We start from the raw sequence: 229689 nt of genomic DNA, 5'->3' as shown, positions 1-229689 counted from the left end.
TGCGTTGGCGCTGGCCGCCGGAGAACTGGTGCGGGTAGCGGTTGATGTACTCGGGGTTGAGGCCGACCACGTCCAGCAGGTCCTGGACGCGCCTCCTGCGGTCGCCCTTGGGCGCGACCTCGGGGTGGATCTCGTAGGGCTCCCCGATGATGTCGCCGACGGTCATGCGCGGGTTGAGCGAGGTGTACGGGTCCTGGAAGACCATCTGGATGTTGCGGCGTACGGCCTTGAGCGCCTTGCCGGACAGTTTGGTGATGTCCTCGCCCTTGTACCTGATCGTCCCGTCCGTCGGTTTCTCCAGGTTGACCAGCATCCTGGCGACCGTCGACTTGCCGCAGCCGGACTCGCCGACGATGCCGAGGGTCTCGCCCGCGGCGAGTTCGAAGTCGACCCCGTCGACGGCCCTGACCGCGCCGATCCGCTTCTTGAAGAGGATCCCCCGCGTCAGCGGGTAGTGCTTGACCAGGCCGCTGACCTCCAGAATCGCCTCAGCCATCGAGGCACTCCCGCCAGAAGAAGCAGGCGCTGGTGCGGGCCCCGGCTTCCTGGTCCGCCTCTGCACGCTCCACCTCGAACAGCGGCGGCACCTCGGCGCGGCAGATGTCCTGGGCCATCGGACAGCGCGGGTTGAAGGCGCAGCCGGGTGGGATGTGCATCAGGTTGGGTGGCAGGCCCTTGATCGCGTAGAGCTCCTGGCCCTTCTGGTCGAGGCGCGGGATCGACTCCAGAAGGCCCTTGGTGTACGGGTGGGCGGGGGCCTTGTAGATGTCGTGGACCGGCGCGGACTCGACGATCCGGCCCGCGTACATGACGGCGATCCGGTCGGCGACGTCCGCGACGACGCCGAGGTCGTGGGTGATGAGGATGAGCCCCATGTCGAGCTCGCGCTGCAGCTCGGCGAGCAGGTCCATGACCTGCGCCTGGACGGTGACGTCGAGGGCGGTGGTCGGCTCGTCGGCGATGATCAGGGCGGGCTCCAGGGCCAGCGCCATGGCGATCATGATGCGCTGGCGCATACCGCCGGAGAACTGGTGCGGATAGTCGCGCACCCGGTCGGCGGCGGCCGGGATGCGCACCCGGTCCATCAGCTCGATCGCCTTGGCGCGGGCGTCCTTGCGGGACATCCCCCGGTGCACGGTGAACATCTCGCCGAGCTGGTCGCCGACGCTGAGCACGGGGTTGAGGGAGGACAGCGCGTCCTGGAAGATCATCGCCATCTCGGCGCCGCGGACCTTGCGCCGCTCGTCCTCCTTGAGCTTCAGCAGGTCCCGGCCCTGGAAGAGGATCTCGCCGCCGGTGATCCGCCCGGGCGGCATGTCGAGGATGCCCATCACGGCCTCCGCGGTGACGGACTTGCCGGAACCGGACTCGCCGAGGACGGCGAGCGTCTCGCCCTCGTCCACGCCGTAGTCGACCCCGTTGACGGCCTTGGCGACCCCGTCCCGGGTGCGGAACTCCACGTGCAGATCGCGCACTTCGAGCAGCACGGCCGTCACCTCAGCTTCGGGTCGAGGGCGTCGCGCACCGCGTCGCCGAGCATGATGAACGCGAGCACGGTGATCGCGAGGGCGCCGGCGGGCCACAGCAGCATGTGCGGGGCCGTGCGGATGTAGGCGGAGGCCGAGGAGATGTCGATGCCCCAGCTGACCGTGGGGGGCTTCAGGCCGACGCCGAGGTAGGAGAGCGTCGCCTCCAGCGCGATGTAGGTGCCGAGCGCGATGGTGGCGACGACGATGACCGGCGCGACGGCGTTGGGGGTGATGTGCCGGAGCATCAGGCGGGAGTTCGAGGCGCCGAGGGCGCGGGCGGCCTGGACGTAGTCGTTCTGCTTGATGGTGATGACGGAGCCGCGCGCGATGCGCGAGATCTGGGGCCAGCCGAGCAGCACCATGAACCCGATGACCGGCCAGATGGTGTTGCTGGTCACCACGGAGAGGAGGACCAGGCCGCCGAGCACGACGGGGATCGCGAAGAAGATGTCGGTGATCCGGGACAGGAACGAGTCGCCCACGCCGCCGAAGAACCCGGCGAGCCCGCCGAGCACCGAGCCGAGGATCGCGACGCCGAGAGTGGCGCAGACGCCGACGCTGATCGACACGCGGGTCCCGTACACCACCCGTGTGTAGACGTCGCAGCCCTGCCCGTCGAACCCGAAGGGATGTCCCGGCTGCGAGCCCTCCTGGGCCTTGGCGAGGTCGCACTTGAGGGGGTTCTGGGTGGCGATCAGCGAGGGCCACAGGGAGATGACGACCAGGAAGAGGATGAGGAGCCCGGAGACGATGAAGACGGGGTTGCGCCGCAGATCGTGCCAGGCGTCGGACCACAGGCTCCTGGGCTTCTCCTGAGGGCCCGTGCCCTCGGGGCCGCCGGGCGTCCCCTCCAGGGTGGCGCCCTCGCTCGTGGCGAGGTCCATGGCGCCGCCCGCGCCGGTCGCGGCGATGGCGCCCTCCCGCTGGTACGGCGGCGGCTGCTCAGGCATAGCGGATCCTCGGGTCGAGTACGGCGTAGAGGAGGTCGACGAGCAGGTTGGCGACCAGGAACACGAGGACGAGGACGGTCACGAAGCCGACCACGGTCTGGGTGTTCTGCCGCACGATCCCCTGGTAGAGCTGGTATCCGACGCCGTGGATGTTGAAGATCCGCTCGGTGACGATCGCGCCGCCCATGAGCGCGCCGATGTCCGTGCCGATGAAGGTGACCACGGGGATCAGCGAGTTGCGCAGCAGGTGCTTGGTGATCACCCGATGCCGGGGCAGGCCCTTGGCGACGGCCGTCCTGACGTAGTCGGACCGCTTGTTCTCGGCGATGGAGGTCCGGGTGAGCCGGGTGACGTAGGCGAGGGAGACGGAGGCGAGGACCAGTCCGGGCACGATCAGTTCGCCGAAGGTGGCGTCCGGGGAGACCGAGGGTCTGATCCAGCCCCACTCGACGCCGAAGAGCAGTTGCAAGAGCAATCCGGTGACGAAGGTCGGGATCGAGATGACGACGAGGGTGAGCAGCAGGACACCGGTGTCGACGGGCCGGCCGCGGCGCAGCCCGGTGACGACGCCCAGCAGGATGCCGATGACGATCTCGAAGAGGATCGCGACGATCGTCAACCGGATGGTGACGGGGAAGGCGTCGGCCATCAGCTCGGTGACCGGCTGCCCGGTGAAGGCGGTGCCGAAGTCGCCGGTGAAGACATTGCCCATGTACGTGAGGTATTGCTGCCACAGCGGCTTGTCGAGGCCGAACTCCTTGCGCAGCTGGGCGGCGGTGGCGGGGTCGCACTGCCGCTCGCCGCACAGGCCCGCGATGGGGTCGCCCATCACGTTCACCATCAGGAAGATCAAGAGCGTGGCGCCGATGAAGACCGGGATCATCTGGAGCAGACGCCGGATCACATACCGTCCCATGAGGGCTCCGGAGGTAGTACGGGGCCCACGCCCGGGTTCGCTTCAGCAACCCGGGCGTTCACCCCGTGGACGGCTCAGCTGACCTTGATCTCGTTGTAGACGGGCACGCTGAACTGGTTGAGCGCCACGTTGGAGATCCTGTCCGAGTAGCCCGCGCTGCCGTTCTGGTACCAGAGCGGGATGGCGGCCATGTTGTCCCGTACGACCCCTTCGGCCTGCTGGAAGAGCTGGATGGCCTTGGCCTTGTCGGTCTCGGCGTTCGCCTGGTCGACGAGCTTGTCGAAGTCCTTGTTGGACCACTTGCCGTCGTTGGAGGAGGCGTTCGTGTAGTACAGCGGCTGCAGGAAGTTCTGGATCAGCGGGTAGTCCATCTGCCAGCCGGCCCGGAACGGACCCGGCATCTTGTGCTGCCCGATCTGGTTGCGGAAGTCGGCGAAGGTGCCGATCGGGTTGCCGACGCAGGCCTTGTCGTTGCCCAGCGCGTTGTTGATGGAGTTGCAGACGGCGTCGATCCACTCCTTGTGGGAGCCGCTGTCCGCGTTGTACGAGATCTTGATCTGGCCGCCGGGCAGTCCGCCGCCGTCCTGGATCAGCTTCTTCGCCTGCGCGGGGTCGTACCGGCAGGAGGCGCCGCACAGTCCGTCCTGGAAGCCGCCGGCCGCGCCGAGCACCGGTGAGGTCCAGTCGGAGGCCGGGGTGCGGGTCTTCTGGAAGATCGTGCTGGTGATCTGGTCCCGGTTGATCGCCATGGACAGGCCCTTGCGGACGTTCTCCACACCGCTCTTGTCCCAGGCCTGGTCGTAGAAGGGGAAGGCGATGGTCTGGATGATGCCGGCCGGGGTGTTGATGTACCGGCCGCCGAGATCGCTCTTCACGTTCTTGAGCTGGGCGGCGGGCACGTCGTCGACGAGGTCGAGGTTGCCCGCCAGCAGGTCGGTGTAGGCGGTGTTGTTGTCGGTGTAGACCTTCAGGTCCACCCCGCCGTTCTGTGCCTTGTCCGTCCCCGGGTACGCGCCCCACTTCCGCAGGGACATCATCGATCCCTTGGTGTACGAGTCGACGGTGTAGGGGCCGTTGCCGATCGGCTTCTTCAGCCAGGCCGCGTGGTCGCTGAAGAACGCCTTGGGCAGCGGTGCGAAGGCCACGTAGCCGAGGGTGTCGGGGAAGGTCGAGAACTTCTGGTTGAGCTTGACGGTGAAGGTGTGGGCGCCGGTGACCTTCAGCCCCGACAGCGTGTCCGCGCTCTGCGTTCCCGTCTCGGGGTGAACCTTGTCGTAGCCCTCGATGTACCCGAAGAAGTACGCGTTCTTCTGGTTGTTCTTGAGACTGGCCCCGTAGTTCCAGGCGTCCACGAAGGACTGCGCGGTGACGGGCTCTCCATTGCTGAACGTCCAGCCGTCCTTGACGGTGATCGTGAAGTTCTGCGAGTCCGAGGTGTCGATCTTCTGCGCCAGCATGTTCTGGGCCGCGCCGGTCCTGGCGTCGTACCGCTTCAGACCCCGGAAGATCATGTCGAGGACCTTGCCGCCCTGCACCTCGTTGGTGTTGGACGGCTCCAGCGGGTTCTGCGGGTCCCCCCAGGAGGAACTGAGCACTCCGGACGCGCCGCCGCTGCCACCACCTCCGCCGCCTCCACCGCCGCCGCAGGCCGTCGCCACGAGGGCCACCGCCACCGCGCCCACGGCCCATGTGGCGTGCGTCGCTCCACGCATGGAGTGCCTCCCAGAGTGCGCTGCCGCCAGCGCCGCAGCGCTGTTCCATTACCGGCCAATATCAACCGGTAACGCGCATACCGCACATTCAGGCCACCCGTACGTGGACGACCAACTCCACCTCGAAGCCGTCCGCGTCCTCCAGATACGCGGCGCAGTGCTCCGGACCGCCCGCGTGCGGATAGCGGTCCGGGAAGAGGGGTGACCAGCCGTGCTGGGGCGCCTCGGCCACGAGCCGGTCGAGTTCGGTGCGGTCCGGCACGTGGAAGGCGAGGTGGTTCAGACCGGGGCGCAGACGGTCGTGGGAGTCCGCCGTCAGCGCGGGTGACTGCTCGACGACGAGATAGGTCTCGCCCCGGCGCCAACTGCGGCCGTACGGCCACTCCTGGTACGGCTCACAGCCCAGGCGCTCCAGCAGCCATCCCCAGGAGCGGACCGCGCGCTCCAGGTCCGGCACCCACAGTTCGACGTGATGCAGCATCTTCCCCCACCCGCCCCTCGCCCGATCTTCCCCCCACCCGTTCCCGCCCCACCCGAAAAAGCCGGTTCCCGGCACCGCGGTGGCGGTGCCGGGAACCGGCCTGTCGATCACGGGACGCGTGGCGCTCAGACCGCGTGCACGACGTTCTTCTCCTCGGCGAAGTGGCACGCCGACTCATGGGCCGCCGGCGAGTCCACGCCCATGAACACCTCGGGCACCGCGAGGATCGGGGTCTCCACGGAGCACTTGTCCTGGGCCTTCCAGCAGCGGGTGCGGAAGCTGCAGCCCGACGGCGGGTTGGCCGGGGACGGCACGTCACCGGTCAGGATGATCCGCTCGCGGTGCTCACGGGCCTCCGGGTCCGGCACCGGCACGGCCGACAGCAGCGCCTGGGTGTAGGGGTGCGTCGGGTGGTCGTAGATCTGCTCGTCGGTGCCGATCTCCGCCATCTTGCCGAGGTACATCACGCCGACCCGGTCCGAGATGTGCCGGACGATCGACAGGTCGTGCGCGATGAAGAGGTAGGACAGGTTGAACTCGTCCTGGAGCCGCTCCATCAGGTTGATGACCTGCGCCTGCACCGACACGTCGAGCGCCGACACCGGCTCGTCGCAGATGATGATCTCGGGGTTGAGCGCGAGACCACGGGCGATGCCGATGCGCTGACGCTGACCGCCCGAGAACTGGTGCGGGTAGCGGTTGATGTACTCGGGGTTGAGGCCGACCACGTCCAGCAGTTCCTGGACCTTGCGCCGCCGGTCGCCCTTCGGAGCCACCTCGGGGTGGATGTCGAAGGGCTCACCGATGATGTCGCCCACCGTCATACGGGGGTTGAGCGAGGTGTACGGGTCCTGGAAGACCATCTGGATGTTGCGGCGCACGGCCTTCAGGGCGCGCCCGGACAGCTTGGTGATGTCCTGGCCCTTGTAGAAGATCTCGCCCGCGGTGGCCCGCTCCAGGTTCATCAGGAGCTTGGCCACGGTGGACTTGCCACAGCCGGACTCGCCCACGATGCCCAGCGTCTCGCCCTGGTGCAGATCGAAGGAGACACCGTCGACGGCCTTCACCGCGCCGATCTGCCGCTTGAACAGGATGCCCTGGGTGAGCGGGAAGTGCTTCTTCAGATTGCGCACCTGAAGGATCGGCTCGCCACGGTCCACCGGCGCCTCGATCGCGGCGACCGCCTCCGTCTCGGAGTGGGCGTCGACGACCTCCACGTCGGAGACGTTCGGGGTGGCCTCCTGCTCGTCGTTCTTGCTGAGCTCAGCCATGGATCGTCTCCTTCCAGAAGTGGCAGGCCGAACCGCGGCCGACCAGCTCGGTGCCGTCCTGCTCGCTCACCGGGAGCAGCGCCGGCACGTCGGTGCGGCAGATGTCCTGGGCCTTGGGGCAGCGCGGGTTGAAGGCGCAGCCGGTCGGAATGCGCAGCAGGTTGGGCGGCAGCCCCTTGATCGCGTACAGCTCCTGGCCCTTCTGGTCCAGGCGCGGGATCGAGTCCAGCAGACCCCGCGTGTACGGGTGCGCGGGGCGCTTGTACAGCTCGTGGACCGGGGCGCGCTCCACGATCCGGCCCGCGTACATCACGGCGATCTTGTCCGCGACGTCGGCGACGACGCCGAGGTCGTGGGTGATCAGGATCAGGCCCATGTTGTACTCGCGCTGAAGGTCCGCGAGCAGGTCCATGACCTGGGCCTGGACCGTCACGTCGAGCGCCGTGGTGGGCTCGTCCGCGATGATCAGGTCCGGCTCCAGGGCCAGCGCCATCGCGATCATGATGCGCTGGCGCATACCGCCCGAGAACTGGTGGGGGTAGTCGTTCACGCGGGCCGCGGCGGCCGGGATCTTCACCCGGTCCATCAGCTCGATCGCCTTGGCCTTGGCCTCCTTCTTGGAGAGGCCCTGGTGCACCCGGAACATCTCGCCGAGCTGGTAGCCGACGGACAGGACCGGGTTGAGCGAGCTGAGCGCGTCCTGGAAGATCATGGCGATCTTCTGGCCGCGGATCTTGCGGCGCTCCTCGCCGGACATCTTGAGCATGTCCTGGCCGCGGAAGAGGATCTCGCCCTGCGGGATCCTCGCCGGCGGCATGTCGAGGATGCCCATGATCGCCTGCGCGGTCACGGACTTGCCGGAGCCGGACTCGCCGAGCACGGCGAGGGTCTCGCCCGCGCTGACGCTGTAGTTGACGCCGTTGACCGCCTTGGCCACTCCCTCGCGGGTGTGGAACTCGACGTGCAGGTCACGCACTTCGAGCAGCGGCCCGTCGTCGGCGCCGCCCTTACGCGGGGCGGGCACCGGGACTGAGTCTTCGATGATGGTCACGTACGCCTCCCTCAGCGCAGCTTCGGGTCGAGGGCGTTACGGACGGCCTCACCGAGCATGATGAACGCCAGCACCGTGATGCTGAGCATGATCGACGGGTACAGCATGATCCACTGCGCCACGCGGATCTGGTTGCCGCCGTCGGAGATGTCGTTGCCCCAGGACACGCCGTTGAGGCCGAGTCCGAGGAAGGACAGGGTCGCCTCGGCGGAGATGTAGACACCGAGTGAGATGGTGGAGACGACGATCACGGGGGCGAGGGTGTTCGGCAGGATGTGCCGGAACATGATCCGCGGGGTGCTCGCACCCAGGGCCTTGGCCGCGTGAACATAGTCGGCCTGCTTGGTGGTGATCACCGCGCCGCGCATCACGCGGGCGATCTGCGTCCAGCCGAAGGCGGCCAGCGCGCCGATGACGACCCAGGTCGTGCGGTCCGGGAAGGAGGTCAGCACGACCATGGTGGCGAGCAGGAACGGGATGCCGAAGAAGACGTCCGTCAGACGCGACAGGATCGAGTCGACGACGCCGCCGAAGTATCCGGCGATCATGCCCATCAGGCCGCCCACGACCGTCACCGCGAGGGTGGTGCCGAAGCCCACGGCCACGGAGGCCCGGGTGCCGTAGATGGTACGGGCGTAGACACTGCGGCCCTGCTGGTCGTAGCCCAGCCAGTCCGCGGAGAACACATGGCCCAGCTTCGGCTTCTGCAGGAAGTGCTTGGCCAGATCGCCCTTGATCGGGTCGGTGTCGGTGAACAGCCCCGGGAAGAAGGTGATGGTCAGCAGCAGCAGGATCAGCACCGCCGAGACACCGAAGATCCAGCTGTGCCGGAGGTCGTTCCAGGCATCGCCCCACAGGCTGCGGGACTTCTCCGGCTTGGCCGCGGGGGCCGCCACCGGGGTGGTGGCCGCACCGTCGGTCGCCACCGCCGTCTGGACGTCGGTCTTGGTCACGTCAGGCATAGCGAATCCTCGGGTCCAGGACCGCGTACAGCAGGTCGACGAGCAGGCTGGCGAGGAGGTAGACCAGCACCAGGATGGTCACCAGGCCGACGAGCGTGGTGCCTTCACGCCGCACGATGGACTGGTAGATCGTGCCGCCGATGCCCTGGATGTTGAACAGGCCCTCGGTGACGACGGCTCCGCCCATCAGCGCGCCGATGTCGGTGCCCAGGTAGGTGATCACGGGGATCAGCGAGTTGCGCATGAGGTGGACACCCACCACACGACGCCGCGGCAGGCCCTTGGCGATGGCCGTACGGATGTAGTCGGCGCGCAGGTTCTCGGCGACCGACGTACGGGTGAGCCGGGTCACATAGGCCAGCGAGGCGGTCGCGAGGACGAACGCCGGCATCAGCAACTCGTTGTAGTTCGTGGAGTCGTTCACGTTCGGCGGCAGCCAGTTGAGCTGGAAGGCGAAGACGACCTTCAGGATGAAGCCGAGAACGAACACCGGAACGGAGATCAGCAGCAGCGAGACCAGCAGGATCGCGTTGTCCGCGAACCGCCCGGCGCGCATACCCGCCCAGATGCCCAGGGCGATGCCCAGGACGACCTCGATGGCGAAGGACAGCGAGGCGAGGCGAAGGGTCACGGGGAACGCCTCGCTGAGGACGTCCGTGACAGGGCGGCCGCTCGCGATCTGCGTGCCGAAGTCGAAGTGAAGGATCATGTCCTTCATGTAGTGGTAGTACTGCACCAGGATCGGCTGGTCCAGGCCGTACTGATGTCTCAGTGAGGCGATGACGGCGGGGCTTCCGCCCTTGTCGCCGAACAGGCCTCGCACGGGGTCGCCGGGCAGGGCGTAGACCATGAGAAAGATCAGCAGGGTTGTCCCGATGAAGACCGGGATCATCTGGAGCAGTCGTCGTGCGACGTAGCGCCCCATCGTGCCTCCATGTAGTTACTACGACGACAGCCGACGGGCCCTTTCCTTGCGCACCCCTGAACGATGCGCATGGAAAGGGCCCCCCGGCCGCTGCCGTCCCCCCGGGTGCGGCGCACGAGGCGGCGCCGCACCCGGGATCACGGGCTGATTGCGGTTACTTCTTGACCTGAACGCCGGTCAGGATCGGGTCGCCGTCCTGGGCGTACTCGACGCCGGTGACCTTGTCCGAGTAGCCCGCGTTGACCTTGTAGTACCAGAGCGGAATGCTCGGCATGTAGTTGACGAGCTCCTTCTCGATGTCCTGGTACTTCTTCTCCGAGTCCGCGAGGGAGCTGGCGGAGTCGGCCGCGGCGATGTCGGCGTCGATCTTCTTGTTCGAGAACCCGCTCGTGTTGCCGTCCGACTTGGTGCCGAACAGGTCACGGATGAAGTTCGCGTTCATCGGGAAGTCGAGCACCCAGCCACTGCGGTACATGGACTTGACCGAGTGCGCGTCACGCGCGTCCAGGTCGGCCTGGAAGTCGGCCTTGGAGTCGCCGGAGCACTTGACACCGGTGGCGTTGGTGATCGAGTTGCAGACCGCCTCCACCCACTCCTTGTGACCGCCGTCAGCGTTGTACTGGATGGTCATGGCGTTGCCCGGGACGCCGCCGCCGTCCTTGATGAGCTGCTTCGCCTTGGTCGGGTTGTACGTGAAGACGTCACCGCCGACGTTCGGCTCGTAGCCGAGCACACCCTTCGCGACCCAGCCCGTGGCCGGCTCACGGGTGCCCTGGAGCACCGTCTTGGTGATGGTGGCGCGGTCGATCGCCATCGACAGGCCCTGCAGGACCTTCGGGTTGATGTCCTTCCACTGCTTGGTGTAGAAGGCCGGCGTGATCGTCTGGATCGCCGAGTACGCCTTGTCCACCGCGCGGCTGCCGAGGTCCGACTTGTAGACCGGCAGGTCCTTCGGGGCGACCTGACGCAGAACGTCGACGTTGCCCGACTTCAGGTCCTCGTAGGCCGTCTCCAGGTTGGTGTAGTTCTTGAAGAGCACACCACCGTTCTTGGCCTTGTCCGGACCCTGGTAGCCGTCGAACTTGGCGACCTCGATCTGCTTCTTGTGCGCCCAGCTGACGAACTTGTACGGGCCGTTGCCGATCGGGTGCTCACCCGCGGCCTTCGGGTCCTTGTAGAAGGACTCGGGCAGCGGCGAGAAGACCTCGTAGCCGAGCTTGTAGACGTAGTAGGGGATCGCCTTGGAAAGGGTGATCGTGAAGGTGCTGTCGTCGACGACCTTCAGACCGGACATCTCCGTGGCCTTCGGCTTGCCCTTCGCCGGGGCGACGTCGTCGTAGCCCGCGATGTCGGAGAACCAGAAGCTGTTGGTCTGCTTGTTCGCCGGGGCGGCGGCCCAGTTCCACGCCTTGACGTAGGACGTGGCGGTCACCGGGGTGCCGTCGTGGAACTTCCAGCCCGACTTCAGCTTGACCGTGTAGGTCTTGTTGTCCTTCGTGTCCACCGACTGCGCGTTCACGTAGACGATGTTGCCCTTGTCGTCGTAGCTCACGAGCTGCGAGAAGAGCGACTTGATGACAATGCTGCCGTTGGACTCCATGGTGTTGGCCGGCTGCAGCGGGTTCTGCGGCTCGCCCACCTCGACCGAGAACTTACCGGCCGGGTTGACGGCGGCCTTGCTGTCGCTGCCCTTGTCGCCGCCGCCACCACCACAGGCGGTCGCTCCCAGCGCCACAACCGCGGCTATCGCGACCCACTTGGCGCTCTTGGCACCGCGCATGGGTTCCTCCTCATGAGTCCATTGGTTCACCGCAAAAGGGAGCACTAGTCACACTGCCGACACTTGGGACGGAGAAAGTGCTGGTGCCCCCTGCGCTCGCAAGCCGACGCCACCTGAAGGCGTATGGCCCGTTGGTCCGAGCTCTACGCGCCTAACTATCTGCCATGGGCCAGAGCCCGACCACACTCACAAGGTCTCGGTTCGATCACACCTGACGCCTACTTCTTCCAAAATCCGGACAAAGGGTTTGCTGAAAGATCCCTGCGAAACGGACTTGTTACACATCTATCGGTCTCGACCGTCCGCATTGCGGACACGAGGAGCAAAAAAAGGGGTTGCGGCTATCGTGGCCGTCATGTGGGGGTGCCATTGGCGTGCCCACCCACCCCGGACCGGCGGAGGCAGCTGCCCCGTTTCGCGGTCAACGGGCTTCCATGACAAGGCCGTTCGCTGATCAAGCGGGTACGTCCCCGACGGTGTGATCACGGCGCCGAGACGCGCCGTGCGGCCGGGACCCACGTGAGTGCAGGGTAGTGGGATCCGGCCATTTTGGAGGGCTCCTCCTCCGTAATGAAGGGTTTTCCCTACCCTCTCCTCGCTCCGCGCCCTATCGCAGCCCCGTACCGCGGCGCAAGCCGCGCGTCACGCTCGGCGCGGCCCACCCAACGCAACGGGCACCCCGCGGATGCGAGGTGCCCGAAATCACTGCGGAACGGTCGAGATCAGCCGTGCTTGGCCCGGCTGGCGGTGCGACCGCGCTCCTTCTGGTCCAGGACGACCTTGCGGATGCGCACGGCCTCCGGGGTCACCTCGACGCACTCGTCGTCGCGGCAGAACTCCAGGGACTGCTCCAGGGAGAGCTTGCGCGGCGGGACGATCGCCTCGAACGAGTCCGCGGCGGCGGAGCGCATGTTGGTGAGCTTCTTCTCCTTGGTGATGTTCACGTCCATGTCGTCGGCGCGCGAGTTCTCGCCGACGATCATGCCCTCGTACACCTCGGTGCCGGGGTCGGTGAAGAGCACACCGCGCTCCTGGAGGTTCGTCATCGCGAACGCGGTGACGGCACCGGCGCGGTCGGCGACCAGCGAACCGTTGTTCCGGGTCGTCAGGGTGCCGAACCACGGCTCGTGGCCCTCGTGGATGGAGTGGGCGATGCCCGTGCCGCGCGTTCCGGTCAGGAACTCGGTCCGGAAGCCGATGAGGCCGCGGGAGGGCACGACGAACTCCAGGCGGACCCAGCCGGAGCCATGGTTCGACATGTTGTCCATACGGCCCTTGCGGACGCCCATGAGCTGCGTGACCGCGCCCATGTGCTCCTCGGGCACGTCGATCGTCATGCGCTCGACCGGCTCGTGCACCTTGCCGTCGATGATCTGGGTGACCACCTGGGGCTTGCCGATGGTCAGCTCGAAGCCCTCGCGGCGCATCTGCTCGACCAGGATGGCGAGCGCGAGCTCACCACGGCCCTGGACCTCCCAGGCGTCGGGACGCTCGGTGTCGAGCACGCGGAGCGAGACGTTACCGATCAGCTCGCGGTCGAGACGGTCCTTGACCTGGCGGGCGGTGACCTTGCGGTCCTTGACCGCGGCCTTCGCGGCGGCGCCCTTGCCGGTGCCGCCGCGGCCGACCAGCGGCGAGGTGTTCGTGCCGATGGTCATCGAGATGGCCGGCTCGTCGACCGTGATCAGCGGCAGCGCGATCGGGTTCTCGGGGTCGGCAAGCGTCTCGCCGATCATGATGTCCGGGATACCGGCGACCGCGCAGATGTCACCCGGGCCCGCCTTCTCGGCCGGCTTACGGGTGAGCGCCTCGGTCATCAGCAGCTCGGTGATGCGGACGTTGGACATCGTGCCGTCGCGCTTGATCCACGTGACGGTCTGGCCCTTGCGCAGCTCGCCCTGCTCGACGCGGAGCAGCGCGATACGGCCGAGGAAGTTGTCGGCGTCCAGGTTGGTGACGTGCGCCTGGAGCGGGGCGGACTCGTCGTAGGACGGGGCCGGGACGGACTGCAGGATCGTGGTGAAGAACGGCTCCAGGCTGTCGCTGTCCTGCGGGACCGTGCCGTTCTCCGGCTTGGTCAGTGAGGCGACGCCGTCACGCGCACACGCGTAGACGATGGGGAACTCGATCTGCTCCTCGTCCGCGTCCAGGTCCAGGAAGAGGTCGTAGGTCTCGTTGACGACCTCGTCGATCCGGGAGTCCGGGCGGTCGGTCTTGTTGATGCACAGGATGACCGGCAGACGCTGCTGGAGCGCCTTGCGCAGCACGAAGCGGGTCTGCGGCAGCGGGCCCTCGGAGGCGTCGACGAGGAGGACGACCGCGTCCACCATCGACAGACCGCGCTCGACCTCGCCACCGAAGTCGGCGTGGCCCGGGGTGTCGATGATGTTGATGGTGATGACCTCACCACCATCCTTGGGGTGGTACTTCACGGCCGTGTTCTTGGCCAGGATCGTGATGCCCTTCTCACGCTCCAGGTCGTTCGAGTCCATCATGCGGTCGTCAAGCGACTCGGCGGCGTGCGCGGCGAAGGCACCGGCCTGCTTGAGCATGGCATCGACCAGGGTGGTCTTGCCATGGTCGACGTGGGCGACGATGGCGACGTTGCGGATGTCGTGGCGCGTGGCCATATTGAGGCGCTTCTCCCGGAGTGAGTGGACGGCCTGCGCGTACGTCAGTGCTACGCGGACCCTGCCGGGCTGGACACGCCACGGCCTTACCCCATGGTACGTGGCCTTGACGGGCACGGCCTCCGCGGGCCAGTCCGCGGAGGCCGTGGGCGACGCTGATCGCCCTTCCTGCTTGCCCTTCCTACCTGTCCTTCTCGGTTGCCGTTCCCCCCTGCACGCCCTTCTTCAGGAAGCCCATGTCCTCGTAGAGGGGGGTCTGGAACCCGAAGGCGCCGGCGTTGGCGAGGTTCAGGCGGGTGGCCATGAGCTGGGGGCGCTGATAGAGGGGAATCGATCCGGCGGCGGCCCAGATCCGGGCGTCGGCCTTGCGGACCAGGGAACGCGACTCGTCCTCGTCCAGCGTCGCGATGGCCTGGTCGAAGAGCTGGTCGACCTGGTCGGTGCCGACCCGGGTGTAGTTCTGCTCGACGGCGAGGGAGCCGTCGGCTGCCGGGACCGGCTTCGCGTAGATCGGGCGGGCGTCTGTGGCGGGGAAGGCGGAGGCGGGCCAGGAGTACAGCGCCAGGTCGTACTGGCCCGAGGCGATGTGGTCCTTGAAATAGCTGGCGTCCGGCACCCTGGACGTCTCGGTACGGATGCCGATGCGCTCCAGCATCCGGGAGATCTGGTCGGCGACCGTGCGCAGCGAGTCCGAACCGGGACCCGAGGGCAGGACGAAGCGCAGTGTCAGCGCCTTGCCGTCCTTGGCGAGCGCGCCGGCCGCGGCGCCCGCCGGGGCGGCCGTGCCCTTGGGCGCGTAGGCGCCGGGCGCCCCGCCCTGCCGGTTGTCCTTGGGGGCGTACTGCCTGCCGTCGAGATGCTTGCCGGCCTCGCCGTCCGCGTGCTGCTTCTCGTTCTTCCCGTGCTTCTCGTCCTTCGGTTCCTTCTTGTCCCGGTCGGCCTCGCCGTTCTTGTCGTCCTCGCCGACGATGAACGTTCCGTCGTCCGGGTTGGCGTCGGAGTCCGCCTTCTTGCCCTCGGGTCCGGCCGCCTTGTCCTTGTCCTTCTTCTGCTGCTGTTGCTGCTGCTCGTTCACCGGTCCCCCGGGCACCCATCCGGCATCCGCCAGCAGCGCCTGCGCCTCCTTGGTGTCCTGACCTCCGAGCGCGCCGCTGTTGTCGGCGTAGTCCGGCTGGCCGGAGAGCGCGAGGTGGCTGCCGACCGGGACGGCAGGCAGGCCCAGCGGGCCCAGGACGGCCTGGGCGAGTTCGTCGCGGTTGATCGCGCGGGCGACGGCGCGGCGGACTCGCTCGTCGGCGAGCGGGCCCTCGGAGCCGTTCAGGGCCAGCTGGGTGTAGGCGGGCTCGAGGGACTTGCGGACCACGAAGTCGCTCAGGGACGTCTGCTGACGGGCGTACGTCGCGATCGCCGTGCGCTGCTGCTTGCGGGCCTTGATCTCGTCGGACGCGGCTCTCGCGTCGGAGCCGTGCGCGACCGCCCAGGAACGCAGCGCCTTCGCGGGCGTGAGCGCGGAGCCCGCACCCTGCAGCGGGGCGGTCCCCGATCCCTGCTGCGGGGCGGGCCCCTTGTCGCGGGCGGCGAGCGTGATCCGGCCGGCCTCTTCGGGGTCGATCTCGGCCAGGTCGACCTTGTCGGCGGCGAGCGCCTCGGCCCGCTTGTCGCGCGGGACGGCGATCAGCGCGATCTCGGAGAGCTTGGCGGGGCGGCCCCACCAGCGCGGGTTGCGGGTGAGGAGGACCTCGCCGCTCTTGTGGTCGATCTTCTGGAGGGTGAACGGGCCCGCGGTGGCCTGGAGCTTGGTGCGCGCCCCGTCGTTGAAGGCGTCGGCGGTGCCCATCACGTCCTTGGGGTACAGCGGTGAGAAGAGCGACTTCCAGTCGGCGTAGGGACGACTGAAGGTGACGCGGACCTCCAGGTTGCTCTTGCCTCGCTCGATCTTCTCGATGCGGTCGTAGCCGGCGTTGCGGGCCGTCCAGTACGCGCTGTCCTTGCCGGACAGGGCGCGCCACTGGGCGGCGAAGTCGGCGGCGCCGATCTCGCGGCCGTCGCTCCAGACAGCCTGCTGGTTGAGCTTGTAGAGCACGACCTGCTGAGGCTCGGTCTCGACGATCTTGGCCGATTCGAGGTAGGCGGGGTTGAGCTGGGGGGTGCCGTTGGAGTCGAGGCGGTACAGGGCGGGCAGTACGGCGCCGGCGATCCGGGAGGTGCCGGCGTCGGCGTCCGCCTGGAAGGTGTTGAGGGTCTGCGGTACGGCGTCCACCGCCCAGCGCAGGGTGCCGCCGTCCGCGATCCGGTCGCGGGTCGCGGGTGCGATGTCCTGCGCGGCGAGGGGCTTGGCGACCTCCTCGTCGGCGCTGCACGCGGCGAGGGCGGGTACCGCGAGTGCGCCCGCGGTGAGGAACGCGACCGAGCGCATCACCGCGCGCAGTCCGACTCCGTCGTGGGACATCACTGCAACCTCCGGTGGGGAGAACGGGGCCGGATCTGATCACTTCTGGCGGAATATGCGGTTGATCAGATGTATGTGCCCACTGAACGGGAGGGGGAGCGTGGGGGTGCGGCGACACGACGTGAAGCGCCCGAAACCCCACCCATCCGGCCCAAGCTCCCTCGCCCCCAGACCCCCGCATCGGCCTGAACGGCCTCGTCCTCAAACGCCGGACAGGCTGAAGATGCGGGCCGGGGTGAGTGGGGACACCCTCGACCACCGACCAGGCCAAGCCTTTAGGGGCGCGAGGAACCGCGCGACCAGCCCCCCACCGACCGCCAGCCGAAGAACTTCGGACAAGGCAGGAATGTGGGGCGCAGCCCCACCCCTGGGGGCGCGGGGAACTGCGCGATCGGCCCCCACCGGCCCGCAGCCGAAGAACACGGCGGCCGGGGTACGGGGCGCAGCCCCGACCCCGCAGGGGCGCGGGGAACTGCGCGACCAGCCCCCACCCACCCGCAGCCGAGCAGGGATCCGCGGCGCAGCCCCGTCGCAGGGCTCGGATTCACTCACGTGTCGATGCAAATCGGCCCCGGGGGGCGCATTCCGGTGGGCGTGAGCCGTCAATCCGTGCAGATCCCTTCCCACGGCTCGGTGTGACGCGCAACACTCGCAGGCGCATGAACGTTGCCGCCTTGGACCGCAGGGTCCTGGAAGTGAGGGCAAGTCATGTCCGTACACGACGACTTGACGTCAGTTCAGCGATGCATCGACGACCTCGTGAGGTCGGTGGGACGCCTGGAGCAGCAGATCGGCGGAGGCGGCCTGGAGATGCGCCGCGTCCGCGCCGACGCGGACCACCTGCGCGAGAGCGTCGCCCTGCTGCGCGAGTCCGCCCCCGGCCTCTCCCCGCCCCGGCGCCCCGATCTCGTCCCGATCCCCGACACCCCGTACGACAGCTCCTTGTGGACGGACTCGGACGACGAGGGACTCGGCGCCCACGACCGCCACGCCCCGTGAGCGCCCCGGAGGCGAAAAGTTGAGCACTGGCACTGAACCCCATCCGACCCCCGGCGGCGTACACACCGGAACGCGCGCCGCGATCACCGCCCCGCATCTGCGCACCGACCGCTGGTGGCTGGCGCCCGCCGTCACCGCCGCCGGGCTGCTGGCCTTCGTCGTGTACTCGACCTGGCGCGCGTTCGCGGACACGAACTACTACGCGGCGCCGTACGTCTCGCCGTTCTACTCGCCCTGTCTGGCCGAGCGGTGCCGGACGATGCACGCGGGCCCCAACGCGGACCTCTTCGGGAGCTGGTGGGGCATCTCCCCCGCCATCATCATCCTGATCTTCCCGCTCGGTTTCCGGCTGACCTGCTACTACTACCGCAAGGCCTACTACCGCGGCTTCTGGGCGTCGCCACCGGCCTGCGCGGTCGCCGAGCCGCACAAGAAGTACACCGGCGAGACCCGCTTCCCGCTCATCCTGCAGAACGTCCACCGGTACTTCTTCTACGCCGCGATCGTGGTCGCCGGGATCCTGACCTACGACACCGTGCTGTCCTTCCGCGACGAGCACTACCGCTGGGGCCACATGGGCCTGGGCACCCTGGTCTTCCTGCTCAACATCACGCTGATCTGGGCGTACACCCTGTCCTGCCACTCCTGCCGGCACATCGTCGGCGGCAAGCTCAAGCACTTCTCCAAGCATCCCGTGCGCTACCGGATGTGGCAGTGGGTCGGGAAGCTGAACGCCCGCCACATGCTGCTCGCCTGGGCGTCGCTGATCAGCGTGGCGCTCGCCGACTTCTACGTGTACCTCGTCGCGTCCGGCGCCTTCGACGATCCGCGCTTCTTCTAGCTGAGTGGGGCCCTCTGATGTCCGTGGTTGACAGGCAGGAGTGGGACGTTGTCGTGGTCGGCGCCGGTGGCGCCGGACTGCGCGCCGCCATCGAGGCGCGCGAGCGTGGCGCCCGTACGGCCGTGATCTGCAAGTCGCTGTTCGGCAAGGCCCACACGGTGATGGCCGAGGGCGGCATCGCGGCCGCGATGGGCAACGTCAACTCCGGCGACAACTGGCAGGTCCACTTCCGCGACACCATGCGGGGCGGGAAGTTCCTGAACCAGTGGCGGATGGCCGAGCTGCATGCCAAGGAAGCCCCGGACCGGGTGTGGGAGCTGGAGACCTGGGGCGCCCTGTTCGACCGTACGAAGGACGGGCGGATCTCCCAGCGCAACTTCGGCGGTCACGAGTATCCGCGGCTCGCGCACGTCGGCGACCGGACCGGGCTCGAACTCATCCGGACCCTCCAGCAGAAGATCGTGTCGCTCCAGCAGGAGGACATGAAGGAGACGGGCGAGTACGAGAGCCGGCTGAAGGTGTACCAGGAGTGCACCGTCACGCGTGTGCTGAAGGACGGCAACCGCGTCTCCGGCGCGTTCTGCTACGAGCGCGAGTCCGGCCGCTTCTTCGTGCTCGAAGCGCCCTCCGTCGTCATCGCCACCGGCGGTATCGGCAAGTCGTTCAAGGTGACGTCGAACTCGTGGGAGTACACGGGCGACGGGCACGCCCTCGCGCTGCTCGCCGGGGCGCCACTGCTCAACATGGAGTTCGTGCAGTTCCATCCGACGGGCATGGTCTGGCCGCCGTCGGTGAAGGGGATCCTGGTCACCGAGTCGGTGCGCGGGGACGGCGGGGTGCTCAGGAACTCCGACGGCAAGCGGTTCATGTTCGACTACATCCCGGACGTCTTCAAGGAGAAGTACGCGCAGTCCGAGGAGGAGGGCGACCGCTGGTACGAGGACCCGGACCACAACCGGCGTCCCCCGGAGCTGCTGCCCCGCGACGAGGTCGCCCGCGCCATCAACTCCGAGGTGAAGGCGGGTCGCGGGTCGCCGCACGGCGGGGTCTTCCTCGATGTGTCGACCCGTATGCCCGCCGAGGTGATCCGGCGCCGGCTTCCCTCCATGTACCACCAGTTCAAGGAGCTCGCGGACGTCGACATCACGGCGGAGGCGATGGAGGTCGGGCCCACCTGTCACTACGTGATGGGCGGCATCGCGGTCGAATCGGACTCGGCGGCCGCGCGCGGCGTACCGGGGCTGTTCGCCGCCGGTGAGGTCGCGGGCGGCATGCACGGTTCCAACCGGCTCGGCGGCAACTCCCTCTCCGACCTGCTGGTCTTCGGGCGGCGGGCGGGACTGCACGCCGCCGGGTACGCCGCCGACCTGGCCGGGGACCGCCCGCCCGTGGACGACATCCAGATCGACACGGCGGCGGCCGAGGCCCTGCGGCCCTTCTCGGCCGAGGGTCCGGAGCCCGGTGCGGAGAGCGGACGCCCGCCCGAGAACCCGTACACCCTCCACCAGGAACTCCAGCAGACCATGAACGACCTGGTCGGCATCATCCGCCGCGAGGCCGAGATGGAACAGGCCCTGGAGAAACTCGCGGAGCTGCGGGTACGGGCACGGCGGGCCGGAGTCGAGGGCCACCGGCAGTTCAACCCCGGCTGGCACCTCGCCCTCGACCTGCGCAACATGCTCCTGGTCAGCGAGTGCGTGGCCCGAGCCGCCCTGGAGCGCACGGAGTCACGCGGCGGCCACACCCGCGAGGACCATCCGACGATGGAGCGGACCTGGCGTCGCCTCAACCTGCTGTGCCAACTCACCGATCCCACGGGCGGGTTGGCGGCCACCGACCCGGTGCACGGCCAGATCGACCTCAGCCGCGAGACCACCGAACCCATTCGTCCCGACCTGCTCGCCCTCTTCGAGAAGGAGGAGCTGGTCAAGTACCTCGCCGAAGAGGAGCTCTACGAGTGAGCAGCTACGAGGCCCGCTTCAAGGTGTGGCGCGGGGATGTGAAGGGCGGCGGCCTGAAGGACTTCGCGGTCGAGGTCAACGACGGTGAGGTGGTGCTGGACATCATCCACCGGCTCCAGGCGACCCAGGCCCCGGACCTGGCCGTCCGCTGGAACTGCAAGGCGGGCAAGTGCGGTTCGTGCTCGGCGGAGATCAACGGGCGACCCCGGCTGATGTGCATGACGCGCATGTCGGTGTTCACGCGGGAGGAGACGATCACCGTCACACCGCTGCGCGCCTTCCCGGTCGTACGGGATCTCGTCACGGACGTCGGCTTCAACTACGCGAAGGCGCGGCAGGTCCCCGCCTTCGTCCCCCCGGCCGGTCTCGGCCCCGGCGAGTACCGCATGCAGCAGGAGGACGTGGACCGCTCGCAGGAGTTCCGCAAGTGCATCGAGTGCTTCCTGTGCCAGGACACCTGCCATGTCGTGCGCGACCACGAGGAGAACAAACCGGCGTTCGCGGGCCCGCGCTTCCTGATGCGCGTCGCCGAACTGGACATGCACCCGCTGGACGCGGCCGCCGACACCGGCCTGGACCGCAAGCGCACCGCCCAGGACGAGCACGGCCTCGGCTACTGCAACATCACCAAGTGCTGCACGGAGGTCTGCCCCGAGGGCATCAAGATCACGGACAACGCCCTGATCCCCTTGAAGGAACGGGCGGTCGACCGCAAGTACGACCCGCTGGTGTGGCTGGGTTCGAAGATCAGGAGGCGGGACTCGTCTTCATAGGGCCCTTAGGGCCCTTAGGACCCTTAGGACCCTTAGGACCCTAGGGAGTCGAAGGAGCGGTGGGGCCGCGGCGGCGGTCCCGGGTCGCCCGGTGCATCAGGGCGGCCCCGGTGATCAGGCCCGCGCCGCTCACGAGGGCGCCCGCGAACTGGAGGAAGCCGGGGCCCGAGAAGGCCAGGTTCAACGACTGGAGCGCGACGGCCGCCGTCACCAGCAGCGCGCCCCGGCCCCACAGGCGGCGCCGGACGACGGGACGGCGCTCCCACCCCGGCACCCGGCCGCCGCGCACGGCGACGATCCCGACGGCCGCCGCGAGTCCGAGCACCACGCCCTCGCCGAGGCCCGCCGCGAAGAGCCAGGGCGCTGTCATCGGCGTTCGGGGATGCCGGGGCGACCGGGACGCCGCGAGAGCGTCTGCAGCCAGAGCCCCGCGAAGAACATGGCCATACCGGTCATCGCGAAGGGCGCCATGCTGAGGTCGGGGCCTCGGAACGGCCCGATGAACATGTACAGGGACATGCCGACGGCCCCCACCACCACGCCGTACCCCCACAGCTTCGGCCGGAGGACACGTACGCGCATCCAGCGCGGCACCCAGCCCGTGACGATCCCGGCGATCCCCATCAGCGCCGTGCCGGTCATCGCCAGCGCGGCGAAGCCCACCAGATACAGGTGCACCGTCTCTCCCTCCCCCACAGCGCGCCGACCAGGCGTGCCCCCAGATCATGGCACGGGGTGCTCCAGCAGCGTGAGGGTCTGCCCGACGCTGTGTTCCGCGATCGCCCGCATGAACTCCGGATCCGGGAAGTCGCCGTCGAGGAGCCGGAGCGGGCCCGCGACCAGCGAGAGGTGCATGGCCAGGCGGTAGAGGCGCAGCCGGTCCTCGTCGAGACCCTCGGCACGCAGAGCTGCGTAGTCGTCGTGGAAGCGCTGGCGCAGGAAGACGTGCTCCCACTCGGCGTCGAAGTAGAGCAGGCCCTCGATGTCGATGAGGGCGGGGTGGCCGTACTCGTCCACGAGGACGTGGTCCGGGCCGAGTTCGCCGTGGACCAGGCCGACGCGGCTGCGCGGTCGGACCGTCTCGGCGAGGGCGTGCAGACGGTCGTACAGAGCCTCGCGTACGGCGGCGAGCCGAGAGTCGCGTGCGGCGGCCTCCGCCAGGTCGGCCAGGGCCCGTTCGAGGACGACCTGTTCGCACGAACCGCCGTGCGCGCTGCCGCCGTTGTCGACGACGGCGACCTTGCCGTGGCGGGGTGCGGGGTGGGCGTGCAGGGTGCGCAGGGCCTCGGCCAGTTCCCGCAGGGGCCCTTCGGCGGCCTCGGGGTCACGGTGCAGCAGGTCCTCGAGACTACCGCCGCGCACGTCCTCCACCACGGCCACGTCCGAGGGCAGATGCGTGTGGCTGCGGTCGGCGAACAGCAGGCGGGGCGTGCGGATGCCGAGGGCGGTGAGCCTGTCGTACGCGGCGGTGAAGAGGTCGAGCCCGGAGGCGTGCGAGAAGGAGTCGCGGGGGTCGGCCGGGGCCGCGTCCCAGTAGTCCTCGGCCGGGTCCCAGACGTAGGCGATCGCGGTGGAGCCGTCGTCGAGGAAGAGCCGGTAGACACCCTTCTTGCTGCCGCCGCGCAGCCGGGCGACCGCGGTGAGCGTCCGGGCCGGGCCGAAAGCGGCACGGGCGAGGGGCGCGAGCTCGTCCCTCGTGAGCGGCCTGCGCGGGGCGGTCATCGGACCCAGCCTTCCTCGTACGCCGTCCAGTCCTTCTCCCGGGCGGCGAAGTCCACGTACAGGGCGACGCCGAAGTGTTCCCGGGTGCGGTCGGTGCGGGAGAGGCCGAGGCGGGTGCCGCGGACGGCCGCCGCGACCGTCTCGGCGGAGCCGTGGTGGTCCATGTTGTCCTCGTAATAAAAGGGCAGGCCCATCAGCAGGTCGGTCGACTTCGGGGTGACTTCGAGGGCGAGGGAGGTCTGCTCGGCGACGTAGCCCCCGTACAGGCTCTCCAGCGGAAGCGCCGTGTCGTACGACATCACGGCGATCTGGTCGACCCGGCGGGCGACCTGTCCGAAGAACGACTGGGACCACCACTTGGGGTGCGCGGTGAAGGCGCCGACGACGGAGTGGAGGTTCGGGAGCGGGTCGATCTGGTGGGCGGCGACGGAGAGCTGGGCGTCGTGGGCGCGGGTGACGCGGCGCAGATCGTCGAGCAGGGAAAGGTAATTCGAGTCGTCGGAGTGCAGGGGCTCCAGGTCGAAGTGGGCGCCCTCGAAACCGGCGTCGAGGATCTGCCCGGCGGAGCGGACGACGGCGGCCCGGGTGGCCGCCCGTTCCAGGCGCATCCCGACCTCCCCCTCGGTGGCGAGCACGTCGCCGAGCCAGGCCTGGACACGGACACCGGGCAGTTCGCGGTGCACGGCCTCGACCAGCCAACGCGCCTTCGGGTACGCCGACTCGGGCAGGGTCCCGTCGTGCTCCAGCGGTCCCGCGTGCACATACAGATCCCGGATCCCCGTCGCCCGCAGCCGCTTCGCGAGCGCCTTGACGTCCGCGTCCTTCTTCCGGCCGTCCACCCAGGCGTGGCCCATCCAGAGGGCGTCACGGTTCCTGGTCTGGGTACCGGGGGCCGGGTCTCCGGCGTAGTTGACCCGCAGGGCGGTGCCCGCGGCGAGAAGGGAGAGGACCGACACCAGAACGAGCGCGAGTACGACCCGTTTGGGCCAGCGGAGGCGGGGGTGCCGCCAGCCCCTGCCCACCGTTCGAAGCCAGGCGGGGACCCGGCTCGGGGAGGTACGGCCCTCGTCGTCCTCCGGCCCGCGCTCTCCCCCGCCCGCTCCTCTGTCCGTCCCCGCCCCGGCCGATGCCGCCGGCGTCTCCGCCACCGGCTCCGCCTCCGTGTCCACCTCGGTCCCCGTGCGCTGCTCGTCCATCCCCCGTGCCCCCTCCGTATGCCCCCGTATCCCCGGTACCTTAAGCGGCCCCGCCTCGGCGCACTCCCGGTCGCGCCCCGGCGCAAGCGGTCATACGCTCCCAAATGTGACGTCGCCCCTGAGCCGAAGCCGGTCGCGCCGAGCCACGTCCCACATAGCCGTACGGGTGGCGCATGCCGTGCTCGGGGGGCTGCTGGCAGTGGGATGGCTGCTGCTGCCCATCACACGGGCGGGAGCCGACGAGGTGCGGTCCGCGCCCGGGCGGGGTGGGACGAACACCGGCGATCTCGTGCTGCCCCTCGTCGCGGTGGTCGCCGCGGGGGCGCTGGCGGCGTACTCGTACGCGCGGCGGACACGACGGGCCCGGACCCGTACGACACCCGGCGGCGGCACCCCGCACCCCGTGCCGTTCGCCGAACTCGACCGCCGGGCGGGACGGTTGCTCGTCGAGATCGACGACTGCGTGCGCACCGGAACGGAGGAACTCGGCTGGGCCGCGGACCGGTTCGGAGAGGAGGCCGTCGCGACGTACACGGAGGCACTGGCGTTCGCGCGCTCCGAGCTGACGGCTTCCTTCCGGCTGTGGCAGCGGCTGGACGACACCCTGACGGACGACAGCCTCGTGCGGCGGCAGCTGCTGGAGGAGATCGTCGCCCGCTGTACGGAGGCGGGACGGCGGCTGGACGCGGAGGCGCCCGGATTCGATCTGCTGCGCGCCCTGGAGCGGACGTTGCCTGCCGCGCTGGAGTCGGCGGAGGCCCGTTTCCGGAAGCTCACCGCGCGCACCCCGGCCGCGGAGGCGACGCTCACCGAACTGCGCGAGCGGTACGCGCCCTCCGCGTCCCTGTCCGTCGCGGGCGACGTCGAACAGGCCAAGGACCGGCTCGTCTTCGCCACCACCCGCCTGGACCGGGCCCGGCAGTCCCTGGACCGGGGGGAGGGCGCGCGGGCGACGGCGTATCTGCGGGCCGCCGAGGCCGCCGTCGACCAGGCGGACCTCTTCGTGGCCGGTATCGACCGAGTGGCCTCCGAACTCGCCTCCGCGACGGCCCTGTTGCCCGGCGCGCTGCGTGACGCGGACGCCGAGCTCGTGGCCGCGCGCGGCCTCCCTGCCGTCGGTGCGCTGCCCAGTCGGATCACGCACGCCGCGTCGGCCGTCGCCGACGTGCGACGGGAGATCACGGGCGGCGTCCGTCCGTACGACCCCCTCGGCGCCCTCCGTCGCCTCGCCGACGCCGGGGCACCGCTCCTGGCCGAGGACCGCGTGCCCGTCGACCGGGCGTTCCTCGACCGGGCCTTCCGCGACCACGCGCTCCTTCCGGCCCGCAGTGCCGTCGCCCTCGCCTCCGAGTTCGTCACGACACACCGGGGAGCGGTCGGGGTCGAGGCACGGACCCGGCTGTCGGAGGCGGAGCGGCACCTCGCGCTCACGCCCCGCACCCTCGTCGACGTCCGGCGCGCCGATGGGCTCGCTCTGGAGGCCCAGCAGCTCGCGGAGCGGGACGTGCGGGCGTACGGGAATCCGTACGCCGGACCCGAGGGCGCGGGCGTCGGCGGTGCGGTGCTCGGCGGGATCCTGCTCGACGACACGCCCGACGCCCCCGCGGCGAGCTTCGGCGGACCGAGGACACGCGGGCGCAGGGACTTCTGAGGGCGCGGGGGCTTTCAGGAGCGCGGGGGCCTTTTATGGGCGCGGGGAACTGCGCGACCAGCCCCCACCGGCTCGCAGCCGAGGAACCACCGGGCCGGGCGGGGAATGGAATCGGGGCGAAGCCCAGCCCAAGGGGGTGCGGGGAACGGCGCCGTCAGAACAGGCTCAGCAACGCCTCCGCCGGGTCCGTGAGAGGCGTACCGCCGTCCGGGAGCGGGAGTTCGAACCAGACCGTCTTGCCGCGCGGCGTCCGCCGCGAGCCCCACGAGGCGGAGAGCAGGCCGACGAGCTGCAGCCCCCGGCCCCCCTCGTCCGTGTCGCGGGCACGGCGCCGGCGCGGCTGGACGAGGCCCGCGTCCCAGACCTCGCACACGAGGGTCCGGTCCAGCAGCAGGCGCAGCCTGATCTCGCCCTCGCCGTAGCGCAGCGCGTTGGTGACGAGTTCGCTGACCAGGAGCTCGGCGGTGTCGACGAGCGGCTCCAGGCCCCAGGCGGTGAGCTGGGTGCGCGCGTACTCACGGGCCCGCCCCACACTGCGCGGCTCGCGCGGCAGCGTCCAGTCGCCGACGGAATCGGCGGGCAGCCCCTGGACACGAGCCATCAGCAGCGCGATGTCGTCCTCGCCGTGGTGGGTGTCGAGGGTGTTGAGGACGTGGTCGCACACGTCCTCCAGGGGGCGGGAGGGGTCGGTGAGCGCGCCGACGAAGGCCTGCAGACCCTCGTCGAGGGGGTGATCGCGCGATTCGACCAGTCCATCCGTGTAGAGCGCCAACAGTGCGCCTTCGGGTAGTTCGACCTCTACCTCCTCGAAGGGCTCGCCGCCCACCCCGAGGGGCATGCCCGGCGGCACGTCGAGCATCAGCGCGCTCTCGCCGGGTTCGACCAGCACCGGCGGCAGATGGCCCGCGTTGGCGAAGGTGCAGCGGCGGGTCACGGAGTCGTACACCGCATACACGCAGGTCGCCAGGTACACCTCGGAGAGGTCGGCGTCGCGGGGCTGGCGGGCCGCGCGGGTGGCCTGCTGAACTCCGCCGGGGGTGCCGAGACCGCGGGCGATCTCGTCCAACGCCGAGAGGACTTCAGCGGGTTCGAGGTCGAGGAGGGCCAGGGTGCGGACCGCGGTGCGCAGCTCACCCATGGCGACCGCAGCCCGCAGACCGCGCCCCATGACGTCGCCGACGACCAACGCCGTGCGGTGTCCGGGGAGTTCGATGACGTCGAACCAGTCGCCACCGACCTCGGTGGCCGCGTTGCCGGGCAGGTACCGACACGCGATGTCAAGACCGGAGGCCTCCGGGTCGCCCGGCGGGAGGAGCGAGCGCTGCAGGATCAGCGCGCGTTCGTGCTCACGGCGGTACAGCCGGGCGTTGTCGATGCAGACCGCGGCGCGCGCCGCGAGTTCCACCGCGAGCGCCCGGTCGCGGTCGCCGAAGGGCTCGCTGCCCTTCGTACGGGAGAACTGGGCGAGGCCGACCACCGTGTCGTGGGCGACCATCGGGACCGCCAGCGTGGACTGGATGAGCCCGCCGTCCTCGGCGGGGACGTGCTGGGGGCGGGCGGTGCGCAGAGCGTCCGCGCAGGGCGAGTTGAACGGGTAGTGGTGGACGGCGCCCACGGTCACGGGGGCCGGTCCGCCGATGAACGGCGCGTCGGACACGGCGCTGGCGAAGGCGACCCGGCGCAGCTCCGCGCTGCCGTCGGCGAGCGCCCGCGGGGTCTCGTCGCCCGCCAGCAGGCCCTGGTACAGGTCGACGGTGGCGAGGTCGCAGAAACCGGGCACGACGACGTCGAGAAGTTCGCGCGCGGTGGTCTCCAGGTCGAGGGAGTTGCCGATGCGGGCGCCCGCCTCGTTCAGAAGAGCGAGATTGCGCCGGGCGGCGGCAGCTTCCCGGGCCGCGGCGCGTCGGCTGGTGATGTCGGTTCCGAGCCAGGCGATACCGATGGGGCGGCCGGTGCCGCTGTGTACGCGGTAGAGGTTGATGGACCAGTGCCGGCGGTCGTCGGAGCCGGGTATGAAACCGGTGACGTGCATGTCCGTGATGGAGTCGCCGGTTTCGAGGACGCGGCGCAGCGTCGCGGCGACCCGATCGGCCTCGGAGCGCGGCAGATAGTCGTGGACCGTACGGCCGCGGTGGCTCTCCACGTTTCCGCCGAACACCGAGGCGAACCGCTTGTTGGCGCGCCGGACCCGCAGGTCCATGTCGATGAGCAGGAAGCCGAACGGAGATTGACCGAAAATCGCCTGCGAGGCGGCGAGGTCCGTCTCGATGCTGCGGAGGGTCCGGACGTCCACGACGATGCACACGGCGGCCCGTTCGCCGTCCTCCGTCGTGGTGGGCATCACATAGACCTCGGCGAGGCCCTCGGCGCCCGGCTCGCCGTCCTCGGCGGCCGGCATGCGGAAGGGGACCACACCGGTCCACTCGCGGCCGTCCAGGATCTCCGCCATCTTGCGCTGGCCGCGCTCACGCTGGTCCGGTTCGAAGAACGCCTCGATGGGGTCCATGCCGAGGGCGCGCTCGGGGGATATCCCGAAGAGCTGCTCGGCACGCAGGCTCCACTGGTCGACGAGGCCGTCGGCGCCGATGGAGAACGAGGCGACCTTGATGTAGTCGTAGATCGAACCGGGCGGGCTGCTCTGCCACATCGCGTCGCCCATGGGCTCGCCGTCCGGTTCGACGGGCGATTCAACGGGCGCTGCGCCCTGCGGTCCACCAGGCGACTTGGCCGTGGCCCGGTGCATGTCCGCGCCGATGTCCGTGCCCGCGTCCGTCGGATCGCCCGTCGAGGCGCCCGCCGTCCGGGACCTCGCGTCGTCGCTCGGTCCGGAGGGCGCGCCGCCCCATGGTGTGTTCGTCGGCTCGGTTCTCGCGTCGCCTCGCGGTTGGGGCACGGCGGCGCCCATCGCCCCGCCCGTCGCTCCGGCCACGGCGGAATCGCCCGCGGCCCCCGCCCTCGCGCCGTCCGACGGGTCCTCGGACTCCGTGGCCTTCGCTGGTATCTCGCTCACGCGAACCGTCCCCTCCAGCTCACCGCGTCCGGCACCGGTCACCGGGGGCGGCTGCCCGCAGTATCCAGCACTACGGCGCCGCACAACACGGTGTTCACGATCACAGCACGGTCCCGATGGTTTTTGGACCGGCCGCGACATACTCCCAGTCTTCTAACCAGGTGGCGCCCCATCGAATCAAAGACTCCGGACAACTCTGATGGCCTGAACCAATCGGTCGCCCCACCCTCCGCCCGACACACCCTCAGCACGACAGCCGACGCCCCCTCAGCCGGGCACAGTCCGCACCCTCAACCAGGCACCACCGACACCCTCAACCAGGCACCGCCGACCCCCTCAGCCGGGCACCCCCAGCTCGAACCACACCGTCTTTCCAGTGTCCCCGGGCCGGGTACCCCAACGCCGCGACGACCCCGCCACCAGTTGCAGCCCTCGACCACTCTCGTCGTCCGCGTCGGCGGACCGCTCACGGGGCGGGTCGGGCAACGGGTCGGAGACCTCCACGAGGAGAGCACCCGGCAGTCCTCCGGGTCTGACCAGACGGACACCGATGGGGCCGGTGGCGTACCGCAGCGAGTTGGTCACCAGCTCACTGACCAGCAGCGCGGTCACGTCACCGAGGGAATCCAGCCCCCAGGTGCGCAGCTGGCCCCGGACGACGGCACGGGCGGTACGGACGGCACCGGGCTCCGCGGGAAAACTCCACTCGGCACAGTCGCCTTCGGTGTCGATCACGCCGATCACTTCCCAGGCCAGGAACCCACCCATGTCCGGTTTCGTGGGGTTAATGGGCACATACCCGATATCCGGGACGCCTTACCGCACACGTGGGCGCACTGTGGCACGAACGGCGTACGGGACTTCGGGCCGCGGACGCGGCTCGCGCCCTCCCGCTCCCGAAAGCCCTGCACCCAGCGCCGCGCACCGGCGCCCGCGCCCGCACCTCGTACGTCACCGGTGTCCCCCAAAGAGAGGAGCCGGTGCGCGGCACCTGGCCCTGCGACCCGTCGGCGCCCAGGGGGTGTCGTTCGGATCACCCCCTGGACAGATCCCGGCCGTCCCAGAGCCGCAGCACCGCCTTCACGGCGGGGACGTCCTGGTCCAGCCAGTCCACGTCCCAGAGCTCGTCCGGACTCAGCCAGCGCAGGTCGTCATGATCCTCGAGGGGCGTGGGGTCGGCCGAGCCCGGGAGCAGTCGCGCGGTCCACACACGCAGGACGTACGGCGTCCGCAGGGGCCACTCCCCCGGGACGCGCTCGACGGACTCCGCCGTTACGCCGAGTTCCTCGCGCAGTTCGCGTACGAGGGCGGCTTCGGGGGCCTCGCCCGGTTCCACCTTGCCGCCGGGCAGCTCCCAGCGTCCGGCCAGTTCGGGGGGTGCGCTGCGGCGCGCGGCGAGGAGGCGTCCGTCGTGCAGCAGGGCGCCGCCCACCACCACGATCGTTTCGTCCATGCGCCGGAGCCTACGACAGGACACACCGGACACGGACAGGACCTCGGACCGTCGAAGCCCGGGCCGTCACACCGTCACTTGGATCCGTTCTGCCCGATCCGCTCGACCCAGTAGAGCTGCTTGTGGCCGCGGTCGTCGAGGCTGTCCGCGATCTTCTGGGCCTCGGCCCGGGTCGCGTACCTGCCGACGCGGTAGCGATTGCCGTTGTCGTCCTGCCGTATGACGAGCCAGGGAAGAGTGATCGTGCCGTCGTTCATCGAGCCCCTCCACTTCCCGCCCCCGGCCCGCGCCGTGCCCCGCACCCTGACGAAACCGCAATCCGCATATGCCCGAGCCTACGCCTAACCTTCACGCAGCGAACACGCCTTTACACAAAGAGGTACGCAACCAGCCAAGACGGAGGGGGCGCATGGGTACGAGCGCGCCGTCGAGCGCCCTCCGTGCGCCCGCCAGGCAGCGCGAACTCCGCTCCGCACAGGGCATTTGAGAAAGGCCAGATTGCAACCGACGTCGCACGCGGGGCACTTGGCGGTCGGCTCGCCCGGGAACGAGGGGGCCCCACCCCGCGGACGCCGACCGCCCGTGAACTCCTACGCCTACTTCACCGGCAGGTGGTACGCGATGCGATACCGGTCCGCCGGTACGACGACGTCGGCCGTCTCCACCGGACGGCCCGAGGCGAAGTACGTCCGCTGGATGACGACGACCACGTGCCCGGGGACACCGCCGAGCGCGAGGAGTTCCTCCGCGAGGCCGGGACGGGCGCCCACTTCCTCCGTGACGTTGTCCACGATCACGTCGATGGCCGCCATCCGCTCGACGACACCCATGCCCCCGAGCGGACCCTCTTCGGGGAGCATCACCGGGGTGCGGCCCGTGACGGCGAGGGGCTCCCAGGAGGTGGAGAGCATCATCGCCTCGCCGGCGTCCCGGAAGACGTAGTTCGTACACATCACGCGGTCGCCGGGCCGGATCGAGAGGCGCTCGGCGATCGCGCCGCTCGCCTCGGCCTGCTCGCTGTGCGACTCCCAGGTGCCGCGCACGGCCAGGTCGGCCTGCTCCTGGCGGAAGGGGGTCACTCCACTGTCCGGGCGGTACCCGGAGCGGGCCACCCGGCGCGGCACCGGCCGCTCCCGCACATACGTCCCCGAGCCGGAGCGGCCCTCGACCAGGCCTTCGGCCATCAGCACCTTGCGCGCCTCCAGGGCGACCGTGTCCGAGACGCCGTACTCCTCGCGGATCCTGGCCTGGGAGGGGAGGCGGGTGTGCGGTGGCAGCGAACCGTCGACGATCTTCTTGCGGAGATCACCCGCGACACGCAGATACGCCGGCTGCTCACCGAAAGTCACTGGCCGCTCCCATCAGGTTGTACAGACAGCAACAGCCTGGCAACCGTGGGTTGTGCTGTGCAAGCGAAGGCCAAAGAATCACTCGATGTGATTACCTCTCCCCGCCGTGGGCTTTACCCAGGCACTTTCTCCCCGCTACAGCCCGCGTCACACCTCCAGACCGCCACCGCTTCCCCCGTTGCCCCGGCCGCCCCCGCCCTCGTCGTTCGACGGCGGGTTGGTGGTGAGGCCCAGAACCTTGCGTGCGGTGACCGTCCTCCTCGGGTCGATGAGCTCCAGGCCCTTCTTGTAGTGGGCGGAGAAGGTGTCCGCACAGCGGATGCAGCGTCGAGCAGACTGCCGGGGCCGGAGTAACCCGCGCCGCTCATGGCGAAGTTCGCGATCACCTCGGCGCGCACGCATAGCCTGCGGACATGACACCTTTGCCGGATCGCTTCTGCCCGGCGGACGGTACGCGCGTCCCCGGTGGCTCGCTCGACTGGTGCTGCCCGGTCTGCCGCGGCCCGCTCGACCTGGACTTCGCACCGACCCCCGCGCCCCTCACCTCCCTGACCGGGCGGGTGAACTCACTGTGGCGGTACACGGAGTGCCTGCCGCTGGCCGCGCCCACGGTCAGCCTGGGCGAGGGCCGTACCCCGCTGGTGGAGCTGCGCGGGGGCATCTCGGCCAAGCTGGACTTCCTGATGCCGACCCTGTCCTTCAAGGACCGCGGCGTCGTCCTGCTGACCGAGCTGGCACTGCGGCTGGGGCCACGGCAGGTGATCGCGGACAGCAGCGGAAACGCGGGGACGGCGATCGCCGCGTACTGCGCGCGGGCCGCGCTGCCCTGCACGGTGTACGTCCCCAAGGGCACGTCGCCGAAGAAGCTGGAGCAGATCGAGGCGCACGGGGCGCGGGTGCACCTCGTGGACGGGGACCGGGAGGCGACGGCGCGGGCGGCGCGCGAGGCCGCGGACCTCCCGGGCACCTTCTACGCCTCGCACGTCTTCAACCCGTACTTCCTGCACGGTACGAAGACGTACGTGCACGAGCTCTGGGAGGACCTCGGCGGGCGCCTGCCCGATGTCATCGTCGTCCCCGTCGGCAACGGCACGCTGCTCCTCGGTGCCGCCCTCGCCGTCGCCGAGCTGCACGGGGCGGGGCTCATCGACCGGCGGCCCGCGCTGTACGCCGTCCAGGCCGCCGCGGTGGCGCCGCTCGCGCACGCCTGGGCCGAGGGCGCGGACGACCTGGTCGGCGTCACCCCTTCGGCCCCCACCTTCGCCGAGGGCATCGCCATCCCGCGCCCGCCCCGGGCCCGCCAGATCCTGCGCGCCGTACGCGACTCCGGTGGCACGTTCCTCACCGTGACGGAGGACCAGATCCGCCACGCTCAGAGGGACTTGGCGTCGCGGGGCCTGTACGTCGAGTCGACGGGAGTGGCGTGCTGGGCGGCCGTACGGGAGGGGGTGCTCGCAGGACGTACGGCGGTGGTGCCGTTGTGCGGCGCGGGCGTGAAGACGGGGCCGGCCCGGGGGTAGGCGGGGCCGTCGGTCACCGCACAACGCCCGGGGCGGCACTCACGCGTCGAAAGACGTGCCCCTCACGGCTCCCGCGCACCGCCCTGCCCCGGCCCCACGGCGCCCGCCAGTCGCATTTGCTCCTCCTCCACGATGCGGCGGGCGAGGGCGCTGTCGGAGATGTCGACCGCGTCCGGGCTCTGTTCGGCGGTGTCGCTGCGGCGGGCGTAGGCGTCGAAGAGGCGGGTCTTGTTCTTGAGGATGTGCAGCAGGCGCTGGTCGACGCTGTCGGTGGCGAGGAGGCGGTGCACCTGGACGGGGCGGACCTGGCCCATACGGTGGGCGCGGGCCACGGCCTGGTGTTCCATCGTGGGCTTGACCTGCGGTTCGCACAGGACGACCACGGACGCGGCCTGGAGGTTGAGCCCGATACCGGCGGCCTCGATCTGGCAGAGGAGGACCGCGTGACCGGGAGCGGCCGTGAAGTCGTCGACGAGACGCTGCCTGCGCGCGGCGGGCACGGTACCGGAGACCGGCCCGAACACGCCCTCTCCCAAGGCTTGTCGGACCAGTGCCAGCACATCGCGGAAGTAGGAGAACACCACCACCTTCAGGCCGTTCTCCGCCGCTTCGGCCACCAGTTCGCGCAGTCGCCCCAGCTTCGCGGACTTCTCCGCGTCGGCGTACGCGGCCCGGCGCATCGCCATGAAGTTCCCGTCCGCGACCGCTTTGAGGTACGCCTCCCGGTCCGCGGCGCTGAACTCCTCCCACTCGTCCACCTCCACCAGCGCGGGCAGTTCGGTGAGGACGTCGCGCTGGTTGCGGCGCAGATAGGCGGGGGCGACGGACTTGCGGAAGGCGTGCGGGCCGGCGGCCGCGGTGGTGTGCCGTATCGCGGGGAGGAGGGCCGGCTGGAGGTAGCGGACGAGGGTGCGGAACTCCTCGACCCGGTTCTCCATGGGCGTCCCGGTGAGGAACAGGACGCGCTCGCAGTGCCCCGTCCAGGCCGCGACCGCCCTGGAGCGGCGGGTGTCCGGATTCTTCACGTAGTGCGCCTCGTCGACGACCACCATCCCCGGCTTCGCCCCTTCACCGGCCGGGGCGGGCAGGCGGTGCAGCATGTCGTACGTGGTGATCGCGACGCCCCCGCGCTCCCGCCACTCCTCGTAGGCGTCGAGCCGCTCCGCGCCGTGCACCGGCAGGGCCCGCAGCGTGCTGCGCGCGCCGATCTCACGCGTCCAGTTGATCAGTACGCTCGCCGGGCAGACGACCAGGAAGTGACTGTGCCCGTCCGCCGCGAGATGCGCGAGTACGGCGATGGCCTGCACGGTCTTGCCGAGCCCCATCTCGTCGCCGAGGACGACCCGGCGCTGGGCGAGCGCGAACCGGGCGCCGAAGTCCTGGTAGCCGCGCAGTGAGACCCGGCGCCGGGTGTCGTCCAGCGTCTGGGCGTGCACCCGCTCGGCGACCTCCGACGGCAGGAAGCCTTCGGCGGCCGCCACGTCCGAACGGTGCTCGCAGACCTCGGCGAGCTGGTTGTAGTACTCCGCGGAGCGCAACTCGAAGTCGACCCACGCCTCGATCTCGGATGCGGGCGTCCGCAGCAGGTCGGTCGAGGCCTGCGCGAGCAGCAGGCGTACGTCACGGGCGCCGGCGTCGGCCGTCAGCTCGCGCAGTTCGGCGACCGCGTCGAGCGCGCTCCGTCGCCGCTCCCGCCCCGCGAGCGCCATCCCCAGCCGTCGGCCGGCGGGCCGGGCCGCGGGCAGTAGCGCCCCGAGCCGCTCGTCGAGCCGCGTCGCCGCGTCCACGGCCCGGCGCAGCTCGGGACCGGCCTCGACGAGGGTGCGCAGCGCGATCACCAGGGCGGTTGTGCGGGGCTCGGGCCGGTCGACGTCCATCCGTACGGAGACGGTCTCCTCCACCGCCCTCGCGAGCTGCCGAGCCGCCGCGAGGGCACGGTCGGCGGTCTGCGCGCCCACCCCCGGCAGCCGGCGCAGCTCGTACCGTCCCGCCTCGTACACCGCCCGCACCGAGGCGAACCCGGCCGTCTCCAGCGCCCCGAGCCGCAGCCGCCCCTCGGTGACGTCCTTCAGCCGGGAGACGGGGATGGAGTCCAGCTCCTTGCCGACGAGTTCGGCGTGGATCGGTGTCAGCGCCGCGCGCACCGCTTCGAGCGCGCGGGCGTGATCGGCGAGCACACCCCGCGCGGCCTCGTGCAGTCCGACGCCCTCGGCGAGCAGACTCCGCTCACGTTTCCCCACCGGCCCGACATTACTGCCCCCCACCGACAGCCCGGCCCGCCTCCGGGTGCACCGACGGAGCCAAGCCCCTACGCCATCGCCCAGGAAGGTCGATCACCTCGTTGACGGTCTCGTGGTCCGGGCCGCGCCGAATCGCTACGGTTGAGCCATGACCGGACTGCCCGACTGGATGCGCCCGCCGCGCTTGGAAGGCTGGTTCGCGGAGGACCTGGACCGCCTCCCCGAGGCACCCCGCCATACCGAGCTGATCGACGGAGCCCTCGTCTTCATGATGTCGCCCCAGCGGTGGTGGCACGGCCACCTCGTCACCATGCTCACCGTCGCCCTCATGGAACAGGCGCCCGTCAATGTCAGGGTCGGCCGCGAGAGGACCATAAAGCTCGACGAGCGCAACCGACCCGAACCGGACCTGTTGCTGACGACGGCCGACTACGACGGGGACCGCACCTGGTTCACACCGGACGAGGTACGACTCGTCGTCGAGGTCGTCTCACCCGAGTCCGCGCACCGGGACCGCACGGTCAAGCTCCGCAAGTACGCGGAAGCGGGCATCCCGCACTACTGGTGCATCGAGGACGAGGACGGTGCCCCCGTCGTCCACGTCTACGAACTCGACGAGCCGACCCGCTCCTACGCACCCGCCGGCATCTTCCGGGGCACCTTGAAGCGCCCCGTCCCCTTCGAGATCAGCCTGGACCTCGACAAGCTCACCCCGCCCCGGCGCGCATAGAAGTCGGCGTACTCGACGAGCGGGTTCGCCTGGACGATCTGTCGCTGAGCTTGTGCGCACACCGAAGAAGGGGTCCGACTCCGAGGAGCCGGACCCCTTCCGATCCGCGTTTTTGCCGGATCAGCGATGCAGTGGGATGTCATCCACTAGACGTTGAAGCGGAACTCCACCACGTCGCCGTCCTGCATGACGTAGTCCTTGCCCTCCATGCGGGCCTTGCCCTTGGCGCGGGCCTCGGCGACGGAGCCCGTGTCGACGAGGTCCTCGAAGGAGATGACCTCCGCCTTGATGAAGCCCTTCTGGAAGTCGGTGTGGATGACTCCGGCGGCCTCGGGGGCGGTGTCGCCCTTCTTGATGGTCCAGGCGCGGGATTCCTTGGGGCCGGCCGTCAGGTAGGTCTGCAGGCCGAGGGTGTCGAAGCCGACGCGGGCGAGGGTGGCGAGGCCCGGCTCCTCGGCGCCCACCGACTCCAGGAGCTCCATGGCGTCCTCCTCGTCGAGCTCGGCGAGGTCCGCCTCCAGCTTGGCGTTGAGGAAGATCGCCTCGGCGGGGGCGACCAGGGTGCGCTGCTCGGCCTTGAAGTCCTCGTCGACCAGCTCGTCCTCGTCCACGTTGAAGACGTAGAGGAACGGCTTGGTGGTCAGGAGGTGGAGGTCGTGCAGGAGCTCCTCGTTGCCAGAGCCCTGGACGATGCCCTGCGAGAAGAGCGTGTCGCCCTTCTCCAGGATCTCCTTCGCCGCCTCGACCGCCGCGACCTTGGGACCGATGTCCTTCTTGATGCGCGACTCCTTCTGGAGGCGCGGCAGGACCTTCTCGATGGTCTGGAGGTCCGCGAGGATCAGCTCGGTGTTGATCGTCTCGATGTCGTCCTTGGGCGAGACCTTGCCGTCGACGTGCACGACGTTCTCGTCCTTGAAGGCACGGATGACCTGGCAGATCGCGTCCGATTCACGGATGTTCGCGAGGAACTTGTTGCCCAGGCCCTCGCCCTCCGAGGCGCCCTTCACGATGCCCGCGATGTCGACGAAGTCGACGGTGGCCGGGAGGATCTTCTGGGAGGAGAAGATCTCTGCCAGTTTCGTCAGGCGCGCGTCGGGGACACCGACCACGCCGACGTTCGGCTCAATCGTGGCGAACGGGTAGTTGGCCGCGAGCACGTCGTTCTTGGTCAGGGCGTTGAACAGGGTCGACTTGCCGACATTGGGCAGACCGACGATTCCGATCGTGAGCGACACGTTGCGACTTCCCGTACGTGAGGGTGGGCGACAGGCCCGCGAAGGTGCGCGGGCCGATCCACCAGTCTACGGGGTGCGAGGTCCCTTACCGGCGACGCATCGAACGCATGGCCAGGGTCGGCCCATCGGCGTGTCTGAGGGGCTATTCCGCACATAAACCGACCTAAGTTGGTCCAGTGGAGCAACACAGGACGCGTCCCCCTCAGTACAGACCGCGACGCGGCGCACCTCTTCCCGCCCAGACCGGGCGCGCCGCCGCCGACCGTGTACGCAGGAGTGCGCCCCCCGCGCGGCGACCCGCGCCCAGGCCCGCTCCGGCGCGACGGCGGATGCCGAACCCGCGGCTCACCGGGCTCGGCGGCGGACTGTTCTGCGCGGCGACGATGTTCGCGCTCGCCTGTCTCGACCAGTTGCTCTTCGGGGCGTCACTGGTGGTCTACGGGGTGCTGTTCCTGCCGGTGTGCGCGCTGACCGCGCTGTGGGTGCGGCGAGGAGACATCGTCATCGCGCCCGTCGTCGTACCCATCGCCTTCGCGTTCGGGCTGCTGCCCGTCGCCGACGGGGGCGGCGGGTTCGGGGGCGAACTGATGGGGCTCGTCACCGCGCTGGCGACCCAGGCGGGATGGTTGTACGGGGGGACGCTCGTCGCGGGGGTCATCACCACCGTACGGAAGGTCCGCCTGATGAGCCGCCGGGCCGCCCAGCGCAGGGCGGCCCAGGGGCCCCGCCCGAAGATCCGGCCGCGCCGCCGTCCGGCCTGACGGACACGAGGGGCCGGACGGACACGCCAAGGGGCCCGATGGACACGGCGGTAGGGCAACGGGCCCGACAGGGGGGGTGACGGGCGCGGGCGCACCGGCGCCGGGCTCCCGGCCCGGCCCCGCGCGCCCCGGAGGGCCTACGCGGACTTCGCCGCCCGCATCGCCGCCCCCACGATCCCCGCGTTGTTCTGCAACTGCGCCGGGACGATCTCCGCCTTGATGCCCTCGATCAGCGGCAGGAACTTGTCGGCCTTGCGGCTGACGCCGCCGCCGATGATGAAGAGCTCGGGCGAGAAGAGCATTTCCACATGGGCGAGGTACTTCTGCACCCGGTGGGCCCATTGCTCCCAGGTCAGCTCGTGGTCCTCCTTGGCCTTGGTGGAGGCGCGCTTCTCCGCGTCGTGGCCGTTCAGCTCGAGGTGTCCCAGCTCCGTGTTCGGAACCAGTTCGCCTTCGACGAAGAGCGCGCTGCCGATGCCCGTACCGAAGGTGAGCAGGAGGACCGTGCCCCGGCGGTCGCGCCCGGCGCCGAACTGCATCTCGGCGACACCCGCCGCGTCCGCGTCGTTCAGCACCGTCACCGGGAGGCCGCCCAGCCGCTCGCCCAGCAGGGCCCGCGCGTCGGTGTCGATCCACGCCTTGTCGACATTGGCGGCCGTCCGAATGGTGGCGCCGCCGGTGACCACCCCGGGGAAGGTGATGCCGACGGGTCCCGTCCAGCCGAAGTGACCGACGACCTCCTTCACGCCGTCGGCCACCGCGTCCGGGGTCGCCGGATGGGGAGTGAGCACTTTGCGGCGCTCCTCCGTCAGTTCGCCGCGGTCCAGGTCCACAGGGGCACCCTTGATCCCGGATCCGCCGATGTCCACGCCGAAGATCTGCATGGCCCCACGCTACGTCGTACGACAGACAGTCACTTCTCGGAGGGGGCGGAAGAACCGGCCGCCGTACGCTGCTCCACGAGCGCCGCCGCCTCCGCGCGCAGATCGCGGCGCAGCTCCTTGGGCAGCGAGAAGGTGATGGACTCCTCCGCGGCCTTGACGATCTCGACGTCCTCGAAGCCACGGGCGGAGAGCCACTCCAGGACCTGCTCGACCAGGACCTCCGGGACGGAGGCGCCCGAGGTGACACCGACCGTCGTCACACCCTCCAGCCAGCCCTCCTCGATCTCGTCGGCGAAGTCCACGAGGTACGCCGCCCGCGCCCCCGCGAGCTTGGCGACCTCGACGAGACGCACGGAGTTGGAGGAGTTGCGCGAACCGACCACGATGACCAGGTCGGCTTCCTCTCCCATCCGCTTCACGGCCAGCTGGCGGTTCTGCGTGGCGTAGCAGATGTCGTCGCTGGGCGGGGAGATGAGCTGCGGGAACTTCTCCTTCAGCGCGTCGACCGTCTCCATCGTCTCGTCGACCGACAGCGTGGTCTGGGAGAGCCAGACGACCTTGGACGGGTCGCGGACCTCGACCTTGGCGACGTCCTCGGGACCGTCCACGAGGGTGATGTGGTCGGGCGCCTCGCCGGAGGTGCCGATGACCTCCTCGTGGCCCTCGTGGCCGATCAGCAGGATGTCGAAGTCCTCGTTCGCGAACCGGACGGCTTCCTTGTGCACCTTGGTGACCAGCGGGCAGGTCGCGTCGATGGTGGCGAGCTTGCCGGCCGCGGCCTCGTCGTGGACGACCGGGGCGACGCCGTGCGCCGAGAACATGACGATGGACCCCTCGGGGACCTCGGCCGTCTGCTCGACGAAGATCGCGCCCTTCTTCTCCAGGGTCTGCACGACGTACTTGTTGTGGACGATCTCGTGGCGGACATAGATCGGGGCCCCGTACTGCTCAAGGGCCTTCTCGACGGCGATCACGGCGCGGTCCACGCCCGCGCAGTAGCCACGGGGGGCGGCGAGCAGGACACGGCGGCCAGGCGAAGCAGTCATGGCACCCATCGTAAGGCCGCGCCCGACGCGTCAAAGATCGCCTCCTTGGGGAGACCGAGGGGGAGCCGGACGGGGTGGGCGGGACGCGACCCTCGGGAGGCACGATGCCCGACACGCAGACCACCGCCGGAGCGGCCGACGAGACCGGTGCCGGGTACCGGCACTGTGTCAGTGGGGGCCGTTACTCTCGGGCGCATGGCTCTCAACACGTCCGCGGACGCCCCACTGCCCGTCGGCGAGGTGTCGCGGCTCATCGGAGGCTGGATCGACCGGCTCGGCGCGGTGTGGGTCGAGGGACAGATCACCCAGTTGTCGCGGCGCCCCGGCGCGGGCGTCGTCTTCCTGACCCTGCGCGACCCGTCGTACGACATCTCGGTGAGCGTCACCTGCTATCGGCAGGTGTTCGAGGCGGTGGCGGACGTGGTGAGCGAGGGTGCCCGCGTCGTCGTCCTGGCGAAGCCCGAGTGGTACGCGCCGCGCGGGCAGCTGTCGCTGCGGGCCACCGAGATCAAACCGGTCGGCGTGGGGGAACTCCTCGCGCGACTCGAGCAGTTGAAGAAGTCCCTGGCGAGCGAGGGGCTGTTCGCGGCCGATCGCAAGAAGGCCCTGCCGTTCCTGCCGCAGCTCATCGGGCTGGTATGTGGGCGGGCGTCCGCGGCCGAGCGGGACGTGCTGGAGAACGCGCGGCACCGCTGGCCGGCCGTCCGCTTCGAGGTGCGCAACGTCCCCGTGCAGGGGGTGCACGCGGTGCCGCAGGTCGTGCAGGCCGTGAAGGAGCTGGACGCGCTCGACACCGTGGACGTGATCATCGTGGCGCGCGGCGGCGGCAGCGTGGAAGACCTGCTGCCGTTCTCGGACGAGCAGCTCGTACGGGCGGTCGCGGCCTGTCGTACGCCGGTCGTGTCGGCCATCGGGCACGAGCCCGACAACCCGTTGCTGGACTTCGTGGCCGACCTGCGCGCGTCCACGCCGACGGACGCGGCCAAGAAGGTCGTGCCGGACGTCGGGGAGGAGTACGAGCGGGTGCGGTTCCTGCGGGACCGGGCGCGGCGGAGCGTCCAGTCCTTCATCGACCGGGAGGAGCGCGGGCTCGCGCACGCGCTGGCCCGGCCCTCGATAGAGGATCCGCACCGGATGGTCGACGAGCGCGCCGACCAGGTCACCGCGCTGCTGGACCGCGGGCGGCGCACGCTCGGGCATCTGCTCGACCGCGCCGACTCGGAGCTGACGCACACCCACGCGCGCGTGGTGGCCCTCTCCCCCGCCGCGACCCTGCAACGGGGGTACGCGGTGCTCCAGAAGGCCGACGGTCATGTGGTCCGGGACCCCGACGAGGTCGCGGCGGGCGAGGCGCTGCGGGCGCGGGTCGCCGAGGGTGAATTCACGGTACGAGTCGATGCATAGGGTGGGCGCATGACCAGCAAGGTGGACGAGGCGCTCGGGTACGAGCAGGCGCGGGACGAGCTGATCGAGGTCGTACGCCGACTGGAGGCGGGCGGCACGACGCTCGAGGAGTCACTGGCGCTCTGGGAGCGGGGCGAGGAGCTGGCGAAGGTCTGCCGCCGCTGGCTGGAGGGCGCTCGGGCCCGCCTGGACGCGGCGCTGGCCGAGGAGGAGTCGGAGAGCGGGGACGGAGACGGGCACGGAGACGGGGGCCGCGACTCCGAGTGACGTCATGACGTTCGCTCCCTTCCGCAGCCGGTGACACCCGGCGACATCCCCAGTGACGCCCCGGCGACACCCGGCCGCCGTCCCGCTCGGTGACGGCGGCCTCGTCGTTTCCCCGGAACCCCGGTCTGGCGCCCGGGAGCGATCTCGTTCCCCCTCGCTCCCTCTCACTCCCTGTGAAGCGGATCACCTCACCCCGTTTTTGGTTGAACCTTAAACCTCCTCCCCGTACTGTCGACATCGCCAGCCGATCCCCCCGGATCCACCGCACATCCCGAGAAGGTTTCTGATGTCTCTCGTTCTTGACCCCGCCGCCCAGGACCTGCTGTTCCGCGAGGCCCGTACCGCCAACACGTTCACCGACGAGCCGGTGACCGACGAGCAGGTGCAGGCGATCTACGACCTGGTCAAGTACGGCCCGACCGCCTTCAACCAGTCGCCCCTGCGCATCACCCTGGTCCGCTCCGCCGAGGCCCGCGAGCGCCTGGTGCAGCACATGGCCGAGGGCAACCAGCCCAAGACCGCCACCGCCCCGCTGGTCGCGATCCTCTCCGCGGACAACGAGTTCCACGAGGAGCTCCCCACCCTGTTCCCGCACTTCCCGCAGGCCAAGGACCTCTTCTTCGCCGAGCGCCCGGCCCGTGAGGGTGCCGCCTCGCTGAACGCCGCCCTGCAGGCCGCGTACTTCATCATCGGCGTCCGCGCCGCCGGCCTCGCCGCCGGCCCGATGACCGGTCTCGACTTCGCGGGCGTCCAGAAGGAGTTCCTGGACGACGACCACACCCCGCTGATGGTCATCAACATCGGCAAGCCGGGCGAGGACGCCTGGTTCCCGCGCTCCCCGCGCCTCGAGTTCGACCAGGTCATCACGACCGTCTGAGCCCCCGCGTACGCCCCGGCGCGTACGCGCATGAGACGAGAAGGGCCCCCGGCAATGGCGCCGGGGGCCCTTCTCATGCGCGTACACGGACGTATTACGCGACGCATCACGACGTCACAGCATTACGACGTCACAGCGTCACAGCGTCACGACGTCACGACGTCACGACGTCTTCAGCGCCTCCGCCATCTTCGTCAGCTGCCCGAACGACGCCGTCCCGGTCACCACGGTGGTCGCCCCCTTGGCCTTGAGCACGAGGGCGTCGTACTTGTCGCCCTCGTACCGCTGCCACGTCGCGTCACCGATCCGCTGGGTGGCCTTCGTCTCCTTGGCGCCCTGGCTGGCCGAGTCGACGAAGGCGGCCGCAGGCTGAGTCGACTGCTCGACCGCCACGTACTGACCGTCGGGGTCGTGGAAGCCCAGGTGCCAGGCATCGAACTCGGTGCCGTCGTAGCGCACCGAGGTCGCCTTCCACGCCGTCGGCAGACCCACGGGTGCCGCCACGGGATACGACGCCGCGCGGCGCGCCGTGAGCAGCTCGACGCGGTAGTCGACGCGCTTGAGAGGAGGCGCGGAGTCGTCGTGCGGGATGAAGATGTAGATCACGCCTGCCATGAGCCCGATCAGACCCAGGGAGAGGAGCATGTCCCGGACGCTCTGCTTGCCTTTCGTACCTGCCACGCCCCTATCGTCGCAGGTGCCCTGGCCTGCTCATCCGTGGGGCCCCCTGCTCATTTTGTCAGCCTGACGATAGAGTCGAGGGACACCCTCATCCGGCCGTCGTCGTATCAGAAAGGTGCGTCTCGATGACCGAGAATCATCAGCTGCCGTCCGAACTCGAGGTCCCTTCCGAGGCCCCCGACCGAAATCTCGCCCTGGAACTGGTCCGGGTCACCGAAGCCGCCGCGATGGCCGCGGGCCGCTGGGTAGGCCGCGGCGACAAGATCGGCGCCGACGGCGCCGCCGTCCGGGCCATGCGGACCCTTGTCTCAACCGTCTCGATGAACGGCGTCGTCGTCATCGGTGAAGGCGAGAAGGACGAGGCCCCGATGCTCTTCAACGGGGAGCGCGTGGGCGACGGGACCGGTCCCGAGTGCGACATCGCCGTCGACCCGATCGACGGAACCACGCTCACCGCCAAGGGCATGGAGAACGCGATCGCGGTGCTGGCCGCCGCCGACCGCGGCACCATGTTCGACCCGTCCGCGGTCTTCTACATGGACAAGCTGGTCACCGGGCCGGAGGCCGCCGACTTCGTCGACATCAACGCGCCCGTCTCGGTGAACATCCGCCGGGTCGCCAAGGCCAAGAAGTCCTCGCCCGAGGACGTCACCGTCGTGATCCTCGACCGGCCGCGCCACGAGGGGATCATCAAGGAGATCCGCGAGACCGGCGCCCGGATCAAGCTGATCTCCGACGGCGACGTCGCGGGCTCGATCCTCGCGCTGCGCGAGGGCACGGGCATCGACCTGCTCCTCGGCGTCGGCGGTACGCCCGAAGGCATCATCTCCGCCTGCGCCGTGAAGTGCCTGGGCGGCACCATCCAGGGCAAGTTGTGGCCCAAGGACGACGCGGAGCGACAGCGGGCGCTGGACGCCGGGCACGACCTCGACCGTGTGCTGCTCACCGACGACCTGGTCTCCGGCGAGAACGTGTTCTTCGTCGCCACCGGGATCACGGACGGGGAACTGCTGCGCGGGGTGCGGTACCGGGCGGAGACCGCGACCACCGAGTCGATCGTGATGCGGTCCAAGTCGGGTACGGTGCGCCAGATTCGGTCGGAGCATCGGCTGAGCAAGTTGCGGGCGTACAGCGCGATCGACTTCGACCGCGCCAAGTAGCTCCGCGGGGGCGCTCCGCCGGGAGTGCCGGGGAACTGCGGGTTGCGGGTCACCGCGGGTGCGTCGTGGCCGGTCGCGCCCACGCGGCGGAGCCGCAAATGTCACAGCCCCGCGCCCCTTACGGGGCACGTGCAAAGGGGCCTGCCCTGTGCGGAGGGCGGCCCCTTTGGCGTACGTGCGGTCAGCCGGCTGCGGCTATCGTGCCGCGGGCGGCCTTCTTGAGTTCCAGGTCGCGGCGGCGGCGCCGGGCGAGCACCACGCGGCGCTCGGCGGCGGTGAGGCCGCCCCACACTCCGTACGGCTCGGGTTGCAGCAGCGCGTGTTCGCGGCACTCGACCATCACGGGACAGCGGGCGCAGACGCGCTTCGCCGCCTCCTCGCGGGACAGCCGGGCCGCCGTGGGTTCCTTGGAGGGCGCGAAGAACAGGCCGGCCTCGTCCCTGCGGCACACCGCCTCCGTGTGCCATGGGGCTTCCTGATCCCTGTCCCCCACTGGCGCCCGCTGGGCCGGAACGGCAGCTACCTGCAGGGACTGATGCGGCGGTTGCAGCACGGTCTACTCCTGACGACGGCTTCGCGGGCGTGCCGGGCACCGCGGGAAGTCCCACAGCGCCCTCCAAGAGGCGATGCAGCAAGCCCTACCCGCTGTGCGCGCGCCTATGCACTGAGTTCCCGAGAGCGGAGCCGGTCGTTCGAAACGGGGCGCGGGTGAGTGGACCAATGCGCCCCGCGCGCCGTCGCGTTCACAGGCGTCAACGGTCGAGGTGCTTGCGCAAAGTCCTGTCCACGCGGTCCATCGTGCGGTCGAGGATGTCGGCGACGAGCTTGCCGCGCTTGGGCCGCGCCTCGATGTTCCCCAGCACCGCGAAGCCTTCGACGTAGACCACGGGGGCGTCGGGGTCGCCCCCGTCCGTGGTGTGCGTCTCGAAGTTGCCGAGGACGCCGCCGCCGCTGCCGCGCAGCGAGACGTTCTCCGGGACCTTGATCTCGACGTTGCCGAAGACCGAAATCGCCTTGATCACGACCTGTTGGTACTCGAAGATCGCCTCGCTGAGGTCGATGTCGACCGAGCCGAAAACGGCGTACGCGTGGATACGGCGCCCGGCGCGCCAGCGGCCCTTGCGCACGGCGGCGCTGAACACCGCCACCACGTTCTCGTCGGCCTCCGCCGGGATGCCGCCCGGCTGGGGGCGGTTGGGCACGGACGTGTACGCGGGGGTCGCGCGGCCCGCGCGCGCGGCGGGCAGGTCCTGGACGAACCGGTCGAGCTCTCCCACCGTCTTCGTGGCCAGCACCCCCTCGATCCGCTCGGCGTGCTCGTCGGCGGTGAGGCGCCCCTCGGCGAGGGCATCGCGCAGAATGTCGGCGATCCGGTCACGGTCGGCGTCGGAGGCCCGGAGTTCGGCGTCGGAGGCCCGGGTTTCGGTGCGCTTCTGAAGGTCCACGACAGCAGCGTACCCAAACGCGATAGATCGCGACTACCCCTTCTCCCGACCTGTGGAAAACCGCCCCTTCGCGCCAACTGAGCCTTACCTCACAGACTCAGCGTCCGCGCCAGGTTCTACGCTGGTGGACGCTGCCAATGGAGGCATGCCGCTGTCTGTCGAGTGAGGAATGGGCTAGTGCCTGAGTTCGCGTACACCGATCTGCTCCCCCAGGGAGAGGACACCACCCCGTACCGGCTGGTGACCTCCGAGGGTGTCTCCACCTTCAAGGCCGACGGGCGCACCTTCCTCAAGGTCGAGCCGGAGGCGCTGCGCAAGCTCGCCGCGGAGGCCATCCACGACATCCAGCACTATCTGCGACCCGCGCACCTGGCGCAGCTGCGGCGCATCATCGACGACCCCGAGGCGTCCGGCAACGACAAGTTCGTCGCCCTGGACCTGCTGAAGAACGCGAACATCGCGGCCGCCGGCGTGCTGCCGATGTGCCAGGACACCGGCACCGCGATCGTCATGGGCAAGCGCGGGCAGAACGTGCTCACCGAGGGCGGCGACGAGGAGGCCCTCTCGCGTGGCATCTACGACGCGTACACCAAGCTGAACCTGCGCTACTCGCAGATGGCTCCGCTCACCATGTGGGAGGAGAAGAACACCGGGTCCAACCTTCCGGCGCAGATCGAGCTGTACGCGACCGACGGCGGCGCCTACAAGTTCCTGTTCATGGCCAAGGGCGGCGGTTCGGCGAACAAGAGCTTCCTGTACCAGGAGACGAAGGCCGTTCTGAACGAGGCCTCCATGATGAAGTTCCTGGAGGAGAAGATCCGTTCGCTGGGCACGGCCGCCTGCCCGCCGTACCACCTGGCGATCGTGGTCGGCGGCACGAGCGCCGAGTACGCCCTGAAGACCGCGAAGTACGCCTCCGCGCACTACCTGGACGAGATTCCGGCCGAGGGCTCGGAGCTCGGTCACGGCTTCCGGGACAAGGACCTGGAGCAGAAGGTCTTCGAGCTGACCCAGAAGATCGGCATCGGCGCGCAGTTCGGCGGCAAGTACTTCTGTCACGACGTGCGCGTGGTGCGTCTGCCGCGGCACGGCGCGTCCTGCCCCGTCGCGATCGCGGTGTCCTGCTCCGCCGACCGTCAGGCCGTCGCGAAGATCACCGCCGAGGGCGTGTTCCTGGAGCAGCTGGAGACCGACCCCGCGCGCTTCCTGCCGGAGACCACGGACGAGCACCTGGACTCCGCCGGGGACGACGTCGTCCGGATCGACCTGAACCAGCCGATGGACGACATCCTCGCCGAGCTGACGAAGTACCCGGTCAAGACCCGGCTCTCGCTCTCCGGCCCGCTCGTCGTGGCGCGCGACATCGCGCACGCCAAGATCAAGGAGCGGCTGGACGCGGGCGAGGAGATGCCGCAGTACCTGAAGGACCACCCGGTGTACTACGCCGGTCCGGCCAAGACCCCCGAGGGTTACGCGTCGGGGTCGTTCGGCCCCACCACCGCCGGCCGCATGGACTCCTACGTGGAGCAGTTCCAGGCCGCGGGCGGCTCCAAGGTGATGCTCGCGAAGGGCAACCGTTCCGCGCAGGTCACGGGCGCCTGTGACGCGCACGGCGGCTTCTACCTCGGCTCCATCGGCGGCCCCGCCGCGCGGCTCGCCCAGGACTGCATCAAGAAGGTCGAGGTCGTCGAGTACGAGGAGCTCGGCATGGAAGCCGTCTGGAAGATCGAGGTCGAGGACTTCCCGGCGTTCATCGTCGTCGACGACAAGGGCAACGACTTCTTCCAGGATCCCGCTCCGCAGCCGACGTTCACCTCGATCCCGGTTCGGGGCCCTGGGCTGGCGTAGCGCCCGCGGTGCGGCGGGGGGGGCGAGGATTTCGCCCCCGCCGCCCCTACCCGTCCCATCACCAGGGGCTCCGCCCCTTCGACCCCGCTGGGGCTGCCGCCCCAGACCCCGCTTCGGCCTGGACGGCCTCGTCCTCAAACGCCGGACGGGCTCAGTGGTGCCGTCCGACAAACAAATCAGACGACCGCACGTAGCGTCCCGGGACATCTGAGGCGGCTGTTCGCTGCCCGGACGCGTCCCGCCACGCCCCGATGCTGTCCCACTTCGTCCCAGGAACGAGTGGGACAGCATTTTTGTGAGCTTTGCCGGAAACCCTCCGTCATGACCGGATCACAGCCTGTGGTCCGCAGGTCATCTCGGAGGGAAATCCCATGATTGGTCGCACTTTGCGCAACGGGCTGGTGGCCGCGATCGCGGCTGTCGCCGTCTTCCCGGTGACAGCCGTCGCCTCCGCCGCCCCGGCCGCCCCGCACGTTCCCGGCCGGGGCGCCGCATCCTCGCCGGTCGCGTCGTCGAGCTGGTACCCGGCGTCCCCGCAGTCCTCGATCCCCGGCCTCCAGCGTGCCCCGCACACCCTGCCACTGGCCCCGAGGCACCACCACAAGCACTACGCGATCACCCACGCGCGCCACCACGCCCGGCACCACCTCACCCGGCACGTCCTGGGCCGGGTGACGACCCACCACATGCGTCTGCACGTCCGGTCCGGCCCGGGTACCGGCTACCGGATCGTCGGCTCACGGCGGGCCGGCCACGTGGTGACTCTCGTCTGCAAGAAGAGCGGTTCCTCCGTCATGGGCAACTCCCGCTGGTACAAGCTCGCCCACGGCCGGGGCTACGTCTCCGCCCACTACGTCCGCAACACCCGCGCCGTCCGCTGGTGCTGACGAACACCTCGCCGCTCGCCTCCTGACGTCCGGCGCCGGCCGGCGGGGCGCGGTCCGCCCCGCCGGTCGGTAGGACAAGTCGATCAGCCGACGACCCCACTCCCCTGACGAAACAGCAGGTCAACTCACCTTCATATTCGGTTCGCATTCGGGCGATCGGGGTGTGCCCGGGCACCTTGCGAGGGAACACATCAGGGCGGTCACCCCGGCAGGGCGAGGGAGCGAGAGGAAGAGCCACGTGAGGGTCAAGAGACAGCCGCTGCCCGACTCGTTGGACGAGACAGAACACAGCAAGACAGTACGTACAGGAACAGAACATATTGAAATGGAGGACATCGACGAGGAGCAGCTGCTGACGGAGCGGCTCCGGTGCCTCAAGCAGCGGACGGGGCTGAGTCTGGCCGCGCTGGCCTCCGTCACCCCGTTCAGCAAGTCGACCTGGCACCGCTACCTGAGCGGTGATCAGTTTCCGCCGCGCTCGGCGGTCGAGTCGCTCGGCCGCCTGGCGGACACCGACCCCGGTCCCCTTCTCTCCCTGTGGGACGCCGCGTCCCGGGCCCAGTCCAGGGCGGCGACCCCGCCCCTGGGGGCCCCGGTCCCACAGGCCGCGGTTCCGGACGCGCCGGTTCGGGGCCGGCGCGTCCGGGGGTCCAACCGGGCCGCCATCGCCCTCGCGGCGATGGCGGCCACGGTGGTGGTCACCGCGGGCGCCACCGACGTCCTCGACCCCGACCAGCCCGTGGCCCCCGCCGGCACCTTCTGCCGGGGCCACGGCTGCCAGGGGCAGTTCCCGACCTCCGAGGTCTGCGGCCGTGACGCGCGTACGGAGAGCACCGTCACGCGCGCCGGGCAGGTCGTGCTGCTGCGTTTCTCCCCCTCGTGCGCGACGGTCTGGTCGGAGGTCCGCACCAGGACCGGCGGGGCGCGGGAGATCTCGATCAGATCGGACCAGGACGAGCTGTCCGCCGCCTACCCGGGCGACCCCTCGGACGGCTACAGCAGCCCGATGCTGGCCGCGTCGAGCCCTCGCGGGGCGGAGGCCTGCGCCAAGGTCGGCGGGACGTCGGCGTGCACCGGCCCGCTCGGCGGCTCACGGAGCTGACTCCCCGGGAGAGCGGCTCACGGAGTTGAGTTCCCCGGGAGAAACGGGAGCCGCCTTGCCGGGAACACGGGGCACGTCCGCGATGCTGTCCCCACTGGAGGTGATCGTCGATGGCCGACGAACAGGCAGCCCCGTACCGGATCGAGCACGACTCCATGGGTGAGGTCAGGGTGCCCGCGGACGCGAAGTGGCGGGCCCAGACCCAACGGGCCGTGGAGAACTTCCCCATCTCGGGTCAGCGTCTGGAGCGCGCGCACATCGAGGCGCTGGCGCTGATCAAGGGCGCGGCAGCCAGGGTCAACGCGAAGCTGGGGGTGGTCGACAAGGACGTGGCCGAGGCCATCCAGGAGGCGGCGGCCGAGGTCGCCGAGGGTCGCTGGGACGCGCACTTCCCGGTGGACGTCTTCCAGACGGGTTCCGGAACGTCCTCCAACATGAACACCAACGAGGTCATCGCCACGCTCGCGACCGAGCGGCTCGGCAGGGACGTACACCCCAATGACCATGTGAACGCCTCGCAGTCGTCGAACGACGTGTTCCCGTCCTCGATCCACATCGCGGCCACCGCCGCCGTCACACGGGATCTCGTTCCGGCCCTGGACCACCTCGCGGCCGCCCTGGAGCGGAAGGCCGAGGAGTTCGCGGACGTCGTGAAGTCGGGGCGTACGCATCTCATGGACGCCACGCCGGTGACGCTCGGGCAGGAGTTCGGGGGGTACGCGGCGCAGGTGCGGTACGGCGTCGAGCGCCTCCGGGCCTCGCTGCCCCGGCTCGCCGAACTGCCGCTCGGTGGGACCGCCGTGGGCACCGGGATCAACACGCCGCCCGGGTTCTCCGCGGCCGTCATCGCGGAGGTGGCGCGGGCCACCGGGCTGCCGCTCACCGAGGCCCGTGACCACTTCGAGGCACAGGGCGCGCGGGACGGGATCGTCGAGACGAGCGGGCAGCTGCGGACCATCGCGGTCGGGCTGACGAAGATCGCCAACGATCTGCGGTGGATGGCGTCCGGTCCGCGCACCGGGCTGGCCGAGATCAGCCTGCCCGACCTCCAGCCCGGCTCCTCGATCATGCCCGGCAAGGTGAATCCCGTCATTCCCGAGGCGGTGCTGATGGTCGCTGCCCAGGTGATGGGCAACGACGCGACGGTCGCCGTCGCCGGGGCCGCCGGCAACTTCGAGCTGAACGTCATGCTTCCGGTCATCGCGAAGAACGTCCTGGAGTCGATCCGTCTCCTCGCCAACGTCTCGCGCCTGCTCGCCGACCGCACCGTCGACGGGATCGTCGCCCACCGCGAACGGGCCCGCGAGTACGCCGAGTCCTCGCCATCGGTCGTGACACCGCTCAACAAGTACATCGGCTACGAGGAGGCCGCCAAGGTGGCCAAGAAGGCACTGGCGGAACGCCGGACGATCCGCCAGGTCGTCCTGGATTCCGGGTACGTCGAGCGCGGTGACCTCACCCTGGAACAGCTGGACGAGGCGCTCGATGTCCTGAGGATGACGCATCCGTAAACGGTGTTCACCCCCCGGACGACCTTGGAAGCCATTGGGTGACGGCTTCGTTACGTCATTCGCTCCATGGCGCGAACCGTGACGCGCACCGCAGCGTCGTATGCCTGTGGCACCTAATATCTGGTCATGGCAGAGGGTGGAGCGGTGAGGCGAGTGGCGGCGGGCGGGTCGACGGTGTACTGGGCCCCCGGGAGTCACATTCTGTGGCGGTACCGGGAGAACGCCGGTGAGCACTTCCACATCTGCCGCCCCGTGACCGTCGTACGGGACGACGAGGAACTGCTCGCGGTGTGGATGGCACCCGGCACCGAGTGCGTGAAGCCCGTGCTCGCCGACGGTACACCGGTGCACGGAGAACCGCTGGAGTCCCGCTACACCAAGGCGCGAACGGTGCAGCGGGGCCGCTGGTTCGGCAACGGAGTGCTGAAGCTGGCGCGGCCCGGCGAGCCCTGGTCGGTGTGGCTGTTCTGGGAACCGGGCTGGCGGTTCAAGAACTGGTACGTGAACCTGGAGGCGCCGCTCGCCCGTTGGGAGGGCGGGGTCGACTCCGAGGATCACTTCCTGGACATCTCCGTGCACCCGGACCGCAGTTGGCACTGGCTCGACGAAGACGAGTTCGCACAGGCGCAACGGGCCGGATTGATGGATACTCAACTGGCCGCACAGGTAAGAGAGGCAGGGCACTGCGCGGTGGAGGTGATCCGTGCCTGGGGCGCGCCGTTCTCGGACGGCTGGCAGCACTGGCGCCCGGATCCCGCCTGGCCGGTTCCTTCCCTGCCGGACGACTGGGACCGTACGCCCGCGCACGTGTCCTCATGAGACCCTTGATGCGCCCCCGTGGTACAACCGTAGGATCGTCCTCCGCAAGGGCGCACAGCAGCAACTCCCGCAGCATGCGCTGGGCTTGACCATACGTCACCGAGGGGCGGCAGGACGTGAGCGAGGGGTACGAGGGCCACGGCGGTACGGTCGGCGGACGGCCCACCGGGCCGCACAGGGCGTTCGGCCCGACAACGGCGTTCACGTCGGCGACGGGCAGGCCCCGTTCTGACGACGCGCAGAATCCGTTCCCGGGACACACATTCCGGGTATCGGGGCTGCGGGACGAACTGCACGCACGGTGCGCAGCCCCGGACGGATGGATTCGACACGCGTGACGGAGCACCCCACCTCGCACGAGCGCCGCCAGAGCGGCGCCGCCCGGCCCTCCACCCCCGCGGACCCTCGCGGGGCGCTCCTGCGTACCCCGGAGCCGCAGCGCGCGCCCGGCGCCTTACCCGCACAACCCGCCCGCACCGGCGACGCCGCCCCCACCGGTTCCGCTCCGAGCACGCCCTACGGCCAGCACGGATCGTCCGCCACCCAGGCGTCGGCGAGCACCGACACACCGTCGCCCTCGGGCACCGGCGCGTCCACGCCGCCGCCCGCCTCTCCCGGCCCCGAGCACTCCCAGCCCTCGGCCAGCGAGCCCGACGCGCACCGCCCGCGCCCGGCTCCCGAGGGCATCCCGGCCCAGCCGGGCATGGAAGGCGACCGGCCGTCCGGGAACTCCACGGGCACGGACCGGCGTACCGGGCAGGGGCTGCCGCACGCGGGCCCGATGCCGATGCGGCGTGACGGGGACCGGCTGCGCTTCGTGGGCGCGGCGACCCGGCGGATCGCCCGCGGCATCGACCTGGACGAGATCGTCATGGGTCTGTGCCGGGCCACCGTGCCGACTTTCTCGGACGCGATCCTCGTCTATCTGCGCGACCCGCTGCCGGTCGGCGACGAGCGGCCCACCGGGCCCCTCGTGCTGCGGCTGCGGCGCACCGACCGGATCCCCGAGGAGCGCGACACCGAGAACGGCTTCATGCCCGCACTGCGGCCCGAGCCGAACGAACTTTCGGCGATGACGGCCGAGCTGTGCGAGGTGCGCCCCGGCGGCGCCCTCGCCGAGGTGCTGCGCGGCGTGCGCCCGGTCTTCGCGGACGCGCCCGCCGCCCGGGCCGCGCTGCCCGAGCTGCTCGGCGACGAGCTGATCGTGCCCACCGGCCAGCGCGCGATCCTCGCCCCGCTGCGCGGGCGGCGCCGGGTGATCGGCGCGGCGCTCTTCGTACGCCGCCCCGAGCGGATGGCGTTCGAGACCGACGATCTGCTGGTCGCGGCCCAGCTCGCCACGCACAGCGCGCTCGGCATCGACAAGGCGGTGCTCTACGGCCGCGAGGCCTACATCGCCGACGAGCTGCAGCGCACCATGCTGCCCGAGACGCTGCCGCGCCCCACCGGAGTGCGGCTGGCCTCGCGCTATCTGCCGGCCGCGGAGACCGCCCGGGTCGGCGGCGACTGGTACGACGCGATCCCGCTGCCGGGCAGCCGTGTCGCCCTCGTCGTCGGTGACGTCATGGGTCACTCGATGACCTCGGCCGCGATCATGGGCCAGCTGCGTACCACCGCGCAGACCCTCGCCGGGCTCGACCTGCCCCCGCAGGAGGTGCTGCACCACCTGGACGAGCAGGCCCAGCGCCTGGGCACCGACCGCATGGCGACCTGCCTGTACGCCGTCTACGACCCGGTCGCGCACCGGATCACCATCGCCAACGCGGGCCATCCGCCGCCGGTGCTGCTGCACCTGGGCGGCCGGGCCGAGGTGCTGCGGGTGCCGCCGGGCGCCCCCATCGGCGTAGGAGGAGTGGATTTCGAGGCGGTCGAGCTGGACGCGCCCGCCGGGGCGACGCTCCTGCTGTACACGGACGGCCTGGTCGAGTCGCGCCTCAGGGACGTGTGGACCGGCATAGAGCAGCTGCGCGAGAAGCTCGCCGCCACCGCGCAGCTCACCGGCCCGGACCATCCGCCGCCGCTGGAAGCGCTCTGCGACGAGGTGCTGGACATGCTCGGTCCGGGCGACCGGGACGACGACATCGCGCTGCTCGCCGCCCGCTTCGACGGGATCGCGCCGAGCGATGTGGCGTACTGGCATCTGGAGCCGGAGGACGCGGCCCCCGGACGGGCCCGGCGCCTGGCCCGCCGGGCGCTGTCCCGCTGGGGTATGGAGGACATGAGCGACTCCGTGGAGCTGCTCGTCAGCGAGGTCGTCACCAACGCCGTGCGCTATGCGTCACGACCGGTCACCCTCCGTCTGCTGCGCACGGACGTGCTGCGCTGCGAGGTGGGCGACGACGTGCCGCAGCTGCCCAGGCTGCGGCAGGCGCGCGCCACGGACGAGGGCGGGCGTGGCCTGTATCTGGTCAACAAACTGGCCAGACGGTGGGGCGCCACGCGCCTGAGCACCGGAAAGGTGGTCTGGTTCGAACTGAACCGGGGCTGAATGGACCGGGGGCCGAGGGGTACGCGATCCGCCTCGCCCCACGGCGGCCCGGTTGCCGACATCCTGTCGGCGGAGTTGACTGCTGAGGTGAGCGAAGCGATCTGAAGACTCTCTTCTTGACGGGAGGACGCTCGTGACGCAGGCACCCCAGAAGGCTCCGTACACCACGAACAACGTCGGCATTCCGGTGGAGAGCGACGAACACTCGCTGACCGTCGGCCGAGACGGCCCGATCCTGCTCCAGGACCACTACCTCATCGAGAAGATGGCCCAGTTCAACCGGGAGCGGGTCCCCGAGCGTGTGGTGCACGCCAAGGGCAGTGGCGCGTACGGATTCTTCGAAGTAACGAATGACGTCAGCCAGTTCACCAAGGCCGACCTTTTCCAGCCGGGCAAACGCACCGAGATGCTGGCCCGTTTCTCCACCGTGGCCGGCGAACAGGGTTCGCCCGACACCTGGCGCGACCCACGCGGCTTCGCGCTCAAGTTCTACACCGAGCAGGGCAACTACGACCTGGTAGGCAACAACACACCGATCTTCTTCGTCCGTGACACGATCAAGTTCCAGGACTTCATCCGCTCGCAGAAGCGCCGCCCCGACAACGGGCTGCGCGACAACGACATGCAGTGGGACTTCTGGACGCTCTCGCCCGAGTCGGCGCACCAGGTGACCTATCTGATGGGCGACCGGGGCATCCCGAAGACCTACCGCAACATGAACGGCTACGGCTCCCACACCTACATGTGGATCAACGGCGCCGGTGAGCGGTTCTGGGTGAAGTACCACTTCAAGACCGACCAGGGCATCGACTTCCTCACCCAGGCGGAGGCCGACGAGCTGGCCGGTACGGACCCGGATCTGCACCGCATGGACCTCTACAAGGCGATCGAGTCCGGGAACGCACCGAGCTGGAGCCTGAAGGTCCAGATCATGCCGTTCGAGGACGCGGCGGACTACCGCTTCAACCCCTTCGACCTGACCAAGGTCTGGCCGCACGGGGACTATCCGCTGATCGACGTCGGCCGGATGACCCTCGACAGGAACCCCGAGGACTACTTCATCCACATCGAGCAGGCCGCCTTCGAACCGTCCAACCTGGTCCCGGGCATCGGCCCGTCACCGGACAAGATGCTGCTCGGCCGGCTGTTCTCCTACCCCGACACACACCGGTACCGGATCGGCCCGAACTACGCCCAACTGCCGCCGAACCGGCCGCACGCCCCGGCGAACTCGTACGCCAAGGACGGCCCGATGCGCTACGAGCCGTCGCAGGCGGCGCGCCCGTACGCGCCCAACTCCTACGGCGGCCCCGCGGCCGACTTCTCCCGCTTCGGCGACCCGGCGAGCTGGGAGGCCACCGGCGAGCTGGTGCGCGAGGCCTACAAGCTGCACAGCGAGGACGACGACTGGGGCCAGCCGGGCACGATGGTCCGCCAGGTCCTCGACGACGCGGCCCGCGACCGCCTGGTCTCGAACGTCACCGGCCACCTGAAGGCCGACGTCTCCCGCCCGGTCCTGGACCGCGCCCTGCAGTACTGGCGCAACATCGACAAGGAACTGGGCGACCGGATCGCCCACGACGTCAACGGAGGCTGAACACCGGGACGTCCGGCGCGTGGCGCCCGAAGTGGAATCGAACCGACTCCACCTCGGGCGCCACGCGCTTGTGGTGTCGTAGGGGAGGCAGCATCCAGACGTGAGGACGAACCGTGCAGCTTCAAGACGTACTGAACCGTCTCGACCGGTGGCTGGAAGTCAACGCGTCGGATGATTTCGGCACGTTGAACCCGCCCGCGACGGCGTCGGAAATCGATGCGATCGCCGAGGACAGGTTCTCGCTCGTCCCCGAGATCCGGACGTGGCTGGATCATCACAACGGCGTGTCGACCCACTTCCGGCACAGCGGCCCCGGCGGCTTCATTCCGGGCGGCCACTATCCGGTCGACGCCGAGCGCATGCTGCTCGGCCAGCGGGACATGGAGCAGGACGTGGCGTGGAGCCAGGAGGACGACAACGCCGACTTCGTCGTGGGCCGGACGGCTCATGTGAAATGGGTGCCCCTCAGCAGTACGCACGTCGGCACGCAGCTGATCGTCGACCATCGCGAGGGGCCGACGTACGGCGCCGTCCTGGAGATCGACCAGGATCTGGAACTGTGGGGGGGTCGTGCGCTGCAAGAGCCTGTCCGAGATGTTCCAGGAGACACTCGAATCCCTGGAGACCGGACGGCCCGTCGTCACGGCGATCGGCAGGGAGATCCGTCCCGAGACGGTCCGCGAGTCGGACGGTACGAGCAGCGTCGTCTGGACGTGACGCGGGAGGGCCCACCGTGGGGGACCGGCCGTACCGGCGGCCCCCCACGTCCGTCGCCCTAGAAGGGCGGTGATTCAGGGACGGATGACGCAGACGTCATCGGGATTGCATCCCTCCATCTGCGGAACCTCCATGTAGAACGCCCCGCCGTTCTGCACCCGTGCCTTCGTGAAGAAGCCCGACAGTCCCGGGCCTCTTCCCGCGTCTCCGTTCTGCTTGCCCGGCATGGAAGCACGCCCGCAGATCTCCTTCCACGTGGGCGGGTCGTACCCGTCGTCGTCGAAGAGGCGCCAGGTGCCGTCGTCCTGCTTCTGCGCGAAGAGCTGCGCGCAGATCCCTCCGTTGACGACCGGTGTGGGTATTCCCCCGCTCTCCTGGGTGGCGGCGAAGGGGAACTCGTCGCACTGCACTCCCTGGGTGTCCCCGGTGGCGTCCGGGTGGGCCGTCCACTTGCCGACGCCGGTTTTGTTGCAGATCGTGTTGCGGTTGTGTTCCTGCTGAACCTTGTCCGTCATGCGGTGCATCGGTTTGTTGTACTTCTTGCTGCCCGGATGATCCACCAGATATACGCGATCATCTCGACCATGAGCATTCGGCGGTTGACACGAGAAGGGCGCCCGGTGGGTCACCGGGCGCCCTTCTCCTTTGGCCCTGGCGGGCCTTTTGACGGTTACTGCTGGTTGTTCGGGTTGAACGGGTCCTCTGGTGTGATCTCGTCGGTCGGGGTCTCCGCCGGAGTGGTCGGGGGCGTCGTCGCCGGGGTGGTCGGGGGCTCGGACGTCGGGGTCGGCGGCGCGCTGGTGGTGGGCGGCTCGCTCGTCGGCGGCTCGGTGGTCGGGGTCTGCGACGGCGTCTCGCTCGGCGTCTCGCTGAGCGTCGGCGTGGTGGTGGGCTCCATCGCCGCGCCCTGGGTGGTGTCCAGGTCGAAGGTGGTGACGCTGCCCATCGCGTTGAAGGTGTACGCCGCCCAAATCTGGGCCGGGAAGCCGCCGCCGTTGACACGGCCGCCGCCCGCGGCGCCCTTCAGGGAGACCTGCGTACCCTGCTTGACCACCTTGCCGGCGCTGTCCTTGCGGTCCTTGGGGACCTCTCCGAACAGACCGACCGAGGTGACCAGGTTCGGCGTGTACCCGGTGAACCAGGCCGACTTGTTGTTGTCGGACGTACCCGTCTTGCCGGCGACCTGCTGGTCGTTGCGGTCGACCGCCTGGGCCACCGAGACCTGGGCCGTACCGTCGTTGACCACGCCGGTGAGCACCGAGGTGACCGTATCGGCCGCCCGGGGGCTGATGACCTGGTCGCCGATCGGGTTCGGGAAGTCGACCCGGCTGTCCTTGTGCTCGGCCGAGGCGACGACGGCCGGGGTGACCTTGCGACCGTGATTGTCGAGGGTCGCGTAGATCCCCGCCATCTCCAGCGGGCTCGCGCCCATGGTGCCGAGGGTCTGCGCGGGCACCGCCTGCACGCCCTTGGTGTCCATGCCGAGCTTGCCGGCGACCTTGAGGACCTCGTCCATGCCGACGTCGACGCCCATCTGCGCGAAGACGGAGTTGATGGACTTGTTCATCGCGGTCTGGACGGTGACGTCGCCGTAGTTCTGGTCGTCCTCGTTGGGCGGCGCGAAGCCGATGCTGCTGCCCTCGACGGAGCGACCGCTGGTGCCGTCGTAGACCGTGTCCGCCGTGATGTCCTGGCCGTCCTGCGTCTTGGCCTGCTCCTCCAGGGCCGCCGCGAAGATCAGCGGCTTGAAGGTGGAGGCGGGCTGGTAGTCGGGGCGGGTCGCGTTGTTCACGTAGTGCTTGAAGTAGTCCTCGCCGCCGTACATCGCCACGACCTTGCCGGTCTTGGGGTCGACGGACGCGGCACCGGCCTCGACATCACCGTCGACCCTGCGCTTCTTGGCGTCGAGCTTGCCGGTGAGCTTCGTCTTGACGGCGACTTCCAGCTGCGTCTGCTTCTTCTTGTCGATGTTGAGCGTGATCGTCCAGCCGCCCGCGTCGACCAGCGCCTTGGCGTCCTCGTAGTTGGCGGCGGCACCCTTGGCCACCAGCCGGTGGGCCAGCGCGCTGTTGGCCGCGTCCACCAGATAGCCGGTCTGGCCCTCCATGCCGGGCACGCCCTTGGGGTCCTGCGGGACCGGGAACTTCATGGTCGCGCGCTTGGCGGCGGGCAGCCAGCCCTCCTCGACCATGTTGTTGAGGGTGTAGTTCCAGCGGGCCGTGACCAGCCGCTTGCCGGTGGCCGTGGCAACACCCCAGTCGTACTGGCTCGGGGCCTGGAGCAGCGAGGCGAGGTACGCGCCCTGCTCGACCGTGAGCTCGCTCGCGTCCTTGCCGTAGTACGCCTGGGCCGCCGCCTGGATGCCATAGGAGTTGCGGCCGTAGTAGCTGGTGTTGATGTAGCCCGCGAGGATGTCGTCCTTGGTCTGCTGACGGTCCACCTTCAGCGCGATGACCAGTTCCTTCAGCTTGCGCGTGACGGTCTGGTCCTGGGTGAGGTAGAAGTTCTTGACGTACTGCTGGGTGATCGTCGAACCACCCTGCTTGCCCTTGCCGGACAGGGTGTTGATCAGACCGCGGGCCGTGCCCTTGAGGTCGACGCCGGCGTCCTTGTAGAAGGACTTGTTCTCCGCGGCGACGAAGGTCTTCTGGACGTCCTTGGGCACCTTGTCCAGGCCGACGATCTCGCGGTTGACCTTGCCGGTTCGGGCGAGCGTGCTGCCGTCGCTGTACTGGTAGATGTTGCTCTGCTGCGTGGCGGCCGCATTGCCCTGGGGTATGGACACCACCATGTAGAGCACGACGAAGGCGCCCATGCCGAGCAGACAGAATCCCAGGAAGGTGCCGAGGATCGTCTTCCAGTTCACGAACCGGCGTATGCCGGTGCGGCGGGGCTTTCCTCCGGACGAGGGCATGGCCGCCGCGCGGCGGCCACCGTGCTGCCGCGCTCGTCTCTCTTCCGCTCGTCCCATGGCTGCGTCCGCTCCGCTCGCTCTCGTGTCGCGCTCTCTTGTACGCGTGTCCTGCCGCGTTCACTCACGCGCTCGGGTGTCGCGTTCGTGTTCGCGCGTCACACAGGTTCGCCGCTGAGGTCAGCTCAGCAAACTAACACCACGCGCTATGACAAAGGGCTGTCGATCCGGTCTTTTGCGGACGTGACAATCAGCACGTACCACTCAGGACATCGCATCCGCCCCATCTCAATCGACGTGCGGGAGGGGTGGAAGGTTGTCGTGCCGGGTAAAGTGATATCACTTAGATAGGCCTGGATGGCCATGGGCGGGCGGGGGTCATACGGGCTTCCGCCGTACGTACGACAACGGGGGGCACCCATGCCGGAACACGACTCCACTCCCAACGGCTCGACTTCCGGCGACTCGATTCCCGGCGACGCCTCGGCTCTCGCGGATGTGCCGCGGATGCCCGATCCGCGGGTACGGGAGTTCGTCGCGCACAGCATCGGCGGCGGGCTCGCGCTGCTGCTCGGGCTGGTCGGGCTGCTGCTCGGCGCCGGCATGATCGCGGCCGCCACGACGGTCGCCGCCGGCGGGGCCAAGGCCGCGCTGATCGTCCCCGGCATCCTGATCGGCCTCGCCGCGTTCATCGCGATGTGCGGGCTGAACACGGTGGCGCCCGGTGAGGCGCGGGTCGTCCAGCTCTTCGGGCGGTACCGGGGGACGATCCGCCAGGACGGGCTGCGCTGGGTGAACCCCTTCACCTCCCGCACCAAGATCTCGACCCGGGTCCGCAACCACGAGACCGCCGTCCTCAAGGTCAACGACGCCTACGGCAACCCGATAGAGCTCGCCGCGGTCGTGGTCTGGAGGGTCGAGGACACCGCGCAGGCCACCTTCGAGGTCGACGACTTCCTGGAGTTCGTCGCCACACAGACCGAGGCGGCCGTACGGCACATCGCGATCGAGTACCCCTACGACGCCCACGAAGCGGACGGTCTCTCGCTGCGCGGCAACGCCGAGGAGATCACCGAGAAGCTCGCCGTCGAACTGCACGCGCGGGTGGAGGCGGCCGGGGTCTCGATCATCGAGTCGCGCTTCACGCATCTCGCGTACGCTCCCGAGATCGCCTCCGCGATGCTTCAGCGCCAGCAGGCCGGGGCGGTGGTCGCGGCGCGGCGGGAGATCGTGGACGGGGCGGTCGGGATGGTCGAGGCCGCGCTCGCCCGGATCGCCGAGCGGGACATTGTGGAGCTGGACCCCGAGCGGAAGGCGGCGATGGTGTCGAACCTGTTGGTGGTGCTGTGCGGCGACCGGGCTCCGCAGCCCGTCCTGAACACGGGGTCCCTCTACCAGTGACGGATCCCTCCGGGGGGTCGGTCCCCGAGCGTCGGCCACAGCCGCGGCAGCCGCAGCAGCGCAAGCAGGTTCTGCTGCGGCTGGATCCGCTTGTCCATGAAGCGCTGGCTCGGTGGGCGACGGATGAGCTGCGCTCGGCCAACGCGCAGATCGAGTATCTGTTGCGGCGGGCGCTTGCGGAGGCGGGGCGGTTGCCGGGTGGGGCGGGGCCGATTCCTCGACGGGGACGTCCGTCCGCGTCCGCGACGGACGCGGCGGAGGAGTAGTCACCGCCGGGTTCCTCTCCCCGCCGCGCCCGCCTGTCTGCTGCGTGCGGGTGAGTGGGGGCTGATCGCGCAGTTCCCCGCGCCCCTGAAAGCCGGGGGTCGCTCGTCGGCTGCAGGCCGGTGGGGGCTGATCGCGCAGTTCCCCGCGCCCCTAAAGGCCGGGGGTCGCTCGTCGGCTGCGAGCCGGTGGGGGGCGGTCGCGCAGTTCCTCGTGCCCCTGGAAGCTTCGGATCGTCCGGCGTTCCAGGATGAGGCCGGAGGCCGTTCACCTACCCACCCCGGGCCGCATCTTTCAGCCCGTCCGGCGTTTGAGGACGAGGCCGTTCAGGCCGATAGCGGGGGTCTGGGGGCGCAGCCCCCTGGGATGGGACGGGTAGGGGCGGCGGGGGCGAGGGAATCGTGGTGACGGAACCGTGACAATCGGGCGTGACCTGCACGGACGTAGGGTCCACCATGATCTATTCGCGGTGTGTATACGTGCCGTGTATACGCCGTGTGTAGAGTGCTCGGCATGTCCATCGGTCACACCCTCCTAGGACTCCTGGAGTCCGGGCCCCGCCACGGATACGACCTGAAGCGGGCCTTCGACGAGAAGTTCGGTCACGACCGGCCGCTGCACTACGGCCAGGTCTACTCGACGATGTCGCGGCTGCTCAAGCACGGACTCGTCGAGGTCGACGGGATAGAGGCGGGCGGCGGCCCGGAGCGGAAGCGGTACGCGATCACCGACGCCGGGATCACCGACGTACAGCAGTGGCTCGCGACGCCGGAGAAGCCCGAGCCGTATCTGCAGTCGACCCTCTACACGAAGGTCGTCCTCGCGCTGCTCACCCACCGCGACGCGTCCGAGATCCTCGACACGCAGCGGTCCGAGCACCTGCGGATGATGCGCATCCTGACGGACCGCAAGCGCAAGGGCGACCTCGCCGACCAGCTGATCTGCGACCATGCCCTCTTCCACCTGGAGGCCGACCTGCGGTGGCTGGAGCTCACCGCCGCGCGCCTCGAAAAACTCGCCGAGGCGGTAACCCGATGACCCCCGCAGGCTCCCTGCTCACGGCCCACGACCTGCGCAAGGCGTACGGCCCCACCAACGCCCTCGACGGCGCCGAGTTCTCCATCCACCCGGGCGAGGTCGTCGCCGTGATGGGCCCCTCCGGCTCCGGCAAGTCGACCCTCCTGCACTGCCTGGCCGGCATCGTGACACCGGACTCCGGGTCCATCGTCTACAACGGCCAGGAGATGGCGACCATGAACGACGCCCAGCGCAGCGCGCTGCGGCGCAGCGAGTTCGGGTTCGTGTTCCAGTTCGGGCAGCTCGTTCCCGAACTGACCTGCGTCGAGAACGTCGCCCTCCCGCTACGGCTCAACGGCACCGGGCGCAAGGAGGCCGAGCGAACCGCCCTGTCCTGGATGGAACGTCTGGAGGTCGACGACCTCAAGGGCAAGCGCCCGGGCGAGATATCCGGCGGCCAGGGACAGCGGGTCGCCGTCGCCCGGGCACTGGTCACCAGCCCGCGCGTACTCTTCGCGGACGAGCCCACCGGAGCACTCGACTCCTTCAACGGCGAACGCGTGATGGATCTGCTCACCGAGGCGGCCCGCTCGACCAACGCCGCCGTCGTCCTCGTCACGCACGAGGCACGGGTGGCCGCCTACTCGGACCGCGAGATCGTCGTACGCGACGGAAAGTCCCGAGACATGGAGCGGATCGTATGAGCGCCGCTCCCAGCGTCCGGCAGTGGTCCAGAGACCTGGCCATGGGCGCCAAGTTCGCCTTCACCGGCGGACGCGAGGGCTGGATGCGTGCGGTCCTCACGGCCGTCGGGGTCGGGCTCGGCGTCGCGCTGCTGCTGCTCACCACGGCGCTGCCGAGTGCGCTCCAGGCCCGCAGCGACCGCGAGAAGGCCCGTACGGACATCACGTTCACCGATGTGGGCATACCCAAGGCGTCCGATCGGACCCTTCTCGTCGCGGCCGTCGACGACACCTACCGCGACAAGGACATCCGCGGACGCGAGGTGCAACCCGAGGGGGCCCGGGCGCCGCTGCCGCCGGGGGTGAAGAAGATCCCGGCGCCGGGCGAGATGGTGGTCTCCCCCGCGCTGGCGGACCTGCTGAAGTCCGACAGCGGGAAACTGCTGCGCGAGCGGCTGCCCTACCGCACCATCGGCACCATCGGGGAGCCCGGTCTCGTCGGCGCGAGCGAACTCAGCTTCTACGCGGGCGCCGACAACCTCGCCCCGAGGATCGACGGCTCCAGAGTGACCCGTATCGACCACTTCGGGGAGCCCCTCGGACCGCCCGACAAACTGGACCCGGTACTCCTCCTCCTGATCATCGTCGTCTTCGTGGTGCTGCTGCTGCCGGTCGGTGTCTTCATCGCCGCGGCCGTGCGCTTCGGCGGCGAGCGGCGCGACCGGCGGCTCGCGGCACTGCGCCTGGTCGGCTCCGACAGCCGGATGACCCGGCGGATCGCCGCGGGCGAGGCGCTCTCGGGCGCCGTCCTCGGGCTGGCCTTCGGCACGGTCTTCTTCCTGCTGGCCCGTCAACTGGCGGGATCCGTCGAGATCTTCGGCAAGAGCGTGTTCCCGAGCTATCTGAACCCCACGCCCGCACTGGCCGCCCTGGTCGCCGTCGCGGTGCCCGCGGCCGCGGTCCTCGTCACCCTGCTCGCACTGCGCGGGGTCGTCATCGAGCCGCTCGGAGTGGTCCGTGCGGCCAAGCCCGCGCGGCGCCGGCTGTGGTGGCGACTGCTGCTGCCGATCGGCGGACTCGCGATGCTCTACCCGATGATCGGCAAGGGCAACTCCAACGGAAACTTCAACCAGTACCTGGTGATCGGCGGTGTCCTGCTGCTCCTGATCGGCGTCACGGCGCTGCTGCCCTGGATCGTCGAAACGGTCGTCGCCCGGCTCGGATCCGGCTCGGTGTCCTGGCAACTCGCCATCCGCAGACTCCAGTTGAGCAGCGGTACGGCGGCCCGCATGGTCAACGGCATCGCGGTCGCGGTGGCCGGCGCCATCGCCCTGCAAATGCTGTTCGCCGGGGTCGAGGGCGACTACACCAAGGACACGTCGAACGACCTCCAGCGGGCGCAGATGCAGATCCGCCTCCCGTACGACGTCCCGCTCGACCAGGCCCGCGAGCAGCTCGCGCGGACCAAGGGCGTACGACAGGTCACCGCGATCGGCTCCGGTTCGCTGGGCGACCGGAAGCAGGACCCCAACACGTCCACGACCGCGACCGTCGGCAACTGCGCGTCGCTGCGCGAGGTGGCCACGCTGCCGACGTGCCGCGACGGCGACGTCTTCCTCGTCAAGGGCCCCGACAGCGACCTGGACGCGGCGAAGCTCGCCAAGCCCGGCCGAACCCTCTACATGGACCCCTCCTACGCCGAGAGCTACAGGGGCAGGCAGGCCGCCTGGACCGTGCCGCAGGACATCAAGGCAGCCCGGATCCGCACGGATGCGACGAACGGTCTGACCGGCGGCATCCTGTTCACCCCGAGCGCACTGCCGGCCGGGGCCGCACAGACGATCGAGGGCAACGCCTACCTGCAGATCGACCAGTCGACACCGGACGTCTACGACATCGTTCGCAACACCACGGCGAAGCTCAGCCCGCTGGCCCACGCCTGGACCTGGGCGTCGACCGAGCAGGACAACCGCTACACCTCCATCCGCACCGGCCTGTCCGTCGGCGCGGCCTGCGTCCTGTTCCTGATCGGCGCGAGCCTGCTGGTCTCCCAGCTGGAACAGCTGCGCGAGCGAAAGAAGCTGCTCTCCGTCCTGGTCGCCTTCGGCACTCGACGCCGCACGCTGAGCCTGTCGGTGCTCTGGCAGACCGCGATCCCGATCGCGCTGGGTCTGTTGCTCGCTTCCGTGGTCGGCGTGACCCTGGGCGTGGTCCTGCAGAAGATGACGAGCGTCTCGGTGCGCGTGGACTGGCCGAGCCTGCTGTCGATGACCGGCATCGGCGCGGGAGTCGTCCTGCTGGTGACCGCACTCAGCCTGCCGCCGCTGCTGCGGCTGATGCGACCGGACGGCCTGCGTACCGAGTGACGGGGCCCGTGGTCCGGGGCGCTCAGGCGTCCCGGTCCCACACCCGTACCGGCAGTGGCCGCAGCGCTTCTCGGAGCGCTGCGGCCAGTTCTTCGTACTCGCCGCCGCGCGCGGCCCCGGCGCGCATCGCCAGCGCGATCCGCCGGGTCGGCGCCGGGTCCGCGAAGTAGCCGGTGAGGAGCTGGTTGCTGCGGGTCGTCTCGACCTTGACGGCGGTGCGCGGCAGCAGGGTGCAGCCGAGGCCGCCGGCGACGAGCTGGACCAGGGTGGACAGGCCCGCAGCCGTGGTGGTGACCGGCGCGTCCTCCCGGCCCGCCTCGCGGCAGATGTCGAGGGCCTGGTCGCGCAGACAGTGCCCCTCGTCGAGCAGCAGCAGGTTGAGCTCGCGCAGGGCTTCGCGGGGGATTCCCTCCCGGCCGCCGAGTGCGTGGTCGAGCGGGGTGACGAGCACGAAGTCCTCGTCGAACAGCGGGAGTTCGGTCATACCGGGCACACCGAGGGGGACGGCGAGCAGCAGCAGGTCGAGACGGCCGGAGGTCAGCCCGTCGAGGAGGTTGGCGGTCTGCTCCTCGTGGACCTGGAGGTCGAGGTCCGGGTAGCGGTCGTGGACCAGGTTGAGGACGGTGGGCAGGAGGTAGGGCGCGACGGTGGGGATGACGCCGAGGCGCAGCGCCCCGGTGAACGGCGCCCGTACCGCCTCCGCCTCCTCCATGAGCGCGCCGACCTCGGCCAGTACCGCCTTCGCGCGTACGGCGAGACGCTCGCCGGCGGGTGAGAGCAGCACCTTGCGGGTCGTACGCTCCAGGAGGGTCACGCCGAGCGTCTCCTCCAGGACGGATACCGCGCCCGACAGCGCGGGCTGGCTCATGCCGATCGCGGCGGCCGCGTCACGGAAGTGCAGGTGCTCGGCCACGGCGGCGAAGGCGCGCAGCTGGGCGAGGCTCGGCTGACGGCGCCCGTTCCCCTTGGAGCCTGCGTTGCCCATCGGGCTGGCCATGGCCGTACCTCTTACTCATAGTCACTGATAGTTTCAGTCGATCAACACGACCGAGTGTAGCTATTTCCGTAATCAATGCAGCGTGTGCCAACATCAAGTTCGTCCAACCCCTGGGAAACGCCCCCAAAAAGGGTTTTTCCTCGCTGCAAGGAGAGCGTGTGCTCACTGTCGGTGACAAGTTCCCCGAGTTCGATCTGACCGCCTGTGTCTCGCTGGAGAAGGGCGAGGAGTTCCAGCAGATCAACCACAAGACCTACGAGGGTCAGTGGAAGGTGATCTTCGCATGGCCCAAGGACTTCACCTTCGTGTGCCCGACCGAGATCGCGGCCTTCGGCAAGCTGAACGACGAGTTCGCCGACCGTGACGCTCAGGTGCTCGGCTTCTCCGGCGACTCCGAGTTCGTGCACCACGCCTGGCGCAAGGACCACGACGACCTGCGTGACCTGCCCTTCCCGATGATGGCCGACTCGAAGCACGAGCTCATGCGGGACCTCGGCATCGAGGGCGAGGACGGCTTCGCCAAGCGTGCGGTGTTCATCGTCGACCAGAACAACGAGATCCAGTTCTCCATGGTGACCGCCGGTTCCGTCGGCCGTAACCCCAAGGAGGTCCTCCGGGTCCTCGACGCGCTCCAGACGGACGAGCTCTGCCCGTGCAACTGGACCAAGGGCGAGAACACCCTCGACCCGGTGGCGCTCCTGGCGGGTGAGTAACCCTCCATGTCCCTCGACGAACTGAAGTCCGCCCTGCCGGACTACGCGAAGGACCTACGTCTCAACCTCGGCTCGGTCATCGGCAACTCGGACCTTCCGCAGCAGCAGCTGTGGGGGACGGTGCTGGCGTGCGCGATCGCGGCGCGGTCGCCGCGGGTGCTGCGGGAGCTGGAGCCGGAGGCGAAGGCTCAGCTGTCGCCGGAGGCGTACACCGCCGCCAAGTCGGCTGCCGCGATCATGGCGATGAACAACGTCTTCTACCGCACGCGGCACCTGCTGTCGGACCCCGAGTACGGGACCCTGCGGGCCGGTCTGCGGATGAACGTCATCGGCAACCCCGGTGTCGAGAAGGTCGACTTCGAGCTGTGGTCGTTGGCGGTGTCCGCGGTGAACGGCTGCGGGCAGTGTCTTGACTCCCATGAGCAGGTGCTCCGCAAGGCGGGCGTCGACCGGGAGACGATCCAGGAGGCGTTCAAGATCGCTTCCGTGATCCAGGCGGTCGCCACGACCCTGGACGCCGAAGCCGTTCTCGCGGAGTAACCTCCGCGTCTTCTCTCAGGCCCCGTTCACCCTGGCCGGGTGGACGGGGCCTCGGCTTCCCCCGGGGGCTCCGCCCCCAGACCCCGGGTGGGTTCTTCGGCTGCGGGTCCGGTGGGGGCTGGTCGCGCAGTTCCCCGCGCCCCTAAAAGCCTGGGGCGCCGGGGCCCAGCCCCGTGCCCCAGGGGGGCGGTGAACTGCGCGCCAAGCCCCGCCTCACCCGCAGCCAAACGAATCCGGTGGCCGGGGGATACGGGGCGAAGCCCCGCCTCAGGGGCGCGGGGAACTGCGCGATCAACCCCCACCGGCCCGCGGACAAACGAATCCGGGTGGCCGGGGATGCGGGGCGAAGCCCCGCCTCAGGGGCGCGGGGAACTGCGCGATCAACCCCCACCGGCCCGCGGACAAGGACCCGCCCGGGGGGAATCGTCACGGAGATGGGGGGCGTACCGGGGCCACATCCAGCGCTGTGGCGCCCCGCGGCTCCGGCGCGTGCCGGAGTGCCGGCTCGCGGGAGTACGAACGCAGGTATCCCACCACCGTGTTGGTGACCGCCACCAGCGGCACCGCCACCACGGCCCCGCCGATCCCGGCGACCAGCCCACCCGCCGCGACGGACAGCACCACCGCCAGCGGATGCACCCGCACGGCCCGCCCCAGAATGAACGGCTGGAGGATGTGGCCCTCGATCTGCTGGACCGCGAGCACGACGAGCAACGTCATCAGCGCGGTGAACACACCCTGCGTCACCACCGCGACCACCACCGCCAACGCCCCCGACACCACCGCGCCCACCAGCGGAATGAACGCGAAGAGGAAGATGAAGACGGCGAGGGGCACGGCCATGGGGACGTTCAGGAAGTAGATGCCGAGGCCGATGAAGATCGCGTCGATCAGAGCCACTATCACCGTGCCGCGCACATAGGCCGTCAGGGTCCGCCACGCACGGGGCCCCGCTCCGGCCACCCCCGGTCGCGCCGCCGCCGGCACCAGCTTCAGCGTCCACTCCCAGATCCGCTTGCCGTCGTAGAGAAGGAAGAGCGTCGAGAACATCGTCAGGAGGATGCCGGTCAGGGCTTCCACTATGACCGTCACGCCCTCCAGCCCCGCCGACGTGATCTGGTCCGTGTTCGCACCGATCGCCTCCCGCAGGTTCTTGGCGATCTCGTTGATCTGCTTGTCCGTCACATGGAACGGGCTGTTGAGGAGCCACTTGCGCAACTCGTCGATGCCGTCCTGGATCTGGTTCGAGAGGTTGTCGATGTTCTCCTGGACCTGCCAGACCACGAACCAGCCGACCAGCCCCATGATGACGAAGCCGAGGATCGCGGTGAGCGCGGTGGCGAGGCCCCTGGGGAATCCCAGTCGCTTCAGGCGCGCCACGGTGGGCTGAAGGAGCGCGGTGATGAGCAGCGCGGCGACGAAGGCCAGTACGACCAGTTGTACGGCGCTGATCACCCGCATCAACACCCAGAGCGTGCCCGCGAGAACGAGCAGCCGCCAGCCGGTCTCGGCCGCGACCCGTACGCCCCACGGCACGGCCAGGACGGGATCGGGCCGGGTGTCCGTCTCCGGCCCACGGGTGTAGTGGGGGACGGGAGCGGGGGCGGAAACGGCGGAGGGCTCCGCATCGGAATCGGATCCGGGTGCACGTTCGGGGGTGGATTCGGGAGCGGCGTCGGCAGGGGGCGCGGAAGGCTTCGCGTCCGTCCGTACCGTCGTCGTGGAGCCGCGCGGCGACCGGTCGTCGGTCTCCTCGATCAGGTCGAGCGAGCCCCCCGACTCCTTCTCCACCTCGGCGCGGCGCTCGTCCAACCGCGCACCCAGCTCGGTCAGCCCGGCGCCGAGCCGGCCGAGCAACCCTGGCACTCTCGACATGATCCGTCCTTTTCCCCCGCTACTCCCCACCACTCCCCCCTGGAGTCGTCGGTTCCGACCGTACATGGCCGAAGCCCCTCACCCTAGGACGGGGAGGGGCTTCGAAAGGTTGAGCGGCCGAAGGTGACGACGGCTCAGTAGTTGCCGTGGGCCTGCCAGTACGACCAGGCGCCGCAGGGGCTGCCGTAGCGGTCGTTCATGTAGTTGAGGCCCCACTTGATCTGCGTGGCCGGGTTGGTCTGCCAGTCGGCACCGACGGACGCCATCTTGCTGCCGGGCAGCGACTGCACGAGACCGTAGGCGCCGGAAGAGGGGTTCTGCGCCCTGTAGTTCCAGGTGGACTCGTGGTCCACGATGTTGCTGAAGCACTGGAACTGACCGCTGGGGATGATCTGCCGCGCGATGGCCTGGACCTCGGCGACGGTGTACGAGGACTGCGGGGCCAGGCTGACAGCGGCACGCGTCTCGGAGCGGCTGGCCGCTTCCGCGGCTTCCTTCCGCTTCTTGGCGTCCGCCGCGGCCTTCTGCTTCGCGACCGCGTCCTTGGCCGCCTGCTTGCGGGCAGCCTCCTCCGCGTCCTTCTTGGCGCTCGCGTCCGCGGCGATGGCCTGTGCGTCGGCCTGCTGCGTCAGGGACGCGGTCTGCACCTGGGCCTGCTGGCCCGCAGGTATGTCCGCGAGGAGGGTCGAGTCACTCGCCGTCGCCTCAGCGTCGATAGACGGCTGGCCAGTGCTGCCCGAGGCAACACCACTCACGGCGCCGACAGCGGTGACCGCGGTGGCCGAGGCCACTGCGAGTCCCCGGACCGAAATCCGGCTCACACGGTTTCCTTCCAGCATCGCCCGCTTAGGTGACCCTCGCGGACGCAATCGTGCCCCTGAACACTGGCCTCCCAACTGCGGGGTCACGGGAGGCACGGGCCCGGTGGGCAACTCCCTTGACGGAAGTGCCGCGTGGTGCGCGGGCGGCATACGACGACTCTATGGAGTTCTGTTGTTCCTGAGGTGCGGTACCGCTGGGGGTACACGTGTGTCGTATGCGGGGCCTGACAGGACTGAGACTCTGCCGTAACCCGACGCCGCGAGGCAATTCCCCGTTGCGTGTGAAAGCTCACACCCCGTTTGCCCCAGGAGTTTCGCGGAAACAAGCGCGCACGAAGACGCCGCCCGGCTAGGCTCTTCGCCTTTTGCCGGGCGGCGTCAACTACCGTGCATCCACCACGTTTTGACCAACCGGGTCAAGTGGTGACAGATGGCACCAGGTGGGTCAGATCTGTCCGTCCTCCAGCATTTCGGTCACAAGCGCCGCGATCTGGGACCTCTCGGAGCGGTTCAACGTCACGTGCGCGAAGAGCGGATGACCCTTCAGCTTCTCCACGACGGCGACCACACCGTCGTAGCGGCCGACGCGCAGATTGTCCCGCTGTGCCACGTCATGGGTGAGAACCACCCGCGAGTTGGCGCCGATGCGGGACAGAACGGTCAGCAGCACGTTCCGTTCCAGTGACTGGGCCTCGTCCACGATCACGAAGGCGTCGTGCAGGGAACGGCCCCGGATGTGGGTGAGCGGCAGGACCTCCAGCATGCCGCGCGCGGTGACCTCCTCGATGACCTCGCGCGAGGTGACCGCCGACAGCGTGTCGAAGACCGCCTGCGCCCAGGGACTCATCTTCTCGGACTCGGAGCCCGGCAGATAGCCGAGCTCCTGCCCGCCCACCGCGTACAGCGGCCGGAAGACCATCACCTTCTGGTGCTGGCGCCGCTCGAGCACGGCCTCCAGACCCGCGCAGAGCGCGAGCGCGGACTTGCCGGTGCCGGCCCGGCCGCCCATCGACACGATCCCGATGTCCGGGTCGAGCAGCAGATCGAGCGCGATGCGCTGCTCGGCGCTGCGGCCCTTGATGCCGAAGGCCTCCCGATCGCCGCGCACCAGCCGGACGTTGCCGTCGGAGGTGACTCGGCCGAGGGCCTTGCCGCGCTCCGACTGGATCGTCAGACCGGTGTGCACCGGCAGGTCGGCCGCTTCGGGGACGTACGCGTGTCCCTCCTCGAAGAGGATGTCCACCTGCTCGCCGGACAGGGTCAGTTCGGACATTCCGGTCCAGCCGGAGGAGCCCGTGATGGCCAGTTCCGCGCGGTACTCCTCGGCGAGGAGACCGACGGACGAGGCCTTGATCCTGAGCGGCAGGTCCTTCGAGACGACGGTGACGTCGTACCCCTCGGCCTGCAGGTTGCGGGCGACCGCGAGGATGCGGGAGTCGTTGTCCCCCAGGCGGTACCCGCTGGGCAGGACGCTGGGGTCCGAGTGGTTGAGCTCGACGCGTACGGTCCCGCCGAGGTCCCCGATCGGAATGGGGGAGTCGAGGCGGCCGTGCCGCACCCGGAATTCGTCGAGCAGGCGTAGGGCCTGCCGGGCGAAGTAGCCGAGTTCCGGATGGTGCCTCTTGGCCTCCAGTTCCGTCACCACGACGATCGGAAGCACGACCTCGTGCTCGTCGAAGCGGCTCAGGGCGTTCGGATCGGCCAGCAGGACGCTGGTGTCGAGAACATAGGTGCGCCGGTCGGGCTTGTGGCGCTTTGTGCTGGTCACCACGGAAGGACGTACCCCCTCGGATGAGGTCGGGGAGCGACGGAGAGGAGCTGGACCGGTCCTGGCCGCATTGCGCGGGCCGGAGACCGGCCCTCCGTCTCGTCCGTACTGACCGCACGGTCGGGCTGGTGCAAAGGGCCTCCCGGGCGGACGGCCCCGTGCCGTCCGCTGAGATACGACACCCGTGGTTCGGGCGTCGACCTGCATGGCTTATGCCCTCGAACATGCGCGGCCATGCAAGAGCATGTGACCACGCGTTCGTTAACTCCGGATGACGCGCGCCCCTCGCACCCCCCTGGGTCAGCCTCCGTAGCGGCGGTGTCGCGCCGCGTAGTCACGCAGGGCGCGCAGGAAGTCGACCTTGCGGAACGCCGGCCAGAAGACTTCGCAGAAGTAGTACTCCGAATGGGCCGTCTGCCACAGCATGAATCCGGACAGCCGCTGCTCGCCGCTGGTGCGGATCACCAGGTCGGGGTCGGGCTGGTCACTCGTATAGAGGTGCTTGCCGATGAGGTCGATGTCCACCGACTCCGCGACGTCCTCGATCGAGGAGCCCTTGTCGGCGGCGTCGAGGAGCATGGAGCGCACGGCGTCGGCGATCTCCTGGCGGCCGCCGTAGCCGATGGCGACGTTGACCAGTATCCCGTCGACGTGCGCCGTGGCCTCCTCGGCCTCCTTCAGCGCGGTCTGCATCTGGGAGGGCAGGATGTCCGGCGTGCCCACGTGGTGCACGCGCCAGCGGCCGTCGGCCGCGAGGGTGCGTACGACGCCCTCGATGATGCCGAGCAGGGGGACGAGCTCTTCCTCGGGGCGGTCGAAGTTGTCCGTCGACAGCAGCCAGAGGGTGACGACCTCGACGTCGGTCTCCGAGCACCAGCCGAGGAACTCCTCGATCTTGTCGGCACCGGCACGGTGCCCCTGGGCGGCCGTGCTGCCCGCCGCCTTCGCCCAGCGTCGGTTGCCGTCCATGATGACGCCGATGTGCTTGGGCACCTGGTCGTGGTCGAGGTGGCCCTCCACCCTGCGTGTGTAGAACCTGAGCAGCAGCCGGCGCAGGTTGTCCCGCAGGTTCACGTGTTGTCAGCCCCTCCGTGCGGATCGGACGGGCGCGGCAGAGCGGCCTCGCTCAGCGCAACCCCTGTCCCTATGACGGTCCCCGGGGGCGAAGCCTACCCCCGCGAAACCAACGGCCCGGCAAGGGCCTGTCCGGTCGATCATGGTGGAGGAAAGCAGCGGCGCCTCGTCGACACCGGCGAACGGGGTGGGGGCGCTGTGTCACCAAGACCGCTCGCCGGGGTCAGGGGGGCGCACGGGGGCGCAGGCCGAGGCGGCGGTGGGGTGGGGCGTGAGGGCACAAAAAACGGGCCGGTCCGTGGGGGGGAGACGGACCGGCCCGAGGGGGGGTTTCCACCATAACCCTTCGTAAGTGATGCTGCGTGCATCGGCGTGCCACAACTACTCTCCGAAACCGGACGACGACGCCACGGTGGCCCCGGAACCTCTCATTCAGGGCTTGACCATGGCCGAATCGCAGCGGATTCAAAGGGAATGGAGAGGTAAACGGAGAGATCTGGAGAGTTTGCGACCAACTGGGTCTTCCCCGCCGACTCGCCCCCACGTACTCCGGGAGAGTGACGCGCCTGTGTGTCGCCCGCTTGACGGCGCCGCTAACTTCGCACCCATGGCCACACTCACCACGCCGGGGACCCCCGCACCGGTGCCGCTGGAGGTCGCCGCGTCGGCCCGCGCCCGGCGCCGTGGACTGCTCGGGCGCGACGGGATCGACGGGGCCCTGCTGCTCTCGCCGGCCGCCGCGGTGCACACCCTGGGGATGCGGTTCGCGATCGACGTCGCCTATATGGACCGGAAATTCCGCGTCCTGGCGGTGCGGACGATGAAGCCGGGGCGCATGGGGCGCCCCCGTCCACGCTCCCGCCACATTCTGGAGGCGGAGGCCGGGACGATGGAGCGATGGGGCGTACGGCGCGGGGCGCAGATCACGGTGCACGACCGGTGATGTGGCGTCAGGCGGGGGCGCAGCACCGCGCAGCCCCCTCCACTGCGCGGTGCCACACGCGCAGCTTTGCTCACGCGAATTACCTTGGTCTGAACTTACGTGAGGCGAACACCCTGGACGACCCACTCCCGATAACGATGTGGAAACCCTGTGCAGAAGTCCGTCATACGGACGGACATCTCACCCATGAAAGGTCGCATCAGGGTGTTTTCGGTCAATCGGTTCCCGAGTGCTCCAGCGGACAGGTTCTGACCTCATTCCCGCCTACCTTCGCCGCATGACCCTGAAGATCACATGGAACGAGGCGAGCGCGCGCCGCATGGAGCGCCAGTGCCTGGCCGTTCCGGCGCGCGGCGGGACTCCGGTCGCCGACGTCGTCGGCGCGATGCTCGGCGCGCACGCGCAAGTCCTGTCGGCGGCCGAGGTGTCCGTGGGCGTACGCGCCGACGGGGTCACGCGGGCGGACGTACGCGCCGCGCTCTGGGAGGACCGCTCGCTGGTGAAGACGTACGGCCCGCGCGGCACCGTACATCTGCTCCCCACCGCGGAACTCCCCCTCTGGACGGCCGCGTTGACGGCGATCCCGTCCGGCCGGAGCCCCTTCGCGCCCGCCGTCCGGCTCACCGAGGAGCAGGCGGACGAGGTCGTGGAGGCGATCGGGGACGCCCTGGACGGTGCGCGGCTGACCATCGACGAGTTGAGCGACGCGGTGGTGGCGCGCGCCGGGTCCTGGGCCGGGGACCTGGTGATGCCCGCGTTCCAGGGCATGTGGCCGCGCTGGCGGCAGGTCATGCACCGGGCGGGTCAGCGCGGCGCGCTGTGCTTCGCCCCGAACCGGGGCCGCAAGGTGACGTACACCCGGCCCCCGCACTTCGAGCCGCTCGCCGCGGACGAGGGGCTCGCCCTGCTCGTGGAGCGCTATCTGCGCGCGTACGGACCGGCGACGCCGGGGCGGTTCGCCAAGTGGGCCGCGGCTCCGCGCGGTTGGGCCACGGCGCTCTTCGCCTCGCTGGCGGGTGCGGGGGTCATCGAGGAGGTCGACTTCGAGGGGCCGGCGTGGGTCGCGGCGGGCGACACGGAGTTTCCGGGGGCGCCGGTGCGCGGGGTGCGGCTGCTTCCGTACTTCGACGCGTACGCCATCGCGGCGGGGCCCCGCGAGGTGCTCTTCCCCGGGCCGGCGTACGCGCGTGCTCTCGCGGGCGGTCAGGCCGGGAACTTCCCCGTGCTGCTGGTCGACGGTGTGGTGGCCGGGGTCTGGCACCAGCGGCGCCGGGGAGGGCGTACGACGGTCACCGTGGAGCCGTTGGAAGGGCTGACGGCGCAGCGGGAACGGGAGTTGGCGGAGCGGGTGGAAAGGGTGGGTGAAATCCTGGAGGCGAGGGCGGAGTTGGTGGTGGGGAGGGTGACGGCGGGCCCGCACGCCTGAGCCACCGCTCCCCTACGGATGACGCGGCTTGCGCGCCTCGATCAGGAAGCGGGCGCTGTGGGCGACGAACGGGCCCTTCGTCTCGATCCGCTCGTGCAGGGCACGCAGCTCGGTCCGGTACCGGTCGACGGTGAAGTCGGGAACCATCCAGATCACCTTGCGCAGGAAGTGGACGACGGCACCGATGTCGTGGAACTCGATGCGCAGCCGCTCCGCGCGCAGGTCGACGACGTCGAGCCCGGCGGCCTCGGCGGCGGCGCGGGCGCGGTCCGGGTGCCGGCCGTTCCTGACGTCCTCCGGCAGCGGGCCGAGGAAGTACTCGACGAGTTCGAAGACGCTGGCCGGGCCGACCTGCTGGGAGAAGTACGTGCCGCCGGGGCGCAGGACGCGCGCGATCTCGGACCAGTGCGTCGTGACCGGGTGCCGACTGGTGACCAGGTCGAAGGCGCCGTCCGCGAAGGGCAGCGGGTCATCCTCCGGAGAGGCGACGACCACGGCGCCACGGGGGTGGAGCAGGGCGGTGGCCTTCGCGACGTTCGGGGGCCAGCCCTCGGTGGCGGCGATGAGCGGGGGCAGCGTCGGCGCGGAGGCCAGCACCTCACCACCACCGGTCTGGACGTCCAGCGCGGCGGACGCGTGCGCCAGCCGCTCCCCCATCGCCCGCGCATACCCCCACGAGGGCCGCTCCTCACTGGCACGCCCCTCGAACCAGGAAAAGTCCCAGCCCTCGACGGGCGCCGCCACACCCTCGTCCACGAGGGCTTCGAAGGTACGCGTGGTGGTCATGGGGGGATCTTCTCAAGGGGGTGGTGGGGAGGCGAGGGGTTTTCTTCGAGCAACGGGGTTCCGGGGCCACGGGTCCAGGGCGCTCGTCGCCGGTGCCTTCACTCCCCAGGGAGTACGAGCAGGGTGTGGGCGTCGTTGGCGTGGTGGACGGTGCCTTGGTGGTGGAAGCCGTGGCGTTCCAGGAGGCGTATGGAGGCGGTGTTGCCTGTGAAGGGGTCGGCGTACAGGGGGCGGGTCCTTTCCAGCTCGAGGAAGCGGGTCAGAGCCTTGGTGCCGATCCCCCGGCCCCAGTACGGGCGGCCGAACCAGTAGCCGATGAAGCGCCGCTCGCCCTCCCACCAGGAGACGAGGTTCCCTGCCGGCACACCGTCCACGGTGACCGTCCGCACGAGGACGGTGTCGTCGCCGAGGACCCTGGTCCTCCAGTGGGACATGAACGCCTCCCGCGTCCGGGGCTCGAACCTCGACCGCCGGGCCGCCTCGGGATCGTGCTCGTAGGCCAGGAACAGGTCGAGGTCGGTCTCGACCGTGTCCCTCAGCCGTACGTCGTCATCGCTCATACCGACGAGTGTGGCAGCGGGCACCGACAACGACCGGCCTACGTGATGAGGGGCCGTACTTCCTCCGCCGCGAACCGTACGAAGGCCTCGGGGTCCGGTTCGTCGGCGGTGGGCTGGAGGACCACGGTGTCGGCGCCCGCTTCCGCGAGGCGCTGTACGGCCTTGGCGACCGCGCCCGCGTCCCCGGCGACGCCGTGCTCCGGCAGCGGATCCTCACCGTTCGCCTCGGTCTCGGCGCGCAGCCGGGCCGCCGCGTCCGGTCCGGTGGCCGTGTGGAGGTAGACGACCACCCGGTGGTGGTCGGTCCGGCCCGCCGACTCCCGCCCCTCGTCGATGAGTCGGCGCGCCCGCCGTACCCCTTCCGGCCCGGTGGCGGCGGTGAGGACGGTGCCGTCTGCCGCGGCCCCGGAGAGCCGGAGCGAACGCGGCCCGGTGGCACCCGCGAGCACCTCCGGTGCCCCCGCCGGCGGCCAGTCGAGCGCGACGCCGTCCAGCTTCACGTACCGGCCGGCCGTGCTGACCCGCTCGCCCCGCAGCAGCGCGCGCAGCGCGTCGAGGTGCTCGCGCAGCAGCGTCACGGGCGACTCCACACGCGCCCCGACCTGCCCCATCCAGTCCTGTACGCCGTGTCCTACGCCCAGGATCGCGCGCCCCGGGAACATCCGGTGCAGCGTGGCGGCCTCCATCGCGGTGACCGCGACGTTCCGCAGCGGGACGGGCAGCAGGCCGACTCCGACCCGGACCCGTTCGGTCCAGGCGAGGGCTGCCGCCGCGGCCGAGATGCCCCCTTCGAGGAAGCAGTCCTCCCACAGCCACAGCTCCTCCAGGCCCGCGTCGTCCGCCGCGCGCGCGACGGCCCGCAGGCGCTCGGGGGGCAGTTGGGGCCGGAACACCACGCCGAGAACAGTCATGGACCCTTCCTACCGATGCCCCGGCTCGCGGACAACACCTTTACGCCTCGGCGGGGGCGGGGGCGGTGCTGTCGCGTTCGTAGCGCAGGAGTACGACCCCGTTGCCGAAGGCCCGTGACTCGGCGAACCGGAGACCGGTCGGGGTGTGCGTCTCGGGGAACAGGGGTTTGCCGCGGCCGATCAGCACCGGATGGACGTACACCCGAAACTCGTCGACCAGGTCGTGCCGCAGGAACGCCGCCGCGAGGTCCGCGCCGCCGAGGCCGAGGTCCCCGCCGGGCTGTTCCTTGAGCGCCCTGACCTCGTCCGGTACGACCTCCCGGACGATCGTGGTGTTCCAGTCGGCCCGCTCCAGCGTCCGCGAGTACACGTACTTCGGGATGTCCCGCCAGATCCTCGCGAACTCGACCATCTCGGCCGTACTGTCCGGATCCTGGTCGGCCGTCGGCCAGAACTCGGCCATCAGCTCGTGCGTCACGCGGCCGTCCAGCAGGCCGCCGAACTTCCTGATCTCCTCGTTGAAGTGGCGGTGCAGCTCCGCGTCGACGTGGTGCCAGTCGATCTCACGGTTCGGTCCCTCGATGAATCCGTCCAGGGACACCGACATCATCAGGACGACTCTTCTCATGCCACCAGGTTCTCAGCTCTGGGCTCCCGAGGAAGCACCGTTCACCGCGCCGCGTGGGAACGTCACCTCCACCCGGCGGTTCTTCCGGCGGCCCTCCTCCGAGGTGTTGTCCGCGATCGGGTAGTCCTCGCTGTAGCCGCGTACCTCGAAGGTGACGTCCGTCGAGCCGAGCGCCGCCGCCAGTTCGTCGTGGACGATCTCCGCGCGCTTCTTGGAGAGGACCAGGCCGTGGGCGTACGAGCCGAGGTTGTCGGTGAACCCGAACACCCTGACCGTCGTCGCCTTCTGGTTCTTGATCTCGTCCGCGATCGCCTGGATACGGGAACGGGCGTCGGGGTTCAGCTTCGAACTGTCCTTGGGGAACAGCACCTCGGCCTGCAACGCGAACGTCACGTCCGAATTCGTGTCCTCCCGCCGCTCCTCACCCCCGAGGTCCTCGACGACCGACTTGATGTCCAACACCTTGGCAGGCGCGAGCGTGGCGCCGTCGGCGAGCTTCAGGCCGGGGCTGGTGGGGTCGACGGTGGGGGGTGGGGAGGTGGTCAGACTGCCCGGAGGTGCGCTGGGGTTCCCGTCGTCCGCGTACGCCTGGGTACCGCTGAGAGTCAGAGTGCTCAGGACGGCGAAGGTCGTGAACATGGTGGCCACGGTGCGGGAGGTCAGGGCCATGGGTCACTCGCCGTCGGAGAGTGTGAGGGTGGCCGGGGGCATGGTCGGTACCTGGAACTGCACGCTCGTCGTCCCGGCGGGCGGCGCCGGGAACTGGGCGAACCAGTCAACGGTGGCACCCTGGGAGACACCGCCCTGGAACTTGGTGCAGAGGCAGTGCCCTTCGGTGTCCCGGAGGATGAGGTACTTCTTCTTGCCCTTCTCGTCGACCAGACTGGCACCGGCCAGGGATCCGCCGTTGCTCTTCAGCTCGGTCTCGTCGCTGATCCATTCGGCGCCGATCCAGATGCCGGAGGTGCCGTTGGTGACCGTGCCGTTGACGGTGACGAATCCGCCCTGGTCGCGCTTGGCCGATGTGATCGTCAGCGTGAGGCCGTTGCTCTTCACTTCGGCGATAGCTTGATTCACGGCGGGTGAGCCGCTTTCCTTCGCCTTGCCGTCACCGCTGTTCCGGGCAGGGGATGAAGTCGACGCCTGGTTGCCGGACTTGGCGTCTCCGCCCCCTCCACAACCGGCCACCGTGAGGAGCAACCCAGCCGTGATCGCCAGCGCGCTCAGCGCCCTGCGGCCCTTCATGGTGTGCCGGAGATCCATCGGTACGGCTTCCTCTCACTCGGCCAGATGCACAGAGAACAGCACGGACGGGTCCGGAAGGTCGACCGGATCGAACTTTCCGGGGTCGATGTCGACGATCTGTCCGTCGCAGTTCAGTTCGACGGGCTTCTTGGGATCCGCGGCCGGATCGAAGTCGCAGCGCGGCTGGATGACAGCGGTGGCATGGGCCGTCGCGTACTTGTCCTCCGTGCCGGGAATGATCGACTTGCCAACCGTGTACTGGGTCTTGATTTCCACCCAGTAGCCCGGAAATCCGTTCACGGTCTTATCGGCAAACCCCTGCACCGTCGAGTCGTTCTCGGCGGCCAGCCGACCGGCCGCAGCCTTGGCTCCGGTGCCTTTGAACAGGTCTCCCTTGAGCCAGTCCAGCCAGTGGTCATTTGTGCCCACGGCCCCCGTCAACCCTGTCATCAGCTCGTCCCGGGAGTCCCGTGCGGCCGCCAACGCCGCAGCGTCCGCCGCGGATTGAGCTCCATTCCGGGCGGACGCTGCTTGGGCGAACACGAAGAAGACGATCGCGGCGAAGAGCAGAATCCCCGTCATCCAGATGTAGATGGGGAGAGTCTGCCCTCGGTCGCTGTGCGGTGGGCCACCGATCAAGCTCCGCCGATGACTCTGTTCACTGCGTTGCCGATCGCCTGCGAAATCTTTCCGTTCAGGCCGAGCTGATCGATGAGGGTGTAGATCCCCGCGATCAGAATCATCAGGCCCGCGTACTCCACAAACCCGGCCCCGGCATCCCGCCCGCGTCCGCGCATCCGGGTGGAAACCGTCTCCGTCCAGTCCTGCAGAGCGCGCTCCACCCGGACCCCCACCCTCAGCGTCCAGTCCCTCGTCACCATGGCCCCTGTCCTCCCACCCGACGCCACCACTACCGACCCGAGCACCGTACGTGAGACCGCGCCTACTCCGGGTGGGCCCAGGGGCCCAACTTGCCGTGGGTGGAGTCATCGGCTCCACCCCTCACGTGCCGTGCCCAGCCAGTGGGCGATCGCTTCGCTGCGCGAGGAACTGTGCAGCTTTGCGAAGATGCGGTTGATGTGGTTCTTGACGGTCTTCTCGCTGATGAAGCAGGCGGCGGCGATCTGCTGATTGCTCATGCCGGACGCGATGAGATCCATGACCTCCACCTCCCGTGAACTCAGGCCGAAGTTGAGCCGGCTGGGCACGCGGCGGTGGAGCCTCGCCGCGAAGCCGGACCGAACCTTCGACGACTGTCCCACAACCAGTTGCAGATGCGAAGGGAAATCGTTCGGTTCGTACGAAACACCGAGTGAATCCGGGACAGTCGCCTTCGCGTGCCGTACCTCCCGTACGGCGGAGATCAGTTCGGCGGCCGTGAACTCACCGTGGACGAGATAGCCGACCGCACCCCGCCGCAACGCCTCGGCCACGACCTCGGGTTCGCGGCTGTAGGTCAGCATCATCACGGGGGCGAGCAGGGAGAGGGCGGGAAGGGCCGTCAGGCCGTCCGTGCCGGGCATGCGGACGTCGAGGAGGACGACGTCCGGGCGCAATCGGGTGGCGGCCGCGATGGCCTCCTCGCCGTCGGCCGCCTGCGCGACGACCTCGAGGTCCGGGTGGCCGTCGAGCAACGCGGCCAGACCGGCCCGGACGACCGGGTTGTCGTCGGCCACGAGTACACGGAGGTTCGGGCCGGGAAGTGCCTGGTCAGGCATGTGCGGCCTCCTCTTGGGGGGTGGGGGGACGGTGGGGGACGGCGGAGGATCGCGGGAGGGTCAGGTGAATCTCCGCGCCTCCTTGCGGGGAACGGTTCAGGTCGATACGGCCGCCCAGCGACGCGGCTCGCTCCGCCATGCCGAGCAGACCGAAGTGGCCGGATCTGGTCAGGTCGTCAAGGGTCAGGTCGTCGAGGGCGACGGGCGGGGGGAGGCCGACTCCGTCGTCCCGTACGCGTACGGCGCACTCGGCTTCCGACACGTCCAGTTCCACCGTCACCCGCGTCGCGTCCGCGTGGCGGTGGGCGTTCTCCAGCGCCTCGGACACGATCGCCAGGACGTGGTGGGCGGTGGCGTACGGGAGGATCGGGCGCTCGCCGCGATGGTGGAGGGAAGTGGGGAGGTGGGTGCGGGACTCGAAGGACCGCACCCGAGAGTCGAGTTCGGACAGGACGTCCGTGTTCGCACTCGTGAGGTCCGTGTGGCGGCGCAGGTCGGAGAGGAGGTCGCGGGACTCCGCGGCCGCCCGGCGCGCCGCGCCCGCGACCATCGTCGCCTGCCGCCCCAGCGTGTGCGGGTCAGCGTCCCCGGCGGCGGCCGAGGCCGCGAGGGCCTCGGCCGCCAGGGCCAGGCCGTGCAGGGTCTTCGCGACCGAGTCGTGCATCTCGCGGGCCAGACGGGCCCGTTCGGACTCCACCGCCTCGGCGACGGCCAGGCGGGAGTTCGCCTCCGACAGCGCCTGGCTCGCCGTACCGAAGCGGAACATCAGGTTTCGCAGGGTGACGCCGATGATGCCGGCGCCGACGCAGAAGCCCGCGACGAGGAGGGTGCTGGCGCCGGCCCCCGGGTGGTGTTGCCAGGCCCTGTACACCGTCACCAGCACGATCAGCTGCAGGCCGGTGAAGATGCCCGAGCCGCGCCAGCCGTACAGCAGGCCTGCCAGAAGCGGGGTGCAGACCGTCGCGTACGCGAGGGGGGACGCGGGGGACGCCGTCAGGAGCAGGACCGCGCCGAAGGTCAGGTCCACGGCCATGAGGCCGGGGTGCGCGAGGAGCCGGGGGCCGAACCGCTCCCAGTCCCTGAGCATGGCGTACGAGCCCATGACGCCGAGGACGGCGGCGGCCAGGACCGTGTAGCGGGGCGGGCCGTTCACGGCGTTGGTCATCGCGAAGGGGGCGCCGATCGCGATCGCGGCGAGGCGGACGCCGAAAGCCTGGCGGCACAGTGCCTGGAGGGCGTTGAGCTGGAGGCGGACGCTTCCGGGGGCCGGAGCGTCGTCGGCCAGATAGCCGTCCTCGGTGCTCGCGAGGTGCCGTCGCGCCCACAGCCGGGTCAGCCACGGCGGGGGCTGTGACAGCCACTGAGGAAGCGTCCAGGTCGGTGACGGCCTCGGCAGGGGAGTACGGCGGCTGGTCATCAGCGACCCAGGATCGAACCGAAGTTCGTGCCCGACCCCAGGAACATGCCCGTGGCGATCAGGATCATCGTCGCCGGGAGCATGAAGACGAGGGTCACCATCGTCGCCTTGGGGATGGTCTTGGCGGCACGGCGGCGGGCGTTCTGGGCGTCCGTGCGGCGCATGTCCGTGGCGAGTTGGATGAGGGTCTCGGCGATGGGGGAACCCAGCTCCTCGCCCTGCTGCAACGCCGAGACGAACTGCGCGACCTGCTCGGAGGAGTTGCGCTTGCGCAGTTCGTCGAAGGCCTGGCGGCGGCTGACGCCCATGTCCATCTGGCGCAGCGTGATGCGCAGTTCGTCCGCCCAGGGGCCCTCGTACTTCTCCGCGACCCGGTCCAGCGCCTGGCGGAAGCCGAGGCCCGCCGAGACCACGACCGCGAGGACGTCGAGGAAGTCGGGGAGGGTGCGGTCGATGACCTCCTTGCGTTCACGGACGGCCTGCCAGATGAGGGCGTCGGCAGCGACGAGCCCGAAGGTCAGGGTGAGGACGGCGAACAGGAGCTGGCCGTTGGAGAGGAAGACGAGGCCGAGTACGACGCCGAAGACGCCGTACACCGCGCGGCGGGCGGCGTAGCGGTTGAGGGTCAGGCCGCCGGGGTTGCCCGCCATGTCGATGCGGCGGCGTTTGGCCTCGACGCGGCGGGGGCCCATCAGGCGCAGGACCGTGGGCGCGAAGCGCATGCCGAGGCGGTCGACGGCGGACTCGGCCGTGGAGACGCGGGTTCCGCCGACCTCCAGGGCGAGCGCGAGGTCGCTCGGGAGTTTGGCGTCGGCGCGGATCATGCGGATGCCCAGCAGGGCGCCCGCGACGGCCCCGGCCGTCAGGAGGGCGAGCAGCAGCGCGAGCAACGTGACCCCTCCTCTCTCAGACTTCGATCTTGCCGAGGCGGCGGATGACGAAGAAGCCGACGGTGTAGAGGCCCAGCGAGATCAGGACGAGGGTCTGGCCGAGGCCGGAGCCGGTGACGCGGGCGAGGGCGCCCTCGTTCGAGGAGTTGATCAGGAGCAGCGAGCCCAGACCGAGCATCGGGACCGTGAAGGCGGTGGCGTTGACCTCGGAGAGCATGGTGCGGACCTCGCGGCGGGTCTCCTTGCGGTCCTCCAGGGTGTGGGTGAGGTTGCGCAGGGAGCTGACGACCGAACCGCCCGCCTTGTTGGCGAGGACCAGGGTCGTGACGAGGACGATCAGCTCACGGGACGGGAGGCGTTCGGAGAGTTCACCGAGGGCGTCGTCGATGGTGCGGCCCAGCATCAACTGATCTGCCACGTGCGCGAGTTCCTCGCCCGCGGGGGCTTCGAGCTCCTCCGCCGCCATCGCCAGTGCCGTCCGCAGGGCCAGTCCCGCGGCGGTCGCGTTGGCCAGCAGGCGGGCCACGTCGGGGAGTTGACCGATGAAGGCCTCGATGCGTTTCTGGCGCTGCCAGTTGAGGAAGATGGCCGCGCTCCACACGCCCACGAGGGCGGCGATCGGACCGAAGAAGGGGGCCAACACCGACGCTGCGATCAGCCACAGCGCGACGACGACGGCGGTGACGTACGTGGCGAACTCCCCCGCCGTCACGTCCAGGCCCGTCGCCGACAGGCGCAGGTGGATCGTCCGGCCGAGGCGGGTGCGGCGCAGTCGGCGGTCGATCGCGGCGAAACGGCGTACGCGGCCGGCCGCGGTGCGCAGCGGGCCGCCGCCGGAGAGGCGGTCGACGAGGGCCTGGCGCTGGGCACGGCCCGAGGCGTACATGTGGACGCCCGCGACGGCGAGGGTGCCGCACAGCACGGTGGCGCCGAGGGCGAGGAGTGCGGGGTCGTTCATGGCTGCCTCCCTTCGAGGGCGATGTTGGTCATCCGATGGCCCGCCTCGTGTCGAGTACGTCGAGGACCTCGGCCACGCCGAACGCGGGCGGCAGCGGTTCGCCTGCGACGTACAGCTTCTCGGCGGCCTGGCGCGGCAGCTGAAGGTGCTCGAAACGGCCGTGTACGACACGGTCCGGGCCGGCGGGGCGGGGGACGAAGCGGGTGACGGGGACGACGCGGAACTGTTCGCGGCCGTGCGAGACGACCAGGGCTATCTCGCTGACCTTGCGGGAGCCGTCGGCGTGGCGGGTGAGCTGGACGACGACGTCCACGGCCGAGTTGATCTGGTCCTTCAGCGCCTCGAAGGGGATCTGGACCTCGGACATCGAGCCGAGGGTCTGGAGCCTCATGAGGGCGTCCTCGGCGGAGTTCGCGTGGACGGTGGCCAGGGAACCGTCGTGACCGGTCGACATCGCCTGGAGCATGTCGAGGGTCTCGCCGCCGCGGACCTCACCGACGATGATGCGGTCGGGCCGCATGCGGAGGGAGTTGCGGACCAGGTCGCGGATGGTGATATGGCCCTTGCCCTCGACGTTCGGGGGGCGGGACTCCAGCCGGATGACGTGTTCCTGCTGGAGCTGGAGTTCGGCCGAGTCCTCGATGGTGATGATGCGCTCGCGGGACGGGATCAGGCCGGAGAGGGCGTTGAGCAGGGTCGTCTTGCCGCTGCCGGTGCCGCCGCTGACGATGACGTTGAAGCGGGCCCGCACGAAGGCCGCGAGCAGCATCAGCATCTGCTCGTCGAGCGAGCCGAGGCCGATGAGCTCGGGCAGGGTGTACGCGCGGGGGAAGCGGCGGATGGTGAGGGTGGGGCCGGTGAGGGCGAGCGGCGGAATGATGACGTTGACGCGCTCGCCGGTGGGAAGGCGGGCGTCGACCATGGGGTTCGACTCGTCGACGCGGCGGTTGACCGTGGAGACGATGCGCTCGATGGTCTGCATCAGCTGGTCGTGGGAGGCGAAACGGAGAGGGAGCTGTTCGACCCGTCCCGCCCGCTCCACGAAGATGGAGTCCGGCCCGTTGACCATGATCTCGGTGATCGACGCGTCGGCGAGCAGCGGTTCCAGGACGCCGAGGCCGAGGGCCTCGTCGACGACCCGCCGGATCAGCTGGGAGCGCTCGGCGGAGGACAGGACCGGGCCCTCACGGCTGATGATGTGGCCGAGCACGCGCTCCAGGCGTACCCGGCGTTCGGCCGCCGCCAGGCTCGACATCTCCGCGAGGTCGATCTCCTCGAGGAGCTTGGCTCGGTAGACGGCGACGAGGTGTCCGTCCTCGCGGGCGGGTCCCGACTCGTCGGGGGTGGAGAGTCGGCTGCGCAGGCTCATGGGTTCAGCTCCTCCCGGTCATTCGTCGGTGGTCCGTTTACGGGTCAGTTGTCGGTGGGCATGGTGGCGTGGCGGGTCACCGGGTAGGGGCCGAAGAAGGGGATGACTCCGGGGACGGTCACGGTGACCGTGGCGGTGGTGACGTCGGGGCCTTGGGCGGGCGGTGGGATGTTCGGGTTGAGCCAGCCGCTCACCGCGGCCTGTCCGGCCGCCGAGCCGTCGCCGCCCTGCGAGGCGACCCGTGCCGCCGCCCGTGCCCCCGTCCCCGCCTGGTTGATCCCGTACCCGATGAGGCCGAGCTGGATGGCGGCCATCCCGATGAGAAGCAGGATGGGCAGGAACCCGGCGAACTCCAGCATGGAGACGCCCCGGTCGTCGCGGAGCCGGCGCCTCAGCCACCGTAGGGGCCTCATCCGTCGTTCCCCTCCAGCGCGGCGCCCGCGTTCCCCTTCACGCGCCACCCGGCGTCGAAGCCGGGGAAGAACAGGGGCACTTTGACGTCGACGGTGGCCTTCATGACCGAGCCCGCCGGGCCGCAGGTGATCGTGGCGCCCTGCCAGGAACCGGGCAGGTGTTTGCTTCCAGCGGCCGCGCACGCCCCCTGATAGTCCCCGTGGTTGACCGCGTACGCCGCCGTCGCCGCCCGCGCCGCCTCGTCCGCCGCGTTCCCGGCCAGCGAGTACGAGTAGCCGTACAGCACGCACTGCCACAGGATCGTCATCACGACGAGCAGGATGGGGAACATGCCGGCGAATTCGAGGGTGACCGCGCCCCGGTCGCCGCCCTTGCGCCGCAGGACCAGTGCGCCCCGGTCCGACGAGGTCTTGCGGCGCCTGCCGCCGCCCCCGCCGGTCTCCTGGGCGACCACCAGCCCCAGCTCCCCCGCCAGCGCCCACAGCGCCTGCTTGACCGTCGAGCGGGTGTCCAGGTCCTGGAGGCGCCCCGCGTCGACGACGGACTGGAGTTCCTTGAAGGCGGCGGGGACGGGGGTGCGGGCGACCTTGGTGCCGGTGACGCGTTCGACGAGGGAGGGCTGGATCTCCGTACCGCGGGCGAAACGGTTGACGACCGTGGTCGTCTCCTCCGCCTTGCGGATCTGGAGGCGGTCCCACATGCGGACCATGCGTTTGGCGGAGCGGACGGCGACCACGTCGGGGGTGACGAGGAGGAGGGCCCGGTCGGCCATCTCGACGGCCGCGGCGGTCGCGGAGTTCATCTGGGCGCCGCAGTCGACGACCACGACGTCGTGGCGGGAGCGCAGGGCGCCCAAGACCTGGCGGGTCACCCGGTCGGTGACCTCCTCGCCGCGCTCGCCCTCGGCCGGGGCCAGCAGGAGGCCCACTCCGCTGTCGTGGGTGTAGACGGCGTCCTGGAGGACGCGGGGGTTGATGTCGCTGATTCCGGCGAGGTCGGCGATCGACCGCCGGAACTGGACGTCCAGGTACGAGGCCACGTCCCCGGACTGGAGGTCGAGGTCCACCAGCGCGACGCTGCGCCCCGACGCCTGGGCGGCGAGGGCGAGTTCGACGGCGGTGACCGTCGCTCCGACGCCGCCCTTCGCCCCGGTGACCGTGACGACGGTGCCGCCGGGGCCCGTGTACAGCTCGGGGGTGCCGCTGCCGAGGTGGCGGCGCATGCCGAGCGACCACCCGGCGGCGGCCTGGACGCGTTCGGCGAGGGCGTCGTAGCCCAGCGGGAGGCCGACGATGCCGCGGGCGCCGGAGTCCATGGCGGCGGTGAGGACACCGGTGCTGGTGTCCGCGGTGATGAAGACGACGCCGATCGCGGGGAAGCGCATGACCACGTCGCGGATCAGGTCCAACGCCGGTACGGGACCTATGCGTTCGTGGACCAGGACGACTTCGGGCAGTTCGTCGAGGGACTCGGCGGCGAGCCGCGCCAGGGTGTCGAGGAGCGCCGTCGAGTCGGGAACGGGCGGGGCCGGCTCGGCGTCCGCGAGCTGGCTCAGCAGGGTGGCGAGCGCACGGGCCGAGTCGACGTCACTGACGGCCGGGAGGATACGGATGGTCATCGGCACAGCCCCATGGGCGTGGACCTCATGCGCGGCCTCCTACTTGTCCTCGTCGAGGGAGTACGTACGGTCGCCGGGGGCGACGGTCGCGTCGGAGCCGCCCGCGACCAGGGCCAGGCGGACGTGTTCGGCGAACGACTCGGCGTACGCGACGCGTTGGGCGTCGGCGGTGTCGAGCGCGAAGGTGATGGGGACGGCCTGGGTGGCGCTGTTGCGCCGGTCGTTGCTGGACTGGCCGGGGTCGAGGGCGGTGAGCTTGCCGACGTCGATAACGCGGGCGTTCGCCACGATGACCTTGGACTGGTCCTTCTGCTTGTCGTTCTCGGCCTTGAAGGTGGCGTAGATGTTGACCCTGGAGCCCGGGTCGATCTTGCCGGCCACACCGGTCGCCGCGTCGATCATGATCGCGATCTCCTGCTGGCCCGCCTCCAGCGCGGGACGGTCCACGATCATGTCGGTCTGGAGCAGGGAGCCCTTCTGGAGCTGGGTGACGGCGATCTTCCCGCGGATCTGGCCGAGGTTCGTGACCGCCGTGCTCGACAGCCAGCGCTTGGGCATCGAGACCCGCTGGAACTGGTCGGCCGACAGCTCCTTGTAGGGCGCGATGTCGTCCTTCAGGCGGTACGCCGCCACCTCCGGGCCGACCTTGGAGTTCACGTCACGGATCACCGAGAGCACTCCGGCGAAGGCGCCCAGGGCGCACAGGACCGAGAGGACCAGCAGGATGACGCCGCGGCGCTGGCGTGAGTTCATGACGCGGACAACCTCGATCGTGGGGCGGGGACGGCGGGGTCGAGCGGTCGTGCCTGGTGCTCTTCACGTGTACTGCGGATGCTCAAGTTGCGCCTCGGGACAGAGCGCGTACTGAGGATGCTGCCCGCACCGTGGCCGTCGGAAGCTCGGGAGGCGGGGGCAGCGGCGCGGCGCAGAACCCGCAGCGGTCACCGATGAGTTCGAGACCGCACCAGTGGCACGCCTCCCGGCGGACGGACGACACGAGCTGGTAGAGCACGGAGACGTCGTACAGACCGGCGGCGAACTCGGCGAGCTTGGTGGTGCCCCACCAGCGGGCCGACTCCTGCGGCAGCGGTACGGTCGCGACGCCCTGCACACGCCAGGCGGGCGCGAGGGTCGCGGTGACCCAGTCGGAGGGCGGCTGGCCCGCGGCGACGAGCAGCCGGGTGCCGAACTCGGGACCGGGCAGCTCGTCCTGCCCGATCCGGGCCAGCTGTGGGCGTGGATGGGACAGTACGGCGAACTGGGCGCCCGGCACCCATGACTTGGCGTGCGATTTCAGGGTCACCGGGACCCGGTCGAGCTTGGCGACCGAGCCGAGCAGGGCGCCGGCGTAGATGTAGTGGGCGAGCAGCCGGGCGGAGGAGGCGAGCACGCCCGGGCTGAAGTCGCAGACCGACAGCTGACGCAACTGCTGGGCCAGCAGGGCCACTCCGAGCGGCGGCAGGTCGATGCCGAGCAGGGCGATGCGGTCGCTCTCCAGGACGGAGCGGACGGTGTGCAGCCGCCGGGTGACCGCGTCCTCGACCGAGGCCGGGTAGAGCGCGATGACGTATCCGTGCTGCTCGATGAGGGCGTGCATGCCCGTGAGGGAGCTTTCGAGACTGTCGAGGGGCTGCACCACGGCGGGTGGGGTCTGCCGGTCGTGCGGCGGGAGCACCAGATCGGGACTGGTGACGGCTATCGCGGTCGGCACGCTGCACACACCCCGTTCACTGTGGCGGGGTGGTCGACCACCGCCTCAGATGGCCCCTGTGACGTCCTCTTGCATCAGCACCATATCCACGGCATGGCCGCCTCAACACCGAATCTTCCAGATCAACTCACGGAAGGTACGGGCTTGATCAACGGAGAGTGAGACGAATATGCCACAAGTCGCCCACCCTGCGGGCCGATTGAAGCGCCCGGCCACCCCTGTCACCCACCAGAGGTCTTGACAACCGAATTGGTCTGGACCAACTTGTACGCCAGCAACGTCCGACGGTGGCCACCGTTGCGCACCCCGCTTCTCCCCCCTCCCTCCCCTCCCCTCACCGGAGGTCCCAGTGGACCGCGTCATACGTATGCCCCGACCGCCCCGACGCAGATGGGCGGGCGCCCTCGCCGCCGTCGTCACCGCCTCCGTCCTCTCCCTCACCGGTCTGGCGGGCCAGGCCCAGGCGGCGGACGTCAACAACGCCAAGAACGGCGGCTACGAGTCGGGCCTGAGCAACTGGACCTGTACGGCGGGCAGCGGTACGACCGTCTCCTCACCGGTGCACGGCGGCTCGGCCGCCCTCAAGGGCACGCCCGCCGGGCAGGACAACGCCCAGTGCACCCAGGCCGTCGCGGTCAAGCCCAACTCGACGTACACGCTGAGCTCGTGGCTGCAGGGCGGGTACGCCTACCTGGGCGTGACGGGCACCGGCACCACGGACGTCTCGACCTGGACCCCCGACTCCGCCTCCTGGAAACAGCTCTCGACCACCTTCACCACGGGCGCGTCGACGACCTCGGTGACGGTGTACACGCACGGGTGGTACGGCCAGGCCCCGTACTACGCCGACGACCTCTCGGTCTTCGGCCCCGACGGCGGCGGAGGCGGCGACCCGGCCCCCACGGTCCCGGCGGCACCCACCGGCCTGACGGTCTCCTCCACCACGTCCTCCTCCGTCTCCCTCTCCTGGAACACGGTGTCGGGCGCGACGGGCTACAACGTCTACCAGGCGGGTACGAAGGTCCAGTCGACGACGGGAACATCGGCGACCGTCTCGTCCCTCGCGGCCTCCACCTCGTACTCCTTCCAGGTCACGGCGACGAACGCGGCGGGTGAGTCGGCGAAGTCGACGGCGGTGACGGGCACGACGACCGCGTCCTCGGGTGGCGGTGGCGGCGGTTCCCTCCCCAAGCACGCCGTCACGGGCTACTGGCAGAACTTCAACAATGGCGCGACGGTCCAGAAGATCTCCGCCGTGCAGTCCCAGTACGACATCATCGCGGTGGCGTTCGCGGACGCGACGACCACGCCGGGCGCGGTGACCTTCAACCTCGACTCGGCCGGGCTCGGCGGCTACACCGTCGACCAGTTCAAGGCGGACATCAAGGCCAAGCAGGCCGCGGGCAAGAAGGTCGTCATCTCCATCGGCGGCCAGAACGGCACGGTGTCGATCAGCGACTCCACGTCCGCGACGAACTTCGCGAACTCCGTCTACTCCCTCATGCAGACGTACGGCTTCGACGGCGTCGACATCGACCTGGAGAACGGCCTCAACGCGACGTACATGACGCAGGCCCTGCGGTCCCTGTCCGCCAAGGCGGGCTCGTCCCTCATCATCACCATGGCCCCGCAGACGATCGACATGCAGTCCACGTCGAACACGTACTTCCAGACCGCCCTGAACATCAAGGACATCCTGACGGTCGTCAACATGCAGTACTACAACAGCGGTTCGATGCTGGGCTGCGACGGCAAGGTCTACAGCCAGGGCTCGGTCGACTTCCTCACCGCCCTCGCCTGCATCCAGCTCCAGGGCGGCCTGGCCCCCTCCCAGGTGGGCCTGGGCCTCCCGGCCTCGACGAGCGGCGCGGGCAGCGGCTATGTGTCTCCGACGGTGGTGAACAACGCCTTGGACTGCCTGGCCAAGGGCACCAACTGCGGCTCCTTCAAGCCCTCCAAGACCTACCCGGACCTGCGCGGCGCGATGACCTGGTCGACGAACTGGGACGCCGCGGCGGGCAACGCGTGGTCGAACTCGGTGGGGGCGCACGTGCACGCGCTCGGCTGACGCGCCTCTCGTCACGCCCCTTGAACACGGCCCGCCCCGCCCGAAACCGTCATCGCATCCCGGCTTGTTGCCAGGTGCGAACGGACTCGGCGGTGGCGGGCCGCGGGGTTGTTCCGGCGACCCGGCCGGACCTCCGGGGCCGTGCGTACGTCTCCGGCCTCAGCGAGACCTTGACGCTCAGCACTGCCGAATTCGTCGCCAACGGGACCAGACGGCGGAGGGCAGCGCGGCGATGGCCATCAGTAGTGCCGGCTGGCCAGAAACACGTAGCAGCGTGACCAGTTGACGGTCCAGTCGCCCGCCACGGTGTAGCCGGCCTCGCGCACCTGTTCCGTCACCCGGTCCAGGAGGCTCCGCAGCGCATCCGAAGTATCACGGACCTGAGACTCGCTGCCGGGCTCCCAGGCGGGCGCGGAGTACATCACGTGCTGTTCCGCCCCGCGCGCCCTGATGACCTCGACGGTGTGGTCGTCGTCGTTCTGGAGGGACACATAGCAGCTGCCGTCGTTTGCTCCCTCGTCCGAATCGGCACTGGAGGAATCGGTGTCGTCGGTTGCGTTCAGGGGCCCTGCGACGTCGCTGCCGCAGGAGGACCACCAGAGCTGCCACGGCCCGTCAGTGGTCCATCTCTCCCTGTCCAGTCTCGCCTGGGCGATATCGATGAGGGTGGTGAGCCCTCGAAGCGAGCGCCTGTCGAGGTCGGGGGGAAGTGTGTCACTCAGGTCGTAGATCGGATCGTTCGCCATCCCTTCGGCGAAGTCGTCCACGACCTCCAGGACGCAGTCGTCGTTCTCGTCATCCTCGTCGTCCTCGTCCTGGTTCTCCACCTTCGCGTACTGCCTTTTGTCGGCTTCGTGTCCCCAACAGAGGCCAGGCATGCCGCCATGCGCGCAGGTGCACGTGTCCGTCCCCTCGGCGGACTCGGTGGTCTCCTCGGGTTCCGAGGTCCCTTCGACTGCTGGGGACACCGGGGTGGGCTCCTCACCCGGGGAGGGAGCGTCCCGGCGCGGGTTGAGACAGACTGCCTCCAAGGGGGCCTTGCCGATACGGCTGTTGCTCAGCCACTCGGGCACGTCGTCCCGTTGTTCGACGGCACGCGCTTGCGGAGGCCGGTCCGCGGAGCGGTAGAAGGCGATGTCGAAGCCGCGGTCGAGCCATTCGCCGAAGAGGTCATCAGTCCCCGGCGAACCGAGGCCGCTCGCCTCGGCCGTTCGGAACAGCACCCGAGCGGCGGTGAGTTCGATGACCGGCAGGCCCACGCGGTCGGGCTCGGTCTCGGAGGGAACGGGCATGGTCGGGCAGCCTCCCGGAGTCGAAGGACCCCGGTAGCGCACTGTCCGCACCGCGGTGATCTGCGGTTCACCACGCACCACGCGCGGCGATCGGCCGTCCCCGGGGACATCCGCGACGGACGGGATGCCGTCCAGCAAGCCGGGACTTGGCGCTGGAACTCGTGACCGAGCGGGAAATTAACACCCCTGACCGGCCTTCGCAACGTGATCCGAACCCCCTTGCTCCGGGACCCGATTCGTGACACCTTGCGACTCGGCCGACCCGGCCGCGCGCGGCCGGGGGAAGCCACCGGTTAGCCATCGCGCACACCGTGCGGGTGACTTTCCGGGCCACACCGTGCTCCCATGCCCATGGGGGCAGGCATCGATCTCCCTGCACGGCGTGTAAGGGGGTCCTTCGTTCCACAGGAGGCCCTTGTGCACACCACCGACGCGCCCGGTGCGCCCCAGAACTGGGAGCTCTACCGTCACGCGGTCGTGGACATCCACTTCCACGACCGGACCGTACGGGTCGAACCGCGTTCGACGGGCACGGCCGAGGGATCCTTCCCGGAACCGGCCGACGACAGCGCCCTTCATGTGATCACGGCCTCGAATCCTCGTGGTCGTACCGCCTCCGCCGAGTACAACGCCCACGCTCAGAGCTTGTTGCTCGATGAGCTCGACCGGCAGCAGCTCACCTGGTGGCCCGCGGCAGGAGGTGACGCGCGCGGCACGCACGTCGAGGAGAGTGTCGCCGTCGCGGGCATGAGTGACAGCGCGGCACGCGAACTCGGCCGTCGCTTCGGCCAGGACGCGATCTTCACCTGGACTCCCGACGCATGGCGCGTGTCGTCGTGCGACGGCGACACCGCAGCCGTGAGTGGCTGGGCGGCGTCCACCAGGAGCACAGGCACCGGCGTACGACAGGAGCGGTGACGATGGGCATGTACCCCATGCGGACCCCGGTCCACTGTCCCCACTGCGGCAGAACCCTCGGGAGAACTCTTGACGGCCCACCGTCCGAGCGGGTCAGGGTCGACGGGTTTCCCGCGGAGGTGACGTACGAGACCGATCCCTTGTGCGGGGTGCGCTGGCACGTGTGGGACAAGACGTCCCCGCTGCGCGGCCTGGCCCGCTCCCATGTGGACGGCACCGACTGAGATCACGACGCTCGACGGAACGGCGAACAGCCCCGGCCCGGCGGTCGCGACGCGCTGCGTCGCCGTACCGGTTCACTTGTTCGCCCTGTGGTCGACCACGACCCCTCCGAGATCTCGGGCCGCTTCCTGCCCGGTGGCGGTGTCGCAGAGCTGAATGGTCCAGTTCCCTGCCGTGGCGATGTAGTACGGGACGTGGTCGTCGCTGAGGAGCAGCCGGATGTAGTCGTTCCGGGCGGCGGAGCTGTCGTGCAGCATGAGGTGGGCGTCGCGTTCGTCGCCGGACCCACCGCAGGGGCGCGTCTTCGCCGCCTGCGTCTCGCACAGTGCTTGGTCGGCCGACTCCGTCTTCCGCCGGTCGCAGCCGACGGACTTGTCCAGCGCGTCGGCGAGCGCGTCGACGCTCTTGTATTGGGGCTTCTGGGGGATGGCGGGCAGGCGATACAGAGGAGGAAGGACGACGGCGTCGACGGCTTTGGCGATCTTCACGGAGTAGTCGGGGGAGCCGTTGGGCAGGACGCGGATGAACCAGTTGCCGGCGGCCACGATGGTGTTGCCGCTGCTGCGCCAGCTGGCGATGGAGTCCCCGACCTCGTTCCGGCTGGACTTCTTGGGATTCAGCACCTGGATCTGGTTCTCCACCTCCGCTCCGTCGATCGAGGCCTTGCAGTCGAGGCCGCCGACTTTGCGCCGGAGCACGTCACAGGTGATGCCCCCTCGATCGAGCGCAGCCACCACGTCATCCGCCGTCTGGTACTGCGGCGTCGTAGGCACGTTGCTGGGCATGGGGGTGAGCTGATCGGAGCTGGGGGCCTTGAAGGCGTCACATGCGGTGAGCAGTACCGCCAGAAGACATGCGATCAGCGCCGGTGCGATCCTCTTCATGGGGTCAGTGGGCTCCTGGCGGCGTGGGGGTCGGGCCGGGGCTCGGTGACGGTGTTCCCGGTTCGGGCTCGCCGGTTCCGGTGCCCGTGGTCTGGCCGGTGCTGTAGAGCGGGTCAAGGGATACATGGTGTCCTGCGGGAGTCTGCGACTCCAACTGTGCGACGGCTTTCGCGCGTTCATCGTCGCTGAGTGCGTTCCAGGCCATCGCATCGTCGAGGTGTGGCTCCATCTTGTCCCAGTTCTTGCCTCGGACCTTGATGTCGGCGCCACGGTGGTCGGAGTCGTCACCGTACTGCTCGTTCTTCTCCCGCACGTCAGGGGTGTCAGCGGCGTAAAGGGTGAACAACTGCTTGTCCGTGTCAGAGCCGTAGGGATCGTCGCGCAGGTCCGAGAGGTGGTATGCGCTCAACCGGACGTCCAGGTCGGGGTGCCCCTCGATGTTGGCGGCGAGTTCGGCGTCACTCAGCTCGCTGAGGTATCTGCCGTCTTCCAGCTGGAACGCCTCGTGATGCTGATCGACGACCGACCGGGCCGTTTCCAGCTTCATGTGCGTGATGCCCAACGACTTGTCGGGCTTTGCTCCGAGGGTGAGGCTCCAGTCGAAGAACCGACCGAACTCGGTCAGCGGCCCTCTCAGGCTCGGGTTGGAGTTCTGGTACCACTGCTGCTCCTGCCACAAGATGGCCAGCAGCAGCTTCTGGCTGATCCCGGTCTCGGCGGAGGCCAGTTTCACCTGGTTGAGGACGTTGGGCGGAACGTTGATCGGGTGAAGACCGTCCAGGCCGCCGGACAGACGGAGCGCGATGGCCAGCGGGCTGTTGCTGTCGAGGGCCTCTTTGGCCAGCTCGGGATCGCCGATCTCGGTCAGTCCCTCGATGGTACGCAGCGTCCGGGCCGCCTCGGCGTCGGCCTTGTCCGCCTTCGTCAAGGCATCTGCGATGACCTGGTGCGCGTGAGTGACCTTCTGGTGTTCGTCGCTGTCCGGTGACGTCGCGACCGGGTGGGCGAAGTCGACGCGACCGCTGTCGTCGACCTTCAGTTCGTGTCGGGCGGCGTAGTCGAGAGCGCTGTGCAGGTCGCGCTGGGCGTCGGTGATGTCGGCGGCCAGGTCGTCGTACACCCGGGCAAGGGCGCGCAGGGAAAGGGCGGCCGCTTCGTAGTCGTCGGCGTGCTTGACGAACTTCTCCCGCGCCGCGCGCCCGGCGTCACCGACCCAGCACTGCCGCAGCGTGGCGGCCATCTCGTCGCGGGCGATGGAGGCGACGCCGTCACACTGCTTGGCGGCCTCAATTGCGTCGCTCGCCGCGTCGCGCCACTGCTGGGGCTTCGCCGTGCCGAGGTCGCTCACGGAGACCATCAGGCGTCCTCCAGCCAGTCGGCCGACTTCCTGAGCTGTGCCGCGACCGAGCCGTCGTCGCTGATCTGCTGGTCCATTCCCTTGGTGAGCGCGTCGGTTGCTTCCTCGACCAGATCACTGAGCTCGCGGAGACGTTTCTGCCAGGCAGACACACAGCCATTGCTGGCGGCTCCCGCATCCCAGCCGGCGTGCGCCTTTCCCACCGCCTCGGCATCGTCGAGCTTCGACTTCTCCCGCGCATCGCCGTGCGCGGTCCGCAGGTTCGACGCCTTGGCCCGGATCGGCGCGTCGGTCAGTCCGAGGTCCACACCCTGCGCTCCCGGCGCAGCCGAGGCACCGCCGCCGGCGGAGGCGAGTTCCGTGCGTGCGTTGCCCCTGCGAAGGGCATCCGCTTTGAGCCGACTCCACTCTTCATCGAACGACATGCTTCCCCCGTTGCACGTACATCTTGGATAACACCGCCATAAATACTACCCGTTGTGCACAGACGCCTCTCTGGAAGCCCCGAGCTGCGCCGCCCTCCGAACGGATCGTGGCCGAGAGCACGGATGCGGCGTTTGCGAAACCTCATCATCAATACCTGAAGCTCACTCGCGTACGCACCCGCATTCCAGGCCACAGCCGACGACAGATGTCGATCACGATCTCACTCAGACGGTGACGCTCGGCTGCCGCGCCGCAACGCCCATCCTCGACGGCGAGGTGAAGGTGTTCGGGGACGGGAACGTTCTGCCGGAAGTGAAGAAGGAGCTCGACCGGCTGTTCACCCTCGCCCGTCCATCCTGCCCGCGGCCACGCCGACCCATCCCCGGCAGGCCCGCCCCCAGGTCCCGGTACGGTGACCGCGGCACCCCTCGGCCTCGCGCGACCAGCCTCGGCCAAGCCGAGTTCGCCATGCGGTTCAGCCCGAGCGAGCCATGCCAACCTTGATGCCTCGTTCGCGCAGGCGCAGATATTGCCCAGGCGGACGGTGAGACGGCCAACCACTTCTTCGTTATCGGAGAGCTGGACCGGACCTGCCGGTCCCGCGCAGTCGTCCGGGGCACGGGGTAGACCTCATGAACAGTGCCCCTTCAGCCCGCTGAAGGCCCGCTGAAGGCCCGCTGAACAAGAGAGTCACCGACCCCGACGGCAACGCCTACATCGCCATAGCCGGCGCCGAGGACACCTACCTCACCGACACCCGCGAAGCGCTCCGCACCATGATTCTCGACATCAAGGCGGGCAGGGCCGACCACCTTCTCTGAGCCGCCGGACGGTTACCCCATCGGCCGGTAGTACCCCAGCACCCACGCCAACTGTGCGAACCACCCACGCAACAACTCCCGCGGCTTCGCGTTCACCACGCACTCGTAGACCCTGCCGTCCAGGTGGACCACGGCGACCATCAGGGCCTTGCCGTTGGGGCTCGCCTTGTAGTGGACGCTGCGGATCTCGGCCCAGGGGAAGTCGACCGTGATGTCGTACATCTCGAAGGCCACACCCGACACGTCGACGACGACCGAGTTGTGCTTGTCGACCGCCAGGAACTCCGGGCCGGGCGCCGCTGGCTGTGGCGGCTGCGGGGCGTACTGCGGCGGGGGCGGGCCGAAGCCCGGTGGGGTGGAAGCGGGCGGCTGGTCTGTCACTCCGGCAACTTATCCCGGCGTACGCAGACCCCTTACGTGGAGGGCCCCTCTGTGGGCTCCCTGTGGGCGCCCACTGGACCTTCTTTCCGTCCGCTGAAACATTTCCGGGGGGCCGGCGCATCAATGGAGTGAAGGCGGCGGTACCAAAGACACGGGGGCGGGATGAGACAGGTCCGGGGGGACGAGTACGCCGAGTTCGCGGCGGCGCGGGCGGGGCATCTCTACCGCTCCGCCTGTCTGCTCACCGGCGGGGACACCCATCTCGCCGAGGACCTGGTGCAGGAGACCCTCGGTCGCCTGTACGTCCGCTGGTACCGGGTCTCCCGCGTCGGCAACCCCGCCGGATACGCGCAGACCGTCCTCACCCGCACCTTCCTCGCCCACCAGCGGCGCCGCAGCAGCCGGGAACGCGCCACGGACGAGTTCCCCGACCTCCCCGACTCGCGCGCGGCCGACACCGACACGCCCCTGCGGCTGACCCTGGTCGAGGCACTCGGCCGGCTGTCCGCCAAGGACCGGGCCGTGGTCGTGCTGCGCTACTGGGAGGACCGCAGCGTCGAGGAGACCGCCGAGGCCATGAACGTCAGCTCGGCCGCCGTACGCACCCGCTGCACCCGCGCGCTCGCCCGGCTGCGGCTGCTGCTCGGGGACGCCCTCGGCGAGTACGCCAGACCCTGACGCCGACCCGGCGCCGACGACCGTACCGAGACTTCCGGCCAACAGCTCCGACCCACAGCTCCGACAGACAGCCCTTACGGAGAGCAGAGAGGGTGATTCGCCATGCCCGTTGACGACCACCACCACGACCACGACCGGTACCACGACCACCACCGGGGCAACGACCACGAGGACCGTTTCGAGGTACGGCTCGGCGAGGCCCTGCACCAGGCCGGCGGGGCCTACGAGACCGACCGCCGCGCCCTGGTCGCCGCCGGCGCGACGCGTGGCCACAGGCTACTGCTGCGGCGCAGGGCCGCCGTCGTGGCGGGCGTGGCCTCGGTCGCGCTCGTGGGCCTCGGCGGGGCACTCCTCGTACCGGGCGGCGACGACGGGCGGCAGTCCGTGGCCACCGGCGCGAAGACCCCCGTCGCTTCGGCCACCCCCAAGGCGTCGTACACCGGCGACGAACTGATCGGCATCCTCGAGAAGCTGCTCCCCCGGGGCGAGTTCAGCTCGGCGCAAGCACGCGGCACGGAAGACAAGCTGCCGCCGTACGCACAGGTCGTCCACAACGACGGCAAGGGCAAGGCGGCCATCGCCGTCGGCTTCAACCGGGTCCTGCCCGGCAGCGAGCAGGCCCGCCAGACCATCGCGTGCCCGGACAAAACCCTGACGCCGTACGACAGCTGCGCCGTGACCAGGCTGTCCGACGGCTCGGCGCTCAAGCTCTTCCAGGGTTACGAGTACCCGGACCGCCGCGCGGACACGAAGTTGTGGACGGCGGACCTCGTCACCCCCAAGGGTCAGCAGGTCAGCGTGAGCGAATGGAACGCCGCGGCCGAGAAGGGCGCGCCGGTCAGCAGGGCCGAACCCCCGCTGTCCACGGCACGGTTGAAGACACTCGCCACGGCCGGCGCGTGGCTGGGCGTCGTCGACGCGATCCCGGTGGACCCCAGGGCCCCGACGGCGGCACCCGCACAGCCCTCGGGCATCGACGGCCGCGCGGTCACTTCCACGCTCGTCTCGCTGCTTCCCAAGGGCGTCAAGGTGGTCGCCAAGAGCGGCCCGGACAGCGGGTACGCCTATGTCGTCGTCGACGACGGCAAGGGCAGGAGCCTGGTCCAGATCAACGTGCAGCCGAACATGTCGGACGTCGAGGACCAGCTCTTCGGGGCGGACGCCGAGACGCTGGCCGACGGCACGAAGGTCGTCACGCACAAGGAGCCGGGCGAGAAGGGCGGCGCCGGCGTCGTCATGTGGACCGCCGACACCATCAGGACCGACGGGTTCCGTGTGGTGATCAGTGCCTTCAACTCCGGCAGCCAGGTGACGGCCGCGACGCGCACCACCCCCGCGCTCACGACGAAGCAGCTCCGGGCGATCGCCCTCAGTGCGAAGTGGCGCGGTCTGGGCTGAGTTCCCTCGCGTCGGACCCCGTCGGTCAGACCTGCCGGCGGGGTGCGACGCATGACCGGTTTCCGCCACCGGCTCTTTGTCGTCCCTTGACCTGCCCATGCCAAACACTCACCATGAGCGCCACACCCGCACTCCGTACGTCGCACTGATTCCACCCCCCACACTCCGCTAAGGAGACTTCATGCGACTTCACAGACGCGGCAGGCGCACCGTCACCCTCGCGACCCTGCTCGCGCTCGCCCTCGCCGCCCCGATCACCGCCACCGCCACTCACGCCACGGCGACGGGAGCGAAGGCCCCCGCACCCTCGGCCGACGACATCCGTCAGTACGAGATCCACCAGAGCACCACCCCGGTGACCCGCACCGCCATCCAGCAGACCGGCGTCACCGTGGACGAGGCCGACGAGGAGACCGTCGTCGTCTCGGGCCGCGCCGACCAGGTCAAAAAGCTGCGCCAACTCGGCTACGAGGTCTCCCTGTTGGGATCCGCGCCGAACCGTTCGAACGGCGCCGGTGACGTCCGCCTCCTCGACTTCCCCTCGGCCGACTCGAAGTACCACAACTACGCCGAGACGAACACGGAGATCGACCAGCGGCTCGCCGCCTACCCGAGCATCATGAGCAAGCGGGTGATCGGCAAGTCGTACCAGGGCCGGGACATCGTCGCCATCAAGGTCAGCGACAACGTGGCCACCGACGAGAACGAGCCCGAGGTCCTCCTCACCTTCCACCAGCACGCCCGCGAGCACCTGACCGTCGAGATGGCGCTGTATCTGCTGCGCGAGCTCGGGGCCGGATACGGCAGCGACTCCCGCGTCACCAACATGGTGAACGGTCGTGAGATCTGGATCGTCCCGGACCTCAACCCCGATGGCGGTGAGTACGACATCGCGACCGGCTCGTACCGCTCGTGGCGCAAGAACCGCCAGCCCAACTCCGGTTCCTCGTACGTCGGTACGGACCTCAACCGCAACTGGAACTACAAGTGGGGCTGCTGCGGCGGCTCGTCCGGTTCCACGTCCTCCGAGACCTACCGCGGCGCCTCCGCCGAGTCCGCACCCGAGGTGAAGGTCGTCGCCGACTTCGTGCGCGGCCGGGTCGTCGGCGGCAAGCAGCAGATCACGGCCGGGATCGACTTCCACACGTACAGCGAACTCGTGCTGTGGCCCTTCGGATACACCACCGCCGACACCGCGACCGGCATGACCACGGACGACGCCGCCGCGTTCAAGGCCGTCGGCCAGAAGATGGCGGCCAGCAACGGGTACACCCCGGAGCAGTCCAGCGACCTGTACATCACCGACGGGTCGATCGACGACTACCTCTGGGGCAGCCAGAAGATCTTCGACTACACCTTCGAGATGTATCCGACGTCCAGTTCCGGAGGTGGCTTCTACCCGCCCGACGAGGTGATCGAGCGGGAGACCTCACGGAACCGGGACGCGGTGTTGCAGTTGCTGGAGAACGCGGACTGCATGTACCGGTCGATCGGGAAGGCGACGCAGTACTGCAGTTGACCACCGGGGCGGTGCGGTGAGGGGGAACTGCGGGCCCGTTGTGGCTGGGCCCGCAGTTCCCCGCGCCCCTTACGGGGCGCTCTCCTCACCGTCTTCGAAGTAGGCGTCCAGGACCGCGTCCAGCTGGTCCTCCCACTCCTTGAAGCGGGCCCGGGCCGTCGCCTCGATCTCGATCGGGTACCAACGGCGGTCCGGGGTGTGCACCGTGATGGTGAACCGCTTCCCGAAGCGCGGCGACTCCGTCTCGACGGCGCCGATCTCGTCCCAGCGGAACTCCGCCTCCTGGTCGTCCAGGCGCAGGTGTACGCCGCTGTGGTCGGCCTTGATCGAGGCGCGCCGGTCGGACGCCTCGAACACCGGCCCGTCCGGGTCCGGTTCGGGCTCGGAGTCCGAGTCCGAGTCGGAGTCGGAGTCGGAGTCGGAGGTGGCCTCCTCTTCGGGCTCGGCGGGTGCCTTCTCGGCGACCGCCGTCTCGGGGGCGGCGTCCTCGACAACCGCCTCCTCGGACGCGGCCTCGTCGGAGGCGGCGTCCTCGACGACCGCGTCCTTCGGCTCCGCCTTCGCGGGTGACGTGAGCCCGGGGATGTACGCCGGGTTCACCGCGGCGGCGTCCAGGGGCTGGCTCTTCGAACCTATGCGCTGCTCCACAGCGGGCAGTATGGTCGAAGATCCTGTGTCGGACACAGCCAGCCCCCAAGTTGGCAACGCGACTGTTGTACGAAGACGCCCCGTACCTACACGAACAGGCTCACCACCGCCGCCACCGCGAAGCCCGCGACCGACAGCACCGACTCCAGAACCGTCCAGGTCTTGAGGGTGTCCCGTTCGGAGATGCCGAAGTACTTCGCGACCATCCAGAAGCCGCCGTCGTTGACGTGCGAGGCGAAGATGGAGCCCGCCGAGATCGCCATGATGACCAGGGCGACGAAGGCCTGGGAGTGGTCGCCCTCGGTCAGCAGCGGGGCCACGATGCCGGCCGTGGTGACGATGGCGACCGTGGCCGAGCCCTGGGCGACCCGCAGGACCAGGGAGATGAGGTAGGCGAGGACGATCACCGGCAGGCCGACGTCGTTGAAGGTGTCGGAGAGGGCCTGGGCGACCCCGCTGCCCTTGAGGACCGCGCCGAAGACCCCGCCCGCGCCGACCACGAGCAGGATGTTGCCGACCGGCTTCAGCGAGGCCGTGGACACCGTCTCCAGCGACTTGCGGGACCAGCCGCGGCGGATGCCGAGCAGGTAGTACGCCAGCAGCAGCGCGATCGTCAGCGCGACGAAGGGGTGGCCGAAGAACGTGATGACCGAGCGGCCCGTGGAGGGGTCGAAGGCGATCGAGGAGAAGGTCGCGAGCAGGATCAGCACCAGCGGCGTACCGATGATGGCCAGGACCGTGCCGAGCGGCACCGGCTTCTCCTGCGGCGCGACCCCGGCGGCCCGCTGCTCCTCGACCAGCGCGGCCCGCGCCTCGTCGGCGGCCTCGGCCATGTCCTGCGGTACGGGGACGAAGATCCGCCTGCCGATCCACGCGGACCAGACCCAGGCGGCGAGCACGGCGGGGATGCCGCAGACGATGCCCATGAGGATGACCCAGCCGAGCTGCACGTGGAGCAGTCCCGCGGCGGCGACCGGGCCCGGGTGCGGCGGCAGGAACGCGTGGGTCATGGAGAGACCCGCGAGCAGGGGCAGGCAGTAGAGCAGGATCGACTTGCCGCCGCGCTTGGCGGCCGCGTACACGATCGGCGCGAGGACGAAGATGCCGACGTCGAAGAAGACCGGGATACCGAAGATGAGGCCGGTGAGGCCCATGGCGAGGGGCGCCCGCTCCTCGCCGAAGAGGTTCAGCAGCCGGGACGCCAACACCTCGGCCCCGCCGCTGACTTCGAGGATCGCGCCGAGCATCGTGCCGAGCCCGATGATGATCGCGATGTGGCCGAGGGTGCCGCCCATGCCGGACTCGATGAGGGAGACGGCGTCGGAGCGCTGGACCGTGCCGAAGAGTTCGGTGACGGAGAGACCGGCCGCGAGGCCGACGGCTATGGAGACCGCGAGCAGCGCCACGAAGGGCTGGAGTCTCGCCTTGATGATCAGGACGAGGAGCAGCGCGATGCCGAGCGCGGCGACGGTCAGCAGACCGGCGGTGCCGTGGATGAGGGCGATCAGACCGCCGGTGTGGGGTGGGGCCGGTGGCGCGGTGGTGGCGGCGAGCAGCATGGGTGAGGACATGGGCGGGGGACCTCTGCAGTCGGGTAAGTGGGGCATGCGGCTTTCGGGCAGGGGGGATCGCGGCACGGCGTCCCATGGGGAGGGAGGCCGTGCCGTGATGACGTACGGGGTGCGGGAGTTCGAGGTGGTCGCTCAGCCCAGTACGGCGAGCGCGTCGATCTCGATGAGGAGGCCGGCCGGCAGGCCGACGTAGACCGTGGTGCGGGCGGCGGGAGGCGCGGTGAGGCCCTGCTCCTCGAAGTAGGTGTTGTAGATCTGGTTCATCTCGGCGAAGTGGTCGACGTCCGTGAGGTAGACGCGGATCATCATCGCGTCGTCCCAGCTCGCGCCGCCCTCTTCGAGGATCGCCCGGACGTTGGCGAGGGTCTGGAGGGTCTGTTCACGCAGGGTGGGACCGGCGGGCGTGGGCGGCTTGCCCTCCTCGGCCGGGAGGAAGCCGACCTGTCCGGCGACCTGGAGGATGTTCCCCTTCTTCACGCCGTGCGAGAACTTCGCGGGCGGCGTGGTGTGGGTCTTGGGGGTGAGGGCGGTCTTCTCGGTCATGGACGTCGGGAGCTCTCTTCCTTGACTGGGGGCTTGCCGGAGTACTCGTGGCTGATGGCGTCGGCGGTCCGGCGCACCAGCGGGAGCAGGGTGAGGAGTTCGTCGGCGGTGACGACGACGTTCGGCGCGGAGACCGACATCGCGGCGACGACGCGTCCGTCGGCGCCGCGGACGGGGGCCGCGACGCAGTTGATGGACTCCTCGTGGCCACCGAGGTCGGTGGCCCAGCCCTGTTCGCGCACCGTGGCCAGCTCCTTGAGGAAGGCGGGCGCGTTGGGGGTCGAACGGGCCGTGTACATGGGGTAGTCGAGCCTGTCCGCGAGGACGCGGCGCTCGGGCTCGGGGAGATCGGCGAGGAGGAGTTTGGCGACGGCGGCGACCGTGATGGCGACCGGCTTCCCGATCCGTGAGTACATGCGCACCGGGTAGCGGCTCTCCACCTTGTCGATGTAGAGGACCTCGTTCTCCTCGTACACCGCGAGGTGGACGGTGTGCCCGCACGTCTCGTTGAGCCGTACGAGGTGGGGGTGGGCGATCTCGCGGACGTCGAGGTTCTCGACGGCTTCCTGGGCGAGGGCGAAGAGGCGGGCGCCGAGGCGGTAGCGCTGGTCGGACTGGCGGTAGACGAGGCCGTGCTCGTGCAGGGTGCGCAGGAGGCGGAGCGCGGTGGACTTGTGGACGCCGAGGCGGTCGGCGACCTGGCCGAGGTCGGCGGGGCCCTCGGCGAGCAGCGGCAGGATGCTCAGCGCTCGGTCGACGGTCTGGCTCATGGGGTACGTACCTCCTCCTGGGCCCGCGTGACGGCTTCGGTCCAGCCGGGGCCGAGTCGAAGTGTCTCCCACGCGTCGTCGTCCAGAGCGGCCAGCCGGTCGGCGTGGTCGCGGGAGGGGGGCGCGGCGAGGTCGCCGTGGACGGTGAGGGCGGCGGCGGCCATGAGGTGGCCGTGCCGGAGCCGCTCCCGGGCGGGCAGTGCGCGCAGGGTGGCGGAGAGGAACCCGGCGGCGAAGGCGTCGCCCGCGCCGACGGGGGCGACGACCTCGACGTGGAGGGAGGGGACGAAGGTGACCGTGTCGCCGTCACCGTCACCTTGGAAAAGGGTTGCACCCCGGGACCCCTGCTTCACGACCAGCGCCCGGGGTTCGGGCAGCGCGGCGCGGATCGCCCCCGGACCTCCGGTGACGCCCCAGGCGGTCTCGGCCTCGTCCTCGCCCACGAAGACGAGGTCGCTGCCGCGGGCCAGGTCCAGCAGGACCTTGCCCGGTTCCTGGTGCTGCCAGAGGTGGGCCCGGTGGTTGACGTCGAACGAGACGAGGGGGCGGCCGGGGCGGCGCGCGGTGAGTTCGCGCATCAGGGCGAGGCAGCCCGCGGAGAGCGCGGCGGTGATGCCGGAGAGGTGGAGCACCCGCCCCGCGCGGACGGCGTCCAGGTCCATGACGTCCGCCGCCATCGCGGAGGCGGCGGAACCGGCCCGGTAGTACGCGACCTCGTGGGCGTCGCTCGCCCGGTCGCCCGCCGTGCGGAAGTAGACGCCCGTCGGGCGCGCGGGATCCCGTCGTACGGCGGAGGTGTCGACGCCGTACGCGGCGATCGCCTCGACGAGGTGATCGCCGAAGCCCTCCGCGCCGACCCGGCCGACCCAGCGCGCGGTGTGCCCGGCCGCGGCGAGCACACACGCCACATTCGACTCGGCGCCGCCGATCCCCCGCTCGAACGACGGCACATCGGCGAGGCGCCCCGGCCGGGTGGGCAGGAACGTGACCATGGACTCGCCGAGCGCGACGACGTCGACAACGGTGGGGGTCACGATGACTGGGGCTCCTCGCTCTCGCGGTCGACGGTGACGCAGCCGCACCGTTGACCCTGCGTTGGCTGGGATGTTAGACAGCAGTAAGCGACATACGCAATGACCGTTGCACATGATGCAACACGTCACGCAACACCCTTGAAGGGAAGGCTCATGACCGCCTCCGAAGCCGCCGCCCGCCTCGCGGCCGATCGCGTCGACCACCGCTTCAAGGGCCTCCCCCCGGACGCCGAGGGCCTGACCGTCGGCGAGCTGGCCGCCCAGCGCCGCGACCTCTTCACCGGCGGATTCACCACCCCCGTCCTCGCGCTGTCCGCCGAGCGCCTGACGCACAACCTCGAACTGATGGAGACGTACGCCGTCCGCCACGGCCTCGCCTTCGCCCCGCACGGCAAGACCTCGATGGCCCCCCAGCTGTTCTGGCGGCAGATCGAGCACGGCGCCTGGGGCATCACCCTCGCCGTGCCTCATCAGGTCCGCGTGGCACGGGAGTTCGGGATCGAGCGGATCTTCCTCGCGAACGAACTCGTCGACGCGGCGGCGCTGCGCTGGATCGCGTCCGAGCTGGCGGCCGACCCGGACTTCCGCTTCGTCTGTTACGTCGACTCGGTGCGCGGCGTCGAGCTGATGGACGCGGCGCTGCACGGCTCCACTCGTCCGGTGGACGTGGTCGTCGAGCTCGCCGCCGGCGCGGGGGCCCGCACCGGGGTGCGTACGGAGGCGGAGTGCGCGGCGGTCGCGGACGCGGTGGCCGCGACGCGGACCCTGCGGCTGGTCGGCGTGGCGGGTTACGAGGGCGAGGTCCCGGGGGCGGACCCCGAGCGCGTGCACGCCTGGCTGCGGCGGCTGACCGCGCTGGCGGTGGACTTCGACAAGGCGGGCCGGTTCGCGGGACTGGCGGAGATCGTCGTCAGCGCGGGCGGCAGCGCCTGGTTCGACGCCGTCGCTGACGTCTTCTCCGAGCTCCCCGACCTCTCCCTGCCCGTACTGAAGCTGCTGCGCTCGGGCGCCTACGTCTCGCACGACGACGGCCACTACCGGCGGCTGACCCCCTTCACCCGGGTCCCCGAGGAGGGCGCCCTGCACCCCGCGTTCCGCCTCTGGGCCCAGGTCGTCTCCCGGCCCTCCCCCGAGCAGGCCTTCGTCAACGCGGGCAAGCGGGACGCGGCGTACGACCTCGATCTGCCCGAGGTCCAGGTGGTGCGGCGGGACGGTGCCGAGCGGCCGGCGACGGGTCTGACGGTGACCGCGCTCTCCGACCAGCACGCGTGGGTGCGCACGGACCCGGAGGCGGACGTGGAGGTCGGGGACTGGGTGGGCCTCGGGCTGTCCCACCCCTGCACGTCCTTCGACAAGTGGCAGCTGATTCCGCTGGTGGAGGCGGACGGCACGGTCGTGGACTACGTCCGTACGTTCTTCTGAGAGCTTCTGCGAGGCCACTGTGACGAATGTTTCCTGTGTTTCCTGGAGGCCCCTGTGATGGATCTCGTCATCCGCGACGCGGAGGTCGTCGACGGCACCGGAGGCCCCTCGTACCGCGCCGACGTGGGCATCGAGGGCGGCAGGATCACCAGCGTGCTCAAGGAGGGGGCGGCGGCCGGCTGTCTGCGGCCTCTCGCCCGGCGGGTCCTCGACGCCGAGGGCCTGGCCCTCTCCCCCGGCTTCATCGACATGCACGCCCACAGCGACCTCGCCCTCCTGCGCGACCCGGACCACAGCGCGAAGGCGGCCCAGGGGGTGACCCTGGAGGTCATCGGCCAGGACGGGCTGTCGTACGCGCCGGTCGACGACCGCACCCTCGCGGAGGTCCGGTCCACGATCACCGGCTGGAACGGACCCGGTGACGACATCGACTTCGGCTGGCGTTCGGTGGGCGAGTACCTGGACCGGCTCGACCACGGCTTCGACGGCGAGGGCATCGCGGTGAACGCCGCGTATCTGATCCCGCAGGGCACCGTGCGGATGCTCGCCGTCGGCTGGGACGACCGCCCGGCGACGGCGCGGGAGCTGGAGCGGATGCGGCGGCTGGTGGCCGACGGGATGCGCGAGGGCGCCGTCGGCATGTCCTCCGGCCTCACCTACACCCCCGGCATGTACGCCCAGGACGCCGAACTCACCGAGCTGTGCCGAGTGGTGGCGCAGTACGGCGGCTACTACTGCCCGCACCACCGCTCGTACGGGGCGGGCGCCCTGGCGGCGTACGAGGAGATGGTGGCCCTCACCCGCGAGGCGGGCTGCCCGCTCCACCTCGCCCACGCCACCATGAACTTCGGCGTCAACGAGGGCAGGGCCCCGGAGCTGCTGGCCCTCCTGGACGACGCCCTCGCCGCGGGCGCGGACATCAGCCTCGACACGTACCCCTACACCCCCGGCTGCACCACGCTGGTCGCGATGCTGCCGAGCTGGGCGAGCGAGGGCGGCCCGGAAGCGATCCTCGCGCGCCTGAAGGACGAGGAGACGGCCGAGCGCGTCCGCCACCACATGGAGGTGATCGGGGCCGACGGCTGCCACGGCGTGCCCATCGAGTGGGACACGATCGAGATCTCGGGGGTCACCGACCCGGCGCTCGCGTCGTACGTCGGCAGCACGGTCCGGCAGTCCGCCGACCGGCTCGGCGAGAGCCCCTGGACGACCGCCCGCCGCCTGCTCCTGGAGGACCGGCTGGGCCCGACGATCCTCCAGCACGTCGGCCACGAGGAGAACGTCCGCGCGATCATGCGGCACCGTGTGCACACCGGCGGTTCGGACGGCATCCTGCGCGGCGACAAGCCGCACCCGCGCGCGTACGGCACGTTCCCGCAGTATCTGGGGAAGTACGTACGGGAGTTGGGCGTCCTCTCACTGGAGGACTGCGTCGCCCATCTCACCGGTCGCCCGGCCGCCCGGCTGCGGCTGCCCGACCGCGGGCTGGTCCGCGAGGGGTACCGCGCCGACCTCGTCCTCTTCGACCCGGCCACGGTCGCGGCGGGCTCGACGTTCGAGGAGCCGCGCAGACTCCCCACAGGCATCCCGTACGTCCTGATCGACGGCCGGTTCGTGATCGAGGACGGGCGGCGCACGGACGTACTGGCGGGGCGGGCGGTCCGCCGGACTCCCCGGTGACCGCCCGCCGCCGCACAGGGATCACGGCTTGGGCAGGGTGCACCCGCTCGCGCTCAGGTTGAGCTTGTTGCCGGTCGTGAAGCACCCCGGGATCTGGTAGGTCTCCTCGGCGTAGTTGATGCCGGGGTGAATGGTGACGTTGCCGCTCGCGTCGACCTCGCAGGGGTTGTTCACCGTGCAGGTCTCGCCGTCCTCGTTACCGGTGTTGTTGACGGCGACGACCTTGCCGGTGGCCTGGTCGATGACCGGCGAGCCCGAGGTGCCGCCGATGGTGTTGCAGGCGGAGGTGTAGCGAATGGAGTCCTTCCAGGTCCAGTCGCCCTCCTTGAGGCGGTACGCGAACCCGTCGATGCTGCAGTTGTAGAGCCGCTTCCAGTAACCGGAGGCGACCGTGATGGCGGTGCCGACGGTCGGGTGCGTGTCCTGCACGGTCAGCGCGCTGATGCCGTACGAGTTCTTGATCGTCGTGTAGGTGCTGGTGAGCTGGTAGATCGTGACGTCCGTGTCGGTCATCGTCGAGTACGCGACCTTGCTGGCCCGCAGGGTCGCCACCCGGGTGCCGGCGGAGTTGAGCAGGCCGAAGGTACGGCTGGACGCCTGGCCGACGATCACTTCACCGGGCTCCGGGAAGCCCGTCTCCAGGCAGTGGCCGTTGGAGAGCACGAGCGCCGGGTCGCTGTCCGCGGAGTTGGGGAAGCGGATGACGGAGCCGGAGCAGTTACTGAGCGCGACGGTCCCGGCGAGGCTGACGGCCTGGAGGGTCGGCGCCGCCGCCTTCGTGTCCGCCTTGACCGCGGACACGGACGCGGACGTGGACGTGGACGCCGCCGCGGGTGCGGGTGCGGGTGCCGCGACCGCGGGTGCCACGCCCGCCCCGGCGATCACCAGGGCGAAGAGCGCGGCGACGAGAGGCTTTCTCATGTGGGGGTCCCCTCTTGCGACTTGGGCGACCGGAGATCTTCCGGCCACTTCCAGTCTTGTCATGCGCATTGTCAATCGAGGGGACGGGAGGGACAAGGAGCGGTTTCCGGCCATGGGCATGCCGGAGCGGCGGGACGGGGCGCGTCGTATACGCGGGCGAGCCAGCGGCGGTGAAATCCACCGCGGATCTGCCGTGGCCCGGACAGAACCCGTCGGGACCGGCGGCTACTTCGGCCGCTTGGTGGCGCCCTGGCCGTGGCCGGGGTTGCCGTTGCCGGCGCCGCGACCCGTGGTCGCGGTCGCGGTGGGGCTGGCGGTGGGGGCGGTGGAGGTGGTGGGGGTCCCGGCCGACGGGGACCGCGGCGCCGTCGTGGACGGCGTCGCCGAGGTGGACACGGACGCGCCCGAAGAGGTCCGCTCGGCGCTCGCACCGGAGGCGGCGGGCGAGTCGCCCGGCGTCGTCTGCGCTGCGCCGGCGGCCGAGCCACCCGCGGAAGCCGTCGGTTCCGGGGACGTGGACGCACCCCGGCCGTCACCGTCGCTCCGCCCCGAGGGCGAGGAGCCCCCGGACGCCCCGGAGTCGAACAGTCCCACGATCACCGCGCCGAGGACGACCGCGCACACCGCGCCGCCGGCCACCGCCACCCGCCGCCGCGGGAGCCGCTCCCGGCGGCGGCGCCGCGAGCCGTCACGGCGGCCGGCCCCGGCACGCGCCAGGGCTCCGTCGCCGCCCGTCCCCGCACCCGGCCCGTCGTCATCGGCCGTCCGCGCTCCCGGCACGTCGTACGCGTCCTGCCAGCCGTGCGCCGCCGCCGGATCCGCGTACGCCTCGTACGCCGGAGGCGCCTCGCCGTCGCCGCTCGGGAGGTACACCCTCGGCTCGGCCTCGGTCTCACCGTTCTGCCAGGACATGGGCGCGGATTCTAAGGACCGCAAGGGCTTACGGCACAACGTGGGGAAGAAAGCGACGCAAAACGTCACGTCTCACGTGGTGGAAAACACCCCCCGCCGAGCGTTACGCGGCCGTAAGCTCACCGTCATGCAGGTGATCCAGTCGACCAAGCTCGCCAACGTCTGTTACGAGATCCGGGGCCCGGTGCTCGAGGAGGCGATGCGGCTGGAAGCGGCGGGTCATCGGATCCTCAAGCTGAACACCGGCAATCCGGCCGCGTTCGGGTTCGAGTGCCCGCCCGAGATCCTGGAGGACATCCTCCGGAACGTGTCGACGGCGCACGGCTACGGCGACGCGAAGGGCCTGCTCGCCGCCCGCCGCGCCGTCGTGATGCACAACCAGACCCTCGGCATCGAGACCGACGTCGAGCACGTCTTCATCGGCAACGGCGTGTCCGAGCTGATCGTGATGGCGATGCAGGGGCTGCTGGACGACGGCGACGAGGTCCTCGTCCCGGCGCCGGACTACCCGCTGTGGACCGCCGCCGTGTCCCTGTCCGGCGGCACCGCCGTGCACTACCACTGCGACGAGCAGTCGGACTGGATGCCCGACCTCGCGGACGTGGAGCGCAAGGTCACCGACCGCACCAAGGCGATCGTCATCATCAACCCGAACAACCCGACGGGCGCGGTGTACGACGAGGCGATGCTGCGCGGGCTCACCGACATCGCCCGCCGCCACAACCTCCTGGTCTGCTCGGACGAGATCTACGACAAGATCCTCTACGACGACGCCACGCACACCCCGACCGCCTCGGTCGCGCCCGACCTGCTCACCCTCACCTTCAACGGCATGTCGAAGGCGTACCGGGTGGCGGGCTACCGGGTCGGCTGGATGTCGATCTCCGGCCCCCGCGCGCACGCCGACTCCTACATCGAGGGCCTGACGATCCTCGCGAACATGCGCCTGTGCGCGAACATGCCCGGCCAGCACGGCGTGGTCGCGGCGCTCAGCGGACGGCAGACGATCAACGACCTGGTGCTGCCCGGCGGCCGACTGAAGGAACAGCGGGACGTCGCCTACGAGCTGCTGACCCAGATCCCGGGCGTGAGCTGCGTGAAGCCCAAGGGCGCGCTCTACCTCTTCCCGCGGCTCGACCCGAAGGTCTTCAAGATCAAGGACGACCGCCGGATGGTCCTCGACCTGCTCCGCCAAGAGAAGATCATGGTCGTCCAGGGGACCGGCTTCAACTGGCCCGAGTCGGACCACTTCCGGGTGGTCACCCTGCCGAGCGTGGGCGATCTGACCGACGCGGTGACCCGGATCGGGAACTTCCTGGACGGTTACAGCCAGCCGTGACGCTCACACTGCGTGCATGGGACGACAAGATGTGCGACATGGCTCAACTTTAGACGAAATCCAAGCTAGGATGGCTTCCTGAAAGAGCACAGGAGGCCGTCCCCATGTACGAACCGATCCGCACCAAGTCGGTCCACACGACGGCCGGCACCCCCTCCGACTTTCCCCACCGGTCGCGCGAGGAGGAGCTGGACATCCAGCTCGCCGGACACCTCGCGGCGCTCCTCGCGGTGACCGACGAGATCCGCGCGAGCGAGCCGTCCGCCGACCTGGACGCGGCGGCCGAGCGGCTCGCCGAGCAGGTGGCGCGGCTGCGGGGAGGAGTGGCGCCGGTCCGCGCGTCGTCGGTTGCCGCCGCGCGCGAGCCGCACGTCGTCGCTCTCCACCAGCGGGCCCACGCCCTCGCCGGCCGCGCCCTCGTCGTCGCCGCGTCCCGCGCGGACACCGCGGGCGCGATCCTGGCCGCCGAGCGCATGGACGCCCACGCCCCGGCCGCCGAACCCCGCGAACTCGCGGCTCGCTGAGAGCCCGCGTCCGAGCCCCCGGGCTCCCCTTGTACGGCCCCGGTCCGCGCGCACCCGCAGCGACGTGCGGACCGGGTGCCATGACCTCTGGCATGTCGTGCCGGGCAACTCGTCACGCACGAGCAGCCGTTGACGCCTCACCCCGACCACGGGCACACCCCTTTTCCCTCCCATGGCTTTGATGCCTGCATTCGGGTGGACTGCGCACCGTAATTGCCTGCCAAACGGCTGCACCATCACGTAGGACTCGTAACGTCGGTGGAAATGATGGTGGTTCGGACTCCGGCGCTTTCGGCACCGCCACGGTCTTTTCGATGCCGACGGCCTGCGGTCAGCCACATCCTTGGTACCTCACTATTTCTACGAGATGTGAAAAAATGAGACGTAAGCGATTGTGGGCGGGGCTTACCGGTGCGGCCGCGGTTGCGACCGGGGTGACGGCCTGGGCAATTCAGTCCCACTCGGCAACAACCCCGGAATCCGAGGCCAGTTCGGTGAACGGGAAGGCCCAGCAGGCCAATGCGCTTTTTCAGAGCGCCCTGCTGCAGGAGAAGTACCAGGACTCCGAAGGGGCGGCCAGAACCTACCAGCGGGTGCTGCGGCTCGACCCCCGCAACAAACTGGCCTGGTACAACCTGGGCGTCATCGCGCAACGGGACGGCAGAACAGCCAAAGCCCGCGAGGCCTACGAAAAGGCGCTGAAGATCGATCCGAAGTACGCCTCGGCCCTCTACAACGAGGCGATCCTGCTGAAATCGAGCGACACCGACCAGGCCGTCACACTCCTGAAGCGTGCCATCGCCGCCACACCCCAGGCCGCCACGGCTCATCTCCAACTCGGCTGGATTCTGGCGAAGAAGCACCGTGACGACGACGCCGAGGTGGAGTTCCGCCGTGCCGTCGCGGCCGATCCGTCGCTGTACTCCCAGGTCCCGGAACAGTTCCGGGACGGCGTAACCCCCACACCGGCATCGAGTCAGGAAGGTGTCACCGGATGACGTCGACCGCAACCCCCAGGTTCTCCGTCTTCACACCCAGCCACCAGCCCCGCTTCCTCGATGAGTGCCTCAAGGCCCTGCAGGCGCAGACCTGTCAGGACTGGGAGTGGATCGTCCTGCTCAACGGCGGCGCCCGGTGGCGGCCGGAGCGACAGGACGAACGGGTCCGGGTGGAGATCGCGGACAGCATCCGCGGCGTCGGGGCGGCGAAGCGCAGGGCCTGCGAACTGGCCCGCGGCGAGATCCTCGTCGAACTCGACCACGACGACCTCCTGGCGAAGGGATGCCTGACGGAGCTGGCCAAGGCGTTCGACGCGCATCCCGAGGCCGTCCTGGTCTACAGCAACACCGCGCAGATCACCGAGGACGGCAAGCGGGACGACACCCGCTTCAACGAGGCGCACGGCTGGAAGTACGAGGACGTGCGCGTCGACGGCCGCAAGCTGCTCCAGGCCGTCTCCATGGAACCGACGCCGCACAACGTCTCCTACATCTGGTACGCGCCGAACCACGTGCGGGCGTTCCGCAAGGAGAGCTACGAGAAGGCCGGCGGGTACGACGCCACGCGCACGGTGCTCGACGACCAGGACCTGATGTGCCGTCTGTTCCACATCGGCGACTTCCACCACATCCCCCGCTGTCTGTACCTGCAGCGGATGCACCCCGCGAACACCCAGCGCGATCCGCAGGTCAACGCGCACATCCAGCGCGAGACGGTCGCCCTGTACGACAAGTACATCGAGGCCAACGCCCTCGCCTGGACGCACCGGCGCGAACTGCTCGCGCTGGACCTCGGCGCGGCCCACCGGAAGCCACCCGGCTACCTGGGCGTGGACCAGTACCCCGGTGAGGGCGTCGACATCGTCGCGACGCTGCCCGGAAAGCTCGACCTGCCCGACAACTCGGTCGGTCTGATGCGGGCGGTGGACTTCCTCGAACACGTGCCGGCGAAGGTGCCACTGATCAACGAGCTGTACCGGCTGTTGGCACCCGGCGGCATGCTCGTCACCATGACGCCCAGCTCCGACGGCCGCGGCGCGTACCAGGACCCGACCCACGTCGCCTTCTACAACGAGAACTCGTTCTGGTACTACACGGACAACCAGTACCGTGCCTTCGTGCCCGAGATCCAGGCCAAGTTCCAGTCGTCGCGGCTGGTCACCTACTTCCCGACCGAGTGGCACTCCCAGAACGACATCTCCTACGTCGTCGCCAACCTCATCGCGATGAAGGAGGGCGCCGAGCGGTGCGGAGGACCGCTGCTGGTCTAGGGCCGGAACGCGGAACGAGCGCCCTGCGGAACGCCAGGTTCCGCAGGGCGCCTCGGTGTTCGGGGCCGTGCTGCCGCCGGTCAGGCCGACAGGTGTGCGCTGTTCGTGCGTGCCGCCACGACCAGAGCGGCGAAGGAGGGCGCGGCCAGGGCCGCGGTCAGTTGGTCCTCCCACCGGGGCAGGGGTACGAGGCCGCATCGGGCCCAGTTGCCGTGGCCGAGGACACCGAACGCCGGGCGGGCGGCCGGGCGCGGGAACTTCTCCGAGCCGACCGGGCGGATCCGCTCCGGGTCGAGGCCGGCGAGGCGGAAGGTCTCCGACGCCAGCCCGTACCATGTGGTGCGGCCGGCCGCCGTGCCGTGGTAGATGCCTGCGGGTGCCCGTCCGGCCAGGGCCGCGCGGCCGAGGGCGGCCAGCTGCCGGGCGAGCGCGCGGGACCAGGTCGGCTGGCCGTGCTGGTCGGCCACCACGTCCAGGGTCTCGCGCCGACCCGCGAGTTCGAGCATGCGGGCCACGAAGTTGGGGCCGTGCGCGCCGTAGAGCCACGCGGTGCGCACGATGTATCCGGTGTGCGGCAGCAGTTCGGCGACGGCCCGTTCCCCCGCCGCTTTGCTGCGCCCGTACGCGTTGACGGGCCCCGTCGGCGCGTCCTCGGGGTAGGGTCGACGACTCTCGCCCGGGAACACGTAGTCGGTGGAGACGTGCAGCAGGAGCGCGCCGCTGCCCGCGCAGGCCTCTGCCAGGTGGCGCACGCCCGTGCCGTTCACGGCCGTGGCCGCTGCCTCGGACCGCTCTGCGCCGTCGACGTCCGTCCAGGCGGCGCAGTTGACGACCACACGGTGGCCCGTGACGGCCGCGCGGACGGCAACCGGGTCGGTGACGTCCAGCTGATCACGGCCCAGTCCCGTCACCACGGTGTCCGGATGGGTGGCGAGTTCGGCCAGCACGTCCTGCCCGAGGAGCCCGCGCGCACCGGTCACCAGCCAGCCGACGCTCACCGGAACCCGGCCCTCTCCTTGAGCGGCGACCACCAGGAGCGGTGTGCGTCGTACCAGGAGACCGTGGCGGCCAGGCCCTCGGCGAAGTCCACCTGCGGCGCGTACCCGAGCTGTTCGCGGATCTTGCTGTCGTCGAGTGAGTAGCGCAGGTCGTGACCCTTGCGGTCGGCCACGTGCTCGACCCGGTCCCAGCCCGCGCCGACCGCGTCCAGCAACAGGCCGGTGAGCTTGTGGTTGCTCAACTCGGTCCCGCCGCCGATGTGGTAGACCTCCCCGGCCCCGCCGGCGTGCAGGACCAGGTCGATGCCCTGGCAATGGTCGGAGACGTGCAGCCAGTCGCGCATGTTGCGGCCGTCGCCGTACAGGGGGACCGTCCGCCCGTCGAGCAGGTTGGTGATGAAGAGCGGGATGACCTTCTCCGGGAACTGGTACGGCCCGTAGTTGTTCGTGCACCGGGTGACCACGACGTCCAGGCCGTGGGTGCGGTGGTAGGCGAGCGCCAGCAGGTCGGAGCCGGCCTTCGAGGCGGAGTACGGGGAGTTCGGCGCGAGCGAACACTCCTCGGTCCACGAGCCTTCGCCGATCGAGCCGTACACCTCGTCGGTGGACACGTGGACGAAGCGGCCGACGCGGTGGCGGTGGGCCGCGTCCAGAAGAACCTGGGTGCCCATCACATTCGTACGGACGAAAGGACCGGCCCCGTCGATCGACCGGTCCACATGCGACTCGGCGGCGAAATGGACCACCGCGTCCTGGCCCGCCATCACCTCGTCGACCACGTCCGGGTCACAGATGTCGCCCCGGACGAAGGTGTAACCCGGGTATTCCGCCACCGGCGCCAGATTGGCTTCGACTCCCGAATACGTGAGTTTGTCGAGCACGGTGATCCGCGCCGTCGGGTCGAACTTCAGCCGTCGGCGGACGTATTCCGAACCGATGAATCCGGCACCGCCGGTCACAAGGATGCGCATGGCTCTCCGTTTTTCTCGCCGCCCAGCGTCCAGGACCGGGGACATGTCCGGTCCCCGGAACCTGCCCCACACGCTACTCAAGGCCGTGGCTCATTCCCGGCAAGCCGGACCGGCTCTGGCCGATGTCGTCGAATTCGACGTCGGGCGCGCTGCCACGCCGGAAGCGCGGGCGGAACGCGGGCGGCGCCCCGAGGCCGAAGCCTCGGGGCACCGTCGCTCGTTGCGAGCTGAGGCGGGCAGTCGCTACCGCACCGCCGTTGTTCGATGACGCTACGGGCCGCAGATTACGAAGGCCGTCACCCCGCCGGGATCGTTGGTGGTGGCCTGCCACCCTGTGGCAGGGCTGCCGCCGACCGGCGCACTCTGGCTCACGACGGCGCCGGCGACAGGTGTCGAGTATCCGCCGCCGAGGGCCGGGCCCGTGGTGCAGAGGGCAGTCGACTGCGGACCCTGGGCCCCGGTCACGACGGTGGTGGCACCCAGGTCGCCCTGGGCACCCTGCACGCCCTGAGTACCCTGCGGGCCGGTGGCACCCTGCGCACCCGCCGGGCCCGTGGCACCCGTGGTACCGGTGGCACCCTGGTCACCCTGCGGACCCGTGGCACCGGTCAGGCCGGTCGAACCCGTGGCGCCCTGCGGACCCGTCGGGCCCGTGGCACCCGTGGCACCCGTGGCACCCGTGTTGCCCTGGAAGCCCTGCGGACCCTGGACACCGACGTCACCCTGGACACCCTGCAGACCCTGGACACCAGCGGTGCCCTGGAAGCCCTGCGGACCCTGGACACCGACGTCACCCTGGACACCCTGCAGACCCTGGACACCAGCGGTGCCCTGGAAGCCCTGCGGACCCTGGACACCGACGTCACCCTGGACACCCTGCAGACCCTGGACACCAGCGGTGCCTTGGAAGCCCTGCGGACCCTGCAGGCCGACGTCACCCTGGACACCCTGCAGACCCTGGACACCAGCGTCGCCCTGGAAGCCCTGCGGACCCTGCACACCCGGGCCACCCTGGACACCAACGTCACCTTGGAAGCCCTGCGGACCCTGCAGGCCGACGTCACCCTGGACACCCTGCAGACCCTGGACACCAGCGGTGCCCTGGAAGCCCTGCGGACCCTGCAGGCCGACGTCACCCTGGACACCCTGCAGACCCTGGACACCAGCGTCACCCTGGAAGCCCTGCGGACCCTGCAGGCCGACGTCACCCTGGACACCCTGCAGACCCTGCAGACCCTGCACACCAGCGTCACCCTGGAAGCCCTGCGGACCCTGCAGGCCGACGTCACCCTGGACACCCTGCAGACCCTGGACACCAGCGTCACCCTGGAAGCCCTGCGGACCCTGGATACCAGCTTCACCCTGGACACCCGGCAGACCCTGCACACCGATACCGATCGCGCCCTGAGTACCCTGCGGGCCGGTGGCACCGGTGGAACCCTGGTTGCCCTGCGGACCCATGGCACCGGTCAGGCCGGTCGAACCCGTGGCACCCTGCGGACCCAGAGGACCGGTGGCACCCGTGGCACCCGTGGCCCCGGTGTCGCCCTGGTTGCCCTGCGGACCCGTGGCACCGGTGGTCCCGGTGGAACCCTGGTTGCCCTGCGGACCCATGGCACCGGTCAGGCCGGTCGAACCCGTGGCACCCTGCGGACCCACAGGACCGGTGGCACCCGGGCCACCCTGCGACCCCTGCGTGCCGGGGTCACCCTGCACACCCGGGACACCCTGGTCACCCTGGAAGCCCTGCGACCCCTGCACACCCGGGCCACCCTGGGTGCCAGGGTCACCCTGCGACCCCTGCACACCCGGAACGCCCTGGAGTCCCTGCACACCCGGGACACCCTGGAAACCCTGGAAGCCCTGCGGCCCCTGCGGACCGGGGCCACCCGGCGATCCCGGGCCACCCTGCGGACCGGTGTTCCCTTGCGGACCGGGGTCTCCCTGGGCACCTTGTGCACCGCTGCCCACGCCACCAATACCCTGCGGGCCCTGCACACCCTGCAGACCCTGCAGACCCTGCAGACCCTGCACACCGGGGTCGCCCTTGTCGCCCTTGTCGCCCTTGTCGCCCCTGTCGCCCTTGTCGCCCTTCGGCCCCTGAACGCCAGGGACACCCTGCGGGCCCCGGGCGCCCGTGTGGCCCTGCGGTCCCCGAGGGCCGGTGTGGCCGCGCGGTCCCTGCGGTCCATGGTCGCCGCCGAGCCGGTCTGCCTTGTCCCCCTCCGCCAGACCCTTGCTGCTGTCCTTGCCCTTGCCACGGTCGGCACTCGTGGCGCCGTTCGGGCTGGGCAGCGCCACACTGCTGTTCGCGCCGGACCGGTGGATCGCGTCGGCGACAGCCACCGCGCTCGGAGCGATGTTGAGCACGACGGCAAGCGCGCCCACCGAAACCATGGTCGCGGATTTCACGCGTGAAACGCGTGAACTTCGCATTGTTCTACGGCTCACTGAGAACCTTCCTCGCGAAACTTCGGGAAGTGACCACACAAGGAGCACACGCACTGAATGCGCTCACCCCACCGTGGCAACCGACAGAGACATTGTTCACTTCCGACGATGGAATGATTGCGAATCAGCCCCTGGCATAGTCCAAAATCACCCGGGTGGCTGCAATGAGCCGAAATAGCGCAGCGTGCGTCAGGAATTCCGGATCAATGAAACTCGGCGACCGCGAGACTTCTGCGATACGCACTGCAGGCATCGAGGGAAGGCAGCAGGCCCGCCCGTCGGGCTTCCTCCAGCGTGGGCGCCGCCGCATCCTTGCCGGAAAGGCACGGTACGAGATCCTCGGGCCAGGCGATGGCCAGCGACGGGTCGAGTGGATTGATCCCGAACTCCCGCTGCGGCGCGTAGCCCTCCGAACACAGATAGACGACCGTGGAGTTGTCCTCCATCGCCATGAAGGCGTGGCCCAGCCCTTCCGAGAGATAGACGCAGCGGTGCGTCGTGTCGTCCAACCGAACCGCCCCCCATTTCCCGAAAGTTGGGGAACCGGTGCGGATGTCGACCACCACATCGAGTACGGCGCCGCTGACGCACATCACGTACTTGGCCTGTCCCGGCGGAACCGACGCGTAGTGGATACCACGGAGAGTGCCGCGAACGGAGCGAGAGCAGTTGGCCTGCGCGATGCGGAACCCCTGGCCGAGAGAATCGTGGAACCTTTCACCCTTGAACCACTCATGAAATCGGCCCCTGCTGTCCGCGAAAACCGTGGGTGTGTCCACCCAGGCCCCTTCAATTCCCAGTGGTCGCACGTAACCGATTCCTTCCACCACGCAGCTGTTCTTGTCGAACTTGACGTCCGTGTCTTCGGGACATCCGCCGCGCGACTTTAGTCAGGAGAAGGACACCGTCACGCGAAAGCTCAGGGACCGGTGCGCAGCAGTTCCTCACGACGTGATCCGGCGTCCTCGCTGTCCCGTGGGGACCCTACGAGGCACGGGGAATCCTCCAACAAACCCAGCAGATAATGGCCGTATCCGCTCTTGAGCAGCGGCTGGGCCAGTTCCCGGAGCCGGCCGTCGTCGATCAGACCGGCCCGCCAGACCGCCTCCTCGATACAGCCGATCTTGAAGCCTTGGCGCTCCTCGATCTCCCGCACGAATTCCGATGCCTGAACCATGGAGGCGAAGGTCCCGGTGTCCAGCCAAGCGGTGCCACGGTCGAGCCGGGTGACGTACAGTTCCCCGGCCTCCAGATAGACACGGTTGAGGTCGGTGATCTCCAACTCGCCCCTGGCGCTGGGCCGAAGGCCGTGCGCGATCTCCACGACCCGGTTGTCGTAGAAGTACAGTCCGGGCACGGCGTACCGCGACTTCGGCCGGGCCGGTTTCTCCTCGATGGACAGCACCCGGCCCCCCGCGTCGAACTCCACGACGCCATAGGCCGAGGGGTTGGCGACCTGATAGGCGAACACTCTGCCGCCCTTCAGACCGTCATGGCGGGCCAGCCGCGTGCCCAGGCCGGTGCCGTGGAAGATGTTGTCACCCAGAATCAGCGCGACCGGCTCGTCGCCGATGAAGTCGGCACCCAGGACGAGAGCATGGGCGATGCCCTCCGGACGTTCCTGCGCCAGGTATTCCAGCCGCAGGCCCAGTTGACCGCCGTCGCCGAACAACCGGCGGAACTGGTCCTGGTCCTCCGGGGTGGTGATGATCAGAATCTCCCGGACTCCGGCCATCAGCAGTGTGGAGAGCGGGTAGTAGACCATTGGCTTGTCGAAAACCGGCAGCAGTTGTTTCGACACCGAACGGGTCAACGGCCACAGCCTTGAGCCGGTACCCCCGGCCAGCAGAATTCCGCGCACGCGATCACTCTAGGTGAATTGCCCACAGACACACCTTTTCGCGCGATGTGCGGCGTGTATCGCCCCACGCCGGCGCGCACCGTACATACGCGTACACCTCGGCGGTCTGCGGCCGTCCGCCGGTCAACTCGCGTGCCGGGCATTCAGCAGGGGCCCGCTCTGTACGTTCTCGTACAGAGCGGGCCCCTGGTCTTTCATGATGCCGTCACCGCGGCCGGCCGTGACGATCGCTGGTCAGGGCAAGCCGGACCGGCCGCGGAGTTCTTCCTAGCCCAGGCGCCGCACCAGCGCGCGGTACTCGTCCCACAGTTCCTTCGGGGTGTGCTCGCCGAAGGTGTTGAGGTGCTCGGGCACGAGCGCCGCCTCCTCGCGCCACACGTCCTTGTCGACCGTGAGCAGGAAGTCGAGGTCGGCCTCGGAGAGGTCGAGTCCCTTGGTGTCGAGGGCGCCCTTGGCCGGCAGGATGCCGATGGGGGTCTCGACGCCCTCAGCGCGGCCGTCGAGGCGGTCCACGATCCACTTCAGGACACGGCTGTTCTCACCGAAGCCCGGCCACACGAACTTGCCCGCGTCGTTCTTGCGGAACCAGTTCACGTAGTAGATCTTCGGAAGCTTCGCCTGGTCCTTGTCCTTGGCGACATCGACCCAGTGCCCCATGTAGTCGCCCATGTTGTAGCCGCAGAACGGCAGCATGGCGAAGGGGTCGCGACGCAGCTCGCCGACCTTGCCCTCGGCGGCGGCGGTCTTCTCGGAGGCCACGTTGGCGCCGAGGAAGACGCCGTGGTTCCAGTCGAAGGACTCCGTCACCAGCGGTACGGCGGTGGCGCGGCGTCCGCCGAACAGGATCGCCGAGATCGGCACGCCCTTGGGGTCCTCCCACTCGGGCGCGATGATCGGGCACTGCGAGGCGGGGACGGTGAAGCGGGCGTTGGGGTGGGCGGCGGGCGTACCGGACTCCGGCGTCCAGTCGTTGCCCTTCCAGTCGGTCAGGTGGGCCGGAGTCTCCTCCGTCATGCCCTCCCACCAGATGTCGTTGTCGTCGGTGAGCGCGACGTTGGTGAAGACGGAGTTGCCCCACAGCGTCTTCATCGCGTTGGCGTTGGTGTGCTCACCGGTGCCGGGCGCGACGCCGAAGAAGCCGGCCTCGGGGTTGATCGCGTACAGCCGGCCGTCCTCGCCGAACCGCATCCACGCGATGTCGTCGCCGATCGTCTCGACCGTCCAGCCGGAGACGGTGGGCTCCAACATGGCGAGGTTGGTCTTGCCGCAGGCGCTCGGGAAGGCGGCGGCGACGTACTTGGACTCGCCCTGCGGCGGGGTCAGCTTCAGGATGAGCATGTGCTCGGCGAGCCAGCCCTCGTCACGGGCCATGACGGAGGCTATGCGCAGGGCGTAGCACTTCTTGCCGAGCAGCGCGTTGCCGCCGTAGCCCGATCCGTACGACCAGATCTCGCGGGACTCGGGGAAGTGCGAGATGTACTTGGTGGAGTTGCACGGCCACGGCACGTCCGCCTCGCCCTCGGCCAGCGGCGCTCCGAGCGTGTGCACAGCACGCACGAAGAAGCCATCGGTGCCGAGCTCGTCGAGGACGGGCTGTCCCATGCGGGTCATGGTGCGCATGGACACGGCGACGTAGGCGGAGTCGGTGATCTCGACGCCGATCGCGGAGAGGTCGGAGCCCAGCGGACCCATGCAGAACGGGACGACGTACATCGTCCGGCCCTTCATCGAGCCGCGGAAGATGCCCTTCTCCCCCGCGAATATCTCCCGCATCTCGGCGGGCGCCTTCCAGTGGTTGGTCGGGCCCGCGTCCTCCTCCTTCTCGGAGCAGATGAACGTCCGGTCCTCGACCCGCGCGACATCGGTCGGGTCGGAAGCGGCGTAGTAGGAATGCGGGCGCTTGATGGGATCGAGCTTCTTGAAGGTGCCCTTGTGAACGAGCTCCTCGCACAGGCGCTCGTACTCGGCCTCGGATCCGTCACACCAGACCACGTTGTCCGGCTGGGTCAGTGCTGCGATCTCGTTGACCCACGAGATCAGTTCCTTGTGCTGGGTGGGGACGGTGGAGGGAGCCGCGATGTCGCGCGCCACGATTGCTCCTAGATGAGGGGTTTTTTGTTGAGGCCCCGTGGGGGCTGCGACCCGGATGCTTCGGGAGCTGGATACCCATGGCGCTCATCCGGTGCCGACCGCACTCATTTGATCATCCGACGGGTTCGCCCATATGTCCAGAGGGCCTCACACGTGAGCGGAGTGACCATCGCCACGTGTATCCGCGATTCTTTGCGTACACGTTGGGTTCAGCTGAAGGTTTTTTTGCGTGGCCGCCGCCTTGCGCCATGCTCGTGAGAACATGGCCACTCTTGGCTGTTCAGTGCGCCGTACTGACACGTAACTTACGGTTCCGTAGGTAGGATTCCGCCTATGACTGCGCCCGTCCCCGACGCGCCCACGGACTCGCCGGCCGCAGGCCGCAGTCCCGCAGCGCTCTCCCCGCCGCATCCGGTCAAGCCCAAGCTCCGCGGCTGGCTGCACCTCGGCATGTTCCCGGCCGTCCTGATCTCCGGCCTGGTCCTCACCGCTCTGGCCAGTTCCACGCGGGCCCGCATCGCCTGCGGGATCTTCGTCCTGACGGCCTGCCTCCTGTTCGGAGTGAGCGCGCTCTACCACCGCGGCAACTGGAGCCCGCGGATGGACGGCGTGCTGCGCAGACTCGACCACGCCAACATCTTCCTGATCATCGCGGGCACCTACACACCGCTGACGATGCTGCTGCTCCCCGGCGCCAAGGGGCAGTGGCTCCTGTGGAGCATCTGGGCCGCCGCGGCGGCGGGGATCATCTTCCGGGTGTTCTGGGTCGGCGCCCCGCGCTGGCTCTACACCCCCTGCTACATAGCGATGGGCTGGGCGGCCGTCTTCTTCCTCCCGGACTTCATGCGCACGGGCGGCATCGCCGTGCTGGTCCTGGTGATCGTCGGCGGACTGCTCTACAGCGCGGGCGGTGTGATCTACGGGATCAAGCGCCCCAACCCCTCACCCCGCTGGTTCGGCTTCCACGAGGTCTTCCACTCCCTCACCCTCGCGGCGTTCGTCGTGCACTACGTGGGCATCTCACTGGTGGCCTACCAGCACGGCTAAGACACCTCCCCCTTCTCCTTCATGGCCACGGCTTCCGAGCCGTGGCCATTTTTCGTCCGCCTGACAGCAGATCCCCATTGACATCCGCCATCTTTTGAGAGCTACTCTCATTTCATGGTTACTGTCACTCAAGACGATGGCGTACGGCGCGACCCGCGCCGCTGGTGGGCCCTCGGGGCCCTGGTCGCGAGCATGCTCACGCTCGGATTCGACACGACGATCCTCAACGTGGCCCTGCCGACGATGGCAGGCGAACTCGGCGCCACCACCGGCCAGCAGCAGTGGATGGCGGACGCGTACGTGATCGTCTTCGCCGCGCTGATGCTCCCGGCGGGACTGCTCGGCGACCGGTTCGGACGGCGGCGGATGCTCGTCGTGGGGCTCGGGATCTTCCTCGCCGGTTCCGTGATGGGCTCCCTGGCGGGCGACGTGAACTGGGTCATCGCGGCCCGCACGGTGATGGGCCTCGGCGCCGCGCTGGTCATGCCGCTCGCCCTGTCCGTGCTGCCCTCGCTCTTCGGACCCGACGAGCGCACCAAGGCCGTCGGCATCATCTCCGCCGCCTCATCGCTCGGTCTGCCGCTCGGCCCGATCATCGGCGGCTGGCTGCTCAACCACTTCTGGTGGGGCTCGGTCTTCCTGGTCAACGTCCCGATGGCCGCGCTCGGCATCGCCGCCTGCGTCTTCCTGCTGCCCGAGACCCGCGACCCCGCCTCCCCCAAGGTCGACACCCTCTCCACCGCGCTCACCGCGGCAGGCCTCGGCGCCCTCATCTACGCGATCATCGAGGCGCCCGGCCGCGGCTGGGGCGACCCGCTGATCGTGGGCATGCTCGCCGGGGCCGCCGTTCTGATCGCCGCCCTGGTGCTGCGCGAGCGGCGCGTGGAACGCCCCATGCTCGACATGTCGCTGCTCACCCACCGCGGGTTCCTGTTCAACACGATCGCGGCGACCCTGGTGATGTTCGTCCTGTCCGGCCTGCTGTTCGTGCTGCCGCCGTATCTCCAGGCGGTGCTCGGCCACGACGCCTTCGGCACCGGCCTGCGGCTGCTTCCCATGATGGGCGGTCTGATCGTCGCGGCCCGGGCCGCACAACCGATCGTCGCCCGGTTCGGTTCCCGCGCGGTGGTCAGCGCGGGACTGGTGGTGCTGGCCTTCGCCGCGCTGCTCGGCAGCCGTACGACGGTCGACTCGGGCTACGGCTTCACCGCGCTGTGGCTGTCCATCACCGGCTTCGGCTTCGGTTTCTCGGTCGTCCCCGCGATGGACGGCGCCCTCGGCGCCCTGCCCCGCGACCGGGCCGGCAGCGGCTCCGGGCTCCTCATGACGACGCGCCAGGTCGGCAGCGCGATCGGCATCGCCCTCCTCGGCAGCCTGCTGGCGAGCACCTTCCGGGACCGCCTCGACGTCGCCGGGCTGCCCGCGAAGGCCGCCGACACCGCCGGGGAGTCCGTGGTCGCGGCACACATCGTCGCCCAGAAGGCGGGCTCGGCCGATCTCGTGGCCTCCGCGAACAGCGCGTACGTCCATGGCATGGGCCTGGTCCTGCTGGTGTGCGGCATCGCGGCCCTCGTCACCGCCCTGCTGGCCGCGGCGTTCCTGCCGAACACCCCGGTCACGCATGCCACGAAGGAGGACGAGAACCCGGCCATGGCCACCGCTGCGGCGGATGCCGGACAATGAACAGCATGACGGCCGCACCCTCCCCCTTCAGCCCCGCCGACCGCCCTCAACTGGGACTCCGCGAGCGGAAGAAGATCAAGACCCGCGAGGCGATCCGCACCGCGACCTACGCACTCGTCAAGGAACAGGGGTACGACGCGACGACGATCGAGCAGATCGCCGAGCGCGCCGAGGTGTCGCCGTCGACCGTCTTCCGCTACTTCCCCACCAAGGAGGACATCGTCCTCACGGACGAGTTCGACCCGCTCATCATGGAGGAGCTGCGGGCCCGGCCCAAGGACGAGCCGTGGATGGACACCCTCCGGTTCGTGATGCAGAAGGCCATCCGGCTCGGCATCAAGGACGACCCCGAGGTGTCCCGGCTGCGGACCCATCTGATGGTCCAGGTCCCGGCGGTGCGCTCGCGGATGATGGAGAGCATGTCGGTCACCGGCACCATGCTCTGCCAGGCCATCGGCGAGCGCACCGGCCGGGACCCGGACAGCCTGGAGGTGCGGGTCTACGCGATGGCGATCATCGGCGGCCTGATGGAGACGTCCCTGTACTGGGCGGAGAACGACCACCGGGACGACTTCAAGGACCTGGTGGACCGCGCGATGGACGTCCTGGAACACGGCCTCCCCACCGAAAAACCCTGAGGCCAGGGCTCTGAGGCGTGACATCCTGACCGGGTGAACGGACCGGAGATCCATGTCGCCTTCGCCCCCGAACTGGGGATGTTCGTACCGCACGGGCGTCGTTCGGGAGCCACGGCGGTCGCCACCGACGGCTCCTCCACCCTCGGCCATGTCGTCGAGTCGCTCGGCGTCCCGCTGACCGAGGTCGGCGCCCTCGTCGTGGACGGCCGCGAGGTGCCCGTCTCGCACCTCCCCGGGGCCGGCGAGAGCGTCGACGTACAGGCGGTGGAGCGCCCGCAGCGGGTTCCGGGCGCCCCGCTCCGCTTCCTCCTCGACGTACACCTCGGCACCCTCGCGCGCCGGCTGCGCCTCCTCGGGGTCGACGCGGCGTACGAGTCGACGGACATCGGCGACCCGGCGCTCGCCGCGCGCTCCGCCGCCGAGCGGCGCGTGATGCTCAGCCGCGACCGGGGGCTGCTGCGCCGCCGCGAGCTGTGGGCGGGCGCGTTCATCTACAGCACCCGGCCCGACGACCAACTCCGTGACGTGCTGGGCCGGTTCGCACCCGAGCTGAGGCCCTGGACGCGCTGCACCGCCTGCAACGGCCTGCTCAAGGAGGCCACCAAGGAGCAGGTCGTGGACCAACTGGAGGGCGGCACCGAACGGTCCTACGACGTGTTCGCGCAGTGCGAGGAGTGCGGGCGCGCCTACTGGAAGGGCGCGCACCACGACAGCCTGGAGGCCATCGTGGAGCGCGCCCTCGCCGAGTTCGGGAGCCAGACGCCTAGCGGCGCTTGAGATCCTTGGCGCCGCAGGCCAGCCCGTCCCTGTTGGGGTCGAGACCCAGCGGGTCGTCCTTGCCGTTGACCTTCAGGCGGCCGTAGTCGTTCGTCTTCAGCCACGCGCAGCGCGAGGCCGTCGTCTTCTTGACGCCGTCCGGGAAGACGGTCGGCACACAGACGTTGATCGTGCCGTAGTGCCGGTCGCAGCCGGAGATCGTCGTGCTGACCTTCTGCGAGGTCCGCTTCTTGCCGCCCTTGGTGACCGTGCCCTCAAGGGAGTCGGCGAAGGAGTGGACGTGCGCCGAGGCGGTGTCCGTGGCCAGGGCGGCGGGGCCCTGGAGGTGCACCCACTTGGCGACCGAGGGCACCCCGTTGGCGTCGACCGCGAAGAGCATGTACCAACCGGGCGGGGCCATGTTGGGGTTGCTCGTCACGTTCAGGTCGACGTTGTTGCCGTCCACCGACAGAGGCAGGTCCACGAAACGCTGGTTCGGGTCCGAGGAGTGCGTCACCGCGGCCGGGCGGATCAACTCGGCCTTCACGATGGGCCGGTCGACCGTGATGCGCTGCGTGTCCCCGTACACCCACTCGTTGTCGATCACCGAGGTGATCGTCGGACGGGTGCCCTTGAGGAGGTAGGGCGGGGTGTAGATGGACACGTTGTGGTTCCAGGTGCCGTTGCCCGGGTTGTCGCCGGTGGCCATCACCCGGCCGTCGGGCAGCAGGAACGCGGAGGAGTGGTAGCCGCGTGCCTCGGGGTCGGCGGCCACCGGGTCGAAGGTGGAGGTCGCCGGGTCGAACATCGACGCCTCGAACACCGGGTTGGCGCGGTTGTGCAGGCCACCGCCCGTCTCCAGCACCTTGCCGTCCGGCAGGAGGACGGCGGAGACGTACATCTTGCCCTGGTTGCCGGTCTCGGCGACCTTGCCGTTGCCGAGGTCGACCGTGCCCTGCGGGATCTGCGGGCCGACGGTGTACGCCGGGTTCGCGGCCTTCAGGTCGATGATGTCGGTGAGCCGGTTCGCCTCCGGGTTGGAGTCGATGTTGCCGCCGCCGATCGTCAGCACCTTCTGGTCCTGGGCCGGGGGCAGCAGCACGCTCGCGGACTGGTCGCGCTCGTCCTTGTCCTGGAGCCCGGGGATCGCCGTGACGGTGTTCGCGTCGTAGTCGTAGATCGCCGAACCCGTGCCGGGTGTGCCGTTGCCGAAGACATGGCTGCCCGAGTAGAAGAGCCGCCCGTCCTGCATCAGGATCATCGACGGGTACAGACCCCAGTACGACCAGGTCTGGTTGACCTGCCACAGCGGCAGCCACTGCTGCTGCGCCGCCGACCAGCGCTCGGCCGTCACCGACCCGGTGGAGTCCTCGCGCAGCCCGCCGAACGAGATGACGTCACCGTTGCCGAGCTCGGTGGCCGACGGGTACCAGTGGCCGTCGTTCAGGTCGTTCGTCTTGCTGTACGTCTCGGTGACCGGGTCGAAGATGTACGAGTCCTTGTACCCCTCGTAGCCGTGCCCGCCCGCGACCGGGAACGCCTTGTTGCCGCTCATCACCAGCACCCGCCCGTCGGCGAGCTGGACGTGACCCGAGCAGAACATGTCCTTCGGCGTGGGGATCACCTTGTACGTGCCCTTCACCGGGTCGTAGACCGCGCTGGTGAACGTGCCCGCGTCGAAGTTCTCCTCGCTGTTGCCGGACCCGGCGATCAGCAGCACCTTGCCGTTGTTGAGGACGACGGAGTGCATGGAGCGCACCGGGTTCTGCGTGGGCAGCACGTCCCAGCGGCCGTTGGCACACTCGTCGGCGGTGGCGGTGCAGGTGGCCGGCGGGATCGGGTCGGAGACCTGTTCCATCGTGTAGTCGTCGGTGGTCGCCGAACCGGTGCCGTACACCGAGACGCCCCAGGTGATGCGGTCGGTACCGGCCGGGACGGCGGGCGTACGGACGCTCGCCTGCGTCCAGCCCGCCGCCATGTCCAGCGTCTTGAGGTCGGTCCAGTACTGCCAGCCCGCCGTGGTGTCGTGCCGGAAGAGCGTGATCGCGGTGTCCGGCGTCGTCGACTTGTACCAGAGGCCGAGGTCGTACTGCTTGCCCGCGGTGACCACCGGCGCGCAGGTCGCGGACTCCGTGATCAGGGCCTTGCGGTCGCCGTCGACGCGCCGGGTCAGCGTGACCTTCATGGCCTTGGAGCCGGAGTGGGAATCGGCGACGGTGGAAAAGGTGAAGTCGTTGTCGCCCCAGCCGGACTTCTCCCAGCAGTACGGCATGCCGTCCGTACCGTCGGTCTCGAAACCCGGGTTGGTGACGAGGTTGGCGGCGGAGGCGGGCTGGGGCGAGACGAGCAGCATCCCGGCGGCCAGCCCCGCCACGGCCAGCAGTGAGGTTCTCCGTCTGGGTCGTGCGAGATGTTTCACGCGGCTCTCCTAGTTGTGTGACTCCCGCCCGCGGCCCCACTGCTGCGGCGCGGCAGATAGACCAGCGCCTCGGTGCCCACGAAGCGCAGGACGAAGGTCATCACCAGGGCCAACGCGGTGGCGGACAGTGCGCCCATCCCGAAGTGGCCGACGAACAGGGCGATCAGCGGGATGCGCAGCACCAGGTCGGCGTTGGCGAGCAGCGCGAACCGGCCCACCCGGTCCCACCAGCTGCGGTGCTTTCGGCGCTCGCGGAACAGCAGATGCTCGATGAGCAGGAAGTTCCAGGCGACGCCGAACTGGTTGGCGAGGATCTCGGCCGGTACGTAGTGCATGCCGGCGGCGGTGAGCGCGTAGAGGCCGAGCAGGTTCGGCAGGAAGCCGGTGGCGCCGATCAGGCCGAAGACGACCATGCGGGCGACCGGCGAGGCGGTGCGCAGCCCGACGAGGTGACGCAGGAACCGGAAGCCCTCCTGCGCGGTCGACTTGGACTCGCCCGCGAACCGGTCCTGGAAGACGAAGGGCACCTCGGTGACCTCGCGGGGGCGGCTGCGGACGGCGAGTTCGAGGAGGATCTTGTAGCCGAGCGGCTGCAGGATCTCGGCGGTGACCGCGCTGCGGCGGATCGCGAAGAAGCCGCTCATCGGATCGCTGATACCGCGCAGTCGGCGTGGGAAGAGCGTCTTGGTCAGCCAGGTCGCGCCGCGCGAGACGGCGATGCGGTAACCGCCCGCGAGGCCCTCGCGGCTGCCGCCCTTGATGTACCGGCTGGCGACGACGAGCCCGGCGGCGGACCGCTCCCCCGACGCCACCAACTCCGGTATCAGGGACGGCGGATGCTGGAGATCGCCGTCCATGACGACGATCCAGTCGGAGCTCGCCGCCTTCAGCCCCTCGACGACGGCGCCGCCGAGCCCGCCCACGGCTTCCTCGCGGTGCAGCACGGTCACCGGGAACGGGCAGTCCTGCGCCTCCCGGGAGATCACCTCGGGGGTGTCGTCCGTGGAGTCGTCCACGAAGACGACCTCGCAGGGCAGCCGGGCGGGCACCGACTCGGTGATCCGGCGCAGGAGTTCGCGGATGTTCGCGGACTCGTTGAAGGTCGGTACGACGATGGTGACGGCGCCGGGTTCGGGAACTTCGGAGGCGCGTACGGCGGGATCGCCGAGCTCCTCGGGGACGGTGCTCTCGAAGCTGCTCATCGACTGCCCCCGGACGTCGTCGTGGTCATGGTGTTTCCCGTGCTCTCGTCGATCTGCCGGATCTCGATCCGGTCGGCGCCCTTGCCGAAGGTGGCGACCGGCGTCGAATGTTCGATGGCCGCCTTGACGTTGGGCAGGTCGACCGCGTCACGCCGCACCGTCGGGGAGGCGACGACGTAGTCGATGTCCTTCCAGCCGCGCGGCATCGTCCTGGTCACCGCGGGGTCGAGGTCCGCCTTGTAGAACCAGATGACGCCGAGCCCGGGGCGGTAGCCGTCGTGGACCAGGTCGAGCCAGAGGGCGTCGTCGACCAGGACCCGGGTGTCCGCGGGGTCCTGGACCTCGGTCTTCAGCCAGGTGGCCGCCGCCCGGTAGGGGGCGTTGGCGTCGGCGGTCACGGCGGTGCGGTCGCCGTCGTACCAGTGCGGCAGCACATAGAGCGCGGCGACCGCCACGAGCGCGGCCGCCGTCACCCGCCGTCCCCAGGTGACGTACGGCTTCTCCTCGTCGCTCCGCCACCTGCGCAGCACCAGATGGGCGAGGCTGGCGGCGCCTCCGGCGAGGACCAGCGCGAGGAACGGCAGCGCCTGGATGATGTACATCGCGGGCAGATAGCCGCTCGGGCGCAGCGCCACCAGGGCGAGGATCGCCACCGTGAGGGCGGGTCCGGCGAGGGCGCGGGCGGTGACGGACCAGCGCCAGGTGGCCAGGAGCAGCAGTGCTCCGGCGAGGCCTCCGATGATCAGCACCCGGTCGTAGTAGAGCCAGGAGTGCAGCACGCCGTACGAGCCGGTGCCGGGGTCGAGGATGAAGCCGGAGCCGGGGCGGCTCATCTGGTACGTGATGCCGTCCCAGAGCGAGACATGGCCCGCGCCCGGGAACAGCTCGCCCTTGAGCAGGGCGAACAGCGGGTACGCGAGGCCGATCAGGGCGCAGGCGGTGATGGCTCCGGTGAGCGCGAACTTGCGGGTGTCGCGGTGGCCGTGGCGCCACATGGTGACCAGGAGTGCGGGCAGGACGACGAGCATCGTCTCCTTGGTGAGCACGGCGGCCGCGGCCGCGATGCCCGCCCCGAAGTGGTGCCAGAGGTGCCGGCTCGGGGACGCGGCGAGGCAGAACGCGAGCAGCGTCCACATCACCGCGATGTTGTCGAGGAAGATCTCGCGCTGGAGCACCACCGACAGCGGGGAGAGTCCGAAGAGCACCATCGCGAGGCCCGCGGCCCAGCGCGGCAGCGAGAGACGGCGCGCGAGGACGTACAGCAGGACCGCGCTGGCGGCACTGACCACGAGCATCGCGACGCGCATCGAGCCGACCGTCATCAGCGAGGGGCTGATGTGGGCGGGGATCCAGGTCAGGGCGGCTATCTGGATCCAGCCCAGGGGCGGGTGGTCGTACCAGTACGTGTAGTGCGCGAGGCCCTTGCCCTGCTGCACGGCCCACGCCTGGGCGAGATAGGTGCCCTCGTCGTCGCTGAGGGTCGGGTAGTCGGTGATGTTCCAGCCCTGCACGACGATGATCGCCAGCAGCAGGGCGCCGCACAGCAGCAGGTCGGCGCGCGAGGTGCGCAGCCGCTGGAGCGGCGGGCGGTCGTGGACGATGTCGGGCGCGGCGGGTCGCGTCGCGGGGACCGTGGACGTGGTCACCGCGGGAAGTGTCGAGGTCACGCGGGAAGGTCCTCTCGGGACTTTCGGTACGTTCGGGATGTTCGGGCCCAAGGACTGCGGCACCAGGGCCTGCGGCACCGGGGCATGCGGAACCAAGGCGTACGGAACCAAGGCCTGCCCGCCGGCGGGGACGCCCGGCGGGTGGCCTCAGGTCCTAGTGGGTCGCTTCGGCCTCGGTGAGGTGCGCGCCGACATGACTGGTCAACTCCCAGTCGTTGCGGCCCCTTTGCTCACGCCATACGGCACGGACGGCCGCGCCGGCGAGGAGCACCTGATAGAAGGGGCCACCGACCACGAGCTTCAGGTAGTGGACGAACCGGACGCGCAGCCCGTACTGCTTGCCGAAGTCGTGCAGTCCGACGAGCTCGAAGACGAAGGTGACCAGGGCGGTCACGGCCGGCAGGAAGGTGATGAAGGCGATCCCGACGGGCACGTCGAGAAAGAGCGCGATGGCCACGTTGAGCGGGATGACCACCCCGGAGACGGCCTGCAGATACGGCGTCATCAGCGTGTAGCGGGCGAGCAACCGCTGCCCGAAGCCGGGCAGTTGCTTCCAGTCCTTCTTGCGGTAGACCTGCAGGAAGCCCTGGTTCCATCGGGTGCGCTGCTTCATCAGCGACACCAGGCTGCCCGGGGTCTCCTCCCGGGTCACCATGTCGGAGTCGTAGGCGACGACGACCTTCTTGCCGACGCTGGAGAGCCGTACCCCCAGGTCGCAGTCCTCGGCGAGGCACTCGGGGTCCCAGCCGTCCGCTTCCCGCAGTACGTCCGTCCGTACGAAGACGGTGTTGCCGCCGAGCGGGATGAAACCTTTTTGCGCATGCAGGTGCAGCCGCGAGCGGAACCAGAAGAAGTACTCCAGGCAGTTGCGCAGGCTGTACCAGTTGGAGTGGAAGTTGATGAGCTGGACCCCGCCCTGGACGACGTCCGCACCCGTCGTGCGGAACGCGTGGTCGACATGGGCGAGCAGCTCCGGGTGGACCTGGTCCTCGGCGTCGAAGACCCCGACGACGTCGCCGCGGCAGTGCGGCAGCGCCGTGTTCATGGCCTTCGGCTTGTTCTTCTTCTCGTGGTGGTCGACGACGACCCGCACCCGCTCGTCGCGGGCCGCGGCCTGCCGGGCGACCTCGGTGGTCTCCGGATCGTCGTGCCCGACGATGACGATGATCTCGAAGTCGGTGTGGCTCGATTCCAGCAGTCGCTGGATGGTGTGGTCGAGCACGGCCTGTTCGTGGCGGGCCGGCAGCAGCAGCGAGAACGCCAGCCGGTCATCGCCGTCCGGTCTGCTGAACCGGGTGGACGCGAGCACCTCGGGCGTGCGCCACGCGTGCATCTGCCACCAGAGAGTGAACGCCGCCATCCAGAACAAGGCCAGTGAAATGGCAGCAATAAAGACAGACGTAAGCAACAGATCCCCCCAGATCCCAAAACCCCCATTCGCGACGATGTGTCACATCCGCCGCGTCACGATGCAAAGACTATGGGCGATCTGTGAAGTGCACAGGCTGATCTGGTGAAGAGCGTGTTTCATCACAGTCCGATCGCTTGTTGAACGATTCGAACACCGGTCGCGTTTCAGCCAGTTGACGGACGGTCTGATGATCTGCGTTTCAGCTGCTCAGAGCCGTGCGAAGCCGTTCGGGATCGGTCGTCGGAGCGTCACAAGTGAAGTTACGGCAGACATACGCGGCGGGTTCGCCCTGCACGAGGGGGCGGTCGGCAAGGAGCGGCAGCTCGTCACTCTCCGGAGTGCCCACGGCGACCACGGCGCCCGGCGCGGTGCCGAGCAGCGCCGACCGATGCAGGGCTTTTGTCAGGGGATGCCCCTCCGGCCCCACGACCGCGACCTCACGCGGCCCGTCGAGCAGCGCCTCCGCCACCGCGAGCCCCCAGCCGATGAAACGGGGGGCGCGCGGCCCGAGCGCCTTCACGACGCCCAACGCCCTTTCGGCGGCGGTCCGATGGGGCTCGGCGCCGGTCTGGGCGGCATAGCTCAGCAGGGCACCGGCCGCCGCGCTCCAGCCGGAGGGCGTGGCGTTGTCGGTGGGGTCCTGGGGGCGGCGGATGAGCCGCTCGGCGTCGGCCGCGGTGTCGTACAGCGCGCCGGACTCGGGATCGGTGAACTGCATGATCACCTGATCGAGCAGGAACCCGGCGAATTCCAGCCACACCCCTTCCCCGGTGACGGAGGCCAGCGCGAGGAACCCCTCGGCGACGTCCGCGTAGTCCTCCAACACTCCCGCGTTGGCCCCGGCCCGCCCGTCCTTGCTGGTACGGGACAGTCGCGCCCGGTCGTCCATGTGCACCCGTACGAGGAGATCCGCGGCGGCGATCGCGGCGTCCACGAGGTCGGGGCGGTCGAAGTAGGCGCCGGTCTCCGCGAGGGCGGCGACGGCGAGCCCGTTCCAGGCGGCGACGATCTTGTCGTCGCGTCCGGGAGCGGGTCGCTCGGCCCGCGCGGCGAGCAGCCGACGCCGCATGTCGGCCACCTTCTCCGCGTCGAACAACTCGTCCTGCTGCGGCAGTTGCAGCACGGAGGAGCCCTCTTCGAAGGTCCCCTCCTCCGTCACCCCGAAGTACCGGGCGGCGAGTTCGCCGTCCTCCGCGCCGAGAACCTCGCGGAGCTGCCGCGGGGTCCACACGTAGTACGCACCCTCGACGTGCTTGCCCGTGCCGTCGTCGCTGTCGGCGTCGAGCGCGGAGGCGAACCCGCCTTCGTTCGTGCGGAGTTCGCCCACCATGAAGTCGGCGGTCTCCAGGGCGACGCGACGGGCGAGCTCGGAGCCGGTGGTGCGCCAGAGATGCGCATAGACCCTGCACAAAAGTGCATTATCGTACAACATCTTCTCGAAATGGGGCACAATCCACTCGCGATCCACGGAGTACCGCGCGAACCCCCCACCCAACTGGTCGTAGATCCCGCCCCGCGCCATCCGCTCACAGGTGTCCTGCGCCATCTGGAGCGCGCCCTCGGAACCGGTCCGCGCGTGGTGCCGCAGCAGGAACTCGATCACCATGGACGGCGGGAACTTGGGCGCGCCCCCGAAGCCGCCGCGCGAGGCGTCGTACTCCCGGGTGAGCCCGAGCAGCGCCCCGGCCAGGTCCTCCTCGCCGGGCACCTCGCCGCTCCCGAAACGCATCTCCCGCTCGGCGAGATCCCGCACGATCTTCCCCGCGACCTCGGCGACCTCGCCCCGGCGATCGGTCCAGGCCGTGTGCACCCCCTCCAGCACCTGCCGGAACGACGGCATCCCGTGCCGGGGCGCGGGCGGAAAGTACGTCCCGAAATAGAAGGGCTCCGCATCCGGCGTGAGAAACACGGTCATGGGCCACCCGCCCTGCCCCGTGGCCGCCTGCACGGCCTCCATGTAGACGGCGTCGACGTCGGGCCGCTCCTCACGGTCGACCTTGACGCTGACGAAGTGCTCGTTGAGGTAGGCGGCGGTCGCCTCGTCCTCGAAGGACTCGTGCGCCATGACATGACACCAGTGACAGCTGCTGTACCCGACGCTGAGCAGCACGGGCACACCCCGCTTGCGCGCCTCCTCGAAGGCCTCGGCCGACCAGGGCCACCAGTCGACGGGGTTGTCGGCGTGCTGAAGCAGGTAGGGGGACGTCTCGTGGGCCAGTCGGTTCGGCATGGGTCCATCCTGCCGCAGTCACCGGTCCCTGACGCGTCGGGCACAGCAGCCCATTGATCGCGTCGCACCCTCGCGCTCACGCCCCCCACCAAGGACACTTGAACGTAAAGGAGTTGCCGCCGGAGGGGGACGTGACATGCGGGAAGGCCATCGGGCGGAGGCCGAGCGGCTGTTGACCCGGGCCGTGGAGGAAGAGGTACGGCGCTCGGGCGGGCGGAGCGACGGGGCCGTGTTGCTGTCACGGGCCCGGCCCGCGCTCGACACCATGGCGGAGGCCGCCGCCGAGGAGTACGGGGCGTACACCCGGGCGCTGGACGAGGCGGAGGCCGGCCGGCTGACGTTCGGACAGCGGTACGCCCGGGAGGGCGCCGGAACTCCTCTGCTGGTGGCGGTGGTTGCCGCCGTCGCGGCCTGCGCGGCCGACCTGGCGCTGGGCACGGGCGCCGCAGCGGCCGTCGGCGCGGGGGCGACCGTCGCCGTGGTGGGCGCGGCGACCACCGTGCTCAAGGTGACGGCCTCGCACGTACCGGCCGCGAGCCGCCGGGCGGGGGCCCTGGGCCAGCCGGGCGGCCCCGAGCAGTTGCGGCTCCAGTGGCTGACGGCGCTGGAGGTACGGGGCATCCGGCCCTTCCTCGATCAGCAGCGGGTGCTCAACGCCTCCGCGGGAGCCAAGCAGGGTGCGCCCCAGCTGCGGCGCACGGACAAGAGTGCCGCCGCGCGCAGACGCAACGTACTGGAGCAGTCGTTCGGTCAGCTTCCCGAGCCGGCCGGCCCGTTCACGGGGCGCCGGACCGAGCTGAACCGGGTGGCGCAGTGGGTGCACGCGGCCCGCGCCAGCACCGAGACGAAGCCGACCGTCGTCGTCCTGCACGGCGCCCCCGGCTCGGGCCGCAGCACCCTCGCGATCCGGGCGGCGCACAGCCTGAAGGACCAGTTCCGCGGCGCGTGCGTGGTGGACCTGCGCGGCGACAGCACCGAGGAGCCGCCCCGCACCACCCGCGACGCCATGCTCCACCTCCTCAACCGGCTCGGCGCACCCCGCGAGCAGCTCCTCTTCCGTGAGAGTTCCTCGCAGGACCAGCAGGTCAGACGCCTCGGCGAGCTGTACCACCAGCATCTGACGGGCCTGCCGGTCACGATCGTCCTCGACGACGCGAGCGACGCCGAGCAGGTCCGCGCCCTGGTCCCCGAGCGCTCGGACAGCCTGGTCCTGGTCACGGCCCGCAAACCGCTCGACCTGCCCGCCGACCTCCCCGCCTGGGTGCACCAGCTCTCGGTCGACGCCCTGGACGCGGCGGCCGCCGAGGAACTGCTGAACGCGGCGGCGCAGGAGAAGCCGGACCCGTACGACGCCGAAGCCTCCGACCGGGTGCGGGAGCTGTGCGGCAGCCTCCCCCTCGCCCTGCGCGTCGCGGGTTCCTCCCTCGGCCCGCGCACCCCGCGTCAACTGGCCTCCGACCTCGGCGCGTACGGCCCCGTGGAGCCGGTCGAGCGGGTGCTGTGGCTGCGCTACACCGACCAGACCGACACCGCGAGGCGCCTGCTGCGCCGGCTGGCGCTGGCCGGGCGGGCCTCGCTCGGCGCCGCGGCCGCTGCCTCCCTGCTGGCGACGGACGAACAGGAGGCCACCCGCCACCTCACCGCGCTCGCGCAGGCGGGCCTCATCGACCACGTCCGCGGCAGCCGCTACCGGCTGCACGACCTCGTCCGGGGCTTCGCCCAGGCACGGCTGCTCGACGAGGAGGAGCCGTCCGAGCGGACGGCGGCCCAGGAGCGCCTGATCGTGAACTACGCGGAGCTGGCCGACTCGGTGATCCGCCTGGTCGACGGCAAGACGTCGACCAGGGCGGATCAGTTCGGGCCGCACGGCTTCACCTCCCTCGACGCGGCCCTGCGCTGGCTGGACGACGAGTCGAGCTTCATCACGGCCGCCCTGCGCCACGCGGAAGGCGTGAACCAGGCGGCCGTACTGAACCTCCTCGGCGCCCTGTGCGACTACTGCCTGCTGCGCGGCGACCTCTACCGCCTGGGCGAGATCAGCGAGTTGACGCAGGCCGTCGACCAGGGCCTGCTGGTGCGCTCGGTGCAGTGGCGCACCGGTATCGCGGCCCGCCAGCTCGGCGAGCTGGACAAGGCCCACACCACCCTGTCGTCCGTGGTGAACCTCTACTTCGAGGCGCACCACAACGCGGGCGCGGCCCGGGCCCTGGGCTCCCTCGGCATCACCCTCCACCACCAGGGCAACCTCACCGAGGCGGCCGCCAAGCTCCAGGAGGCCATGGACCTGCAGGCCTCCCCCGAGCTGGCGACGGACCGCGCGTGGACGATGCACGCGCTGGCCGCCGTGGAGCGCGACCGGGGCCATCTCGCCCTCGCCCTGAACCTGCTCACCGAGGCCCTGGTCCTGCACCGCGCGGGCGAGTCCGTGCACGGCGAGGCGTGGGCCCACTTCCAGCTCGGCCAGCTGGGCCTGCGGATGGGCGACGTTCCGCGCGCGGAACGGGAGTTGCGTGACGCCCTCGACCTGTACGGCCGTACGCGCGACGCCCGCGGCGAGGCTTGGGCCCTGACCCAGCTGGCCCGCGCCCGCCTCGTCGACGGCGACCCGTCCACCGCGGCCGAGGACCTGCGCCAGGCGGCCTCCCGGCACCGGGAGAACGAGGACGCGCGCGGCGAGGCATGGACGATCTACTACCTGGGCCAGTCCCTGGAGGAGACCGGCAACCTGGACCAGGCGGTCCGTGAACTGGAACGCTCCCGCACGATGTTCTCGCGGATGCGGGACGTGTACGGGCTCGCGTGCGCCCGCCACCACTCGGCGCGCGTCACTCGCGACCAACGGGCCGCCCAGACCGGCTCCCTGCGCAACTCGGGCTTCGCCCGCCAGCTCCTGGTGGACGCGCGCGCCGACTTCCAGCGCATCGGCGTGGCCCACGGCGAGGCGTGGACCTGCCTGGAGCTGGCGGTGGTCGACGCCGGAAACGCCCGTACGCCGGTGGCCCTCGCCCTGTGCGACGAGGCGGCCGGCCTGTTCGCCTCGTACGGGGACCGGCGCGGCGAGGACTGGGCCAGGTTCCTGAGGTGCACCCTTCTGCCGTACGGCTCTCCGGGCGGCCTCGAAGTGGGCAGCGCCGTCGCCCAGGAGGAACTGGCGCAGCTCTCCCGCACCGGCCACCCGCTCCGCGACGGAAAGCTCGACGACTACGTGGAGGCCTACCAACTCTTGCTGGAACGGGGGGTCGACCTGGACACGGGATGGCAGGCTTGGCGCCTGGGAATGGTGCCGAACCGGCACGCCCGGGAGGTCATGGGGGTGGCGGTGACCGCGGCGCACTAGTTCGGTGGGGATGTTCGGGTACGAGGGGGACTTCGGTGTCGTTCGTCGGGCGCACACGCGACCTTGCCGCGGCGCGGCGGGAGTTGGAGACCAGACAGCTCCTGGTGGTGAGCGGCGCGCCCGACTCGGACCGGTCCGCGTTTCTCGACGCGGTGGCACGAGAGGCCGCGGACGAGGCGGGACTTCCGGTGTACCGCTTTCGGGTGGCTGACGCCGGGGAGCGGTCGGGGGAGGCCGGGCGGACGTCGGGCGAGGCGGCGGACACGGTCGTCGAGGCCTGCCGGAGCGTGTTGGCCGTAGATCCCTGCGTCGTGGTGGTGGACGGAGTCCCCGCGGGGACGGCGGACGGGTCCCTTCTCGCCGAGCTGATCAGCGCCTTCGCCGGGTCGCAGTCCTTCCTCCTGGTGGGCTCGACGGACGCGCGGGAGGACGCCGCCGCCCTCTCCTCCGACCGGTGCGCCGACGGCTGGGCGCTGCTCGCCCGGGCCGCCGTCCACTGCGACCGGGGTGATCCGCGCGCGGCCGGACCGCTGCTGAGGCGGGCCGTGGAGGCTCACCAGGTCGCGGGCGACCGGCGCGGCGAGGCGTGGGCGGTCTTCCTGTACGGGCGGATGTGCCGATTACGCGGCCGGCCCGAGGACGCGCGAAGGCTGCTGCAGGCCGCGCGGGAGACGTTCCGGGCGGTCGGTGAGGCACCGGGCGAGGCGTGGGCGGCCGTCGAACTCGCGCGGCTGGCCACACGGTCGGGCTCCCCGGACCCGGACGCCCTCGCCGAGGCGCGTCGGCTGCACGAGCGCGCGGGTGACCGGCGCGGCGCCGCGTGGGCGCACCTGTGGTGGACCGTGGCACGGGCGGACGAGCCCGGCTTTCCCTGGCAGGAGGAGTTCGCGAGCGTCCAGGGCCGCTTCCATGAGGTCTCCGACCGGCTCGGGACGGCATGGACACTGCACCACCACGCGCTGACCCTGGCCCGTACGGACGGGACGGACAGGACGGACAGGACCGACGAGCGCCGGCGCGAGGCTGACCGGCTGTTCGAGGGGGCCTTGGCGCTCTTCGAAGAGGCGGACTGCCCGCACGGGCGGGCCTGGACCATGCTCGAGTACGCGCTCCGCTCCCCCGCCCACCGCTTCCTGAACGGCGAGTGGGCGGCCGAGATCCGCCATGTGTTCCATGGGATCGGCGACGAGGCGGGCGAGGCCTGGGTGGACCTCGCCGAAGCCGGACCGTCCCCGGGCGGCGAGCCGCCGTACGAACTGGCCTGCCGCTACCCCACCGCCCTGCTGGACACGCTCGGGTGGACCGACGCCGGCGAACCGGTGATCCCGCGCGCCGCCCGCGACACCCAGCCCGAACCGCGTCCCGGCTTCCCACGCCCCGGTGACCGCGACCGGCCCGACGACTCCCGGGCCCACGTCCGGCTGACCCTGCTCGACGACGCACCCGTCCCGGACGTGCCCGCCCGTATCGCCCTCGAAGTCGTACCCGGGCCCGGGCACCCGTGGTCCACCGCTCCGCTCCCCCCGCTCACGGCCCGCGCGACCTCCCTCGGCCACGCGGAGATCCACCCCGCACACGGCGTCCCCACCGACGGGGCGGAGTTCCGCTTCACCCCGCACCGCCCCGGCTCGCACCGGCTGCGTTTCACCGTCGAGGACCCCGCCACCGGGACCGTCCTCCAGCAGGTCGAGGCCGAGATCGACGTCGTCCCCTCCGATCCGGGGCCGCGCCGGCCCACCGCGCCCGCGCCCCGCCCGTCCGCGCGGAGGGCCTGAGCCCGATGGCCCGCGAACTTCTCAGCCAGGTCGTCCAGGACCCCAGCCGCGGCTTCACCCGCCGCCCGGCCGCCACCGTGCGTCACCCGGACCTGGTCCTCGCCCTCGACGCCCACGCCGACGACCACATCCGGGCCCGGATGCACGGCCCGGCCGCGCCCCCGTCCGCGACCGAGCACGCGCTGAGGCTGAACGTGAAGCCGGCCGCCGTCACCGCCGCCGCAGCGCATCTGCGGGCGCTGTGGAAACGGGAGCTGGTCGACTTCCAGCCCGTCGACGCGCACGGGATCCCGGTCGGGGGCCGCCCCCACTTCCCGTACGCCACCTGCCCGGATCTCACCGCCGAACCCCGGCAGGAACTGCACGGGATCCTCGACGAGCTCGCCCGCCAGGGCTCCCACCTGCTGTACGGGGAGCTGCTCGGCGACGGCGGCCGGGGCACCCGGCGCTTCGGCGAGATCCTGACCGACGCGCTGAGCCGCGAGGAGCCGTTGCGCATCCGCGTCGACTCCAACCTGTTCCTGCCCTGGCCGATGCTCGCGCTGCCCGAGGACACCGCGCACGGGCCCGGCGGCCCCGGCGGCGACGCCTTCCGCCGTTTCCTCGGCTACCGGCACCAGATCGAGCAGACCGGCGGTCACCACCCGCGCTTCCCGGTCCCCGCCGACGACGAGCACGACGCCCCGCCGCCGCCCTTGTCACCGGTGGTGAGCCTGAATCACGACAAGGGCCTCGACCCGCAGGGCGTCACCCGGGCCGCCGAGGTCGAAAGCGCCCTCGCCACCGGCACCGTCCGCGTCGAACGCGCCCTGCGCGACGAACTGCTGCGCGCCCTGCGCTGCGGCGGGCTCGACGAGCAGCTGATGTACTTCTGGTGCCACGGGCACTTCAGACCCGTCGCCGACGACAGCGCCCCGCTGTTCGTCCTTCGGCTGAGCGACGGCAAGGACATCGACGTCCCCGCGGTCCTCGCCGAGCGCGGCCCCGCCGACCCCCCGCTCGCGCAGCGCCCCTTGGTGTTCCTCAACGCCGGTTACGCCGGGCTGCCCGCCACCGCCGAGCCGGCCCGCCTGGGCGGCGCGCTCATCGAGGCGGGCGCGGGCGGGGTGCTGGGGCCGCAGATCGAGATGCCGCAGCTGTTCGCCGCCGAGTACGCCCACGCGTACGTCACCCGCTATCTCGGCGGCCGGGAGACCGCGGGCGAGATCGTCCACGGGCTCGCCCGGCACTTCGCCGACGCGTGGAGCAACCCGCTCGGCCTCGCGTACGCCCTGCAGTGCGGCATGGACAACAGGCTGGAGCGGGCCACGGTATGACCGCGCCGACGGCCGCCCCCGCGTACGGACGGACCCCTTCGTACGAGAGGACGGTGCCGAGGGTGAGGGTGCGCACTCCGGCCACCCGTGGCCGGAGTCCGCACACCAGGCTCAGCCCTTCGCGGGCGAGGCCTTCCCGCCGGGACCGGCACCGGAGCCGCTCCCCTTGCCGGAGGCCGCGGCGCCCTTCCCGGGCTTCTCCGGGTCTTCCTCGAAGGTGACCTTCCCCATGTGCCGGTTCATGGACTTCATCAGGCCCCACACCGCCAGGGCCAACGCCGCGAAGACGATGAAACCGAGGACGCCGGGGGTGACCTTGTTCTCGTCGACCTCCTTGGCGAGGGGAACGAGGTGCGTCAGTGCCAGGCTTGCGCTCATATCAGGCATTGTCGCGGATGCCCGCGAAGAGGTCGTCCTCGGGGAGGGAAGTGTCGACCAGAGAGGTGGCGAGCTCGTACTCCTCGGTCGGCCAGACCTCCTTCTGGATCTCCATCGGGACCTTGAACCAGCCGCCGTCGGGGTCGATCTGCGTGGCGTGCGCGATCAGCGCCTTGTCACGGATCTCGAAGAAGTCCGCGCACGGCACGTGCGTGGTCAGCGTGCGCTCGGTGCGCTCGAACTCGCTCCACCGCTTCAGCCAGTCCCCGTACGGCGACTCCAGACCGCGCTCAAGGAGGGCGCTGTGCAATGCCTCGGTCCTCGGGCGGTTGAAGCCCTGGTTGTAGTAGAGCTTCTGCGGCTGGAACGCCGGGCCGTACTCGGATTCCGGGTACTTCTCGGTGTCCGTCGCCCCCTCGAACGCCACCATCGAGATCTTGTGGGTCATGATGTGGTCGGGGTGCGGATAACCACCGTTCTCGTCGTACGTGGTGATCACCTGCGGACGGAACGAGCGGATCTGCCTGACCAGCTCTCCGGCCGCCTTGTCCACGTCCTCGAGCGCGAAGCAGCCCTCGGGGAGCGGCGGCAGCGGGTCACCCTCCGGAAGGCCGGAGTCCACGAATCCGAGCCACTCCTGCTTGATGCCGAGGATCTCGCGGGCCTCGTCCATCTCCTTCTTGCGTACCTCGTGGATGTGCTCCTCGATGTACTGGTCGCCCTGGAGCTTCGGGTTGAGGATGGAGCCGCGCTCCCCGCCCGTGCAGGTCACGACCAGCACGTCCACCCCCTCGGACACGTACTTCGCCATGGTGGCCGCGCCCTTGCTCGACTCGTCGTCGGGGTGGGCGTGCACGGCCATCAGTCGCAGCTGGTCAGTCAAGACTCGATCCTCAGTAAGTCGGCCGGTGAGGCCAGTCGGCAAGTCGGCGCCCGGCGTGTTTCGGCGTCATGGGCGGCTTCTATAGTGACGGAATCGGGGGACGAATAATTCCGGGACCCCGTCCCCGAGAGGACGATCATGAGCACGGCGAGCACACAGCTGCCCGAGGGCCGGTACGGCCGCTCCGAGGACGAGCGCGCGGACCGGAAACTCAAGGTCATCGGCAGTGTGCTGGGCGTGGCCCTGCTCGCCCTGATGGGCTGGTTCGCGTACTACTATGTCTTCTCGAACAAGATCAGCGGTGAGGTGATCACCTTCAAGGCCGTCTCGGACAACGCGGTCGAGGTGCACCTGGAAGTGCGCAAGGACGCGAACGCCCACGGCTACTGCACGCTGCGCTCGCAGGCCGACGACGGCAGCGAGGTGGGGCGCGCGGACTTCCGTTTCGACCAGGACTCCTCCCGTATCGACAAGGTCGTCACGCTCCGTACCACCTCCCGCGGCGGCACGGCGGAGCTGCTCGGCTGCCACGCCGACTGACACCACCCGCTGCACCCCCCTGCACCGCTCGCCGCCTCCGGCATCGCCCGTGGCACCTACGCGCTGACCTGCGTTGACGTAATTCTGATGTCTTATGTCCTCCCCCTTCTGCCCGGGAATTGTTAGGCTCGTGGTTTCGCCCACCCGTGAAAGCACATTCTTCTGGGTAGGGCGATGCTTTGTATTCCCAGTACCTACGAGGAGCACCTGTGACCCAGACCAGCGAGAACGTCACCTGGCTGACCCAGGAGGCGTACAACCAGCTCAGGGCCGAGCTGGACTACCTGTCTGGTCCTGCGCGCACGGAGATCGCCGCCAAGATCGCGGCCGCGCGCGAGGAGGGCGACCTGCGCGAGAACGGCGGGTACCACGCGGCCAAGGAAGAGCAGGGCAAGCAGGAGCTCCGTGTGCGCCAGCTGACCCAGCTCCTGGAGAACGCCAAGGTGGGCGAGGCCCCCGCGGCGGACGGCATGGTCGCCCCCGGCATGGTCGTCACCATCGCCTTCGACGGCGACGAGGACGACACGCTGGACTTCCTGCTCGCCTCGCGCGAGTACGCCAGCGCCGACATCGAGACCTACTCGCCCCAGTCCCCCCTGGGCTCCGGCGTGAACGGCAAGAAGATCGGCGAGGACGCCCAGTACGAGCTGCCCAACGGCAAGCTCGCCTCGGTGAAGATCCTCAAGGCCGAGCCCTACAAGGGCTGAGCCGGGACCGACCACCGCATACCACCATGACGATGCCCCCGGCCGCGCCGGGGGCATCGTCACGCCCGGGTCTTTTCGTCCGCCTCACCGCCGTCACCGTCGGCTTCATCGGACCGGGCCGAGTACCTCGTCGGCGCTGCGGGGCTCGGTGCGCGGCTGCTGGTTGAGCTTGTGGCGCTCGATGGAGGATCGCCGGTAAACCTCCTTGCGGGCCCGCATGATGTTGCCCAGGGGGGCGTGCTCGGCGGTGACCCGCCAGGGCGTGAAGGACAGTGAGTCCATCTTCTCCAGGTTTTCCGGGCCGGAGATGTCCTGCTGCGGCAGCCGCAGTCTGGCCACGGTGACGGACGGCGAGAGCTGCTCGGGCCACTCCACGGTGGTGTCCTCCACCGGCATGCGCTCCAGGTCGGTGCAGAGCTGTACCTGGATGTCGAAGGCGTAGGGCCGCTCCTGCAGCTCGGCTTGCAGGGCCGGCCGGAAGACCTCCTGCGCGGAGGCCGGGTCGATGGTGCGCCGGACCACCGCGGCGGCGTAGGACGGGTCGGGGGTGATGCGCACCTTGGCGATGTGCTCCCCGTGCCGGACCGCGCCCATCGTCCAGTAGCTCGACAGCAGCACGTTCGCCGGAGGGGTCTTCGACAGCCGCAGCAAGGCCAGGAACTCGTCCCACGCCCAGTTGTCCTGGTCCAGCGTTCCCTTGCCGGTCACGAACTCGGTGAAGAAGCGATGCGCGCCGGGTCGGCCCTGGGAGAAGTAGGCCGGCGCGTTCAGGAACAGTTCCTGGATGAACAGGTAGTGCTCGACCGTGTTGCAGAAGAAGATCGGTCCGTTGATGTTGGCGTAGTCGAAGGTGCCCGAGTCCGGTTCGTCCTCCAGCAGGGTCGGGCCGGGGATGTCGAAGATCTTCAGCGCCAGTCCGATGGCGGCGCCCAGTCGCGCGTCGGCTCCGGCGTGGGGCGAGCCGTTGGAGAAGCGGATGAGCGCATCGTGGGTTCCCGGAGTCGCGTAGATTCCCTGGGCGTACTCGGGCGCGAGCCCGTCCAGGATCTCCACTTCCCCCCGGACCAGCCCGTAGCCCTTGGCGTGGGCGTCGCGCAGGGCGCGTCCGGTGCCACCGGCCTCGACCGACTCGGCGATGTAGCTCTCGGTCTTCTCGATCACCGTCTGCAGGTTGCGGTCGAAGTCCGGGTCGTCGTCTTCGACGTCAGGCGTGTAGCGGACGAATTGTGCTGCCATGACTTCGACCTCTTCTTGAAGACCGTGTGGGGCCTCGGGGGGTGGGAATTGTCCTCAGTCCTCCAGCTCGGCGAGCCAGCGCAGGGCACGCAGACCCGGCACGAAGCAGTACTCACCGCCCCGGGTGACCACGAAGCTCGGCAGATTCCGCAGACGGCGCCGCACCGGCTTCTCCGGGATGGTGACACTGCCGGTTCCGCCGTGATGCCCGGCCACCGGGTCCTTCTCGCCGGGGTAGCCGATGAAGTTGCCGTCGTTGACCCACTCGGCCTTGATGAATTCAAACTGCCGTTCAAGGTGTGCTCCGAGGAAGACTCCGACCAGACCCCGGTCGGCGCCGTCGTCCTCCAGCACGCCCTCCGGCAGCGGCGGGCCGTAGGTGGTGCCGCGGCGGATGAGGCGGTGCATCCGTGCGTCGCCGATGATGGTGGAATCGCGGGGGTTGGTGCGCCGGATGTGCGCACCGGCGGGGCACCGGAAGCCGCGATCGTCGTTCTCCCGGTACAGGAAGTTGTTGTTGCGGTGCGGATCGGCCGCCAGCTCCGGGTCATCGTGCTCCGGCGTCAGCGTCAGCGGCGCCCCGCTGGGCCAGCGCCCGACCATCTTCGCCGCCAGGAGTGCCTCTTCCTCGGCGCTGGAGGTGTTCGCGCGCAGGTACTGCCGCCAGGCCGCCACGTTGGTGTGGATCTTCCGAACGGCCGCGTAGGTTCCGTTGCGCCCCAGCACATCGGGGCTGGGCATGGGCGGCAGGCTGCCGGTCTCGTCGGGGTAGCCGAGGATGAACTCGCCGGCCTTGATGGGCGCTTCCTGCGGGTTGGAGCCGGGCAGTCCGACGCCCTCGATGTTCGGATGGCTGATGCCGTCGCGGAATCCGAACGTGGTGCGCCCGGTCGGGAGCTGGTGGACCTCCTGCTGCCAGATCACCTGGACACCGGGCGTGTCCTCGTAGGCGACGCGAGCCCGCTCCAGCTCCCTGTCCAGCTGCGCCGCGTCGGAGGAGAGAGCGCTCAACGCGATATGGACATCGCCCGTTCCGAACGGTGCCTCCCAGTGGGCCGGGGCGCTCTCGCCCACGTCGCCGATCAACTCCGCCCGAGCGGCCATGCCCTCACGAAACGCCCGCGGAAAGCTGTCCAGCGACTCCTGGGGCACCCCCAGGGCCCTCAGTCCCTGGTAGGTGAACGCCAGGGCCACCCAGGCATCCTGGCTCCGGTCCACGTCGGGCAGACCGCCCGCGGTCACCGGGAGCAGCCGCCGCAGCAGGGCGCGCCCGGCGTGGCGGTCGTCGACCCGCAGGAAGACGAACTTTCCCTCGTACGGCACGGGCCGAGGACGCAGTGCCCCGCTCTGGACGTCGTCGATCTCCACGCCCATGCCGGCCGCGCTGCTGCTTGCCACCGTGTTCATGATCGCCTGTGCCTCCATAGCGGCCTGTGCGTGGGCAGACGTGCAGCGACCGACCCGCGCCCGACGCGGTCCACCGATGTTCGGTCGGCTCTGAGGGTTGGTCGTGTCCGAGGGTCGGTCGTGTCCGACTTCTAGGCCGCGGCTTCCTCCAGCAGCTTCTGGAAGGCCGGTGTGGCCAGCAACTCGGCGTTCGCCGGGTTGTCCAGCGCCGCCCGGAACTCAGCGGTGTCCAACACCGCCTCGAACGCCTCCTCCACGCGGTGGTCCTTGTAGATCTGCTGAACGGTCAGATCGGGATAGGCGCTGACGAAGACCCCCGCGGGCTCCTGGTGGGCGACGAACCAGTCCTTCACCCCTGGATCGGTGACGCCGGGGAACCCTTCGCTGTGCGAGAAGACCTTGTCGAAGCGGGCCCCGACCACCGTCTGGGCGAAGTCGTCGATGTACGTGTCCCAGGAGCCGTCGAAGACGCTGGCGAACATGAACCGGGTGTCGTTGTCGAAAATCACGTGCCGTGCGTCATGCAGGGTGCCGATCTGGCGCAGCGCCGCATGGACGCTCTCGTCAGCTGCCGCGTCGGCCATCGCGGCGAGATCCTCACGCAACGCATCGGCATGGCCCGGCTTGATCTTGGTGAAGACGGTGAACTCGTTACAGACCCCATCCGACCTTCCCGGGCGCTCGGGGTGAGCCTGGGTTGCACCTGTCGTCGCAGTCATCGTGAGTTTCTCCTGCCACGGATAGGTCCGAGGGTCGCCAGGCGCTCGGACATGAGGCGCCATCGCCCTCATGTCCCATCCTGGATCCACCCACACCGGCTCGCACCCCGGCCAACGCCGGGGTCCCCGCGTTCCGAGGAGCTCCCGAGGACAGATCCGGAACGGCGCAGGAAGATGGAACACGAAAGTCCCACAGCCGGCCGCCCAGGTAGTTGGGTCACCCACTCTCACCAAGCCTTGCTCGACTCGATCGCCGCCCTGACCCATCCACCAGGAGGTAATCATGGGCAAAGTTCTCGGTGACGTGCTGGGTCTTGCGGCCGGCGTCGCGATCAGCCCGCTCCCGATCATCGCCATCATCCTCATACTCGCCACGCCTCGGGGCCGTCTCAACGGCCCCCTCTTCACCCTCGGCTGGATCCTGGGGCTCTCGGCACTGGGCGCGGTGATGCTGGCCATCGCTTCCCCCGCGGGCGCCTCCTCCCACAATCAACCGGCCACCTGGGTGGGAGCCGTCAAGCTCGCTCTGGGCGTGCTCCTCGTCTTCTTCGGCGCCCGGCAATGGCACCGGCGACCGAAGGATGCCTCACAAGCCCAGCTGCCGAAGTGGATGGGCGCGATCGACCGCCTCACGCCGGTCAAGGTCTTCGGACTCGGACTGGCCTTGGCCGCGCTCAACGCCAAGAACGCCCCGCTGACCATCGCCGCGGCCGCCTCCATCGGCTCAGCCGGACTGCCGCTCGGGCAGGAGATCGCATCGCTGGCGATCTTCGTCCTGATCGCCACCCTCGGGCTGCTGGCCCCCCTGGGAATCTTCCTCCTCGGAGGAGAGCGAGCCAGAACCACGCTCGGCGACTGGAAAGACTGGGCAGCTCAGCACAATGTCGCCGTGATGGCAGTCCTGTTCTTCGTCATCGGGCTGAAACTGCTCGGAGACGGCATCTCCATCCTCACCTCCTGACACGCACCAACAACAGAGGCCCCGGCGACTGCCGGGGCCTCTGGTCAATCCTTACGTGCGGTGGACGTCGCGCAGGTCAACTCAAGGTGGGGCCACGGCCTGTCAGTTCCCCGTTCTAGGGTCGCCGGCATGGCTGAGCTCTCGTTCCTGACCGCCGTCCGCGAGTCGTACGACACGGTCGCCGCCGATTACCTCGAACGCGTCCCGCCTCCATCCGAGATGGACCCGCTGTCACGCGCGATGCTGGCGGGGTTTGCTGAACTCGTGCGGACGGCCGTTCTGGGGCCGGTCGCGGACCTGGGGTGCGGCCCCGGACGCGTGACGGCGCACCTGGCCGGGCTGGGGGTGTCCGCCTTCGGCGTCGATCTGTCGCCGAAGATGATCGGGCTGGCCCGGAACGCCTATCCGAACCTGCGGTTCACCGAGGGCTCGATGACCGCGCTGGAGATGAGGGACGACGACCTCGGCGGCATTCTGGCCTGGTACTCCACCCATCACACGCCCCCGCAGTGGCTGCCGGCGGTGTTCGCCGAGTTCCACCGCACGCTCGCGCCCGGCGGCTACCTGCTCTGGGGAGACTATGTCGGCAATGAGCGACTCCAGCCGACCCACGGCTATGGCCGTCCGGTGTCCTACGAGTCGTACCTTCTGCCCCTGGACCGCATGGTCGAGCTGCTGGACCAGGCCGGACTCGTCCTCACCGCGAGACTGGAGCAGGAGCCCGGCGGACGGGTGAACCGACCACACGCCTGCCTCCTGGCCCGCAAGCCCGAAAGGCCCTGACGGGGCTCGTTCCCGGGGTGAGGCAAGTTATCGCCAGCCCCTTAGGTGTGGCTCAGGCCCCGTCGGGCGCTGTGACTCAAGGCTGAGGCAGGCCCTGAGCCTTTCTCGTAGAAAGGGGACGCTGTTGGTCGATTCCGCCCCACCAGATGAGCTCCGCGGGGTGGAATTGACCAACAGCGTCCATGTCGTGGAGGGGCTTCGAGGTGGGTCGTCGTTCCTAGTCGGAGCCGCACCCAGGCCAACCGCAACCTAGCCGACTTTGGCGAAGGGGATCCGGGAAGGCCGAGCCATCAACTGGTCGCCCGGCGGTACTTGCGGACCGCGAGCGTGCGGAAGACGACGATGATCAGGATCGAGTAGATCAGCGACGCCCAGACGGGGTGCTGCATCGGCCAGGCATCAGACGGGGACAGACCCGGGTCGCCGAAGAGCTTGCGGCACGCCTGAACGGTCGCGCTGAACGGGTTCCACTCAGCGATGTGACGCAGCCACGGGGTCATCTTGCTGGAGTCCACGAACGCGTTCGAGATGAAGGTCACCGGGAACAGCCAGATCAGGCCGCCGGAGGTGGCCGCCTCCGGCGTGCGCACCGACAGGCCGATCAGCGCGCCGATCCACGTGAAGGCGTACCCCAGAAGAAGCAGCAGGCCGAAGCCGCCCACGATCTTCCCGAAGTTGGTCGGCTCCACGGAGCCGGGGCGCCAACCCACGAGCAACGCGACGATCGCGAGGACGAACAGCGTCAAGGCCGTCTGCACGAGATCCGCAACGGTACGCCCGGTCAGCACCGCGCCGCGCGCCATGGGCAGCGAGCGGAACCGGTCGATGAGCCCCTTGTGCATGTCGTCGGCGATGCCCGCACCGGAGCTGGCGGTGGCGAACGTGACGGTCTGCGCGAAGATGCCCGCCATCAGGAAGTTCTTGTAGACATCCAGATCGGCGCTGTTGCCGATCTGCATGGAACCGCCGAACACGTACGTGAACAGCACCACGAACATGATGGGCTGGATTAGCCCAAACAGAATCATTTCGGGAATCCGGGTCATCCGAATCAAGTTCCGGCGGGCGATGACCAGGGAGTCGCGCACGGACTGGACGACGGCGCCCTGGCGGGCCGTCGCGGGGGCGGCGTCTGTCACGGCACTCACTTCGTGGCCTCCGTCTGCGCGGTTTCCGTCTGCGCGGATTCGTTCTTCGCCGGGTCCTTCACGGGGTCCTTCTTCGCCGGGTCCTTCTTCGGCTTGCGGCCCCTCGCGTCCCCCGCCACCCCGTTCTCCTCGTCCTTCATCTCGGCGACATGTCCGGTCAGGGAGAGGAAGACGTCGTCGAGCGTGGGCCTGCGCAGCCCGATGTCGTCGATCTCGATGCCGCGGCCGTCCAGCTCGCGGATGACCTCCGCGAGGAGCTTCGCGCCGCCGGTGACGGGCACGGTGAGCTTGCGGGTGTGCTCCTCGACGGTCGTCTCGCCCTTGCCGAAGCCGCGGAGCACCTCCGAGGCAGTCGCTATGTGCTCACGCTCGTGCACGACGACCTCGACGCGCTCGCCGCCGGTCTGCGCCTTGAGCTGGTCGGCGGTACCGCGGGCGATCACTCGGCCGTGGTCGACCACACAGATGTCGTGCGCGAGGTGGTCGGCCTCTTCCAGGTACTGCGTGGTCAGCAGCAGGGTCGTACCGCCGGTGACCAGCTGCTTGATGACCTCCCACAGCTGCTGCCGGTTGCGCGGGTCGAGGCCGGTCGTCGGCTCGTCCATGAACATCACCGGCGGCGAGACGACCAGCGCGGCAGCCAGGTCGAGCCGGCGGCGCATACCGCCCGAGTACGTCTTCGCGGGGCGGTCGGCGGCCTCCGTCAGGTTGAACTGCTCGAGGAGCTCGGCCGCGCGGGCCTTCGCGGCCTTCGCCCTCATCTGGTAGAGCTGGCCGACCATCTGGAGGTTCTCGCGGCCGGTCAGGTACTCGTCGACGGCCGCGAACTGTCCGGAGAGGCCGACCCTGCGCCGTACCGCGTCGGGGTGCTTGAGCACGTCGACGCCCGCGACGACGGCCTTGCCGCTGTCGGGGCGCAGGAGGGTCGTCAGACAGCGGACGGCGGTCGTCTTGCCCGCGCCGTTCGGTCCCAGCAGGCCAAGGACGGTGCCTTCCGGGACATCGAGGTCGACGCCGTCCAGAGCCCTTACGTCACCGAAGGTCTTCACCAGGCCTTCGGCATAGATGGCGCCTGGCATGTGAGTTCTCCACGTCGTTGGGGAATTTTCACGGTAACTTCTTACCTTTGCCCGTCTCGTCCCGCCTCACAGGCCGCGACGGGCGCAGCGAGAGGCTGGAAGTGGACGGGCAGGACACACCGTAACGCGATGTATCGCGTTACTCAACAGATTTTTCCGAGGTTCGAGGACAGGGGCCCTGACCTCGGACGATGGATGTCAGTCGCTCAGTCGATGACCGTGTAGCCGGCCTCGCGCAGGGCGCGGCCGACCTCGGCGCAGTGCTCCGGACCCTTCGTCTCCAGGTGCAGCTCGACCTCCACCTCCGTGAGCCCGAGCCGGGGATCGGTCCGTACGTGGCTCACATCGAGGACGTTAGCGTCCGCCACTGACAACACCCCGAGAAGTGTGGCCAGAGCGCCGGGACGGTCCGTCAGCCGCAGCGTGACCGCGAGGTAGCGGCCGCTCGCGGCCATGCCGTGGCGCAGGATGCGCTGCATCAGCAGCGGGTCCACATTGCCGCCCGACAACAGCGCGACGACCGGGCCCTCGAAGGTCCCGGGCTCGCTCAGCAACGCCGCGACGGGGCTCGCGCCCGCCGGTTCGACGACCAGCTTGGCCCGCTCCAGACAGAGCAGCAGCGCGCTCGACAGATGGCTCTCCGACACCGTGCGGACCTCGTCCACCAGCTCCTCGACGATCCGGAACGGCACATCGCCGGGCCGTCCGACCTTGATGCCGTCGGCCATCGTCGCCGGGTTGTCGATCGACACCGGACGCCCTGCCGCCAGCGAGGGCGGATACGCCGCCGCGCCCGCCGCCTGCACGCCGATGATCCGCACATCGGGGCGCAGCGCCTTCACCGCGACCGCGATGCCCGCGGCCAGCCCCCCGCCGCCGATCCCGACGACGATCGTGCGCACCTCCGGGCACTGCTCCAGGATCTCCAGGCCGACCGTGCCCTGACCCGCGATGATGTCGGGGTGGTCGAAGGGGTGGATGAACACCGCGCCCGTCTCGGCCGCGTACTCCTGCGCGGCGGCCAGCGTCTCGTCGACCACCTGACCGTGCAGCCTCACCTCGGCGCCGTAGTCGCGGGTGGCCGCGACCTTCGGCAGCGGGGCGCCGGTCGGCATGAAGACCGTGGAGCGCACGCCGAGCAGCGAGGAGGCGAGGGCGACGCCCTGCGCGTGGTTGCCCGCGCTGGCCGCGACCACCCCCGCGGCGCGCTCCTCCGGAAGCAGCCCGGCGATGCGCACATACGCGCCACGCAGCTTGAACGAGCCGGTGCGCTGGAGGTTCTCGCACTTGAAGTGCACCGGGGCGCCCACCAGCTGGGACAGGTACCTGCTGCCCTCCATCGCGGTCGTCCGCGCCACGCCCGTGAGCATCTTCTGGGCGCCTCGTACGTCGTCCAGAGTCACCCTGGGCATGGAGTCGGCCGTGCTGTAGCTCATGACCACCAGTCTCCCAGTTCACACCCGAGGACTCCTGGTGTGACCACGGGCCGAGACCGGTTTTACTCAGCGTCGGTACGACCCGCGTCCGGGCCGCGTACCCTTTCCCCCAACCCAGCTCCCCACGCATGAATTGAGCCCCCGGCCATGCCCACAACACCAGAAATGTCGATGGACATGACGACCGTCGGTGACACCGGTCTCCTCGACACGCTTCAGCACGAGGTCGCGTTGTTCGCGCGCCGTGCCGAACAGACCCGGCTCGGCGGAGTGGGGCAGGTCCGCAACTCCATGGACCGCGCCGCATACCTGCTGCTCAACCGCCTCGACAAGGAAGGCCCGATGGGCGTCAAGGCGCTCGCCGCGAGCATGGGCATCGACTCCTCGACGGTCACCCGGCAGGTGGCCCCGCTGGTCGACACCGGTCTCGTCAAGCGGACCTCGCACCCCGAGGACGGACGCGCCGTGGTGCTCCAGCTGTCGCCGCGCGGGCAGTCCCGTCTCGACGAAGTGCGCTCCTCCAGGCGTCAGTTGATGGCCGAGCTGACCGATGACTGGGCGCCGGAGGAGCGCGAGGCCTTCTGCTCGCTCCTCACGCGCTTCAACAGCGCGCTCTCGTCCCGGATGGCCACGACGGGGGGCGCGGCGGGGGAGCAGCCGGCTTCCTGACCCTCTCGTCGGCTTCCTGACCGTCCCACCGCTTCCTGAGCCTTCACACGCGCGCGTGTGCGTACGGCTTCATCCGCGCGTGTCGTTTCGGCTTCACACGTGTGTGCCCCCGGGCTCTTGACCGCGGGGCCGCGTCTGGCCTCATATGAGACCGGGTCCTTGTCGCACACAGTGCGGCCCGTCGTACGCGGCCGGACCCTTGGTTCCGTCAGGGTCGTCCTCGGGCGGGAGGCGTGGTGCGAGAACGGCGCGCGTTCCAAAACGCCCGCCGGGCCCGGGAGTTCGAGGCGTTCGTCGCGGGCGCGGCAGGGCGGCTCCTGCATGCCGCCACACTGCTCACCGCGGAGCCCCCGAACGCCAACCCGCGCGCGCGGCGCCTGCTGACGCTGGCACTGGCCCACACGTACGCCTCCTGGGACCGGCTGCGCGGTGAGGACCCGTACGACCGGGCCCGCCAGCAGCTGGCCGTCCGCTTCGCGCGCGGGGCGTGGCACCAGTACGGGGCGCTGGGACGCTCCCGCCCGTCCCCCTCGGGCGCCGGCGCCGGTTCCGTCGCCGTCCTGGCCCGGTTGACGCCCCAGGAGCGGCTGGTCCTGGTCCTGAGGATGTACGAGGGGGTCGCCGAGGAACAGACGGCGGCCCTGCTCGGGCTCCCCGTGGAACGGGTCCGGGCGATCTGTGCCCGGGCGATGACGACACTGCTGCACCCGCCGCGCGGACCGGCACCGACCATGGCGAAGGTGGTGCCGTCATGAAGCGCGGTGGTGCGTTCGTGAGGTGGGTGGTGCGGTCGTGAACCTGCCCGAGCGCGAGGCGAACGTACGGCGGCTGCTGGAGCACAAGCAGCCCACCGTGCCGCCCGACCTGTACGCGGACGTCGTGCGCCGCGGGAACCGGATGCTGCGCCGCAGGACGCTGGCCCGGCGGGTGATGTGGCTGCTGCTGTTCGCCGCGACCGTCGCCTTCGTGGTGTGGGCGTCCATGGCCCGCCCCTGGGTGGAGCCGCCTTCGCAGACGACCCCACCGCTGACGGGCTGGTGACCCCGAGGGGCCGACGCTGGGCTTAGCCGAGAGCCTGCTGCAGGTCCTGGAGCAGGTCGTCGACGTTCTCGATGCCCACGGAGAGGCGGACGAGGTCGGCGGGGACCTCCAGGGCCGAGCCGGCGGCGGACGCGTGCGTCATGCGCCCGGGGTGCTCGATCAGGGACTCCACGCCGCCCAGGGACTCACCGAGGGTGAAGACCTTGGCGCGGTTGCAGACCTCGACGGCCGCTTCCTCGCCGCCCTCGACCTGGAAGGAGACCATGCCGCCGAACGCCTTCATCTGCTTGGCGGCGATCTCGTGACCGGGGTGCTCCGGGAGGCCCGGGTAGAGAACGCGGGTCACGCGGGCGTGCCGGGTGAGCATGTCGGCGATCTTGGTGGCGTTCTCGCTGTGCCGGTCCATGCGCACCGAGAGCGTCTTGGTGCCGCGCAGCACCAGCCAGGAGTCGAAGGGCCCGGCGACCGCGCCCATCGCGTTCTGGTGGTACGCCAGCTCCTCACCGAGCGCCTGGTCGCCGACGATCAGGGCGCCGCCGACGACGTCCGAGTGACCGCCCATGTACTTGGTCAGCGAGTGCACGACGACGTCCGCGCCGAGCGCGAGCGGCTGCTGCAGGTAGGGGGTGGCGAAGGTGTTGTCGACGACGAGCCGGGCGCCCGCCTCGCGCGCGATCTGCGCGACGACGGCGATGTCGGTGATGCCGAGAAGCGGGTTGGAGGGGGTCTCCACCCACACGACCTTGGTCTTCGGCGTGAGGGCGGCGCGTACGGCGGCCGGGTCGCTGGTGTCGGCCACGGACCACTCGACGCCCCACCGCGAGACGACCTTCGCGAAGAGGCGGAACGTGCCGCCGTACGCGTCGTTCGGGATGACCACGTGGTCGCCGGGGCTGAGCAGCGTACGCAACAGGCAGTCCTCGGCCGCCAGTCCGGACGCGAACGCGAGGCCGCGACGACCGCCCTCCAGGGCGGCGAGGTTCTCTTCCAGGGCGGTCCTGGTGGGGTTGGCGCTGCGGCTGTACTCGTAACCGCCGCGCAGCCCTCCGACGCCGTCCTGCTTGTAGGTCGAGACCTGGTAGATCGGCGGGACGACCGCGCCGGTGAGGGGATCGGCGGTGTTGCCCGCGTGGATCGCGAGGGTCTCGAAGTGCTGACTGATGTGCCTGTCGCTCATGGGTCCCGAGCGTAGTGCGCCCGCGGGCCTGATGGCGGCTCACGGCCCGTGCGGGGCGCCTCACGGCCTGCGATCCGGGTCGGTACCGGACCGGAACCGGACCGGGTTGGCCAATTGTCGGACCCGTCTGGTTCGCTTGAGGCATGGAGATTCTCTGGGTCCTGATGGCGCTGGCCATGTTCAGCCTGGTCCTGCTGCCGGTCCTCCGGCGCAGGCGCACCGGCATTCAGCTGGTCTCGCCCGGCGACCCGGACGCGGCGGACCCCGCGAACTACGGATTCCTGCGTCAGGAGGAGCTGGACATCCGTATGCCAGGACCGGACGGGGACCTCCTGGACGTCCTGGACCTGGTGCAGCGCACGCAGGAGTACCAAGCGGCCTCGCAGCTCCTGGCGGGCACGGAGATCTCGGGCGAGACGCGCTGGCAGCGGGTGCAGGCCTTCGCCGGCGCCGCGTCCCTGGAGCTGCAGCAGCGTCCGGGCGGGGTCAGCGAGACGCCGGGCGGGCAGTGGCTGCGGGTGTGGCGGGCCGAGAAGCCCAAGGACGCGGGCGGCGCGGCGGTGCATGCGGAGTTCCTGGTGCAGCAGGCGTGGCGGACGTCGACGCCGGGGACGGACGAGTTCCGGATCATCATGGAGGAGGCGAGGTCGGCCTGCGGCGAGGCGGCCCTGCTCTCCCCCGGTGACCCGATCCCGTACATCATCGAGCTGTCGGTGGCCCGCGGACTCGCCTACCCCCGGCCGGAGTTCGAGGCGCTCTGGCTGAAGATCCTGGACCGCGCGCCGGCCCACATGGGCGCGCATCTGGCGGCCCTGCACTATTGGTGCGAGAAGTGGCACGGCTCGCGCGAGGTGGCGTACTCCTTCGCGGAGGCCGCGGCGGCCCGCGCTCCTCAGGGCTCCCTGCTGGCCGCGATGCCCCTCTTCGCGGTCTTCGAGCACCTCCCCGAGGTGAACCTGGTCCGCAGCTTCTACCAGAGCGAGGTCGTCACCAAGGCGGTCCACGGCGCGCTCCACGCGGTGCACGCGGCCCGCCCCGACGACCCGATGCTGGCGCACGTGCGCCACCTCCTGGTGCTCTTCCTGGTCCGCGGCGAGCGCTGGGCGGAGGCCATGAACCAGCTGGTGCACGTGGACGGCCACGTCGGCGCCCTCCCCTGGACCCTCACACCCGACCCGGCGGCGGACTACGCGCTCTACCGCGCGCTGGCGGTGGCGGGCTACGAGGCGAACGGCGGAACGCCGGCGTCGCTGCCCCGCTGAGGGCGTACGAGCCCCGGAATCCCGACCGGGGCTCACCCGTTGAACACCACGGCGCCCCGGCCCCGTTCCCCCCTGCGACTCCGTGGAGACCGCATGTTCCTGCACAGCCGTACCCCTCAGCTCCCGACCGCCGAGCAGGCACTGCGGGGCCGCCCGGAGCCGATCTTCACGGTCCCCGACCGGCACACCGTCCTCGGCAACCCCCTCCTCGGCCCCTACCCCGAGGGCCTGGAGATCGCCGACTTCGGCATGGGCTGTTTCTGGGGCGCCGAGCGCAAGTTCTGGCAGCTCCCGACGGGCGTGTACACGACCCTGGTGGGCTACCAGGGCGGCTTCACCGAGCACCCCACGTACGAGGAGGTCTGCTCGGGCCTGACCGGCCACACGGAGGTCGTCCGCGTGGTCCACGACCCCGCCCTGATCTCCTACGAGCGCCTCCTCCAGGTCTTCTGGGAGTCCCACAACCCGACCCAGGGCTTCCGCCAGGGCAACGACGTCGGCACCCAGTACCGCTCCGCCATCCACACCCACACCCCCGCCCAGGCAGCCACCGCGGCCGCCTCCCGCGACGCCTACCAGAAGGTCCTGACCTCCTCCGGCTACGGCACCATCACCACCGAACTCCTCCCCGCGGAAGGCCGCACCTTCTACCCGGCCGAGGGCTATCACCAGCAGTACCTATCAGGCAGCAAAAACCCGAACGGGTACTGCGGGCTGGGTGGGACGGGCGTGTCCTGCCCGATCGGCGTGGCTCGGGTCGCAGGCTGACGTCGCCGGATGGGCTTCAGAACCTACGCGCGCAGGGTGCGCGACGAGCAGTTGCCGCTCGCCCGACGGCACACCTCCCTCAGATGTGCCGTCGGGCGGTACTGTCCACTGGGCTTCAACGCGACCTGGGCCTACGTCGCTGCGACGGCACGCCCTTCCCCTGATCTCCGCAGCGACCCGGCGGCCCTGCTGCGCGCGCTGGAGACCTTGGAAGCCAGCCGAGCGGTCCGGCTCAACGAGGTCGATGCCTTCGCCGTCCGGCGTCATGCGGAGAAAGCGGCCGGCCGACGCACCCCACGCCGCATCGACACACCGCACATGACGGGACCCCGCTGGCCCAGCGAAACGGAACCCTCTCGCTTGGGACTCATCGCTGCCGTAGCGAACCGCCACACGACGTTCCAGCGTTTTCCCTTCCCGGACGAGAGTCTGTACCGCGACAACCAGGCCCAGCAGCTGGCCGACCTGCACGCCCGCCTCGACAGCTGTGCCACCTCGTACCTCACGAACCTCGGCCATGTGGACGCCCCGACGCGAGACGCCCTGGCCGACACGATCCTCGGAATCGAGAGCCTCATCCGTCCGGGCTACGCGCCCCTGAACGGTCATCTGCTCGTGTGGCTGCGCTTCGCGAACCTCGTCGCATACGCCGCAGCGGCCCCTCTTGGCCATTGAGCACTGCCACCAGCAGTACCTCGACAAGAACCCGGCGGGCTACTGCGGTATGGGACCTGCCCGACGGGCGTCGTGTCGGCTCCGGAGAAGTAGCCGGACGTACCGGAGAAGTGGCCGGGAGACGTCCTGCCGGGCCGGGAGAAACGGGAAGGTCGCGAACGGAGAGCGTGGGGAGGAACATCGGAGTCACGTAGGCAAGGTGGTGGCTATGGGGATGCCGTCGATGCATTTCAGCGAGAGCCCTGAGGATCCGTTCGCCCTCCGGCGCGGCGCCTCGGCTGTGCTCGACGATCGAGGCGCCGTGGTCGGCTGGAGCACACGTGCACAGGAGCTGCTGGGCTATCCGGCCAAGGAAGTGATCGGACGGGCGTGGCAGGACCTCCTGGTGGACGCCCGTGACCTGCCTGTCGTGCGGTCCGTCGTCGTGGACGCCATGAGGACGGGGGGCTGGTTCGGGGTCCTGCCCGTCCGACACCGCGACGGACGGCGCATGGAGATGGGATTCCGGGCCCGCGCGATCACTCGGGACGGGGACAGTCAGGAGTGGGTCCTGGTCGGAGCCCCCGCCGCGGAGGTCATTGCCTGGCAGCGGGACCGTGCGCTGCTGGACGGCCTGTACCGCCGGTCCCCGATCGGTCTGGTCACGTACGGCCCGGACAGCAGAGTGATTCGGGTCAACCGTGCGGTCGAGAAGGCAAGCGGTGTCCCGGCCGAGGCGCCGGTGGGCCGTCGCCCTCGCGAATTCATGGTCGACGAGGACGCGGGTCCGACCGAAGAGCGGGTACGGCACGTCCTGGAGACCGGCGAGCCGTTGATGTTCAGGGAGCAGTCGGCCCGGGCACGTCATGATCCGGGCCGGGACCGGATCGTGTCCGTCTCGGCGTTCCGGATGGAAGACCCCTCGGGCCGGGTGCTCGGCGTGGCCGAGACGATCGAGGACGTGACCGACCGCCACCGGGCCCAACGCAGGCTCGCCCTGCTCAACGAGGCAAGCGCCCGGATCGGAACCTCGCTGGACGTGGCACAGACGGCCCGGGAACTGGCCGAGGTGGCCTCCCACGGCCTCGCCGACTACTGCTCGGTGGACCTTCTCGAGCCGGTGACACTTGGTGACGAACCACCCCCCGGTGTGAGAGGTCCGCTGCTTCGAGTAGCCCTGTCGCCCCCGGAACGCCGGGTCCCCTACCAGGAGGGCGAGGTGGTCCCGCTCCTTCCGGAATCCCCGCAGGCGCGGTGCTTGGCCGAGCGTCGCCCGATTCTCGACCGGCTGCTGTCCCTGCGCCCCGAGTGGTACGCCATGGACCGGCGGCGGATCGAGATAGCCATGGGTCTCGGCGTTCATTCGCTGATCGTGGTGCCCTTGGTGGCGCGCGGCCTGATCCTGGGCGTAGTGAGCCTGTGGCGAGTGCGCCACTCGGAGCCTTTCGAGGACGACGATGCCGCGGTGGCCCATGAGTTTTCCTCGCGTGCGGCCGTCTGCATCGACAACGCGCGCCGCTTCACCCAGCAGCAGAGCGCCGCCCTGACTCTGCAGCGCAGTCTGCTGCCGAGCGCGGCGTCCGACCTGCCGGCGGTCGAGGTGGCCTGCCGATACCTCCCGGCGTGCGGTGAACCGGGCATCGGCGGTGACTGGTTCGACGTGATCCCGTTGTCAGGGGCCCGGGTCGCACTCGTCGTGGGAGACGTGGTCGGCCACGGGCTCCACGCCGCGGCCTCCATGGGCCGTCTGCGCGCCGCCGTGCGCACCCTGGCCAGCCTCGACCTGGAACCGGACGAGGTGGTGGCACGGCTGGACGATCTGGTCAGCCTGCTGGCCGCCGAGCTGGAGGCGAACGCCGACGGCAGCGGGTCCACCGTGGAGCAGATGCTCGGGGCCACCTGCGTGTACGCGGTCTACGATCCGGTCTCCCGACACTGCTCCCTGGCCCGCGCCGGTCACCCGGCACCGATGCTGTCCACTCCGGACGGCGAGGTGACCGTGCTGGACCTGCCCGCGGGTCCACCGCTGGGTCTGGGCGGGCTGCCCTTCGAAACGTACGACCTCGACCTCCCCGAGGGCAGCCTGCTCACGCTCTACACCAACGGTCTTCTGGAGGCGCGCAACGGCGACATCGACGCCGCGCTGGAGCACCTGGACGAATGTCTCACCCACGTTGCCGATCCTCTGGACAGCACCTGCCAGGCCGTGGTCGAAGCGCTGCTGCCGAAGGAGCACCTCCCCACCGACGACGTCGCGCTGCTCATCGCCCGTACCCGGGTTCTACCGCCACAGGATGTCGCCACCTGGCAGCTGCCCCTGGAAGCGACCTCCGCTGCCCGTGCCAGGGAGCTGGCCACGGCGAAACTGACCGAATGGGGCCTGACGGAACTGGCCTTCACCACCGAGCTGGTCGCCAGCGAGCTCGTCACCAACACCTACCGGTACGCGGCCGGCCCCATCACTCTGCGCCTCATCCGTACGCACTGCCTGATCTGTGAGGTGTCGGACGCCAGCCACACCTCCCCTCACCTCCGACGGGCCCTCAGCACGGACGAGGGCGGACGCGGGCTCTTCCTGGTCGCCCAGCTCACGGAGCGGTGGGGCACCCGCTACAGCCACGACGGCAAGACCGTCTGGACGGAGCAGCCTCTGCCGCACGCGTGACCCGCAACCACCGAAAGCGGCGGCCAACTGCCCACTCAGCGTCTTGGCATGCCTCCGTGCGGGCTGTTGACCACCAAGGGCAGTGACCCTTCGGCCAGGTAGAAGTGCCCGGGGAAGTAGTCGATGTGGAGGTGACCGCCGTCCTCGGCAGTGGCCATGGCCCGCAGATTCTCCGCGAGTACCGCCCGGCCGGCGGAGTCACCGCTGATCACAAGGATCTGCCGCTCGGCGTCCCGGCGGATGAGAACGCCGGGGCCGGAACTCTTCAGGACCTCGACCCCGACCAGGGCGTCGCCGCCGGGCGAAGAGGTGGAGCTGAGCAACCCCTCGCCCCGGGCCACCGCGCGTGCCAACCAGGTCAGTTCTTCCGCCGACGCGGAGAGATCCACTTCGGTGTACCCGGGGTCGGAGACCATTCTCATGGGGCGTCGCTCCTCCAAAGTCGGGCTCCCGAAGGGGTTGGTGAGCACAGCTTGGCATGGGCCATCAAGCCGCTCTCACGACTTCTTGGACACCTGGCGCGGCAGCTGACGAACAGCGGTGTCCAGCGGGCCATCTGGTTCCCCACGGACTGTCGTAGGCGGGTGAGAGCCTGGACCGGTGCTGATAGAGGGATTCGAGAACGCCCCCGTTGTCGCGGGTGAGGAACTGCTGACACTGCCGGGGTTCTGGGCGGCCTACCTGATGTGGCTGAGCGAGACAGAGGAGTACGACCCCGTCCCGGAGTGGTTCGGTGTCGACGGGGCCGATGCCGACGCGGCCTTCGACGTACTGCACGACGAGGACCAGTGGCCTGTCTTCCGGATCCCGTTCGCGGGCGGCCACACCGCGATGGTCCTCGGCTGCAACATTCCCGAGGATCCGGGAACGGAGTACTTCATCACCCACCCCGAGTGGGGACGGCACGGCCGCCTGGCCAGCCTCGGCGGCCACCAGGCCGGCCCGGGACTCTCCTGGCGAGAACTCCACCACATCGCCCGCACGCCCGACCTCGACGCCCCGGGAGTCCACGCCGAGTACGCGCGCCTGCTCCTCCTGCTGCCGACGCTCGGCGACCAGGACATGCCCGAGGACGCCGCGGACGTACTCGGCGACGCGCTGGCGCGAGTCGGCCTCCCCGCCACGCAGGCGCCGTCCCTCGCCGAAGCGCTCCTCGCGGACCACCCCTTGTGGGAGCCGGCTGAATGGACGCTTCCTGCCGCCTCCCCGCTCTCGGGCAGCCAGGAGCCCTTCCACGGAATCCTGCACTGCGACGAGTCCATGAGTCCGCGGTGTGGTACTCACCTGGCCCGGGGCATCACCCGAGAGCAGAGCGACCGACTGGCCCACGCACTCGGCACCTGGCCCGAGGACTGCCGCCGTTCGGATTGGCCGAGGCGGCCCTTCAGGTGATTGCCGGATGCCTTGTGAGCCAGGCAGTCGTCGCAGGGGTACGACGTCTCAGTAGAGGACAGACCCAGAACGCCGTGAGGAGCTTGTCGATGTACGCAGCGATCCGGCGGTACGAAGGAGTGACCGATTCGGCCGAGGCCGCACGTCTCGTGAACGAGGGGTTCGTGCCGCTCATGCGCCAGGTCCCCGGCTTCGTGGCCTACTACTGGATCGATACCGGGGACGGGGCGATGGTCTCGACCAGCGTCTTCCAGGACCGGGCCGGTGCCGACGAATCGATCGCGAGGGCTGCGGACTTCGTACGGGACAACCTTGCGTCACTGCTCCCCAACCCTCCCCAGGTCATGGCCGGCGAGGTGGTGGCTTCCGCGTGACAGCGTGCGGACCGGCCGCTTGAGATGGCACAGCCTCGATCGATGCCCGCCCACTCAGTGGTTCGGGCCTTTGGTCTGATGGTGAGAAACCTGTTCCCGTGCCGTCCGCCACCGTGACCGCGTCTGCTCGACCACGCTGTCCCACTGCCGGTGGACCTCGTGGTCGGAAGGGCGGTGGCCCTGGCGGATCCGGCTGAGCTCGTCCCGTACCTCTCGTCCCAGTGCCGCCGACGCGACCAGGACGAGCATGGCTGCGAAGAGGGCGGAGAGCATCGCGAAGACGGCGCCGACCACCCCGTAGCGTGCGGCGGAGGAGTTGAAGAGGCGCGGCATGTAGAGGGTCGCGCCCACCGAATAGGCCACCGTCAGAACGGCGGCGGTGACGCCGAAGGGGAGCAGGTCCGGCCGGCTGATCCGTTTCGCCGACAGGATCCGGCCGCTCCAGACGAGGAACGCGGCGGTCACCGGTACCTGACACACCGAGGCGGCCAGACCCAGCGCGCCCCCGCCAAGGAGCGCGGAGAGCGTCGCGGTGACCACCCCGTAGCCGCCGAGAGTGAGGATCCACCACAGGCCGTTGCGCGTGTTGCGCACGCTGAGAGGCTTGAGTTCCCATGCCTGTTCGAAGAGCCGCTGCACGGCTCGCGCGAAACTCAGCACCGAGATCGTCAGAAACACGGCCCCGAAGATGCCCACGCTCGCGCTGGTGCCCTCGGTTGGAGAGAAGAGGGAGTTGACCGCCGTGGCGCCCGCTCCGGTGAGGTTGTAGCGCTTGATGATCCGCTCTGCGGCGTCGTAGTGCACGAAGTTGCCGAGGACGGCGCCGAGGAGGATGGAGAGCGGGATCAAGGCCGTCAGGGCGCTGGACGCCAGGGCCATCGAGCGGTCGAAACCCACGATCTTCTGAAACCGGTTGATGACCCGCAACGCGAAGGCGGGACGCAGCCAGAAGGTCAGCGTTCTGACGAGGCGCTCTCGTTTGATCCCCGCCGTGCTGCCCTCCGTGAAGATCGGGACCAGTGGGACGACGCGAGCCTAACGGACGGTCACCGCACCGATGAGGGGCGACACGAGCGGCCACCCGCCGGGCTCGAGCGCGGTGTCAGTTCTGGTCGATGAGCAGGTGGATGGGGCCTCGTAGGACGGGGCTGGGGCGGTACGGGGGTGGGTCGGTCACCAGGCTGGGGTCGGCCAGGCGGCGTACCAGTGCGGTCAGGGCGATCTGGGTTTCCAGTCGGGCCATCGGGCCGCCGAAGCACAGGTGGATGCCGCTGCCGAAGCCCAGGTGCTGGTTGTCCTGGCGATCGGGGTCGAAGCGGTCGGGATCGTGGAAGCGGTCCGGGTCGCGGCTCCCCGAAGCGAGCATGAGCATGATCTTCGAACCCTTGGGGATGACGGTGTCGCCGACGGAGATGTCGCTGTACGCCGCCCGCCACGGAATGATGTGCACGGGGGGCTCGTAGCGCAGCAGTTCCTCGACCAGCGGTACGACCAGGCCCGGTTCGGCGCGCAGGCGTTGCAACACCTCAGGGCGGCGCAGCAGCGTCAGCATGCCGTTGGTGATGAGGTTGACGGTGGTCTCGTGGCCGGCAATGAGCAGCAGGTTGGCGGTGCTGACGATTTCGGCGTCGGTCATCCGCCCGTCGGGCCCGTCGTCGTTGGCCAGCCGTGTCAGGAGGTCGTCGCCGGGGTGGCCGTGGCGTTGTTCCAGCAGTCCGCCGAGGTACTGGCGCAGGGCTTTGGTGGCCTGTACGCCGTTGTCCAGTTTCTCCTGCGGGTCGGTCTTGGGGTTGTAGTCGATCGAGTCGATGATGGCGTTCACCCACACGTGGAACCGCGGTTCGTCCTCGCGCGGCACACCGAGCAGGTGGCAGATCACGGTGACGGGGAACGGATAGGCGAAGTCGTCGACGATGTCGATCCGCTGTTTGCCCGCGAAGTCGTCGATCAGACCGGCGACGACGGCGGTCAGGTCGGGTTCCATGCCGGTCACCAGGCCCGGCGTGTGCGGAGGGCCGAAGTGACGCATCGCCAGGCGCCGCAGACGGTCGTGCTCGGGCGGGTCGAGGTTGATGAACGACGGCGTGGCACGTTCCTGCATCGCGGGCATCGGATGCGCCAGGTTGCGGACGTCGGAACTCAGGTGCGGGTCGTGCAGGATGCCGCTGAGTTCGCGGTAGGTGCTGATGACGTAACTGCCGTCCTCCTGCAGGGCCACCGGCGTCTTGCGCAGCTCGGCGTAGAGCGGGTACGGGTCGGCCCGGTTCGCGTAGTCGAGGATCCGGGGCAGGATGTCGGGCGTCTCGGTCGTGGTCATGTCGCTTTCCCTCCTGTTCCGTCCTACCTGTTCCCTCCTAGCGGCGCTGCCGCATGGCGGTGACGCGCCGCTCTCCCGGGTCGTGGCCGGTGACGACCACCGTGGCGCCCTGGGCGAGCAGGGTGGGGCCGGGGAAGTCGACGGGCACCGGCTTCGCATCGAGGGGCTGGTCGGGCGTGGGGCAGGGAGGCGGGAAGGGCGCGGCCGTCTCGATCAGCTGCCGGTAGTGGTCCAGCCACTTCGCGTTGTTGAAGCTGACGGCGGCGGTGACGCGGCCCTGGTACCCGTATGCGGCGACAAAGCGGTGGTCGGCCACGGATCCCTGGGTGACGACGACCTCGTCGGCGTAGGTCGGTACACCGACGGACTTGATGTTGACGCCGAACTGGATCGACCAGAACGTCGGGATGGACAGGTGCGGCCAGCGGTCCGCCTGGGTGCTGACCATGTTGTGCGCCGCGATCTCGGCCTGCTCCACGGCGTTGGCCCAGTGCTCCAGCGAGATGAACCGGTACTCGTAGATCGGGTTCGGGCTGCGTGCCACGTCTCCGGCGACGAAGATGTCGTCGGTGACCAGGCCGTTCAGGTCGAAGGCGCGGCAACCCGCGTCGCAGGCGACTCCCCATACGCCCACCGCCAGTCCCGAGTCGCGCAGCCACTCGGTGTTGCGGATGCCTCCGAGCGCCACGACCACCACGTCGGCGTCGACCGCAGTGCCGTCGGAGAAGTGGGCGCGGCGAACCCGCCCCTGCGCGTCGCCCTCCAGCTGGGTGACCTTGACACCGCAGCGCAGGTCGACGCCGTGGGCGCGCTGCATGTCCGCCGCGATCTCGCCGATCATGGCGCCGAGTCCCCCGACCAGTGGGGACGGCGCGAGTTCGGCGACGGTCACCGGGATGTCGCGCTCGCGGCAGATGGAGGCGATCTCGGAGCCGGTGAAGCCCGCGCCGATGATCAGTACGCGGGAGGGTCCGGCGGCGACCGCCCGCTGCAGGCCGGCGGCGTCCTCACGCGTGCGGACCACGAAGACACCGTCCAGGGCCGCCTCGGCCTCGACGGGCCAGGGCCGGGCCCGTACGCCGGTGGAGATCAGCATGCGGTCGAAGGGGATCGTGCGGCCGTCGGCGAGCCGCACGTGGTTGTTCGCCAGGTCCAGTCCGTCGGCGGGGACGCCCAGGAGCCACTCCGCGTCGATGTCCCGACGCCGTGGCAGGGTGGTGCCGTCGGCCGGCACCCATCCGGTCAGTACCTGCTTGGACAGCGGGGGGCGGTCGTAGGGCTCCCCCAACTCGTCACCGATCATGGTCAGCTTCCCGGTGAACCCCTCGTCGCGCAGGGCCTCCGCGGCGCGCAGTCCCGCCAGTGACGCCCCGACGATCACCACGCGGCCGTCGCGCTTGAACCCTTGCAGGGTGTCGGCAGTGCTCATGACGGCGACGTCCCCACCGGCGCGTCCCGGCCCTCCAGCTGGTCGACCAGGATGGCCTGGAGCGGGCAGGCCGCCGCGGCGCGCAACACCTGCTGGCGCTGGGCGTCGTCGGGGTTCGAGGCGTACATCAGCGCTTCCTCGCCGTGCATCCGGAACGCGTCCGGAGCCAGGAACGCGCACTGCGCATATCCCTGGCACCGGGAAAGATCAACGACAACTCTCATCCGGACCTCCATAGCAGGGACCGCGAAGCGCTGCCTCAGGACCCGCGGACGAAGGGAGTGGGTAGGTCTCCGCAGGAAGAATCGATCATCGCGGATGAGGCCTCGGCGTCTGCAAAACCGCCCGGAGAACCTGACCTTGCCGACAAACTTGCCGACAAAAGCGTATCCCCCGTGCACGTCGTCCGCACGGTGAGGATTCAGGCGGTGAGCATCCCCGCCACTCCGCCGATGAACGCGCTGAGCAGCGTCAAGGCGCCCAGCGCACCGAGCAGCACCCGCAGCCCGCGCGGTACTCGACGCGTACCGCCCTTGCCGCAGACGACCGCGATCCCCAACAGCAGCACCATCAGGCCGAGCAGGGAAATCGCCAGCCATCCGAACGAGGACGCGGTGCCCGTCTGCTCGTATCCGCCGGAGGCCACCCGCTGCAACGCGACCGTGTCGCCGACGGGCAGGTTCTTGCCGATCGAGGCGTTCGGGTCGACGACGGTGCCGTCGGAGGAGCGGAAGAGGCCACTGCAGTGCGGATACCGGTGGCCCCCGGCGTGTTCCCACGCGCACGCTTCGACCCGGAGATGCCCCGGGGTGCCGGCCAGGCCCGTGGCGTAGGCGAAGTGCGTTCCGGCGAACCAGGTCAGCCCGATGCCCGCGGCCACGAGAACGACGACCGTGACCGCCGGACGGCCCGCCCGACCTCTTTCCCAGCGCCGAGCCCGGCCGTTCATCCGCTCTCCCCCAGAGTGTCCGCCCGAAACAACGCCCCGGTCGCCCCGGCCGTCCCAAGCTACGCTCTCGAACGCGATGTCCTCGTCCCTGGCCGCGACCTCAGGCCGTCGGGGTGGCGCTGCCCGGCGACGGTCACCACACGATCGCGACCTTCGACCGAACCGCTTCCTCCAACACCGAACCGAAGCGCCGCTGGTGGCAGCGCCGCGGCTGATGCGCGGAGGACGCGGCGGGCGGGCCTGCCCGCCCACGGCTCGGGGCGGGGGAACCATCTGCCGCTCGGGCACCTCGCCGAACGCTTCGACGCGCCGCTGGACTTCGGCGGCCTGCCCGGCTGACGCGTCTCCCTCCACGAGCGGGGTTTCGCATGATCAAGTGACGATGCGTCGGTGGCCGGTGCCTCACTTCCGGTAGCCGAGGATCGTCATCATGCCGGACTCCGAGTGGTACTGGTTGTGGCAGTGGAGCATCCACAGGCCCGGGTTGTCGGCGTAGAAGTCGACGACGAGTTTGTGGTGCGGCACCACGTGGGCGGTGTCCTTGCGGGCTCCTTGCGCGCCGAAGCCGACGATGGCGAAGGTGTGGCCGTGCAGGTGCATGGGATGCCACATGTCGGTGGCGTTCATGAGGGTCAGGCGGATCTTCTCGCCCTGGCGGATCGGGTGGCGTTGCTTGATGTCGTACGGCTGGTGGTCGAAGGCCCAGTCGAACTTCTTCATCCCGCCGGTCAGTCTGATGCGCAGCTCGCGGTCCGGTTCGTCGTCGGTGAGGGCCACGGAGTCGTCCGGCACGAGGCGTCTGGCCGGGACGAGCTTGCCGTCGAGTTCGTCCGGGTGCACGGAGGGGCCGGGAAGGTCCCCACCGCTGGTGCGCAGGACGGCCAGGGCTCTGTCGTTCTTGCCTTCGGCGAGCGCGACGAGCGGGAACACTCCGTCCTTGGCGGTGATCAGCACGTCGTAGCGTTCGGCCATGCCGAGCAGCAGCGTGTCCGTGGTCGTGTGCTCGACGGGGTAGCCGTCCGTGTGCGTGATCGTCATCTCGTGGCCGCCCAGCGCCACCCGGAAGGCCGTTTCGGCGCCGGCGTTGATGATCCGCAGCCGGATGCGGTCCCCCTTGCGGGCCCGGAAGACCGAAGGAGTGTGCGCGAGACGGCCGTTGACCAGGTAGAACGGGTAGTCGACGCTGCCTCCCTCGCTGTGCAGGATGCGGCTGTAGGACTTGTGCAGGACGCGGGAGGGGCCGTGGGGCTTCTCATGGCCGGATCCGTGTTCGTCGCTCTCGCCCATGTCCATGTCCGCCCGCATGCCCTTGCCGTCGACCAGCTGCGCGAGCACGCCGTCCGGGTTCGAGCCGTTCACGCCGTCCACCCAGTCGTCCAGGACGACGACCCACTCCTTGTCGTAGGACAACGGCTCCCTGGGGTCCTCGACGATCAGCGGGGCGTACAGGCCTCGGTCGAGTTGCAGTCCCGAGTGCGAGTGCAGCCAGTACGTGCCCGGGTGCGTCACGGCGAAGCGGTAGGTGAAGTCGTCGCCGGGCTTGACGGAGCGCTGGGTCAGGCCAGGTACCCCGTCCATGTCGCACCGCATGCGGATACCGTGCGAGTGCAGCGTCGTGGGCACGGGCAGATGGTTGAAGAGCTTCATACCGAGGGTGTCGCCCGCCGTGACCCGCACCTCCTTGCCGGGCAGCTCGTCGCCGTACGCCCACGATCTGACGGTACGTCCCCCCAGGTCGAGTTCGGTCTCGACGGCGTGGAGCGTGAACGATCGGAGGGGGCCGCCATCGCGCTTCCTCTCGACGGCGAGGACCTCCGGATCGGACGGGTTCACGTATCCCTTGGGTCCCTTGGGGACAAAGGGTCTGCCGTCGTGGCCGCCGACTTCGCTCCCATGGTGCTCGCCGGGCCCGGGGTGCGAGCCGGGTCCGGAGGGAGCGTCGGACTCGGAGCAGCCGGCCAGGAGTCCCGAGCCGGCGGCCGCGATCGAGGCACCGAGCACGGTGCGCCGCGTAGGTGTGTGCATGAATGAATAACACACGTTTCAGACTGATATGTCCCCGAACCCGGCACGGCGTGTCCTCCATTGGGGCAGCTCCCCACTCCCCCGCGACACTCCCCTGCACCACAAGGTCTAAGGTTAGGCTTGCCTTAGTCATTGATCGGAGTACCTGTGCACACCTTGGGGTCGAAGGCCGTCCTGGCCGTTGCCGTCGTCGGCGGTCTGCTGGCCGGATGTTCGTCCGGGAGCGGGGACGGGGACAACGGCTCCTCGCGGAGCAAGAACACCGTCGGCGGCGACCGCAATCTCGTGAGCGGGGCCTCCGAGGGCCCCTCCGCCGCCCCCAGCGCCGTTGCCGCCGGGATGGGCGCGGGCAGCGCCAAGGACGGCGAATTCCTCGGACCGTCGGGCACTTCGAGGGCAAGACCGAGATCGAGAGCGCGCCCGAGAAGATCGCCGCGCTCAGCACCGGACAGCTGGACGACCTGCTGACCCTGGGCATCGTGCCGACCGTGACGACCCGCGCGGCCAACGCCGGGCTGGCGCCGGACTACCTGAACGACGCCTTCCCCGCGTACAAGAAGCAGTTGTCGGCCATGACCGACGCGGGGACCCGCACCGCGCCCAACCTGGAGACGCTCGCCGCCGCCAAGCCCGATCTGATCCTGATCAACGAATCACTCGGCGACCTGTACCCGAAGCTGTCGAAGATCGCGCCCACCGTCGTGACGGCCGGCAACGGCATCAACTGGAAGCGGGATCTGCTCCTCGTCGGTGACGCGGTCGGCAAGGGCGACAAGGCGCAGGAACTGCTCGACGGCATCGTGAGCGACGCCGCCACGCGGGGCAAGCAGCTCGGCGATCCCGCCGTGTCCATGGTGCGCTTCACGCCGGACCGGACGCGGATGTTCGGCGTGTCGTCGTTCACCGGCTCCATCGCCGTCGACATGGGTCTCTCCCGGCCCAAGTCGCAGCAGTTCAAGGCGATTTCGCAGGACATCGGGGCGGAGAGCGTCGATGTCGCGGACGGGGACTGGATCTTCTACTCCGTGCAGGGCGACGCCTCCAAGACCGACGCGGGCAGCGTGCTCGCCGGGCCCCTGTGGAAGTCGATGAAGGCGGTCGCGGCAGGGCACGCGGTGAAGGTCGACGACGACCCCTGGTACCTCAACGCCGGCCCCACCGCCGCCCGGCTCGTCGTACGACAGCTCGCGGACACCCTCGGCAAGTGACCGGTCCCACGTCCGTCGCGCGCCGCACGTCCGCCCCGGCGGGCGTGCGGCGCGCCACCTGGCTGGGTGTGGCCCTCCTCCTCGCCGTCACCGCCGCCGCCCTCAGCCTCGCCGTCGGCACCCGCCCCGTCCCGCTCTCCGCCGTCCTCGACGCTCTGGTGCACGGCGGGAGTTCACCGGACGCGCTGGTCGTACGGTCCCTGCGGGTGCCGCGGACCGCGATCGGAGTGACCGCCGGTGCCGCCCTCGGACTCTCGGGGGCGGCGCTCCAGGCGGTCACCCGCAACCCGCTCGCCGACCCCGGCATCCTCGGGCTCAGTCAGGGCGCGGCGGCCGGTGTCGTGTTCGCCATCGCGCTCGGCCGGGCGAACGGCTTCGACGGGTACGTCTGGTACGCCTTCACCGGCGCGGTTCTCGCCGCCTGCGTCGTGTACGCCATCGCCTCGCGCGGGCGCGGTGGCGCCTCCCCGGTGAAACTGGCGCTCGCCGGAACCGCCCTGTCGGCGATGACGGCGGGAGCCACGACCGTGGTCCTCACCTCGAGTTCGGCCACGCTGGACCAGTTCCGGTTCTGGCAGGTGGGCACGCTCAGCGGACGCGACGCGGCAACGGTGGGGCGCATGCTGCCCTTCCTCGCCGCCGGTGCGCTGCTCGTGCTGGCCTGCGCCCGCGGCCTGGACGCGCTCGCGCTCGGCGACGACACCGCACGGGCACTCGGTCACCGGGTCACGCTCGTACGGGGCTGTGCGGCGCTCGGCGCGACCGTGCTCACCGCGGCCGCGGTCGCCGCCGCGGGCCCCATCGCCTTCATCGGCCTCGCCGTCCCCCACCTCGCCCGCCGACTGGTCCATGGTGGCCACCGCTGGGCCCTCCCCCTCTCCGCGCTGCTCGGCGCCGCCCTGCTGCTCGCCGCGGACGTGGCGGGCCGGGTGGTACGCGCCCCGGCGGAAGTGCCGGCCGGGGTGATGACCGCGCTGGTCGGCGTTCCGGTCCTGGTCGTACTCGTACGACGCAAGGGCATGGCCTCGTGACCACAGCCCCCACGACGCCCACCGAGCCCACCGAGCCCACCGCGAGCCGCACCACGTACCCGCGCTCGGCCGGGCTCTCCGTGCTCCGCCACCGGCGTCTCTCCCTCCTCCTGCACCGGCGCGCCGCAGTCGTCGTCACCGTCCTCCTGCTGCTCCTCGCGGGCGTGATGCTGCTCGCGGCGTGCGTCGGGCAGACGTACGTCCCGCCGGGCGAGGTCTGGCGGGTGCTGCGCGGCCACGGCGGCCCCTACGACCTGGTCGTCGGCGAACTGCGGGTCCCGCGGATCGTGCTCGGCGCGCTGGTCGGGGCGGCGCTCGGGCTCTCCGGGGCGCTCGTACAGACCGTGACGCGCAATCCGCTGGCCAGCCCGGATGTCATCGGCGTCGGTCACGGTGCCGCCGCCGCGACCGTACTGGCGCTGGCCACCGGAACCGTCGCCTCGCCCGGCGCGCTGCCGGCCGTCGCCGTCACCGGCGGTCTCGCGGCCGCCGCCCTGGTGTACGTGCTGGCCTGGCGGCACGGAATGCAGCCGAGCCGGTTCGTCCTGACGGGGGTGGGCATCGGCGTCGCCCTCTCCGCCGTCGTCCAGCTCTACCTCACCGACAGCGAACTGGCCGCCGCCGAGCAGGTCAAGCTGTGGCTGACGGGCAGTCTGAACGGGCGCGGCTGGGAGCAGGCCGGCCCCCTCGCCTGGGTCCTCCTCCTCTCCCTGCCCGCCCTGGTGTGGGCGAGCCGCGCGCTGCGCCCGCTCGGCCTGGACGCCGACACGGCCGCCGCGCTCGGCGTCCGCGTGCAGCGCACCCAGCTCGGCCTGACCGTGCTCGGGGTGGTGCTCGCCGCGGTCGCGACCGGCGCGGCCGGCCCGGTCGGCTTCGTCGCCCTCACCGGCCCCCAACTGGCCCGCCGCCTCACGCGCACCCCGCAACTCCCCCTCGCCGCCTCCGCCCTGACGGGCGCGCTGATCGTGGTCGGCGCCGACCTGGTGGCCCGCACGCTGGTGCCGCCGCTGGAGATCCCGGTCGGGGCGCTCACGTCCTTGGTGGGCGGTCCCTATCTGCTCTGGCTGCTGGGCAGATCGGGCCGCCGCTGACGGGATCGCTGTACGTACGGTGGCAACACCGAGGGCGCCTACCGGTCGTACGACCGGTAGGCGCCCTCGGAACTTGGTCCGCGACTAGATGGTGGCGGTGTCGATCACGAAGCGGTAGCGGACGTCGCTCGCCAGCACCCGCTCGTAGGCGTCGTTGATCTCGGACGCGCTGATCAGCTCGATCTCGGCGCCGAAGCCGTGCTCGGCGCAGAAGTCCAGCATCTCCTGGGTCTCCTGGATGCCGCCGATACCGGAACCCGCGAGGGTCTTGCGGCCGCCGATCACCGAGAAGAGGTTGAGCTTGACGGGCTCCTCCGGGGCGCCCACGTTCACGAAGGCGCCGTCCGTCTTCAGCAGGGCCAGGTAGGCGTCCAGGTCCAGCGGGGCGGACACGGTCGACAGGATCAGGTCGAAGGTGCCGCGCAGTTCCTCGAAGGTCTTCGGGTCGCTGGTGGCGTAGTAGTGGTCGGCGCCCAGCTTCAGCCCGTCGTCCTTCTTGCGCAGGGACTGCGACAGGACGGTCACCTCGGCACCGAGCGCGTCCGCGATCTTGACGCCCATGTGGCCGAGGCCGCCCATGCCGAGGATCGCGACCTTCTTGCCGGGGCCGGCGTTCCAGTGCTTGAGCGGGGAGTACGTGGTGATGCCGGCGCAGAGCAGCGGCGCGGCCACGTCGAGGGAGAGGCCGTCGGGGATGCGGAGGGTGTAGTTCTCGTCGACGACGATCTTCTCGGAGTAGCCGCCGTAGGTCGGCTCGCCGTTCTTGTCGAGGGCGTTGTACGTGCCGACGCCGCCTCCGGTGCAGTACTGCTCCAGGCCGGCCTTGCAGTTGTCGCACTCGCGGCAGGAGTCGACGAGACAGCCGACGCCCACGCGGTCGCCGACCTTGAACTTGGTGACGCCGGAGCCGACCTCGGAGACGATGCCGGCGATCTCGTGACCAGGCACCATCGGGAAGATCGCCTCGCCCCAGCCCTCCTGGGCCTGGTGGATGTCCGAGTGGCAGATACCGGCGAACTTGATGTCGATCAGGACGTCGAACTCACCGACCGGGCGGCGCTCGATGGTGGTGCGCTCCAGCGGAGCCTTGGCGGCGGGAGCGGCGTACGCAGCAACAGTGGTCATGCCGGGGGTTCTCCTAAGGAGTGGTGTGTCCTGTGCCCGGCTGCCTTCGGTCGGGCACGCTCTACAGCCTGCCCCGGGGGACGGCCTTCACCCAGGTCACGGCTTTGCGTACGTCCGCTGGTCCTACTACTGGCGGGGTCAGGTTCACCGGCGTACGACCGTGAATACTGGACGTATGGACGAACAGCCCTCCCCGCCCCTGGACCGGCGTGCCGAGCTCAGCGAGTTTCTGCGCACCCGCCGGGCCCGGCTGAAGCCGGAGGACGTGGGGCTGCCCGACTTCGGCCGGCACCGCCGGGTGCCCGGACTGCGGCGCGAGGAGCTGGCGCAGCTGGCCGGGGTGTCCGTGGCGTACTACACGCGCCTGGAACAGGGCAACGGACGGAACGTGTCGGCGGAGGTACTCGACGCGATCGCCCGCGCCCTGCGGCTGACGGACGCCGAGCACGCGCATCTCACGCACCTCGCGAAGCCCAAGGCGCACAAGAAGAAGCAGCCGGCGCGGCCGCAGCAGGTACGGGGGGCGCTGCGGCAGCTGCTGGACTCGATGGACGGCATTCCCGCGTACGTCGGTGGGCGGCGCACGGACATCCTGGTGTGGAACCGGATGGCGGCGGCCGTGTTCGGCGACTGGTCGGAGCTGGCGCCGCATGAGCGGAACTGGGCGCGGCTGGTGTTCCTGAAGCCCGAGTACCGCGACCTGTACGTGGACTGGGAGCAGAAGGCGATCGACATCGTCTGCATGCTGCGCATGGACGCGGGCTGTCACCCGGACGATCCGCGGCTGTCGACGCTGGTCGGGGAGCTGTCCGTGAAGAGCGAGGACTTCCGGCGGCTGTGGGCCACGCACGACGTCAAGGAGAAGAGCCACGGGGTGAAGCGGATGCGGCATCCGCTGGTGGGTGATCTCTCCCTCCAGTACGAGTCGTTCCGGCTGCCCGACGACAGCGAGCAGTCACTGGTCACGTACCACGCGGAGCCGGGGTCCGCCTCGGCGGAGGCGCTGCGCCTGCTGGCCAGCTGGGGGACGGACGCGACCCGGGCGGGCGCGACGACGCCCCAGTAGCCCCGGCCCCCTTTGTACGTTCGTCGCCTGCGGGTCGGTGGGGGTTGCTCGCGCAGTTCCCCGCGCCCCTGAAAGCCTCGGTCAGGGCTGATATGGCGGGGCCGCTCCCCACGTCCACCTCGGTACCGGTTGGTCCCCCGGAGGGGTCGCGTCGGGGGCGGAGAAGAGGACGGCCAGCCGCGTGCCCCATTCCGCGTAGGCGAGGAAGGCGGAGCGGAACTCGGCGTCCGTGGGCAGGCCCGCGTCGTCCGCCGCGTCCTGGAGCAGGTTGACCCACCGGCGTCTCTGCACCTCGGTGATGTTCTTGCCGAGGTGTTTGGCGACCATGTGGCCGTGGCCGCCCTGAGCCTCGGAGTAGGCCGCGGGCCCGCCGAAGACCTCGCCGAGCCAGAGGGCGACGTGGGCGGCGTGTTCGGGGGCGAGGCCGGAGAAGACCGGTGCGAGGACGTCGTCCTTGAGGACCTTGTCGTAGAAGACCTCGGTGAGGCGGGCGAAGGCCTCGGCGCCCCCGGCCCAGGCGTAGAGGGTGGGGACCGACGCGCCGAGGCCCCGTACCGTCGTCGGCGTGTAGTGGCGCATCTCCTCGATGTAGGGGATGTAGGGCCGGATCTCGGCGAGGAAGCCGGGGAACAGCTCCGACTTCCGGAATCCCTCGACGTGTGCCTCCGTCGAGGTCCAGGTGATCCGCAGGACGAAGTGCTCGAAGTCCTCCTCGCAGCGCGCCAGCTCGTAGTCCACGCAACTCGGCGACGCGGCGAGCTGGGCCGCGGCCCGCGTGTAGGCGGCCAGGAACTCCGCGGACCTCTCCTCGGGAATGCGATACCGGATGTACTCCACGGTCTGGGTGGTCATGGTGCCCACGGAAACACGGACGGCCCGCCGGAAGCTGCTCTTCCGACGGGCCGTTCGCTATCGGCACACTTCACGTGGCCGCGCTACGGGATCACTTTCCGTAGTACGCGTTGTAGATCGAGACCGTCGACTTGTTGCCCTGCTTGTCGGTGATCTTCGCGTGGAAGGAGATGCCCTTCCCCTTCGCCGGGTTCTTGACGGTGATCTTGCCGTTCTTGACCTTGAGCATCTTCCAGGTCTGGCCGTAGTCGTACGAGACGTAGACGTACAGCGACTTGAGGTTCTTGCCCGCGGCCGAGCCCTGCACGGAGACCGGGATCGTGACCGTCTTGCCGGCCGCGACACGGCTGTCGAGGCCGGTGGTGGCGTTGAAGCGGACCGTGGAGGTGGGCAGCTTCGCGAAGTCGGCCTTCTTGGACTTGAAGGTCCAGCTGGCGTCGATCCGCGTGGAGGCCGCGGCGACCTTCACCGTGCGCTTGACCGAGGTCGTGAGCTTGTAGGTGGCCTCGGCGGCCGGGACCTTGAACTCCTTCATCCCGACGAGCGGGTCGTCGTTCGAGGCGACCTTCGCACCGTTGCGGTACAGCGTCGTCGTCACGGAGGTGTACAGCGAGGAGCCGGGGTGACCGCTCCCGTCGGCGAACAGCGGCAGGTAGCCCGAGATGCTGTTGCCGTCCCGGAAGACGCCGTAGTCCGCGTTGATCTTCGGACCGAAGACGGCCGTGTTGTACGTCCTCGTGTAGCTCTTGCCCGCCTTGAGGATCTGCGGGTAGTCGTCCGTGTAGTAGGCCTCGATGATCGGGGTCCCGGTGGCGTCGACACCCGCGTCCTGCTCGAGGTCGAACGCCCACTGGACCTTCTCACCGGTCGACACGTACAGCGTGCGCGAGGCCGGCAGCGTCTGGGGGACCCCGACGCTCATGCTGTCGTCGTCGGGCAGGAAGCCGTACGCGGTGACCGCGCCCGTCTTGCCGGAGGCCGCGGCCCCGAGGTTCGCCTTCACCTTGGCCAGCTCGCTCGCCTTGTAGTGCTTGACGTGCGCGCCCTGGAGCTTGGTGGTCTTGGTGCCGGTGAAGGTGTCGTACTCGGTGTTCGCACCCTTGGTCCACTGTCCGGACCAGCTCTGGAAGAGGCCGGAGGAGACCGCCGGGCCGACGTGTGCCACGCGCACGTCCTGGAAGGAGGCCAGGCCGATGCCGATGCCGATGCCGGTGGCGTCGTCGAAGTAGTTGACGAGTGCCGACAGCGGCTTCGCCCCCGCGTCCGGCACCGTGATGTCGGCGCCCTTGGCGGTACGGGCGTCGAGGGTCAGCGTGGTGTTCTTGGTGACGCTCAGCCGGGGCTGGATCAGCCAGTCGACCCCGCCCTTCGCCTCGACCAGGTCCTTCACGAAGAGGGAGTTGAGCACGTACTTGCCCTTGGGAACACGCAGGGTCGCGGTGTCGGCCGTGCTCTGCGACGTGTAGTCCCGGGCCTCGCCGACGCCGGAGTAGCCCGTCAGGTCGGCGAGGTGCGTGGGCGTCTCACCGGCACGGTTGACGTACTTGAGGGTGACGTCGTACGACTCCACCTCGCGCTCGACCGCGACGGCCGTGCGCACGGCCTGGCCGCCGCCGCTCGCCGTCACGTACGCCGAGTACGCGCCGTCGAGGGTGCCCCCGAGCTTCGTGTTCGTGGTGACGTCGACAGCGGCCTTGCCGCCCGCCGGGACGGTGACCGTCTTGGCGCCGAGCGCGAAGAAGCCCGCCGGAGCCGCCTGGCCCTTGGGGTTGGTCGCGGAGATCGCCAGGGTCAGGGTGACGTCCTTCGTACCGAGGTTGCGGTACGTCAGCTGCTTGGTCGTCGCCGTGTCGTCGGTGTGCGGCCACTGCGCGACGCCGAAGCTCACCGAGGACGGGTCGGCGATCACGGTCTGCTTGATCGCCTTGTCGACGGCGATCCGGCCCGAACCCTGCTGGAACGGCGTGTACTTGCCGCCCTTCGCGGAGCCCGTCAGCGCACTCTTGAGCTCGGTGTACGTCCAGTCCGGGTGTTCCTGCTTGAGGATGGCCGCGGCGCCCGCGACATGCGGGGTCGCCATCGACGTACCGGAAATGGTCAGGTAGCCCGCGGGCTTCTCGCCGACCTCCTGGTCGATGAGACTGCCCGGGGCCGCCGCCGCCGTGATGTCCACGCCGGGTGCGGTGACGTCCGGCTTGATGGCGCTGTCGCCGACGCGCGGGCCGGTGCTGGAGAAGTCCGCCAGCTTGTCGTTGTCGTCGACGGCGCCGACGGTGAGCGCGGCGTCCGCGCTGCCGGGGGAGCCGATCGACTCGGGGCCCTCGTTGCCCGCCGCGATCGCGAAGAGGATGCCCTTCTCGGCCGAGAGCTTGTTGACCTCGGCCTCCAACGGGTCGATGTCGGGGGTGTCCTGGCCGCCCAGGCTCAGGTTCACGATGTCGGCGCCCTGCTCGGCCGCCCACTCCATGCCCGCGAGGATGCCCGAGTCGTCGCCGCTGCCGGTGTCGTCGAGGACCTTGCCGTTGAGGATCTTCGCGCCGGGCGCGACACCCTTGTACTTGCCGCCCGACTTGGCACCGGTGCCCGCCGCGATGGACGCGACGTGGGTGCCGTGGCCGAAGTGGTCGGTGGCGTCGGCGGCGGTGGAGAAGTTCTTGGACTCGATCACCTGGGTCTTGAGGTCCGGGTGGCTCGCGTCGACGCCGGTGTCCAGGACGGCGATCTTGACGCCCTTGCCGTCGTATCCGGCCGCCCATGCCGTGGGGGCGCCGATCTGCGGCACGGACTTGTCGAGGCTCGCCTTGCGGACGCCGTCCAGCCAGACGTGCGCGATGCCCGAGGCCGTCTTACCGTCGTCGGTGACCGCGGACCACAGCTCGGCCGCGTCCCGCTGCGGCGTCTGTACCGCGTCCGCGTTCAGGGCCTTCAGGCTCCTGCGGAGCGTGCCGGCGTCGCGGACGTCGGCCTTGGCGGCCGCCGCGGCTCCCCGGTAGCCGACGATCACCTTCAGGCCCCGCTGCTGGGACTTGCGGACCGCCGCCTTGTTGAGCTCGGTGACATCGAAGAGCCGCCGGTCGAGCTTGCCGCCGGCTATGAGCGCCTGGGCGTCGGCCGGCACCACCAGGGTGTGGCCCTCGGCCTTGCGGATCTGCACGGGCACGTGCTCACGGCCCTTGGCCCGCTCGAAGCCGACGACGCGCCCCTTGGCGTCGACGACCACCCGGTCACCGGTGATCAGGGTGATGCGGTGCTTGGCCGTGATCCCCGCCGCTTTCCCGGCCGCGGACACGCCCGCCGTGCGCTGCTCCGCCCGCGCCGACGCCGGGCTGGTCATACCCGCCGCCAGCGCCACGGACGCCGCCATGGCGATGGTCGCCGCGCACGCTCTTTTCACTTGTCTGCGCAAGTCTCCCCCTGGAGATCAGGTCCGGACGAATCCCCGTTCATCCGGTCGGGGGAAGCCTCGTACGCATGCACGTACACCCCCCGGAATACGCAAGTATGCCCGGGGGGTTATAGCCCCCTCAATAGCGGGGCGAGGGTGAAGAGTTGACGGAGTTGCTCCGCTAAGCCCCCGCACGCTCCTTTTGTGCTTCTTTAAGCACCCGCGTTTTCCTTGACGGAGATCTTCCCCTTGCGAATCGTCGCGAGGCGCGGGGCCTTCTTCGCGATCGAGGAATCGTGCGTGACCATGATGAAAGTGAGCCCGTGCTCCTTCCACATGGCCTCGAGCACCTCCATGATCTCGTCGCGCATGGACTCGTCGAGGTTGCCGGTGGGCTCGTCGGCGAGCAGCACCTTCGGCTGCTTGACCAGGGCGCGGGCGATGGCGACACGCTGTTGCTGGCCGCCGGAGAGCTCGGCGGGCAGATGCCCGAGCCGCTCGGCGAGTCCCACCGACTCCAGTGCGTCGGCGGCGCGTTGCCGCCGTTCCTTCACCTTCACACCGAGGGGTACGAGGGCGGTCTCCACGTTTTCCTGGGCGGTGAGCGTGGGAATCAGGTTGAAGCTCTGAAAGACGAATCCGATGTTCTCGCTGCGCACTTTGGTGAGCTTCGCCTCGGACAGTTTGGCCATGTCCGTGCCGTCGAGTTCGACGCTGCCCGCGGTGGGCCGGTCGAGACCGCCGAGCATCTGGAGAAGGGTGGATTTCCCGCCACCCGTGGGGCCCTGGATGACGAGCCGGTCGCCGTCCGCGATGGTCAGGTCGACCCCGGCGAGCGCGTCGATCGTCTCCTTGCCCCGGGTATAGCGCTTGGTGACGCCTCTGAGTTCGTACATGGTGCAACTCCTGGATGAGGTGAAGGGGGTGCCCCGTACAGCAGGCGACTTCGGGCACCCCCTTTGCGGGGGCTGGGCCTATTCGACGCGGCGCAGGGCGTCCGCGGGGCGGAGTCGGGAGGCGCGCCAGCCGCCGAAGGCGCCGGCGATCAGACCACCGGTGACGGCGAGGGCCACCGCGCCGACGATGGTGCCGAGGCTGACGGGCGCGGTGAGCGTGACGTCGAGGGCCTTGGCCGCGGCCTGTCGGCCGGGACCGCCGAAGCCGCCACCGCCACCGAAGCCGCCGCCGCCCTGGCCTCCGCCGCCGCCCGAACCGCCCACCTGTGCCTGCAGGGTGGGGCTGATCTCGGTGACGACGTAGGCGCCCGCGAGGCCGATCGCGATGCCGAGGGCGCCGCCGACCAGACCGTTGACCATGGCCTCGCCGACGACCTGCCGGGTCACCCGGCCCGACTTCCAGCCGAGCGCCTTGAGGGTGCCGAACTCGCGCACGCGCCGGGAGACGGCGGAGGAGGTGAGCAGGCCGGCGACCAGGAACGCGGCCACGAGCACCGCGATGGACAGCCACTTGCCGACGTTCGACGCGAGGCTGGAGGCAGTGGAGAGGGAGCCGGAGACGGTGGACGCGAGGTCGGCGGAGGTGGTGACCGTCGTCCCCGAGATGTTCTTCTGGATGGTGCTCTTCACGCTGGAGATCTGCTGCGAGTCCGACGCCTTGACGTAGATCGTGGTGACCTTGTCCTTGGAGCCGCTGAGCGTCTGCGCCTGCTTGAGCGGGATGTAGAGGTTGGCCGCCGCGTCACCGCTGTCGGGCGTGGCGATGCCGATGACCTTGTACTTGACGCTCTTGATGGTGACGGTGGAACCGACCTTGAGCTTCTTCTCCTTGGCGTACGAGACGTCGGCGACGACCACCTTGGCATCGGTCTCGGACGTCGTGAACGTACGACCGCTGGTGATCTTCGAGGAGGTCAGCGGGCCGAGGGCGGGCTTGGTGACGTCGGTGCCGTACACCGAGTAGTTGTTGACGTCGAAGTTGGCGCCGCCGCCCTCGACACGGCCCTGCGGGGACTGCTGGGCGTTCGGGCGCCCGCCCCCCTGGCCGGTGCCACCGTTCTGGTTCTGCTGGAACTGACCCCGCGTGAACTGGCCGTTGATCCTGATGACCTGGAGGCTCAGTCCGCCGACGGAGTCCGCGACGCCCTTCTGGGAGTCGACCTTGGAGACCGTGGAGGCGGCCAGGGTCTGGAAGCCCTGCACCATGACGCGGTCGCTGCTCTGCTCCTTGGTGGAGCCGTTGTCGTTCGCGTCGAAGTTGAAGCGCGGACGCTGGCTGGTACTCGTCGCCGGCGCCGCCGCCTTGGTGACGGTCATGTCCGTACCCAGTCCGTACAGCGACTGGAGGACCTTGCCCTGCGCCTTCTCCATGCCGGACGACACGGAGCTGACCACGATGACCAGGGCGATGCCCAGGGCGAGTCCGGAGGCGACGACGAGCGCCGCCTTCCTGCGGCGGCGCAGTTCGCGCCTCAGGTAGGTGAAGAACATGGCGGAAAGCTAGGTACGGCGCGTGATGGCGCGATAAGCCCCGCATAAGAGAAGGATGAGAAGGCTGTGGCGGCCCGGGAATTCACCTGTGGGCGGTCCCTGAAGGCTGTGAGAACGCCGATGGCCCGCACCCCTGGCGGGGTGCGGGCCATCGCACTGAGCGGCCGTCGCGTTCGAACGACAAGGACCGCAACCATCAATTGAGCAACCCCCACGGCGAGCAACCACGTCCGCGAGAGCGGCGGCGGTTTAGCCGCAAAGGGGAGCCTAGGCGGCCGAGCCGGCCTTCCAGGCGGACCAGCTCAGGTTCCAGCCGTTGAGGCCGTTGTCCGGGGCGATGGTCTTGTCGCCGGTGTTCTTGACGACCACGACGTCACCGATCAGCGAGTGGTCGTAGAACCAGGCCGCCGGTGTGTTCGGGTCGCCCGCACCCTTGGTGTCGGACAGACCCACACAGCCGTGGCTGGTGTTCACCGCGCCGAAGATGGACTTCGCGCCCCAGTAGTTGCCGTGGATGAAGGTGCCGGAGTTCGACAGACGCATGGCGTGCGGCACGTCCTTGATGTCGTACTCGCCCTTGCCGTCGGTCTTCGTGAAGCCGACCGTCGAGCCGTTCATCCGGGTCTCCTTGAACTTCTCGGAGATCACCATCTGACCCTGGTACGTCTTGTGCTCCGGGGATCCCGAGGAGATCGGGATCGTCTTGATCGTCTTGCCGTCCTGCGTGACCTTCATGGTCTTGGTCTGGGCGTCGACGATCGAGACCTGGTTGCGGCCGATCTTGAAGGTGACCGTCTTCTGCTGCACGCCGTAGACACCGCTCGCGCCCTGGACACCGTCCAGGTTGAGCTTGAGGGTGACGGTGGAGCCGCCGGTCCAGTAGTTCTCGGGACGGAAGTCGAGGCGGTTGGCGTTGAACCAGTGGCCGACGACCTCCTGGCCGCTGCTGGAGGAGACGGTGATCCCCTTCTGCACGGCGGCCTTGTTCGTGATCGCCTTGTTGAAGTTGATCGAGACCGGCATGCCGACGCCGACGGTGGAACCGTCCTCCGGCGTGAAGTTGCCTATGAAGCTGTTCGCCGCGGAGACCGTGGTGAACGAGGCGTTCTCGTGGGCGACGAGGCCCGCTGAGTCGGTGGCTTCGGCGGCCACCTTGTACGTGGTGGCGCGCTCGAGCTGGGAGGCGGGCTTCCAGCTCTTCTTGTCGGCGGATATCTGACCGGGCACCGCCGTGCCCGTCTCGGTCGTCATGGTGACGGCCGTGAGCGTGCCCTTGCTCACGGTGACCGCCGCGGCGTTGTTGATGGAGGCGTTGTCGGAACCGTCCGCGGGCGTGATCTTGATCTGGGCCTGGGAGCTCTTCTTGGCTGCCGCCGCATCGGCCTGAGCCTGGGAGGTCTCGCCGTCCGAGGCATTGGCCTTGCTGCCGTCCCCATTGCTGCACGCAGAGAGCACCAGCACTCCGCCGAGCAGGGCGGACGCGGCCATCAGACGCTTGCGCCGCTTACTGTCCGTCATCACACGCTTCTCCATCGTCGCCGAATCCCCTGGAAGCACATCAGCCCCGTTCGAACCATCAACGCTACGACCGGTTCGTCCCATTCCACACACTTCTGAGGTGTGGGCAACACCACGTCGGTCAACGGTGTCAACCGAATCGACCCGAGCCGACGGACCCCGATCGAGTGGTACCGACAGCCGGACCGAATTCTGGTGCGGAGGTGGTCGGTGCGTCGTCGGAGACGACAAAACCCCGGGCAACGGTTGCCACCCGGGGTCACGTGTTCCCCAAGAGACGTCAGCCGACTCCGACTTCCTCGTCGTCATCCTCGTCGCCATCATCCTCGTCGAGGTCCCATTCCGGCGAATCGGGGTCGTAGTCGATCGGCTCGCTGCTCCAGGAAGCCTGGGCGAGGTCGACCCCGGGCACCTCGCTGACCAGGTCGAACGGGTCTACGAGATAAGCCAGGGCCTCGGCAGTGTCTTCCGTCACTGCGTTCTCGGCGTGGGTCCGCTCGTCGGCCGGCATGCCGGAGTCGTCCGCGATGCGGCGCAACGCGGCCTTGGTGACGGCGTCCGCGTCATCGACTTCCAACACCAGCTCCACGCGAAGCCGGACAAATCGTGATGTCTCAGGAGTACTCATGAGACGGAGCGTACGGCCCGTGGCTCCCGCGACTTTCCCACGACCCGCGACTTTCATTAGCATCGGCCCACACGGCCAATTCGCCAGCGCCACAAGGGGATCGATATTACGTGTCCGCCGCTCGTCGCTCGTTGCTGACCGCCACCGCAGCGGGAACCCTTCTGGGAGCCCTGTGGTTCGTCCCGTCCGCCAACGCGACTCCGGAAAAACCTGCTCAGCACAGCAACATGTCGACGAACACCACGTCGAGAACCGCGCTGCAGGCCTCCACGGAGTCGGGCGACACCCAGTCGGGTGCCGCCGATGCGAGCGACGCCGGAGCGAACGACACGGGCTCCGACACCACCGGGTCGCAGGACAGCGGGACCCTGCTCGCCGACACCGGAAGCGTCAACACGACGCCGTACGTCGTCGGCGGAACCCTTTTCCTGGGCCTAGGCGCCGGCTTTGTGACCTACTCGGTGCGCCGGGAGCGCACGGCGGCCTTCTGAGCGCGACGCTCCGGCCCGGAACCCCACGGGATACCCATGCGAGACCTGACCGAGCTGACTGATGTCGAGGAGCCCGCGTGGCCGCTCCTCTCCGAGGCGATCTCCAACAGCAGGGTGTCCATGGACGTGCTGCCGGTGGACCCGGCACTGGCCCGTGGATCCCTGCTGCAACTGCAAGCCAGCGCGCGCTCCTCGCTCAGCTCCTTCGTGCTCAACTGCGGCGGGGTACTGCTGGACAGCGGCTGGCTGCGCATCTACGGCAGCCCCGACGACGACTCGCCTCCGGGGACGCCGAGCTTCGCCGAGGTCAACGACTTCCCCGAGCGGTTCGACCCGGCGTGGCGGCCGGAGGGCGGGCTCGTCATCGCCCATGACGTCCTCGGCGGCGTCTTCGTGGTCAACGGACCCGACCCCGCGCAGGCGAACCGCCCCGGCGGTCCCGGCGAGGTGCTGTACTTCGCGCCGGACTCCCTGCGCTGGGACGCGCTCGGCGTGGGCCACGCGGACTGGCTCCCCTGGCTCCTGGACGAAGGCGGCATAGAGCAGTTCTACGACACGCTGCGCTGGCCCGGCTGGCGCGCCGAGACGGGGCCCATGCCGGGCTCCCACGGGATCACCTTCGACCCGGTCCTGTGGACGGCCGCCAACCGCCGCGACCTTCCCGCGGCCCGCCGCCGCGCCGTCCACATGTCGGACCTCATGGACCTCCACCGAGGCACCGCCCTGGAACTCGACAAGATCGACCCGGGCTTCCTGGGCAACTTCGACGACTACTGAGAAGTTCCGGCGCCCCTGGGGGCGCGCCCCCAGGGGCGCGCCCCTCCAGGGGCGCGGGGAACTGCGCGACCAGCCCCCACCGGCCCGCAGCTGTGAACCGAGCTACGCAGCGCGACGTCCGCCGCCGCCCTGCCCGCCACGCTCCGTACGCCGCTGCTGCGGGGCACGTCCACGGCCACCGGAACGGCCCGCACCCCCCGTACCGCCACCCGTGCCGCCACCGGCCGTACCGCCGGCGGCACGCCGCGGCTGACGGCCCTGCGACTCCACACCCGAACCCGAACCCGAACCCGCTCCGGCCGGACGCCTCGCCCCGCCTCCGACCCGCGGCCGTGACCGCTTCTTCGGCTGTTCGGGTTGCTGCGGCACCTCGATGACGACCGGGACGCCGGAGGGCTCACGGGCGCCGGTGAGGCGGGCGAGCTCCTCGTCGCTGGACGCGATCCGCGCCGTGCGCGGGGTGATGCCGGCGTCGGCCATCAGCCGCGTCATCTCCCGCCGCTGCTCGGGCAGTACGAGGGTGACGACGCTGCCGGACTCACCGGCCCGGGCGGTGCGTCCGCCGCGGTGCAGGTAGTCCTTGTGGTCGGTCGGCGGGTCGACGTTGACCACGAGGTCGAGGTCGTCGATGTGGATGCCGCGCGCCGCGACGTTGGTGGCGACGAGCGCGGTGACCTGACCGTTCTTGAACTGGTCCAGGGTGCGGTTGCGCTGCGGCTGGCTGCGCCCGCCGTGCAGCGCGGACGCCCGGACACCGCTCGCGAGCAGCCGCTTGGTGAACCGGTCGGCGCCGCGCTTGGTGTCGACGAAGAGGATCACCCGGCCGTCGCGCGCCGCGATCCGCAGGGCGACGGCCTTCTTGTCGGTCTCGTCGGCGACGTGGAGCACGTGGTGCTCCATGGTGGTCACCGCGCCCGCCGAGGGGTCGACGGAGTGCACCACGGGGTCCGTGAGGAACATCTTCACGAGCCGGTCGATGTTCTTGTCGAGCGTGGCCGAGAAGAGCAGTCGCTGACCGCCCGGCTCGACCTGCTTGAGCAGCGCGGTGACCTGCGGCATGAAGCCCATGTCGGCCATCTGGTCGGCCTCGTCGAGGACCGTGATCGCGACCTGGTCGAGGACGCAGTCGCCGCGCTCGATGAGGTCCTTGAGCCGCCCGGGGGTGGCCACGAGCACCTCGGCGCCGCGCCGCAGCGTGCCGGCCTGCCGGCCGATCGACATCCCGCCGACGGCCGTGGCCACGCGCAGGTTGACCGCGGTGGCGTACGGCGTGAGGGCGTCGTCGACCTGCTGGGCGAGTTCGCGCGTGGGGACGAGGACGAGTGCGAGCGGCGCCTTCGACTCCGCCCGGCGACCCGCCGTTCGGGCCAGCAGGGCGAGTCCGAAGGCGAGCGTCTTGCCGGAGCCGGTGCGGCCACGGCCCAGGACGTCGCGTCCGGCGAGGGAGTTGGGCAGCGTCGCGCCCTGGATCGGGAAGGGCTCGGTGACGCCCTGCGCGGCGAGGGTCTTGGTGAGGGCGGCCGGCATGTCGAGCGCGTCGAAGGAGTCGACGGCGGGCAGCGCCGGGGTGATGGTCTCGGGCAGGGAGAACTCCTGCGGCGCCACAGCCTTGCGGGCCGGGCCCTTGCCGGTGCCACGGCCGCCGCCGCGGCCCGCGCCCTTCGCGAAGCCGCCGGTCTGGGCGCCACCTCGTGCGTTTGCCGGCCGCTTACGGACGGGACGTTCGGATCGAGTCATGCTGGATCTGGATTTCCTTCCTGGGCCCCACGGACTGCACGCACAGCGCTCGCAACTGACAAGCACTCACAGCACGAGCCGGGACCCGCACCCCGAAGGTGCGGGCCCCGGCTCTGGAAAAGCGCGTCCCCGAAATCAGGCGGGGATGATGTTCTCCGCCTGCAGGCCCTTCTGGCCCTGCGCGACGTCAAACGAGACCTTCTGGCCCTCCAGCAGCTCACGGAATCCGGAGCTGGCGATGTTGGAGTAGTGGGCGAAGACGTCGGGGCCGCCGCCGTCCTGCTCGATGAAGCCGAAGCCCTTTTCCGAGTTGAACCACTTCACGGTGCCAGTTGCCATGTTTTTCTCCTGAATAGGTAGGGCCCCAATCCGGAGATGCACCGGGAAAAGCCGGAGATGCCGGTAAAACAAAACGCGCCTGCGGAGGATTCCGATCAGGCGCACAAAGTAAATGGGTACCAAAAACGTATCAATGAGACAGTAGCACACTTCGGGCCGCCCCTGTGACAGCGGCGGCTCGAAGGCGCTCCGGTCAGGCCAGCGGTCCGGTCACCGGCTCCACCGCCGCCACCACCCGACCGCCGCGCACGAACGCGTCCGCCGCCTCCAGGTCCGGGGCGAGGAAGCGGTCGGGGCCCGGGCCCTGGACGCCGGCCGCGCGGACGGCCTCGATGACGGCCTGCGAGGCGGGGGCCGGGGTCAGGCCCTCGCGCAGTTCGATCGCACGGGTGGCCGCGTACAGCTCGATCGCGACGATACGGGTGAGGTTGTCCACGGCGGTGCGCAGCTTGCGTGCGGCCGACCAGCCCATGGAGACGTGGTCCTCCTGCATGGCGGAGGAGGGGATGGAGTCCGCGGACGCCGGTACGGCGAGGCGCTTCATCTCGCTCACCAGCGCCGCCTGGGTGTACTGGGCGATCATCAGGCCCGAGTCGACACCCGCGTCGTCCGCGAGGAACGGCGGCAGACCGTGCGAGCGGTTCTTGTCGAGCAGCCGGTCGGTGCGGCGCTCGGCGATCGAGCCGAGGTCGGCGGCGGCGATGGCGAGGAAGTCGAGGACGTAGGCGACCGGGGCGCCGTGGAAGTTGCCGTTCGACTCGACGCGGCCGTCGGGCAGCACGACCGGGTTGTCCACGGCGGAGGCGAGCTCGCGCTCGGCGACCGTGCGGGCGTGGGCGAGGGTGTCACGTCCGGCGCCCGCTACCTGGGGGGCGCAGCGCACGGAGTAGGCGTCCTGGACGCGCGGGGCGTCGCCCTGGTGGTGGCCGGTGAGCTCCGAGCCCTTCAGCACGGCCAGCATGTTGGCGGCGCTGGCGCTCTGTCCCGGGTGCGGGCGGATGGCGTGCAGCTCGGGGGCGAGCACCTTGTCCGTGCCGAGGAGGGCTTCGAGGGAGAGCGCGGCGGTGACGTCGGCCGACTTGTAGAGCGTCTCCAGGTCGGCGAGGGCCATGACCAGCATGCCGAGCATGCCGTCGGTGCCGTTGAGGAGGGCGAGGCCCTCCTTCTCGCGCAGTTCGACGGGGGTGATGCCGGCCTCGGCAAGCAGCTCGCCCGCGGGCCGTACGACACCGTCGGGGCCCTCGGCGTCGCCCTCGCCCATCAGCGTCAGCGCGCAGTGGGAGAGCGGGGCCAGGTCGCCGGAGCAGCCGAGCGAGCCGTACTCGTGGACGACCGGGGTGATCCGGGCGTTGAGGATGTCGGCCATGGTCTGGGCGACCTCGGGCCGCACACCGGTGTGCCCGGAGCAGACGGTCTTGAGCCGCAGGAACATCAGCGCGCGGACGACCTCGCGCTCCACGCGCGGGCCCATGCCTGCGGCGTGCGAGCGGACGATGTTGCGCTGCAGCTGGGCGCGCAGCTCCGGGCTGATGTGCCGGGTCGCGAGGGCGCCGAACCCGGTGGAGACGCCGTAGACCGGCTCCGGCTTGGCGGCCAGCGCGTCCACGATCTCGCGGGCCGCGGCGAGGGCCGCCACCGCCTCTTCGGAGAGCTCGATCCGGGCGCCGCCGCGCGCCACGGCGAGTACGTCGGACGCGGTCACTCCGGACGTCCCCACCACCACAGTGTGCATATCCATATTCAGGAGCGTACGCAGTGAATTCTGTGATGTCACTAGTGGGTGGGCGGTTGACCCCTTACTCCGACGTACGTCACACACGCCCGCGCGGACTCAGGGGCGAGGGTGCTCGTGGCGCCCACGGAAGCGGCGGCGTTCGCCCCGCGCCGGGGAGGGCGCGTCGGCGAGACGCACGACCGGGTCGTCGGGTCCCTCGCGCCCGGCGACGACGGGCTTCGCGGCCCGTACTGCCTTCGCGCGGTACTGGGCGGCGTCGGCCAGCCGGAAGAGCCGCCGCGCCGAACGCACCGGACCGATCGGGTCCCCGGTCGAGGCGACCCCGCACGCCACCCCTTCCCCCAGCTCCAACTCGGCGGCGCGGCGGCAGAGTTCGTCGGCGATGTGGACGACCTCGTCGGCCGGCGGGCCGACCGCGAGCAGGCAGAACTCGTCACCGCCGAGGCGGGCGGCGAGAGTGCCCGGGAGCATCGCCCCGCACAGCGACAGCACCGATCCGAACCGCTCGAGGAGCCGGTCGCCGACGGCGTGCCCGCGGGTGTCGTTGACGTTCTTGAGTCCGTTGAGGTCACAGACGACGAGACTGACCACGGCCCCTTCCTGCCGGTGCAGCTCGATGGCCTCGTCCAGACGTACGTCGACCGCGCGGCGGTTGGCGAGTCCGGTGAGGGCGTCCGTGAACGCGAGGCGCCGGGCCTCCTCCAGGCGCTCGGTCTGGGCGAGCCCGGCGGCGACGACGGAGGCCAGCACGGTCGCGAAGTCCGCGTCGGCCCGGTCGAAGACGGGTGCCGTGACCGGGCGGGCCACATACAGCTCGCCCCACGCCCGTCCGTGCAGCACGATCGGGGCGACGACGCAGCAGCCGCGGCGGCGCCGGCGCAGCGCGGCGACCCTCCCCCGGCTGACGCCGGGAGGTGCCCCCAGGTGGCAGTAGCCGACGGGACCGGCCGCCGGCCCGTCGGCGGTCTCCACCCAGGCGTTCGGGCCACCGCCCCCGGCCCAGCGCTCGTGCAGGAACTCGGTGATCTCCGGGAACTGGTGCACGGGGTAGGCCTCGCCGTCCGGGAACTCCTCCTCGTCCGGCGCGCGTTCGCCCACGTTCGCCAGGACCCGCAGCCGGCCGAGCTCGCGCTCCCACACGGAGAGCGCCGCGAAGCTCCCGGCGAGCGCGTGACAGGCGCCGAGCGCCGCGGCCCGCCAGGACTCGCGCGGGGTGCGTGCCGCCGCCATCCCCTGCGCCAGCTCCACCACGGCCCTCAGCCGTCTGTCCTCACCCATCACTCCAGGCTAGGGATATTCACGATGATTCGGGACATTGGTGAGGCGAACAGGGGTCCGAGTGGCCGTACCGGTGGGAGGGTGCCGGGAAGCGTGGGGGGACTACTCCCCCGGCCACCGCGGCGGGCGCTTCTCGTTGAACGCGGCGACTCCCTCCGCGCGGTCCCCCGAGAAGGCGACGGACCGCCAGGCCGCGTCCTCCACCTCCAGGCCCGCGCGCAGGTCGAGCCCGTGCCCGAGCCGCAGCGCGCGCTTGGCGGCGCGCAGGCCGACGGGGGAGTTGGCGGCGATGCGGGCGGCGAGCGCGAGGGCTTCGCCGCGGTCCTGGCCCGCGTCCACGAGTTCGTCGACGAGGCCCAGCTCCCTCGCCTCGCCCGCCTCCAGCCGCCGTGCCGAGAAGATCAGCTCGGCCGCGCGGGCCGCCCCGACCCGCCGCGGCAGCAACTGCGTACCGCCGCCTCCGGGAATCACCCCGACCGACACCTCGGGCAGCCCGAGCACCGCCGTACGGTCGGCCACGATCAGGTCGCAGGACAGGGCGAGCTCGAACCCGCCGCCGAGCGCGAAGCCGTGCACGGCGGCGATCGTCGGCATCGGCAGCTCCAGGACGCCGGTGTACGCGGCCCGTGCGACGGGGCGTTGGCGGACCAGGTCGGCATCGCTGAAGGAGTTGCGCTCCTTCAGGTCGGCGCCGACGCAGAAGGCGCGCTCGGCGGTGGAGGTCAGCACGACCACGCGCACGTCGCGCTCGCCGCCGAGCGCCTCGCAGGCGGCCGTGATGGAGCGGGCCATGTCCGTGGACACGGCGTTCATGGCCTTCGGCCGGTCGAGGGCGAGCTCCGCGACGTACGCGTGCCGCCGTACGACGACGAACTCCCCGAACCGCCGCTCGTCCCCTTGCTCCGCCATGACACCCTCCCGGTGAACGGTTAACGCGGGTTAACTCCCGATGCCTCCGATCATCGCAGCCACCCCCGCCCGGCGAAACCCGTTCCCTCCCCTCCCCTTGCCCCACGCTCCCCGTTCGAGTGACATCCCGCCCGACTCCCGCCCCACGCCCTCAAAACGCGCATAACCTGCGCACCGCCGGATGCTTCGGGGGGCGCGGGCACATCGGGGAGGGATGACCATGACGAACAGCACGACGACAGACGTGTCGAGGCCGTCGAGAACGCCGACGGACACGGGGCCCTCCGGGGGTTCAGCGGCTACGTCGGCGAGGTCGTCGGCCGCCCCCTCGCGGCCCGGCGACCCGGCACCCCGCCGGGCGCCGCGTGTGCCGACCGCCAACCCGTTGATGGCACGGGTGCCGGGCGGCCGCCCCGCGGCGGGGGGCGATGGCACACGGGCGGGGCGCGGGGCAGCCACCGACCCGCTGAGCGGCCACGTACCGGGCGGCCTCGCCGCGGCGGGGTCCCCGGCACCCGGCCGCGCTCCGGCGGCGCGTAGGGCCCCGGCCGATCCGATGGCCGGTCGCCCGGCTGCCGACCGGGCGACGCCGGATCCCAGGCCGACCGGTGGCACGACCTGGGCCCCGGCGGGGGCCGGTGGCGCGGCAACCCGCCCCGCGCCCCGCCCCGTAGGGGCCGACCGCACGCCCGCCGGTCGCCCGGCGGCAGGCCCCGCACCCGCAGGTGGCGCCTCAGCGAGGCTCGCGGAGGGCGAGGGGATCGGTCCGCCCCCGGAGCGGGGCGGCCGGGGGCGGCACCGTAAACCGCGGCCCCGGCGGGCGCTGTTCGCCGCGGGTGGGCTCGCGCTGGCCGCGGGGGCGTTGAGCCTGGCGCGGATGGCACCGGAGTCGGTCGTAGGCGGCGGGAACGCGGAGGCGGAGCCGAGGCCCGGGGTCGCCACGGACGAGGCGCTCGACGCCGCGCCGACCGCCTGGACCGTGCCCTCCGCGCATCCGGCGCCCTCGGGCCCGACCGGCGCGCAGGGCGGGGCGAGCGCGACCCCGACCTCGGGCGTGAGCCCGGCGCCCGCGGCACCGTCGACGGCCGCCTCACCCTCAGCGACGGCGACGATCCCGTCCGCCCGGGCGAGCGTCCCCGTGGGGAGCGTGCCGGACACGACCGGCATCCCGACCGCGCCCGTCGTCGTACCGTCGCAGCCGCACACGCAGCGTCCGCCGGCCCCGAGTCCCACCACCCACGCCCCGGCCCCGGCGCCCACCCAGAACCCGCCGGGTCTGTGCGTGCCGATCGTCGGCATCTGTGTGAACGATCTGGCGGGCCCCGCCGGAGGCCCTTGAGGGAAACAGGGTCTCTTGAGGGAAACGTCTCTCGAGGGAAGCAGAGCCTACGGCTGGTCGCCGTTTCGGCGGGCCAGCAGCCATGGTTCGACCACGCCGAGGCCGCGGACGGGACGCTGCCACATCGGCTGGAGGGCGAAGCGGTAGACGGGCGGCTCCTCGCCCTCCTTCTCCGCGGCGGCCGCGGCCTCGGCGGCCTCCGCCTCGGAGGCGGGCGCGTCCGCGGTGCGGATCAGTTCCTCCGCGAAGGCGCCGTCCACCAGGACGGCATCCCGTGGCGCTATCGACGTGAGCCGCGAGGCGAGGTTCACCGTCGTACCGAAGACGTCGCCCATGCGGGTCGTCACGGTGCCGAAGGCGATGCCGACGCGCAGCTCCGGCATCGTCTCGTCGTTGGCCATCGTCTCGATGAGGCGCAGGGCGATCTCGGCGGCGATCCCGGCGTCGTCCGCGGCGTACAGCACCTCGTCACCGAGGGTCTTGATGAGGCGCCCCCCGTGCGCGGCCACCAGGTCGGCGGCGGTGGTCTCGAAGGCCTCGACGAGCTCGCCGAGTTCCTCCTCCTCCATCCGGCGCGTCAGCCGCGTGAAGCCGACCAGGTCCGCGAAGCCGACGGCGAGGCGGCGGTCGACCATCTCCTCGTCGTCGCCGGCCTGGACGACGCGGCCGGTCGCGGCGGCGAGCTGGCGCCGCCAGACGTAGACGATGAACTCCTCCAGCTCGGGCAGGAGCAGCTCGATCAGGGGGTACGTGACCTCGGTGCGCGTCATGCCCGGCTCGGGGGGCTCGGTCAGGCCCTCCAGGAAGGAGTCGATCTGCCATTCGGCCAGGCGGGCCGTGGTCTGCCCGGTGGAGCGGGCGACCTGGACCGCCATCGCCTCGCTCAGCAGGCCCGCCTCGACGAGACCGGCGAGGCGCCGCAGCGCCAGTACGTCGGCCTCGGTCAGCGCCTTGGCCTGGCCGATGTCGGCGAAGCCCATGGCCCGCCAGAAACGCGAGGCCAGTTCCATGGAGACGCCTGCGCTGCGGGCGGCCTGGAAGGGGGTGTAGCGGCGCTCGGCGCCGAGGATGAGCGTTTCGAGGCGCAGCGCGAGGGGGTCCTCGCCGGAGTCGACGGACTCCTCGTCCATCCGGTTCTGCGCGTCCAAGCGGCTCTGTCCGTCCATCCGCCCGGTCGTCTCACCGGTCGGCCCGGCGGTCTTCTCGCCGGCCATGTCACCGTTCGTGTCGACGCGTGCGGGCGCCGGGTCGGTGACCGGCCCGGCGGTACGCCCCGGCTCACCGTCGGGGGCGGGGTGCGCACCCGTGCCGGAGCCCGTGTCGTCGACGGTCACGCCTGCTGCCCTTCCGATCTGCCGTGGTCAGGTATCGACCGCGCTCAACTCTACGGCAGGTGTGCGCTGGCTCACTCCTGACTCGTACGCCCGGTCGGAGCTCGGCACCACGATCGGTTCCGGACCCCACCGCTGAGTACGGTCCACCGGCCTCCTCGGCTCACGCCGGCCGCAGATGAACGATGTCCCCGGCTCCCACCGGCTGCTGTACGCCCTCCTCCGTGGCCAGGACCAGACGCCCGTCCCCGTCGACCGCCACCGCCTCCCCGGTGATCGACGTGCCGCCGGGCAGTTCGGCACGCACCACCCTTCCGAGGGTCGCGCATCCCGCGGCATACGTCTCCTGGAGACCGGAGGCGACGGGGTCGCCGGCCACGGCCCGCCACTTCACGTACCACTGCTCCAGGGAGCGCAGGACGGCCCGCAGCACGGTGTCACGGTCCGTGGTCGTGGCGCCCGCGAGGGCGAGGGAGCCCGCGCCGGGCACGGGGAGTTCGTCCTCGCGCAGGGTGACGTTGATTCCGATGCCGACGACGACCGCGTCGTTCCCGGCGCGCTCGGCGAGGATGCCGCCCGTCTTGCGCTCCTCGCCGCCCACGGTGACCAGCAGGTCGTTGGGCCACTTGAGTGCCGTGTCGACCCCCGCCACCTTGGACAGGGCCGTGGCCACCGCGACCCCGGTGAGCAGCGGGAGCCAGCCCCAGCGCTCGACGGGAACCCCGGCGGGCCTCAGCAGCACGGAGAAGAACAGGCCCGAGCGGGCCGGTGCCGTCCACTGGCGGTCCAGGCGGCCCCGCCCGGCGTTCTGCTCCTCGGCGACGAGGACGACGCCCTCGTCGGCCTTCTCGTCCGTGGCGAGGGCCACGAGGTCGGAGTTGGTGGACCCGGTGCGCGGCGTGACCCGGACATCACCCCAGAGCCCGCCCTCGCGCACCAGAGCCCGGCGCAGGGCGGTCCCGTTCAGCGGTGGACGGTCCAGGTCGGACCACGGGTTGTCGTTCGCGTCTGAAGCATCTCGCGGCGTCATGCAACCCACCCTAGGTGTGGTAAACGCCGCACTGCCGAACGGTATCGGCACCACTACCCTACGAGTCAGTAGCAACCCCCTGAGCACATCACCCTCATATTCCCACTGAGCAGGCAGGGAGCCGCACCCCGATGTCCGAGCCGGAAGAGCTGCACCACCCCGACATCCACACGACCGCGGGCAAACTCGCGGACCTGCGGCGCCGCGTCCAGGAAGCGACGCACGCCGGCTCGGCACGCGCTGTCGAAAAGCAGCACGCCAAGGGCAAGTTGACGGCCCGTGAGCGGATCGAGCTGCTGATCGACGAGGGCTCGTTCGTCGAGCTGGACGAGTTCGCGCAGCACCGCTCGACCGACTTCGGCATGGAGAACAACCGGCCCTACGGCGACGGTGTCGTCACCGGCTACGGCATGGTCGACGGCCGTCCCGTCGCCGTCTTCTCCCAGGACTTCACCGTCTTCGGTGGTGCCCTGGGCGAGGTCTTCGGCCAGAAGATCATGAAGGTGATGGACTTCGCGCTGAAGACCGGCTGTCCGGTCATCGGCATCAACGACTCCGGTGGCGCCCGCATCCAGGAGGGTGTCAGCGCGCTCGGCATGTACGGCGAGATCTTCCGCCGCAACACGCACGCCTCCGGTGTCATCCCGCAGATCTCGCTCGTCGTCGGCCCCTGCGCGGGCGGCGCGGTGTACTCCCCCGCGATCACCGACTTCACGATCATGGTCGACCAGACCTCACACATGTTCATCACGGGGCCCGACGTCATCAAGACGGTGACGGGCGAGGACGTCGGCTTCGAGGAGCTCGGCGGCGCGCGCACCCACAACGCGGTGTCGGGTGTGGCCCACCACATGGCGGGCGACGAGAAGGACGCCATCGAGTACGTCAAGCAGCTGCTGTCGTACCTGCCGTCCAACAACCTCAGTGAGCCCCCGGTCTTCCCCGAGGAGGCGGACCTCGCGCTCACGGACGAGGACCGCGAGCTGGACGTGATCGTGCCGGACAGCGCGAACCAGCCGTACGACATGCACGCGGTGATCGAACACATCCTGGACGACGCCGAGTTCTTCGAGACCCAGGCGCTGTTCGCGCCGAACATCCTCACCGGCTTCGGACGGGTCGAGGGCCGCCCGGTGGGCATCGTCGCCAACCAGCCGATGCAGTTCGCCGGCTGTCTGGACATCGACGCGTCCGAGAAGGCGGCCCGCTTCGTGCGCACCTGCGACGCCTTCAACGTCCCCGTCATCACCTTCGTGGACGTCCCCGGCTTCCTGCCGGGCGTCGACCAGGAGCACACGGGCATCATCCGCCGCGGCGCCAAGCTGATCTACGCGTACGCCGAGGCGACCGTCCCGCTCATCACGGTCATCACCCGCAAGGCCTTCGGCGGCGCCTACGACGTCATGGGCTCCAAGCACCTGGGCGCGGACCTCAACCTCGCCTGGCCGACCGCCCAGATCGCGGTGATGGGCGCGCAGGGCGCGGTGAACATCCTGCACCGCCGCACCATCGCCACCGCCGAGGACCAGGACGCCACCCGGGCCCGCTTGATCCAGGAGTACGAGGACACCCTCCTCAACCCCTACACGGCGGCCGAACGCGGCTACATCGACGCGGTGATCATGCCCTCCGACACCCGCTCCCACGTCGTACGGGGCCTGCGTCAGCTGCGTACGAAGCGGGAATCACTCCCTCCGAAGAAGCACGGCAACATCCCGCTCTAGAACCCCGGACCCTTGGGAGCAGACATGACGATCAAGGTCGTACGGGGCAATCCGACCCCGGAGGAGCTGGCCGCCGCTCTGGCGGTGGTCCGAGCGCGCGCCGCGGCGGCCACCACGCCGCCCGGCGCGCCCGGCACCCGGGACTCCTGGTCGGACCCGTCCCGCATAGCCGCCCAGCACCTGCCCCAGCCGGGCCCCACGGCATGGACGCGCACGTACTGGCCCGCCTAGAAGCACCGCGCCACCTCCTCGGCCATCACCTCGTACCCGGCGTCATTGGGGTGCAGGTGATCGCCGAAGTCGTACACACCCCGTAGCCGGTCCGGATCCCCCGGATCGGCCAACACCCCGTTGAGGTCCACCACCGCGTCCCACTCCCCCGCCCCGAGAATCCACCCGTTCACCTCACGGCTCACCTTCGCCGCCCGCTCCCCCCAGTGATCGGACCCCCCGAAGGGGAGCAGCGTCGCCCCGATCGCCCGCAGCCCCCGCCCACGAGCCTGTCGTATCAGCTCCCGGTACCCGTCGATGAGTTCATCGGCCTCCACCACGGGCGCGGGCTTGTACGTCGGCTGTTCGTCCGTCTCGCTGAACCCGATGTCGTTGAGCCCCAGCAGCACGACGACCGCCTCGACCCCGGCCTGTTCGAGAACGTCCCGTCCGAACCGTCGGACGCCCTTCTCCCCGTACCAGGCGGAGTCGTTCAGCAGCAGGTTCCCGCCGATGCCGGCGCCCAGAACGGGCCGCCCCGTACGCTCGGCGAGCGCGTCCGACCAGCGGCGGTTCGCGCCCGGCGTCGAGCCGAACCCGTCCACGATGGAGTCCCCGAAGAGCACGACACCGTCCGTACGGCCGCCCGCGTCGACCTCGACGGCCGACAGGAAGTACCAGGACTCGCTCGTCACGCCGAATCCGTCGCCGTCGAGGTCGTCGAGGCGGTCCCCTTCGCCCCGGTGACTCGTCGCGAAGGCCTGGGCGTGGAAGGTCGCGGGCCCGGTGACGGCGTCGAGGTGCAGGGTGACGGTCACGGACTCCAGGGCCTCCACCACGAGTTCGGCGGGGTCGCTGGCGACCTGTCCGCGCGCCGGGATCTCGACGCCCCCGGCCCCCTCGAAGGTGAGCCGCCGCAGTGAGCCGGGCTCGACACCGGCCCCCTCTCCCGCACGGGCCACGGTGGCCCCGGCGATCCGCAGCGGCGAGGTGCCGTACGCGTTCGACAGTCGTATACGAACCCGGCCGCCGCCCGCCCCGATGCGGACGACCTGGCGCAGGGTCTGACGCCAGAAGCCCTCCTGGGACCAGTTGGCAGTGAAGCCCACGGCGGGGAGCTGGGGCGATGCGGTCCAGGCGGTGGTGAACACGGCAGCTGCCTCCCTAAAAGGGACCAGAGTTCCTTTAGCGAATGGCGTGACCGTAGCAGGCGGACGCACACTAAAGGAACCCTGGACCCGTTTAATCGGGTCGGGCGCAAGTTGAGTACGCGTACTCAGGCGGTCTGCGCCCTCGCCGCCGCACGATCGAAGGCATGCTGTGGTCCGACCCGGAGAACGAGCCGCCCAAAGAACTTCGCGACATGCAGGAGATGTTGCGGCGGCTCGGCCTTCTCCTGGCGTTGGCCATGCTGCTCGCGATGATCGTCCTCGGAGTGATGTGATCGGCGGGGCGTGATCGACGCGAGGTGATCGGCGCGGCGTGTTCGGCGCAAGGCGAAAGGGCGACGGGGGCGACACGCCCACGCCGATACTCTGACCGCATGACTGATCAGCCGCGCCGCCGCCTCGTGCTCGCCTCGCAGTCCCCCGCCCGGCTCGGCCTGCTGCGCCAGGCCGGACTCGACCCCGAGGTCATCGTGAGCGGCGTCGACGAGGACGCCGTCTCCGCCCCGACCCCCGCCGAACTCGCGCTCGCCCTGGCCGAGGCCAAGGCCTCCGTCGTGGCCGCCCGGACCGAGGTCCAGGGCGCCCTGGTGATCGGCTGCGACTCGGTCCTCGACCTGGACGGCGAGGCACTGGGCAAGCCCAAGGACGCCGAGGAGGCCACCGCACGCTGGAAGGCGATGCGCGGCCGGGCCGGCACCCTCCAGACGGGACACTGCGTCTACGACACGGCCGCCAAGCGCTACGCGTCGGGGACCGCGTCCACAGTGGTCCGCTTCGGCGACCCGACCGACGCCGAGATCGCCGCGTACGTCGCCTCGGGCGAGCCGCTCCACGTCGCCGGGGCCTTCACGCTCGACGGCCGCTCGGCCCCCTTCATCGAGGGCATCGACGGCGACCACGGCAACGTCATCGGCATCTCCCTGCCGCTGGTGCGCCGCCTGCTGGCCGAACTGGGCGTGGGCATCACGGAGTTGTGGGCCCCACGGGAGAAGTGATCAGGACGCGCTCGGTGTCGGGGGCGCCGTGATGGGGGATCCCCCGGTACCTCCGTTCGTGCCCCCGTTCGCGTCCCCTTTCGCGCCCCCGTTGCCGTCCTCGCCGCCCGCGCCGTCGCCCGGCGCGGCGTCGGCGGGACCCGCGCCGCGGTCGAAGGCCAACAGGGTGAACACGATCAGCCCGAGCGCCACCATCATGAACACGAACGCGCCCCAGCCCACCAGGCCCACCGTGAACGCGCCGAGCAGACCGTGCACCACGGCGGCGCTGATCAGCAGGATGCGGCCGAAGAGGCCCGGGGCGCGGTCGCGCACCGCAACGAGCAGCGCGGCGACGCCGCACAGCGCGAAGTAGAGGCCGAAGACCAGCCCCCCGACCTTGGACGAGACGGACATCATGTCCGAGTCGAGACCCGCAAGAGACATGTCCTGGCGGTCGACGACCACGCCGAGGAACCAGTTCAGCAGCGCGATGCCGATCGCCTCCACGAAGAGCACGATCGCCGCCACCCACGCCACCGGTCTGCGCACCACCGGTCCCCACCCACTTCCGAGTGCTGTTACCCCAAGTATGTTCGAGACCTCCCGAACGCTACTAACGGGTAAACGCCGGGACAAGGGTTCGGCCGCGGGCAAAGAATCCTTGGGCCATTCGTAGGGACTCCACAAAGAAACGCTGTGCGTCGCAGCACGGCCTCACAGAGACCTTGGCCACACAGGAGGGCTAGGGTTCAGCCAAGGATTCCTGCGTACCGCGGTGTGACAAGGGATCTCGCGGGTCGAGCGAGCCTCGAATCACGCTCCGTGTGGGCAAGCTCACCATTGGGGACGGGTCGAAAGGTCGTGTCGGCAGTCCCTAAACTCGGCTTGTTTCAAGGAGGGAGCCATCGTGCGCAAGGTGCTCATCGCCAACCGTGGCGAAATCGCTGTCCGCGTGGCCCGGGCGTGCCGGGATGCCGGGATCGCGAGCGTTGCCGTGTATGCGGAACCAGACAGGGACGCTCTGCATGTCCGGGCGGCGGACGAGGCGTTCGCTTTGGGCGGTGACACCCCCGCCACCAGCTACCTGGACATCGCCAAGGTCCTCCAGGCCGCCAAGGACTCCGGCGCGGACGCCATCCACCCGGGCTACGGCTTCCTGTCGGAGAACGCCGAGTTCGCCCAGGCGGTCCTGGACGCCGGCCTGACCTGGATCGGCCCGCCTCCGCAGGCCATCCGCGACCTCGGCGACAAGGTCGCCGCCCGCCACATCGCCCAGCGCGCCGGCGCCCCCCTCGTCGCGGGCACCCCCGACCCGGTGAACGGCGCCGACGAGGTCGTCGCCTTCGCCAAGGAGCACGGGCTGCCGATCGCGATCAAGGCCGCCTTCGGCGGCGGCGGACGCGGCCTGAAGGTCGCCCGCACCCTCGAAGAGGTCCCCGAGCTCTACGACTCCGCCGTGCGTGAGGCGGTCGCCGCGTTCGGCCGCGGCGAGTGCTTCGTCGAGCGCTACCTCGACAAGCCCCGCCACGTCGAGACCCAGTGCCTGGCCGACACCCACGGCAACGTCGTCGTCGTCTCCACCCGCGACTGCTCCCTCCAGCGCCGCCACCAGAAACTGGTCGAAGAGGCCCCCGCGCCGTTCCTGTCGGACGCCCAGGTGGCGGAGCTGTACTCCTCCTCCAAGGCGATCCTCAAGGAGGCCGGTTACGTCGGCGCCGGCACCGTGGAGTTCCTCGTCGGCATGGACGGCACGATCTCCTTCCTCGAGGTCAACACCCGCCTCCAGGTCGAGCACCCCGTCACCGAGGAAGTCGCCGGCATCGACCTCGTCCGCGAGATGTTCCGCATCGCCGACGGCGAGGAACTCGGCTACGGCGACCCCGCCCTGCGCGGCCACTCCTTCGAGTTCCGCATCAACGGCGAGGACCCGGGACGCAACTTCCTGCCCGCCCCCGGCACGGTGACGCTGTTCGCCCCGCCGTCCGGACCGGGCGTGCGCCTGGACGCGGGCGTCGAATCCGGCAGTGTGATCGGTCCGGCCTGGGACTCCCTGCTCGCCAAGCTGATCGTCACCGGCGCCACCCGCGAGCAGGCGCTCCAGCGCGCCGCCCGCGCGCTGGAGGAGTTCCAGGTCGAGGGCATGGCGACCGCCATCCCGTTCCACCGCGCGGTGGTCCAGGACCCGGCCTTCGCCCCCGAACTGACCGGCTCCGCCGACCCGTTCACGGTCCACACCCGCTGGATCGAGACCGAGTTCAACAACGAGATCCCCGCGTTCACGGCCCCCGCGGACATGGAGACCGACGAGGAGCCGGGCCGCGAGACGGTTGTCGTCGAGGTCGGCGGCAAGCGCCTCGAGGTCTCGCTGCCGTCCTCGCTGGGCATGTCCCTGGCCCGCACCGGCCTCGCCGCCGGCGCCAAGCCCAAGCGCCGCGCGGCCAAGAAGTCCGGCCCGGTCGCCTCCGGTGACACGCTCGCCTCGCCCATGCAGGGCACGATCGTCAAGGTCGCGGTCGAGGAGGGCCAGGAGGTCAAGGAGGGCGACCTCGTCGTCGTCCTGGAGGCCATGAAGATGGAACAGCCCCTCAACGCCCACCGCTCCGGCACCATCAAGGGCCTGAGCGCGGAGGTCGGCGCGTCCATCACGTCCGGCGCCGCGATCTGTGAGATCAAGGACTGACAACACGGTCGTACGACACCCGAAGCGCCCGCCGAACCGAGCAATCGGTCCGCCGGGCGCTTCGCCGTTCCCCACAACAACCGGCCCGCTTTCCCCGGCCCCCAGCCCACAGCCCGCCCCTCCGAGCCCCGGGCCGCGGGCTTGGGGGCCGGGGGCCGGGGCCGGGAGCCAGGGGTCGGGGACCGGGAGCCGGGGGCCGGGAGCCGGGGGCCGGGGGTCGGGAGCCGGGCCGCAGGTAGGGGGCCGGGCCGGAGGCCGGGAGCCCGAGGCCGGGAGCCCGAGGCCGGGGGTCGGGAGCCGGGGGTCGGGAGCCGGGCCGCAGGTAGGGGGCCGGGAGCCGGAGGCCGGAGGCCGGGAGCCCGAGGCCGGGAGCCCGAGGCCGGGAGCCGGGGGCCGGGAGCCGGGGGCCGGGGGTCGGGAGCCGGGGGCCGGGGGTCGGGAGCCGGGCCGCAGGTAGGGGGCCGGGCCGCAGGCCGGAGGCCGGGAGCCGGAGGCCGGGGGTCGGGCCGGAGGTCGGGGGCCAGGGGCCAGGGGCCGGAGAAATCGTCGCCTCAGCGGTGAGCGGCCGGGGAGGTCCGGCCCGCGCCGGACCCGCACCTCACGAATCGCGACGGCCCGCACACCGTCCTCCCGGCGGCGGCCCGCAGACCGCCTCACCCAGCGGCAGGCCGCAGACCATCCTCCGGGTCACAGCCCGTCGACCATCTCCCCCAAACCCAAGCCGCCCCAGGTCGGGGAATTCGTCGTCTCAGCCGGGTGAGCGGCCGGGGTGGGGTGGGTCGGGGTGGGTTCGGATCTCGCTGATCACGGACCAGGCGACCGACACCATCGGGACGGCGACGACCGCGCCGATCACACCGGCGAGGATGCCGCCCGAGATGACGGACAGGGCCACGACCACCGGGTGCAGCCGGACCGCCCAGCTCAGCACGAGCGGGTGCAGGACGTGGCCCTCGATCTGGCCGACGACCACGATCATGGCGAGCACCACGAGCGCGATGACCGGCCCCCGTGAGGCCAGCGCGACGACCGTGGCCACGGCCAGCGCGATGGGCGAGCCCACCAGCGGGATGAACGCGGCGAAGAACTCCAGCAGGGTCAACGGCAGGGCCAGCGGCACGCGCAGCGCGAACAGGGCGATCCCGACCAGTACGGCGTTGGTGGCGGCCACGATGATGATGCCGCGGGTGTACCCGGCGAACGTCCGCCACGCGGCCCGTCCCCCGCGGCCCCAGGGATCCCGGGCACTCTCGGGCAGCAGGCCCTGGAACCACTGCCAGAACCTGTCCCCGGAGTGGATGAAGAACAGCGAGCAGAACAGCGCGAGCACCCCTCCGGTCAACACCTCCACCGCCCGCCCGACACCGCTGAGGGCGCTGCTGATCAGCGCGGAGCGGTGCTCCGAGAGGTACGTCCTCACCTTGCCCTGAAAGTTCGACAGCACGGTGTGGCGGACGCGGAAGGGAGGCCCCTCCAGCCACCGCTGGATCCGCCCGATGCCCCCGGCGAACTGCTGCCCCAACTGGTCCCACTCGCCCGCGACCAGGCCGCCGACCAGCGCCAGCAGCCCGAGCATCAGCACCAGACTGCCCACGACGCTCACCACGACGGCCAGGGACCGGGGCATGCGCCGCGCCAGCAGATCGGCCAGGGGACGCAGCACCGAGGTCACCACCAGCGCGAGGAACAACGCCACGGCGACCAGTTGCAACCGGCCCAGGATCTTGAAGGCCGCGTACACGGCCACCCCGAGCACCAGCATCCGCCATGCGTACGCCGCGGCCACCCGCAGCCCCTGGTTCACCGGCACGTCGTCGCGCTCCGTGGCACGCCGGACCGTCGTCCCCGCCGTACGGGGCCGTGCCACCGCCTTCACTCCGCGGGCGGACCGGCTCCCCAGGACGACGTACCGCATCCGTCGCCGGTGCGAACGGCGCGATCCGTCGTTCACCTGTGCGTCACCGCCTCCCGTCGCCGTGTCAGGGACAGGTTGCGGGTGGACGAGGAGCCGTCGCAAGCCGGGACGCATGCGGACAAACCGCACCCGTACGCCGTGAGCTGCGCCGCTTCCCCGTAGCGCGACCGGGGGACGGTCGAGTGGAAGGTGCCCGGCGTACGCCATACGGCCCAGGGCGGTGCACGCCGGTCGAGTCGGTCAGCGGCGGCGCAAATCCGCCACTCGCGCCCGCTCCCCCGGGGACTGCTCGCCCAGGACGGTAGCGCTGCGCAACTGCGGTCCCGCACCCGGCACCTGACCGCGGCGCGGACCGGGGAGAGGCATGTCCCGGCGCGGCTGGCGCCCCGCCGGGACCGCGTCCCCTCCCGTGCCGCCGCCGGACTGTCCGGCCACCGCGATCTGTACGCCCTGGTCCGCCAGGGCCTGCAGTTCGGTGACCGCGCGGTCGTCGTGCGCGGGCGGCTCGTCCGTGACCAGGCGGGTGATCAGATCGGTCGGCACCGTCTGGAACATGGTGTCGGTGCCGAGCTTGGTGTGGTCGGCGAGGACGACGACCTCGGCGGCGGCCTGCACCAGCGCGCGGTCGACGGACGCCGACAGCATGTTGGAGGTGGACAGCCCACGCTCGGCGGTGAGCCCACTGCCGGAGAGGAAGGCCCGCGAGACCCGCAGCCCCTGGAGGGACTGCTCGGCGCCGCTGCCGACCAATGCGTAGTTGGAACCGCGCAGGGTGCCGCCGGTCATCACGACCTCGACGCGGTTGGCATGGGCCAGCGCCTGCGCCACCAGCAGGGAGTTGGTGACGACGGTCAGCCCGGGCACCCGCGCGAGCCGGCGAGCCAGCTCCTGCGTAGTGGTGCCCGCGCCCACCACGATGGCCTCGCCCTCTTCGACGAGACCCGCGGCGAGATCGGCGATGGCCGTCTTCTCGGCGGTCGCGAGATGCGATTTCTGCGGAAAGCCGGACTCCCGCGTGAACCCGCCCGGCAATACCGCACCGCCATGCCGGCGGTCGAGGAGTCCTTCTGCCTCCAGTGCGCGCACGTCCCGCCGTACGGTCACTTCGGAGGTCTGGACGACGCGGGCGAGCTCACGGAGCGACACGGCCCCGTTCGCTCGCACCATTTCGAGGATCAATTGGCGACGTTCTGCAGCGAACACGAAACTGACAGTAACCCCAACGACCGTCTGCTTTCAGCAGTTTGCGCCGAATAACAGAAGTTGTTCGCATGGCAGTACGTGAAGTGGTATACGCGCCTACTCGCGCCGCCTATGCCGTACGAATGGTCGACAACTCCCCGTGACCAGCGGGAAGTCGGGGTGGGACGTCAGCCTTCGTCGCCCGCCTTGCGGGTGTGCAACTGCCGGGCGACCTCGGCGATCGAGCCCGAAAGGGAGGGGTACACGGTGAACGCGTTCGCGATCTGTTCGACCGTCAGATTGTTGTCGACCGCGATCGAGATGGGATGGATCAGTTCCGAGGCGCGCGGCGCGACGACCACACCACCGACGATGATCCCGGTGCCGGGGCGGCAGAAGATCTTGACGAAACCGTCCCGGATGCCCTGCATCTTGGCGCGCGGGTTGCGCAGCAGGGGCAGCTTGACGACCCGGGCGTCGATCTTGCCCGCGTCCACGTCGGCCTGCGAGTAGCCGACGGTGGCGATCTCGGGGTCGGTGAAGACGTTGGACGAGACGGTCTTCAGGTTCAGCGGAGCGACCGCGTCGCCCAGGAAGTGGTACATGGCGATACGTCCCTGCATCGCCGCGACGGAGGCGAGGGCGAAGACGCCCGTCACGTCACCGGCGGCGTACACGCCCGGGGCGGTGGTCCTGGAGACCTTGTCGGTCCAGATGTGCCCGGAGTCCCTGACCCTGACCCCGGCCTCCTCCAGACCCATGCCGCTGCTGTTCGGGATGGCGCCGACGGCCATCAGACAGTGCGAGCCGCTGATGACCCGGCCGTCGGAGAGCGTGACCTCGACCCGGTCGCCGACCCGCTTGGCGGACTCGGCACGGGAGCGGGCCATGACGTTCATGCCACGGCGCCGGAACACGTCCTCCAGCACGGCGGCGGCGTCCGGGTCCTCGCCCGGCAGCACGCGGTCGCGGCTGGAGACGAGCGTGACGCGCGACCCGAGCGCCTGGTAGGCACCGGCGAACTCGGCACCGGTGACACCGGAACCGACGACGATGAGCTCCTCCGGGAGCTCGTCGAGGTCGTAGACCTGCGTCCAGTTCAGAATCCGCTCGCCGTCCGGCTGCGCGTCGGGCAGCTCACGCGGATGCCCGCCGGTGGCGATCAGCACCGCGTCGGCGACGAGCGTCTCCTCGGTCCCGTCCGCGGCCCGTACGACGACCTTGCGCGAGCCGTCCAGGGACTGCATGCCCTCCAGTCGCCCACGCCCGCGCAGCACCCGCGCGCCGGCCCGCGTCACGGAGGCCGTGATGTCGTGCGACTGCGCGAGCGCGAGCCGCTTCACACGCCGGTTGACCTTCCCGAGGTCGACGCCGACGACCCGGGCCGCCTGCTCCGCGGGAGGGGTGTCGTCGGCGACGATGATCCCCAGCTCCTCGTACGACGAGTCGAAGGTGGTCATCACCTCGGCCGTCGCGATAAGGGTCTTCGACGGTACGCAGTCGGTGAGCACCGACGCCCCGCCCAGACCGTCGCAGTCGACGACGGTCACCTCCGCGCCGAGCTGGGCGGCTACCAGCGCCGCCTCATATCCGCCGGGTCCGCCACCGATGATCACGATCCGAGTCACGTACTCCATTGTCCCGCACGCTTCAAGATGCTTCCGCCCGGGGGCCGCGCCCGCCCGCATCCGAGCCCCTTCCGTTATGCACTCATCCGTTATGCGCTTATGCGTTCTGTTACGCAAGAGGCTCCTGTGTTCCCTGCCGTACCCTCGACCTCATGTCGCTCTACGCCGCGTACGCCGGCAATCTCGACCCGCGGCTCATGACGCGCCGCGCCCCGCACTCGCCGCTGCGCGCCACGGGCTGGCTGAACGGCTGGCGGCTGACGTTCGGGGGCGAGCACATGGGCTGGGAAGGCGCGCTGGCGACCCTCGTCGAGGCCCCCCGCTCGCAGGTCTTCGTGGCGCTGTACGACATCGCCCCCCTGGACGAGGACTCCATGGACCGCTGGGAGGGCGTGGGCCTCGACATATATCGCCGGATGCGCGTACGGGTGCACACGCTGGAGGGCGAGGAACCCGCGTGGGTGTACGTACTGAACGGGTACGAGGGCGGACTCCCCTCCGCGCGCTACCTCGGTGAGATCGCCGACGCTGCGGAGTCGGCGGGCGCGCCCCACGACTACGTGATGGAACTGCGCAAGCGTCCCTGCTGAGGGGCCCTTCCGCGCCCCGGGCGACCCTGCCGCCGACGCCCCTCGTGGGAAGCGCCGGTCCGCCTCGTTCCCACCCGTTCGTTGGAAACGACAAGACAACGATCGCAAGACCGTGACCTCTGTCATCTACGCGCGTAGGCCTGGACCGGCTACCCTCATGCGCGTGAACGCATCTCTTCTTCCGGACGACATCCAGGGCGACCCCCACGCCGCCGCTGACGCCGCAGCCACCCGCCTGCGGGAGCTGACGGGCGCCGAGACCCACGACGTCGCGCTCGTGATGGGCTCCGGCTGGGCTCCGGCCGTGGACGCCCTCGGCACCCCCGAGGCCGAGTTCCAGGTCACCGAGCTGCCCGGGTTCCCCCCGCCGGCGGTCGAGGGGCACGGCGGCAAGATCCGCTCGTACAAGGTCGGTGACAAGCGGGCCCTGGTCTTCCTCGGCCGCACCCACTACTACGAGGGCCGCGGGGTCGCCGCCGTCGCGCACGGCGTGCGTACCGCCGTCGCCGCGGGCTGCAAGACCATCGTGCTCACCAACGGCTGCGGTGGTCTGCGCGCGGACATGCGCCCCGGCCAGCCGGTGCTGATCAGCGACCACATCAACCTGACGGCGACGTCCCCGATCGTCGGGGCGAACTTCGTCGACCTCACCGACCTGTACTCGCCGCGGCTGCGCGCCCTCTGCAAGGAGGTCGACCCCACCCTGGAGGAGGGCGTCTACGCGCAGTTCACCGGGCCGCACTACGAGACGCCGGCCGAGATCCGGATGGCCCGTGTCCTCGGCGCGGACCTCGTCGGCATGTCGACGGTTCTCGAAGCGATCGCCGCGCGTGAGGCCGGTGCGGAGGTTCTCGGCATCTCCCTCGTCACCAACCTCGCCGCCGGTATGACGGGCGAGCCTCTCAACCACGAAGAGGTCCTCCAGGCGGGCCGCGACTCCGCGACCCGCATGGGCGCCCTCCTCACCCAGGTCCTGGACCGCCTGTAGAGCTTCATCGCCCCCGCCCGTCCCATCCTCAAACGCCGGACGGGCTGAAGACGCGCGCAGCGCCCCTTCAGGGGCGCGGGGAACTGCGCGACCGACCCCCACCGCGGCCCGCAGCCGACGGTCGCACCCGGGGGTCCGGGGGCGCAGCCCTCAGGGATGGGACGGGTAGGGGCGGCGGGGGCGCGAGAAAGCACCCCTGGCCGGGTACACAGCAAGGGCAGCACAAGACAGAGAGGTTCACCCGACGTGCAGGACGAACTCATCGCACGGGCCGAGGCGTGGCTCGCCGAGGACCCCGACCCGGACACCCGCGAAGAGCTCGCCGAGCTCATCGCCGCCAAGGACGTCCCCGAGCTCACCGCACGCTTCAGCGGCACCCTCCAGTTCGGCACCGCGGGCCTGCGGGGCGAACTCGGCGCGGGCCCGATGCGCATGAACCGCGCGGTGGTCATCCGTGCCGCCGCCGGCCTGGCGGCGTACCTCAGGAAGCAAGGCGAGACGGACGGCCTCGTCGTCATCGGCTACGACGCCCGCCACAAGTCCGCCGACTTCGCACGCGACACCGCCGCGGCGATGACGGGCGCGGGCCTGCGCGCCGCCGTCCTCCCCCGCCCCCTGCCCACGCCCGTCCTGGCGTACGCCATACGGCATCTCGGCGCCGCGGCCGGCGTGGAGGTCACCGCCAGCCACAACCCGCCCCGCGACAACGGCTACAAGGTCTACCTGGGCGACGGTTCGCAGATCGTCCCCCCGGCGGACGCCGAGATCGCCGCCGAGATCGCCGCCGTCGCCGGCCTCGCCGACGTCCCCCGCCCGGACTCCGGCTGGGAGACCCTCGACGAGAGCGTCCTGAACGCCTACCTGGCCCGTACGGACGCCGTACTCGCCCAGGACTCCCCCCGCACCGCCCGCAGCGTCTACACGGCGATGCACGGTGTCGGCAAGGACGTCCTGCTCGCCGCCTTCGCCCGGGCCGGCTTCCCGGAGCCCGTGCTCGTCGCCGAGCAGGCGGAACCGGACCCCGACTTTCCCACCGTCGCCTTCCCCAACCCGGAAGAGCCCGGCGCGATGGACCTGGCCTTCGCGAAGGCCCGCGAGACCGACCCCGACCTGATCATCGCCAACGACCCGGACGCGGACCGCTGCGCGGTGGCCGTCAGGGACGGTGCCGACTGGCGCATGCTGCGCGGCGACGAGGTCGGCACGCTGCTCGCCCAGCACCTGGTGAACCGCGGCGCGCGCGGCACCTTCGCGGAGTCGATCGTCTCCTCCTCCCTCCTCGGCCGGATCGCCGAGAAGGCGGGCCTCCCCTACGAGGAGACCCTCACCGGCTTCAAGTGGATCGCCCGGGTGGAGGGCCTGCGCTACGGCTACGAGGAGGCGCTCGGTTACTGCGTCGACCCGGACGGCGTACGCGACAAGGACGGCATCACCGCGGCCCTGCTCATCACGGAACTCGCCTCCGAGCTGAAGGAGGCGGGCCGCACCCTCCTCGATCTCCTCGACGACATCGCCGTGGCGCACGGTCTGCACGCCACCGACCAGCTCTCGGTCCGCGTGGAGGACCTGTCGGTCATCGCGAACGCGATGGGCCGGCTGCGCGAGCAGCCCCCGACGGAGCTGGCGGGCCTGCCCATCACCGGGTCCGAGGACCTGACGAAGGGCACGGACACGCTTCCGCCGACCGACGGACTGCGCTACACGCTGGACGGCGCCCGCGTCATCGTCCGCCCCAGCGGCACCGAGCCGAAGCTGAAGTGCTACCTGGAGGTCGTGGTCCCGGTCGGCTCGCACACCGAGCTGCCCACGGCCCACGCGAAGGCCGCCGAGCTGCTCGCGGGGATCAAGCGGGACCTGTCGGCGGCGGCCGGCATCTGATCCCGCGCCTCGGGTCCCGCATCTCGGATCCCGCGCCTTCGCGAGGGCCCAAGTCCAGGGCTCAGCCACGTACGGGTGATTTCCGCCCGGCAGTTGACGCAGCGCTCCGGTGCGCCACCATCCGACCGAGGAACGGTTGGCGGTAGCGCACCGCCGAGCCCCAGGAGCTGCCGCGTGTCCTCGACCGCTTCCCGGCCGACATCCTCCCCACCCCGGAACGCTCCCGGCGACTTCCCCGCGACCACGAACGCGAACACGAGTACGGGTACGGGTGCGGGGACGAGTAGGAGCACAGGCATCCTGTGCTCCCTCCGCACCCAGCTGCGCCGGGCGGCCCCCGCCCTGCTCGCCTACGGGGCCGTACGCCTCGTGAGTCTGCTGCTCCTCACCCTGTGGGCGCACCATCAACACCATGGCGTGTGGCCCGTCCTGGCCACCCAGTGGGACGCGGACTGGTATCTGGGCATCGCCCAGCACGGCTACACCCGCCACCTGGGCACCCGGTACGACGCGAACAACCTCGCGTTCTTCCCGCTGTACCCGATCCTGGTCAAGGCGGTCGCGGTCCTGACCCCGGGTACGCGCGCCACGACGGGCCTGGCGATCTCGATCGTCGCCTCCTTCCTCGCCGCGTGGGGAGTCTTCGCCGTCGGCCACCATCTCCACGGCCGGCGCGTGGCCATACTGCTGACCTTCCTGTGGGCGGCTCTTCCGGTCGGCCTGGTCCAGTGGATGGGCTACACGGAGTCCCTCTTCACGGCGTTCGCCGCCTGGTCGCTGTACGCGGTGCTCACCGGCCGCTGGCTCTGGGCGGGCGCCTTGGCGTCGTTGTCGGGCCTGACCCGCCCGACGGGCATCGCGGCGGCGGCCGCGGTCACCGTCACGGCCCTGCTCTCCCTGCGGCACCGCTTCTCGCCCCGCGTCCTCGCGGCCGCGGCCCTCGCCCCGGCGGGCTGGTTCGCCTACGTCGGCTGGGTGGGCGTGCGCCTGGGCCGATGGGACGGCTACTTCGCCGTGCAGCGGCTGTGGCACAACGACTGGGACGGCGGCGCGGAGACCCTGCGCCGTATGCGGGAGGTCCTCGTGCTCGACTCCAGGCCGGAGCTGTTCCTGGTGATGGTGACGCTCACGCTGATCGTGTCCGTGGTCCTCTACGCCCTGGGCGCCTGGGACCGGCAGCCGCTCCCTCTGCTGGTCTTCACCGGCGTCCTGCTGCTGATCGTGCTGGGCAGCGGCGGCGTCTACTTCCCCCGTGCCCGCTTCCTCCTGCCCGGCTTCCCGCTCCTGCTCCCGCTGGCCCTCCATCTGTCCCGCGCCTCACCCCGCTTCCGGGCCCTCGCCGTGACCGCGGCGCTGCTGGGTTCGGCGTACTGGAGCGCGTACATGGCGCTGGTGTGGCCGAGCGCGCCCTGAGCGGGCGTCCGTACGGCACCACACCTGGATTCGTACGTCTCTCGATTCACGGGGAGTTGGGCTGTCGCATGCTCCTCGGCTGCCTGCTCCGTCCCCGCGCGTCTCACGCTGGAGGGAAGCGCGGATGTGCTCCTCACCCCCCCTTGGACGCATCCGCCCGCCAGGTGTCCCGCGCCCCCATCACCACGTTGGGCGGGACGCCGCGCATGGGCCGGACACGGGGTTCAGCCCGCCCCCCAGGCAACTGAACCCCGTGTCGGGCTCCGGCCGCGCCGCCTCACACACGCATGAGGTAGCTGAAGCCCGTGTCCGGGCCGACGCAGGACTGGAGCGTGAGGTCGCCCCAGTACAGGCCCTGGGACGGGGTGCCGCGGCCGGGGCTGACGTAGTGGGCGTACACGCGGTACTCGAACGTGCCGCGTGGCGTCGTGGCCGTGACGACGGTGCCCACGGGCAGCTTGGCGAAACGTTCGAAGCCGCAGTAGTCGTGGCCGACGACGACGGCGGTACGCAGCGCGTAGCCGTCCTCCGTCCCCAGGTCGGGCCCCGTCCACTGCACGGCGTCGCGGCACGCGTCCACCGCCTCCTGCCCACCGCGTACCACCCGGGCCGACCAGGAGCCGATGCGCAGGGTGGTCGAACCGTCCGGGCCACGCCGACCGAACGTCTCGGCACCGGCATCGGCACCGGCCGGCGGCTTCGGTGGCGGCTTCGCGGGCGTGGTGCCGGGGCGCGGCGAGGTGGACCGGGGTGGCGTGCCCAGGTCCGGGAGCTTCGTCGTCGGCGACACGGTGGGCGCGCTGGGGGACGGCGAGGACGCCGGAGCGGGGTCGCGGGGCGGTGGAGTGGGAGTGGGTTCGGGCGTGCGGGGGCGGGCCGATGTCCCGAGCGGGGTGGGGTCGGCCGGGTCCGGGGCCGTCCGCTCGGTGAGCGGGACGGACGCGGGTGGGCCCGCCAACGCCTTCTCGGGCGCTCCGGGGACGGCGCAGCCGGCGAGGGCGACAGCGGCCAGGACGGCCGCGGTACGGGCCACCGCGCGGCGGGGTCGTCCCTCGCTCGTCGCTCGGAGGGTGCCTGGCATCCGAGGCCTCCGTCGGTGTGGTCGGTCGTCCTATCCGAAGCGTCCGTTCACGTAGTCCGTCGTACGCGGGTCCTGCGGGTTGTTGAACATGGCGTCCGTGGTGCCGTGTTCGACGATGGCGCCGGGGGTGCCCTGCTCGGCGAGGAAGAACGCGCACTGGTCGGAGACCCGGGCGGCCTGCTGCATGTTGTGGGTGACGATCACGATGGTGACCTCTTCGGACAGCTCGTGGATCGTCTCCTCGATGCGCCGTGTCGAGGTCGGGTCCAGCGCCGAGCACGGCTCGTCCATGAGCAGGACCCGCGGTCGTACGGCCAGCGAACGCGCGATGCACAGACGCTGCTGCTGGCCGCCGGAGAGCGCGCCGCCGGGCTGCCGGAGCCGGTCCCGGACCTCTTTCCACAGGCCCGCCTTCGTCAGGCACTCCTCGACGAGCCAGTCCTTGTTCTCACGGCCGGCCTTGATGCCGCCGAGCTTCAGTCCTGCGGTGACGTTGTCGTAGATGGACATCGCCGGGAAGGGGTTCGGCTTCTGGAAGACCATGCCGATCTGGCGGCGGGCGTGGGTGATGCGGCGGCCACGGTCGTAGATGTCCTCGCCGTCCAGCAGCACCCGGCCCGCGAGGGAGGCGGAGCCGATCAGTTCGTGCATGCGGTTGAGGATCCGCAGGAACGTGGACTTGCCGCAGCCGGACGGGCCGATGAGCGCGGTGACCTTGCGGGCGGGCATGGTGAGCGACACGTGCTCCAGGACCTTGTGGTCGGCGAACCAGGCCGAGATGGAGTCGGCCTCCAGGGTCGCCGGATTGCTCTCGCCGGGACCGGCGCCGGAGACGGCGGGCCTGCTCGCCTTGGTGCTCCGCATCTTCACCGTCGGGTCGAGGATCTCGTCGACGAGTGTCGGGTTCGTGTCGGACATGATGGTGGAACTCCTCGTCGGTCAGAGCAGGTTGGGCAGCAGGCGGGTGGCGGCGCCGGAGACGGCGAGGCCGAGGGCGGTCAGCACGGGCACGCAGACGATCCAGGTCTGCCAGCGGCCCCACACGCGGTACGCGGCCATGGTGAGCAGGGCCGCGCCGAGCAGCCCCTGCGACCAGAGGAAGACCGAGAGCCAGGCGGCGTTCTCCGTGCCCAGGGCCTGCTCCGACTCGTCGATCCAGCCGAGCGTCAGCGGGCGGGGCGGCGCGGGCTGTACGGCACTCGCCAGGGTCGCGTCCACGCGGAGGGTGCCGGAGGGGGTGTAGGGCGCGCCGTCGGCGGTGATGAGCGTGAGCCGGCCCTGGCCCTCCTTGAGCGTGGGCGGCAGTGGGTCGCCCTTGCGGCGGATGGAGGAGACCTTGTAGGTGGCGGTGCCCTGACCGGTCGTCAGCCGGATCTCGGTGCCGAGGGGCAGTTGGTGCAGGTCGTTGAACGGGCTGCCGTACCCCCACTGACGGCCCATGAGCACGCTGGTGCCGGCCTGTCCCGGCAGCGGGGTGTCCCGGCGGTGGCCGGGGCCGGACATCAGCACCCCGGAGGTGGTGCCCTCCCCCACGACCTCCTTCAGGCCCAGCGCCGGGATGCGCAGCAGGGCGACGGGCGCGCCGGGCTCCAGCATCTTGCCGTCGTAACCCCGCTGGCCCACCGGTGCCGTTCCGAGGGCGAGTTGACGGCGGAACTCGTCGTACGCGGTCTGCTGGTCACGCGCGTGCTGGAGGTGGCCGACGATGGTGAGGTTGGCGGCGAAGCCGAGCAGCAGCGCGGCGAGCACGCACAGCGCGGCCCCGGCGAACGCGAAGCCGGGGCGCTCGGCCCGCGGCGGCCCCGCGGCGGACCTGGGCTCGGGTGCGGGCGCCGGCACCGGCGGCGCGTCGGCCGGCGGGGGCGGGGACAACACGGTCACGGGGAGCGCTCCTGTGGAGAGGTGTGTGGTGGAGATACGAAGACGCGGGCGGCGGGGTGGGGGCCCGCCGCCCGTGCTCCCGAGCCGCTACGAGCGGGGGTCGCCGAACTTCAGCAGCCCCTCGCGGCGGCCGTACCGCACGGCGAGGACGCCGGCCGTGACGAGGATGACGGCTCCGAGGCCGGAGAACAGCGCGATCTGACTGCCGGTGGAGGCGAGGCCCCCGGTGGGCGAGGTCCCGCCGGAGGTGGAGTCGCCGCCGGTGCCGCTGCCACCGGTCGTGGTGGTGCCGGACGTGGTGCCGGACGAGTCGCCCGAAGAGCCGTCGGTCGGTTCACTGCTGGAGCCGTCGGTGGGCTCGTCGGAGGGGTTGTCCGTCGGGGAGTCGGTCGGGCTCGCCGACGGGGACTCGGAGGACGGCTCGGGGACGGTGAAGTCCACCGCGCGCACGGGGTTCTTGCCGCCGGTGCAGTCCGGGCTGTAGTCCCAGTTGCTCGCCCCCGCCACGGCGTCGTCCGGCACGGTCAGAGTGGACCAGGTGACCGTCCCGCTCGCGTCGGCCGTGGCGGCGGGGAAGGTGGCGTCGTTGTGGAACATGGTCATCGAGTACGACGCGCTCGGCCGGCATCCGCGGATGAGGACCTTCACGGTCTGGCCGCGCTGCAACTCGGGGTTGTAGGCCAGCAGCTTCCCCGCGGCGTCGCGCATCTCGTACCTCGGCAGCTGCACGGTCACCTCGAAGGGCGCGGATTCCGAGGCTCCCCACTCGGCGGCGTTCCCCGGAGTGAAGCGGGCCGTGACGCCGTGGTCCCCCTCGGCCAGCGTCGACGTCTTGAACTCGGCCTTGCCACTCGCGACCGTGGCCTGGCCCAGCGTCGTCGCGCCTTCCAGGAAGGTGACGGTGCCGGCCGCCGCCGCGGGCGACACCGTCGCGGTGAGCGTGGTCTCCTCGCTGGGCGCGACCACGGCGGGGGAGGCGGTCAGCGCGACCTGGGTGGCCTCCGCGCCTTCCCCTACCACCCAGTTGTCGCCGGTGACGGTGATCTTCTGGGTCCAGTACGGGTCGCCCGGGACGATCGAGTCGGGCGGAACGGCCCAGTCGTAGTTGTCCACGCACCGCAGGCGCAACTCGTACGTGCCGTCGCCCGTGATGGCGTCCGACAGGCTGCTGACCACCATCCCCGCGTTGTCCGCCGCGACCAGCGAGACCGCCGAGGTCGCCGCGGTGTAGGGGGCCTTGCTGGTGATCCCGTTGAGCGCCTTCACCTCGGTGCCGTCGGCCTTGACGACGTACAGGGCGAGGACGCTGTTCCAGTTGAGGTCTTCGATGGTGGCGGCGGGACATGCGCCGGGGATACCGATCGAGCCGGCGATGGGCTGCGGGTCACTCAGCTTGCCGCCGGTGGGCGTCATGGTGAACTCGCCGACGGACGCCGCCCGGGCAGGCTGGGACTGGGACATGGCCAGGACCACGAGGCCCATGGCGAGTAAGGCACAGGCGGCCACGATCGCGGCCGCTCTTCGGAATGGTTGTGGCACTGTCACGGCGATGCCCCCCGGGGGACGGTTGACGGATTACGTGGACGGATGACAGCGCGTGGGGCCGGGCACCTGGAGGGTGCCCGGCCGTCACGCGAGGATCAGACGACGATCACGGATTACCGCTCGCCCGTGAGCGTGGTGGCACCGCAGTTGGACACGGCGCCGAAGCCGTAGGTCGCGATCGTGGAGCCGGCGGCGCAGACCTTCGAGCCCGAACCGACGAAGGTCCCGGCGACGACCGAGTCCGAGACGTTGGCGGTCGGGACGACGTTGTAGACGTCGCGGAGGAAGCCGGCGTCGAAGGCCGTGTTGAGCGCGATCGCGGAGCCCGTGCCCGTGGTGGGGGCCAGGCCGTTGATGCTGCGCAGACGCGACTCACCGCGACGGTTCGGGACGTCGGAGAGGCCCTTGCCCTGGGCGATCCACTGGGCGATCGAGTACGGCATGAGCTGGTTGCCGTTGAGGATCGCCGCGCCGTTGTGCTCCTGGATGGTGCCGTCGACGCAGGAGCCGACCTGCGCCTCGGTGATCCCGATGGCCGACAGCCAGAAGGTCCGGGTACCGGAGCCGGACTGCGGCAGCAGCGGCTGCGCGTTCGGGAACTCGGTGGAGTTGCACTGGTAGATCGCGGCCAACTGTGCCTTCGTCAGGTTCGTCGGCAGCGTGCTGCCCAGGTCGGTGGCGTAGGTCACACCGTCCTTGGCGTACGGGATCCACGTGAGGTCCGTGGTGGTGGTGTCCACCGGGCCACGCGAGGAGCGGGCGAAGTCGATGCAGTGGGTGCCGGCGGTGATGTCGGCGTTCAGCGCGTTGATACCGGCCGAGGAGCCGTCCGGGCGGGCGACGGTGTCACAGCCGGTCGCCTTGGTCTTCACGGTGGCGGTGCCGGTGGCGTTCCACGACGCGACGATCTTGCCGTTGGCATTCGTGACGGCGTCGCCGATGCCGTTCATGACGTACTGCGTGGTGTCCGAACCGACACCCGCCAGCTGACGGTAGTCGGTGACCGGGCTCGGGTCCGCCGAAGCGGGAGAGGCCAGGATGCCGAGACCGAGAGCCGCGACACCGAAAGCAGCGCCGACCTTGGCGCGAGACTTGACGTTCACTTCTGAACCCCTTGTTTTCTGGATTTCGAAGGCTGGCCGTTCAAGCAAAATCCGGATCTTTTTCCTGCCGGCCCGTCGGTCGGCCACCGCAAACAATTCCAGGATTTCCGCGCGGTGACCAACCAATTCCCCGTGAGAGAAAGGTTACGGGCAGGCCTCCTAGGTGCCTCCTAGGGAGTCCGACGCTGCGCGAAATGCAGCATTATCGGACCCGAAAGTCCTGCCGCCCCGCCCACGAACAGGACGACGAGAAGAATCCATCGGATAATTCCCAGGATCTCTCCTGGAGTGAATCCCGCCTTGGCTTCCGCGACATTCTGCTGCGGCCCGGAGGAGGGTGACGCGGAGCCGTTCACCGCGGCGGCGGAGTCCGAGGCCGAGGGGGTGGCGCCGCCGCCCGTCCCGCCCGCGGACGCTCCGCCGGTGCCACCGCCGGAGGAGGTTCCTCCGGTGCCGGCTCCGGATCCGAGCCCTCCCGTGTCACCCTGGTTCGACCCGTCGGACGAAGGGCCGGTCACGGTCTCGCCGCGCTCCAGGGCGTCGGCGGCGGTCCGCGCCTGCAGACGTTGCTGGGCCGGCAAGGGCGCGTAGCCGAAGGGCAGTTGGCCCGCCGACACGCCGAGCGTCTGGCCCGATCCCGCGACGTACCTGATGAACCGGGCGTACGCCTTGCGGGCCTTCGCGTCCTGGTTCACCGAGGCCGCGGCGTAGGCGACGGCCGTCAGCGGATACGCCTGCCCCTTGGCGCGCGCCGGGTCCGGCTTGAGCACCGAAGCGTCTTCGGACGACGGCCGCATGGTCGCGACGTCGGCCGTGAGCGTGGCGGCCGAGGGCTTCACGAAGTTGCCGTCCGCGTTGCGCAGCGCCGCGGTCGTCAACCCGTAACGCTCCGCAGACGCGGCGTCGACGATCGCCATCACGGCACGCTGACCCGACATAGGCGCGTCGTTGATGAGCTTGGCCGGCGACTGGGCGGTGTCCCCCGACTGCCACTGGATGGTGCGGGTGTTGTTGCCCCGGCGGGTTCGCACGGCCCCGTCGTGCAGGTCGGCCGTGTACGGGTCCAGGTCGGTGATCGCGTAGCTGAGAGGGGGTGTCCCGTTGCCGAGGGCCGGCGTGGTCGTCGGGTCCACCTTGGGGTAGTCGGTCAGCGTGGTGTTCTGCGCCAGCTTCAGGTCCTGGAAATAGCGGTTCACCCGCATCCCCCACCGGTCCTTCGTCCCGGAGAGGAAGCCACGGGCGTCCGCGTCCGACTGGAGCCAGTTCCAGACGATCCGCGTGGTGTCGGAAGACTGCAGCGGAACCATGAGGCTCCTCAGCTGGTGATTGGTCAACTGCGGAAAACCTGGATTCAATTCCTTGAATTCCGGATCCTGGACCAGGGAAGGGCTGTTCCCATTCAAATAATCAGGAGTGGCGCCCAGCGTCACGTCTTCCACATAGGAATGAGTGAGCATCTTCGCGACGAGCCGCGGATTCAGTTTCATTCCCTGGACCACGCCGGACGGACCTTCTATGAAGAAGGCGATCGCCAGTCCGGACACCGCCACCGGTGCGTGCACGACCTTGGATCCGTCGTCCGGCCGGGCGACCGGGTCGACGGTGAAGCCCAGCAGGGGCGTGTCGGCCGACGTGCCCAGGACCTGGCCCCTGGCCTCCTCCTCGCCGCCCTGAGTGAAGGCGAACGTGCTCCCCGTGGACGAGCACAGCTTCGGCTGCCAGGAAGTGACGGCGTCCGTCATCAGTTCGGAGCCGACCGTGGGCAGCTCCGGCTGGCCCTCCGGACAGAACGCGTCGACCGGCTGGAAGTCCAGACGGACGACCATCCGCTGAGCCCAGTTCGTCGCGGACAGCGGCGAGCTCTGCAGTGAGTTGCCCGCCTGGTTCGGTTGGGTGATCTCGGTGCCGTCCGCGTCGTGCGTGCCGCGCGGGACGACGACCAGCCAGCAGTGCCGCGGAACGGCGTCACTCCCGGCAGGCGCCGTGTTCATGCCGCAGCCCAGGTGGGACGCCTGGATGCCGTCCTGCGCCTCGAAGGTCACCTCGCCCGTGCCGTCGGCATAGGTTCTGGCGAACCGCTGCTCGTTGGTGTCCAGCGGACCGAAGTAGGTGAAGTCGTGGGAGGACTTGGTGGGGGGCAGGTCACCGACCGGGCGGAACGGGACGAAGCCACCGGGGTACTGGGTCTCCCCCGGATCGGTGCCGACCAGTCGGCCGTTTCCGGCCCCGAGGATCGAGCCGTCGCCGCCGAAGACGCACTGATCACGGTCGGGTCCGGCCGGATCATCGCCCCAACACTGCATGATCTGCAGGAAGTTGACGGCGGCGTTCTGCCCGTCGATCGTCGGCGCCCCGCCCTGCCAGGTGACCCGCACCCCCTGCGACCGCAGGTTCTTCGTCTGGTGGACGGTCACCTTCAGCTTGGAGAAGTCGTCGTACTTGCCCTGCTTCCCCGTCACCGTGACCGCGGAGTCCTCCGCCGTGCCGTCCGCCGCCGCGGCGGACGTGGTGGCGGAAGGCAGCGGGAGCAGGGCCAGGACCAGCGCGGCCAGCAGCGCGCTCACGGCGGCGACGACGCGCCGCCGGGACCGGGGCATGGGAGTCATGGCGGTCATGCCACGCCCCCCTTGCGGCGGGCGCGGTTCGACATCATGCGTCCGATCAGGGGTGGCCCGACGACCACGCCGATCAGGAGCACGGCCGACAGTGCCATCAGCGCGGTGCGCAGACCGAGGGCGTCGCCGGTGCCGAGGGAGACCGGGCTGGCGGCGACCGAGGTGTCGCCGGTGCCCCCGCCGCCGCTGAGCACCTGGCCGGTGTCGGGGGCGACGACGCTACCTGCCGTCGCCCCACCCGTACCGCCGGTGCTGCCCGCCGTACCGCTGCCGCCGGTGGTGGCACCGGCCGTTCCCGTCGCACCCGAACCGCCCGTCGAACCGGAACCGCCGGACGTGCCCGAACCGCCGGTCGTACCCGAACCGCCCGAGCCGGTGCCGCCGCCGGACGTACCGGAGCCGCTCGGCGAGGTGGACTGATGGGCGCCGCCGGTGCCGGTGGCGCACTGGTCCGAACCCTTCTTGTCGCACGCCGCGGGATACGGGGCGTTCTGCGCCAGGAGGTTCTTCCCGTCACTGGAGAACGTCGGGTTGTTGCAGTTCTTGATGTTGATGTTGTCCGACACGGCACCGGGGATCTTGCGCACCTGCTCCATGGCCGCCTGCACGAGGTTGATCGGCAGCGGCGAGTAGCCGAGCCGGTCGGCCAGTTGCTGGCCCTCGCAGAGGAAGTAGTTGTCGAACGCGCTCAGCGTGGCGCCCTTGGCCTTGGTGAACCCCATCTCCTCCTTGGTCGGGACGATCATGTAGCTGTAGCTGGACAGCGGGTAGGTGCGCCGGTCGCCGTACGTGTAGACCCCGTCCAGGTTCTGGGTGAGGTAGTTCGCGGACCGCGAGTCGTTGTTGATCTGCGCCTGGGTCAGGGCGACGGCCACACTGGAGGCGGTCGGCTCGACGTAGTACCCGGACTTGTTGAGGACCTTGACGACCGGGAAGCCCGCGTTCCTGGCGTAGGAGTACTCGACGTAGGTGATGGCGCCCTCGGCCTGGGGCTGCTTGGTGTAGCCCGCGACGCCGAGCGAGCCGGACTGGGCGACGAAGCCCGAGCCGGGGATGTTCGGGAAGTACGACGTCAGGCCGCAGGGCGTGGGCTTGCCCGCCCGACGGCAGTAGTCGTTCCACAGGGTGCCGTACTGCTTGGACATCCACAGGGTGAACTGCGCGGTGGTGCCGGAGCCGTCGGAGCGGATGACCGGGACGATACGGCGGGCGGGCAGGGCCAGCTTGGGGTTGTCCGCCCTGATCTCCGGCGCGTTCCACATCGTGAGCTTGCCGGTGAAGATCTTGCTGAGGACCTCCCCGGACAGCCGCAGGTTGGTGACCCGGTTGCCGCCGATCTTCAGGTTGTACATGAACGACGTACCGCCGGCCACGATCGGCATGTAGGCGTACTTGCGCTGCGGCGGAGTGTCGGTCGTACCGAACTCCTTGAGGCCGTAGGGGATCTCGGACACCCCGAAGTCGGACGTGCCGTTCGCGAACTGGGTACGTCCGACCGACGAGCCCACCGACGCGTAGTTCACGGTCATGCCCTGCTGGCGTACGTTGCGGCGCCACTGCTCGATGGCGTTGGCGCTCCATGTCGAGCCGGAGCCACTGATCTTCACGTAGGTGACCGCGAAGGCACCTGGCGGATGTACGGCCATGAGCGCGCAGACCAGTGCGACGACCAGCGCCAGTGCCTGGTACACGCGCACGCTGCGCGGACGACGGACGGGTGCGGATATCACGGGGTGCTCCTCGTCGATGCGGGACTGGTCGAGGCGGGGCCGGCCGACGGCCGGCCGGCGGTTGCGTACACGTCGAAGCGCTGCGCGTCACGGCGCGACGCCCTGACCCGGCGGTGTTCCTGGCGGCGGGTCAGCTTGCCCGGCCCACGGCCGCCGACGACGCGGGCCGCGACGAACAGGACGAGCACCAGCACCAGGAGCACCGCCGCGGTGCCGAAGCCGCGGGCGATGTAGGTGGGCTCGGGGGACTCGACGAGCTTGAAGGCCGCCAGCGGCAGCGACACCATCGGGTCGTGGAGCGGGTTGGTGTTGAGCTCCTGGGTGAAACCGGCGGTCAGCAGGACCGGCGAGGTCTCGCCCACACCGCGCGCGGTGCCCAGGATGACCGCCGTGGTCAGCCCGGACCGCGAGGTGGGGAGCACCACGTGCCAGACCGTGCGCCACCGTGAGGTGCCGAGCGCGTAGGACGCCTCGCGCAGCGTGCCGGGGACCAGTCGGATCACCACGTCCGCCGCGCGGATGATGATCGGCAGCATCATCACGGAGATCGCGAGCCCGGCGGCGAGGCCGGACTGACCGAAACCGAGGCTCAGGATGAAGGTCGCGTAGATGAACAGGCCGGCCACGATGGATGGCAACGCTGTCATCGCCTCGACGATGGTGCGGACGAACCGGCTGAAGGCGCCCGGGACCTCGTTGAGGAAGACCGCGCACACCAGCCCGGTCGGTATGCAGATCACCAGGGCGATGGAGATCTGCCACAGCGTGCCGACGATGGCGTGCACGATGCCGCCGACGCTGAGGGGCTCCAGCGGACCCGCGTCGGCCATCGACTCGGTGTAGAAGTTCAGGTGCGGCAGCGCCTCACGCCCCTCGTAGAGGGTGTAGACGACCACGAAGGCCAGCACGGTCAGCATCACCAGGCCGAGGCTCTGGACGATCGCGGCGGCCACCCGGTCACGGACCGCGGGACCGTCCTCGTCGCAGGAGACCAGCAGCGCGTACAGGCCGATGAAGAGCGCGTAGGCGATGACGACGAAGCCCAGGGCGCCGTTGAAGGGCAGCAGCCGGTCGAAGATCAGCCAGGTGAGGGCGAGGGACGCGGCGCCGGCGCCGACCATGGCGTACACGTCGCTGGCGCGCAGCGTGGAGAGGTTGCGGCGCGAGTCTCCGCGCGTTGAACTCGCGCCGGGCCGGCGTGCGGGCAGGTGGGTGAGTGGGGCCGGGGGCGGCGTTTTCGGCGCACCCGCGGGGCTCGGATCGGCCCCCTGCCCCTGGTCGCCGGGTGGGCTCTGCGGAGCGGTGACGGTCATCGGGCTCGGTCTCCTCAGGAGTCGCTCGTCGCGCCGGAACGGCTGCGGGCGACGATCGACGAAGCGGCGAAGTTGACCACGAGGGTCATCAGGAAGAGCGCGAGGCCCGCGGCCATCAGCGCCGACATGCCCATGGGGCTCGCCTCGCCGTAGCGCAGGGCGATCAGGGACGAGACCGAGCTGGTGCCGTTCTGCAGGATGTGCGGCTGGATCACGAACACCGGCGAGATGATCAGGTACACGGCGATGGTCTCGCCGAGCGCCCGGCCCAGGCCCAGCATGGTGCCGCCGATCATGCCGCCCCTGCCGAAGGGCAGGACGACGCTGCGGATCATGCCCCAGCGGTTGGCGCCGAGCGCGTACGCGCCCTCCCGCTCGCCGACCGGAGCCTGCGAGAAGACCTCCCGCACCACCGAGCAGATGATCGGCGCGACCATCAAGGACACGACCATGCCCGCGATGAAGGTGGAGGAGGTGTAGACCGTCGCGGTGGCGAGCGGGTCCTTCGGATCGACGCCGTCGACCTTGAAGAGGGGGATCCAACCGAAGTAGGTCGAGATCCAGCGGGACACGCTGACCACGTGCCCCTGGAAGAAGAACAGGCCCCACAGGCCGTAGACGACCGACGGCACGGCCGCCATCAGGTCCACGACGCTGATGAGGGTCTGGCGGATCCGCGGCGGCGCGTACTCGGAGATGTAGAGCGCGGTGCCGAGCGCCAGCGGTACGGCGAACACGATGGCGACCATGGCGATCAGCACCGTCCCGACGAGCACGGCCGCGATGCCGAAGTGCCCGCCTTCGGGCTCCCACGCCTCGGTGGTGACGAAGTCCCACTTCGCGACCGACAGCGCCTGCCAGGCCCGGTACGTCAGGAAGCCGCCGACCAGCAGCATGATCGCGAGGACCAGCCCGCCGCCGCCGCGCAGGATGCCCCTGAACACGCGGTCGGGCAGCCCCCGATCGGGGTGCAGGCGTCTCGGAGGGTCGTCCCCCGGAGCCACAGATCGCTCAAAGATTCGCGTCGTCACATGGGACGACACTCCTGACGCGTGATGGACGCACGCGCACACGAACGTGAACGAGACGCCCCCGAGGGGCAACTTCCGATGTTGACGTGAACGCGGCGACAGGAGAACGCGTGAGGGACTGGGATGCGCTCTTGTGGCGCACCCCAGCCCCTCACGCGCACGATCGATCCGTCAGCCCCGTCCGCTCTCTCGGGGTCGTCCCCTCGCTCGGCGTCGTTCCCTCACTCGGCGTCGTCCCACGGAATCGCCCCACCCGACCCGAGCTCGGCCAGGAGAGCCCGGAAGCGTTCATAGGCGGCCTGGCACGTCGAGTGCCGCTCGTAGGCACGCGAGGACACGGCCACGACGCCGCCGGTGCCGTCACGCAGCCGCCAGACCCATCCACTGCCTTCCGCGGTGTGATGCACCGCGCCGGGTAATTTCCCGATGTCGGTGCACAAGCGCTCGAACGCCGCACGGCACTCGCCGTAGTTCCGGTACGTCCTCGCGGCGACGGCGATCACCCGCCCGTTCGTGGCAGTGAGTCGCCACGAGTAAGTGCCGTCTGCACCTATATCTATTTGACAGCGCGTGCCCGGTACGGCCGCGCCCCCCATTCTTGCCGCCATCCATCCCCACTCCTGTATCCCCATATCAGGAAGCCGCATGAGTCGACGCGGATTCGTCGGTCATGCGGCACACGCAGATTAGTGAGACCAAAGAGAAACTTGATCCACGCGTGAAACACATTTCACGCGAAGGTTGCCCCTCGTTCATGCGGTCGACCATCAGGTCGCCTCAAGAGTGGGCGAATTTCCCGACGCGCCGGCGGGGGGGGCGCCCCGGGACACCCGCCCTCCCGGCCCACCACGAAGAGGGGCGGTACACGTAGGTGGCCTCCAGGTCCGCTGAAATTTGAACCGAATTTCCCCTTCGGCTTTCCACGGAAACGGCACACTCGATATTCGCGCGCATTCTCTTCACCGGGAAATCGGCGACTCACAAAACTCTCATACAAACGTTCCGAAATCCCAAGGCAACGAGTACGCTGCACACGTCAATTCGGGCCTGCCGGTGTGAAATTGACAGGCCGCGGCATTCACATTGGGGAATTCGCATGCGTATGAGTTCAGCTGTCGCCGCTGCGTGTGGCGTCGTCGCCCTGTCCGCCCTCACCGTTCCGGCCGCGCACGCGGACGAGAGGTTCGGCGACACCGACATCACCGGCGTGGTCGTCAACGACGGCAACCCCGTCGTCGTCGGCACCGACGCGAGAACCGTCACCGCCGAGGTCACCGCGACCGACCCGTCCGGTCTCCAGCAGGTCAACGCGACGCTCTACCACGGCCCCTTCGGCGCCCCGGACAGCACCGTGGCCTCGACGGCGGCCTGCGGTCCGACGGTCGCCACCACGACCACCTGCACCCTGACCTTCACCCTGACCCCCGGCACCGCCCCGGCCGACGACTCGCTGGCCGGCGACTGGCACCTCAGCGCCTACGCGATCGCTCCCGACAGCGACGCCGTGTTCCTGGACAGCGCCGCCACCGTCAGCGTGCTGCGCGACAGCCAGGTGACCGTCGAGGCCACTCCCAAGCCGGTGAAGTGGGGCCGCGTCCTCACCGTCACGGGCGGCGTGCGCAACGCGGACTGGGCGACCGGCACGTCCGTCGGCGCCGCGGCCGGCCGGCCCGTGAGCCTGCAGTTCCGCCCGAAGGGCAGCAGCACGTACTGCACGCTCAAGACCGTGCCGACCGTGACCGGCGGCACCCTCTCCACCACCGTCCGCGCCTACACCGACGGCTCCTACCGCTGGTCCTACGCCGGCACGGCCGACACCGCGGCCGCGGTGTCGGCGGGCACCTTCGTCGACGTGGTCGGCTGACCCCGAGCGAACGGCGCCGGGCACCCCTCGGGGGCGGCCCGGCGCCGCACGGGACGGGGAACACCGGCGACATGACGGCGACGGGTCCGGGAACGCGGGCGGCCCGACGGCGACGGGACCAGGGACACGAGCGGCCCGACGGCGTGCAGGGTCCGGAACACGGGGGCCTCATGCCGTACGGGACCGGGAACACGGGCGGCCTGATGCCGTACGGAGCGACGGGTCAGGGCCCGCAGGGCCCGACCTGGGCGACGACGGACACCCGTCCGCCGCACCCCCCTGGTGTCACCCCACCGCCAGCAGGATCGCCAGGACCACGGCTCCCGCGAGCGCGGGACCGATGACCTCGTACGCCCACCGCACGCTCACCTCGCCCTGCGCGCCCTCCGCGGCCGCCCGGGCCTCGGCGAGTTCGCGCAGGTCGTCCATGACCTGGTCGGAGTGCGAACGGGTGGGCCCGCTCGCCACCGAGGAGGTGCGGCCGCTGCTGTCCGCGGCGGCGTTGCGCGCCTGCCGTCGGGCCGCGGCCTTGCGGGCGCGCAGGGAGACGGGGATCGCCCAGAGCTGGAACTTGGCGCCCTCGGCGTCGACCACCTCGTTGGAGTACCCGGAGCGCAGTGAGGCGACCTTGCTCCAGGGCAGCACGACGACACGGAACGGGTTACGGACGCGCAGCCGGTCCTCGTTGGCGTAGACGGCGGGGCGCAGGGTGAAGGCGGCCACCAGCGGAACCAGGAGGATCAGCGCGGCGAGAGCCAGCCAGGGGGTGCGGCCGTGGCCGGAGACCAGCGCGTCGATGCCGAGCCAGCCCGTGATGGCGAGCAGCAGTACGCCGCCCGCGATACCGGCGTGCGACCGGTAGATCCGGTCCTGCGACTCGGGTCGCGAGGCGTCCGGCACGGGTGGCTGGTCATCCGGGGTCGTCATGCCACCGATTCTGCCCGACGCCCCCTGAACACTTCCTTCACCCCCGCCCCACGCCGCCGCGTCGCCACGGGCGGGCGGGGATTCGTTCGTCTGCGGGTGGCCGAGGACTGATCGCGCGGTCCCCACGCCCGGGCGGGGCTGCGCCCCGAATCCCCGCCCACTCCAGGTCGCCCGGCTGCGGACGAGTGCGGGCCGATCGCGCAGTTCCCCGCGCCCCTAAAAGCCTCGGCGCACCCCGCGTTCGAGAGCGAGCCCTTCGGACGATGGGGGAGGGTAGGGGCGGAGCCCCTGGGGATGATGGAGTCCCCCTGCTCGAGTGAAGCCGAGCAGGGGGAGGGTAGGGGCAGGGAGCGTCCGGGCGTGGGCTCCCCCACACCCGTACCCGGGGCTGTACAGCCGCTACGCGCGTAGATATGCTCAGCTCGTGACCATGCCCACCACTGCACCCGCACTCGGCGACGTAACCGCGTCGGACAGCACGCTGCGCCGCTTCCTCCACGGGCTCCCCGGCGTCGACACGGTCGGCCTGGAGGCGCGCGCCGCCTCGCTCGGAACCCGTTCCATCAAGACGACCGCGAAGGCCTACGCCATCGACCTCGCCATCTCGATGGTCGACCTGACGACGCTGGAAGGCGCGGACACCCCGGGCAAGGTCCGGGCGCTCGGCGCCAAGGCGGTCCACCCCGACCCCACGGACCGTACGACGCCCTCCACCGCGGCCGTCTGCGTGTACCCCGACATGGTGGCCACCGCCAAGGAAGCCGTCGCCGGCTCCGGCGTGAAGGTCGCCTCGGTCGCCACCGCCTTCCCGGCCGGCCGCGCGGCCCTCGACGTGAAGCTCGCCGACGTACGCGACGCTGTCGCCGCCGGCGCGGACGAGATCGACATGGTCATCGACCGCGGGGCGTTCCTCGCGGGCAAGTACATGAAGGTGTACGACGAGATCACCGCCGTGAAGGAGGCCTGCGGGACCAGCGCCCGCCTGAAGGTCATCTTCGAGACCGGCGAGCTCTCGACGTACGACAACATCCGCCGCGCGAGCTGGCTCGGCATGCTGGCCGGCGCGGACTTCATCAAGACCTCGACCGGCAAGGTCGCCGTCAACGCGACCCCGGCGAACACGCTCCTCATGCTGGAGGCGGTCCGCGACTTCCGCGCCCAGACCGGCGTCCAGGTCGGCGTGAAGCCCGCCGGCGGCATCCGCACCACCAAGGACGCCATCAAGTTCCTGGTCCTGGTGAACGAGACCGCGGGCGCGGACTGGCTGGACAACCACTGGTTCCGCTTCGGCGCGTCCTCGCTCCTGAACGACCTGCTGATGCAGCGTCAGAAGCTGGCCACCGGCCGCTACTCCGGCCCCGACTACGTGACGGTGGACTGATCACCATGGCATCCGCATCCGCTTTCGAGTACGCACCGGCGCCCGAGTCCCGCTCCGTCGTCGACATCGCGCCCTCCTACGGCCTGTTCATCGACGGCGAGTTCACCGAGGCCGCGGACGGCAAGGTCTTCAAGACCGTCTCCCCCTCCACCGAAGAGGTCCTGTCCGAGGTCGCCCAGGCGGGCGCGGAGGACGTGGACCGCGCCGTGAAGGCCGCCCGCAGGGCCTTCGAGAAGTGGTCGGC

Annotated in this window: 203 protein-coding genes and 1 riboswitch (2 of these 204 running past the window's edge); of the genes, 81 read left to right on the top strand and 122 right to left on the bottom strand. The window is 70.1% G+C overall.

Annotation, left to right across the window (positions count from 1 at the left end):
• The 13 genes from OG798_RS34030 to OG798_RS33970 all read right to left on the bottom strand — a co-directional run.
• Nucleotides 1-496 carry the 5' end (the start) of an ABC transporter ATP-binding protein gene (locus tag OG798_RS34030; RefSeq protein ID WP_267062751.1) on the bottom strand. It extends 554 nt beyond the left edge of the window, so only the first 496 of its 1050 coding nucleotides appear in the window; it begins with the start codon at nucleotides 494-496; its stop codon lies off the left edge, out of view.
• Nucleotides 489-1487, bottom strand: a complete 999-nt coding sequence (locus OG798_RS34025; RefSeq protein WP_328758183.1) for an ABC transporter ATP-binding protein — start codon at nucleotides 1485-1487, stop codon at nucleotides 489-491. Before OG798_RS34025 ends, OG798_RS34030 begins: the two co-directional genes overlap by 8 nt.
• A 5-nt stretch (nucleotides 1488-1492) precedes the next feature.
• The gene (locus tag OG798_RS34020; protein ID WP_267062750.1) at nucleotides 1493-2479 is read right to left on the bottom strand and encodes an ABC transporter permease; all 987 of its coding nucleotides are present in this window, start codon (nucleotides 2477-2479) and stop codon (nucleotides 1493-1495) included.
• On the bottom strand, nucleotides 2472-3395 hold the full coding sequence (locus OG798_RS34015) for an ABC transporter permease (RefSeq protein WP_328758182.1): 924 nt from the start codon (nucleotides 3393-3395) through the stop codon (nucleotides 2472-2474). Before OG798_RS34015 ends, OG798_RS34020 begins: the two co-directional genes overlap by 8 nt.
• A 74-nt stretch (nucleotides 3396-3469) precedes the next feature.
• A complete protein-coding gene (locus tag OG798_RS34010; protein WP_095852752.1) occupies nucleotides 3470-5107 on the bottom strand; it encodes a peptide ABC transporter substrate-binding protein in 1638 nt (545 codons plus the stop codon).
• Nucleotides 5108-5195: 88 nt separating this feature from the next.
• Nucleotides 5196-5588, bottom strand: coding sequence for a VOC family protein (locus tag OG798_RS34005; protein ID WP_328758180.1), 393 nt, complete (start codon nucleotides 5586-5588; stop codon nucleotides 5196-5198).
• 125 nt (nucleotides 5589-5713) lie between these two features.
• Nucleotides 5714-6859 carry an ABC transporter ATP-binding protein gene (locus OG798_RS34000; RefSeq protein WP_328758179.1) on the bottom strand — a complete coding sequence of 382 codons (1146 nt, stop codon included), beginning with the start codon at nucleotides 6857-6859 and terminating at the stop codon, nucleotides 5714-5716.
• Nucleotides 6852-7910: an ABC transporter ATP-binding protein gene (locus OG798_RS33995; RefSeq protein WP_067368417.1), complete on the bottom strand. Its 1059-nt coding sequence runs from the start codon at nucleotides 7908-7910 to the stop codon at nucleotides 6852-6854. Before OG798_RS33995 ends, OG798_RS34000 begins: the two co-directional genes overlap by 8 nt.
• Nucleotides 7911-7921: 11 nt before the next feature.
• Nucleotides 7922-8872 (bottom strand): ABC transporter permease, encoded by a 951-nt coding sequence (locus OG798_RS33990; RefSeq protein WP_095852755.1) that lies wholly within the window; start codon nucleotides 8870-8872, stop codon nucleotides 7922-7924.
• Entirely contained in the window at nucleotides 8865-9797 is a 933-nt protein-coding gene (locus OG798_RS33985; protein ID WP_067368412.1) for an ABC transporter permease, read from the bottom strand. The genes OG798_RS33990 and OG798_RS33985 overlap by 8 nt, the downstream gene beginning before the upstream one ends.
• Nucleotides 9798-9951: 154 nt before the next feature.
• Nucleotides 9952-11577 carry a peptide ABC transporter substrate-binding protein gene (locus OG798_RS33980; protein ID WP_097224863.1) on the bottom strand — a complete coding sequence of 542 codons (1626 nt, stop codon included), beginning with the start codon at nucleotides 11575-11577 and terminating at the stop codon, nucleotides 9952-9954.
• A gap of 722 nt (nucleotides 11578-12299) precedes the next feature.
• A complete protein-coding gene (gene typA / locus OG798_RS33975; protein WP_121415097.1) occupies nucleotides 12300-14207 on the bottom strand; it encodes a translational GTPase TypA in 1908 nt (635 codons plus the stop codon).
• Between the two features lie 181 nt (nucleotides 14208-14388).
• Nucleotides 14389-16656, bottom strand: coding sequence for an ABC transporter family substrate-binding protein (locus OG798_RS33970; protein ID WP_097224864.1), 2268 nt, complete (start codon nucleotides 16654-16656; stop codon nucleotides 14389-14391).
• A gap of 708 nt (nucleotides 16657-17364) precedes the next feature.
• Between OG798_RS33970 and OG798_RS33965 the strand changes: the two genes are divergently transcribed.
• From OG798_RS33965 to OG798_RS33950, 4 genes are read left to right on the top strand one after another with little or no spacing between them, the layout of a single operon-like run.
• The gene (locus tag OG798_RS33965) at nucleotides 17365-17655 is read left to right on the top strand and encodes a hypothetical protein (RefSeq protein ID WP_054228251.1); all 291 of its coding nucleotides are present in this window, start codon (nucleotides 17365-17367) and stop codon (nucleotides 17653-17655) included.
• Between the two features lie 19 nt (nucleotides 17656-17674).
• Nucleotides 17675-18496: a hypothetical protein gene (locus tag OG798_RS33960; protein WP_267062748.1), complete on the top strand. Its 822-nt coding sequence runs from the start codon at nucleotides 17675-17677 to the stop codon at nucleotides 18494-18496.
• Nucleotides 18497-18513: 17 nt separating this feature from the next.
• The gene (locus OG798_RS33955; RefSeq protein ID WP_121415101.1) at nucleotides 18514-20457 is read left to right on the top strand and encodes a fumarate reductase/succinate dehydrogenase flavoprotein subunit; all 1944 of its coding nucleotides are present in this window, start codon (nucleotides 18514-18516) and stop codon (nucleotides 20455-20457) included.
• On the top strand, nucleotides 20454-21230 hold the full coding sequence (locus OG798_RS33950) for a succinate dehydrogenase/fumarate reductase iron-sulfur subunit (protein ID WP_095852761.1): 777 nt from the start codon (nucleotides 20454-20456) through the stop codon (nucleotides 21228-21230). The genes OG798_RS33955 and OG798_RS33950 overlap by 4 nt, the downstream gene beginning before the upstream one ends.
• Before the next feature lie 40 nt (nucleotides 21231-21270).
• Here the strand turns inward: OG798_RS33950 and OG798_RS33945 are convergent, their stop codons facing one another.
• Genes OG798_RS33945 through OG798_RS33930 form a run of 4 tightly spaced genes read right to left on the bottom strand, consistent with a single transcriptional unit; the run spans nucleotide 21271 to nucleotide 24148 of the window.
• A complete protein-coding gene (locus OG798_RS33945; RefSeq protein WP_095852762.1) occupies nucleotides 21271-21600 on the bottom strand; it encodes a hypothetical protein in 330 nt (109 codons plus the stop codon).
• Nucleotides 21597-21908, bottom strand: coding sequence for a hypothetical protein (locus OG798_RS33940; protein WP_095852763.1), 312 nt, complete (start codon nucleotides 21906-21908; stop codon nucleotides 21597-21599). The genes OG798_RS33945 and OG798_RS33940 overlap by 4 nt, the downstream gene beginning before the upstream one ends.
• A 45-nt stretch (nucleotides 21909-21953) precedes the next feature.
• Nucleotides 21954-22952: a phosphotransferase family protein gene (locus tag OG798_RS33935; protein WP_328758178.1), complete on the bottom strand. Its 999-nt coding sequence runs from the start codon at nucleotides 22950-22952 to the stop codon at nucleotides 21954-21956.
• On the bottom strand, nucleotides 22949-24148 hold the full coding sequence (locus OG798_RS33930) for a hypothetical protein (protein WP_328758177.1): 1200 nt from the start codon (nucleotides 24146-24148) through the stop codon (nucleotides 22949-22951). The genes OG798_RS33935 and OG798_RS33930 overlap by 4 nt, the downstream gene beginning before the upstream one ends.
• 106 nt (nucleotides 24149-24254) lie before the next feature.
• Here OG798_RS33930 and OG798_RS33925 point away from each other — a divergent pair, with 106 nt between their 5' ends.
• On the top strand, nucleotides 24255-25799 hold the full coding sequence (locus tag OG798_RS33925) for a hypothetical protein (RefSeq protein WP_121415104.1): 1545 nt from the start codon (nucleotides 24255-24257) through the stop codon (nucleotides 25797-25799).
• A gap of 154 nt (nucleotides 25800-25953) precedes the next feature.
• On the opposite strand, the gene OG798_RS33920 is transcribed toward OG798_RS33925, so the two are convergent.
• The 6 genes from OG798_RS33920 to OG798_RS33895 form a co-directional block, all read right to left on the bottom strand.
• Nucleotides 25954-28809, bottom strand: coding sequence for a SpoIIE family protein phosphatase (locus tag OG798_RS33920; protein ID WP_267062745.1), 2856 nt, complete (start codon nucleotides 28807-28809; stop codon nucleotides 25954-25956).
• A gap of 336 nt (nucleotides 28810-29145) precedes the next feature.
• Nucleotides 29146-29577, bottom strand: a complete 432-nt coding sequence (locus tag OG798_RS33915; protein ID WP_095852766.1) for an ATP-binding protein — start codon at nucleotides 29575-29577, stop codon at nucleotides 29146-29148.
• 265 nt (nucleotides 29578-29842) lie between these two features.
• Nucleotides 29843-30262 carry a (deoxy)nucleoside triphosphate pyrophosphohydrolase gene (locus tag OG798_RS33910; protein WP_328758176.1) on the bottom strand — a complete coding sequence of 140 codons (420 nt, stop codon included), beginning with the start codon at nucleotides 30260-30262 and terminating at the stop codon, nucleotides 29843-29845.
• Nucleotides 30263-30336: 74 nt separating this feature from the next.
• A complete protein-coding gene (locus tag OG798_RS33905; RefSeq protein WP_055618615.1) occupies nucleotides 30337-30519 on the bottom strand; it encodes an SPOR domain-containing protein in 183 nt (60 codons plus the stop codon).
• 339 nt (nucleotides 30520-30858) lie between these two features.
• Nucleotides 30859-31611, bottom strand: coding sequence for a GntR family transcriptional regulator (locus OG798_RS33900; protein ID WP_097224872.1), 753 nt, complete (start codon nucleotides 31609-31611; stop codon nucleotides 30859-30861).
• 147 nt (nucleotides 31612-31758) lie between these two features.
• On the bottom strand, nucleotides 31759-32013 hold the full coding sequence (locus OG798_RS33895; RefSeq protein WP_328758175.1) for a hypothetical protein: 255 nt from the start codon (nucleotides 32011-32013) through the stop codon (nucleotides 31759-31761).
• Nucleotides 32014-32024: 11 nt separating this feature from the next.
• Between OG798_RS33895 and OG798_RS33890 the strand changes: the two genes are divergently transcribed.
• Nucleotides 32025-33131, top strand: a complete 1107-nt coding sequence (locus OG798_RS33890) for a pyridoxal-phosphate dependent enzyme (protein ID WP_328758174.1) — start codon at nucleotides 32025-32027, stop codon at nucleotides 33129-33131.
• A 62-nt stretch (nucleotides 33132-33193) separates the two neighbouring features.
• Here OG798_RS33890 and OG798_RS33885 read toward each other — a convergent pair whose 3' ends face one another.
• Nucleotides 33194-35371 carry a DEAD/DEAH box helicase gene (locus OG798_RS33885; RefSeq protein ID WP_328758173.1) on the bottom strand — a complete coding sequence of 726 codons (2178 nt, stop codon included), beginning with the start codon at nucleotides 35369-35371 and terminating at the stop codon, nucleotides 33194-33196.
• A gap of 148 nt (nucleotides 35372-35519) precedes the next feature.
• Between OG798_RS33885 and OG798_RS33880 the strand changes: the two genes are divergently transcribed.
• Nucleotides 35520-36101 (top strand): Uma2 family endonuclease, encoded by a 582-nt coding sequence (locus OG798_RS33880; RefSeq protein ID WP_328758172.1) that lies wholly within the window; start codon nucleotides 35520-35522, stop codon nucleotides 36099-36101.
• Nucleotides 36102-36247: 146 nt separating this feature from the next.
• On the opposite strand, the gene ychF is transcribed toward OG798_RS33880, so the two are convergent.
• A complete protein-coding gene (gene ychF, locus OG798_RS33875; RefSeq protein ID WP_095852771.1) occupies nucleotides 36248-37336 on the bottom strand; it encodes a redox-regulated ATPase YchF in 1089 nt (362 codons plus the stop codon).
• Nucleotides 37337-37665: 329 nt separating this feature from the next.
• On the opposite strand from ychF, the gene OG798_RS33870 reads away from it, so the two are divergent.
• Nucleotides 37666-38097: a DUF6542 domain-containing protein gene (locus OG798_RS33870; RefSeq protein ID WP_306454731.1), complete on the top strand. Its 432-nt coding sequence runs from the start codon at nucleotides 37666-37668 to the stop codon at nucleotides 38095-38097.
• A 137-nt stretch (nucleotides 38098-38234) separates the two neighbouring features.
• Here the strand turns inward: OG798_RS33870 and ppgK are convergent, their stop codons facing one another.
• Nucleotides 38235-38981, bottom strand: a complete 747-nt coding sequence (ppgK, locus tag OG798_RS33865; protein ID WP_095852773.1) for a polyphosphate--glucose phosphotransferase — start codon at nucleotides 38979-38981, stop codon at nucleotides 38235-38237.
• 29 nt (nucleotides 38982-39010) lie between these two features.
• A complete protein-coding gene (locus OG798_RS33860; protein ID WP_095852774.1) occupies nucleotides 39011-40036 on the bottom strand; it encodes a 4-hydroxy-3-methylbut-2-enyl diphosphate reductase in 1026 nt (341 codons plus the stop codon).
• A gap of 186 nt (nucleotides 40037-40222) precedes the next feature.
• Between OG798_RS33860 and xseA the strand changes: the two genes are divergently transcribed.
• The 3 genes from xseA (at nucleotide 40223) to OG798_RS33845 (ending at nucleotide 42575) form a co-directional block, all read left to right on the top strand.
• Nucleotides 40223-41431: an exodeoxyribonuclease VII large subunit gene (xseA, locus tag OG798_RS33855; protein WP_095852775.1), complete on the top strand. Its 1209-nt coding sequence runs from the start codon at nucleotides 40223-40225 to the stop codon at nucleotides 41429-41431.
• Between the two features lie 9 nt (nucleotides 41432-41440).
• Nucleotides 41441-41698 (top strand): exodeoxyribonuclease VII small subunit, encoded by a 258-nt coding sequence (locus OG798_RS33850; RefSeq protein WP_067368332.1) that lies wholly within the window; start codon nucleotides 41441-41443, stop codon nucleotides 41696-41698.
• A gap of 286 nt (nucleotides 41699-41984) precedes the next feature.
• Nucleotides 41985-42575 carry a malonic semialdehyde reductase gene (locus tag OG798_RS33845; RefSeq protein WP_097224876.1) on the top strand — a complete coding sequence of 197 codons (591 nt, stop codon included), beginning with the start codon at nucleotides 41985-41987 and terminating at the stop codon, nucleotides 42573-42575.
• A 162-nt stretch (nucleotides 42576-42737) separates the two neighbouring features.
• On the opposite strand, the gene OG798_RS33840 is transcribed toward OG798_RS33845, so the two are convergent.
• Nucleotides 42738-43256, bottom strand: coding sequence for a DUF4245 domain-containing protein (locus OG798_RS33840; RefSeq protein WP_095852777.1), 519 nt, complete (start codon nucleotides 43254-43256; stop codon nucleotides 42738-42740).
• Between the two features lie 125 nt (nucleotides 43257-43381).
• On the opposite strand from OG798_RS33840, the gene glpX reads away from it, so the two are divergent.
• Entirely contained in the window at nucleotides 43382-44416 is a 1035-nt protein-coding gene (glpX, locus tag OG798_RS33835) for a class II fructose-bisphosphatase (protein ID WP_095852778.1), read from the top strand.
• 181 nt (nucleotides 44417-44597) lie between these two features.
• Here the strand turns inward: glpX and OG798_RS33830 are convergent, their stop codons facing one another.
• The gene (locus OG798_RS33830) at nucleotides 44598-44969 is read right to left on the bottom strand and encodes a WhiB family transcriptional regulator (RefSeq protein WP_095852779.1); all 372 of its coding nucleotides are present in this window, start codon (nucleotides 44967-44969) and stop codon (nucleotides 44598-44600) included.
• A gap of 199 nt (nucleotides 44970-45168) precedes the next feature.
• A complete protein-coding gene (locus tag OG798_RS33825; RefSeq protein ID WP_097224877.1) occupies nucleotides 45169-45861 on the bottom strand; it encodes a DUF1707 SHOCT-like domain-containing protein in 693 nt (230 codons plus the stop codon).
• A gap of 177 nt (nucleotides 45862-46038) precedes the next feature.
• Here OG798_RS33825 and OG798_RS33820 point away from each other — a divergent pair, with 177 nt between their 5' ends.
• The 8 genes from OG798_RS33820 to OG798_RS33785 all read left to right on the top strand — a co-directional run bounded on the left by OG798_RS33820 (nucleotide 46039) and on the right by OG798_RS33785 (nucleotide 56892).
• Nucleotides 46039-47709: a fumarate hydratase gene (locus OG798_RS33820; RefSeq protein ID WP_267062740.1), complete on the top strand. Its 1671-nt coding sequence runs from the start codon at nucleotides 46039-46041 to the stop codon at nucleotides 47707-47709.
• 371 nt (nucleotides 47710-48080) lie between these two features.
• Nucleotides 48081-48596 (top strand): SH3 domain-containing protein, encoded by a 516-nt coding sequence (locus OG798_RS33815; RefSeq protein ID WP_267062739.1) that lies wholly within the window; start codon nucleotides 48081-48083, stop codon nucleotides 48594-48596.
• Between the two features lie 325 nt (nucleotides 48597-48921).
• Nucleotides 48922-49698, top strand: coding sequence for a helix-turn-helix domain-containing protein (locus tag OG798_RS33810; RefSeq protein WP_095852782.1), 777 nt, complete (start codon nucleotides 48922-48924; stop codon nucleotides 49696-49698).
• 110 nt (nucleotides 49699-49808) lie between these two features.
• Entirely contained in the window at nucleotides 49809-51209 is a 1401-nt protein-coding gene (locus OG798_RS33805; RefSeq protein ID WP_328758171.1) for a class II fumarate hydratase, read from the top strand.
• 126 nt (nucleotides 51210-51335) lie between these two features.
• Entirely contained in the window at nucleotides 51336-52028 is a 693-nt protein-coding gene (gene fomD / locus OG798_RS33800) for a cytidylyl-2-hydroxypropylphosphonate hydrolase (protein ID WP_179436447.1), read from the top strand.
• 319 nt (nucleotides 52029-52347) lie between these two features.
• The gene (locus tag OG798_RS33795; RefSeq protein ID WP_328758170.1) at nucleotides 52348-54516 is read left to right on the top strand and encodes a SpoIIE family protein phosphatase; all 2169 of its coding nucleotides are present in this window, start codon (nucleotides 52348-52350) and stop codon (nucleotides 54514-54516) included.
• A 133-nt stretch (nucleotides 54517-54649) separates the two neighbouring features.
• The gene (locus tag OG798_RS33790) at nucleotides 54650-56113 is read left to right on the top strand and encodes a catalase (RefSeq protein ID WP_097224881.1); all 1464 of its coding nucleotides are present in this window, start codon (nucleotides 54650-54652) and stop codon (nucleotides 56111-56113) included.
• 113 nt (nucleotides 56114-56226) lie between these two features.
• Nucleotides 56227-56892 carry a hypothetical protein gene (locus OG798_RS33785; RefSeq protein ID WP_328758169.1) on the top strand — a complete coding sequence of 222 codons (666 nt, stop codon included), beginning with the start codon at nucleotides 56227-56229 and terminating at the stop codon, nucleotides 56890-56892.
• Between the two features lie 12 nt (nucleotides 56893-56904).
• On the opposite strand, the gene OG798_RS33780 is transcribed toward OG798_RS33785, so the two are convergent.
• Nucleotides 56905-57354 carry a NucA/NucB deoxyribonuclease domain-containing protein gene (locus OG798_RS33780; RefSeq protein WP_328758168.1) on the bottom strand — a complete coding sequence of 150 codons (450 nt, stop codon included), beginning with the start codon at nucleotides 57352-57354 and terminating at the stop codon, nucleotides 56905-56907.
• A gap of 146 nt (nucleotides 57355-57500) precedes the next feature.
• Nucleotides 57501-59801 (bottom strand): transglycosylase domain-containing protein, encoded by a 2301-nt coding sequence (locus OG798_RS33775; protein ID WP_095852787.1) that lies wholly within the window; start codon nucleotides 59799-59801, stop codon nucleotides 57501-57503.
• A gap of 360 nt (nucleotides 59802-60161) precedes the next feature.
• On the opposite strand from OG798_RS33775, the gene OG798_RS33770 reads away from it, so the two are divergent.
• The 5 genes from OG798_RS33770 to OG798_RS33750 all read left to right on the top strand — a co-directional run bounded on the left by OG798_RS33770 (nucleotide 60162) and on the right by OG798_RS33750 (nucleotide 65472).
• Nucleotides 60162-61142, top strand: a complete 981-nt coding sequence (locus OG798_RS33770) for an SPFH domain-containing protein (protein WP_413253581.1) — start codon at nucleotides 60162-60164, stop codon at nucleotides 61140-61142.
• Complete coding sequence (locus OG798_RS33765) at nucleotides 61139-61408, top strand: hypothetical protein (RefSeq protein ID WP_095852789.1); 270 nt, start codon at nucleotides 61139-61141, stop codon at nucleotides 61406-61408. Before OG798_RS33770 ends, OG798_RS33765 begins: the two co-directional genes overlap by 4 nt.
• A 511-nt stretch (nucleotides 61409-61919) precedes the next feature.
• A complete protein-coding gene (locus tag OG798_RS33760; RefSeq protein WP_067368291.1) occupies nucleotides 61920-62444 on the top strand; it encodes a PadR family transcriptional regulator in 525 nt (174 codons plus the stop codon).
• Entirely contained in the window at nucleotides 62441-63127 is a 687-nt protein-coding gene (locus OG798_RS33755) for an ABC transporter ATP-binding protein (RefSeq protein WP_095852792.1), read from the top strand. The genes OG798_RS33760 and OG798_RS33755 overlap by 4 nt, the downstream gene beginning before the upstream one ends.
• Nucleotides 63124-65472, top strand: coding sequence for an ABC transporter permease (locus OG798_RS33750; protein WP_183127178.1), 2349 nt, complete (start codon nucleotides 63124-63126; stop codon nucleotides 65470-65472). The genes OG798_RS33755 and OG798_RS33750 overlap by 4 nt, the downstream gene beginning before the upstream one ends.
• 22 nt (nucleotides 65473-65494) lie before the next feature.
• Here OG798_RS33750 and OG798_RS33745 read toward each other — a convergent pair whose 3' ends face one another.
• On the bottom strand, nucleotides 65495-66469 hold the full coding sequence (locus OG798_RS33745; protein WP_261685660.1) for a LysR substrate-binding domain-containing protein: 975 nt from the start codon (nucleotides 66467-66469) through the stop codon (nucleotides 65495-65497).
• Nucleotides 66470-66627: 158 nt separating this feature from the next.
• Here OG798_RS33745 and OG798_RS33740 point away from each other — a divergent pair, with 158 nt between their 5' ends.
• Both OG798_RS33740 and OG798_RS33735 read left to right on the top strand, forming a co-directional pair.
• Nucleotides 66628-67182 carry a peroxiredoxin gene (locus OG798_RS33740; RefSeq protein ID WP_054235005.1) on the top strand — a complete coding sequence of 185 codons (555 nt, stop codon included), beginning with the start codon at nucleotides 66628-66630 and terminating at the stop codon, nucleotides 67180-67182.
• Between the two features lie 6 nt (nucleotides 67183-67188).
• Nucleotides 67189-67722: an alkyl hydroperoxide reductase gene (locus OG798_RS33735; RefSeq protein ID WP_060894603.1), complete on the top strand. Its 534-nt coding sequence runs from the start codon at nucleotides 67189-67191 to the stop codon at nucleotides 67720-67722.
• A 426-nt stretch (nucleotides 67723-68148) separates the two neighbouring features.
• On the opposite strand, the gene OG798_RS33730 is transcribed toward OG798_RS33735, so the two are convergent.
• The 4 genes from OG798_RS33730 to OG798_RS33715 form a co-directional block, all read right to left on the bottom strand.
• Entirely contained in the window at nucleotides 68149-69597 is a 1449-nt protein-coding gene (locus OG798_RS33730; protein WP_328758166.1) for an AI-2E family transporter, read from the bottom strand.
• A 134-nt stretch (nucleotides 69598-69731) separates the two neighbouring features.
• A complete protein-coding gene (locus OG798_RS33725) occupies nucleotides 69732-70418 on the bottom strand; it encodes a transglycosylase SLT domain-containing protein (RefSeq protein WP_393012801.1) in 687 nt (228 codons plus the stop codon).
• A 445-nt stretch (nucleotides 70419-70863) separates the two neighbouring features.
• Nucleotides 70864-72189 (bottom strand): PhoH family protein, encoded by a 1326-nt coding sequence (locus tag OG798_RS33720; RefSeq protein WP_328758164.1) that lies wholly within the window; start codon nucleotides 72187-72189, stop codon nucleotides 70864-70866.
• 297 nt (nucleotides 72190-72486) lie between these two features.
• Complete coding sequence (locus OG798_RS33715; RefSeq protein ID WP_095852796.1) at nucleotides 72487-73260, bottom strand: isoprenyl transferase; 774 nt, start codon at nucleotides 73258-73260, stop codon at nucleotides 72487-72489.
• 607 nt (nucleotides 73261-73867) lie between these two features.
• Between OG798_RS33715 and OG798_RS33710 the strand changes: the two genes are divergently transcribed.
• On the top strand, nucleotides 73868-74203 hold the full coding sequence (locus OG798_RS33710; protein WP_267062732.1) for a DUF192 domain-containing protein: 336 nt from the start codon (nucleotides 73868-73870) through the stop codon (nucleotides 74201-74203).
• 277 nt (nucleotides 74204-74480) lie between these two features.
• The gene (locus OG798_RS33705; RefSeq protein WP_267062731.1) at nucleotides 74481-75629 is read left to right on the top strand and encodes a winged helix DNA-binding domain-containing protein; all 1149 of its coding nucleotides are present in this window, start codon (nucleotides 74481-74483) and stop codon (nucleotides 75627-75629) included.
• A gap of 12 nt (nucleotides 75630-75641) precedes the next feature.
• Here OG798_RS33705 and OG798_RS33700 read toward each other — a convergent pair whose 3' ends face one another.
• From OG798_RS33700 to OG798_RS33620, 17 genes are all read right to left on the bottom strand, one after another.
• Nucleotides 75642-76415, bottom strand: a complete 774-nt coding sequence (locus OG798_RS33700; protein WP_121415112.1) for a class I SAM-dependent methyltransferase — start codon at nucleotides 76413-76415, stop codon at nucleotides 75642-75644.
• A gap of 98 nt (nucleotides 76416-76513) precedes the next feature.
• Nucleotides 76514-76975, bottom strand: a complete 462-nt coding sequence (locus OG798_RS33695; protein WP_267062730.1) for a GNAT family N-acetyltransferase — start codon at nucleotides 76973-76975, stop codon at nucleotides 76514-76516.
• A gap of 38 nt (nucleotides 76976-77013) precedes the next feature.
• Nucleotides 77014-77886 carry an LLM class flavin-dependent oxidoreductase gene (locus tag OG798_RS33690; RefSeq protein WP_328758161.1) on the bottom strand — a complete coding sequence of 291 codons (873 nt, stop codon included), beginning with the start codon at nucleotides 77884-77886 and terminating at the stop codon, nucleotides 77014-77016.
• A 40-nt stretch (nucleotides 77887-77926) separates the two neighbouring features.
• On the bottom strand, nucleotides 77927-78514 hold the full coding sequence (locus tag OG798_RS33685; RefSeq protein WP_121415114.1) for a dihydrofolate reductase family protein: 588 nt from the start codon (nucleotides 78512-78514) through the stop codon (nucleotides 77927-77929).
• A gap of 12 nt (nucleotides 78515-78526) precedes the next feature.
• Nucleotides 78527-79153, bottom strand: a complete 627-nt coding sequence (locus tag OG798_RS33680; protein ID WP_373559066.1) for an OmpA family protein — start codon at nucleotides 79151-79153, stop codon at nucleotides 78527-78529.
• A gap of 33 nt (nucleotides 79154-79186) precedes the next feature.
• Nucleotides 79187-79777 carry a hypothetical protein gene (locus OG798_RS33675; protein ID WP_095852804.1) on the bottom strand — a complete coding sequence of 197 codons (591 nt, stop codon included), beginning with the start codon at nucleotides 79775-79777 and terminating at the stop codon, nucleotides 79187-79189.
• 15 nt (nucleotides 79778-79792) lie between these two features.
• A complete protein-coding gene (locus OG798_RS33670) occupies nucleotides 79793-80341 on the bottom strand; it encodes a pilus assembly protein TadG-related protein (protein WP_443053896.1) in 549 nt (182 codons plus the stop codon).
• Between the two features lie 53 nt (nucleotides 80342-80394).
• On the bottom strand, nucleotides 80395-80640 hold the full coding sequence (locus OG798_RS33665; protein WP_054234991.1) for a hypothetical protein: 246 nt from the start codon (nucleotides 80638-80640) through the stop codon (nucleotides 80395-80397).
• A gap of 105 nt (nucleotides 80641-80745) precedes the next feature.
• The gene (locus OG798_RS33660; protein ID WP_095852805.1) at nucleotides 80746-81477 is read right to left on the bottom strand and encodes a response regulator; all 732 of its coding nucleotides are present in this window, start codon (nucleotides 81475-81477) and stop codon (nucleotides 80746-80748) included.
• Nucleotides 81470-82894: a sensor histidine kinase gene (locus OG798_RS33655; RefSeq protein WP_121415118.1), complete on the bottom strand. Its 1425-nt coding sequence runs from the start codon at nucleotides 82892-82894 to the stop codon at nucleotides 81470-81472. The genes OG798_RS33660 and OG798_RS33655 overlap by 8 nt, the downstream gene beginning before the upstream one ends.
• On the bottom strand, nucleotides 82894-83784 hold the full coding sequence (locus OG798_RS33650; RefSeq protein ID WP_095852807.1) for a DUF5936 domain-containing protein: 891 nt from the start codon (nucleotides 83782-83784) through the stop codon (nucleotides 82894-82896). Before OG798_RS33650 ends, OG798_RS33655 begins: the two co-directional genes overlap by 1 nt.
• 16 nt (nucleotides 83785-83800) lie before the next feature.
• Nucleotides 83801-84742, bottom strand: coding sequence for a type II secretion system F family protein (locus OG798_RS33645; protein WP_054234988.1), 942 nt, complete (start codon nucleotides 84740-84742; stop codon nucleotides 83801-83803).
• Between the two features lie 28 nt (nucleotides 84743-84770).
• A complete protein-coding gene (locus OG798_RS33640; protein WP_101400392.1) occupies nucleotides 84771-86111 on the bottom strand; it encodes a CpaF family protein in 1341 nt (446 codons plus the stop codon).
• Nucleotides 86112-86155: 44 nt separating this feature from the next.
• Entirely contained in the window at nucleotides 86156-86524 is a 369-nt protein-coding gene (locus tag OG798_RS33635; RefSeq protein WP_235613520.1) for a TadE family protein, read from the bottom strand.
• Nucleotides 86521-88143 carry an AAA family ATPase gene (locus OG798_RS33630; protein ID WP_267062725.1) on the bottom strand — a complete coding sequence of 541 codons (1623 nt, stop codon included), beginning with the start codon at nucleotides 88141-88143 and terminating at the stop codon, nucleotides 86521-86523. Before OG798_RS33630 ends, OG798_RS33635 begins: the two co-directional genes overlap by 4 nt.
• 39 nt (nucleotides 88144-88182) lie before the next feature.
• The gene (cpaB, locus tag OG798_RS33625) at nucleotides 88183-88896 is read right to left on the bottom strand and encodes a Flp pilus assembly protein CpaB (RefSeq protein ID WP_097224894.1); all 714 of its coding nucleotides are present in this window, start codon (nucleotides 88894-88896) and stop codon (nucleotides 88183-88185) included.
• 82 nt (nucleotides 88897-88978) lie between these two features.
• Complete coding sequence (locus OG798_RS33620) at nucleotides 88979-89854, bottom strand: hypothetical protein (protein ID WP_267062724.1); 876 nt, start codon at nucleotides 89852-89854, stop codon at nucleotides 88979-88981.
• Nucleotides 89855-90221: 367 nt separating this feature from the next.
• Here OG798_RS33620 and OG798_RS33615 point away from each other — a divergent pair, with 367 nt between their 5' ends.
• Nucleotides 90222-91922, top strand: coding sequence for a chitinase (locus tag OG798_RS33615; RefSeq protein ID WP_183127180.1), 1701 nt, complete (start codon nucleotides 90222-90224; stop codon nucleotides 91920-91922).
• A 239-nt stretch (nucleotides 91923-92161) separates the two neighbouring features.
• On the opposite strand, the gene OG798_RS33610 is transcribed toward OG798_RS33615, so the two are convergent.
• Nucleotides 92162-93214, bottom strand: coding sequence for a hypothetical protein (locus OG798_RS33610; protein ID WP_328758154.1), 1053 nt, complete (start codon nucleotides 93212-93214; stop codon nucleotides 92162-92164).
• Between the two features lie 57 nt (nucleotides 93215-93271).
• Nucleotides 93272-93381: riboswitch (SAM riboswitch) on the bottom strand.
• Between the two features lie 250 nt (nucleotides 93382-93631).
• Between OG798_RS33610 and OG798_RS33605 the strand changes: the two genes are divergently transcribed.
• Together OG798_RS33605 and OG798_RS33600 are read left to right on the top strand one after the other, a co-directional pair.
• Entirely contained in the window at nucleotides 93632-94132 is a 501-nt protein-coding gene (locus tag OG798_RS33605) for a DUF3293 domain-containing protein (protein WP_328758153.1), read from the top strand.
• A 2-nt stretch (nucleotides 94133-94134) separates the two neighbouring features.
• Nucleotides 94135-94356, top strand: coding sequence for a hypothetical protein (locus OG798_RS33600; protein WP_121415125.1), 222 nt, complete (start codon nucleotides 94135-94137; stop codon nucleotides 94354-94356).
• A 72-nt stretch (nucleotides 94357-94428) separates the two neighbouring features.
• On the opposite strand, the gene OG798_RS33595 is transcribed toward OG798_RS33600, so the two are convergent.
• From OG798_RS33595 to OG798_RS33580, 4 genes are all read right to left on the bottom strand, one after another.
• On the bottom strand, nucleotides 94429-95238 hold the full coding sequence (locus tag OG798_RS33595) for a hypothetical protein (RefSeq protein ID WP_183127184.1): 810 nt from the start codon (nucleotides 95236-95238) through the stop codon (nucleotides 94429-94431).
• A gap of 4 nt (nucleotides 95239-95242) precedes the next feature.
• Nucleotides 95243-96595 carry a hypothetical protein gene (locus OG798_RS33590; protein ID WP_328758152.1) on the bottom strand — a complete coding sequence of 451 codons (1353 nt, stop codon included), beginning with the start codon at nucleotides 96593-96595 and terminating at the stop codon, nucleotides 95243-95245.
• Nucleotides 96595-96903: a hypothetical protein gene (locus OG798_RS33585; protein ID WP_328758151.1), complete on the bottom strand. Its 309-nt coding sequence runs from the start codon at nucleotides 96901-96903 to the stop codon at nucleotides 96595-96597. Before OG798_RS33585 ends, OG798_RS33590 begins: the two co-directional genes overlap by 1 nt.
• Before the next feature lie 951 nt (nucleotides 96904-97854).
• Nucleotides 97855-98223: a hypothetical protein gene (locus tag OG798_RS33580; protein ID WP_097224897.1), complete on the bottom strand. Its 369-nt coding sequence runs from the start codon at nucleotides 98221-98223 to the stop codon at nucleotides 97855-97857.
• A 162-nt stretch (nucleotides 98224-98385) separates the two neighbouring features.
• Between OG798_RS33580 and OG798_RS33575 the strand changes: the two genes are divergently transcribed.
• The 3 genes from OG798_RS33575 (at nucleotide 98386) to OG798_RS33565 (ending at nucleotide 101818) form a co-directional block, all read left to right on the top strand.
• Nucleotides 98386-98901 carry a SigE family RNA polymerase sigma factor gene (locus OG798_RS33575; protein ID WP_267062719.1) on the top strand — a complete coding sequence of 172 codons (516 nt, stop codon included), beginning with the start codon at nucleotides 98386-98388 and terminating at the stop codon, nucleotides 98899-98901.
• A 102-nt stretch (nucleotides 98902-99003) separates the two neighbouring features.
• Nucleotides 99004-100299 (top strand): hypothetical protein, encoded by a 1296-nt coding sequence (locus OG798_RS33570; RefSeq protein ID WP_267062718.1) that lies wholly within the window; start codon nucleotides 99004-99006, stop codon nucleotides 100297-100299.
• Between the two features lie 181 nt (nucleotides 100300-100480).
• Nucleotides 100481-101818, top strand: coding sequence for a M14 family metallopeptidase (locus tag OG798_RS33565; RefSeq protein ID WP_097224899.1), 1338 nt, complete (start codon nucleotides 100481-100483; stop codon nucleotides 101816-101818).
• 69 nt (nucleotides 101819-101887) lie between these two features.
• Here OG798_RS33565 and OG798_RS33560 read toward each other — a convergent pair whose 3' ends face one another.
• From OG798_RS33560 to OG798_RS33540, 5 genes are all read right to left on the bottom strand, one after another.
• Nucleotides 101888-102466 (bottom strand): hypothetical protein, encoded by a 579-nt coding sequence (locus OG798_RS33560; RefSeq protein ID WP_328758149.1) that lies wholly within the window; start codon nucleotides 102464-102466, stop codon nucleotides 101888-101890.
• 86 nt (nucleotides 102467-102552) lie between these two features.
• Nucleotides 102553-104037 carry a GntP family permease gene (locus OG798_RS33555; RefSeq protein ID WP_267062716.1) on the bottom strand — a complete coding sequence of 495 codons (1485 nt, stop codon included), beginning with the start codon at nucleotides 104035-104037 and terminating at the stop codon, nucleotides 102553-102555.
• A 132-nt stretch (nucleotides 104038-104169) separates the two neighbouring features.
• Nucleotides 104170-104580: a RidA family protein gene (locus OG798_RS33550; protein ID WP_095852823.1), complete on the bottom strand. Its 411-nt coding sequence runs from the start codon at nucleotides 104578-104580 to the stop codon at nucleotides 104170-104172.
• Nucleotides 104577-105350, bottom strand: coding sequence for an IclR family transcriptional regulator (locus tag OG798_RS33545; protein WP_328758148.1), 774 nt, complete (start codon nucleotides 105348-105350; stop codon nucleotides 104577-104579). The genes OG798_RS33550 and OG798_RS33545 overlap by 4 nt, the downstream gene beginning before the upstream one ends.
• Nucleotides 105347-106384: a sugar kinase gene (locus tag OG798_RS33540; RefSeq protein WP_328758147.1), complete on the bottom strand. Its 1038-nt coding sequence runs from the start codon at nucleotides 106382-106384 to the stop codon at nucleotides 105347-105349. Before OG798_RS33540 ends, OG798_RS33545 begins: the two co-directional genes overlap by 4 nt.
• A 153-nt stretch (nucleotides 106385-106537) precedes the next feature.
• Between OG798_RS33540 and OG798_RS33535 the strand changes: the two genes are divergently transcribed.
• Nucleotides 106538-107806, top strand: a complete 1269-nt coding sequence (locus OG798_RS33535; protein WP_328758146.1) for an amino acid deaminase — start codon at nucleotides 106538-106540, stop codon at nucleotides 107804-107806.
• Between the two features lie 57 nt (nucleotides 107807-107863).
• The gene (locus tag OG798_RS33530) at nucleotides 107864-109486 is read left to right on the top strand and encodes an N-acyl-D-amino-acid deacylase family protein (RefSeq protein ID WP_267062713.1); all 1623 of its coding nucleotides are present in this window, start codon (nucleotides 107864-107866) and stop codon (nucleotides 109484-109486) included.
• Nucleotides 109487-109507: 21 nt separating this feature from the next.
• Here OG798_RS33530 and OG798_RS33525 read toward each other — a convergent pair whose 3' ends face one another.
• Together OG798_RS33525 and OG798_RS33520 are read right to left on the bottom strand one after the other, a co-directional pair.
• Nucleotides 109508-110407: a S1 family peptidase gene (locus OG798_RS33525; RefSeq protein WP_328758145.1), complete on the bottom strand. Its 900-nt coding sequence runs from the start codon at nucleotides 110405-110407 to the stop codon at nucleotides 109508-109510.
• A 225-nt stretch (nucleotides 110408-110632) separates the two neighbouring features.
• Nucleotides 110633-111319: a hypothetical protein gene (locus OG798_RS33520; protein ID WP_328758144.1), complete on the bottom strand. Its 687-nt coding sequence runs from the start codon at nucleotides 111317-111319 to the stop codon at nucleotides 110633-110635.
• A gap of 127 nt (nucleotides 111320-111446) precedes the next feature.
• On the opposite strand from OG798_RS33520, the gene OG798_RS33515 reads away from it, so the two are divergent.
• From OG798_RS33515 to OG798_RS33500, 4 genes are all read left to right on the top strand, one after another.
• Nucleotides 111447-112658, top strand: a complete 1212-nt coding sequence (locus tag OG798_RS33515) for a pyridoxal phosphate-dependent aminotransferase (protein WP_054234800.1) — start codon at nucleotides 111447-111449, stop codon at nucleotides 112656-112658.
• Between the two features lie 104 nt (nucleotides 112659-112762).
• On the top strand, nucleotides 112763-113182 hold the full coding sequence (locus OG798_RS33510; RefSeq protein WP_095852831.1) for an SCO4983 family protein: 420 nt from the start codon (nucleotides 112763-112765) through the stop codon (nucleotides 113180-113182).
• Between the two features lie 494 nt (nucleotides 113183-113676).
• The gene (locus OG798_RS33505) at nucleotides 113677-114180 is read left to right on the top strand and encodes a tetratricopeptide repeat protein (RefSeq protein ID WP_179436450.1); all 504 of its coding nucleotides are present in this window, start codon (nucleotides 113677-113679) and stop codon (nucleotides 114178-114180) included.
• Complete coding sequence (locus tag OG798_RS33500; RefSeq protein ID WP_095852833.1) at nucleotides 114177-115451, top strand: glycosyltransferase; 1275 nt, start codon at nucleotides 114177-114179, stop codon at nucleotides 115449-115451. The genes OG798_RS33505 and OG798_RS33500 overlap by 4 nt, the downstream gene beginning before the upstream one ends.
• A gap of 80 nt (nucleotides 115452-115531) precedes the next feature.
• Here OG798_RS33500 and rfbD read toward each other — a convergent pair whose 3' ends face one another.
• Nucleotides 115532-116449, bottom strand: a complete 918-nt coding sequence (gene rfbD / locus OG798_RS33495; protein WP_220788849.1) for a dTDP-4-dehydrorhamnose reductase — start codon at nucleotides 116447-116449, stop codon at nucleotides 115532-115534.
• Complete coding sequence (gene rfbB, locus OG798_RS33490) at nucleotides 116446-117420, bottom strand: dTDP-glucose 4,6-dehydratase (protein WP_121415141.1); 975 nt, start codon at nucleotides 117418-117420, stop codon at nucleotides 116446-116448. The genes rfbD and rfbB overlap by 4 nt, the downstream gene beginning before the upstream one ends.
• A 264-nt stretch (nucleotides 117421-117684) precedes the next feature.
• Between rfbB and OG798_RS33485 the strand changes: the two genes are divergently transcribed.
• A complete protein-coding gene (locus OG798_RS33485) occupies nucleotides 117685-119838 on the top strand; it encodes a hypothetical protein (protein WP_328758142.1) in 2154 nt (717 codons plus the stop codon).
• A gap of 236 nt (nucleotides 119839-120074) precedes the next feature.
• Here OG798_RS33485 and OG798_RS33480 read toward each other — a convergent pair whose 3' ends face one another.
• The 3 genes from OG798_RS33480 to OG798_RS33470 all read right to left on the bottom strand — a co-directional run bounded on the left by OG798_RS33480 (nucleotide 120075) and on the right by OG798_RS33470 (nucleotide 123823).
• On the bottom strand, nucleotides 120075-120680 hold the full coding sequence (locus OG798_RS33480; RefSeq protein ID WP_328760113.1) for a dTDP-4-dehydrorhamnose 3,5-epimerase family protein: 606 nt from the start codon (nucleotides 120678-120680) through the stop codon (nucleotides 120075-120077).
• A 110-nt stretch (nucleotides 120681-120790) separates the two neighbouring features.
• Nucleotides 120791-121732 carry a glucose-1-phosphate thymidylyltransferase RfbA gene (rfbA, locus tag OG798_RS33475; RefSeq protein WP_328758141.1) on the bottom strand — a complete coding sequence of 314 codons (942 nt, stop codon included), beginning with the start codon at nucleotides 121730-121732 and terminating at the stop codon, nucleotides 120791-120793.
• Between the two features lie 267 nt (nucleotides 121733-121999).
• On the bottom strand, nucleotides 122000-123823 hold the full coding sequence (locus OG798_RS33470; protein WP_095852838.1) for a phosphoenolpyruvate carboxykinase (GTP): 1824 nt from the start codon (nucleotides 123821-123823) through the stop codon (nucleotides 122000-122002).
• Between the two features lie 333 nt (nucleotides 123824-124156).
• On the opposite strand from OG798_RS33470, the gene trhA reads away from it, so the two are divergent.
• The 4 genes from trhA (at nucleotide 124157) to OG798_RS33450 (ending at nucleotide 127968) form a co-directional block, all read left to right on the top strand.
• Nucleotides 124157-124870, top strand: coding sequence for a PAQR family membrane homeostasis protein TrhA (trhA, locus tag OG798_RS33465; protein ID WP_095852839.1), 714 nt, complete (start codon nucleotides 124157-124159; stop codon nucleotides 124868-124870).
• A 114-nt stretch (nucleotides 124871-124984) separates the two neighbouring features.
• Nucleotides 124985-126553 carry an MFS transporter gene (locus OG798_RS33460; protein ID WP_328758140.1) on the top strand — a complete coding sequence of 523 codons (1569 nt, stop codon included), beginning with the start codon at nucleotides 124985-124987 and terminating at the stop codon, nucleotides 126551-126553.
• Entirely contained in the window at nucleotides 126550-127191 is a 642-nt protein-coding gene (locus tag OG798_RS33455) for a TetR/AcrR family transcriptional regulator (protein WP_328758139.1), read from the top strand. The genes OG798_RS33460 and OG798_RS33455 overlap by 4 nt, the downstream gene beginning before the upstream one ends.
• Before the next feature lie 33 nt (nucleotides 127192-127224).
• On the top strand, nucleotides 127225-127968 hold the full coding sequence (locus OG798_RS33450; protein WP_121415148.1) for a Mut7-C RNAse domain-containing protein: 744 nt from the start codon (nucleotides 127225-127227) through the stop codon (nucleotides 127966-127968).
• On the opposite strand, the gene OG798_RS33445 is transcribed toward OG798_RS33450, so the two are convergent.
• From OG798_RS33445 to OG798_RS33425, 5 genes are all read right to left on the bottom strand, one after another.
• Nucleotides 127955-130300 carry a galactose oxidase-like domain-containing protein gene (locus OG798_RS33445; protein ID WP_121418327.1) on the bottom strand — a complete coding sequence of 782 codons (2346 nt, stop codon included), beginning with the start codon at nucleotides 130298-130300 and terminating at the stop codon, nucleotides 127955-127957. The genes OG798_RS33450 and OG798_RS33445 overlap by 14 nt on opposite strands.
• Nucleotides 130301-130362: 62 nt before the next feature.
• Nucleotides 130363-131568, bottom strand: a complete 1206-nt coding sequence (locus OG798_RS33440; protein WP_095852843.1) for a glycosyltransferase — start codon at nucleotides 131566-131568, stop codon at nucleotides 130363-130365.
• The gene (locus OG798_RS33435; protein WP_097224930.1) at nucleotides 131565-133235 is read right to left on the bottom strand and encodes an ArnT family glycosyltransferase; all 1671 of its coding nucleotides are present in this window, start codon (nucleotides 133233-133235) and stop codon (nucleotides 131565-131567) included. The genes OG798_RS33440 and OG798_RS33435 overlap by 4 nt, the downstream gene beginning before the upstream one ends.
• Nucleotides 133236-133389: 154 nt before the next feature.
• Nucleotides 133390-134643, bottom strand: coding sequence for a glycosyltransferase (locus OG798_RS33430; protein WP_095852845.1), 1254 nt, complete (start codon nucleotides 134641-134643; stop codon nucleotides 133390-133392).
• 202 nt (nucleotides 134644-134845) lie between these two features.
• Entirely contained in the window at nucleotides 134846-136876 is a 2031-nt protein-coding gene (locus OG798_RS33425) for a thioredoxin domain-containing protein (protein WP_121415151.1), read from the bottom strand.
• A gap of 136 nt (nucleotides 136877-137012) precedes the next feature.
• Here OG798_RS33425 and OG798_RS33420 point away from each other — a divergent pair, with 136 nt between their 5' ends.
• Genes OG798_RS33420 through OG798_RS33410 form a run of 3 tightly spaced genes read left to right on the top strand, consistent with a single transcriptional unit; the run spans nucleotide 137013 to nucleotide 143304 of the window.
• Nucleotides 137013-140213: an NB-ARC domain-containing protein gene (locus OG798_RS33420; protein WP_328758138.1), complete on the top strand. Its 3201-nt coding sequence runs from the start codon at nucleotides 137013-137015 to the stop codon at nucleotides 140211-140213.
• A gap of 35 nt (nucleotides 140214-140248) precedes the next feature.
• Complete coding sequence (locus OG798_RS33415; protein WP_328758137.1) at nucleotides 140249-141988, top strand: tetratricopeptide repeat protein; 1740 nt, start codon at nucleotides 140249-140251, stop codon at nucleotides 141986-141988.
• 5 nt (nucleotides 141989-141993) lie between these two features.
• Nucleotides 141994-143304 carry a hypothetical protein gene (locus OG798_RS33410; protein WP_328758136.1) on the top strand — a complete coding sequence of 437 codons (1311 nt, stop codon included), beginning with the start codon at nucleotides 141994-141996 and terminating at the stop codon, nucleotides 143302-143304.
• A gap of 111 nt (nucleotides 143305-143415) precedes the next feature.
• On the opposite strand, the gene OG798_RS33405 is transcribed toward OG798_RS33410, so the two are convergent.
• Nucleotides 143416-143682, bottom strand: a complete 267-nt coding sequence (locus OG798_RS33405; protein WP_095852850.1) for a hypothetical protein — start codon at nucleotides 143680-143682, stop codon at nucleotides 143416-143418.
• A 1-nt stretch (nucleotide 143683) separates the two neighbouring features.
• A complete protein-coding gene (gene mca, locus OG798_RS33400) occupies nucleotides 143684-144544 on the bottom strand; it encodes a mycothiol conjugate amidase Mca (protein ID WP_067369239.1) in 861 nt (286 codons plus the stop codon).
• A 159-nt stretch (nucleotides 144545-144703) separates the two neighbouring features.
• Here mca and OG798_RS33395 point away from each other — a divergent pair, with 159 nt between their 5' ends.
• Nucleotides 144704-145105, top strand: coding sequence for a DUF4307 domain-containing protein (locus OG798_RS33395; protein ID WP_095852852.1), 402 nt, complete (start codon nucleotides 144704-144706; stop codon nucleotides 145103-145105).
• A gap of 209 nt (nucleotides 145106-145314) precedes the next feature.
• The gene (gene greA / locus OG798_RS33390) at nucleotides 145315-145812 is read left to right on the top strand and encodes a transcription elongation factor GreA (RefSeq protein WP_054234773.1); all 498 of its coding nucleotides are present in this window, start codon (nucleotides 145315-145317) and stop codon (nucleotides 145810-145812) included.
• A 105-nt stretch (nucleotides 145813-145917) separates the two neighbouring features.
• On the opposite strand, the gene OG798_RS33385 is transcribed toward greA, so the two are convergent.
• From OG798_RS33385 to OG798_RS33375, 3 genes are all read right to left on the bottom strand, one after another.
• Nucleotides 145918-147048 (bottom strand): catalase family protein, encoded by a 1131-nt coding sequence (locus tag OG798_RS33385; RefSeq protein ID WP_328758135.1) that lies wholly within the window; start codon nucleotides 147046-147048, stop codon nucleotides 145918-145920.
• Between the two features lie 54 nt (nucleotides 147049-147102).
• Nucleotides 147103-148455, bottom strand: a complete 1353-nt coding sequence (locus OG798_RS33380; RefSeq protein WP_267062699.1) for a Dyp-type peroxidase — start codon at nucleotides 148453-148455, stop codon at nucleotides 147103-147105.
• Nucleotides 148456-148586: 131 nt separating this feature from the next.
• A complete protein-coding gene (locus OG798_RS33375) occupies nucleotides 148587-149174 on the bottom strand; it encodes a hypothetical protein (protein WP_267062698.1) in 588 nt (195 codons plus the stop codon).
• A gap of 283 nt (nucleotides 149175-149457) precedes the next feature.
• On the opposite strand from OG798_RS33375, the gene OG798_RS33370 reads away from it, so the two are divergent.
• Together OG798_RS33370 and OG798_RS33365 are read left to right on the top strand one after the other, a co-directional pair.
• Nucleotides 149458-150135, top strand: a complete 678-nt coding sequence (locus OG798_RS33370) for a GAP family protein (RefSeq protein WP_095852856.1) — start codon at nucleotides 149458-149460, stop codon at nucleotides 150133-150135.
• Nucleotides 150136-150264: 129 nt separating this feature from the next.
• A complete protein-coding gene (locus tag OG798_RS33365; RefSeq protein WP_328758134.1) occupies nucleotides 150265-150918 on the top strand; it encodes a class I SAM-dependent methyltransferase in 654 nt (217 codons plus the stop codon).
• A gap of 290 nt (nucleotides 150919-151208) precedes the next feature.
• Here OG798_RS33365 and OG798_RS33360 read toward each other — a convergent pair whose 3' ends face one another.
• From OG798_RS33360 to ilvA, 3 genes are all read right to left on the bottom strand, one after another.
• Entirely contained in the window at nucleotides 151209-152066 is an 858-nt protein-coding gene (locus OG798_RS33360) for an ABC transporter permease (protein WP_095852858.1), read from the bottom strand.
• Complete coding sequence (locus OG798_RS33355) at nucleotides 152063-153145, bottom strand: ATP-binding cassette domain-containing protein (protein ID WP_095852859.1); 1083 nt, start codon at nucleotides 153143-153145, stop codon at nucleotides 152063-152065. The genes OG798_RS33360 and OG798_RS33355 overlap by 4 nt, the downstream gene beginning before the upstream one ends.
• A gap of 206 nt (nucleotides 153146-153351) precedes the next feature.
• Nucleotides 153352-154581 carry a threonine ammonia-lyase gene (gene ilvA / locus OG798_RS33350; protein ID WP_095852860.1) on the bottom strand — a complete coding sequence of 410 codons (1230 nt, stop codon included), beginning with the start codon at nucleotides 154579-154581 and terminating at the stop codon, nucleotides 153352-153354.
• A gap of 165 nt (nucleotides 154582-154746) precedes the next feature.
• On the opposite strand from ilvA, the gene OG798_RS33345 reads away from it, so the two are divergent.
• From OG798_RS33345 to OG798_RS33335, 3 genes are all read left to right on the top strand, one after another.
• Nucleotides 154747-155250 (top strand): MarR family winged helix-turn-helix transcriptional regulator, encoded by a 504-nt coding sequence (locus OG798_RS33345; RefSeq protein ID WP_095852861.1) that lies wholly within the window; start codon nucleotides 154747-154749, stop codon nucleotides 155248-155250.
• Nucleotides 155251-155486: 236 nt separating this feature from the next.
• Nucleotides 155487-156005, top strand: coding sequence for a sigma factor-like helix-turn-helix DNA-binding protein (locus OG798_RS33340; protein ID WP_183127193.1), 519 nt, complete (start codon nucleotides 155487-155489; stop codon nucleotides 156003-156005).
• Between the two features lie 37 nt (nucleotides 156006-156042).
• Nucleotides 156043-156291, top strand: a complete 249-nt coding sequence (locus tag OG798_RS33335; protein ID WP_121418328.1) for a hypothetical protein — start codon at nucleotides 156043-156045, stop codon at nucleotides 156289-156291.
• A 22-nt stretch (nucleotides 156292-156313) separates the two neighbouring features.
• Here the strand turns inward: OG798_RS33335 and OG798_RS33330 are convergent, their stop codons facing one another.
• Nucleotides 156314-157468 carry a cystathionine gamma-synthase gene (locus OG798_RS33330; RefSeq protein WP_095852862.1) on the bottom strand — a complete coding sequence of 385 codons (1155 nt, stop codon included), beginning with the start codon at nucleotides 157466-157468 and terminating at the stop codon, nucleotides 156314-156316.
• Nucleotides 157469-157611: 143 nt separating this feature from the next.
• On the opposite strand from OG798_RS33330, the gene OG798_RS33325 reads away from it, so the two are divergent.
• From OG798_RS33325 to OG798_RS33310, 4 genes are all read left to right on the top strand, one after another.
• A complete protein-coding gene (locus OG798_RS33325) occupies nucleotides 157612-158730 on the top strand; it encodes a hypothetical protein (protein ID WP_121415162.1) in 1119 nt (372 codons plus the stop codon).
• A 93-nt stretch (nucleotides 158731-158823) separates the two neighbouring features.
• Entirely contained in the window at nucleotides 158824-159498 is a 675-nt protein-coding gene (gene msrA / locus OG798_RS33320; protein ID WP_328758132.1) for a peptide-methionine (S)-S-oxide reductase MsrA, read from the top strand.
• A gap of 9 nt (nucleotides 159499-159507) precedes the next feature.
• Nucleotides 159508-160173, top strand: coding sequence for a hypothetical protein (locus OG798_RS33315; RefSeq protein WP_097224942.1), 666 nt, complete (start codon nucleotides 159508-159510; stop codon nucleotides 160171-160173).
• 208 nt (nucleotides 160174-160381) lie between these two features.
• The gene (locus OG798_RS33310; RefSeq protein ID WP_095852880.1) at nucleotides 160382-162817 is read left to right on the top strand and encodes a SpoIIE family protein phosphatase; all 2436 of its coding nucleotides are present in this window, start codon (nucleotides 160382-160384) and stop codon (nucleotides 162815-162817) included.
• A gap of 35 nt (nucleotides 162818-162852) precedes the next feature.
• Here OG798_RS33310 and OG798_RS33305 read toward each other — a convergent pair whose 3' ends face one another.
• Nucleotides 162853-163239: an Imm32 family immunity protein gene (locus OG798_RS33305; RefSeq protein ID WP_121415165.1), complete on the bottom strand. Its 387-nt coding sequence runs from the start codon at nucleotides 163237-163239 to the stop codon at nucleotides 162853-162855.
• Between the two features lie 178 nt (nucleotides 163240-163417).
• Between OG798_RS33305 and OG798_RS33300 the strand changes: the two genes are divergently transcribed.
• Both OG798_RS33300 and OG798_RS33295 read left to right on the top strand, forming a co-directional pair.
• Nucleotides 163418-164209, top strand: coding sequence for a hypothetical protein (locus tag OG798_RS33300; protein ID WP_121415167.1), 792 nt, complete (start codon nucleotides 163418-163420; stop codon nucleotides 164207-164209).
• 89 nt (nucleotides 164210-164298) lie between these two features.
• On the top strand, nucleotides 164299-164583 hold the full coding sequence (locus OG798_RS33295) for a hypothetical protein (RefSeq protein WP_095852882.1): 285 nt from the start codon (nucleotides 164299-164301) through the stop codon (nucleotides 164581-164583).
• A gap of 54 nt (nucleotides 164584-164637) precedes the next feature.
• On the opposite strand, the gene OG798_RS33290 is transcribed toward OG798_RS33295, so the two are convergent.
• The 6 genes from OG798_RS33290 to OG798_RS33265 form a co-directional block, all read right to left on the bottom strand.
• The gene (locus OG798_RS33290; RefSeq protein ID WP_121418329.1) at nucleotides 164638-165480 is read right to left on the bottom strand and encodes a YhjD/YihY/BrkB family envelope integrity protein; all 843 of its coding nucleotides are present in this window, start codon (nucleotides 165478-165480) and stop codon (nucleotides 164638-164640) included.
• Between the two features lie 205 nt (nucleotides 165481-165685).
• Entirely contained in the window at nucleotides 165686-166900 is a 1215-nt protein-coding gene (locus OG798_RS33285) for a cytochrome P450 (protein WP_095852883.1), read from the bottom strand.
• 37 nt (nucleotides 166901-166937) lie between these two features.
• The gene (locus OG798_RS33280; RefSeq protein ID WP_095852884.1) at nucleotides 166938-168329 is read right to left on the bottom strand and encodes an NAD(P)/FAD-dependent oxidoreductase; all 1392 of its coding nucleotides are present in this window, start codon (nucleotides 168327-168329) and stop codon (nucleotides 166938-166940) included.
• Nucleotides 168326-168553, bottom strand: a complete 228-nt coding sequence (locus tag OG798_RS33275; RefSeq protein WP_097224946.1) for a ferredoxin — start codon at nucleotides 168551-168553, stop codon at nucleotides 168326-168328. Before OG798_RS33275 ends, OG798_RS33280 begins: the two co-directional genes overlap by 4 nt.
• A 197-nt stretch (nucleotides 168554-168750) precedes the next feature.
• Nucleotides 168751-169278 (bottom strand): hypothetical protein, encoded by a 528-nt coding sequence (locus OG798_RS33270; protein WP_121415169.1) that lies wholly within the window; start codon nucleotides 169276-169278, stop codon nucleotides 168751-168753.
• A 402-nt stretch (nucleotides 169279-169680) separates the two neighbouring features.
• Nucleotides 169681-171303, bottom strand: coding sequence for a multicopper oxidase family protein (locus OG798_RS33265; protein WP_121415171.1), 1623 nt, complete (start codon nucleotides 171301-171303; stop codon nucleotides 169681-169683).
• A gap of 209 nt (nucleotides 171304-171512) precedes the next feature.
• On the opposite strand from OG798_RS33265, the gene OG798_RS33260 reads away from it, so the two are divergent.
• From OG798_RS33260 to OG798_RS33250, 3 genes are all read left to right on the top strand, one after another.
• The gene (locus tag OG798_RS33260) at nucleotides 171513-172511 is read left to right on the top strand and encodes an iron-siderophore ABC transporter substrate-binding protein (RefSeq protein ID WP_328758131.1); all 999 of its coding nucleotides are present in this window, start codon (nucleotides 171513-171515) and stop codon (nucleotides 172509-172511) included.
• A 44-nt stretch (nucleotides 172512-172555) separates the two neighbouring features.
• Nucleotides 172556-173542 carry a FecCD family ABC transporter permease gene (locus OG798_RS33255; RefSeq protein WP_267063908.1) on the top strand — a complete coding sequence of 329 codons (987 nt, stop codon included), beginning with the start codon at nucleotides 172556-172558 and terminating at the stop codon, nucleotides 173540-173542.
• Nucleotides 173543-173622: 80 nt separating this feature from the next.
• Nucleotides 173623-174633 carry a FecCD family ABC transporter permease gene (locus OG798_RS33250; protein ID WP_328760112.1) on the top strand — a complete coding sequence of 337 codons (1011 nt, stop codon included), beginning with the start codon at nucleotides 173623-173625 and terminating at the stop codon, nucleotides 174631-174633.
• Nucleotides 174634-174717: 84 nt separating this feature from the next.
• Here OG798_RS33250 and OG798_RS33245 read toward each other — a convergent pair whose 3' ends face one another.
• A complete protein-coding gene (locus tag OG798_RS33245) occupies nucleotides 174718-175758 on the bottom strand; it encodes an NAD(P)-dependent alcohol dehydrogenase (RefSeq protein WP_095852890.1) in 1041 nt (346 codons plus the stop codon).
• Between the two features lie 175 nt (nucleotides 175759-175933).
• Here OG798_RS33245 and OG798_RS33240 point away from each other — a divergent pair, with 175 nt between their 5' ends.
• Nucleotides 175934-176824 (top strand): helix-turn-helix domain-containing protein, encoded by an 891-nt coding sequence (locus OG798_RS33240; protein WP_121415176.1) that lies wholly within the window; start codon nucleotides 175934-175936, stop codon nucleotides 176822-176824.
• An 81-nt stretch (nucleotides 176825-176905) separates the two neighbouring features.
• Here the strand turns inward: OG798_RS33240 and OG798_RS33235 are convergent, their stop codons facing one another.
• The 6 genes from OG798_RS33235 to OG798_RS33210 all read right to left on the bottom strand — a co-directional run bounded on the left by OG798_RS33235 (nucleotide 176906) and on the right by OG798_RS33210 (nucleotide 185654).
• A complete protein-coding gene (locus OG798_RS33235; RefSeq protein WP_097227477.1) occupies nucleotides 176906-177676 on the bottom strand; it encodes a group II truncated hemoglobin in 771 nt (256 codons plus the stop codon).
• Between the two features lie 91 nt (nucleotides 177677-177767).
• Nucleotides 177768-181040 (bottom strand): S8 family peptidase, encoded by a 3273-nt coding sequence (locus tag OG798_RS33230; RefSeq protein ID WP_328760111.1) that lies wholly within the window; start codon nucleotides 181038-181040, stop codon nucleotides 177768-177770.
• A 233-nt stretch (nucleotides 181041-181273) separates the two neighbouring features.
• On the bottom strand, nucleotides 181274-181957 hold the full coding sequence (locus tag OG798_RS33225; protein ID WP_095852893.1) for an ABC transporter ATP-binding protein: 684 nt from the start codon (nucleotides 181955-181957) through the stop codon (nucleotides 181274-181276).
• A 78-nt stretch (nucleotides 181958-182035) separates the two neighbouring features.
• Nucleotides 182036-183508 carry an ABC transporter permease gene (locus OG798_RS33220; protein ID WP_095852894.1) on the bottom strand — a complete coding sequence of 491 codons (1473 nt, stop codon included), beginning with the start codon at nucleotides 183506-183508 and terminating at the stop codon, nucleotides 182036-182038.
• A gap of 267 nt (nucleotides 183509-183775) precedes the next feature.
• Nucleotides 183776-185041, bottom strand: coding sequence for a L,D-transpeptidase (locus tag OG798_RS33215; protein WP_095852895.1), 1266 nt, complete (start codon nucleotides 185039-185041; stop codon nucleotides 183776-183778).
• A 265-nt stretch (nucleotides 185042-185306) separates the two neighbouring features.
• Nucleotides 185307-185654, bottom strand: a complete 348-nt coding sequence (locus OG798_RS33210) for a hypothetical protein (protein ID WP_054234746.1) — start codon at nucleotides 185652-185654, stop codon at nucleotides 185307-185309.
• Between the two features lie 110 nt (nucleotides 185655-185764).
• Here OG798_RS33210 and OG798_RS33205 point away from each other — a divergent pair, with 110 nt between their 5' ends.
• The gene (locus OG798_RS33205) at nucleotides 185765-186145 is read left to right on the top strand and encodes a cell wall protein (RefSeq protein ID WP_095852896.1); all 381 of its coding nucleotides are present in this window, start codon (nucleotides 185765-185767) and stop codon (nucleotides 186143-186145) included.
• 36 nt (nucleotides 186146-186181) lie between these two features.
• On the top strand, nucleotides 186182-186922 hold the full coding sequence (locus OG798_RS33200) for a DUF2625 family protein (protein WP_121415181.1): 741 nt from the start codon (nucleotides 186182-186184) through the stop codon (nucleotides 186920-186922).
• Between the two features lie 102 nt (nucleotides 186923-187024).
• Here the strand turns inward: OG798_RS33200 and OG798_RS33195 are convergent, their stop codons facing one another.
• From OG798_RS33195 to OG798_RS33175, 5 genes are all read right to left on the bottom strand, one after another.
• Nucleotides 187025-188659 (bottom strand): DEAD/DEAH box helicase, encoded by a 1635-nt coding sequence (locus tag OG798_RS33195; RefSeq protein ID WP_328758130.1) that lies wholly within the window; start codon nucleotides 188657-188659, stop codon nucleotides 187025-187027.
• 135 nt (nucleotides 188660-188794) lie between these two features.
• Nucleotides 188795-188998, bottom strand: coding sequence for a cold-shock protein (locus OG798_RS33190; RefSeq protein WP_028803001.1), 204 nt, complete (start codon nucleotides 188996-188998; stop codon nucleotides 188795-188797).
• Nucleotides 188999-189191: 193 nt separating this feature from the next.
• Nucleotides 189192-190730 carry a histidine ammonia-lyase gene (gene hutH / locus OG798_RS33185; RefSeq protein WP_095852899.1) on the bottom strand — a complete coding sequence of 513 codons (1539 nt, stop codon included), beginning with the start codon at nucleotides 190728-190730 and terminating at the stop codon, nucleotides 189192-189194.
• Between the two features lie 99 nt (nucleotides 190731-190829).
• Nucleotides 190830-192011 carry a GGDEF domain-containing protein gene (locus OG798_RS33180; protein WP_095852900.1) on the bottom strand — a complete coding sequence of 394 codons (1182 nt, stop codon included), beginning with the start codon at nucleotides 192009-192011 and terminating at the stop codon, nucleotides 190830-190832.
• 102 nt (nucleotides 192012-192113) lie between these two features.
• Nucleotides 192114-192920 (bottom strand): enoyl-CoA hydratase/isomerase family protein, encoded by an 807-nt coding sequence (locus OG798_RS33175; protein ID WP_095852901.1) that lies wholly within the window; start codon nucleotides 192918-192920, stop codon nucleotides 192114-192116.
• A gap of 877 nt (nucleotides 192921-193797) precedes the next feature.
• Here OG798_RS33175 and OG798_RS33170 point away from each other — a divergent pair.
• Nucleotides 193798-194259, top strand: coding sequence for a hypothetical protein (locus OG798_RS33170; RefSeq protein WP_097224952.1), 462 nt, complete (start codon nucleotides 193798-193800; stop codon nucleotides 194257-194259).
• Between the two features lie 47 nt (nucleotides 194260-194306).
• On the opposite strand, the gene OG798_RS33165 is transcribed toward OG798_RS33170, so the two are convergent.
• Both OG798_RS33165 and OG798_RS33160 read right to left on the bottom strand, forming a co-directional pair.
• A complete protein-coding gene (locus OG798_RS33165) occupies nucleotides 194307-195389 on the bottom strand; it encodes an adenylate/guanylate cyclase domain-containing protein (RefSeq protein ID WP_229889303.1) in 1083 nt (360 codons plus the stop codon).
• 364 nt (nucleotides 195390-195753) lie between these two features.
• Nucleotides 195754-196620, bottom strand: a complete 867-nt coding sequence (locus tag OG798_RS33160; RefSeq protein WP_121415184.1) for a biotin--[acetyl-CoA-carboxylase] ligase — start codon at nucleotides 196618-196620, stop codon at nucleotides 195754-195756.
• A gap of 131 nt (nucleotides 196621-196751) precedes the next feature.
• Here OG798_RS33160 and OG798_RS33155 point away from each other — a divergent pair, with 131 nt between their 5' ends.
• Together OG798_RS33155 and OG798_RS33150 are read left to right on the top strand one after the other, a co-directional pair.
• On the top strand, nucleotides 196752-198344 hold the full coding sequence (locus OG798_RS33155) for an acyl-CoA carboxylase subunit beta (RefSeq protein ID WP_095852904.1): 1593 nt from the start codon (nucleotides 196752-196754) through the stop codon (nucleotides 198342-198344).
• 24 nt (nucleotides 198345-198368) lie between these two features.
• Complete coding sequence (locus OG798_RS33150; protein WP_054234735.1) at nucleotides 198369-198575, top strand: acyl-CoA carboxylase epsilon subunit; 207 nt, start codon at nucleotides 198369-198371, stop codon at nucleotides 198573-198575.
• Here OG798_RS33150 and OG798_RS33145 read toward each other — a convergent pair.
• Nucleotides 198572-199705: an SGNH/GDSL hydrolase family protein gene (locus OG798_RS33145; protein WP_267062692.1), complete on the bottom strand. Its 1134-nt coding sequence runs from the start codon at nucleotides 199703-199705 to the stop codon at nucleotides 198572-198574. The genes OG798_RS33150 and OG798_RS33145 overlap by 4 nt on opposite strands.
• Nucleotides 199706-199869: 164 nt before the next feature.
• Between OG798_RS33145 and mmpB the strand changes: the two genes are divergently transcribed.
• Nucleotides 199870-199998 (top strand): morphogenic membrane protein MmpB, encoded by a 129-nt coding sequence (gene mmpB, locus OG798_RS33140; RefSeq protein WP_095852906.1) that lies wholly within the window; start codon nucleotides 199870-199872, stop codon nucleotides 199996-199998.
• Nucleotides 199999-200097: 99 nt separating this feature from the next.
• Nucleotides 200098-200718 carry a Maf family protein gene (locus OG798_RS33135; RefSeq protein WP_095852907.1) on the top strand — a complete coding sequence of 207 codons (621 nt, stop codon included), beginning with the start codon at nucleotides 200098-200100 and terminating at the stop codon, nucleotides 200716-200718.
• On the opposite strand, the gene OG798_RS33130 is transcribed toward OG798_RS33135, so the two are convergent.
• Nucleotides 200719-201252 (bottom strand): hypothetical protein, encoded by a 534-nt coding sequence (locus OG798_RS33130; RefSeq protein WP_097224954.1) that lies wholly within the window; start codon nucleotides 201250-201252, stop codon nucleotides 200719-200721.
• Between the two features lie 355 nt (nucleotides 201253-201607).
• On the opposite strand from OG798_RS33130, the gene OG798_RS33125 reads away from it, so the two are divergent.
• Nucleotides 201608-203380, top strand: coding sequence for an acetyl/propionyl/methylcrotonyl-CoA carboxylase subunit alpha (locus OG798_RS33125; protein WP_095852908.1), 1773 nt, complete (start codon nucleotides 201608-201610; stop codon nucleotides 203378-203380).
• Between the two features lie 748 nt (nucleotides 203381-204128).
• Here the strand turns inward: OG798_RS33125 and OG798_RS33120 are convergent.
• The 3 genes from OG798_RS33120 to OG798_RS33110 form a co-directional block, all read right to left on the bottom strand.
• Complete coding sequence (locus OG798_RS33120) at nucleotides 204129-205295, bottom strand: AI-2E family transporter (RefSeq protein WP_121415188.1); 1167 nt, start codon at nucleotides 205293-205295, stop codon at nucleotides 204129-204131.
• A gap of 240 nt (nucleotides 205296-205535) precedes the next feature.
• Nucleotides 205536-206498: a DeoR/GlpR family DNA-binding transcription regulator gene (locus OG798_RS33115; RefSeq protein ID WP_095852910.1), complete on the bottom strand. Its 963-nt coding sequence runs from the start codon at nucleotides 206496-206498 to the stop codon at nucleotides 205536-205538.
• Between the two features lie 167 nt (nucleotides 206499-206665).
• Nucleotides 206666-208165 carry an NAD(P)H-quinone dehydrogenase gene (locus OG798_RS33110; protein WP_323138749.1) on the bottom strand — a complete coding sequence of 500 codons (1500 nt, stop codon included), beginning with the start codon at nucleotides 208163-208165 and terminating at the stop codon, nucleotides 206666-206668.
• Between the two features lie 92 nt (nucleotides 208166-208257).
• Here OG798_RS33110 and OG798_RS33105 point away from each other — a divergent pair, with 92 nt between their 5' ends.
• The 4 genes from OG798_RS33105 (at nucleotide 208258) to OG798_RS33090 (ending at nucleotide 212974) form a co-directional block, all read left to right on the top strand.
• Entirely contained in the window at nucleotides 208258-208695 is a 438-nt protein-coding gene (locus OG798_RS33105; RefSeq protein WP_075028313.1) for a gamma-glutamylcyclotransferase, read from the top strand.
• Between the two features lie 163 nt (nucleotides 208696-208858).
• On the top strand, nucleotides 208859-209683 hold the full coding sequence (locus OG798_RS33100; protein ID WP_060896436.1) for a purine-nucleoside phosphorylase: 825 nt from the start codon (nucleotides 208859-208861) through the stop codon (nucleotides 209681-209683).
• Nucleotides 209684-209929: 246 nt separating this feature from the next.
• The gene (locus tag OG798_RS33095) at nucleotides 209930-211561 is read left to right on the top strand and encodes a phospho-sugar mutase (RefSeq protein WP_328758129.1); all 1632 of its coding nucleotides are present in this window, start codon (nucleotides 209930-209932) and stop codon (nucleotides 211559-211561) included.
• A 174-nt stretch (nucleotides 211562-211735) separates the two neighbouring features.
• A complete protein-coding gene (locus tag OG798_RS33090) occupies nucleotides 211736-212974 on the top strand; it encodes a hypothetical protein (protein ID WP_413253578.1) in 1239 nt (412 codons plus the stop codon).
• 277 nt (nucleotides 212975-213251) lie between these two features.
• Here the strand turns inward: OG798_RS33090 and OG798_RS33085 are convergent, their stop codons facing one another.
• From OG798_RS33085 to OG798_RS33040, 10 genes are all read right to left on the bottom strand, one after another.
• Nucleotides 213252-214055: a hypothetical protein gene (locus tag OG798_RS33085; RefSeq protein ID WP_147474172.1), complete on the bottom strand. Its 804-nt coding sequence runs from the start codon at nucleotides 214053-214055 to the stop codon at nucleotides 213252-213254.
• 30 nt (nucleotides 214056-214085) lie between these two features.
• Nucleotides 214086-214919 (bottom strand): phosphate ABC transporter ATP-binding protein, encoded by an 834-nt coding sequence (locus OG798_RS33080; RefSeq protein WP_095857820.1) that lies wholly within the window; start codon nucleotides 214917-214919, stop codon nucleotides 214086-214088.
• A 75-nt stretch (nucleotides 214920-214994) separates the two neighbouring features.
• Entirely contained in the window at nucleotides 214995-215936 is a 942-nt protein-coding gene (locus OG798_RS33075; RefSeq protein WP_095852913.1) for a sortase, read from the bottom strand.
• Nucleotides 215937-216023: 87 nt separating this feature from the next.
• Nucleotides 216024-217418, bottom strand: a complete 1395-nt coding sequence (locus OG798_RS33070) for an Ig-like domain-containing protein (protein ID WP_267062689.1) — start codon at nucleotides 217416-217418, stop codon at nucleotides 216024-216026.
• Nucleotides 217419-217594: 176 nt separating this feature from the next.
• Nucleotides 217595-218584: a hypothetical protein gene (locus OG798_RS33065; RefSeq protein ID WP_097224958.1), complete on the bottom strand. Its 990-nt coding sequence runs from the start codon at nucleotides 218582-218584 to the stop codon at nucleotides 217595-217597.
• 170 nt (nucleotides 218585-218754) lie between these two features.
• Nucleotides 218755-221199 carry a hypothetical protein gene (locus OG798_RS33060; protein WP_267062688.1) on the bottom strand — a complete coding sequence of 815 codons (2445 nt, stop codon included), beginning with the start codon at nucleotides 221197-221199 and terminating at the stop codon, nucleotides 218755-218757.
• On the bottom strand, nucleotides 221196-222929 hold the full coding sequence (gene pstS, locus OG798_RS33055) for a phosphate ABC transporter substrate-binding protein PstS (protein WP_267062687.1): 1734 nt from the start codon (nucleotides 222927-222929) through the stop codon (nucleotides 221196-221198). The genes OG798_RS33060 and pstS overlap by 4 nt, the downstream gene beginning before the upstream one ends.
• Nucleotides 222926-224242 (bottom strand): phosphate ABC transporter permease PstA, encoded by a 1317-nt coding sequence (gene pstA / locus OG798_RS33050; RefSeq protein ID WP_121415196.1) that lies wholly within the window; start codon nucleotides 224240-224242, stop codon nucleotides 222926-222928. Before pstA ends, pstS begins: the two co-directional genes overlap by 4 nt.
• Before the next feature lie 14 nt (nucleotides 224243-224256).
• Nucleotides 224257-225186, bottom strand: a complete 930-nt coding sequence (gene pstC, locus OG798_RS33045) for a phosphate ABC transporter permease subunit PstC (RefSeq protein WP_267062686.1) — start codon at nucleotides 225184-225186, stop codon at nucleotides 224257-224259.
• A 308-nt stretch (nucleotides 225187-225494) separates the two neighbouring features.
• Nucleotides 225495-225776 carry a hypothetical protein gene (locus tag OG798_RS33040; protein ID WP_095852918.1) on the bottom strand — a complete coding sequence of 94 codons (282 nt, stop codon included), beginning with the start codon at nucleotides 225774-225776 and terminating at the stop codon, nucleotides 225495-225497.
• A gap of 599 nt (nucleotides 225777-226375) precedes the next feature.
• Here OG798_RS33040 and OG798_RS33035 point away from each other — a divergent pair.
• Entirely contained in the window at nucleotides 226376-227137 is a 762-nt protein-coding gene (locus OG798_RS33035) for a calcium-binding protein (RefSeq protein ID WP_267062685.1), read from the top strand.
• 285 nt (nucleotides 227138-227422) lie between these two features.
• Here OG798_RS33035 and OG798_RS33030 read toward each other — a convergent pair whose 3' ends face one another.
• Nucleotides 227423-228064 carry a PH domain-containing protein gene (locus OG798_RS33030; RefSeq protein WP_097224961.1) on the bottom strand — a complete coding sequence of 214 codons (642 nt, stop codon included), beginning with the start codon at nucleotides 228062-228064 and terminating at the stop codon, nucleotides 227423-227425.
• Between the two features lie 430 nt (nucleotides 228065-228494).
• On the opposite strand from OG798_RS33030, the gene deoC reads away from it, so the two are divergent.
• Nucleotides 228495-229445 (top strand): deoxyribose-phosphate aldolase, encoded by a 951-nt coding sequence (deoC, locus tag OG798_RS33025; RefSeq protein ID WP_097227479.1) that lies wholly within the window; start codon nucleotides 228495-228497, stop codon nucleotides 229443-229445.
• A 5-nt stretch (nucleotides 229446-229450) separates the two neighbouring features.
• Nucleotides 229451-229689: the start of an aldehyde dehydrogenase family protein gene (locus OG798_RS33020; RefSeq protein WP_054233636.1), read on the top strand. It continues 1204 nt past the right edge of the window; only the first 239 of its 1443 coding nucleotides appear in the window; it begins with the start codon at nucleotides 229451-229453; the stop codon falls past the right edge of the window.

Origin of the sequence: Streptomyces sp. NBC_00271, from assembly GCF_036178845.1 — a bacterium.
In the GTDB taxonomy this organism is placed as follows: Bacteria; Actinomycetota; Actinomycetes; order Streptomycetales; family Streptomycetaceae; genus Streptomyces.
The sequence above is the reverse complement of the archived record's forward strand: the minus strand, read 5'-3'. Positions and strand labels throughout refer to the sequence as shown.

Bases quoted from the DNA above. Each gene is read 5' to 3' on its own strand.
- OG798_RS33935 (WP_328758178.1), bottom strand. From the start codon at position 22,952: ATGACCGCCCCGCGCAGGCCGCTCACGAGGGACGAGCTCGCGCCCCTC.
- OG798_RS33355 (WP_095852859.1), bottom strand. From the start codon at position 153,145: ATGCCAGGCGCCATCTATGCCGAAGGCCTGGTGAAGACCTTCGGTGAC.
- OG798_RS33700 (WP_121415112.1), bottom strand. From the start codon at position 76,415: ATGACCACCACGCGTACCTTCGAAGCCCTCGTGGACGAGGGTGTGGCG.
- OG798_RS33610 (WP_328758154.1), bottom strand. From the start codon at position 93,214: ATGCCCGTTCCCTCCGAGACCGAGCCCGACCGCGTGGGCCTGCCGGTC.
- OG798_RS33150 (WP_054234735.1), top strand. From the start codon at position 198,369: ATGACGATCAAGGTCGTACGGGGCAATCCGACCCCGGAGGAGCTGGCC.
- OG798_RS33385 (WP_328758135.1), bottom strand. From the start codon at position 147,048: ATGGCAGCACAATTCGTCCGCTACACGCCTGACGTCGAAGACGACGAC.
- OG798_RS33555 (WP_267062716.1), bottom strand. From the start codon at position 104,037: ATGTCCTCACCCATGCTGCTCGCCGCCACCACCGCGCCACCGGCCCCA.
- OG798_RS33375 (WP_267062698.1), bottom strand. From the start codon at position 149,174: ATGACTGCGACGACAGGTGCAACCCAGGCTCACCCCGAGCGCCCGGGA.
- OG798_RS33755 (WP_095852792.1), top strand. From the start codon at position 62,441: ATGACCCCCGCAGGCTCCCTGCTCACGGCCCACGACCTGCGCAAGGCG.
- OG798_RS33590 (WP_328758152.1), bottom strand. From the start codon at position 96,595: ATGGTCTCCGTGAGCGACCTCGGCACGGCGAAGCCCCAGCAGTGGCGC.
- OG798_RS33795 (WP_328758170.1), top strand. From the start codon at position 52,348: ATGGATTCGACACGCGTGACGGAGCACCCCACCTCGCACGAGCGCCGC.
- ppgK (WP_095852773.1), bottom strand. From the start codon at position 38,981: ATGCAGATCTTCGGCGTGGACATCGGCGGATCCGGGATCAAGGGTGCC.
- OG798_RS33165 (WP_229889303.1), bottom strand. From the start codon at position 195,389: ATGGACGAGGAGTCCGTCGACTCCGGCGAGGACCCCCTCGCGCTGCGC.
- OG798_RS33405 (WP_095852850.1), bottom strand. From the start codon at position 143,682: ATGAGCGCAAGCCTGGCACTGACGCACCTCGTTCCCCTCGCCAAGGAG.
- ilvA (WP_095852860.1), bottom strand. From the start codon at position 154,581: ATGAGCTACAGCACGGCCGACTCCATGCCCAGGGTGACTCTGGACGAC.
- OG798_RS33325 (WP_121415162.1), top strand. From the start codon at position 157,612: ATGGAGATTCTCTGGGTCCTGATGGCGCTGGCCATGTTCAGCCTGGTC.
- OG798_RS33420 (WP_328758138.1), top strand. From the start codon at position 137,013: ATGCGGGAAGGCCATCGGGCGGAGGCCGAGCGGCTGTTGACCCGGGCC.
- OG798_RS33085 (WP_147474172.1), bottom strand. From the start codon at position 214,055: ATGCCAGGCACCCTCCGAGCGACGAGCGAGGGACGACCCCGCCGCGCG.
- mca (WP_067369239.1), bottom strand. From the start codon at position 144,544: ATGGCCGTGCACGCCCACCCCGACGACGAGTCGAGCAAGGGCGCGGCC.
- OG798_RS33245 (WP_095852890.1), bottom strand. From the start codon at position 175,758: ATGACCACTGTTGCTGCGTACGCCGCTCCCGCCGCCAAGGCTCCGCTG.
- OG798_RS33980 (WP_097224863.1), bottom strand. From the start codon at position 11,577: ATGCGCGGTGCCAAGAGCGCCAAGTGGGTCGCGATAGCCGCGGTTGTG.
- rfbB (WP_121415141.1), bottom strand. From the start codon at position 117,420: ATGCGCATCCTTGTGACCGGCGGTGCCGGATTCATCGGTTCGGAATAC.
- OG798_RS33060 (WP_267062688.1), bottom strand. From the start codon at position 221,199: ATGACCGCCATGACTCCCATGCCCCGGTCCCGGCGGCGCGTCGTCGCC.
- OG798_RS33230 (WP_328760111.1), bottom strand. From the start codon at position 181,040: ATGGCGGCGTCCGTGGCGCTGGCGGCGGGTATGACCAGCCCGGCGTCG.
- OG798_RS33365 (WP_328758134.1), top strand. From the start codon at position 150,265: ATGGCTGAGCTCTCGTTCCTGACCGCCGTCCGCGAGTCGTACGACACG.
- OG798_RS33520 (WP_328758144.1), bottom strand. From the start codon at position 111,319: ATGTCCTGGCAGAACGGTGAGACCGAGGCCGAGCCGAGGGTGTACCTC.
- OG798_RS33190 (WP_028803001.1), bottom strand. From the start codon at position 188,998: ATGGCAACTGGCACCGTGAAGTGGTTCAACTCGGAAAAGGGCTTCGGC.
- OG798_RS33810 (WP_095852782.1), top strand. From the start codon at position 48,922: ATGGAGGACATCGACGAGGAGCAGCTGCTGACGGAGCGGCTCCGGTGC.
- OG798_RS33280 (WP_095852884.1), bottom strand. From the start codon at position 168,329: ATGAGCACTGCCGACACCCTGCAAGGGTTCAAGCGCGACGGCCGCGTG.
- OG798_RS33550 (WP_095852823.1), bottom strand. From the start codon at position 104,580: ATGACCGAGAAGACCGCCCTCACCCCCAAGACCCACACCACGCCGCCC.
- OG798_RS33160 (WP_121415184.1), bottom strand. From the start codon at position 196,620: ATGACGCCGCGAGATGCTTCAGACGCGAACGACAACCCGTGGTCCGAC.
- mmpB (WP_095852906.1), top strand. From the start codon at position 199,870: ATGCTGTGGTCCGACCCGGAGAACGAGCCGCCCAAAGAACTTCGCGAC.
- glpX (WP_095852778.1), top strand. From the start codon at position 43,382: ATGACCGAGAATCATCAGCTGCCGTCCGAACTCGAGGTCCCTTCCGAG.
- OG798_RS33870 (WP_306454731.1), top strand. From the start codon at position 37,666: ATGCCGAACCCGCGGCTCACCGGGCTCGGCGGCGGACTGTTCTGCGCG.
- OG798_RS33270 (WP_121415169.1), bottom strand. From the start codon at position 169,278: ATGAACGGCCGGGCTCGGCGCTGGGAAAGAGGTCGGGCGGGCCGTCCG.
- OG798_RS33035 (WP_267062685.1), top strand. From the start codon at position 226,376: ATGAGTTCAGCTGTCGCCGCTGCGTGTGGCGTCGTCGCCCTGTCCGCC.
- OG798_RS33410 (WP_328758136.1), top strand. From the start codon at position 141,994: ATGGCCCGCGAACTTCTCAGCCAGGTCGTCCAGGACCCCAGCCGCGGC.
- OG798_RS33105 (WP_075028313.1), top strand. From the start codon at position 208,258: ATGTCGCTCTACGCCGCGTACGCCGGCAATCTCGACCCGCGGCTCATG.
- OG798_RS33445 (WP_121418327.1), bottom strand. From the start codon at position 130,300: ATGCTGCTCGTCTCGCCCCAGCCCGCCTCCGCCGCCAACCTCGTCACC.
- OG798_RS33200 (WP_121415181.1), top strand. From the start codon at position 186,182: ATGCGAGACCTGACCGAGCTGACTGATGTCGAGGAGCCCGCGTGGCCG.
- OG798_RS33240 (WP_121415176.1), top strand. From the start codon at position 175,934: ATGGACGAACAGCCCTCCCCGCCCCTGGACCGGCGTGCCGAGCTCAGC.
- OG798_RS33600 (WP_121415125.1), top strand. From the start codon at position 94,135: ATGGGCATGTACCCCATGCGGACCCCGGTCCACTGTCCCCACTGCGGC.
- OG798_RS33880 (WP_328758172.1), top strand. From the start codon at position 35,520: ATGACCGGACTGCCCGACTGGATGCGCCCGCCGCGCTTGGAAGGCTGG.
- OG798_RS33645 (WP_054234988.1), bottom strand. From the start codon at position 84,742: ATGAACGACCCCGCACTCCTCGCCCTCGGCGCCACCGTGCTGTGCGGC.
- OG798_RS33440 (WP_095852843.1), bottom strand. From the start codon at position 131,568: ATGAGCAGCTTCGAGAGCACCGTCCCCGAGGAGCTCGGCGATCCCGCC.
- OG798_RS33815 (WP_267062739.1), top strand. From the start codon at position 48,081: ATGATTGGTCGCACTTTGCGCAACGGGCTGGTGGCCGCGATCGCGGCT.
- cpaB (WP_097224894.1), bottom strand. From the start codon at position 88,896: ATGAACTCACGCCAGCGCCGCGGCGTCATCCTGCTGGTCCTCTCGGTC.
- OG798_RS33210 (WP_054234746.1), bottom strand. From the start codon at position 185,654: ATGAGTACTCCTGAGACATCACGATTTGTCCGGCTTCGCGTGGAGCTG.
- OG798_RS33170 (WP_097224952.1), top strand. From the start codon at position 193,798: ATGGCACCGGAGTCGGTCGTAGGCGGCGGGAACGCGGAGGCGGAGCCG.
- hutH (WP_095852899.1), bottom strand. From the start codon at position 190,730: ATGCACACTGTGGTGGTGGGGACGTCCGGAGTGACCGCGTCCGACGTA.
- OG798_RS33910 (WP_328758176.1), bottom strand. From the start codon at position 30,262: ATGGACGAAACGATCGTGGTGGTGGGCGGCGCCCTGCTGCACGACGGA.
- OG798_RS33990 (WP_095852755.1), bottom strand. From the start codon at position 8,872: ATGCCTGACGTGACCAAGACCGACGTCCAGACGGCGGTGGCGACCGAC.
- OG798_RS33225 (WP_095852893.1), bottom strand. From the start codon at position 181,957: ATGTACGAACTCAGAGGCGTCACCAAGCGCTATACCCGGGGCAAGGAG.
- OG798_RS34020 (WP_267062750.1), bottom strand. From the start codon at position 2,479: ATGCCTGAGCAGCCGCCGCCGTACCAGCGGGAGGGCGCCATCGCCGCG.
- OG798_RS33265 (WP_121415171.1), bottom strand. From the start codon at position 171,303: ATGCACACACCTACGCGGCGCACCGTGCTCGGTGCCTCGATCGCGGCC.
- OG798_RS33155 (WP_095852904.1), top strand. From the start codon at position 196,752: ATGTCCGAGCCGGAAGAGCTGCACCACCCCGACATCCACACGACCGCG.
- OG798_RS33515 (WP_054234800.1), top strand. From the start codon at position 111,447: ATGCAGGTGATCCAGTCGACCAAGCTCGCCAACGTCTGTTACGAGATC.
- OG798_RS33805 (WP_328758171.1), top strand. From the start codon at position 49,809: ATGGCCGACGAACAGGCAGCCCCGTACCGGATCGAGCACGACTCCATG.
- OG798_RS33395 (WP_095852852.1), top strand. From the start codon at position 144,704: ATGAGCACGGCGAGCACACAGCTGCCCGAGGGCCGGTACGGCCGCTCC.
- OG798_RS33745 (WP_261685660.1), bottom strand. From the start codon at position 66,469: ATGGCCAGCCCGATGGGCAACGCAGGCTCCAAGGGGAACGGGCGCCGT.
- OG798_RS33680 (WP_373559066.1), bottom strand. From the start codon at position 79,153: ATGTTCACGACCTTCGCCGTCCTGAGCACTCTGACTCTCAGCGGTACC.
- OG798_RS33685 (WP_121415114.1), bottom strand. From the start codon at position 78,514: ATGAGAAGAGTCGTCCTGATGATGTCGGTGTCCCTGGACGGATTCATC.
- OG798_RS33945 (WP_095852762.1), bottom strand. From the start codon at position 21,600: ATGACAGCGCCCTGGCTCTTCGCGGCGGGCCTCGGCGAGGGCGTGGTG.
- OG798_RS33630 (WP_267062725.1), bottom strand. From the start codon at position 88,143: ATGACCATCCGTATCCTCCCGGCCGTCAGTGACGTCGACTCGGCCCGT.
- OG798_RS33370 (WP_095852856.1), top strand. From the start codon at position 149,458: ATGGGCAAAGTTCTCGGTGACGTGCTGGGTCTTGCGGCCGGCGTCGCG.
- OG798_RS33260 (WP_328758131.1), top strand. From the start codon at position 171,513: ATGTTCGTCCGGGAGCGGGGACGGGGACAACGGCTCCTCGCGGAGCAA.
- xseA (WP_095852775.1), top strand. From the start codon at position 40,223: ATGGCTCTCAACACGTCCGCGGACGCCCCACTGCCCGTCGGCGAGGTG.
- OG798_RS33235 (WP_097227477.1), bottom strand. From the start codon at position 177,676: ATGACCACCCAGACCGTGGAGTACATCCGGTATCGCATTCCCGAGGAG.
- OG798_RS33305 (WP_121415165.1), bottom strand. From the start codon at position 163,239: ATGAGAATGGTCTCCGACCCCGGGTACACCGAAGTGGATCTCTCCGCG.
- OG798_RS34010 (WP_095852752.1), bottom strand. From the start codon at position 5,107: ATGCGTGGAGCGACGCACGCCACATGGGCCGTGGGCGCGGTGGCGGTG.
- OG798_RS34015 (WP_328758182.1), bottom strand. From the start codon at position 3,395: ATGGGACGGTATGTGATCCGGCGTCTGCTCCAGATGATCCCGGTCTTC.
- fomD (WP_179436447.1), top strand. From the start codon at position 51,336: ATGGCAGAGGGTGGAGCGGTGAGGCGAGTGGCGGCGGGCGGGTCGACG.
- OG798_RS33930 (WP_328758177.1), bottom strand. From the start codon at position 24,148: ATGGACGAGCAGCGCACGGGGACCGAGGTGGACACGGAGGCGGAGCCG.
- OG798_RS33915 (WP_095852766.1), bottom strand. From the start codon at position 29,577: ATGGGTGGGTTCCTGGCCTGGGAAGTGATCGGCGTGATCGACACCGAA.
- OG798_RS33220 (WP_095852894.1), bottom strand. From the start codon at position 183,508: ATGTTCTTCACCTACCTGAGGCGCGAACTGCGCCGCCGCAGGAAGGCG.
- OG798_RS33670 (WP_443053896.1), bottom strand. From the start codon at position 80,341: ATGACGGGGATTCTGCTCTTCGCCGCGATCGTCTTCTTCGTGTTCGCC.
- typA (WP_121415097.1), bottom strand. From the start codon at position 14,207: ATGGCCACGCGCCACGACATCCGCAACGTCGCCATCGTCGCCCACGTC.
- OG798_RS33565 (WP_097224899.1), top strand. From the start codon at position 100,481: ATGCGACTTCACAGACGCGGCAGGCGCACCGTCACCCTCGCGACCCTG.
- OG798_RS33180 (WP_095852900.1), bottom strand. From the start codon at position 192,011: ATGGGTGAGGACAGACGGCTGAGGGCCGTGGTGGAGCTGGCGCAGGGG.
- OG798_RS33275 (WP_097224946.1), bottom strand. From the start codon at position 168,553: ATGAGAGTTGTCGTTGATCTTTCCCGGTGCCAGGGATATGCGCAGTGC.
- deoC (WP_097227479.1), top strand. From the start codon at position 228,495: ATGCCCACCACTGCACCCGCACTCGGCGACGTAACCGCGTCGGACAGC.
- trhA (WP_095852839.1), top strand. From the start codon at position 124,157: ATGACTGCGCCCGTCCCCGACGCGCCCACGGACTCGCCGGCCGCAGGC.
- OG798_RS33655 (WP_121415118.1), bottom strand. From the start codon at position 82,894: ATGACCAGCCGCCGTACTCCCCTGCCGAGGCCGTCACCGACCTGGACG.
- OG798_RS33850 (WP_067368332.1), top strand. From the start codon at position 41,441: ATGACCAGCAAGGTGGACGAGGCGCTCGGGTACGAGCAGGCGCGGGAC.
- OG798_RS33455 (WP_328758139.1), top strand. From the start codon at position 126,550: ATGAACAGCATGACGGCCGCACCCTCCCCCTTCAGCCCCGCCGACCGC.
- OG798_RS33110 (WP_323138749.1), bottom strand. From the start codon at position 208,165: ATGCGGGCGGGCGCGGCCCCCGGGCGGAAGCATCTTGAAGCGTGCGGG.
- msrA (WP_328758132.1), top strand. From the start codon at position 158,824: ATGTTCCTGCACAGCCGTACCCCTCAGCTCCCGACCGCCGAGCAGGCA.
- OG798_RS33695 (WP_267062730.1), bottom strand. From the start codon at position 76,975: ATGAGCGATGACGACGTACGGCTGAGGGACACGGTCGAGACCGACCTC.
- OG798_RS33460 (WP_328758140.1), top strand. From the start codon at position 124,985: ATGGTTACTGTCACTCAAGACGATGGCGTACGGCGCGACCCGCGCCGC.
- OG798_RS33425 (WP_121415151.1), bottom strand. From the start codon at position 136,876: ATGCCGAACCGACTGGCCCACGAGACGTCCCCCTACCTGCTTCAGCAC.
- OG798_RS33525 (WP_328758145.1), bottom strand. From the start codon at position 110,407: ATGAGAAAGCCTCTCGTCGCCGCGCTCTTCGCCCTGGTGATCGCCGGG.
- OG798_RS33760 (WP_067368291.1), top strand. From the start codon at position 61,920: ATGTCCATCGGTCACACCCTCCTAGGACTCCTGGAGTCCGGGCCCCGC.
- OG798_RS33120 (WP_121415188.1), bottom strand. From the start codon at position 205,295: ATGCGGTACGTCGTCCTGGGGAGCCGGTCCGCCCGCGGAGTGAAGGCG.
- OG798_RS33345 (WP_095852861.1), top strand. From the start codon at position 154,747: ATGTCGATGGACATGACGACCGTCGGTGACACCGGTCTCCTCGACACG.
- OG798_RS33640 (WP_101400392.1), bottom strand. From the start codon at position 86,111: ATGAGCCTGCGCAGCCGACTCTCCACCCCCGACGAGTCGGGACCCGCC.
- OG798_RS33080 (WP_095857820.1), bottom strand. From the start codon at position 214,919: ATGCGGAGCACCAAGGCGAGCAGGCCCGCCGTCTCCGGCGCCGGTCCC.
- OG798_RS33970 (WP_097224864.1), bottom strand. From the start codon at position 16,656: ATGTCCCACGACGGAGTCGGACTGCGCGCGGTGATGCGCTCGGTCGCG.
- OG798_RS33295 (WP_095852882.1), top strand. From the start codon at position 164,299: ATGTACGCAGCGATCCGGCGGTACGAAGGAGTGACCGATTCGGCCGAG.
- OG798_RS33775 (WP_095852787.1), bottom strand. From the start codon at position 59,801: ATGGGACGAGCGGAAGAGAGACGAGCGCGGCAGCACGGTGGCCGCCGC.
- OG798_RS33485 (WP_328758142.1), top strand. From the start codon at position 117,685: ATGACGCTACGGGCCGCAGATTACGAAGGCCGTCACCCCGCCGGGATC.
- OG798_RS33845 (WP_097224876.1), top strand. From the start codon at position 41,985: ATGTCTCTCGTTCTTGACCCCGCCGCCCAGGACCTGCTGTTCCGCGAG.
- OG798_RS33635 (WP_235613520.1), bottom strand. From the start codon at position 86,524: ATGAGGCCCCTACGGTGGCTGAGGCGCCGGCTCCGCGACGACCGGGGC.
- OG798_RS33380 (WP_267062699.1), bottom strand. From the start codon at position 148,455: ATGAACACGGTGGCAAGCAGCAGCGCGGCCGGCATGGGCGTGGAGATC.
- OG798_RS33780 (WP_328758168.1), bottom strand. From the start codon at position 57,354: ATGCACCGCATGACGGACAAGGTTCAGCAGGAACACAACCGCAACACG.
- OG798_RS33535 (WP_328758146.1), top strand. From the start codon at position 106,538: ATGACCGCCTCCGAAGCCGCCGCCCGCCTCGCGGCCGATCGCGTCGAC.
- OG798_RS33330 (WP_095852862.1), bottom strand. From the start codon at position 157,468: ATGAGCGACAGGCACATCAGTCAGCACTTCGAGACCCTCGCGATCCAC.
- OG798_RS33730 (WP_328758166.1), bottom strand. From the start codon at position 69,597: ATGTCGAGAGTGCCAGGGTTGCTCGGCCGGCTCGGCGCCGGGCTGACC.
- OG798_RS33705 (WP_267062731.1), top strand. From the start codon at position 74,481: ATGACCCTGAAGATCACATGGAACGAGGCGAGCGCGCGCCGCATGGAG.
- OG798_RS33195 (WP_328758130.1), bottom strand. From the start codon at position 188,659: ATGACTCGATCCGAACGTCCCGTCCGTAAGCGGCCGGCAAACGCACGA.
- OG798_RS33905 (WP_055618615.1), bottom strand. From the start codon at position 30,519: ATGAACGACGGCACGATCACTCTTCCCTGGCTCGTCATACGGCAGGAC.
- OG798_RS33175 (WP_095852901.1), bottom strand. From the start codon at position 192,920: ATGGCGGAGCAAGGGGACGAGCGGCGGTTCGGGGAGTTCGTCGTCGTA.
- OG798_RS33510 (WP_095852831.1), top strand. From the start codon at position 112,763: ATGTACGAACCGATCCGCACCAAGTCGGTCCACACGACGGCCGGCACC.
- OG798_RS33500 (WP_095852833.1), top strand. From the start codon at position 114,177: ATGACGTCGACCGCAACCCCCAGGTTCTCCGTCTTCACACCCAGCCAC.
- OG798_RS33285 (WP_095852883.1), bottom strand. From the start codon at position 166,900: ATGACCACGACCGAGACGCCCGACATCCTGCCCCGGATCCTCGACTAC.
- OG798_RS33215 (WP_095852895.1), bottom strand. From the start codon at position 185,041: ATGGAGAAGCGTGTGATGACGGACAGTAAGCGGCGCAAGCGTCTGATG.
- OG798_RS33310 (WP_095852880.1), top strand. From the start codon at position 160,382: ATGGGGATGCCGTCGATGCATTTCAGCGAGAGCCCTGAGGATCCGTTC.
- pstA (WP_121415196.1), bottom strand. From the start codon at position 224,242: ATGACCGTCACCGCTCCGCAGAGCCCACCCGGCGACCAGGGGCAGGGG.
- OG798_RS33860 (WP_095852774.1), bottom strand. From the start codon at position 40,036: ATGGGTGCCATGACTGCTTCGCCTGGCCGCCGTGTCCTGCTCGCCGCC.
- OG798_RS33030 (WP_097224961.1), bottom strand. From the start codon at position 228,064: ATGACGACCCCGGATGACCAGCCACCCGTGCCGGACGCCTCGCGACCC.
- OG798_RS33895 (WP_328758175.1), bottom strand. From the start codon at position 32,013: ATGCGTGCGCGCCGAGGTGATCGCGAACTTCGCCATGAGCGGCGCGGG.
- OG798_RS33770 (WP_413253581.1), top strand. From the start codon at position 60,162: ATGCCGGAACACGACTCCACTCCCAACGGCTCGACTTCCGGCGACTCG.
- OG798_RS33665 (WP_054234991.1), bottom strand. From the start codon at position 80,640: ATGGTGACGAGGGACTGGACGCTGAGGGTGGGGGTCCGGGTGGAGCGC.
- OG798_RS33690 (WP_328758161.1), bottom strand. From the start codon at position 77,886: ATGACTGTTCTCGGCGTGGTGTTCCGGCCCCAACTGCCCCCCGAGCGC.
- OG798_RS33660 (WP_095852805.1), bottom strand. From the start codon at position 81,477: ATGCCTGACCAGGCACTTCCCGGCCCGAACCTCCGTGTACTCGTGGCC.
- OG798_RS33615 (WP_183127180.1), top strand. From the start codon at position 90,222: ATGCCCCGACCGCCCCGACGCAGATGGGCGGGCGCCCTCGCCGCCGTC.
- OG798_RS33890 (WP_328758174.1), top strand. From the start codon at position 32,025: ATGACACCTTTGCCGGATCGCTTCTGCCCGGCGGACGGTACGCGCGTC.
- OG798_RS33735 (WP_060894603.1), top strand. From the start codon at position 67,189: ATGTCCCTCGACGAACTGAAGTCCGCCCTGCCGGACTACGCGAAGGAC.
- OG798_RS33955 (WP_121415101.1), top strand. From the start codon at position 18,514: ATGTCCGTGGTTGACAGGCAGGAGTGGGACGTTGTCGTGGTCGGCGCC.
- OG798_RS33985 (WP_067368412.1), bottom strand. From the start codon at position 9,797: ATGGGGCGCTACGTCGCACGACGACTGCTCCAGATGATCCCGGTCTTC.
- OG798_RS33675 (WP_095852804.1), bottom strand. From the start codon at position 79,777: ATGGATCTCCGGCACACCATGAAGGGCCGCAGGGCGCTGAGCGCGCTG.
- OG798_RS33595 (WP_183127184.1), bottom strand. From the start codon at position 95,238: ATGAAGAGGATCGCACCGGCGCTGATCGCATGTCTTCTGGCGGTACTG.
- OG798_RS33710 (WP_267062732.1), top strand. From the start codon at position 73,868: ATGGCCACACTCACCACGCCGGGGACCCCCGCACCGGTGCCGCTGGAG.
- OG798_RS33070 (WP_267062689.1), bottom strand. From the start codon at position 217,418: ATGGGCCTCGTGGTCCTGGCCATGTCCCAGTCCCAGCCTGCCCGGGCG.
- OG798_RS33750 (WP_183127178.1), top strand. From the start codon at position 63,124: ATGAGCGCCGCTCCCAGCGTCCGGCAGTGGTCCAGAGACCTGGCCATG.
- OG798_RS34005 (WP_328758180.1), bottom strand. From the start codon at position 5,588: ATGCTGCATCACGTCGAACTGTGGGTGCCGGACCTGGAGCGCGCGGTC.
- OG798_RS33575 (WP_267062719.1), top strand. From the start codon at position 98,386: ATGAGACAGGTCCGGGGGGACGAGTACGCCGAGTTCGCGGCGGCGCGG.
- OG798_RS34000 (WP_328758179.1), bottom strand. From the start codon at position 6,859: ATGGCTGAGCTCAGCAAGAACGACGAGCAGGAGGCCACCCCGAACGTC.
- OG798_RS33545 (WP_328758148.1), bottom strand. From the start codon at position 105,350: ATGAGCCAGACCGTCGACCGAGCGCTGAGCATCCTGCCGCTGCTCGCC.
- OG798_RS33135 (WP_095852907.1), top strand. From the start codon at position 200,098: ATGACTGATCAGCCGCGCCGCCGCCTCGTGCTCGCCTCGCAGTCCCCC.
- OG798_RS33315 (WP_097224942.1), top strand. From the start codon at position 159,508: ATGGGCTTCAGAACCTACGCGCGCAGGGTGCGCGACGAGCAGTTGCCG.
- OG798_RS33570 (WP_267062718.1), top strand. From the start codon at position 99,004: ATGCCCGTTGACGACCACCACCACGACCACGACCGGTACCACGACCAC.
- OG798_RS33965 (WP_054228251.1), top strand. From the start codon at position 17,365: ATGTCCGTACACGACGACTTGACGTCAGTTCAGCGATGCATCGACGAC.
- OG798_RS33530 (WP_267062713.1), top strand. From the start codon at position 107,864: ATGGATCTCGTCATCCGCGACGCGGAGGTCGTCGACGGCACCGGAGGC.